Source organism: Opitutus sp., assembly GCA_024998815.1.
Classification (GTDB): Bacteria; Verrucomicrobiota; Verrucomicrobiia; order Opitutales; family Opitutaceae; genus Rariglobus.
In genome coordinates, this window is record JACEUQ010000001.1 from 57,672 (window position 1) to 288,357 (window position 230,686).

The following is a 230,686-nucleotide window of genomic DNA, read 5'->3' on the forward strand; positions in this document are numbered from 1 at the left end:
GACCACCAACCTCCCGGTCGAAACCGTGAGATTGCCGCTGAAGGTGTTGCTGCCGGAGAGGGTCAGCGTGCCGGTGCCCGCTTTACTCCAGTTAGTGGAGCCGGCAATTTCGGCGCTGATCTCCGCTGTGGAACTCGTTCCCACCGTGATCGAGGGCGTGGTGCCTGCCAGGGTGAGAATATTTGCTGCGCTGCCGTTGTTATCCAGGGTCCAACCGACGAAGGGAGTGGCCGTATCGGCGAACGTGAGCGCGGACAGCGTGCGCGCTCCGTCCAGGTGGACGATGTTGGCGCTGGTGATGTTCAGCGTGCTGAAGTCGGCAGTGAATCCGCTGCCGTCGGCCACGGTGCCGCCGGACCAGTTTGCCGTATTGCTCCAAAGGCCGCCGCTGGTCAACTGCGTCCATGTGCCGTTGGCGGCTTGCGTGGATGTGCTGGCTAGGAGCGAGATGGCGGCGATTGCGGAGATGAGCTGAGCGGTTCTGGAGTTAATGGCGCTCATGCGGTTATTGAGTGGCCTTGGTTTATTTGGCACTTCCAGTGGGTAGGTTAAACAAAATCACGCCGCCGCATTTTTTAATCGCGATTCCTAGGGTCGAAAAGTGGTTTAAATATAGGGAGCTTTCAAGAATCAAGTTTAGCGGACAACTGGTGAAAAAACCGAAAACTCATTATGCAAATGATGCAGCCTGCCTAGATGAAGTGCTGGAGAGGTTCCACGGCGCAAGCAGACAGACGCCCCGAATGCGGGAACTTTCGATGATCAGCAATGCCTCTTCGGCTGCAGAGCGCTCGATGTTGTAGCCGCAGGTGGCATTTGGCGGCCGCCTTTCGGCGCCGGTGCTTGGCCCAGCAACGACACGACGTGGCTCCAGGGCGTGAAGCTGCGCGCCTGCTTATCCACTCCGTGTTGGCGCGCCAACTTGGCCACCAGGTGCGTGGGAATCAGTTCGCCGACACCGCCGATTCATTGAACAGCTAAACACCTGAATACTAACAAAGGAGCGGAATAAGCGGGACAAGCCCCAGGAATTCATTTTGGCTGGGTGAATGATGCCGGCCGAAACGAACCCGTCGAACCCCCAAGGGGAGGTGATTTCGCTGCGCCACTTGCAGGTGCAGGTGCTAGACAGCCCCGAGTTAAACGCCCGAGCGCAGGGGCTGCTTGAGGAGCATCACTATCTGGGCGCGGTGAAACCGGTGGGCGAGCGGCTGCTGTACGCGGTGAGCGATGCGCAGGGCACCTGGGTGGCGGTGCTGGTGTTTGCGGCGGCGGCGCTGCACCTGCGCGGCCGGGAGGCGTGGATTGGCTGGAGTGGAGAACAGCGCCGACGCCGATTGGCGCTGGTGGTCAACAACGTGCGGTTCCTGCTGCTGCCCAAGCCGGCGGTGCCCAACTTGGGCTCGGCGGTTTTGAGCCGGGTGCTCGGCCGGCTCAGTGCCGACTGGCAGTCGCGTTACGAGCACCCCGTGCTCGTCGTGGAAACCTTCGTCGCCCCCGAGCGTTTTACGGGAAGTGTATACAAGGCATCCGGGTGGACCGAGTTGGGCCTGACCAAGGGCAACACGCGTAAGTCGCGCGATTACTACGAGCACCACGCCAAGCCCAAGCGCTTGTTTGTGCGCGAGCTGGAGCCCCGGGCCCGGAGAGCTCTTCAGGCAGGGCAGATCAAACCCTCGCTGGCTGCGGTGGAGGCGAAAGTTCCGGTGCGAAGTACCCTGAACCTAAATCCGGCAATAGAAACTAGCCAAAAATCACGCAGGTGATTGTTTGGCTGTCATATGCCGCCGTTTTTACCGCCGGAAAAAGCTCACCCCGAGGGTGAGTCAGAAAACCCTGATCACAAGGCAACGCCAAGCGATGCCGCCGAGGTGTTGATTGTGGATACACCCGGAGGACGTTTTCGTGCGCAGTTCGCCCCAGAGTTGCCGGTGAGCCCCTTGGGGGCACTGGTGTTTTTCACGCAGTACTTGTGTGCGACAGGAGGCTTCGAGGCACTGGTTGCGGACACGCCGCTTTGTTACAGCAGCAACCGCGCACACCGCCCTCGCGACGTGATTGGAACCCTGCTTTTGGGGATGCTCTCCGGGCACTATCGCTACGCGCACCTCGCGGCCCTGCGCGGCGACGACATTGCCCCGAGCCTGCTCGGACTTAAGTCGATTGTCAGCGAGGATTGTGTGCGCCGGGCGCTGGCTCGCATCGGTGCCGAGCAGGGGCAGGACTGGTTGCGGCGTCACCTCGACCAAACCTGTCATGGGTTTTTGGATAACCAGTGGATCCTCGACATCGATGTCACCATCAAGCCCATCTATGGACGTCAGGAAGGTGCCAGCATCGGCTATAACCCGCAAAAGCCCGGACGCCCCAGCCACGCCTACCACACCTACTGGATCGCCACCTTGCGCCTGTGTCTGGACGTGGAGGTGCACCCCGGCGATCAATCCGCCGCCGGACATGGTTTTGCGGGGCTGTGGGCGCTCATCGACCGACTGCCAGCCGAGCGCCGGCCCCATCTTTTGCGCGGTGACTGCGCCTATGGCCAGGAGGCGCTGCTCAGTGAAGCTGAAGCGCGTAAACTCAACTATTTGTTCAAACTGCGCCGCACCGCCAAGGCCCGCGAGCTGGTGGCCGCGCTTGAACGCACCACCACCACCGCTTGGACCGACGCCGGACAAGGCTGGCAGGGCTGCGAAAGCTGCCTGCGCCTGCAAGGCTGGAACCGGGCCCGACGTGTGGTGGTCTTGCGCCGTCGCCTCAACGACCAACGCCACCCCCGGGCCCGCCGCCGCCTCGTGCGCGAGCAAGCCGACCACGCTTTGCTGCTGAACATCCCCGACGCGGCCGCCTGCGAGCCGATCATCTACGAACATCAGATCCTCGTTACGAGCCTGCCCTACGAGATCCTTACCCTTGCCACCCTGTATCGGGAACGTGGGGGCGCGGAAAACCCCTTCGACGAGCTCAAGAACCAGTGGAGCTGGTCGGGGTTTACCTCCCAGGAGCTAAACTCCTGTCAGCACGCCGCGCGTTTGGCCGCACTGGTTTACAACTGGTGGACGCTCTATCACCGCCTGCTTCAACCCGGTCAGCACCACGAGGCGGTGAGTACACGTCCCCGTCTGCTCTGCGGAGCGACCCGGCAGAGCGAACACTCCGGTCAACGCCGCCTGGACGTGCGCTTGAGCCATGCCGAGGCACCTCGCCTGAGTGAACTCATCACAAAGCTGGCCAGATGGTTACATGGTATCCTTCATAATGCGGAGCAATGGAGTGTCGCCCAGCGCTGGGGGCAAATCGTAGCGAGGATTTTACAGGAAAACTTCCCTGTACTCGGCCCTGAACCGCCTTTGGCCACCGCCCCAAGCTGATCGCGCTTCCGTTCAGCCTGCCGCAGCACTCTCCACCCTCATCTATCCGACGGGCAACGCCCGCCGGCCGCACTTTCTATTGCCGGATTTAGGCTGAAGGCCCCAGATTTAATCAGCCTGGCGGAGGCCTTCCGGCAAGTGCCTGAATACCGCGCCTACATCGGGGCCTATCCCTTGCACGCGCTGCTGGCGATCACGGCGGCGGCCTATCTGGCCGGAGCACCCCGCGGCCAACGTGACCTGGCCGCTTTCGCCCGCCGGCTCTCCCCGGTCCAACGCCAAGCCCTTGGGGTGATCCGCCGCCGCGGCAAATACGGCGCTCCCAGCCAGCCCACCTTCAGCCGTCTGTTCGCCCGTGTGCAGGCCGCGCGCATCGAGGAGGTTTTACTCGCCCACCAACGCCAGGTGCGAGGCGAGCCTCCCGCCACCGAGATCGTGGTCATCGACGGCAAAGTCCCCAAGCACAGCGGCGGGCAAAACGTGGTAACCGCAGTGACCTCGCCGGGCCTGTTCTATCTCGGCAGCGAGGTCGTCGCCGAAAAAAGCAACGAGATCCCCGCCGCCCGCGCCCTGTGTGAGAGACTCGATTTGGTCGATAAACTCGTGAGCCTTGATGCCCTGCATACCCAGGCGGACACCGCGCGGGCGATCGTACTGGAGCATGGCGGCGACTACCTGTTCACCGTCAAAGGCAATCAGCCCGGCTTGCAGAAAATCGTAGCAGCGCAAGTGCCCGATCCGGGCGCCCCTTTTTTGACCCGTTAAAAGATCCCGCTGCCGAGCAACGTACCACCCAGGAAAAGAAGCACCCCGTGACGCGCACCCTGGTGGCGCGCGAGTTGAGCGCGGAAAGCGCCTGCTTCCCCCTGGTGGCGCAAGCCGCGAGAATCTGCCGAAAACGCCACGGCAAGCCCACCGAGACCGTGGCGCTGATCACCAGTCGCCCCGCCGCCGAGTTGACTCCCGCCCAATGGCTGGAGGTCAATATTGCGCACTGGGGAATCGAAACCGGTTTGCATGCCCGCCTCGACGCCTCGCGCCAGGATGATCGCTGCCGATTACGCCGCCCGAACGCTGTACGCATCCACGGCATGTTCAACCGCTGGGCCAACAGCCTGTTCATGCACTGGCGCGGTCAACGAACCCAAAAACGCCACCTTTATACCTCTGACTTTATCTCCCACATGTCCGAAAATCATGACCGTCGCGCGCTCCGCGCACTTACCTCGGTAAACTTCCCGCTATGAATCGGCGCTGGGGATTCGGCGTGGCTGTTAATTAAGAGTTGCCGGACACCGCGCGCGTCCTACCGTGGCCCCTTTACTTTGGATGCAAAACCACGGTCCGAAACGAGTCTATACCCCGCAGTCGCTTGAGTTCTGGTTCGGTAAACTCGAACACGACTGGGAGCGGCATTTCAGCGACACCCAGCTGGAAGAAGGCCATCGCATCTATCGCGACGGCGAGGTGCGTGAACTGGAGTTGACCGCCGCCGACGCGATCATCCACCGCCGCGTCGATAAAAAGGACGAGTACGCCGTCGTCGAATGGAGCTCGAAGGGGCTTTCGGTGCGCTCCTCGTCCACTGATACGGATTACGCCCACGCCCTAGCGGTGGCTGGTCTGCATGAAATTGAGGAGCTGGTTGCAGATGAGATTTCTCCGCTGCCCGAACCGGTGCCCTTGAGCCCACCTGCTGCGGCACCGGCTAATGGCAACGGTAGCGCGGCAGCGCGCGCCAGCCACACCCCGACGCACGCGCCTTCACACGGCACTGCTGCCCACGCCGCCAGTCACTCTGTGGGCAAGGGGCTTGCCCATGCACAGGCGCAGGCCGCCAAAACCGTTCCAGTCACCGCCAAGTCGGCCCGCATCCCGTCGGGCGCACGAAGCACGCCTGCCGGTGCCGTTGCACGCGAAGCCTCGCGTACGCTGATCCTGGTTTTCACCACCACCATCGAGGGGCTTACGTTTCAGGCCAATTGGATCAATCCCGGAAAAAAGCGCGTGCCCGCCTTGGGGCTCGCGTCGCAGGCCGCCGGTAACTGCCACGCCACGGTGAGTTCAAGCGAGCGCGCGAAGTTGATCGGCTTGGCCGCTTACGCCCGCAAGGCGCACTTCACCTATAGCCAGCAGACCGGCCTGTACCTCTTGGCCTCGGTGGTGGAGATCCCCAATTTCCTTCGCTCCACGCTGTCGGCTTGGAAAAAACTCTTCGCCGTCGAACTCGATGCGCAGTCGGGCATGTTGCTCAACGGGATTAAGGAAATCTCCGTCGAGGCCGTGGCCACTACGCGTAAGGGTAAGGGCAAGGCCGGTAGCCTCGGGCTGGACTTGCGCTGGATTTTCAAGGCTGGCGAACGCCTGCTCACCGACGAGGAGGTTTCTTTGCTCACGCGCAAGGCCACCTCGACGATGATTATCCCCGACATCGGCATCGTGTCGTTGCCGGTGGAACGGCTGGCCTCGATCAGTGCCTGGCACCGCTCCGCAGCTGAATCGCGTACCCACGGTGAACTCTCGCCCTACTTGATTTTTTCGCTCTACAGCGACAATCGCGTAAAGCTTACCCTCTCGCCGGAACTAGAAACGTGGCGCAAAAACGTGCTCAGCGCTTCCGCCGCCACGCCGCAGTTACCCGAGCTGCTTCGCCCCTACCAACGGCGTGGCGTCGAGTGGCTGCATCATCTCTGCGACATCGGTTGCCACGGCCTGCTCGCCGACGAGATGGGTCTGGGTAAAACCCTGCAAGTTCTCAGCTTGCTTGCGACGCGTCCGCAGACGGACCGCCCCAGCCTGATCATCTGTCCTGCCAGCGTTGTTCCGGTGTGGCAGGAGGAGATCCATCGGTTCTTTCCACATCTTGCCGTTGATGTGCTCAAGAACGGTCATGACTTCAGCGCACGCAAAGATGCCGTCATCTGGATCGCCAGTTACACCCAGATGCGCAAGCACCGCCAGCTGCTCGAAAACCACGAGTTTGCCTATGCCGTGCTCGACGAGGGCCAGTTCATCAAAAACCCCGACGCGAAGGTAACCCAGATCTGTTTTGCGGTCCGTGCCCGTCATCGCCTCGTGCTCAGCGGCACGCCGCTGGAGAACCGCCAGCTCGATTTGTGGTCAATTTTCCGCTTTTTGCTGCCAGGATTGTTGGGGACTCGAGTGGGCTTCGAGGCCTCGCTGACCAACGACCGCGCCGGAACGATGGACCGGTTACGCGCGCAGCTTGCCCCGTTTATTCTTCGCCGCACCAAGAACGAGGTCGCCACCGAGTTGCCCCAAAAGGTCGAGATGGATCTGCTCTGTCCGCTCACCGAAGTGCAGCGCGCTGAGTACGCCAAAATTTGCGCCGAGGGGCTCGATCGCTTGGGCGACGACGTGGGCGCTGCGCTGCGTGAAAAGTCGTTTGGCTTCCTCGCGTTGCTCACCCGTCTGCGCCAGGTCTGCTGCGACCCCGACATGCTTCCCTGGATGAAGTCACCGCTCGCCGATTCGGGTAAAATCACGCTGTTGGTGGAGAAGCTCGCCGAGGTCATCGCCAGCGGGCACAAGGTCGTGATCTTTTCGCAGTTCGTGATGCTGCTCGACCGGGTTCGTGCCGCCTTGGCGGAGAACTTCCCCGAGCTTCCCCGTTACGAGCTCACCGGTATGACGCTTGATCGCCTCAAGCCGGTGCAGGCCTTCCAGAATGCCAAAGGCGCGGCGGTGATGCTCGTCTCGCTCAAAGCGGCCGGCACGGGCATCACCCTGCATGCGGCCGATTACGTTTTCCTGCTCGATCCGTGGTGGAATCCGGCCGTGGAGGCGCAGGCCGTGGATCGCGTTCACCGTATCGGCCAAAAAAGCACGGTTTTTGTCTATCGCATGGTCACGTCAGGAACCATCGAGGAACGAATTCAGGCGCTGCAAGCGTCGAAGAAAGATCTGTTCGATCGCATCGTCGGCGGCTTGGGCGGCGACTTCGATTTGAGCCAGCACTTCTCCTCGCTGCGCGATCTGGTTCAGCTCACGGCGACGCAGGAAGAAGCCGAGACCGTCGTTTGAAGTGGTGCGCCTAGGGCCGCAGGCCTAGCGCACCGAGGCCGAGAACGAGCAACACCGCGATCAGCGTCGCGAACCAATACCAGCGCAGGCCCGCAGCGTTGTTTGGATGACGCCGGTTACGGTTGGTGCCGGACTTGTTTTCGGAGGCCGGTTCATCGTCCTCGTCGGGCAGGTCGAGGCCGTCGTAAATCGAGGTCTCTCGCCAGCCGGTGCGTTCATCGGCCCCACAACTGGGGCAAGCGTGGGCGTTGCGCGGAATCGGCTCGCCGCATTGGGCGCAGTCTTCGGGCGGCAGTGGGCGTTGCGCAGCGGCCATGGCGTGCGCTCAGATTTCGGAGGCGGCCTCGGCGGCGGCTTCAGGCACGCCAAAGTATTTGCGTTTAACCAGGCGCCAGGCGGTCACGATGAAGGCGGTCAGGGGAATCGCCAGCACCATGCCGAGGATGCCGTTGAGCGCGGTGCCCCAGAAGAAAATCGAAACCATGATCGCGATGGGGTGCAGGCCGGTGCGATGTCCCATGATCTTGGGGGTGAGGTACCAGCCCTCGGTGGCTTGCACGCAGCCGAATACCAGCAGCACCAGTCCGACCAGCGACATGCCGCCGCCGGGTTGCAGCAGTGCCAGCGGTAGCGCCACGCTCATGCCGAGGATCGTGCCTAGGTAGGGCACGATGTTGAGGATTCCGAGCATCATGCCGATGATCAGTCCAAATTTGAGTCCAACCAGCGAAAATCCGGTGGCCAGCAGCGCTCCCATGATCAGCCCGATCATGAGCTGTCCCCGAAAAAAGGAGACGACGATGGAGATGAACTCCCGGGCGAGAAATACCACGTCGTCGCGCAACGCCGGCTTAAGAAACGGCAGTTGTTTTTCGAGATTGTTGGTCGGCTCGCGACTCGAGAGCAGAAAGAAAAACAGGTAGATCGGGACCACCGCCAGGTGGGTGATAAAACTGAAAACGTTCAAGACGCCCAGGCCCGCGGACTTGAGCGAGGGCAGGGCGAGCGCACCCAGTTCGTCGGCTTCGCCCGCCAGCCGACTAACGATGGCGTGCACGGTTTTGTTTTCCATCTGCCGCTGGGCAAGGGCGACCCAATCGGGGTAGTGTTGTTGAAAGTAGGCCAGCGCGTGGTTCCAGAACTCCGGGACGAAGGCGATGAAGGCGAAAATCTGCTGAATCAGGGCGGGGGTGACGGCAAAAAGCACTGCGGCCACCACGAGAGCAAACAGGCTGTACAGGGTCACCACCGCGCTTGTCCGGCGCAGTTTCAGTTTTCGTTCCAGCAGCTCGACGGCCGGACGCATGATGAGCGCGATGATACCGGCAACGGCCAGCGGCCAAAGCACGCCGGAGAAATGGCCCACCAAAAAGGAGAGCACGATAAATACACCGACGAGCAGCGCGATGGTGGCAACCAGCGCGGCCAGTCCGAGCGAAAAGCCCACCATGCGGCGCTGACTCGGGGTTAATAGCTGCGGTTCGTGCAATTCAGACATGCGGGCAACATCACGCATCTGCGGGCGCAGACGCCAGCCGAAAGGCGGGCGCCGACTCTGCCGCCTTGCGTTCGAGGCGAATTGATTACGGTGTCGTTTTTAGCACATGCAGGCCGCCACTCACATTCACGTCAAAGGCGCCCGGGAGCACAACTTGAAGAACCTCGAGGTGCGCATCCCGCGAGGCAAACTCGTGGTCATCACCGGCCCGTCGGGCTCGGGTAAATCGTCGCTGGCCTTCGACACGATTTACGCCGAGGGCTACCGCAAGTACATGGAGTCGCTCTCCACCCAGGCCCGCCAGGTCCTTGAGCAACTCAAGCGGCCCGACGTCGATTTTATCCACGGTCTTTCACCCGTGCTGGCGATCGAGCAGCGCACCGGCGGCGGCTCGCCGCGCAGCACCATTGCTACCGTGACCGAGATTGCCGATTACGCCCGCCTGCTGTGGGCGCTGCACGGCTCGCCGCGTTGCCCCAAGGATGGCGGCCGAGTCGTGCAACGCTCGCTCGATGACAACGTCGCCCGCGTCCTGCGCGAGGCGGCCGGCGAGCGCATCATGATCCTGGCGCCCGCCCTCCAGGCCAAGCCGTCGGTCTTGCGCGAGGAGCTGCCGCGCCTGCGCCAGCGTGGGTTTCAACGGGTGCGCATCGCCGGGGTGGTTAAAAACCTCGACGACCTCGATCTGCTGCCAGTCGGCGCGGGCTCCGCCGAGCTGCTGGTCGAGCTGGTGATCGACCGTCTGGTGGCGGTCGCCGACCAGCGCAGCCGCCTTGCCGACTCGCTTGAACTCGCCTTCCGCGAGGGCAAGGACCGCGCACTTATCCTCGCGCAAAAATCGGGTGACGCCCCGTGGCGCGAGTTGAGCCTGAGCCAGTCGCTCGCCTGCGAGGTGTGCGGCGATGTGTTTGAGAAACTCACCCCGCGCCACTTTTCGTTTAACCACTCCGAGGGTGCCTGCGGCTCCTGCGGCGGGCTCGGGCGCAAACTGCGCTTCATCCCTGAATTGGTCATCCCCGATCCGGCGAAATCGGTGCGCGGCGGGGCGATCAAACCGTGGCGCATCGGCGGCAAGAATCTCATCATTAAACACAACGCCCAGCTCAAGCAGCTGGCCGAGCAGCTCCCCTTCGACGCCGATATGCCCTGGCAAGACCTGCCCGAGGCGACCCGCGAGCTGCTCCTCAACGGTGCCGGGGAGCGGCTGTTTGCCTTTAAGCTCAAACGCATGCGCGAGCCCAAAGCCATGCCCTTCGCCGGTATTCTGGGCGACCTAGCTGACACGTTCCGCGATACGGATAGCGACGGGTTTCGCGCCCGGTTGACCACCTTCATGATCAGTGGCGAATGCCCCGAGTGCCACGGCACGCGGCTCAACGCCCGCAGTGGCGCGGTCACGGTGGCGGGTAAAACCAGCCCGCAATTCTTCGCGCTCGATGTCGGCGACGCCCACGCGTTTGCCACCACGCTGGTCGCCGAGTTGGCCGACAACGAGGCGCTGCGCGAGATCGTCACGGGCATTGAGCAACGCCTGCGTTTCCTGCTCGAAACCGGTCTCGGCTACCTGACGCTTGACCGCGACTACGACACGCTTTCCGGCGGCGAAGCGCAGCGCGTGCGACTCGCCACGCAGCTCGGCATGGGGCTCATGGGCGTGATCTACGTGCTCGACGAGCCGAGCATCGGCTTGCACCCGCACGACAACCAAAAGCTCCTCGAAACGCTCCGTGAATTGCGCGACCGCGGCAACACGGTGCTGGTGGTCGAACACGACGAGGACACCATGCGCATCGCCGATGAGATCATCGAGCTCGGACCTGAGGCCGGCACCGAGGGCGGAAATATTCTTTTTCAAGGCACGCCCGCCGCGCTGATGGCGTTGTCGGTCCAGCAATCGCGCACGGGGCCGTTTCTCGCCCGCACGCGCTCGGTCACCCGCGAGGCCAAGGCGAAACGTCCCGATGGGCTCTTCCTCACCGTGCGCGAGGCGCGCGCCAACAACCTGCGCGACGTCGATGCGCGTTTCCCTGTCGGTCTGCTCACGGTGGTTACCGGCGTATCGGGCTCGGGCAAAAGCACGTTGGTCAACGACGTGCTGGCCGCCGCCGCCGCGCGTAAACTTAACGGTGCAACCAAGGTCACTCCCGGCCTGCACCGCCATATCGAGAACCTCGATCAGTTTGAGAAACTGGTGCAGGTGGACCAGTCGCCGATCGGCCGCTCACCGCGCTCCAATCCGGCGACCTACGTGGGGTTACTCGACCTGTTGCGCGACCTGTTTGCGCAGGTCCCGCTGGCCAAGGTGCGCGGCTACAAAGCGAGCCGTTTTTCCTTCAACGTGCGTGGCGGCCGGTGCGAGCGTTGCCAGGGCGACGGCATGATCAAACTCGACATGCAGTTCATGGCCGACGCCTACGCGCCGTGCCCGAGCTGCGCCGGGCGGCGGTTTAACCGCGAAACGCTGGAGATCCTTTTCCACGGCAAATCGATCGCCGATGTCCTCAATCTCACGGTGCGCGATGCGATGCAGCTGTTTCGCAATATCCCGCGCGTCATGGACAAACTGGAAACGCTCAACGCCGTGGGGCTGGGTTACCTTACGCTCGGCCAGTCCGCGACCACGCTCTCCGGCGGCGAGGCGCAGCGGCTCAAGCTGTCGCTGGAGCTGAGCAAGCGTCAGCAAGGGGGGACGCTCTACGTTCTCGATGAGCCGACGACCGGCCTGCATTGGGTGGATATTCAGCACCTGATGGACCTGCTGTTCAGGCTGCGTGATCAGGGCAACACCTTGATCGTAATCGAGCACAACCTCGACGTGATCGCCCTGGCCGACTGGATCATCGATCTGGGGCCTGGCGGCGGCAGCGCAGGCGGACAGATTGTCGCCACCGGTTCAGTGGCGGACATCGAGGCGGCGCCCGCAAGCTTGACGGGACTTGCGCTCAAACGCTGGCGCGCCAGCGTTTGAGCGTGAGGGAGTTGGCGAGATTGATCGGGCTCAAGGCGGGTGTTGCTATCGGTGTTGTGGGATGCGCTGGGGCCCATGTTGGCCAACCCGACGCCGGACTTGCCGAGCGGCATGAAGACGGCACTATTGCCGCCATGCCCATGACCCTGGATCAAATCGTGGAAGAGACCCGTTCATTACCGCATGATGTGGTTAATGATTTGGTGGATCGTATCCTGTTCGCTGCTCACGGGGGGCAGGATCCCGTGCAGTCGCGGGCTTGGTCGGACACGGTGCAACGTCGTATCGGAGAGATTGAGAGCGGCCAGGCCCAGCTGATTCCGCTTGAGGATGCACTGGCGCAGGCCCGCCAACGCATTGGCCGGTGAAACGGGAAATTCATGCGGAGGCGCAGGCCGAATTTCTGGCGGCGCTCGATTATTATGCCGGGATAAGTCCGGTCTTGGCTTGCCGATTTTATGACGAGATTGAGCGGTTGATGATCGAGGTAGGCGCGGCGCCTAAACGGTTTCGTCTCTATGATCCTCCTGCACGTCGGCATATCGGCAGGGATTTCCCTTATGCCGTCATTTATCTGGAGCGGTCTGATCACGTTTGGATCATCGCGGTGATGCCGCTCCATCGGGCACCCGATTACTGGAAGCAGCGCCTCACCTGACGCTGCATCCGTCGTTGAGACCGCCTGCCTAACCTAGTTTTTGACCACGCGGGAGTCGCGCGCGACTTTCTTGGTCTTGGGGTAATCGGCGATGGCGTGCAGGCCGCGGCTTTCTTTGCGCTGCAACGCGCAGGCCACAATCATCTCGGCGACTTGCGTCAGGTTGCGCAGTTCAAGCAGGCGGGCGTCGACCGAGAAATTCCAGTAGTAGTCCTGGATTTCGCGGGACAGGTTTGCGATGCGCGTGCGGGCCCGTTCCAGCCGGCGCGTGGTGCGCATGATGCTCACGTAATCCCAAAGCGTCCGGCGCAACTCGTCCCAGTTGTGGGAAACCACCACGCGTTCGTCCACGTCACCGCCGCCGAGGTCCACCCAAGCGGGCACCGCAGGGACCGGCAGGCGCAGGGCTTTTTTGAGGTAGCGGTCCACCGAGAGTGAGCCGCGGTGGGCCATGACCACCGCTTCCAGCAGCGAATTGGACGCGAGGCGGTTGGCCCCATGCAGGCCGGTGCAGGCGACCTCGCCGCAGGCATAGAGGCCGGGAAGCGAGGTTTCGGCCGAGAGGTTGGTGGCGACCCCGCCGCAGGTGTAATGGGCGGCCGGCACCACGGGAATCATCGCCTTGGCAATGTTGATGCCGATGTCCTTGCAGGTCTTGTAAATCAGGGGGAAACGGGTGCGCAGGAACGCCTCGTTGCGGTGCGTGATGTCGAGCCAGACGTGGGCCACGCCGCTTTTCTTCATTTCGGTGTCGATGGCGCGGGCCACGATGTCGCGCGGGGCCAAGTCGGCCATCGGGTGGTAGTCCTTCATGAAGGCCTCGCCGGCGGCGTTGCGCAGGATGGCGCCTTCGCCGCGCACCGCCTCGGTGATGAGGAAACGCAATCCGCTGGTTGAATACAGCGCGGTGGGGTGGAACTGGATAAACTCCATGTTGCGCACCTCGATGCCGGCCCGGTACGCCATGGCGATGCCGTCGCCGGTGGCGATGTCGGGATTGGTTGTGTAAAGGTAGGCCTGGCCCGCGCCGCCGGTGGACAACATCACCACCGGTGCCTCAAAGGTGAGCACGTGCCCGTCGCGCACATCGAGGGCGTAAACCCCCAGCACGCGGTCGTCACGTTTAGGGGTTTTGGGCGCGAGTTTGCGGCGCGTAATTATGTCGATCGCGAACATGTGCTCGTACATCGCGATGCGGGGCTCCAGCGAGAGCGCCTTGATCAGCGCGGACTCGATGGCCTTTCCGGTCATGTCCTTGACGTGCAGCACGCGGCGCTCGGTGTGGCCGCCTTCGCGACCGAGGTCATAGCTGCCGGAGGCGTCCCGAGAAAATTCCAAGCCGAGCTCGACCAACTCCTGAACGCGGGCCGGGCCGTCGCGCACGATTTCGCGCACCACTTTTTCGTCACACAAGCCGTCGCCGGCCACGAGGGTGTCCTGCACGTGCTTATCGACGTCGTCGGTTTTGCCGGTGACCACCGCGATGCCGCCTTGGGCATAGTTGGTGTTGGATTCGGCCTGGTTTTTCTTGGTCAGGATCGCCACCGAACGGCCCAGCCGAGCGGCCTTCAGCGCGAAGCTCAGTCCGGCGATGCCGCTGCCGATCACCAGGACGTCAAAAGAAGGTCCGGTGCTCACAGGATTTCGTTATCGATTAAACGCACTTCGTCGACCCAGACGGCGATGGTCATCACGCCCTTGCCCAGGGTGATTTCGCCCTTGATGGCTTCCATCGTCAGCCGGTCGACAATCGACACATAAATGATGCGTACGCGGCGCTGTTGGCCGATGAGGTGGGTGGCTTCGGCGATCAGGCGGTCCACGCGGCGTTCGCCGGCGGCAACCATGTCGGCGGCTTTGCGCAGGGCGCGGTGGATCACCAGGGCCTCACCGCGCTGGGTCGTCGTCAGATAACGGTTACGCGAGCTCAGGGCCAGTCCGTCGACTTCGCGCAGGGTCGGGCCGACCACGATCTCGACGTTAAAATTCAAATCGGTGACCATCTTGTTGATCACCGCGACTTGCTGGGCGTCTTTCTGGCCGAAAATCGCCATGTGCGGGCGCACGATGTTAAACAGTTTTGCCACCACCGTGGTGACCCCGCGGAAATGTGCCGGCCGTGACGCGCCTTCGAGCGGCTTGGCGATGTGCTCCTCGATCACGTAGGTCGAGTAATTCTTCGGGTAAATATCCGCCGCTTCCGGTGCGAATACGTAGTCCACGCCCGCCGCTTCGCATGCCGCCAGATCCGCGTCGAGTTGCTTCGGGTATTTGGAAAAATCCTCGTTCGGTCCGAACTGGGTCGGGTTGACGAAAATCGTCACCACCACGACTTGGGCGAGCCCCTTGGCGATCGTGACTAAGCTGAGGTGCCCCGGGTGCAATGCGCCCATGGTGGGCACGAGGGCGAGGCGTTGGCCTTGGGCGCGCAGGCCCTCGGCGAGCGACTGCATCTGGGAAACGGACGTGATGGTTTGCATGAAACGGGTGGGGCGCGCGGAACAACGCGAGGCTTGAACTAAGCTTCGCCGCCGCGCTTATTCAAGTTTTTCGCCCAGTACTACGCACTTTTTAAACCCACCCACCATGATCCGCATCAACGAGAACTACCTGAAACTGAAGGCCTCTTACCTGTTTTCCGACATCGCCAAGCGCGTGACGGCCTACACCACCGCCAATCCCGATAAGCCGATCATTCGCCTCGGCATCGGCGACGTCACCGAGCCGCTCGCTCCCTCGGTGCTCAAGGCCTTCCACGCCGGCGTCGACGAAATGGCCCAGCGCGCCACCTTCAAGGGATACGGCCCCGAGCAGGGCTACGCCTTCCTGCGCGAAGCCATCGCCGCCCACGACTACACCGCCCGTGGCTGCCCGATCGCCGCCGACGAGATTTTTGTCTCTGACGGCTCCAAGTGCGACTGTGGCAACATTCAGGAAATCTTCGCCACCGAGGGCCTCAAGCTCGCGATACCCGATCCGGTGTATCCGGTTTACGTGGACACCAATGTCATGGCTGGCCGCACCGGCACCAATCTCGACGGTCGCTACGCCGGTATTACCTACTTGGATTCGACGCCCGCCAACGGCTACGTGCCCGCGATTCCCGGTGTTGCCACCGACCTGATTTACCTCTGCTTCCCGAACAACCCTACCGGTGCCGTCGCCACCCGCGAGCAGCTCACCGCCTGGGTCGCCTACGCGAAGGCGAACAAGGCGCTGATCCTCTTCGACAGCGCCTACGAGGCCTACATCCGCGATCCGCAAATCCCGCACTCCATCTACGAAATCCCCGGCGCCGACGAGGTCGCCATTGAGTTCCGCAGCTTCTCCAAGACCGCCGGCTTTACCGGCACGCGCTGCGCCTACACCGTGGTGCCCAAGAAGCTCATGGCCTACGACCTGGCGGGTAACGCCCACTCAGTCCACGCGCTCTGGAACCGCCGCCACACCACCAAATTCAACGGCGTCTCGTATCCCGTGCAGAAGGCCGCCGCCGCGATCTTCACCCCCGAGGGTCAGGCCGAAGTGAAGGCGATGACCGACTTCTATCTGGCCAACGCCGCGCTCATCCGCAAGGCGATGACCGACCTCGGGTTCAGCTGCATCGGCGGCGACAACGCGCCCTACATCTGGATCAACACCGGCACCGATTCCTGGGCCTTCTTCGATAAACTGCTCAACGAAGCCCAGGTCGTCTGCACCCCCGGTGCCGGCTTCGGCAAATGCGGCGAAGGCCACGTGCGCATCAGCGCCTTCAACAGCCGCGAAAACGTCGAAAAAGCCCTCACCCGCATCGCCGGCGCGTTGAAGAAGTAAATTCGCCCGCAGGCTGTTTTTGGGTAATTCAGCGCGTGTTCATCCCGCAAAAGCCCCGACCGTTGGTTGGGGCTTTTTTATGCGCAAGCGGCGACCGTCTTGTAGCGTAGCGTCCGACGTCGCGCCTGTTTTATCCCGCGTTGGCGACGGCCATCACAAACAGCACGATCATCGCCAGCGCGCAGAGCAACCGGCCGATCGTTGAAAGCAGGAAACCCACTGCCGCGCCGACCCCCGCCAGCAACGACGCCCGGTTGGTTTTTTGCGCGATGAGTTTTTCGGCCACGACCGCGCCGAGCACGGTGCCGAGCAGCAGCATCGGCAGGGAGAAAAACATCCCGATCACCGCGCCGCCACCCGCGCCGAGCATCCCCCACTTGCCGCCACCGAAGGCTCGTGTTCCCAGAATCACGCCGACGAAATCGACGAGCACCGAAAGCAGTCAAAAACCGGCGATCCAGCCGAGCACCGCCCACGAAATGTCACCCGGCAGGAGCAGTTTGTGCACAACCATCGCCAGTAGGATCAGCGTGGTTCCCGGCAACAGCGGAATCACCACCCCGGCCAGGCCGATCAGCGTGAACAGGGCCGTGAGCGTCCAAACGACATAGGTTTCCATAAAAAGAGGGACAGCGGCGGGAGGTTAAAAGTAGCGCAGGTTTTGCCGCCAAAAAGTAGCGCAGACTTCCAGTCTGCATTGTTTTCGTAGGGCAAGTCCCCGAGGCAGACTGGAAGTCCGCGCTACTTTTCGGGCAATTTAATCGGCGCCCCGCCCCGCGCCCCCACGCCTCAGCGCAGGTGGCGCTCGATGAGCTTATAGAGCTCGATGGAGTTCTTTTTGTCGCCGCCGGTTCCCCAGCGGATCTTGAGGATCGTCTGGCGGCTGTTGATTTCGGCGATGCTCACGTAAACCTTTTCGTCCTTGGTTGTTCGCGCAAAAAGTTCGCCAGAAAAGGTCTCCAGTTTGCTGCTTTTGATCTCGAACAGGCCGAGCTCGCGAAACGCCTTTTGGGTGGCGGCATAGGTGGCCGGCGCAGTCGAGTTCACCACCATGCGGAATTCGTTGAGTTGGTAAACCGCCGTGGTGTCCCCGGAGGAGTCGAGGTTGACCGTGCTGCAGCCGGCGAGGGCGAACACGATCCCAGTGGCCAGGAGAGCGGAACGGAGGATTGGAACGGAGGTGATCTTCATACGATTAGGGGCTAAGCAAGTCGCACTCGGCACGGGATTCAAGCTATCCACGTGAAAACCAGTTTGCGGTCGGCCCTCGGGTTGGTTTATCGCTTTCCGCCTATGGCAAAGCCACTTGTCGGCATCATTATGGGAAGCACCTCCGATTGGAGCACGATGGAACACGCTGCACAGACGCTCAAAGCGCTGGGTATCGCCGCCGAGCATCTGGTTGTGAGCGCTCACCGCACTCCGGAAAAAATGTATGACTACGCCAAAACCGCGGAAAAACGCGGGCTGAAGGTCATCATCGCCGGTGCTGGCGGCGCCGCTCACTTGCCGGGCATGACCGCCGCGCTCACCCCGCTGCCCGTGCTCGGGGTTCCGGTGGAGTCGCACACACTCAAGGGCGTGGACTCGCTGTATTCGATCGTGCAAATGCCCGGCGGTATTCCCGTGGCGACCTTCGCCATCGGCAAGGCCGGGGCGATCAACGCGGCGCTCTTTGCCGCCGCCATCCTCTCAACGGGTGGCGACAAGAAGGTTAAACAAGCCCTCGACGCTTTCCGTGCCGAGCAGACCTCCAAAGTCCTCGACGCCAAACTCCCCTAAATCCCAGCTAGTAGCTCTCAGCTCTAAGCTAATAGCTCCCAGCTCCCAGCTCCAAGCTCTCAGCTCCCAGCTCCTTTCCCCATGATTATTCATCCCGGTAAAACGATCGGTGTCCTCGGTGGCGGCCAACTCGGCCGCATGTTCGCCCACGCGGCCGAGCGGCTCGGCTTTCGGGTGCACATCTATGAGCCCGAGGCCAACGGTCCTGCCGGCGAGGTGTCCGCTATGGAGGTTAATCGCCCCTACACCGACCTGGTCGCGCTGAAGGCCTTTGCCCACACCGTCGATGTGCTCACTTACGAGTTCGAAAACATCCCCACCGAGCCGCTGGGTGAGATCGGCCACCACGCCCAGTTGCGCCCGCATTGGAGCGTGTTGGAAACCTGCCAGAACCGCATGCGCGAGAAAAACTGGCTGCGTAAAAACGCATTCCCTCACGTGCCTTTCGCTGAGGTCGAGGCCGGCGACGACCTCGCCGCCGCCATCCGCCGCATGGGCCTGCCGTGCGTGGTGAAAACCGCCGACTTTGGTTACGACGGCAAGGGCCAGATCAAGGTCGCCGACGAGGCCTCGCTGGCCAAGGCGCTGGCCGCCTTCAGCAAACAACGCTGCGTCATCGAGAAATTCATCGACTTCAAGTGCGAGCTCTCGGTCATCGTGGCCCGCTCCAGCATTGGCGAAGTGAAGGCCTTTCCAGTCGCCGAAAACATCCATACCCGCCACATCCTCGACTTCTCCATCGTGCCGGCCCGGGTTAACGCTGCGGTGCTGGCCGACGCCGAGAAACTCGCCCTCGCCATCGTCGAAAAACTCGACGTCGTCGGCCTGTTGGCGATCGAACTGTTCCTCACCGACCGCGGCGAACTCTTGGTCAACGAACTCGCGCCGCGCCCGCACAACTCCGGCCATTGGACGCTCGACGCCTGCGTGACCTCGCAATTTGAGCAACACGTGCGCGCCGTGTGCGGCCTGCCGCTGGGCGATGTTTCGGTCGTCTCGCCCGTGGTGATGGTTAACATCCTCGGCGACGCCTGGAAATGGGACAACGGTTACCTCGCCGGCGACGCCAACTGGGAGGCGATTCTGGCCGAGCCCCGCGCCAAGTTACACCTTTACGGCAAAAAAGAGCCGCGCATCGGCCGCAAGATGGGCCACTTCACTGTCACCGCCGCCACCGCCGACGCCGCGCTCGACGCAGCCCGAGCGCTCAAGGCCAAGCTCTGATTGCCGGCCGCTCGGACCCGCCAAGTTCTTAAGCCTTAGAGCGTTTTAAATAAAGCTATAGCCACAAGTGGCCTGAAGTAGCGCAGACTTCCAGTCTGCATTCTCAGTCAAAGCAGACTGGAAGTCTGCGCTACTTCAAACGGCTACAGATTAAATTAAGACGCTTTAGGGCGGGCCCTGTGCAGCTCGGTGTAACCCCTCCGCAGTTTGTTTTTCCACCTCCAAAATTGCGCCTTGGATTCGGCGCCAGCGCCCGCCACCGTGTCGGCTTTTAATTTATGAAAATCTGCTGCATTGGCGCTGGTTACGTGGGTGGTCCGACCATGGCGGTGATCGCCCTGAAGGCTCCGGATATCCAGGTGACGGTCGTGGACATGAACACCACCCGCATCGCGGCTTGGAACTCCGACACCCTGCCCATCTACGAGCCCGGCCTCGACGCCGTCGTCAAAGAGGCCCGCGGCCGTAATCTCTTTTTCTCCACTGACGTGAAGGGCGCCATCGCCGCCGCCGACATCATTTTTGTCTCCGTCAACACCCCGACCAAGACCTACGGGGTCGGCGCCGGCCGGGCCGCCGACCTGCGTTTCATTGAGTCGGTTGCCCGCACCATCGCCGAGGTCTCGACCACGCCGAAGATCATCGTCGAAAAGTCCACCATCCCGGTGAAAACCGCCGAGACGATTCAGCAGATCCTCGCCGCCAACACCAGTGGCGTGTCGTTCCAGGTGTTGTCCAATCCCGAGTTTTTGGCCGAAGGCACAGCGGTGCCCGACCTCTTTAACCCCGACCGCGTCCTCATCGGTGGCGAACGCACGCCGGCTGGCGATGCCGCCGTGGCCAAGCTCGTCAGCGTTTACGCCCGCTGGGTGCCCACCGAGCGCATCCTCACTACAAACCTGTGGTCCTCCGAGCTCTCCAAACTGGTGGCCAACGCCTTCCTCGCCCAACGCATCTCCTCGATCAATTCCATCTCCGCGTTGTGCGAGGCGACCGGCGCCGACGTCGACGAGGTGGCCAACGCCATCGGCAAGGATTCCCGCATCGGTCCCAAGTTCCTCAAGGCCTCGGTGGGCTTCGGCGGCTCCTGTTTCCAGAAGGACATTTTGAACCTGGTCTATATCTGCGAAACCCTGGGTTTGCCCGAGGTGGCGGCCTATTGGAACGGCGTGGTGGCGATGAACGATTACCAAAAACAGCGCTTCTCGGCCAAAATCGTGCGCTCGCTGTTCAACACGGTGGCCGACAAACGCATCGCGGTGTTGGGCTTCGCTTTTAAAAAAGACACCAACGACACCCGTGAAACCGCCGCCATCAACGTGGTGCGCGACCTGCTCGCCGAGCAGGCCAACGTGGTGGTTTACGACCCCAAAGTTCCGGCCGCCGAAATCATCACCGACGTGCTCGGCAAAGGGCAGTCGAACCCGCGCCTGAGCGTGGCGGCCAGCGCTTACGAGGCGTGCCACGGGGCTCATGCCGTCGCGATCGTGACCGAGTGGGACGCGTTCAAAACCCTCGACTACGCGAAGGTGTTTGAGGGCATGCAGAAACCGGCCTTCCTTTTCGACGGCCGCAACATCGTCGATCTGGCCGCGCTGCGCGCCCTCGGTTTCCGTGCCCACGGCATCGGGCGCTGAGCGCGGACGGGGGCGGAGTCCGGTTATCCTCATTGGCGTTCAAGTTGAGGTATACGGCATCCTTGAGCTCACGCTCAAGGCCACACGCTTGACGAACACACTCCTCGTGGCCTTGAGCGTGAGCTCAGGGTGTTTAGATCGCCTGTCCTGCCGCTGAAGTTAAAGCGCTCCTATTCGGGCGCTCAGACCAGGCAAGGCGGCGGGGCAGTGAAATCTTTGTGGTAAATAACCTTGGGCGTCTCGCCTTGGTAGGCCACATACCAGCAGCCGATCTTTCCGTTGGAAGCAGTCCGGTGTAGCAGGCGGGCCACCTCGCCCTTACGGATTAAAACGAACGAATAAATTGAGCGGGTGGGCGTCCGGGTCAGGCCGAGTTTGATTAAGCCGGTGGTGTCGCAAAAATACCGGTGCTTTAAACTGGCGCCATCGCTCAGGCGGACCACTTCAATCGGGCACTCGCCAGCGAAGTCAGGAGGCAGGTAGAGATTTACGGCGAGAAAGAGGTCGTTGGCGGTATCTGCCGGGTCAGCGGCGGTGGCATGGACCTGGTACCGGTTTTGGATCTCAATCTGGGCACTCTCCAATTGGATGCCGCCGGGGATGGCTTTTTCCGCCGCGGGGTTTTCGGCATCGAGGTGGATCACGCAGGGGGCATTGCGGCTGCCCCAGAGTAAAGCGCGGCCGTGTTCACCGGTGACCACACGGCCCTTTAGTTTATCGAGTGTTCCGGTCCGGCTGAGAATGCGTAAAATCATGGGTTGTTAAAAAGGGGCGGCCACACGGTGGTCGCGGGCTGGAAGGGGTTTCACTGATTTGGGGTTTAAACAAGAGCAATGTCCGCCGGGGGCCACGAGTGCGGGGAACAGTTGGGGAAAACACCTTGAGCTCACGCTCAAGGCCACCGGGATTGTGTTCACGGAAGAGCGTGGCCTTGAGCGTGAGCTCAAGGATTCCGTAATGGCGTTCACGTCAGCGTGGCTTTGAGCGTGAGCTCAAGGATTCCGTAATGGCGTTCACGGAAGAGCGTGGCCTTGAGCGTGAGCTCAAGGATTCCGTAATGGCGTTCACGGCAGAGCGTGGCCTTGAGCGTGAGCTCAAGGATTCCGTAACTCTCAATATGTAATTGAATTAGTGTTAGCCCCTACCGGTTGAGCTTAGCTTTCAGGTACGGCGCGGTGGGGCTGCTCTTGAGTTTCAATAACCCGGCCAGCGGGCCTTGGTACAACAGCTCGCCGCCGTCGGGGCCGCCCACCGGGCCGAGTTCGACAATATAATCAGCCTCCGCCAGCAGGTCCAAGTGGTGCTCGATCACCACCACGGTGTGGCCTTGCTCGACCAGCGAATGCAGCACGTGGATCAACTTTTCGCAGTCGCTCAGGTGCAAGCCGATGGTCGGCTCCTCCAGCAGGTAGAGGTTTTTAACCGCGATGCCGCGCGAGCGTTCCTTGTAACTGGCCAAGCCGTGGGCCAGCTCGGTCACCAGTTTGAGCCGCTGGGCTTCGCCGCCGGAGAGCGTCGGCGAGGATTGGCCGAGCGTGAGGTAACCGAGTCCGCAATCGACCATCAGTTTGCAGACCTGGGCGAGCTGCGAGTGGAAGTCGAAAAACACCGCCGCCTCCTCGAAGGTGAGTTGGAGAACTTGGCCGATATTTTTCCCCTTCCAGGTGATGTCGGCCAGATCCGCACTGTATCGCGTGCCGTGGCACTCGTCGCACGGCAGGTAGGTGTCGGGCATGAAGGCCATTTCCAGTTTGATCCGCCCGCCGCCGGAGCAGGTTTCGCAGCGCCCGCCGGCGGTGTTGAAGGAAAACCGGCCGGCCGAGTAGCCGTGGATTTTCGATTCGGGCAGCGACGCGAAGAAGGTGCGGATCAGGTCGAAAATCCCCAGGTAGGTCGCCGGGGTGGAGCGCGGGGTTTTACCGATGGGCGACTGGTCGACCTCGATCACGGTTTTAAAGCCCTCGGCGCCGCGCAAATCGAGGAACGGCACGGTGCCGGCCGGTTCGGGGGCGAAGCCGGTGGCGTTGAGGAATTCGCGGCCGGTGAGTTTGGACTTCTTCTCCTTGATCGCGTGGCTGACCGCCGGGTAAAGCACGTCGCGAAACAGGGTGGATTTACCCGCCCCGCTGGGGCCGGCGACCATGATCAAGCGCCCGAGCGGCAGGCGCAGGTCGAAGTGCTTCAGGTTGCGGAAACACACGCCGTTGAGCGTGAGCCAAGTGAGTTCGGAGGGCATGAAAACGGGGGCGATAAGTAACCGCGCTTTGGGTGCGATTGTTTATGAAAGCAGGTGGTAAGCAGCGGGTCCGCCGATAACGCAGGTGGTGTCGAGGCCGCGGTCGAACGTGGCTAGCCGCGCGTGCCGAGAAACGGCGAGGGCAAGCAGGTAAATGTCGGTCAGTTGGTTTGCGGTGGGTAAACGCGGGAAGCGGCGTGCGTCGAGTAGCGAGTGGTTGTCGGGCCAGAATTGGTGACCTGGGGCGGCGGTGAGTTTTACTAGCAACTCGCGGGCGGCCGCAGTGGAGCCTGGACCGCGCGGATAGGCGGGATTGCCGAGGATGCGCATGAAAGCGTTTTCGGTCAGCGGGCAAGTGGCCCAGCCGTCGCGCACCGCATGTTCGGTGAAAAAGCGCAGCGCAGCATCACCATGGGGGTGACCGGCCTCGCCTAACGCGATGAGCAGGTTGGCGTCGAAGAGAAACATCAGAGTGGTCGGTCGGGGTTTAGGGCGCGGTCGAGTTCTTCTTGGTCGATGGCATCCTGAATTTTTTGAATGTCCTCCATCGTAACGACGACACCTCGATCTCGTTTGAGCCGTAGAATGCCGAAGGGCCCGGTTTCGTAGAGAGTGGAGTCGAAGGCGGGCGTGGCTGGTGCGGGCTGCTGGATTTCGCGGCGTAGGGCGTGCTCGACGATGGCCTTGAGCGTGGTGTGGCGGCGGGCGGCGACGGATTTGGCCTCAATCAGCAAATCGTCAGGAAGATCCAAGGTGGTTTTCATATATGGGCCACGATATGGTTTTATGGGTGGGGTGCAAGTTGTGGCGCACGAGGGGCGTCGATTTTATGCGCGCCGAGGCTTTTGGGGTTTGGGGGCGGGTACCGGTCGATAGGAACCGCGCAAGGGGTGGGCGATGCCTTTGGCCAAAAACAGGCCAGTTAACGATTTCGCGCTGGCTTTGATTTCGGCGGGCGTGCCCTGGGCCAACAATTCGCCTCCGTGGCGGCCGGCGGCAGGCCCGAGGTCGATGATTTGGTCGGCGCGCTCCATCAGCTCGTCGTCGTGCTCGACCACCAGAAGGGTGTTACCTTTGTCGCGCAGGGTGAGCAGGGTTTCGATCAACCGGTCGTTGTCGCGGGCGTGCAGGCCGATGGACGGCTCGTCGAGTACGTAGAGTACGCCGGCGAGGTTCGTACCCAGTTGCGCGGCCAGGCGGATACGCTGGGCTTCGCCGCCCGAGAGCGTGTCGGTGGGCCGGTCCATGGCCAGGTAGCCGAGACCCACGTGGTCGAGGAATTTTAACCGTTCCTGGATTTGGGGGACGATGTCCTGGGTGATCAACCGTCCGCGTTCGTCGAGCTGGAGCGCGCCGAGCAGGGCGATGAGTTGTGCGGGCGTGCTGGCGAGCAGTTCGGGCAGGGAAACGGTGGACGGAAGCTGGGAGCTAGGAGCTCGGAGCTTTGAGCTGGTTGGGGCGTTGAGGTGCAGCCGGACGGCGCGGGCGATGCGGTTGAGGCGTTGGCCGTGGCAGTCCGGGCAGGGCGTGCCGGTGTCGGCTAGGTCGTCGCCGGAGACGATGCCGAACTCGCGCAGGCGGGCGGCGGGATCGTCTTCGTTGTCCTCAACCGGTTCGAGCATCCAGGGGAACACGCGACCATGGCCTCGGCAGGTCGGGCACCAGCCGCGCGGCGAGTTGTGGGAAAACTGCTTCGGGTCGAGCTCGGGGAAGGACTCGCCGGTTTCGATGTCGGTGCGGGTGGTGGAGAACCACGAAAGCACGTCGCCGGTGGGCAAGGCGATGAAGCAGGAGCCTTTGCCGAGCTGAAGGGCGCGGTCGAGTGCGGCGGAAGCGGAAGTTTCGGAAGAAGTCAGAGGTCGGAGGTCAGGGGTCGTGTCGGAAGGGGACGTGGCGGAAGAAGTCAGAGGTCGGACGTCAGAGGTCGGAGTTTTTTTTGCTGATGTTCGGCCCTCGGACTTCTGCTTTTTGCTCTCTGACTTCCGATTTCCGACATCTGATGTCTGACTTCTGACATCTGACATCTGTTTCAAATCCGCGACGACCACCTCGATGTCGTGTTCAGAGTAGCGGTCGAGTTTTTGGAAGGTGTCGACGCGCAGAAGGCGGCCGTCGGCGCGCATGAGTTCGTAGCCGTGGTCGGCGATCCAGGTGGCGATGGGCTGGTGGTGGCCCTTGCGGCCGCGGATCAGCGGGGCGCAGAGGTAGAGATGCTTCGCCTTGGTGGCTTTGGGCGAGGCGAGGACGGTGGCGAGGAGCTTTTTGAGCTGGCCCGGGGTGAGCGGCTGGACCGGTTTTCCGGTGTCGGGGTGGTGTTGCACGCCCATGCGGGCGTACAGCAGGCGCAGGTATTGGGCGACCTCGGTGATGGTGGCGACGGTGGACTTGCGCGAGCCGCGGGTGATGCGCTGCTCGATGGCGACGGTCGGCGGAATGCCGGTGAGCCGGTCGATGGCGGGGCGGGGGAGTTGTTCAACGAACTGGCGCGCGTAGGGCGACATGGACTCCATGAACCGCCGCTGACCCTCGGCAAAAACGATGTCGAAGGCCAGGGTGGATTTGCCCGAGCCAGACACGCCGGTGACGACGGTCAACTGGCGATGGGCGATGGCGAGGGAGATGTTTTTGAGGTTGTTCTCGCGGGCGCCGGTGAGGGTGAGCTGGGAGCTGGGAGCTAGGAGCTGAGAGCTTTGAATTGGGAGCTTTGAAGTGGGAGATGGGAGATGGGAGCTATTAGCTCTTAGCTCCAAGCTCATAGCTCCTAGCTCTGAGCTGGCTAGGGCTTCGCGGAGAAAGGGGGCGGTGGCCGTGGCGGCGTGGGCGACCACGTCGGGCGGGCCTTCGGCGATGATTTGGCCGCCGTCACTGCCGGCTTCAGGGCCGACTTCGATCAGCCAGTCGGCGGATTTTAACACGTCCAAATTGTGCTCGATCACCACCACACTGTGGCCGCGATCGACCAGCGCCTGCAGCACAGCGATCAGGCGTTTGACGTCGTGGCGGTGCAACCCGGTCGTCGGCTCGTCCAAAAGGAGCAACGCTCCTTTGAGCGGAGAGCTGGGAGCGGCGAGCTTGGAGCTAGGAGCTCGGAGCGGAGAGCTGGTAGCTGGAAGTTCGGCGCTGAGGGAATGGCTCATGGGCCTACCGGCAGACCCCGCAGCCCGTTTCAATTTGGCACTAGGCGTGTTGGGGGGCGCGGCAGAAGTGTCACCTAATAGGTGACACTCGCCGGAGAAGCCGCTGAGGTATTTGACGAGTTTTAACCGCTGGGATTCGCCGCCGCTGAGGGTGTTGAGCGGTTGGCCGAGCGTGAGGTAGCCGAGGCCAACTGACTCCAGACTGGCGAGGCGGCTGCGGATCGGCGTGTGATTTTCGAACAGCGGCAGCGCGTCGGTCACGCTCGTCGCCAGCAGGTCGGACACGCTGAGGCCGTTCCATTGGATCGCCAAGACTTCGGGTTTGAAGCGACGGCTTTCGCAGATCGGGCAGGGGACAAATACGTCGGACAAAAACTGCATCTCCACCCTTTCGTAACCGAGGCCTTGGCAGTGGTCGCAGCGACCTTCGCCGCTGTTAAAGGAGAACGACGAGCTGTTAAAACCAGCGGCTTTGGCGGCCGGCTCCTTCGCGAAAAGTTCGCGGATCAGCTCCCACGCCTCGGTGTAAAGCGCCGGATTGGATCGCGGGGTGCGTGAGAGCGGCGACTGGTCGACCAGGACAATCTCGTCGAACAGCTCGTCGCCGGTGATTGCGGCGATCACGGCCGGATCGTCGGTTAACTGGAGGCGTTTCGCCAGCAGGCCCTGGTGAATCACGTTGTCCAATAGCGTGGATTTGCCCGAGCCGGACACGCCCGAGAGCGCGACGAGGCGGTGCAGCGGCAGGTGGAGGGTGACGTTGCGCAGGTTGTGTTTGGAGGCGTCGGTGAAGGTCAGCCAGGCGGGAGGTAATGCACAATGTCCAAGGTCCAATGACCGATGACCAATGGCGGAGGGGGAGGGGGGCAATGCACAATGTCCAATGTCCAATGCGCAATGACCAATGCCCGATGGGGAATGACCAAGGCCCAATGACCGATGACCAATGTCCGAAGATTTTGGCGCGATGGGGGTTACCGGGCGGCGGGTGGCGGGGGCGGCGATGGTTTCGCGGCCGGACAGGTAGCGGCCGGTGATGCTCGCTTCGGAGGCGAGTAGGGCGGGCAATTCGCCCTGGAATACAATGTGGCCGCCGCGCGTGCCGGGTTCGGGGCCGACCTCGATGAGGTGGTCGGCGGCGCGGATCATGGCTTCGTCGTGCTCGACCACCACCACGGTGTTACCGGCGTCGGTTAACGTGCGGATGATCGCGATCAGCCGCTCGATGTCGCGGGGGTGCAGGCCGACGCTGGGCTCGTCGAGGACGAAGAGCGTGTCCACCAGCGAGGTGCCGAGGCAGGAGGTGAGGTTGACGCGCTGAACTTCGCCGCCGGAGAGGGTTTTGGAGCTGCGGTCGAGCGTGAGGTAGCCGAGCCCGACCTGTTGCAGGTAACTCAGGCGGGTGCGGATCGAATCGAGGGCGAGGTCGGCGGCGCTGGCGCCGCCGCTTGGAGCTTGGAGCTTTGAGCTTGGAGCTTCGCGCAGCCGCGCGAGTAGCTCGGCGACGGGAGTCAGGTAGAGTTCGGGCAGGGTCTTGCCCTGCCAGCGCCAGCAGAGCGATTCGGGTTGGAGGCGCGTGCCGTGGCAGGTCGGGCAGAGGTTATAGGTGCGGTAGCGCGAGAGGAAAACCCGCACGTGCATCTTGTAGGTGCTCTTTTCCAACCAGCGGAAAAAGCCCTTTACGCCGTACCAGGCGCGCGGCCATTCGAGGTCGTTCTCCCCGTAGCCGGGCTCGCCGTTGATCACAAAATCACGCTGCTCCGGCGTCAGGCTGCCAAAGGCGACATTCGTCGGGATTTTCTTCCGTTTGGCGATGCTCTTCAGGTCGTCTTTGGACGCGCCGTAAACCTCGCCTTCCCAGCATTTGATCGCGCCGTCGTCGATCGAGAGCGTCACGTCAGGGATAGCCAGGCGGTAGTCGATCTCGATGATGCGGCCAAAGCCCTTGCAGTGCGGGCAGGCGCCGAGCGGGGAATTGAAGGAAAACAGTGAGGGGGAGGCCGCGCGGAAGGTGCGGCCCGTTTCAGGCGAGTGCAGCCCGCGCGAATAGTGGCCGAGCGGCGACGAAGCTAAGAGCTGGGAGCCGGGAGCTGAGAGCTCGGCGGAGAAGACATAGAGTTGTCCCTGGCCGAAGTGCAGCGCCTGTTCGGCGGCTTCAAGGAAACGAGCGCGGGCGTCGGCGGTGAGCGTGACGCGGTCTTGGGCCACGAAGAGGGCGGCGTTCGGGGCGAGCTGGGCGTCGAGGGCTTCGGGATTGGCTAGCAGGTCGTCGATGCGGGCGACGGCGAGGTGGCCGTCGAGCGTCGGCGTGAGCACGCGGACGTAGGACTGGCCCTTGAGGTGGGTGAGGATTTCGTGCCAGGTGAGCTTTTCCGGTTTGGTGACGCGGAAGGCGACGATCACGGCGGCGTCGGGGGCGCTGGCGTGGGTTTTTTGCCAGATGGAGGCCGGGGTGTCGTCCTCGACCGGTTTGCCGGTGGCGGGGTCGAAGCAGGTGGCGACGTGGCTGAACCAGACTTTAAAGAAATCGGTTAACTCCGTCATCGTGCCGACGGTCGAGCGCGAGGTTTTAACCGTGTTGGTCTGCTCGATGGCGATGGACGGGCGGATGTTCTCGATCGCGTCGACTTGAGGCTTGTCGAGCAGGTCGAGGAACTGGCGAGTGTAGGCGGAGAACGTCTCGACGTAACGCCTCTGGCCCTCGGCGTGAAGGGTGTCGAAGACGAGCGAGCTTTTACCCGCGCCGGACAGGCCGGTGACGACCACATAGTTGCCCAAGGGCAGGTCGAGATCGAAGCCCTTGAGGTTGTTTTGGCGAACCCCGCGCAGGCGGATGCATTCGGGCTTTCTCGAGGCGAGGGAAGGGGATGCGGATAAGGAGGGACGAACCACGGCGGAGACGAAGCGCAGTGATTTGCAGAAAGCAAACCGGGATGCGACCTGCGAGCAGCTCAGATTTCCCCCTCACTTGAGCCAAAAACTTAGCAGGCAGTAAATTTAAGAGTGTTGAATCAACAATCCACGGCAGTTTGGCCGCGAAAGAACGCAAGGAGCGCAAAGACCAAACACTGTATTTCTATGCGTTCTCTGCGTTCTTTCGCGGCTAAAAGGATCGAAGTATTCCGTTGATTTTGCAGTACCGGCAGATGCGACAACTTAAATGTTACTGTCTGACAGAGAGACTGCGCTGAACGCAACGCGGCGCACTCTTCCAGCGCAGGGCACTTGTGCTTAATGCCTTGGACGAGCAGGTGCTTAGCGCTCCCCTACAATAGTGCTATCGGCCGCTTTTTCGTTGGCTTTGGGCGCGAGGGTGAGGGTGGCGCCGTTGGTCTTGATCGCGGCGGCGATCGCGGGGCTTGGGCGTTGGTTGGTGACGATGGTGAATTTATCCTAAATCCGGCAATAGAAACTAGCCAAAAATCACGCAGGTGATTGTTTGGCTGTCATATGCCGCCGTTTTTACCGCCGGAAAAAGCTCACCCCGAGGGTGAGTCAGAAAACCCTGATCACAAGGCAACGCCAAGCGATGCCGCCGAGGTGTTGATTGTGGATACACCCGGAGGACGTTTTCGTGCGCAGTTCGCCCCAGAGTTGCCGGTGAGCCCCTTGGGGGCACTGGTGTTTTTCACGCAGTACTTGTGTGCGACAGGAGGCTTCGAGGCACTGGTTGCGGACACGCCGCTTTGTTACAGCAGCAACCGCGCACACCGCCCTCGCGACGTGATTGGAACCCTGCTTTTGGGGATGCTCTCCGGGCACTATCGCTACGCGCACCTCGCGGCCCTGCGCGGCGACGACATTGCCCCGAGCCTGCTCGGACTTAAGTCGATTGTCAGCGAGGATTGTGTGCGCCGGGCGCTGGCTCGCATCGGTGCCGAGCAGGGGCAGGACTGGTTGCGGCGTCACCTCGACCAAACCTGTCATGGGTTTTTGGATAACCAGTGGATCCTCGACATCGATGTCACCATCAAGCCCATCTATGGACGTCAGGAAGGTGCCAGCATCGGCTATAACCCGCAAAAGCCCGGACGCCCCAGCCACGCCTACCACACCTACTGGATCGCCACCTTGCGCCTGTGTCTGGACGTGGAGGTGCACCCCGGCGATCAATCCGCCGCCGGACATGGTTTTGCGGGGCTGTGGGCGCTCATCGACCGACTGCCAGCCGAGCGCCGGCCCCATCTTTTGCGCGGTGACTGCGCCTATGGCCAGGAGGCGCTGCTCAGTGAAGCTGAAGCGCGTAAACTCAACTATTTGTTCAAACTGCGCCGCACCGCCAAGGCCCGCGAGCTGGTGGCCGCGCTTGAACGCACCACCACCACCGCTTGGACCGACGCCGGACAAGGCTGGCAGGGCTGCGAAAGCTGCCTGCGCCTGCAAGGCTGGAACCGGGCCCGACGTGTGGTGGTCTTGCGCCGTCGCCTCAACGACCAACGCCACCCCCGGGCCCGCCGCCGCCTCGTGCGCGAGCAAGCCGACCACGCTTTGCTGCTGAACATCCCCGACGCGGCCGCCTGCGAGCCGATCATCTACGAACATCAGATCCTCGTTACGAGCCTGCCCTACGAGATCCTTACCCTTGCCACCCTGTATCGGGAACGTGGGGGCGCGGAAAACCCCTTCGACGAGCTCAAGAACCAGTGGAGCTGGTCGGGGTTTACCTCCCAGGAGCTAAACTCCTGTCAGCACGCCGCGCGTTTGGCCGCACTGGTTTACAACTGGTGGACGCTCTATCACCGCCTGCTTCAACCCGGTCAGCACCACGAGGCGGTGAGTACACGTCCCCGTCTGCTCTGCGGAGCGACCCGGCAGAGCGAACACTCCGGTCAACGCCGCCTGGACGTGCGCTTGAGCCATGCCGAGGCACCTCGCCTGAGTGAACTCATCACAAAGCTGGCCAGATGGTTACATGGTATCCTTCATAATGCGGAGCAATGGAGTGTCGCCCAGCGCTGGGGGCAAATCGTAGCGAGGATTTTACAGGAAAACTTCCCTGTACTCGGCCCTGAACCGCCTTTGGCCACCGCCCCAAGCTGATCGCGCTTCCGTTCAGCCTGCCGCAGCACTCTCCACCCTCATCTATCCGACGGGCAACGCCCGCCGGCCGCACTTTCTATTGCCGGATTTAGGTTTATCGGAAAAGGGCGCCGTCAGGCTCAGGGCTTTGCGGCCGAATTTGGAGTTGTCCATGGCGAAGATCGTGCGCTCGGAAGCGGCGATCATTTTGCGCTGGGTGGCGACCACCAGCGTGTTGTGGTTCCAGATGCCCGCTTCGGTGATGCCCGCGCCGCCGAGGATGGCGATGTCGGCATGGATCTGGTCAAGGGATTGTTCGCAGAGCGGCCCCACCAGCACGCCGAGGCGGCTGTGGACGCTGCCGCCGGTCACGATGGTTTCGAGCGAACCGATTTCACTGAAGAACCCCGCGATGGGCAGGGAGTTGGTGATGACTTGGAGGCGCTTCTCGGTGAGCAACCGGGCGACCGCGTAGATCGTGGTGCCGCCGTCCAAGATGACGGTCATGCCGGGCTGAACTTGGTCGGCAATGTGACGGGCGATGGAAAATTTTTCCTCCGACTGGCGCTGATCGCGCGAGATGAAATCGTACTCCTTGGCGACTTCATCGGTTTCCACCAAGGACGCCCCGCCGTGGTGGCGGCGCAACACCCCGCGCGACTCCAGCTCGTCGAGCGCGCGACGCACCGTGGACAAGGAGCTGCCAAACAACGTGGCCAGCGTGTGCAGGTCGGCGTAGGTGTGCTTGCGGATGTGTTTCTCGATCAGGTCGAGCCGCTGCTTGTTGGTCATGGTTTTGGTTTTTTAGGAACCGGTGCGCAAAGGTCGAGGCGCGTGTGCGGGCCTGTCGTGGATTTTTCGTTGCCCGCTGCGCCCCGCGCTGTGGAGAGTGGCGCGATGAACTCTTCCTTTTTAGCCCTGCTGGTGCGCTGGTCGGTGCTGGCGCTGGGTGTGACCATCGCCACCCGGGTTATCCCAGGGATCCACTATGACTCCTTGGGGACGCTGGTGGCCGTGGTGGCGCTGCTCAGTCTGTTTAACGCCGTTCTTAAACCCCTGCTGCTGCTCTTCAGCCTGCCCTTCATTGTGCTCACGCTCGGGATCGGCGTGTTGTTTATCAACGCCTTGCTGTTCCTTTTGGTTGGCGAATTGGTCAACGGCTTCTCGGTTGACACCTTCTGGCACGCCATGGGCGGCGCCTTGATCGTGAGTCTGACCAATATGATTGTGAGTCTGTTCATCGGTAAGCCGCGCACAGCCGCCGGCGGCGGCGTCCCCCGCCCGCCTTCCCGGCCCAAGATCAAACCGACCGACGTCATCGACATCTGAGTTTACTTTCTCTTTGACCGGCGCCCCCGCCGGCGCGACTTTGCCCCCTCCTTCAGCGGTAACTGTTCCTCATTCTTTTTTCATTATGGCAGACACAATTGAATACGATCTGATCGTCATCGGCGGCGGCCCAGCGGGTTACGCGGGCGCGATTCGCGCCGGTCAACTGGGCAAGAAGGTCGCCTGCATCGAGCTCGAACGCGCTGGCGGCACGTGCCTTAACTGGGGCTGCATTCCCACCAAGGCCCTGCTCAAGAGCGCCGACCTCTTCCAGAAGATCAAAAAGGCCGAGTCCTTTGGCATCACCGTCAAGGACGTGACCTTCGATTTCGCCAAGGTCATGGAGCGCTCGCGCGGCGTGGCCGGCCAGATGGCCAAGGGCATCGAGTTCCTCCTCAAGAAGAACAAGGTTGATTATTTCACCGGCAAGGCCCGCGTGATCGCCCCCGGCATGGTCGAGATCATCGAAGGCGAACAGAAGGGGAAGTTCTTCAAAACCAAGAATATCCTCATCGCCACCGGCTGCAAAATGCGCCGCATTCCCGAGCTCGCCGTCGATGGCGTGCGCGTGATGACTTCCCGCGAAGCCCTCGCCAACACCACGTTGCCCAAGTCCATCGTGATCGTGGGCGCCGGCGCGATCGGCGTGGAGTTCGCCTATTTCTACAATGCGTTCGGCACCAAGGTGACCTTGGTCGAAATGCTCAATCAGGTTCTCCCCGTCGAGGACGAGGAAGTCGCCAAGGTGTTACAAAAATCCCTCGAAAAACAGGGCATCACCATCCTCACCGGCACCAAGTGTGAGAACTTCCGCGTCGGCAAGGACTCCGTAAAAGTGGACTTCATCACCGGCGACAAAAAGCAGGAAGTCGAAGCCGAGGTGGTGTTGTCCGCCATCGGCGTGGTGGCCAACATCGAGGGCGTCATCGCCGACGCGGTGAAGATCGATCTCGACCGCAACTACGTTAAGGTTGACCACGAGTACCAGACCACCGTCAAGGGCATCTACGCCGCCGGCGACATCATCGGGCCGCCCTGGCTGGCCCACGTTGCCACCTTCGAGGCCGTCAGTTGCGTTAACGGCATGTTCGGCCACGGCAAAGCCAAGCGCGTGACCAAGTTCCCCGGCTGCACCTATTGCCAGCCCCAGGTTTCCAGCACCGGGCTCACCGAAAAAGCCGCCAAGGAAAAGAAACTCGACTACCGCGTGGGTAAATTCCCCTTCACCGCCTCCGGCAAGGCCGTCGCCTCCGCTGACAGCGAGGGCTTTGTGAAGGTGATCACCGACGCGAAGACCGGCGAAATCTACGGCGCGCACATCATCGGCAGCGAGGCCACCGAGTTGATCGCCGAGTACGGACTGGCGATCGAGTTGGAGGCGACCGTTGACGAGATCCATCAGACGATCCACGCGCATCCTACTCTGAGCGAAGCTGTGATGGAGGCTGCCGCGGCCTCGCTGGGTGAGGCGATTCATATCTGAGAATGAGCTGAATTGGCCGGGGACGGCCAACGCTACAACGACAAGCCCTACAACGGGATCGGAAAAGTGTGGAGTTGGCCGTCCCGGCCAGGGATTGGGGGCTGAGGCAAATTGGCCAGGGACGGCCAACTCTACAGCTTCCGATCCCTTGTAGCGTTGGCCGTCCCTGGCCAAATTTCGCGCTTTGTTTTGGCCTGTGCGCGCCCAAGCGCCGTGGGTCAAAAAACCTTCAGGCCGTACGAGCGGAAGCGCGTGCGGACCGCCTCGGTGGCTTCTGGCGTGGGCGGCGGGGTGTTGCCCAGCGTGTAGGTCACCCCGCACGCAGCCCACTTGGCCTCGCCCATTTTGTGAAAGGGCAGCACTTCACACGCTCCACCGCCGGCCCCAGGCTCGCCACAAATCCGGCGACCCCGTCGATGTTTGCCTCGTCATCGGTCAGCCCCGGCACGAGCACGAAGCGGATCCACAGCGGGCGTTTGCGCTCCGCCAGACGCCGCGCAAATGCGAGCGTGGGGGCGACTTCTACACCGGTTACCTTTTTGTACGTCGCCGGATCAAACGACTTGATGTCGAGCAGCCACAAATCGGTTAACTCGAGCCTGTCCCGAAAGCATAAAAACCTAGCAGTGAACTATTAGCATAAGTTTAATGATGCCTAAAGAGGGGTAATTCCCTGGTTTTGGTCAAAAAAAAGCCGCTATAATCGGCCATGAAGTCAAAACCCGTATCCGCCACCTCGGCCATTGCCCTGCAACGCTGGTTGCGTCCGGCGCTAACGCCAGTCGGTGCCAATAAAGATTACGCCGAGTTTCGCCAGCAATTGGAAGGACTCGACGCGTTGTTGCGTGGCAGCCACTTGGAGACGATGGCGATGGACTTTGCCAAGGCGGGGGCAGGCCAAGCCAGTGTCGCACAACTACGCCAGCGTATGGAGTTTGCGCTCAAAGCGTTACGCTTTGAAGTGTTGCGGGTGCATTTGGGCAACATATCCTTTCGCGAGCTTTCCCGTAGCATTGCCTCAAGTGATTTACTGGCGGATTTTTGCGGTGTTCGCACGCTTGAGGGAATCAAGGGGGCGTCCAAAAGTGTGCTGGAGCGGGCCTCGAAGTTTTTCACCGCCGAACAGGTGCGCTGGATGGGGCAAGTGTTGGTGGAGATGTGCGGCGAGAAGGATCGCGCCACTGAACTCGGGTTGAGCGCGCCGCTGGACATGGATGTTTGCCTCATCGACGGCACGTGCTTGGAGACCAACATCCACTTCCCGGTGGACTGGGTGCTGTTGCGTGATGTGTCCAAGACTTTGCTCAAGGCCATGATTTTAATCCGCCGCGCTGGACTGCTCCACCGTATGCCTGAAGAGCCGGAGTGCTTTGCCAAGCAGATGAACAAGTTGTGCATGTCAATGACCCACGCAGGCCGCCGCAACGACGCCAAGCGCGCGCGTAAACAGATCCTGCGCAAGATGAAGACGCTGTTACGCACGATCGGAGAACATGCCCGCCGCCACCGCGACCTGTTGGCGCAGAAGTATAGCCAAACCCATTACAGCCAACGCCAAACCAAGCGGATAACCACCCGCATCGACGCTATGCTCGGCCAACTGCCCGCCGTCATCAAGCAGGCCCACGAGCGCATCATCGGCGGACGCCCGGTGCCCAACGACCAAAAGATCCTCAGCGTGCATGAACTTGATGTGAACGTACTGGTTCGCGGCAAAGCAGGGAGCCAAGTCGAGTTTGGCAACTCGTTGCTGTTGAGCGAGGCGCTCTCCGGTTTAATCACCGACTGGCAACTCTACCAGGGCGCGGCTCCGGCAGAATGGTGCCAACTCGAGGAAAGCCTGGCGCGGCAGAACCGCTTTGACCTGAGTGCGCCGATTAGCGCGGTCGGCACCGACCGCGGCTTCGCCACCAAAAAAACTTCCGCAATGCTCAAGCAACAAGACGTTTACGATGCGGTATGCCCGCGTGATCCGCACGCGCTCAAGGAGCGTTTGAGCGAAAAACGCTTCGCCCAATTGCAGCGGCGCCGTTCGGCGACCGAAGCGCGCATTGCGATCCTCAAACAACGCCTCGGCGGACGCTTGCGCTGTAAAGGGTTTGCCAACCGCTACCGTTCGGTGGGTTGGAGTGTACTCGGTCACAACCTCTGGCTGGTGTCACGAATCCTTGCCGAGGAAATAACACTTCCGCTGGCCGCTTAATTCAATTTTCCGGCAAAAATGTGAATAACCCTGGGGCTCGCCCCGGCTTTGCCGTACCTTACTACCGCGCTTGGGGGCGGGAAAAATCGATTCGGGCCGCCGTTTAACGTCGCTGGGGTGATTCGTTGTGAGCGGCGGCGCGAACACCGTCTATTTCTGGCGGTTACAAAATCACCTGTCGTAAAAGCCGATGACCGGCCCCGCCAGGGGCCGATCATCAGGCCCGGTCAGCTTGCAGGTTCGTCGGCTAGGCGGTCTTTCATGCGGTAGGATTTGCCCTCGATGACGACGGTCTGGGCCCGGTGCAGTAGGCGGTCCAGGATCGCCGCGGTGATGCCAGCGTCGTTGTTAAAGATCCCTGCCCAGTGTTTGTAGGCCTTGTTGGTGGTGACGATCAGCGAGCCGCGTTCGTAGCGTTGGCTGACGATCTGGAAGAGCAGGTCGGCCCCCGACTTGTCGAGCGGCAGGTAGCCGACCTCATCGAGCACGAGCACCGCAGGGGTCATGTAACGCTTCAACTCGGCTTGCAACCGGTGCAGGGACTGGGCGGTGACCAAAGCGTTGATCGCGTCCACCGCCGTCGTAAACAGCACCGTGTAACCCGCCTGGCAGGCCGCGTAGCCCAACGCGCTCGCGAGGTGTGTTTTACCGAGCCCCACACCACCGCAAAACACCGCGTTGGTGCGCTCCTTGACAAAGCCCAGTTCGAAGAGGTGCCGCACCTGCGCTTCGTTCAACTCCTTGGGCCAGTCCCACTGGAACTGGTCGACGGTTTTCTTGACCGGGAAGCGCGCCGCCTGGATACGCCGCTCCAGCGCCCGGATCTGGCGGTCCTGGGTCTCGGCCTGCACCAGTCGGCGTAAAAATTCGGCGTGCGAACAGCGCGCCTTGGCCGCCTCGGCGGTCAGTTCGCCGTGGTGACGCAACAGGTAACCGAGTTTCAGATACTTGAGCTGGTCTTTTAATAAATCGGGTTTTTCGGGTTCTGTTTTCATTGGGTATAGGGGCTTAAATCCGGGGGACACAGTTCGAGTTCCAACGCGGCCAACGCGTCGGCGCGGGTGAGGTGGATCGGCCCGGCTTGCGGCAAGGCCCGCGCGCGTTGTTCGAGCAAGTTGAGGATGTAATCGCTGGAGTAGGCGCCGAGTTCATGGGCGCTTTCGATCGCCCGGCCGACTGCCTCCGTTCCATACAGGGCCACCAAACCCACGATAGTCGCCACGTGATGGCCCGCGTTGAGCCGGCGCTCCTCCAGCCCGCGTTGGTAGGCGGGCGCCGCCGGGCTCAGTTCCAAAAACCGTAGCCGCAGGCGCTGCCGCGCCCCCTGCCGTTTGCGCTCCTCGAGTTCGCGCACATGCTCGGGGTTTTCCACATCGGCGCGGCGGGCAAAACTGCGGGCGTGCTCGGCCACCAGGGTGCGTTCCGCAAAAAACCTCACCTGCGCCCCCTCGATCTGCGCGGTGAGTAGCGCCCCGGCAAACTTCGTGGGCACCGAGTAGCGGTTCGTTTCGATACTCACCCGGCACCGCCGCGACGCCCGCACGCTTAAGGTGCGCACCGCCGGACTGGCCACCGGGTTAAGCGGCAGGAGCGCAGCGCGCTCCTCGGGCAGCCGGTCCACCGGCCGGCCCTGGGTTTCAGCGTGCACGCGCACGTTGGCCACCGTTTCCAGCCACAAGCTGGCGGCCGGCCCCAGCTCGGTAAACCCGTTCATCTGCCGCCCGCCAAGGAAGCTTTTTTCACGTAACCCACCGCGTTTTCCACCATGCCCTTGGACTGCGGATGCCCCGGCCCGCACGCTTTTATCGTAAACCCGTAGTGCCGGGCAAAGTCCAGGTACTGGGCGTTGTACACCGGGTCGGTCCCGGGCACATGCGAGAGGACGGCCGTCTTGCAGTTGTCCACCATCACCTCGCGCGGCACCCCGCCGAGTTTTTCAAAGGCGCGCCGGTGACAGCCCAGCCACCACTCCTGGCCCTGCCCGAGGGTAAATTCCACATGCAGGAACCGGCTGTACCCCAAAACCATGACGAAAAAACTTAAAGCCCGCCGGGTGCCGTCCACCTCCACCGCGCCAAAACTGCCCCAGTCCACCTGCGCGGTCTGGCCGGGGGCAAACTTGAGGGTAAGAAACGCCTCCAGGTTCCTCGGCCGCACCCGCCGCACGTAGTCTTTCAAAATTGAATACCCGCCCGTGTACCCCCGCTCGCGCACCTTTTGCCAGAGCTGCATGGCGGTGAACGGATGGGCCTCCAGCCAGCGCGCGATCGCCGGCTTGTGCACGTCGAGCTTGCTTGGCCTAGGCACCTGCGCGGCCTGGCTGCGCACGTACTTTTCCTGCGCCTGCCAGCGCCTCACCGTCTGCACGTGCAACTGGAGCGAGCGGGCGATTTGCGGCGCACTGTGACCGGCCGCCTCCGCCTGTTTTATCCGGCAATACAGTTCGTAATCGATCACGCGCCCACCTCCCGGCTCGGCGGCGGCGTTGCCGCCAGCGTGTGCGTTGGCCTGCCCCGGTCCAAGGAGAGCACCTGGTAAAGTGGCGCGGCGTAGGCGATCACCCCGGCCTCGATTAACTGCCGACGCGCCTCGACCAGGCCGTCCTCGCTGAGCGTGAGCAGCCGGGCCAGGGTGCGCGTGGCGTAGTAACTCAGCCCGTCGGCGTCACCCACGGTTACCAGGACCAGATAAAGTCCCCAGGCGGGGGCACTGGCCCGCCCCAGGTAATTGCCCCGCACCAGCCGGTGGTCCAGCCAGCTAAACTGGGCCGGCGTGCGCCGGAGTTGTTCGCGATCGATCGGTTGTTTTTGCATAATCGGGCGGCTGGACGTCGATGCCCAGGATCACCCGCCCCCGGGATTGCAGGTGTCGCAGCATGGGTTCGAGGTCCTCTTGTAACGTCACTCCGGCGAACTGCGCGATAAGCCCCACGAGCACAGGGTTTTGCGACTCCCATCTGTCTTGTAACGGCACGCAGGGATTCGGTAACGCCACCTCGGCGACCGGCTCGGCTTTAGGCTGGCGCACAACGGATTGCGTAGTTGGGATGTCTTGTAACGCCACCCGCCGTCGCGGCCCCCTCCGCCGTGAGTACCCCGGATTGGCCTTCCGCCACTCCTGCACCCGTTGGACATTTTCTGGGCCTTTCCAGTGGTCGAGGTTCTCCGGCTTCGCCAACCATTTGGCCTGACTGGCCGCCCGGCTCGCCCGTCGGCATCCCGGCTTCCCGCAGTAGCGCTGACGCTCGCGGTTATGCGCGTCGGGCAGAAAGAAATCGACACAGTGCAAACACTTGCGTGAACCGGTTGGATGCATCGCTGTGCATCCGCCAAGCGTCCCGCCGGTTCAATCTCCACCCATTCGCACCCCTCATATCCCCAGCCGGACAGGGAAGAAAACCCACCCACGGAAGAAGAGTATTACTCTTTTTAAGGGGAAGAAGATCCACCGAAGAAGAAGTGCATTCCTAACCGCCAGAAATAGACGCTTTCCCGCTCGCCGCTCACAGATTCGTGCCACCTCGTTCGCCCGCAATCCCAATGGACCTCTGCGCACTTTTTAAAAATCCGGAAATTTGGGACAGGCTCTAACTACCAACATAAAGCACACTAAACGAAGGCTTTCGGTTGTTTGCCCAAGGGCGGTTCGAATCCCCCCCCCCCCCCCCCCCCCCCCCCCCCCCCCCCCCTCTCCGCCAGTTAACTCGCTCCATACAAGCGACTTAATGAAACGGGCTGACTGGGTTGTCCAATTGACATGGCAACCTAAACATGTCCCCGACACCCTTCGTCGTTTCCCGCTTCGTAAATCCTAACGGAATTACCTCTTGGCGAGTCGATGGCCGCATCAACGGCCTGCGCATCCGCAAGAACTTCAAAACCCGCGGCGAGGCCGGTGCCGAAAAAGACGCTCTAAATATTAAGGCGGCTCAGTCCGATACCGGCATCCGTGCCACCTCCGCCCGCCTGTCCGACGAACAGCTCCACGAAGCCGAGGCCGCGTTCCGTCGTTTGGCCGACGCGCCCAAGTCGCTTGAGTTCTATTTAGCCTGAATTTCGAAGTTCAAACCAACCACAGATTACACAGATTGCACAGATACAATCCCTTAGGGGGTAAACGGACTCAGCTTGATCCCCTTTTTTTCATCCTGTCTTCAAATTCAGTAACACTCTGTTATCTGTGCTCATCTGTGAATTCCGTGGTTAAAACTTCGGCGTTCGGGTGTGCGACCATGAAACTAACAACCATAACAGTGAAAGTCTGTTCGGCCGAATTTAACGATTCGCGGTCGAAGGGCCCGGTCACGGATGCAGGCCGCGAGGCCTCGCCGGAAAGCACGACCGTGTGCCCGAACCAGTCAGCCGCAACGAAGGTGAACCCCATCCAATGAGCTCCGTTACCGAAACAACCGACGAGTCCAGCCGCTACCTGAACGGTGAAGCCTGCAAGGATCGGAAAAGGCAGTCTCGCAAAGACGTAGGACCTAAATCGTTGATTTCCGATCAACACGTCGGCGGAGTCAGCGGGGGCGGCGGGGTGGGAAAGGTCGTTAGGTTAAGTGGTGAGACCTGCGGCGGTGGGGCGTCTTGCGATGCCTCAACCACCGGCACAAGCGCGGCAAAACCTCGTAAGGCCGGACGGGCCGTGGCAGGAGTCGGAGACCTCCATAGTAGTGATGATCTAGCGGACATTAAAACCGCCGGGGAGCGAAGGGAGGGCACTTGTTCCCACGCATCACAGAGCGGCAAAGGACCCGACGATGGCTGGGGTGATGAACTCTGGATAAAAACGTCACCGAAGGTTCGGAAGCTGCAACGTGTGCTATATCGGAAAGCAAAAGCGGAGCCGCATTGGCGGTTCTATAGTTTGTATGGAGAGCTGTATCGGCAGGACATTCTGTCGGATGCGCTCGATCAGGTGATCGCCAATGACGGCGTGCCGGGAGTGGACGGGTTCGAGGTGGAAACGCTCGTAAAGAACGAAGCCTATCGGGCGGCATGGCTGCTTGCGCTGGCGGAGGAAATGCGAACGAAAACCTACCGACCCAGTCCGGTCCTGCGCGTCTATATATGGAAGGATCAGGCCAGGACCAAACGTCGTGCGCTGGGCATCCCCACGGTAAAAGACCGTGTGGTGCAAAGTGCGGCGGCGATCGTGTTGCAACCCATCTGGGAGGCGGACTTCCATGACCACTCCTACGCCTACCGGCCGAAACGCCGGACCCATCAGGCGATGGACAAAGTTAAAGAGGCCCTGCTGAGCGGAAAGGTGGAGGTGGTGGACGCGGATTTATCGAGCTACTTCGATATGATCCCGCACCGCGAACTCCTGCAATTGGTGGCCAAACGGGTGAGCGATGGGAGCGTGTTGCGTTTAATAAAAACGTGGCTGCGCGCACCCATCGTGGAAGAGGACCGGGACACGGGGTGCCGCAAGGTGAGCGCGAACCGGTGTGGCACGCCACAAGGCGGAGTTATATCGCCTCTGCTGGCGAACCTCTACCTCAACGACCTCGATCATGCGGTGAATGAGAAGTGCGAACAAAAGCCGACGATGGTGCGTTACGCCGACGACCTCCTGATCCTGTGCAAACCGGGTCAAGGGGCGGGGCTGCAAACGCGACTGAAACGGTGGCTGGAGGCACGTAAGTTAAAGCTCAACGAAGAGAAAACCCGACTGGTGGATACACGAAAGGAAGGCTTTGAGTTCCTCGGTTTTTCCGTCGCATGGCGGCAAGGCATGAAGAGCAAACGAAGGTATCCGCACGTGGAACCCAGTGCGAAAAGTCTGGCCAAGTTACGCGACAAAGTGCGGATGGAGCTAGATGTGCGAACGCGCAACCAACCGGCGGTGGCGGTGGTCCGCAAGGTCAACCAAATCACTCGCGGTTGGGCGACGGCGTTTCATTACGGCAACAGCACGCACGTGTTTAGTAACCAGCAGGCTTTTGTGCGCAACCGGTTGCGGCGGTGGCTGTGGCGAAAGTATAGCCGCACCCACGGACTCTTCGAGTTCTTCACCGACGACCGTTTGCATGGTCAATACAAACTATGGCACTGGCCGCTTACGGCGGCTTGGAAGCAATGAACTCCGCTGAAACCAAACCGAAAGAATGGGGACTCGGTAAGCCGTGTGCGGGAAAACCGCTTGCACGGTTTGACGAGGGGGAGGGTCGCGCTGACGGGTTACCGACGCGCGGCTCTCTCTACTCTACTTAGAGTACGCTCTGGCCAACTACCGCGCCCCCGAGCGTGAAATCACCGTGGATGACGCCGTCGCCGTCTACCTTGACACCAAGAAAAAAGAGCACGCCACCGGAGAATGGGACGAAGGTGATTTAAGGGACGGATGGGACGGATGCCTCGCGGGCGAGGCGGCGTTCCCAATACCAGGCGAAGAAGACGGGGACGGAGAAGAGGGACGCGATGTCGAAGATCATGCCGCCGATCACGGGCAACATCATCGGGGCCATCAGTTCGGCACCGCGTCCGGTGGCCCATAACACGGGGACAAGGGAGAGCATCGTGGTCATATTCGTCATGATCGCTGGGCGGCGGCGGCGTAGGCCGGCTTCGAAAATGCGCGCGTGGACGTCGGCGAGGTCGCGGGGGGCGGTGCGGAATTTTTCCTGGAGGTAGGTGCCGAGGAGGATGCCGTCGTTGAACATCACGCCGAGCAGGACGAGGAAACCCACCGTTACGGCGGTGGTGAGCTGCGCGCCCCAGAGCCAGACGAGGACGAAGCCGCCGGCGGTAGTGACCGTGGCATTGCAGAAAATGATGATGGAGGTGATCAGCCACGAGCGTGTGCCGACAAAGATGAGCATGACCATGACGGCGAAGGACGCGGCGATGACCCAGCCGAGGGTGCGGTCGGCTTTTAACTTTTGCTCGTAGCGGCCGACCCAGCGGTAGGTCGCACCAGAAGGCAGGGGGAGTTCGCCGGAGGCGATGGCCGCGCGGAGACGGGCGTCAGCGGAGGTAACGATGTCGGTCTCTGACGCGCCGGGGGCGGCGTTGAACATCACGTATTGGGTGCGTTTGCCGCCTTCGCTGCGGATGGCCATGGGGCCGATGACGTAGGTGAGGCCGGCCTCGCTCGGACGCTGCGCGACGACGTGGGGCGTGAGGGTGGCGGGGAGGTTTTCGCCGGCGGGAATGGTGAGCTCCGCGCGCTCGGCGCGCGGAATGACCAATGACGAATGACCAATGTCCAATGACGGGTCGTTCACGCTCCTCGCTACGAGATTGTCGATAGGGACGAGGTTGCGCTGGTGGGTGAGCGAGAGGGTGGCGAGGAGGGCGGAGGTGGAAGGGACTTCGAGAGTGAAGGTGGTGGGTTTGGCGAGGAGGCTCGAGAGCGGGACGGCGCCGTGTTCGCCGGTCATGCCGACTTGGAGTCCGAGCAATTCGTCGGGGTCGTCGCGGCGTTCGCGGAGGTAGCGGATGCGGACGGGGTAGCGGAGTGCGCCTTCGACGGAGAAGGTGACGGGCATGCCGCCGAAGGCGGATTCGACGCCTTCGAGCACCATTTCCTGGGTGAAGCCGAAGCGGGCGAGTTTGGCGGGGTCGAGGCGAATCTCGGCGTAGGTTTTGCCTCCTTCGCGCTGCATCTGGGCGTCGGCGGCGCCGGGGGTGGCCTGGATGATTTTTTCGGCTTTTTCGGCGAAGCGTTCGAGCGCGGCGGCGTCGTCGCCGAGGAGTTGCAGGGCCATGAGGCTGCGGATACCGGTGGAGAGCATGACGACGCGGGTCTCGATGGGCTGGAGCCAGCTGGGGGCGACGCCGGGCAGGTCGGTGGCGGCGGCGAGGCTGGCGCGGACTTCGGCGAGGGTACGCGGGCGGCGTTCAGTGGTGCCGTCGGGGAGGAGGATGTCTTCGATGGGCCAGTCTTTGTAGGGTTTTAGGACGACGACGGTCTCGATCATGCCGATGGGGGCTGGGTCGAGGGCGGTCTCGGCGCGGCCGAGTTTGCCCATGACCCCGGCGACTTCGGGGACTTCCTCGATGGCGCGGTTTTGAATGGCCATGACGCGCTGGGTTTCGCCGAGTCCGGCGGTGGCGGGCACGGACGGCATGAAGAGCAGGCTGCCTTCGTCGAGGGGCGGGAGGAAACTAGAGCCGACGCCGGGGAACCAGCGGGTGAGGAGGGCGTCGGCGTGGGTGGAGCGCAGGTCGCCGCCGGCGGCGGAGATGGCGGCCCGGAGGGGCGTGCTGACGCGGGGCCAACCGAGGCCGAGGAGGTAGCCGCCGCCGGCGAGGAGGACGAGGGTGGAGGCGAAGAGGACCTTGTGGTGCAAGATATGGGTGTAGGCCCAGTCGTAGGAGACGTGGATGGCGCGGCTGGTGGGGTTTTGCTCGTAGTCCACGAGTTTCTCACGGCCGAGGCGCCAGACGGCAGAGCCGACGAGTGCGGCGAGAGCGGGGGCGAAGAGCCATCCGGGGACATGGAGCGACCAGCGGTCGTGGTCGAAGGGGAGGATATAACCCGTGTTTATATACCAGCCAAAGGTGAGGCCGGCGGCGAGGCCGGCGAGGAGGAGAAGCGGGGTCTTGCGCACCTGCCAGGGCGGGAGGAGGAGGCGGCAGAGGGCGGGGACGAGGAAGACGCCGACGAGGACGGCGCCGCTGATGGCGAGGGTTTTGGTGAGGGCGAGCGGGATGAAGAGGCGGCCTGCCTGGTCGGTGAGGGCGAAGAGGGGGAGAAAGCCGATGACGGTGGTGGCGGCGGAGGTTACGAGGGGGCGGGCGACCTCGCGGGAGGCGGTGACGACGGTTTCGGTGATTTCCTCGTTCCAGGGCGAGGTGGGCATGGGTCGGTTTTCGCGCCGGCACTTCGCCTGGAGATAGACGAGGTGTTGGGTGATGTTTTCCGTCATGATGATGCCGAAATCGACCATCACGCCGATAGCGATGGCGATGCCGGCGAGGCTCATGAGGTTCGCACTCACGCCGAGGAAGTGCATGACGAGGAACGCGAAGAGCATGCCGAGCGGCAGGCTGACGGCGGTGGCGATGCTGGCGCGGAGGTGTAACAGGAAAAGCACGACGACGAGCATCGTGGTGACGATGGCCTCGCGGAGGTTGTCGGTGACGGTGGCGTTGGTCTCGTCGATGAGCTGGGAGCGGTCGTAGAAGGCGACGGGTTCGAGTTTCTCGGCGGCGAGGGTGGGGGCGAGGTCGGCGAGGCGTTGTTTGATGCCGGCGATGACGCGTTTGGGGTCTTCGTGGACGCGGAGGGCGACGATGGCGCCGACCTGTTCCTGGTGTCCGTCGGCGAGCAGGCCCTGGCGGAATTGTCCGCCGAGCTGAACCTGGGCGATCTCGCCGAGGCGGATGCCGGAGCCGGTCATGCGGTCGCCGCGGATGACGATGTTTTCCACGTCCTTGACGGAGCGGATGAAGCCGGCGCCGCGGATCATGGTCTCGATGCCGCTTTGTTCGACGCTCATGGCGCCGACGTCGCGGCCGGCGGCGCGTACGGCGGTCATGAGCTGGTCGAGGGTGATGGATTGTTCCTCGAGGCGGGTGGGGTCCACGTCGATCTGGTATTCGCGGACGACGCCGCCGGCGGGGGCGACCTCGGCGACCCCGGGGACGGCGCGGAGGGCGGGGACGACGACCTGGTCGAGGACGTAGCGTTTGGACTCGGTGTCGCGCGGGCCTTGGAGGGTGAAGGCGTAAACCTGGCCCATGGCGGTGGCGTCGGGGCCGAGTTTGGCGGTGACGCCGGCGGGGAGGATGCCCTGGATTTGGGAAAGGCGTTCGAGGGTGCGGGTGCGGTTTTCGTAGAGGTCGCGGCGGTCCTCGAAGATGACGTAAACGTAGGCGGTGCCGTAGAGGGAGAGGCCACGCACGGTCTGCACACCGGGGAGGCCCTGGAGTTCGCGGGCGAGGCGCGAGGTGATTTGTTGATCGACGTCGGCGGGGGATTGGCCGGGCCACTCGGCCCAGACGATGACCTGGTTATCGGAGAGGTCGGGAATGGCGTCCACCGGCACGCGGCTCCAGGCCCAGAGGCCGGCGAGGGCGAGGGCCAGCGCGGCGGAGAGGGTGACGAAGAGGTTGCGGATGGCGAAGGCCAGCATGGCTGGAATGACCAATGCCCAATGTCCAATGACCAATGGGCGGAGGTGGTCGGTCGTGGGTTAGTGTTGGTGGGCGGGGGTGGGGGCGGTGGCGCCGTTCGGGAAGAGGAGGCTGGGGGTGCCGGCAAGCTGGGCTTGGCTGTCGATCAGGAAGGCACCTTGGGTGGCTACCTCGTCGCCGGCGGCGAGGCCGGTGCGAACGACGTAGAGGTCTTTGCCGTTTTCGTCTTCGAGGCGGGGGCCGAGGGCGAGCGGGGCGAGGGCGAAACGGGCGTGGCCCTTGGCGTCGCGGGAGGTGATTTTCCAGGCGACGTGGCGAACGCCGGTGGAGAGTACCGCGGTTTTGGGAATGAGGACGAATTGGCCCCAGGTGGAGCGATCGGTGGGGGCGGCGGGCTTGAGGTCTTTGCCAAGAGCGACTTGAAAACGGGCGCTGACGAGACTGCCGGGGGAGAGAAAGGTGCGGGCTCCAGTGAGGTGGATGCGGACCTCGCGGGCGCGGTTGGAGGGGTTGATCTCGGCGGCGACTCGAGTGACGGTGGCTTTGACTTGAGGGAGCGGGCCGGCGTCGTCGCTTTCGATTAACACGGACTGACCGGTGGCTATCCAGTTGGCGCGGTGTTCGGGGACGTGGACGACGAGGACTAGCTTGTCGGGATCGACGAGACGAAGCAGTGGGGCGTCGGCCATGATTTCGCGGCCGACGGCGAGGGCTTCATTGATCATGTCGGTATCCTGCTGGAGGACTTGGCCGGAGAAGGGTGATGTAATGATGACGGTATCGCGAACGGGTTGGCCGGCGACGATGGCATCGGCGACCTCGGCGAGGTGCCAACGGGCGAAACGTTCGCGCAGGCTGGCGATGAGGGCGGGTTCGTTGAGTTTTAAGGCGGCTTGAAGTTCGCCTTGGGCGGCGATGAGTTCAGGGCTGTAGAGTTCGACAACGGGAGCCCCGGCTTCGACCTCCTCGCAGCAACCGTAGGTGGCTTCGAAGCGTTTGACGATGCGGCCGGCGACGCGGGGGATGACGAGTTGGGTGAAGCGGTGGTCGTATTCGGCGGCGCCGTACGCGTGGACGGTTGCGGTGGCGGGGCCGAGGGTGGCAATGAAGGTTTCGAGGCCCATGCGTCGGGTTTGTTCACGAGTGAGCTCGCTGGCGACGACTTGGGTCATGGCCATGCCGCAGACGGGGCAGGCGCCGGGTTTGGTGCCGATGAAGTCCATCATGGGGCAGGCCCAGCGTTCGCCGGCGACGGGAGCGGAGGCGGCGTCGGCGTGTTGGTGACCGGCGGCGTCATGGAAGAGCGTGGAGGATGGCAGCAGGGCGACGGTGGCGGCACCGGCGGCGAGGCCGGCGAGGGTGACGACCCAGGGAGGGAGGGAGAGCATGGGGAAAATGACCAATGACCAATGACCAATGTCCAATGACCAATGACCAATGAGACGGAGGCGTGGAGGCGTTTAGTTTTTGACGACTTCGTTGCGGAGGGCGGAGGGGCCGTAGCGGTCGGGGTCTTTGGCGAATTTGGCCGGGCAGGCGGCGCAGCCGAAGCCGACGAGTTTGCCCTGGTAGGTGGCGGGCTTGAGGTCGGGGTCCACATCCATGCTGCAGATGGCGCAGATGGTGTTTACGACGGCTGCAGGGGCGGTGGCAGTGTGGCCGGCGTGGGGATCGACGACGGGTTTGGGCGCGGGAGGCGGAGTGCCGATCTGGAGCTTGGTGTCCCCGGGGGCCGGGGCCGCGTAGGGGTCGTGCAGGGCGGTGCGGGTGGCGAAGGCTAGGGCGGCTCCGACGAGGAACGTGGCGAGGAAAAGGATGACGGATTTCATGATTTAGAAAAGGGAGGCGGGGGCGTAGCGCCAGAGTTCGGCGCGGGCGGAGCGGGCGGCGTAGTCGGCCTCGACGACCTGGAGATCGGCGTCGGTCTGGCGTTCTAGGATTTCGAGGACCATAAGGACGGAGGTTTCGCCGCCAGCCATGGCGGGGGTGCCGGCGGAGCGGATGAGGGAATCGTATTCGGCGTCGAGGCGGGAGGATGTTTCGGCGGCGAGTTTGCGGGAGGTTGCTGCGAGGCGTTCTGCGCGCTCGGAGCGGGAGAGGGCGGAGCGGGCGCGGTGGCGGGCGGAGTCGGAGTCGGCGCGGGCGGCGGTCTCTTCAGCGCGGGCGGCGCGTTGTTCTGCGTGGGCGTAGGCGCGGGAGCGGAAGGGCAGCTCGGTCATAAAGATGACGCCAATGGTATCGGTGTTGCCCAAGCTTTCTTGCTCGCGCTCGAAGCGGAGGCCGACGGACGTCATGGGGCGGGCAGAGGCCCGGGCCATGCGGACCATGGCGCGGGCTTCGTCGGTCTTGGCGGAGGCGAGGCGGAGGGCGGGAACACTTTCCGGATCGATCTCGGCGGAGGCGGGCGCGGAAAAGGCGGGAAGCGGGGCGTCTGGGGGGAGGCCGAGGCGGCCGCGGGCGTCGGAGAGGGCATCGTCGGCCATGCGGTTTTCCTTCGCGATCATGAGGCGCATCGACGCGATGCGGGTTTGAAGGGCGAGACGGTCGGCGACGCGGCCGGAGCCGGAGGCGAGACGGGCGTCGAGGGCGGAGAGGATTTTTTCGGTTCGGGCGATCTGTCGTTCGAGTAGGTCGGAGCGGGCGCGGGCGGCGTCGGCGTCGGCGATGGCCATGGCGGTGTCGGCGGCCATCTCGCCGGCCATGACGGCATAGTCGGCCTCGGCCATGGAGAGGACGGCGGAGGCGCGGTCCCGGTCGGCGGAGCGTTCACCGGCTTTGGGGAGAGGTTGCGAAAAGGTGAGCGCCCACATGGGAAATTTTTCGCCGCCCATGGGTTGGCGGACCTGCGAATACATGCCCTCGAGGGTGGGGTCGGGGAAGCGACCGGCGGCGCCCGTGCGGGCCTCGGCCGCCTGGGCGCGGGCGCGGGCGGCTTGAAGGGTGGGCGCGCGGGTGACGGCGTCGAGAAGAGCGGTGGACGGCGGCGGGGGAGCTGTAACCGGCACGGCCTCTTCGCCACGCACGGCGGCAAACGAGAGCAACAGACTCGCGAGTGCGAGGAGGCGGTGGGGGCGCATGGCGAAGGGGCCGGTGGGGGGGCGGATTTGATTAATGGGCGTGGGCGCTGTGGGCGTCGGCCTTTGGAGCGGCGGGCGTGGGGGCGGGGGCCGTGGCGGAGGAGTCGAGTTTGGCGAGGTATTTGGCGGGATCTTTGAGGAATTTCTTCAGGCAGCTTTTGCAGCAGAGACGCACCTCGCGGTCGGGTTTGCCGGCCTCCTTGTGGATATGGATGAAGGATTCGCCCATCGAGCCGAGGGCTTCGCCGGAAACCACGCAGGTGGAGAGCGGGTAGGCGGTGGCCTGGGTGGCGGTCGATGTGGAAGGTTCGGAAAGGGGGGAGGCGCAGCAGGTCGAGGCGGCCTGAGCGGAAAGTGCGCCGAAGCATACGAGTGCGGTGGCGACGAGGGAGGAGCGGAGGAGGATTGATTTTTGCATGGCAGGAGAAAGCTTCACCTTGTTTTACGCCGTTGGCGCGTAAATCCCTCGGATTTCGAGGGTTTATTTTTGAGGCCGAACGCGTGATGGGGTTGGGCGAGACTTGGAATCGGCAGTTAGATGTAGGGCACGCCGTCTTTCAGATTGGGACCGAGCAGGCCGTGCCAGTGCACGGAGGATTCTTCTTTCGCGAGGCGGTTGTTGACCTGGATGCGGGCGACCTCGCCTTCGCGAAAGCGCAAGGTGTGATGCTTGCTTACTGGTTAAATTCTTCGTGCGAGGCCTTTCCAGAGGGTGCTCCTCACCGACTGGCTCCACGGCAAGCGTTTCCGTAAGAACATCGCCCGCTCGCTCCGAAACCCCTCGCCGCGCCTCAGGCCCTGGAAATGTAGCAGTTCAAAACCCCGCTGCTCCCAAAATTCGGGTTATGCCCCATGCGCTTTTCGCTGCTTTCGGGTTATTGTGGCATCCTAGCGTTTCCCGCTGGTTTGAGCCGCCCACCCCGCTGAGTTAAAAATCGACGCGCGCTCCGACGGGTGGGGGCATGTTGTTGCTCGTGGGTTTGTTCAGCCTCTCAGTAATCAACTCAATCAAGCCCGTCATGACTGCATCCGACGCCGCTGTTGTTTTGTTCATCTTCTCCGTCGCCACCGTGAGTGCCGATAAACAGGGCGTGAATTCTGCGGCTGTGCAGCACACGGTTTTGGCGGTGCATTCGGGCAATCAGCGCGTGGACGCCGTCTTGGTGGCGTTGGCCGGGGTTAGTCTCAGTCTGGGCACGCCCGTCAAAACTCAGATTGAACGATTGGCCGCTGCGATGGATCAAATCGAATCGCTGGCCGCTGAAGTCCGTGAGCGTTCCAGTGTGATGCAATCGCAGGGGGATGGTTATTTTTTTCGGTGGGAGCAGGAGTTGGCTCAACTGCATGACGAGTCCAGCAGAGCCCGGGGTTTTAAGCGTAAGCAGGTGGTTCAGGCTCAATTCCTGAAATTGCGGGCAGGCTACATGCGGGTTAACTCCGGTTTAACCCAGTTCCTGGCCGACCTTCGGGTTGTTCGCGCCTTGTTAGACCATGACCTTACCCCGTCAGCGGTTTTGGAGATCAAAAGCGTAAGCGAAAAAGTGACGGTAAGTGCCCCTTCATTGCACGAATCCTTGGCGAAACTGGATGAGGATTTTAAGTCGCTCGGCAAAGAGCTCACGTTTGTCGGCCAACCGAGAAGTCAGTAGCGGACGCCGGGAGGAAGGTCGGATAATCTCTCTTCGCGATCCGTTCAGGCGGGGCGGAATTCAGTCGGTTCGCTGGAGGCGCGGGGCTTTGGCTTAAAATCCCTGCGCTCACGCGCAAGGCCACCCGGAGCGTTTGCGCGCGTTCCTGGCGGCTACAGGGACGAACTCACCAAATCGGATTCGCTGCTGTCTTCGGCGGGCTGAGGGAACTTGCGGAGGAAATCGACGTAGTTAATCAGCTCAAAGCGGCCGTCGTGGTGCTCGACGACGGCGGTCAGCGACTCAACCCAGTCGCCGCTGTTGAGGTAGTGAATCTCGCCGAGCATCTTGTCGGCAGCCGTGTGGATGTGGCCGCACATGACTCCGGTGCAGCCGCGCGCCTTGGCGAGCTCGGCAATGTGTTCCTCAAAATTCGATACGTGGTTCACCGCGGATTTTACCCGGGCTTTGATCGCTTTGCTCAGCGACCAATATTCGAGCCCGCGCCAGGCACGCCAGGCGTTGTAGGCGCGGTTGATTTTCAACAGCGCGCGGTAACCCCAGTCGCCTAGGTGCGCGAGCCAGACGAAGTTTTTGGTGATGGTATCAAACACGTCGCCGTGCAGCACGAGGTAGCGCCCGCGCAGACCTTCGTGAATGTACTCCTCGACGATGTTCAGGTTTTCAAAATCAAGCGGCAGAAACTGCGAAAGGATGTCGTCGTGGTTGCCGCGCAGGTAAATGACCTGAGTGTCCTTCTTCTCGATTTTCTTCAGCACGATGCGTATAAACCGAGTGTGGCTTTTAGCCCAACTGCCGCCGCGCTGCAGCTGCCAGCCGTCGATGATATCTCCGTTGAGAATCAGCTTTTCGCAGCTCACGTGCCGCAGGAAGTGATTCACCTCGGAGGCTTTACTTTCAACGGTACCGAGGTGGACGTCGGAGAGGATAACGGTACGAACACTGAGTTTTTTCATGACGGTTGCGGGGCGAAGGCGGCGGACGGATTTTGCGTGAGCAACGCGATGGCGCGTGAGTTGGTGGGGACGACGATGCGAAGGCTTTGCGGGTGCACGCAAACCTCGATGAGGGCTGCGGCTTCGTGCGTTTCGCCATCGGTGTGGACGATGCCAGGGGCGGGGCGCTCGATGATGAAGCGAGACCCGCGTAGCCGGAGGATCGACGGACTTTGGTCGATGTTGCCGAGGAAGAGCCGCGAGCCGAGGACTGCGGCAGAGAGGTGGTTAACCGGACGAATGGCTATGAGGTCGAGCTGGCCGTCGTCCACGCGGGCACCGGGAGCAATGAAGGCGCGGTTGCCGTATTGGTCGGAGTTGGCGATGGCGATGAGCAGGATGTCGAGGGTTTCGCTGCGCTCGCCGACGGTTATCTTGCAGCGCTCGCTGCGGCGCTGGTTAAACGCCGCGAAGGCCGTGCTGGCGTAGGCGGGAAGGCCGCGCGTGGTGAGGTGATTGAAACGCTGGCTCACATCGGCATCGAGGCCCAGCCCCATGGCGTTAAAGAATGGGCGTCCGTTGACCGAGCCGGTATCGATGGCGGCGATGCGTCCGCTACTGGCAGTGACGAGTTCCAGAGCGGCAAGCGGGGCGAGGGGAATACCGAGGTGGAGCGCCAGGCCGTTGCCCGATCCGCAGGGCACCAGCGCGAGCGCCGCTGGGGTGTGAATCAGCGCTTGGGCAACCTCGTTGAGGGTGCCATCACCGCCGATGGCGACGACGAGCTGGCAACCGGACTGCACTCCGGCGCGCGCCAGTTCCACGGCGTGGCCCGGGCCGTCGGTGACGTGGAGCTCGGCGTCGAGGCTGCGTTCGCGGATGAAATCGCGAAGCATCGGCACTAAGCGGACGGTGCGTGAGTTGCGCCCGGAAACGGGATTGAGAATGAAGCGGATCTTCATTTAAGGGCGGGACCGGTCGGGCGCATCGTCAAAGGGCCGGTTTGGGCTGGGCGGCCGGCGGGTGCGGTGGTGACGCGGGTGTTGGCGGCGTCGATGAGGTGTTGCGCGATGACCTTGGCGGCGTCGTTGCGGACAATGGGGGCGAGGGCGTTGCGCCACTGCTGCCAAACGGCTCCGTGGTTGGCGAAGGCGGTGCGCAGGGACTGCATGACCGCAGTTGGGGTGGTGGCGAGGGCTCCGGCCCCGGTGCGCCGCAACAACTCATAGTTGCCCTCCTCTTGGCCGGGCACGATCTGGTTTACGATCATGGGACAACGCGCCGCGATGGCCTCCTGCGTGGTGGCGCCACCGGCTTTGCTGATCACCACATGGTGCGTCATGAGCAACTCGGGGATTTTGTCGGTCCAGCCCAAGCAGTGCACGGGCAGGGCTCGGCCCTTGGCGAGGTTTTCCAGTTCGCAGCGCAGGGCTTCGTTGCGGCCCACTGCGATCGTAATTTCCCAGGCGGTTTCCGCGATCAGCAGGCGCGCGGTTTCCGCAGCGTTGTTGGTGCCGGAATTGATGATGTAGAGAACACGCGGGGCCGCGCCGGGTACGCTGAGATCGGGTGGGGCGAGGCGAGAGGCGTTGGCGCCAAAGAAGGACGGTACGGGGAAACCGGTGACGTGCAGGCGCTCGATTGCAACGCCACCTATGCGCATCACGTCGGCCGAGTCGGTGTTGGGGACAAACCAGCCGTCGGCACCGGCGCGCCACCACAGGGAATTAATGCTGATGGAATCGGTGACGATGTTGAAGTGGGGCGGGAGGGTGTGGCCTTCGGCGCTGAGGCGTTCGATGATGAAGGCATAAACCGGATACGTGCTGCAAATCACCGCTGGTTTTTCCTCGGCGATGATCTGGGCGAACAGGCGGCGTTCCTTACCGAGCAACCAGAGGCAGCGCGGCACGATATTGGAGCGGTCGATCCACGCGTAGAGGCTGCTCCAGAGGCGCGGGGCACCGTTGATCGTGGCCAGGTAGGCGCGGCGGCTGATCTGGTTAAAACGGGGGTGAGTTAACGCAAACAGGTCGACGACTTTCGCCGTGCCAGGGCCGTGGTTTTCTTCGCAAGCGGCGGCGAGTGCGCGGGCGGCGGCGTTGTGGCCTTCGCCATAACCAGCAGTAAAAATAAGGATGCGCGTGGGCATTTAAAGTGAGGCGAGTTGGTGTTGGCGGGCAGCGGTATCGCTGTTTTCGCCAACAATAGAGGCCAAGTCTTGTTCGAAGCGAACAATGACCTTCGACCAGGATTGGGGTTCGACGGTGGTGCGGGCGGCGCGGCGAAGTTTTTCCCGCAGTGCGCAGTCGGTAGCCAAGCGCACGCCGGCTTGGATCAGAGCTTCGGGCTGGTCACAGGGGACACTCAGGCCGTTTTCGCCGTCGCGGATAAACTTAAAGGCGGCCGCGTAGTTAAAGCCGGCAACCGCCAGGCTGCTGGCCATCGCTTCGGTGAGCACGTTGCCAAACGTCTCGGAGAGGCTCGCGTGGATGTAGATGTCGGCGGAGGCGTAATAGCGGCCGATCTCCTCGCGTGAGAAAAATCCGGTGAAAATGCACTCCGGGTGTTCGCGCATGAGTCGTTCTTTGAGCGGGCCCTCGCCGGCGAGTACGAAGCGGCATTTAGGATTTGCGGCGCGCATCGCATCAAAGGTGCGAAACACCAGGTCGTAGTTTTTCTCGGCGGCCATGCGTCCCACGTGCAGGACAACGGGCGTGTCCGCTGCGGCGTTCCAGCTGGCGCGCAGATCGTCCGAGCGGCGCGAGGGGCTGAATTGGCGGGTATCGACGCCGCGCGACAGGACGGCCAAATCGCGGAAGCCGACGGCGGCGAGTTCCTCGCACAGTTCAGGCGTGGGCACGAAGGTGCGGCGCGTGCGGTTGTGCACGTGGCGCAACCAGGAAAGCGTGATCTGGTGAAAGGCCCCGTAGCCGTAGGAGCTCGTGTACTTGTGGAAATTGGTGTGGAAGCTGGAGCTCACGGGCACGCCGAGGGCGCGAGCGGCGGTGACGGCGGTGGCCCCCAGCGGTCCCTCAGTCACAACATGAACGAGGTCGGGTGGTTCGGCGCGCCAGAGGCGCTTTAGTGTGCGGCCGGCAGGCAGTCCGAGTCGCAGCAGCGGATAACCGGGAATGGGCATCCCGGGTAAGTTAACCACACGGTATGCCGGGGTTGCGTCTGCTGTGGGGGGATCATCCCGCCGAGGCCGGTAAACGGTAACATCATGCCCTCGTTCCGCGAGTTCTCGGGCGATGACGCCGAAGGTCATGGCCACTCCGTTTACTTCTGGCGGGAACGTTTCAGTGACGATGGCAAGTTTCACGTTGGTGGGGGGAGAACGTAACGGAGCGTTTGAAATAGATCGTGGAAAAGTCTTGGACTGAGACGTCACCGTACAGCTGCTGTGTTACGATTGCGTGGCGATCAGGTTACGATTGAGTGATTGCGTCGCCGTCGGTCGATCGGGGCAGTGGGGGGGGGCAGCGGAGTATGAAGCGCTGGCTGAGTGAATTACTGGCATTGGCTTTACGTTTTTAGTGGTTGTGTTCGTTTGGCTGTAAATGCGCGCACCCTCCGCTCAATGATCCCCGTTCCCCATACCCTTGCGGCGTTGCGCTCAGGTCAGCTCGCCGGGATAACCCGGCTCGATCTGGCCTGCGGGCTTGCGGAATTCCCGCGGGAAATCTTCGACCTCGCCGATTCCCTTGAGGTCTTGAACCTCTCCGGCAACGCGTTGTCGTCCCTGCCGGATGATTTGGCCCGGCTGGGTAAGGTGCGCGTGCTGTTCTGCTCCGAGAATCGGTTTACCCACCTGCCCGAGGTGCTGTCTTCGTGCGCGAACCTTGAGATGGTGGGGTTTAAATCGAATGCGATCCGTACGGTTTCCGCCGCCGCGCTCGCCCCCGTTTTACGCTGGTTGATCCTCACGGATAATCAGATCGCGGAGCTTCCCGCTTCAATTGGCAGCTGTACCCGGCTGCAAAAACTCATGCTCGCCGGCAATCGGCTCGCGAGTTTGCCCGAAGCCATGGCGGGGTGCGTGGGGCTGGAGTTGCTGCGGCTTTCGGCGAACCGCTTCGAAGCGCTGCCGGACTGGCTGCTGCAATTGCCCCGGCTGACCTGGTTGGCCTTTGGCGGAAATCCCTTTTCGTCGGCACCGCGCGGATACAGTTCGCCCGTGGCCCGCGTGCGCTGGGCGGATATCGAGTTGGGCGCGAAGCTCGGAGAAGGCGCCTCGGGGGTGATTCACCAGGGCAACTGGCGGCCGTCGCCCCCTTTGGCCGGGCGGAGTGTGGCGGTTAAATTATTTAAAGGGGCGGTGACCAGCGACGGCTTTCCCTCCGATGAAATGGCGGCCTGCTTAGCCGCGGGTAATCACCCGAACTTGATCGGTGTGGTCGGGGAAATCACGGGGCATCCCGCCGGCACGGGCGGCTTGGTGATGCCGTGGATCGACCCTGAGTTTTGCAATTTGGCTGGGCCGCCCAATCTGGCGACGTGCACGCGCGATATTTACCCCGACGGACAGCGGTTCCCCCTGCCGCTCACGCTGGGGCTGGTGGCGGGTTTGGCGCGTGCCGCCGAACACCTGCACGCACGCGGGATTCTGCACGGGGATTTTTATGCGCACAACGTGCTCTATCATCCCACCGGCGCGTGTTACTTGGGGGACTTTGGGGCGGCGTCTTTTTATCGGCCGCAGCAGCACGGTGCGGGTGCGGTTAAAGCGGCAAACGCGTTTGAGGCGGTGGAGGTGCGCGCCTTCGGCTGCTTGATGGGCGAATTGCTTGAGCGCTGCGTGACCGAGGCCGGCGACCGCTGCTTTGAGTCGTTAACGGCGCTGCATGCGCGGTGCGTGGCGCCGGAGGTGGCGACACGGCCGACCTTCGCGGAAATCACCCAAGCGCTCGAAGCGTTGGATGATTGAGCCGCCGGTTTATTAACCCTCGGCGAGCAGGCGGCGGAGTGTTTCGTCGACCAACTTGGGGTTAGCTTTGCCCTTGGACGCTTTCATCACCGAGCCCTTAAACGCGTTGATCGCGCTGTCCTTGCCGCCTTTGAATTCGGCGACGGCTTTGGCGTCGGCCGCAAGTGCGGCGCGGCACCACGTTTCCAGTTCGGCGGTGTCGGTGGGTGCGGCCGCGAGGCCTTTGCGGGCCACGATGGCCGCAGGCATTTCACCGCTGGCCGCCATGTCGATGAATACCTCTTTGGCGGCGTTGTTGAGCAGCGTGCCGGCGTCGATGAGTTTAACCAATTCGGCGATGTGGGCCGGACTGATTTTGGAATCAGCCAACTCAAGTTTGGCGGCGCCGAGTTCGCGTTGGAGGTCGTTGACGACCCAGTTACCCACAGCCTGGGCCTTGGGGGCACCGGCGAGTTGCACGGCCTCTTCAAAAAACGCGGCGAGGGCGTGGTCCCAGACCAGTGCGGAGGTGAGCGTGTAGGGCAGTTGGTAGGCGGTTTGAAAACGGGTTTGTTTTACGAAGGGCTGTTCAGGGCACTCGGCGAGCAGGCGGGCTTTCCACGCCGCGTCCACCTTGACCGGCATGAGGTCGGGGTCGGGGAAATAGCGGTAGTCGTGCGCGTTTTCCTTGTTGCGCAGCGATTTTGAGGTGCCGGCTTGGCCGTCGAAGTCGCGGGTCTCCTGAACGATCACGCCACCGCTTTCGACCACGGCGATCTGGCGTTTGATTTCGTGGGCGATGCCGTCGCGCACGTAGGAGATGGAGTTGAGGTTTTTTAACTCAACCTTGGTGCCGAGTTCCTTTTGGCCGACGGGGCGAATGGAGATGTTGGCGTCGCAGCGCATCTGGCCCTTTTCCATGTCACAGTCGGAGATGCCGCCGTAAACGATGGTGGCGCGCAGCGAGGTGAGGAAGGCGTAGGCTTCGTCGGCGCTTTTGATCACGGGCTCGGTGACGAGCTCCATGAGCGGGGTGCCGGCGCGGTTGTAGTCGACGAGAGAGTCGAAGGCCTCGTGGTTGAGTTTGCCGACGTCTTCTTCGAGGTGGATGCGGGTGAGGGCGATGGTTTTGTGTTCGCCCTGAATGTTGCGCGACGGGCCGGGGAGTTCGATTTCAACGGTGCCGTTGAGGCAGATCGGCTGGGCGGCCTGGGTGATCTGGTAGTTTTTGGGCGAGTCGGGGTAAAAGTAGTTTTTGCGGTCCCATTTGCACAGGGGTGCGATGTCGCAGCCGAGCATCAGGCCGGTTTTGATGATGGCATCGAGGGCGGCCTTGTTCATCACCGGGAGCACGCCGGGCAGAGCGAGCACCACGGGATCAGTGAGCGTGTTCGGCGGCTGACCGTAGCCTGCGGCGACGCGGGTGAACATCTTGGAACGGGTCTTGATTTGGACGTGAACCTCAAGACCGATGACTGCTTCGTATTTCATGAAAGGGGGGGGGCGGATGCGGAATTATTACACAGAGGGCACGAGAGGTGGCACAGAGGTCACCGAGCCAGGCGGCGGAGGCCTTTAATCAGGGTCGTGGAGTTGAAATTGAGGAGGAGGCCGAGGTGACAGCCCGTGAACTTTAAGTAGGTGAGAACTTGGGCCTCATGTACGTCGGTGAGGGAATCGACTGCTTTCAGCTCAACGACAACCAGTCCCCCGACCAAAAAATCGAGGCGGTAGGCGTCGTCGATAACCAGAGCTTTGTATTTGATGGGACAAAGTTTTTGCTCCTCGAACTTCAGCCCGCGAAGGGTGAGTTCATGCGACAAGGCCCGCTGGTAGGCGGATTCGAGCAGCCCGGGGCCAATCTCACGATGGACTTCAATAGCCGCGCCAATGATCTGTTCGGTCAGTTGATTGATCTCGGTATTCATCTCCGTGGCCTCTGTGCATCCTCATGTGCCCTCTGTGTAACTCGTATTAGAGTTTCGGGGTGCGGCGGGACCAGTCGTGGGCGGAGTCGTAGGCGTTGGCGATCGCCAGCAGCTCGGCTTCCTTGAAGGGCTGGCCGATTAACTGCATGCCGATCGGGAGCCCGCTCGCGGAGAACCCGCACGGTACGCTGATGCCGGGCAAGCCCGCCAAGTTTACCCCGATCGTGTAAACGTCACACAGGTACATCGCCAACGGATCGGCCTTGGCTCCGCGCTTAAACGCCGGTGTCGGTGCCGTCGGCGTGATGATTGCGTCGACCTCGTTGTAGGCGTTGAGGAAGTCCTGGCGGATGAGCGTACGTACTTTTTGGGCACGCAGGTAATACGCGTCGTAGTAACCGCTGCTCAGCACATAAGTACCGAGGATGATGCGGCGTTTCACCTCGGCGCCGAAACCCTCGGCGCGCGACTTGAAATAAAGGTCAACGACGTCGTTGGCTTCGGTCGAGCGGTGGCCGTAGCGGATGCCGTCGTAGCGGCTCAGGTTTGAGGAGCACTCGGCCGTGGCGATGATGTAATAAACGCCCACGCCGTACTCGGTGTGTGGCAGGGAAACGTTCTTAATCTCGCAGCCCATTTTTTCGTAAAAGGTGACCGCTTTTTCCACCGCGGCCGCCACCTCGGGGTCGAGCCCTTCGGCGAAATATTCCTTGGGAATACCGATGCGCCACGGGCCTTTTTTCTCCTTTAACGCGGCGCGGTAGTCGGGGATTTCCGTCTTCACCGAGGTCGAGTCGTGCTCGTCGTGTCCGACGATGGATTGCAGTAGGATCGCGGCGTCTTCGACCGTGCGCGTAAACGGGCCGATCTGGTCGAGCGACGAGGCAAAGGCGATCAAGCCGAAGCGCGAAACCAGGCCGTAGGTCGGCTTGAGTCCGACCACGCCGCACAACGCGGCCGGCTGGCGAATGGACCCGCCGGTGTCCGAGCCGAGGGTGGCAATGGCCTCACCGGCGGCGAGGGCGGCCGCGCTGCCACCGGACGAACCGCCAGGCACGCAGTCGAGGTTGTAGGGGTTGCGCGTGGTATGAAACGCGGAGTTTTCCGTGGACGAGCCCATCGCGAATTCGTCGAGGTTGAGCCGGCCCCAAATCACTGCGCCGGCCTTTTTGAGCTTCAGGGTGACGGTTGCGTCGTAGGGCGAAACGAAGTTTGCCAGCATCTTTGACGAGGCCGTGAGCGGCTGGCCGGTGACGGCGATCACGTCCTTGATGCCGATGGGAATGCCGTCGAGCGGGCCGAGGGCCTGGCCGGCGGCGCGGCGCGCATCGGAGGCGGCGGCTTGGGCGAGGGCGTCGGTGGTGTCGTAGGAGTTAAACGCTTTAACGCGTTCCTCCACGGCAAGGGTGCGCTCGATGATGGCCTGCGTGAGGGCGACCGAAGTGGTGGTGCCGGCGGCGAGGGCGTCGGCCAGTTCGGCGATGGATTTATAAAAAAGTGGCGTGTCGATCACGGTAAAAAACGAAGCAAAGGGTTTTGATGCGGACATTGCACCACCGTTTTTGCGCAAAACGCAGGGTGCTCCCACAAGGCGCGAGTTAACCGTTTCACTGGCTGAAAAGCCTCCGCGCACTTTCGGTGATCAGGTTCACCGCGGGATGCGAAAGCCGACGTTCGGCCGTGATGGCATACACGTTGTCCACGCAGCGCAGCGTCGTGCCGATGGCCACCAGGCCGTAGCGCGTCTTCGCCTCCGCCACGATCACGGACGGGATTGCCACAAAGCCGCGTCCATCGGAAGCGATGACCTTCATCAAAGCGCCGTCGTCAAAATCCGCCAGCACCTGGGGGCGTACCCCGATGGCCCGAAACCATTTTTCCAGGGAGCGGCGCAGTGCAGTCGATTCCCCTGCTAGCAATGCGGGCGCACCGTGTAGTGACTTGGGGAACCCGGGCTTGAGTGCGGCAGCCAATTCCGGCGCCGCACAAAAGGTAACCGACGACTCTCCGAGGTGGTGATTAAAAACCTTGCTGGTGCTCACTCCGGAGGCGGGTTCGTCGGCGAGCACGATGTCGAGCCGATGCGCCGCCAAATGCCCGAGCAGGTCTTCCGTTTTTCCCTCGCGGCAGATCACATGCACCTGCCTCGACATGGCGAAGACCGGCTTGAGGATTTCATGAGTGATCAACTTGGGCAGTGCGTCGGCGATGCCCACGTGCAGTCGGAGCGTCTGGGTCGTGGGGCCCTGCTTGATCGCGTTGGTGAGTTCACGGCCCAGATTGAAAATCTCATCGGCATAACGCAGCGCGGTCTGGCCGGCATCGGTGAGCACGTTGGCCCGGCCTTTGCGCCTGAACAGCTTTTCGCCGAGCGCCGCCTCAAGCTCGCTGATTTGCGCCGAAATCGACGGCTGCGAGATGTTTAACTTCTCCGCCGCCTGACGCAGCCCGCCCTCCTTGGCCACAATCCAAAAATAGCGAAGGTGATGATAATTGAGCCAATCCATGGGTTTTATGAGTTAGGTTTAAACGAACTGAAAGTTAGAAACACGGTATTAGTCGAATCTAGTTTTTCAGGCTAATATGGCTTCCGCAGACCGCTTCGAGTGCTCGCTCCTCTGGCGGTCACGTCGAAGCGGACAACAATTGCCCCCCCCAAAAAAAACAACATGCAGCTCACCATCAATAATCTGAATCTCCCCGTCGGTAGTTCCCTGGATTCTTTGGTCGAAAATCACCTCACGGCTCTCTCTCAGCAGGTGCATATTGATGAGGCTAAAGTTGTGATCGAACGGCGCATTGAAGCTTCGCCACCTTATCGCGTTCACCTCCACATCTCTGTCCCTGGCCCGGACCTCCACACGGAACGTGTCGCCTTTACGCCGATTCAGGCCCTCAAGTTGGCGCTCAAGGAGATCGAATCCAAAATTCGGGCGCGCAGGACGATTCATTTGGCTCGTGTGAAAGCACGGCGAACCGCCGGTTCCCGTGTCGGGAGCTTCAGCTCCCATTAGCACCAAAGGCTGCGCAGCGTGTCTCTGATTGCTTACTGCACGCTGGGTAGTGCTGGTGATGTGCAGCCATTTAAATTTATAACTTACTCCAAATGAATATTTTTTGGTTAATTAGGCCTCGGGTGGGGGCAATCCGCTCAGCGGATCGAGCGGGATCGCCGACTTGGCCTTGTTCGGTTCCGTCGCCTCGGCGCACATCTTCACAAAAAGCATGCGATCGGCAGATGCCTGATTTAGCGGAAAAAACGACCGCAATTGCCGTCATGAAGTCCGTGCAGTCGTAAAGTTATGAAAAACCGTAAAAATTTAATCCCTAAAGAACTCATCCAGTACCTGCGCTCATTACCCGATGGCCCTGCCCCCACCACCGATTCCTATGTGGCCAAGGGCGGCGATTTGGTCAGCGCCGAAGCGATCCTTACGCTTCGGGAGATGCTGCCGGATATCCGTAAAAAGCTTTATCAGGTGCAAGCCCCCACCGCCTTTGTCCAAAGCGTGGAGTTGTTGGCCATTTATTTTGAAGAAACGCTGGGCTCGCCCGCCTCCGTTTGGCCCGCTCGTCAGCAGACCACCTTCGCGCTTCTGTATTTTTTAAAGGGCTACGATCGCATCCCCGACTCGATTCCCGAAATCGGCTATGTGGATGACGCCGCGGTGATCAACCAAGTGATCGAAAACCACCGGCAAACCCTGCGTGAGCACTGGGCCCATCGTAATTGGGAATGGCCTTCAACGGTCTAGGCGGGCCGACGTCCCGCCAGTCGGACAACGGGCGCGGTGTGCATCGCGTCCGTTTTAGGTCTGGGGCTTACTCGACGACTTTGGGCACCACGATCATGTGGTCACGCTGGGCAGGGGCGTTGCGTAGCGCGTCCTCAACGGACAGGCCGGGTTGGGCAACGTCGTCGGCCCAGACGTTGTAAACCGGGAACGCATGGGCCGTCGGCTCCACGCCGGTCACGTCGACCTGGCTGAGTTTTTCGATGTTCGCCAACACGTCCACGAGCTGGGCGGAGAACTTGAGTTTTTCCTCAGGCGTGAGCGCGAGGCGGGCCAGTTGCGCGATGCGGTCGATGTTGAGTTCAGCGGGAGCGGACATGGGCGGTTTTATTTGCGGATTTGGTAGGGCGTGGTTTTGAGTAACTCGTCTTGGATCTGGGTGAAGACGGCGTTCACTTCGTCGTCGGTGAGCGTGCGGTCGGGGGCACGGAAGACCAAAGAATAGGCTAGGCTCTTAGTTCCTTCGGGCAGGCCTTTGCCTTGGTAAACGTCGAACACGTGCACCGCTTCGAGCGCGAATGCCGCGCCCACGGCGGCACGAGCCACCTTGGCGAGGGCTTTTTGCACTTCAGCGGAGCTCGTCGTTTCGGGGACCAGCAACGCGAGGTCACGCAGGGCGGCCGGTTGTAAACCGAAGGGTTTGTAGCTGCGACGCTCGGCCTCGGCGCTGACCTTTTCGGATACGATGGCAAAAAAGCCTGCGTACACTTTGCCCGTGATGCCGAGGGATTTGAGGTGGGCGAGGCTCACCAGGCCGAAGGTGGACGTCCACCCGTGTTTGATGTCGCCGGCGGTGGCCGCGTGGCCTTCTTGCCAACCGTGGGCGGGCACGTGAACCAGCGAGGTGGGCTGGCGCTCCAGCTCGATGCCGGCAAAAGCGCTGATCGTCGCCGTGTGGCGCTTGGCGGTGTAGAAATCGGCGGCTTCACGGGTGCGCCAGCTGCGCTCGCCCGTGTCTTCGGCGATGATGAAGGCGGCGGCGACGCACTCGGACAGCTGACCGTTGCGCTCAATAAAAACCCGGCCGGTCTCAAAGAATTGCGAGGCGGCCACGCCACGCGATTGGTTGAGTTTGAGGGTTTCCAACAGGCCGCTCACCAGCGTGGGTCGCAGGTGCGATTGGTCTTCGACGAAGGGGTTGGCCAACGCGAGGTCGGCGACCGCCTCAGTGGTCGCCCACGCCGCGAGCTCTTTGCCTGGGCGCAGCGTGTAGTTAACCGCTTCGTTGAAACCTTGGCCCACGAGGGCGTCGGTGACGTGGCGGTTAAAGAGGACGATCGGGTCGTCGTTGCCCACCAAGCCAGGCGCGGTGATGACGCTGCTGGGGATTTTTTCGGTGCCGTAGAGGCGCACGACTTCCTCGACTAAGTCGATCGGGCGGTCGAGGTCATCGCGCCAGCTCGGCACGGAGAACGTCCAAGTGAGGCCGCCGTCTTCGGTTTGCTCTTCGCGCGCGAGCACCAGCTCCAGCGATTCGAGCGAGGTTTTGATGATATCGGCAGGAATCTCGAAGCCGAGTTTGGCGTTAATAAAGGCCGGCGTTACGGTGATCTCACGCTCCCACGGTTGGTCGCCGCCGACACGGTGGATAGGGCCGGCGACTTGACCGCCAGCGTGGGCGAGGACCAGGTCGATGAAGCGGTGGGCGGCTTCGTCGAGCGAGTGAACGTCGACGCCACGCTCGTAGCGGTAGGAGGAATCGGAGCCGAGGCCGAGGCGCTTGCCGGTGGCGCGCACCGATTGGCGTTTGAAGCAGGCGACCTCCAGAATCAAATCGGTGGTCGTCTCCGTGACGCCGGCGTCGGCCGAGCCCATGATGCCGGCGATGACCACCGGTTTGTGAGCGTCGGCGATCACCAGCATGGGCGAGCCCAGTTCGCGTGTTTTACCGTCGAGGGTGGTGATTTTTTCGCCCTCGTTGGCGGAGCGCACGATGAGTTCGGCACCGGCGAGTTTGTGGGCGTCGAAAGCGTGCACGGGCTGGCCGTATTCGAGCATCACGTAGTTGCCGATATCGACCACGTTGTTGATTGGGCGCAGGCCCACAGCGGTGAGGCGCTGCTGCATCCACTCCGGGCTGGGTCCGACGTTGACGCCGGTGACCACCGTGGCGGTGTAAAGCGGGCAACTGGTCGGATTATCGACGCGAATCGATTTTAACAGGTCGGTACGCGGCGAGGTGCCGATTGAGGCGGGCGTGAAACTGACCTCGGGATAACGCAGTTCCTTTTTGAACCAAGCGGAGAGCTCGCGGGCGACGCCGAGGTGGGAAAGGCAGTCGGGGCGGTTTGGCGTGATCTCGATGTCGAACACCGTGTCGCCGGTCGGGAGCGCGTCGTTGATGGGCGTGCCGGCGGGCAGGCCGCCGTTGAGCAGCAGCAGACCTTGCGCCTCGTGGGATAGCGTGAGCTCCTTGGCTGAGCACATCATGCCCGAGGAGGCTTGACCGCGGACCTTGGCCTCTTTGATGACAAAGTCACCGGGCAGAACTGCGCCAGGCAGGGCAACCGGCACGCTGTTGCCGACGTCGCAGTTGGGGGCGCCGCAGACGATGGTACGCACGCCTCCGTGAGCTGCGCCGACATCGACGGTGCAAACGGAGAGCTTGTCGGCGTTGGGGTGTTTGTCGCGGGTGAGGATGTGGCCAACGACCACGTTGGTAAACGCTGGGGCGCCGGTGCGAATGACCTGCTCGACCTCGAAGCCGAGGAAGGTGATGGCGCGCGAAATATCCTCGGCGGACACACCGGTGAGATCTACGTAGGACTGGAGCCAGTTGAGGGAAACTTTCATGGGCGGAGGCAGAGTGTTCGGAAAAGGAGAATTACACAGAGGGCACGAGAGGTGGCACAGAGTTCACTGAGATGACTTGAGTTGGATTACTCCGTGACCTCAGTGAATCCTCTCGTGCCCTCTGTGTAACTCGCCGTGGTTTTTCGTCTTGGGTTACGCGAATTGGCGCAGGAAGCGGGCGTCGTTTTGGTAAAAATAGCGGATGTCATCGATGCCGTAGAGCAGCATGGCGAGACGCTCTAGGCCCATGCCGAAGGCGTAGCCGCTCCAGACTTCGGGGTCGTAGCCGACGTCTTTAAACACGATCGGATCGACCATGCCGCAGCCGCCGATTTCGATCCACTCCTTGTTCACCTTGGGCAGGTGGCGGGCGGACAGATCCACCTCAAAGCTGGGCTCGGTGTAGCCGAAATAGTGGGGGCGGAAACGGGTCTTGGTGTCTTTGCCCAGCAGCGAGGCGAAGATGTAATCGAGCAGCGCCTTGAGGTCGCGCACGGTGACGTTTTTGTCGACGTAGAGGCACTCCAGTTGGTGGAAGTTGGCCGAGTGGGTGGCGTCGGTGGTATCGCGACGATAGACGCGGCCCGGGGAGACGATGCGGATGGGCGGCTGGCCTTTGAGCAACGTGCGGATTTGCACCGATGAGGTGTGGGTGCGCAGCAGGTATTTCTCGTCGGGATTTTTTTTTGCGACGTTACCGAAGCGGGCCGATTCGGGGAGGTAAAATGTGTCCTGGGCGTCGCGTGCCGGGTGGTCGGCCGGAGTGTTCAGTGCGTCGAAGCAGTAGTATTCGGTTTCGACCTCTGGGCCCTCGACCACGGTGAAGCCGACTTTACGCAGAATGCGCGTCATCTCCTCGCGTACGAGGGTGAGCGGGTGCTGGGTGCCGAGGGCGCGGTCGGGCGAGGGTAGGGTGGGATCGATGGCGGGCCCGAGCTGGGCGGCGAGAGCGGCGGCCTCGATGCGGGCCAGCGCGGCGTCGAGGTGGGCCTGGAGGGCGGTCTTGGCCTCGTTGACCAGTTTGCCGACGACCGGCTTCTGCTCCTTGGGCACGGAGCCCATCTGCTTCATGAGGGCGGTTAACTCACCGTTGGGGCCAACGTAGCGCGCCTTGGCGGCATCGAAGTCGGGACGCGTGACGACTGCGGGTAGTTCGCTGGCGGCTTTGGCGATAAGGGCTGAGAGCAGGTCTTGCATGGAAGGAGGGAAAAGGGGTGCCGACGAAACGCAGCAAAGGACACAAAAAACGATCAGGTTTTTATGGGCTGAGCGGGCATAAAAAAGGACGGCACCTCAAATGAGGCCCGTCCTTCAGTAAGACGCCCCGACTCGTGGGAGGCGGGGCGAGCTTAGAAGCGAGCCGGGCAGGCTCGCCTGGTTAAGACTTTAGACCTTCGCGGCGGCTGCAGCGGCGATCTTGGCCTTCAAAGCGGCCTTAACTTGGTTCACCACGGAGGTGAAGGCGGCTTCGTCACGGATCGCGAGATCGGACAAAACCTTGCGGTCGAGACCGGTGTTAGCGGCGTGGAGACCCTCGATGAAGCGGCTGTAGCTGAGGTCATGAAGACGCACAGCAGCGCTCAAACGGATGATCCAGAGGCTGCGGAATTCGGCCTTCTTTTTCTTACGATCGCGGTAAGCGTACTGCCAAGCGTGTTGTACAGCGTCTTTGGCGTAGCGGAAAAGCTTGGACTTCGAGCCGAAGTAGCCACGGGCGTACTTCAGCGTTTTCTTGTGCCGCTTGCGGGAAGCGGGGGAGTTTGTTGCACGAGGCATGTTATTTTATTTGGTTTTGGAGCTTTCGGGTCGTCTCGTTAGGATTCACCCGACTAGCTGGTTATGGTTGATGCCTGGTTTTAGAGGCCGAACGGCAAGCAGCGTTTAAGCGGCTTAGCGTGGCCGGGAGCCACGAGCTTGTCTTTGGAGGCACGACGCTTCTGCTTCGTGCTCTTCGCGGAAAGCAAGTGACGGAAACCGGGCGTGCGGCGTATCAGCTTACCAGTTGCGGTGAGCTTGAAGCGCTTGGCGACGGACTTTTTGGTCTTTTGCATGAGGAGAGCGGCCGAAAACAGAGGCAGCCTTCGCGCTTGGCAAGGGGAAAGTTTATCCATTGTGAGAATTGCTCGAATTGGATTTGCCTCAGCAGTGCGGCTCGTGCCTTTGCGCAGTCAGGGGGGCGCGCGGAATTCGCATGAATCTTAATTTCCGTTTAATGGGCCCATCCCCTTACTACCGCTTCAGCGCATTTGGGCTCCGCAATGTGTGCACTAGCGCTCAAACGCCCCGGATCAAAGCCGAGGGTTGCGCCAGGTTGAGCCCCTTCGCTCGTGATTGGATTTCCGGCAGCAGGCGCTCACCCTCCGAGCGGGCTGCGCCGAATAGCGCACCGCCGCCGCCCTGATTCGGGTAGCCGTGATTGATCCGGAAAAAAGCAGGTCATCTTCGTCGCCGGCCTTCCCAGATGCATTGGCAGCACGTCCACTCGCCCCGCCGGCAACGGCAAAGAATCATGGTATGCGCTCAAACTGATCGAGGAAATCGAGCCCCCCGGCGAATGGGCCATCGATTTCGATTACCGATATGAAACTCCTTAGTCTTGGGCGAGCGAAGCTGCATTTTAAACTTAGGCTGGAGCAGCCCCAGCCTAAGTCACCGCACAAGAAAACACCGGTCCCTTGAGCTCTGGTTCAGCTGTGCGCAGGCGTGTGGGCTTCGGATTTCTTCGGGAAAGCCAATGACCAGACTACCGACACCCCCAGCAGAACTCCGATGATGCCAAGTGACCAAGTGATGGGGAACTTGCCGCCGAAGGCGTGATTGAGGTAAACCATCTTCAGGCCGACGAAGGCGAGGATGAGACCCAGTCCGAATTTAAGCGCCCAGAACTTGTGCATGACTCCCGCCAGGAGGAAAAACAAGGCCCGCAGTCCCAGAATAGCGAAGACGTTGGAGGTGAAGACAATCAGCGGCTCCTTGGTGATGGCGAAAATCGCCGGCACCGAATCCACCGCGAAGACGATGTCCGTCACTTCGATGAAGACCAAGCACACTAACAAGGGAGTGGCGTGGAGCACACCGCTTTTGCGCAGGAAAAACTTGTCGCCGTCCAAGGTGGGCGTGATGGGCAAAAACTTCTTTAAAAGACGAATGATCGGGTTTTTCTCCGGTTCGATTGGCTTTTCCGATGCGAACAGGATCTTGATACCGGTCAGGATTAGGAAGATGCCGAAGATCCAGATGACCCACTCATACTGCATGAGTACTGAGCCCAGGGAGATAAAGATGATGCGGAAAAACAGGGCTCCCAAAATACCGTAGAAGAGCACGCGATGCTGGTACTTGGCCGGAATAGCGAAGTAGGAAAACACCACCACAAATACGAAGATATTGTCCACCGAGAGAGCCTTCTCGACTACGAAGCCGGTCAGAAACTCGAGCGCAGATTGGTTAGCCAATCTCGCAGTCTCGGCGGCGATCGCGGTGGCACCGGTTACGCCTTGCGCCGCTAGCGCGTCGAGCAAGGGCGGATACTGAGGGAATTTCCATAGCGAGTATTGCCAAAACCCGTAGGCGAAAAGCATCGCGAGTGAGATCCAGGCCACACTCCAGCCGGCGGCCTCCTTGACCGTCACGACATGGGCGTCGCGGTGAAACACGCCCAGATCGAGAGCGAGCATGCCGAGCACGAATAACAAGAAGAGGCCATAGAGCCACCAGTAGCCGGCGATGGGAAAGAGAATTAGATTTTGCATGTATTAAGAAATATGGCTCGAGGGCGGTTTGTTACTGAACGGTTTCGGACCTCGCACTCAAGGCCGGTGCTTAGGTTTGGAAACAAAGGAGGTAAATTCCAGCCTGTTAAAACTCGCATTCTGCTCCAGCCCCCGTCGCGGCGTAGGGTCTTCTGCTCCGAACGCCTAAACCCGAACTCCGAAGTTCAAACCAACCACAGATTACGCAGATGGCACAGATACAATCCATTAGGAGGTAATCAACCCCGGCTTTATCCCCCATTTTTCAGCCTCTCTTAAAATTCAGTAACATTCTGATATCTGTGCTCATCCGTGAAATCTGTGGTTAAAACTTCGGTATTTGGGCGTGCGACCATGAAACTAACAACCATAACAGTGAAAGTCTGTTCGACCGAATTTAACGATTCGCGGTCGAAGGGCCCGGTCACGGATGCAGGCCGCGAGGCCTCGCCGGAAAGCACGACCGTGTGCCCGAACCAGTCAGCCGCAACGAAGGTGAACCCCATCCAATGAGCTCCGTTACCGAAACAACCGACGAGTCCAGCCGCTACCTGAACGGTGAAGCCTGCAAGGATCGGAAAAGGCAGTCTCGCAAAGACGTAGGACCTAAATCGTTGATTTCCGATCAACACGTCGGCGGAGTCAGCGGGGGCGGCGGGGTGGGAAAGGTCGTTAGGTTAAGTGGTGAGACCTGCGGCGGTGGGGCGTCTTGCGATGCCTCAACCACCGGCACAAGCGCGGCAAAACCTCGTAAGGCCGGACGGGCCGTGGCAGGAGTCGGAGACCTCCATAGTAGTGATGATCTAGCGGACATTAAAACCGCCGGGGAGCGAAGGGAGGGCACTTGTTCCCACGCATCACAGAGCGGCAAAGGACCCGACGATGGCTGGGGTGATGAACTCTGGATAAAAACGTCACCGAAGGTTCGGAAGCTGCAACGTGTGCTATATCGGAAAGCAAAAGCGGAGCCGCATTGGCGGTTCTATAGTTTGTATGGAGAGCTGTATCGGCAGGACATTCTGTCGGATGCGCTCGATCAGGTGATCGCCAATGACGGCGTGCCGGGAGTGGACGGGTTCGAGGTGGAAACGCTCGTAAAGAACGAAGCCTATCGGGCGGCATGGCTGCTTGCGCTGGCGGAGGAAATGCGAACGAAAACCTACCGACCCAGTCCGGTCCTGCGCGTCTATATATGGAAGGATCAGGCCAGGACCAAACGTCGTGCGCTGGGCATCCCTACGGTGAAAGACCGGGTGGTGCAAAGCGCGGCGGTGATCGTGTTGCAGCCAATCCTAGAGGCGGACTTCCATGACCATTCCTACGCCTACCGGCCGAAACGTCGGACCCATCAGGCGATGGATAAGGTCAAGGAAGCCATGCTGAGCGGAAAGGTGGAGGTGGTGGACGCGGATTTATCGAGCTACTTCGATATGATCCCGCACCGCGAACTCCTGCAATTGGTGGCCAAACGGGTGAGCGATGGGAGCGTGTTGCGTTTAATAAAAACGTGGCTGCGAGCACCCATCGTGGAAGAGGACCGGGACACGGGGTGCCGCAAGGTGAGCGCGAACCGGTGTGGCACGCCACAAGGCGGAGTTATATCGCCTCTGCTGGCGAACCTCTACCTCAACGACCTCGATCATGCGGTGAATGAGAAGTGCGAACAAAAGCCGACGATGGTGCGTTACGCCGACGACCTCCTGATCCTGTGCAAACCGGGTCAAGGGGCGGGGCTGCAAACGCGACTGAAACGGTGGCTGGAGGCACGTAAGTTAAAGCTCAACGAAGAGAAAACCCGACTGGTGGATACACGAAAGGAAGGCTTTGAGTTCCTCGGTTTTTCCGTCGCATGGCGGCAAGGCATGAAGAGCAAACGAAGGTATCTGCACGTGGAACCCAGTGCGAAAAGTCTGGCCAAGTTACGCGACAAAGTGCGGATGGAGCTAGAGCCTCCTCGAAAAGCCTTTCGCAACGGGCGTATTCCCGCCCCGGCCGGCCACTGGGGGCGCAAACAGCCCTGAACGAACTCGGTTTACGTGTTCACGAAGGGGCGGCGGCCTAAAAACAGCCCCGGCCCCATCACTAAGGTCGCTTTTCCAACGGCGAAGTCCACGGCGGTTCGCTCCGGGGCTTTTGCACCGAACTAATTGAACCGATTTGGGTTAGCCGCGACGAGCGAAGCGACTCAGGCCGCCAAGGGCAGCGGCTTTTCCTGAGACTTCCTCGCGCGCACCAAAATCATCCGGTCAAAGTTGTGCGCGAGGATCTTCAGGGTCAGTTCGCTGCGCACCGCCGCCAACCCGCGACGACCCGGCCGGCCGAACCCGTGGTTGAACTTGAGCGTAAACATCAGCGACTCGATCGCGCTGCGCTCGGCGCGAAGCGTGATATAATCCTGGTGGTTCCACAGTTCCTCGCCGAGCAAGGCGCGCCCCTTGGCGCCGGAGATGCTCACCTTGGCCACCTTCAGCTCGTATGCCTGCGCCAGCCCTTCGGCGCTGGAGTAGCCGTCGTCGACGTTCGCGCTCGCCGGCACCAGGCCCGTGTTGGCGATATTCTGGATCAGCAGGGGCACCAGTTGCTTGCAATCAGCCACGTTGCCCGCGTCGAGAATCAGCGCGGTGACAAAACCGCCGCGGCTGCGGGCCAATTGCGGCTTGTAGCCAATCACCGGTTCCCGCCCGCCTTTTTCAATAAAAGCAGCACTGCGATCGGCCAGGCTGAGGACCCTTTCCCTCGACTTGGTCTTCACCCCATCATGCACCCGCGCAATGCTTTGCTGGATCGTCGTAATCACCGCGACCACGTCCCCGTGGATGCAGTCCAGTAGGTCTTCCGCGATCCGGCGCTTGGAGGGCCGCAGCTTGGCCAGTTTAACATTTGCTTCGGCCTCTGCGGCTTCTACTTGGGTGAGCAACTTGCCGCCCAACTTGCAGGCGATTTGGTAAAACTGGTCGTAGAGCAGCCGGAGTTTTTGGGCTCGGCGGGGACCACCACCCAGCAGGGCGATGGCGCGGGCGCTCTTTCGCAACTCCTCCAGCCAGTGGTCTTTGAAGCCATCCTGCAGCGAGTTAAGCCCGACCTGGTCGAGCTTGCCGCCCATGCGGTAGGCTCGCTCAAAGAGGCGGTAAATGATACCGGAGTCTGTTGGCCAGCAACTGGATGCCTTGATCGCCGTGCTGTCCAGGGTGATATCGGTAAACGAATCGAGCCCTTCGGCCAAAATATCGGCCAATTGGGCCCGGTGGATCAGGGCGAGAGTACTCTCACTCAGGCGATTTATCAGGGGGCCAACGGTATTAGGTGCAGGCAGCGTGTACCCCAAATCATCGAGCAAGGTGCGCAACGATGCCGATTCAAGCAGCACCATCCGGGGGCAGGCACTGTATTGCGACCCCAAGTAACCGGTGGCCATGGCCGTGATAAAAACCACAACAGCGGGGGTGCGCGGACGCCCTGCGGCGAGGAACTCGGCTTGCGTTTTTTCCGCCGTGCCTGACGCCGGCACGGCGAACAACGCCTCGGTCTGCGCCAGTTCGAACTCCCGGTCCTTCCGCCGTTCGCGCTTTTCCGCCATGGCGTGGGCGTCGAGATCGGCGGTCATGGCCACTTCGATTTCGGGGTGGGACCGCCAAAAGCGCTGTAATTGCAGTAAGAAATCACCAAAATCACTGCGCGCCGGGGTTGAAAAGAAGTCGCCGGAGGGATAAACGATCGATTCGTTACTTGATAATTTAACGCCGCTACTTATTTTGTTTCCTGTTTTCATGCAGTATAATACGGCACTTTTACAGTAAACTTAAATCACATAAGTTGTTTTTACTAGAAAAAACCAAAAACCTTTTCGAGGAGGCTCGAGCTAGATGTGCGAACGCGCAACCAACCGGCGGGGTGGCGGTGGTCCGCAAGGTCAACCAAATCACTCGCGGTTGGGCTACGGCGTTTCATTACGGCAACAGCACGCACGTGTTTAGTAACCAGCAGGCTTTTGTGCGCAACCGGTTGCGGCGGTGGCTGTGGCGAAAGTATAGCCGCACCCACGGACTCTTCGAGTTCTTCACCGACGACCGTTTGCATGGTCAATACAAACTATGGCACTGGCCGCTTACGGCGGCTTGGAAGCAATGAACTCCGCTGAAACCAAACCGAAAGAATGGGGACTCGGTAAGCCGTGTGCGGGAAAACCGCTTGCACGGTTTGACGAGGGGGAGGGTCGCGCTGACGGGTTACCGACGCGCGGCTCTCTCTACTCTACTAAACGGAACGGGTGGGTGAGCTGGTGTTTGTTTTTGGCTAAACGGTTCCTCGACGGTTCCAGTGGGACGTCCCCAATCCATTTGCCACAAAAACACAAGATGACACAAAAACGGCCCCCTAATCCGTTTAACCACGAAGGCTCGCGAAGGTGCGCAAAGAATAACGCAATTACTTGTTAATTAAATGTATTTATCCGCTTCGCGTCCGCGTAGCCTAAGTTAATCGCGCTTAATCGCGCAGCAGCGATTTGAGGTCGGTGAGGGTGAGCTTGGCGTTGTTCAGGTCGCTGGCCTCAAACACGTCGGCGAGCAGGGCGCGTTTGGTTGCCTGCATGTGCAGGACCTTCTCCTCGACCGTACCCGTGCAGATGAGTTTGTAACTGGTCACCACGCGTTTTTGGCCGATGCGGTGGGCGCGGTCGGTGGCTTGCGCCTCGACGGCCGGATTCCACCACGGGTCGAAATGCACCACGGTGTCGGCGCCGGTGAGGTTGAGGCCGGTGCCGCCTGCCTTGAGTGAGATCAGGAAAACGGGGATGTCGGCTGAGTTGTTGTAGCGATCCACTTCGGCCTGCCGCTGCTTTTGCGGGGTGCTGCCATCGAGGTAACAGTAGGACAAGCCCTGTTCCTCGAGTTCGGCGCGCAAGAGTCCGAGCAGCGAGGTGAATTGGGAAAACACCAGCAGGCGGTGCCCGTCGTCGACTGCCTCGGCAAGGAGTTCGCGGAAGGTTTCCAGTTTGCTGGAGTGGTCGGCGGAGGTGGCCGGTGCAACGAGACGCGGGTCGCAGCAGATCTGGCGCAGGCGCAGAAGCTGGGTGAGGGTGGCCAGGCGTAGGGAATTTTCGGATGCGCCGTCGGCGGCAAGGGCGTCGAGCTCCTGCTCAGACTTTTGCTGCCACTCGGTGTAAAGGCGGGACTGGACCGGCGACGGCTCGCAGTAAAGGACCTGCTCGATCTTGTCGGGCAACTCGGGGGCGACGGCCTTTTTGGTGCGGCGCAGAAGGTAGGGCGAGGTTTTCGCCCGCAGGCGTTCATCGAACCACTGGCGCTCGTCGCTGCGGGTGCCGGCGGGGATTTTTTCGAGGTACCCGGGCATGAGCAGGTCGAAGAGCGCGCGCAGGTCGTCGAGGGCGTTTTCCACCGGTGTGCCGGTGAGCAGGAAGCGGCTGCGCGCGTTGAGGCTGCGCAGCGCCTGGGCGTTCTGAGTGCGGCGGTTTTTGATGTGCTGGGCCTCGTCGGCGATCAGGCAAGCAAGCGGGATGTCGGCAAACAACTCGCGGTCGCGGGCGAGCGTGCCGTAGGAGGTGATCAACAGGTCGTGAGGGGTTGCGGACTCCGGCGTGGTTAAACGCGTGGTGCCGTGGTGGACAAAGACGCTTAAATGCGGAGCAAAGCGGGCGGTCTCACGGCGCCAGTTTTCCACCAACGAGGCGGGGCAAACCACCAGCGACGGCAGTCCATTGGGCGAGGAGTGGCCGGGGCGGCCCGATGAAACTTGAAGTGAGGTAGTCGTTGGCGTTGCGCCGGCACCGCGTAGGGCAGCCAAAAGGGAGATGGCTTGCAGGGTTTTGCCCAGGCCCATCTCGTCGGCCAAAATGCCGCCGAGCCCGTGGCGATGAAGGTGCCAGAGCCAGGCCACGCCAATCTGTTGGTAGGGGCGCAACAGGGCGTTGAGTTCGTCGGGCAGCGGCGCGGGCGTGAGCGTGGAGAGGTTGCGCAGGGCCTCGCTGCGGGCCTTCCAGCCGGCGGGTGGCTGGTAGTGGGGCACGAGTTCGTCGATCAACCCCTGCACTTCGGCGACCCGTGCGGCGGGGACGCGCCAGGTGCGGCGGGCGGCAGCCGGGGCGTTGGCGCTGCCGGCGAGCGCGCGTTGGGCGGTGGTGAGGCGGGCGATTTTCTCCGGCGGCAGCAGATAAACTTTACCCGCTTCTTCCACATAGCCGCGATTGGTGGCTAGGGCCGTGCGCAGTGCGTCGTCGCTGATCTTGCCGGCCTGCAAGCCGAGTGTGAGGGTGAAATCACCGGCGGTTTCGGTGATGTCGCACTGCACGTCGATCTCGGCTAATTTGGCCGTGTTGGCTTCGAAGTTTTCGGTGAACTCCGCGTGATAGGTGTCACGTAACGCGACGAGGTGAGTCGCGAGGAAATTGAGGGTTTTGTGGCGGTCTCGCAGCCACCAGGTGCGCGTCGTGGCGTCGAGGGAGAACCCGTGGGTTTTGACCAAATCAAGGGCAGTGGCGTATCCGCTTTGCTCCCGTGAGGGCAGGGTGATGGCCAAAAAATGCTCACTGCCGTCGACCGTTAACAGCGTGACGGGGGCGGGGGCTTTACTCGCCGCTGCCAATGATGAGGCGCGCACGGCGAGGGGAGGGCGGACGGGGAGATCGGGTTTGGCAACGGGGGCTTCTTCCAAAAGCTCGCTCACGCCGCGCAGGCGCGGACCGATCCACAGGATGGAAACCGTGGGGGTGGCAACTAAGCTAAAGGCGGGTTGGCCCCTGAGTGCGGCGATCAGTTCGCGCAACTGGGCACGGGTGAGTTGCACGAAGGGCGGGGGAGTGGCGACGCCGCCGCACAGGCGTTTGAGAATCGCCAGAGCGGGGAATTCCGCGCGGTTGGGCGCGGCGGAGGCGACGATTTCGATTTTAACCGCGATGGCGTCGCGGGGGGCGGCAGCGGCGAGATTGGGCGGTAACAGGAGGCGCAGCATGTCGTGGGGGGCGGTGAACCTGCCCACTCCCTATCGGCGGCGGAAGTAAAAACGCCGGTTCGGCACGAAATGTTACCCGACTGCAAAAAAGAACTGGGGTTGTGGTCGCATGGCTTCCCTCGACGGGTCGTGCTTTCTGAAAAAGGATGCTCTTCGCGAAGGGAAGACGCACGGGTCCAATACGTAAGCAGCCCCGCTTGTTATCTGTTTATGTTCGTCGCTACATCAAAAGCCAACGCTACGAAGGGGTTTGAAATCGGGTAAACGACCGGATGCGCGCCGCGATTTTACATTTCATCAGCTAAAACGGGCTCGACATCATGCCTGAAAAAATAATTTTCGTGTCGGCTGTTCAGTTTACTACGGTAAACAGGGGGCTACTTTCTCTGTATATTTACTAATTAATCTATGAAATCCATACGTCTTACGTTGTCCATTATCGCCGCTGCCGTGGGTGCCCTTGTGGCCTCCGCCCAGCAGGCTCCCGTCGAAGCAGTCATTTCTTCGTTTGTCGGCACAGTGACGGTCACTGCTCCTGGCGCAACCGCTGGCGTCCCCGCTGTGGTCGGCCAAAAACTGCCCGAAGGTTCCACTGTCACCACCGGTGAAGGTGCCAACGTTTTGATTCAGTCCCACGAAGGCATCACCACCGGTTTGAGCGCGAGCGCAACCGCTGTCGTCGGTACGCACAGCGTCAACGCTGAGGGCGTCCGCACCGCAGTGATCGACCTGAAGACGGGCACCACCGTCTCGGTTCTCGATCCGAGCAAGCGTAAGATTAATAACTACGGCGTTCGCACCCCTAAGGGTGTCGCTGCCGCCCGTGGCACGACCTATTCGACCAACGTTAAGGTCAACGGCCAGAACGTTGAGGTTACGGTCAACACCCTGACGGGCAAAGTGAGCTTCTCTATCGCAGGCGGTGCAAACATCGAGGTGGCCCCCGGATTCACCGCTACTTCCAATGGCACTAGCGCCATCATCACGAATGCCACTCAAAAAGAAGCGCTCTTGTTGGCCATCCAGATCGTTGCGATCATCTCCGAGACCAACCCGGCCGCTGCTGAAACCCTTAACGCCGTTGTTGATCAGTCCAAAAAAGCCGGCCTCACCGATGACGAAGTCAACGCAGCCAAGGATGTCAGCAAATTGGACATCAAGGTGGCAAAGGCCTCGCCCGATGAGCCCAAGAAGATCATTGTCGAGACACCGAAAAACACCCTCGACATCACGATTGTCAGCCCGTCCCTCTAATTTCGGACGAGGTTAACTCCTAAAAACCGGCACCGTCGTGGTGCCGGTTTTTTTGTGCCTGATTCCATCAATCTCATGCAAACGCAGACAGCAGTTGTGAGATCGGGGTGCCAGCTACTACCGGAGTGCTTGGATATTGATCAAAGCTGACTGGCACCTCGATCCACGACTTACAACCCGCCATGGCCGGAGTGCGCCTCCAGCGTAATGGGGGTGTTTAGTTGGTGAACCTGCACCACCAAGGCATTTAGCCCCGGCGGCTGTCCCCAATCGAACTTTTCGCGAACGGTGGCTTCCGTCCAATCATGAAATGGGTCCAGCGCGGCGACGGCCGACCAGTCGGACACGAATCGGTGATGCGTCACCTCGGCGAAAGCGGTGAGCGTAACCTGCGTATCGAGTGGTTCGCTTGGCTCGGAATTCAGCCGCTGGGCTAGAGCTGGTTTGGTCTTTTCGCGTTGGGCGTGAAACTGTGTCGGAAAAAGCCAAAAGCGGTCTGCGCGTTCCGGGTCAAAGCCGCCGCGCCCCTCCGCAATACCGCCCTTGCGCAACAGCAGCGATTGTTCGCCAGCCGCCAGTGCGTCGACGATCACCTGCCATTCTTTAAAGGCGGGATACAGGTAACCGGTTGTAGTCGAAAGCGTGGTGTCGGAGGTCGGCATTTGGGCAAAGAAAAACCGCAGTGGTTAAACTGCGGTTTTAAATTTTTGTCAGAAGCGAAGATTGCTTACTTCTTGGCCTTGGCGGCGGGCTTCTTGGCAGCGGCGGCGGCCTCCTTCTTGCGTTTGTGGTAGGCAATGCGGCGCTTCTTCTTGATGTGTTTGTTGGATTGTTGGCCCATAGATTTTTTAGGTGAGTTGCAGACCTTGCCGGATGCAGGCAGCCGGAGTCAAGCGCAGGGTCGTAACTAACTCCGGGTATCTTTCAGGACCTTGAGGGGCGGTCGGCGCGCCCGGGCACGGAAAGACTGCGAGTTCGGCAATGTTGGGGGTTGAACGTTGGGGCCTACTCGCTTTGCTCGGCCGTTCGCCATGTCGCTCCTTCCTTTTTCCAGCCAGCTCATCGCCGATGTCGGCATCTCCCTCGGTGACGAGGGCAAAGGCCGCCTGATCCCCGAAGTCGTCCACGAGTTGCGCAACACCGCCGCTCAGGTCACCACCGTTCTCAAGGTCAATGGTGGCGCCAATTCCGGCCACACCGCCGCCGGCATTAAACTCAATTTGCTGCCCTCCGGCGTGGTCGAAAAGGAGCTCGCTCACCTCGCCATCGGCGCCGGCGTGGTCGCCGATCCGCGCAAGGCCTGGTGGGAAGCCATGCCGCTGGAGAAAAAGGGCTACAACGTCCTCGCCCGCCTCGTCATCGACGAGCGCACCATGGTCTCCGACCTGACCCATCGCCTGCTCGACCTCGCGTGGGAGGATTATCGCGTCAACGTCCTTCAGGAAGAGCCGCGCGGCTCCACCGGCCGCGGCATCACGCCCGCTTACCAGGATGAAGTGGGCCAATGGCAAATCACCTACGCCGACTTCCTCGGCAGCCGTGAGGCCTACGCCAAAAAACTCGCGCAACGCGCCGAGCGCGCCCTCGCCACAATCCAGCACGTGTGCCGCGTCAGCGCCGAGACCTTCGCCGGCTTTTTTGACAAACTCGGTGCCGCCGAATTACGCGCCAACGCCGAGGCGATCGAGCTGGGCGTGTTCACCCCTGCTGAGTTCGACTTCACCGCTTTTCGCGGCACTGGCCCCTTTGCGATCAACTTGGCCGCGCTGACCGAGACCTACTGGCAGGCCGGCCAACGCCTCGCCAAAAACATCGGCGAAGTTCGCGAGTTGATCCTCAAGGAAATCCGCGCCGGTCACACCATCATCGGTGAATTCGGCCAGGCCTACTGGCTCGACAAGCGCCACGGCTTTTCGCCCAACGTGACCGCTTCGCACACCTTCACTCCCGAGTTTTTCGAGAGCGCTGGCATTCCGGTGCAGGCCATCCACACCTTCGGCGTCGCCAAGGCCTACGACACCAAGGTCGGTACCCACGTTTTCATTACGCAGATGGACGAGGCGCACCCGCTCTCCTTCCTGTTGAAAAAACTCGAATTCGGCACCTCCACCGGCCGCCAGCGCATGGTCGGCTGGTACGACGCGGTGGAAAAGGGCGACGCCCTGCGTTACGGCGGCTTCCAGGACGTGATGATCAACAAGCTCGACGCCCTGACCCACCAGGGGGCGTGGAACTCCGATTTGCTCATCTGCACGGCCTACGAGGATGCCGCCGGCAAGCGCTACCACCACGTCCCGCGCAACGACGCGGTGCGCAAAATCCTCAAGCCGGTTTATAGCAAACACCCCGGTTGGACCGAGGATGTCTCCCAGGTTCGCCACTTCGCCGACCTGCCTAAAAACGCCCAGCGTTACGTGGCCGCGATGGTCAAGGCGCTGCTCGACGTGGCCTTCCATGGCGAGCCGCTGCCGGCCGCCGCCAAATTGCCCAACCTGCGCTACCTCGGCGTCGGCCCCGAGCCCTCCCAGATCATCAAAGACGTCCCGGCGACCTCCGAGCTCATCAAGCTGGTGTAATCCTAATGCCTGTAAGGCATGGCCCGGATAAATCTAGGGATAAGCAAGTTGCGCTATAATATTGATATACGAACGAAGGAATCGAGTACACCGAACCGAAACGCCCCCGAGTCCCTGACGAAAGAGAACGAGTAAGAGAACGAGAACGATTCAATCCCCGTCCACCGATCGGCACGTCAGCGGCACCGCTGAATTCCGTATCGTTCTCGTTCTCTTAATCTTACTCGTTCTCGATCCGACGCCGATTGCTCGAGGTAGAGCATGCCTTAACGGCATTGGGCTTAATCCCCCGTAGCCGCGCGGGCCCCGGCTTGGGCCTTGTGATCGGGGAATCGGCGGCGTTTATGGAGCGCATTTATGTGCGCTGCATTTTCACCGGAAGAAGACTCGTTGTTCGAAAAGACCGGTGCCGCCGTGCTCAAACGGCTGCGCAAAACGCGCAACCCGGCCGACCTGCTCGCGGCCGTGGTCAGCGCGCACAAGGAGTTTGACCGCGCGTTTGCTACGGCTGCGCCCGAGGCCAAAGCGGTAGTCGCGTGCCGTGCGGGTTGCGACGCGTGTTGCCACGTGCCGGTGGGCGTTCAGGCCCACGAGGTGCTGATCGCCGCCGCCCACGTGCAAACGCATTTTTCGCCCACGCAGCTCGATGAACTGATCGCGCGCACCGCTGCACACCGCGCGGCGTTCGCCGGTCGGAACAACGTCGAGCGGACGGCGCTTAAACCCCCCTGCGCGCTGTTGGCGGAGGGGAGCTGCTCCATTTATGCTGCCCGGCCCGAGGCGTGCCGATCGCATCACAGTCACAACGCCGAGTCCTGCCGCACCAATCTTCAGCACGGTAACGAAGCGCTCGACGTCTATATCCCTGGGGTGCGCGGGCGGATGTTTGCCGTCATGCTGGCGATTGATCAGGCGGTGGTGGAGGCCGGCTTTGACGGCCAGGCTTATGATTTCGGTTCCGCACTGCATGAGGCGCTCACCAGCAGTCTGTGCGCGGTGCGCTGGGTTCAGCGCCAAAATGCGTTCCCCGACGCCTGCCGTGAGGCCGGAGATTCGGACGATGACGGGGACTCGGGTGTGATGCACCCGGAGGGGTATTTTCAGGATTAACCCAAACGCCGAAGTTTTAACCACAGAATTCACCGATGCGCACAGATACCAGAATGTTGCTGAATTTTGAGACGGGATAAAAAAGGGGGATAACGTCGGCTTCGTTTAGCTCCTAAGGGTTTGTATCCGTGCAATCTATGTAATCTGTGGTTGGCTTGAACTTCGGAATTCAGGATTAATGGCTTCGTCTTCTGCTGAAGCAAATTCCCCTTGGGCTCAGGGGTGCGCTTCGGTTTTCGGCGCAGTTTTGCCTTGGGCCAATTGGGGCGTGACTGTTTCGCCCGATTGGCCGACTTGAGCCAACGATCGGGCCAGACGGGTGCTGAACACACGCGCGCCGTCGGGGTTGAGGTGCATCGAGTCGGCGAAATTGCCCTCGTCTTCCACCCAGTCGCTGGCGTTGAGGTAGGTTGCCCCCGCCGCGCTCGCCAGTTCGCGCACGTGGGCCCGTAGCCGAGGCCAGATCGGCTTGGCGTAGAACGCGGCGCGGTGCTGCCGGGGCATGGGCATCTCCACGAACAGCACCCGGATCTGGTGCGCGTGGGCGAGTTGCACGATTTGGCTGATCGGCGCGGAAAACCCCGCCCGCTTGTCCGTGATCGCCGTGCAACGTTCGACAAACGAGGCGATTTCCGGCGCTCCCGGCGGCCCGAAATCGTCCACTCGGCCAAACCGGTTCGTTTTTTGTGGCGGTAATCCGATCGCGGAAAACTGCCGCCGCAGCCGTTCCACTTTTGTCCACAGCGAGGAGCGTTCGGCCAGCATCGGCACGTGCTGGGTGAAAACCAGCTCCCAGCGCTTCAACAGGGATCCGGGTGCGTAGAGCTCAGCGGCCAGCTCCGGGTCGTAGTACGAAAAGGCCCGATTACCCACGAGGTCCGACCATTCGCCAAGCGCGGGAGCATTGAGTTGATCGTCAAAGAAACCATAGACGAGCCACTGGGGCCGCAGGTCGTGCGCGAGTGCCCGGCGCCAGATGAGGAAATGCTCCACGGGCGTGGTCGCTCCCAGCGCGAGATTGAGCGAGGGGGCCGCAGGTTGGTTCGCGGGCCAACCCGCCCGAAACGATGCCGGGTCACCGCCCGCCTCCATCAGTGAATTCCCCAAAAACACCACGGAGGTGTCCGCTGGTGGGTGCGAAACGGCGGCAAGCGCCTGCTGCCGTTGCGAACGCACGGCCAGATGCGCGATGAGGGCGTTGTAGCCGAGGAGCACGAGCAGCGCCACGCCGAGCGCAAGGAGGAGTCGCTTGGTTTTCATCGCTTAAAAATCGATGTAGATGAACCGCGAAGATTGACCGCAGAAAAGGATCACCGCGCCCAGCAGCGCCCCCCACCAAAGGCCGCGCAGCCAGGCGCGGTCAAGGTGCCCGGCGCCCACAGGGGGGGCCGTGCCGCAGCCCTGCAGAAACTCGCACACCGACTTGATCCAAAACAACGTTTTCATGGGGAGGTTAAACGCCGGCGATTCGCCGGAAAAAGAAGAGTGCAGTCGGTAAATCCATACAGAAAAACGCCCAGCCGAGGTTAACCGAAACGAAGGTCAGCGCCCACCCCGCCGCTGCACCCCAGGGCGAGGGTTGCGCACTAGCCGGGCGCCAGCTTTTCCATATCCGGTGCCCGGCCAGCAGGATTCCGTGCCACAGGCCCCAGACGAGGAAGTTGAGCCCCGCGCCGTGCCACAGGCCGCTGACCGCCAGAGTGGTTAATACGTTGAGGTAAACGCGCTGCGGTGACCGGCGTGACCCGCCGAGGGGAATAAAAACGTAATCCGTGAGCCACTTGGTGAGCGAGATATGCCAGTGAGCCCAGAACGCGGCGATGTTGGTGCGGGCGTAGGGCCAATCGAAGTTCTCCGGCACCTTGATGCCAAACAGGCGGGCCGAGCCGATCGCTATGTCCGAATAGGCCGAGAAATCGACGTAGATTTTCACCCCATAGGCCAACAGCCAAAGCGGTAGGGCCCACCGCTCCGCCCGCGCTATATCGGCCATGTTCAGGTGGTCGGTGAACGCGCTGAGCAGGTCGGCGATGGCGAACTTTTTGGCCAACCCGACGAGGATGCGAGTGATGCCCAGTTCCCAGTCCTCCGCCCATTCGAGGGAGGGCTGCGCGAGTTTGGCGGCGAAGTCGGGGTAGCGCTTGATGGGGCCAGCCACCATGGTCGGGAAAAACAGAATGAAGGCGAGGTAGTCGGCCAGTTTGCCGCGTTCGGCGGTGCCGCGGTAACGGTCGACCGCGTAATGGATGAATTCGAAGGTGAAAAACGAAATGCCGAGAGGCAAAAACGCCCCCGCCCAATACCACGGATTCTGAGGTGGCGGCCCCAGCACCAGACTGGTGAGGAAATTCCAGTATTTGAAAATGATCAGGAACACGAGGGCCTGGGCGATGCCGGCCAGGCACAGCCAGGAGCCGGGTTTGTAGAGGCGGCTGAAGGCGCTCTCCCACATAAAGATTAGCAGGCAAAACGCGCCGGCGGCTCCGCCGATCTGGGTGAGGGAAAAGAAAATAAAGAAGGCGGCGCCGAAGAAAAAGCATACCCACGGCTGCCAGCGCGCCCCGGCGATCCGAAACCCGATGGCCGCCGGAACCAGAAAAATCAGGAAATAGGTGAAGGTGTTGAAAATCATGGCGGCCTGCGAGCCGCGCAGAATAGCGGATCTCGGGGGCGACCGCACTGGGGCGCTAGCCGTATGAGAGGGTGGGGCTCAACCCACGGGGAGCCACCTCCGCCGGAGGTTTTGCACTACGGCGCGTTGGCCCTCATCCGTTGACCAACACAAGGACGGTGAAACCGGTCCCAAGTACACAAGCGGCGGGTTTGGAGCGCCGAACTTCCTTCGAACGGCCTCGCCAGTCCCTTTTGTGTGCACACAAAAAAAGGAGCCCGGTGAAGGGCCCCTTTTTTAACTTTTGTGATTATCGAGCAAGGCTCGGCTCACTCGAACGGCAGCGCTTTATTGGCAGCAGGCGACGACCGAAACGGGCGGCAGGCTCCAGATGTCCTTGGCGTATTCGCGGATGGTGCGATCGCTGGAGAACTTACCGACGCGTGCGGTGTTAAGAATCGCCATCTTGGCCCAACGTGACTTGTCGCGGTAAGCCGCGTCCACGCGTTCGTGGGCTTGGACGTAGGTGCGATAATCGGCGAGCACCTTGTAGGGATCGCCACCATCGAGCAGGCTGTGGTGGAGCGAACCGAACGCATGGCTCTCGCCGGGCGTGAAGTACTCGGAGCCGAGCCAATCGATGACCGCGCGCAATTCCTCGTCGTCCCCGTAGTAGTTCCACGGGTTATAACCCTTGGCGTCGAGCGCCTCCACATCAGGCACCTTCAAGCCGAAGATGAAGATGTTGTCTTCGCCCACCTCTTCGCCGATTTCAACATTGGCGCCGTCAAGGGTGCCGATGGTGAGCGCGCCGTTGAGGGCGAGCTTCATGTTACCCGTACCGGACGCCTCTTTGCCAGCAGTCGAAATCTGCTCGGAAAGGTCTGCGGCAGGGATGATGCGCTCAGCCAGGGAAACCCGGTAGTTGGGCAGGAAAACCACCTTGAGTTTGTCCTTGATACGCACGTCACGATTGATGCGGTCGCCGATAACGTTGATCGCACGGATGATGTTCTTGGCGAGGTCGTAGCCGGGGGCTGCTTTTGCGCCAAAAATGAACACGCGGGGGACGATATCGAGGGACGGATTTTGCAACAAGCGGCGGTAAAGGGTGATGATGTGCAGCAGGTTGAGGTGCTGTCGTTTATATTCATGCAGGCGCTTGATCTGGACGTCGAAGAGCGCGTCCGGAGAGACGACCACACCGCACTGGTCGTGAATCACCGCGGCGAGGTCTTGTTTGTTGGCGCGCTTGATCGCCATGAACTCCTTTTGGAAGTCGGCCTGGTCGGCGAACTTCTCCAATCCGCGTAGCACATCGAGGTCGCGGGCCCACACCAAGGGCGAGCCGAGTTTCTCGGTGATCAGCCCGGAGAGGCGGGGGTTGCAATCGAGCAGCCAGCGGCGCGGGGTGATGCCGTTGGTCTTGTTCTGGAACTTGCCCGGATAGAGCGCATCGAAATCAGGGAAGAGGTCCTTTTTGAGCAACTCGGTGTGCAGGGCTGCAACGCCGTTGACCGCGTGCGAGCCGACGACGGCGAGGTTCGCCATGCGGAAGGATTTGGCACCACCTTCTTCAACCAGCGAGAGAATGGCCTTCTTCGAGTTATCGCCGGGCCACTTGGCCTCGACCTTTTCCATGAGACGACGGTTGATCTCGAAGATGATTTGCGTGTGCCGGGGCAGCACGCGGGTGAAAAGAGGCACGCCCCAACGCTCCAGCGCCTCAGGGAGCAGCGTGTGGTTGGTGTAGCCGAAGGTTTTGACCACAATTTCCCATGCGTTTTCCCACGTGAAGTTATTCTCGTCGATGAGGATGCGTAGCAGTTCGGGCACCGCGACCGCAGGGTGCGTGTCGTTGAGCTGCACGGCGACTTTGGCGTCGAAGTTAGCCCAGGAGTTGCCGGGGAGGCGGAAGTGACGGCGGATGATGTCGCGAAGCGAGCACGAGACAAAGAAGTACTGCTGAACGAGGCGCAGCTCCTTGCCGTTTTCGGTCTTGTCATTCGGGTAAAGGACCTTCGAGACGGTTTCGCCGATGGCCTTTTCGCGCACGGCATCGACATAACCGCCGCTGTTGAAGGCGACCAAATCGAACTCCTCGGTCGAACGCGATGCCCACAAGCGGAGCAGGTTGACCGTTGCCGTGCCGTAGCCGGCGATCGGAATGTCGTACGGGACGCCCAAAATAGTTTTCGTATCGACCCAGCGGGGACGGGAGTTGCCGTGGTCGTCAAACACGTGCTCGACCCGGCCGTAAATCTTAACCTCGGTGGTGTATTCAGCGCGTACCACTTCCCACGGGGTACCGAACATCATCCAGTTGTCGGGATGCTCGACTTGGTGGCCATTGACGAACTCCTGCTTGAACAGGCCGAATTCATAATGGATGCCGTAGCCGATGGCGGGCAGGTCCAAGGTGGCGAGCGAGTCTAGGAAGCATGCAGCCAAGCGGCCAAGGCCACCGTTGCCTAGACCCATGTCCACTTCGCTCTCGCGAACTGACTCCCAGTCAACGCCGAGGTCTTTGAGTGAAGCGCGGGCTTCGTCGTAAAGGCCGGTGTTGTAGAGATTGTTCTCAAAGAGGCGGCCCATCAGGTACTCGAGCGAGAAATAATAAAGACGGCGCGCGTTGTGTTTGTTGTGTTCGCCTTGGGTGCGGATGAGGCGGGCGAGAATGTGTTCGCGAACGGCCAGGGAGGTGGCGATCCACCAATCGCGCGGAGTGGCCGTGGTGTGATCGCGCGCTAGGGTGAAATTCAGGTTGCGAACGATCGCTTGGCTCAAGGATGAAACCGGTGTGTCGGCGACTCGACTCGAGGGGGGCGATGAGGCCCCGTTCGCCGTAGCGATGGGAGCGGTTGAGGAGGCAGCCGTGGACTTGGTTTTTTTAGGAGCGGGCATGCTTAAATTTTTTTGAAGCTAACTACTAGAATCGTGCCAGTTTGCTCGTGGCGGTGTGGCAACGAACGTTGTGGGTGAATTTTTACGTAACTCGAACCTTAAAAAACGCTGCGACCGCTTTTTTTAGCGCTGAAAACGGCGAGCTAAATCGCCTTGGCTTAATTCGATGTGCGTCGGCGTGCCGCCCGGACTGGTCAGCGGGGCGCGGCAGGCGAACAGTTGTCCGACCAGTGAGAGCATGGCGGCTTCGCTGACGGTTTCGCCAAGCCGGACCGCGCGGGCTGCGGCAAGGCGGGCGAGTTGATCGCGCGCCACGTCGATTTGGCTCTCCTGCAGGCGGCCGTCGCGTAACGCACCGAGCAGCTCGCGCACAAAGGGCTCGGCGTCCCCCGGCGCCATCCACGCAGGCATTCCCTCGATGCGGAAAAAATTGCGGCCGAACTCAACGACCTCGAAGCCGTGGCCGTTGAGAAACTCCAAGCGGTCCAGCAGTAGCGCGCTGGCAATGGGGTCGAGTTCCATCGGTACCGGCAGCAGCAGCCGTTGACTGGGCACCGAGCCGTCGCGGAACTGCGCCTGCAGGCGCTCGAACCAAATGCGTTCGTGCGCCGCCCGGCGGTCGAGCAAAACCAAACCCGCGCGCGTCTCGAACAGGGCGTAGGTACCGTGGGCCACCCCTAAAAAGCGCCAACCGCCCACGGCCGTGGTCGTGGCGGGTGCCAGCGGCGCTGAGGGTTTGGGGCCCGCAGTCGCGCCGAGGCTCGGCCCGCTGCTAGCAGCAGGCGGGGTTGCGCGTGCAACCTCGGGCTGGGCGCGCAGCTGTGGCAAAGGGGCGCTGGGTTGCGGTGCGCTTGGGGCAACCGCCGCACGCGGCGGTTGCGGCAGCGCTATAAGCGGGGTGGCGAGTCGCTGAAGTCCCGACGGCAGCGGCTTTGCCTCGGTTGCTGCTGGCGGGCGAGTCGCGGCTTGCGGTGAATCCACCTCCACTGCCGCATTGAACGCCGGCCGCGAGGCAGAGTCAGCCCAATCGCGTAGTCGGGCCAGCACTGCGCGGATAATAAATCCCCGCACCTGCGTCTCCGAGCGGAAGCGTACTTCACGCTTCGACGGGTGTACGTTCACATCGACCGCGGCCGGATCGATTTCGAAAAAAACAAACGCCAGCGGGTAACGCCCCTTGGGCAACGATTCGTGGTAGCTCTCAATGAGAGCGTAGTTGATCGCCTTCGTATCCACGGGACGCTGATTGATGAAGGTGATCATCTCGTGGCGGGTCGAGCGGCCCGCTCCCGGGCGACCGATCAGGCCGCTCAAGCGCATGCCGTTTTCCGCAACGTCGATGGGCATGAGTTCTCCCGCCAATTGCCGGCCGAAAATCTCCGCCACTCGGCCCATCAAATCAACGCACTCCGGCGAGCGGAAAATCACCCGACCGTCCTCGATCAAGGTGAACGCCACCTTGGGAAACGCCAAGGCGTAGAGGCGCACGCCGGTGATGATGTGCGCCGCCTCGGTGGCGTCGGTTTTGAGGAATTTGCGCCGCGCGGGCACGGAGTTGAACAACTGCGCGACTTCGATTCGCGTGCCGACGGGGCGTCCGCAGTCGTGGACATGCACGAACTTGCCGCCGTTAACCAAAATCTCCGAGCCGACGTCGGCGGCGGCTTCGCGGGTCTGTAACGTGAAGCGGGATACGCTGGCGATCGAGGGCAAGGCTTCGCCGCGAAAGCCAAAACTCGCCAGGCGGTTCAGGTCGTCAGCCTCGTTGATCTTGCTCGTGGCATGGCGCTCAAGGGCGAGCAGGGCGTCGTCGCGCGACATGCCGTGGCCATTATCCTCGATTCGCATGAGCGAACGTCCGCCGTGGCGAAACTCGACTTCGACGCGGGTGGCACCGGCGTCGATGGCATTCTCGACGAGCTCCTTCACTACCGCTGCAGGGCGCTCAATCACCTCGCCCGCGGCGATCTGATTGGCGACGCGGTCGGAGAGGATGCGAACTTTGGCCATGGATTCGGGGGCAAAAAAAGGTAGGCGCCTGAAAACCGGCGCCTACCTTGATACTCAGCTCAAGAGCTTCTGCCAGCGGGTGAATTGTTTCTTCACCTGCGCCGGGCCGGGCATTCCGGTGCCGCGGCGTTTGGCCATGGCGCGCTGCAGATCAAACACCACGGCCCAATCGTCGCCGTAACCGGGGTGGATTTTCTTCACCTCGGCGGTGGGCAACTTGTCCAGCGGCAGCTTGAGGGTTTCGGCGAGTTTCACGACCGAGCCGACGGCGTGGTGCGCCTCACGGAAAGGCACTCCGCGATCGACCAAATAGTCGGCGAGATCGGTGGCGAGCAGTGCCGGATCGGCCACTGCCTCGGCGCAGCGCGGGCGGAAAACCGTTAGGCCGGCGATTGTACCGGCTAGCACGTCGGCGCAAAGCCCAGTCTGGTCAAAGCTGTCGAACACCGGCGGTTTATCCTCCTGCAGGTCGCGGTTGTAGGTGAGCGGAAGGCCTTTCGCGAGGGTGAGCAGCGTGTGGAGGTTACCCTGAAGGCGGGCCGATTTGCCGCGCAGCAGTTCGCACGAATCGGGGTTTTTCTTCTGCGGCATGAGCGAGGAGCCCGTGCAAAAGGTGTCCGGCAAATCGATGAACTTAAACTCCACGCTCGACCAGATGATGAGATCCTCGGCGATGCGCGACATGTGCACGCCGAAGAGTGCGCAGGCGTTGGCAAACTCGATGAACAGGTCGCGGTCGGCGACGGTGTCCATGGAGTTTTGGGTGACGCGCGGGCGGCCCTTGGCATCGACAAAGCCGAGCTGGGTGGCGGTGAACTCGCGATCAATCGGCAGGGTGGTGCCGGCGATGGCGCCCGACCCGAGCGGGCACCAGTTGGCGTGATCGGCCACGACGGCGAGGCGTTCGCGGTCGCGCTCCAGCATTTCCAAATAAGCAAACAGGTGGTGCGCCAAAAAGACGGGCTGGGCGCGCTGCAAGTGGGTGTAGCCGGGGATGAGTACATCGCCATCGCTCTGGGCCACCGAAAGGATGGCACGCTGGGCACCTAGGATTTTGTCGGAAAGGACTGCGCAGGCGTGTTTGAACCAGAGGCGCATGTCGGTGGCGACTTGGTCGTTGCGACTGCGGGCGGTGTGGAGTTTGGCGGCGGCCGGAACGCTTTGGGTGAGCGCCTGCTCGATGTTCATGTGAACGTCTTCGAGCTGGGTGCTCCAGGTGAATTTACCCGCGGCGATTTGCGCGAGAATGGCGTCGAGGCCGCGATGGATGGCGTCGCGCTCCTTGGCGGTGATGAGGCCGACGTGCGCCAGCATCGCCGAGTGGGCCTTGCTGCCTGCGATGTCGAACGGCGCGAGCCGGTGGTCAAACGAGACAGACTCGCTGAACTTGAGCATCAATTCCGCGGGGCCGGCGGTGAAACGCCCGCCCCAAGTCGCTTGAGATTTCTTCGCCATATATGAAAGCGCAAAGAACACGCACCAGCCCTTCCGTGCGCAATGCGAAATACAACTCGCGCCTACGCGACTCAGCGCCGATTCATAGCGGGAAGTTTAGCGAGGTAAGGGCGCGGAGCGCGCGACGGTCATGATTTTCTGACATGTGAGCGAGAAAGTCGGAGGTATAAAGGTGATGTTTTTGGGGGCGTTGGCCGCGCCAGTGTATGAAAAGGCTATTGGCCCAGCGGTTGAACATACCGTGGATAGAAACCGCGTTCGGGCGGCGTAATCGGCAGCGATCATCCTGGCGCGAGGCGTCGAGGCGGGCATGCAAAGCGGTTTCGATTCCCCAGTGCGCAAGGTTGACCTCCAGCCATTGGGCGGGAGTCAACTCGGCGGCGGGGCGACTGGTGGTCAGCGCCACGGTCTCGGTGGGCTTGCCGTGGCGTTTTCGGCAGGTTCTCGCGGCTTGCGCCACCAGGGGGAAGCAGGCGCTTTCCGCGCTCAACTCGCGCGCCACCAGGGTGCGCGTCACGGGGTGCTTCTTTTCCTGGGTGGTACGTTGCTCGGCAGCGGGATCTTTTAACGGGTCCAAAAAGGGGCGCCCGGATCGGGCACTTGCGCGGCTACGATTTTCTGCAGGCCGGGCTGATTGCCTTTGACGGTGAACAGGTAGTCGCCGCCGTGCTCCAGTACGATCGCCCGCGCGGTGTCCGCCTGGGTATGCAGGGCGTCAAGGCGCACGAGTTTGTCGACCAAATCGGCCTCTCGCACAGGGCGCGGGCGGCGGGGATCTCGTTGCTTTTTTCGGCGACGACCTCGCTGCCCAGATAGAACAGGCTCGGCGAGGTCACTGCGGTCACGACGTTTTGTCCGCCGCTGTGCTTGGGGACTTTGCCGTCGATGACCACGATCTCGCTGTCGGGGGGCTCGCCTCGCACCTGACGTTGGTGAGCGAGCAAAACCTCCTCGATAGGCGCGGCCTGCACACGGGCGAACAGCCGGCTAAAGGTGGGCTGGCTGGGTGCCCCGTATTTGCCGCGGCGGCGGATCACCCCGAGGGCTTGGCGTTGGCTGGAGGAGAGTCGGCGGGCGAAGGCGGCCAGGTCACGTTGGCCGCGTGGCGCTCCGGCCAGATAGGCCGCCGCCGTGATCGCCAGCAGCGCGTGCAAGGGATAGGCCCCGATGTAGGCGCGGTATTCAGGCACTTGCCGGAAGGCCTCCGCCAGGCTGATTAAATCGGGGACCTTCAGGGTACTTCGCACCGGAACTTTCGCCTCCACCGCAGCTAGCGAGGGTTTGATTTGCCCTGCCTGAAGAGCTCGCCGGGCCCGGGGCTCCAGCTCGCGCACAAACAGCCGCTTGGGCTTGGCGTGGTGCTCGTAGTAATCGCGCGACTTACGCGTGTTGCCCTTGGTCTGGCCCAACTCGGTCCACCCGGATGCCTTGTATACACTTCCCGTAAAACGCTCGGGGGCGACGAAGGTTTCGACCACAAGCACGGGATGCTGGTAACGCGCTTGCCAGTCGGCGCTGAGCCGGCCGAGCACCCGGCTCAATACCGCCGAGCCCAAGTTGGACACCGCCGGCTTGGGCAGCAGCAGAAAACGCACGTTGTTAACCACCAGCGCCAGTCGGCGTCGACGTTGTTCGCCGCTCCAGCCAATCCACGCCTCCCTCCCTCGCAGGTGCAACGCCGCCGCAGCAAACACCTGCACCGCCACCCAGGTGCCCTGCGCATCGCTCACCGCGTACAGCAGCCGCTCGCCCACCGGCCTTACTGCGCCCAGATAGTGATGCTCCTCAAGCAGCCCCTGCGCTCGGGCGTTTAACTCAGGGCTGTCTAGCACCTGCACCTGCAAGTGGCTGGAGTTTGGCCCCTGACTAGTCGAACGAAGATCAGCCGAATCCTTGAGCTCACGCTCAAGGCCACATGATTCGCGAACACACCCCTTGTGGCCTTGAGCGTGAGCTCAAGGTCTGGAGTTTGGCCGTTTAACCTGAATTCCGAAGTTCAAGCCAACCACAGATTACACAGATTGCACAGATACAATCCCTTAGGAGGTAAACGGACTCAGCTTGATCCCCTTTTTTTCATCCTGTCTTCAAATTCAGTAACACTCTGTTATCTGTGCTCATCTGTGAATTCCGTGGTTAAAACTTCGGCGTTCAGGTGTGCGACCATGAAACTAACAACCATAACAGTGAAAGTCTGTTCGGCCGAATTTAACGATTCGCGGTCGAAGGGCCCGGTCACGGATGCAGGCCGCGAGGCCTCGCCGGAAAGCACGACCGTGTGCCCGAACCAGTCAGCCGCAACGAAGGTGAACCCCATCCAATGAGCTCCGTTACCGAAACAACCGACGAGTCCAGCCGCTACCTGAACGGTGAAGCCTGCAAGGATCGGAAAAGGCAGTCTCGCAAAGACGTAGGACCTAAATCGTTGATTTCCGATCAACACGTCGGCGGAGTCAGCGGGGGCGGCGGGGTGGGAAAGGTCGTTAGGTTAAGTGGTGAGACCTGCGGCGGTGGGGCGTCTTGCGATGCCTCAACCACCGGCACAAGCGCGGCAAAACCTCGTAAGGCCGGACGGGCCGTGGCAGGAGTCGGAGACCTCCATAGTAGTGATGATCTAGCGGACATTAAAACCGCCGGGGAGCGAAGGGAGGGCACTTGTTCCCACGCATCACAGAGCGGCAAAGGACCCGACGATGGCTGGGGTGATGAACTCTGGATAAAAACGTCACCGAAGGTTCGGAAGCTGCAACGTGTGCTATATCGGAAAGCAAAAGCGGAGCCGCATTGGCGGTTCTATAGTTTGTATGGAGAGCTGTATCGGCAGGACATTCTGTCGGATGCGCTCGATCAGGTGATCGCCAATGACGGCGTGCCGGGAGTGGACGGGTTCGAGGTGGAAACGCTCGCAAAGAACGAAGCCTATCGGGCGGCATGGCTGCTTGCGCTGGCGGAGGAAATGCGAACGAAAACCTACCGACCCAGTCCGGTCCTGCGCGTCTATATATGGAAGGATCAGGCCAGGACCAAACGTCGTGCGCTGGGCATCCCTACGGTGAAAGACCGGGTGGTGCAAAGCGCGGCGGTGATCGTGTTGCAGCCAATCCTAGAGGCGGACTTCCATGACCATTCCTACGCCTACCGGCCGAAACGTCGGACCCATCAGGCGATGGATAAGGTCAAGGAAGCCATGCTGAGCGGAAAGGTGGAGGTGGTGGACGCGGATTTATCGAGCTACTTCGATATGATCCCGCACCGCGAACTCCTGCAATTGGTGGCCAAACGGGTGAGCGATGGGAGCGTGTTGCGTTTAATAAAAACGTGGCTGCGCGCACCCATCGTGGAAGAGGACCGGGACACGGGGTGCCGCAAGGTGAGCGCGAACCGGTGTGGCACGCCACAAGGCGGAGTTATATCGCCTCTGCTGGCGAACCTCTACCTCAACGACCTCGATCATGCGGTGAATGAGAAGTGCGAACAAAAGCCGACGATGGTGCGTTACGCCGACGACCTCCTGATCCTGTGCAAACCGGGTCAAGGGGCGGGGCTGCAAACGCGACTGAAACGGTGGCTGGAGGCACGTAAGTTAAAGCTCAACGAAGAGAAAACCCGACTGGTGGATACACGAAAGGAAGGCTTTGAGTTCCTCGGTTTTTCCGTCGCATGGCGGCAAGGCATGAAGAGCAAACGAAGGTATCCGCACGTGGAACCCAGTGCGAAAAGTCTGGCCAAGTTACGCGACAAAGTGCGGATGGAGCTAGATGTGCGAACGCGCAACCAACCGGCGGTGGCGGTGGTCCGCAAGGTCAACCAAATCACTCGCGGTTGGGCGACGGCGTTTCATTACGGCAACAGCACGCACGTGTTTAGTAACCAGCAGGTCTTTGTTCGTAACCGGCTACGCCGATGGCTGTGGCGAAAGTATAGCCGCACCCACGGACTCTTCGAGTTCTTCACCGACGACCGTTTGCATGGTCAATACAAACTATGGCACTGGCCGCTTACGGCGGCTTGGAAGCAATGAACTCCGCTGAAACCAAACCGAAAGAATGGGGACTCGGTAAGCCGTGTGCGGGAAAACCGCTTGCACGGTTTGACGAGGGGGAGGGTCGCGCTGACGGGTTACCGACGCGCGGCTCTCTCTACTCTACTTAACTCGTGCCAAGAACCATACAGGTGCTGCGCATCATGTATGGCGATCTGAGCTGATCACTCCGGAGAGTTTCGCAGACTTCGCAACAGCCACCCGCACGTCCACGAACGCATCGAAACCCATGCCGTTGCTACCTGCGGTACGCTTCTACCTTAGCTGGGGGGACGGATCTCAACTCGTTTTGGGGCCAAACTCCAGGCACCTGCACCTGCACCTGCAGGTGGCGCAGCGAAATCCCCTCCCCTTGGGGGGGGGGCGACGGGTTCGTTTCGGCGGGTATCATTTAGGCCAGCCAAAATGATTTCACGGGGCTTGTTCCGCTTACTCCGCTCCTTTGTTAGTATTCAGGTGTTTAGCTGTTCAATGAATCGGCGGTGGGATGACTGGGCGGACGGCTGCGTTGCTCCGACCCAGCGAGCGGGTGCCGACAAGCGTGTAGCCGAATTGGCGCAACGTGCCGCATCTAGAGCCTCCTCGAAAAGCCTTTCGCAACGGGCGTATTCCCGCCCCGGCCGGCCACTGGGGGCGCAAACAGCCCTGAACGGACTCGATTTACGTGTTCACGAAGGGGCGGCGGCCTAAAAACAGCCCCGGCCCCATCACTAAGGTCGCTTTTCCAACGGCGAAGTCCACGGCGGTTCGCTCCGGGGCTTTTACACCGAACTAATTGAACCGATTTGGGTTAGCCGCGACGAGCGAAGCGACTCAGGCCGCCAAGGGCAGCGGCTTTTCCTGAGACCTTCTGGCGCGCACCAAAATCATCCGGTCAAAGTTGTGCGCGAGGATCTTCAGGGTCAGTTCGCTGCGCACCGCCGCCAACCCGCGACGACCCGGCCGGCCGAACCCGTGGTTGAACTTGAGCGTAAACATCAGCGACTCGATCGCGCTGCGCTCGGCGCGAAGCGTGATATAATCCTGGTGGTTCCACAGTTCCTCGCCGAGCAAGGCGCGCCCCTTGGCGCCGGAGATGCTCACCTTGGCCACCTTCAGCTCGTATGCCTGCGCCAGCCCTTCGGCGCTGGAGTAGCCGTCGTCGACGTTCGCGCTCGCCGGCACCAGGCCCGTGTTGGCGATATTCTGGATCAGCAGGGGCACCAGTTGCTTGCAATCAGCCACGTTGCCCGCGTCGAGAATCAGCGCGGTGACAAAACCGCCGCGGCTGCGGGCCAATTGCGGCTTGTAGCCAATCACCGGTTCCCGCCCGCCTTTTTCAATAAAAGCAGCACTGCGATCGGCCAGGCTGAGGACCCTTTCCCTCGACTTGGTCTTCACCCCATCATGCACCCGCGCAATGCTTTGCTGGATCGTCGTAATCACCGCGACCACGTCCCCGTGGATGCAGTCCAGTAGGTCTTCCGCGATCCGGCGCTTGGAGGGCCGCAGCTTGGCCAGTTTAACATTTGCTTCGGCCTCTGCGGCTTCTACTTGGGTGAGCAACTTGCCGCCCAACTTGCAGGCGATTTGGTAAAACTGGTCGTAGAGCAGCCGGAGTTTTTGGGCTCGGCGGGGACCACCACCCAGCAGGGCGATGGCGCGGGCGCTCTTTCGCAACTCCTCCAGCCAGTGGTCTTTGAAGCCATCCTGCAGCGAGTTAAGCCCGACCTGGTCGAGCTTGCCGCCCATGCGGTAGGCTCGCTCAAAGAGGCGGTAAATGATACCGGAGTCTGTTGGCCAGCAACTGGATGCCTTGATCGCCGTGCTGTCCAGGGTGATATCGGTAAACGAATCGAGCCCTTCGGCCAAAATATCGGCCAATTGGGCCCGGTGGATCAGGGCGAGAGTACTCTCACTCAGGCGATTTATCAGGGGGCCAACGGTATTAGGTGCAGGCAGCGTGTACCCCAAATCATCGAGCAAGGTGCGCAACGATGCCGATTCAAGCAGCACCATCCGGGGGCAGGCACTGTATTGCGACCCCAAGTAACCGGTGGCCATGGCCGTGATAAAAACCACAACAGCGGGGGTGCGCGGACGCCCTGCGGCGAGGAACTCGGCTTGCGTTTTTTCCGCCGTGCCTGACGCCGGCACGGCGAACAACGCCTCGGTCTGCGCCAGTTCGAACTCCCGGTCCTTCCGCCGTTCGCGCTTTTCCGCCATGGCGTGGGCGTCGAGATCGGCGGTCATGGCCACTTCGATTTCGGGGTGGGACCGCCAAAAGCGCTGTAATTGCAGTAAGAAATCACCAAAATCACTGCGCGCCGGGGTTGAAAAGAAGTCGCCGGAGGGATAAACGATCGATTCGTTACTTGATAATTTAACGCCGCTACTTATTTTGTTTCCTGTTTTCATGCAGTATAATACGGCACTTTTACAGTAAACTTAAATCACATAAGTTGTTTTTACTAGAAAAAACCAAAAACCTTTTCGAGGAGGCTCTAGCTAGGGGAGTGTTAGCCCCGTTGGTGGGCTTGTTTTCGGCGCGCGGTGCGGGGGCTAGCGGCCTGCGTATAAACCTGTCTACCAATGGTATTTGGCTGCACGTGGCGGCGATTCAGGGTGCTTACAAATCCAAGAAACCTTTCCAGAAAGGCTGAAACCAGCCCGGATTACTTAGGTCTTGGTTGAAACGCGCGGTTTTACGGCTCATTTCTGCTACACTTTAACAAAACTATGAACTCACTCTGGTATCTCGCCATCTTGATAGGTCCCTTCCTGTTCGGCTTATACGCGCAGATGCGCGTGCACGGTGCGTACAATAAAAACGTACAAATCCCTTCGCGCGGCCGCATCACCGGTCGTGAGGCCGCCGACGCAGTGATGCGCTCTGCGGGCATCACCAATGTAGAAATCGTCGAAGTCCCCGGCCAACTCACCGACCATTACGATCCCATTCACCGCCGCTTGGCGTTGTCGGAGTTAAATTACAACGGCACCAGCTTGGCCGCGCTGGGTGTGGCGGCGCACGAAGCCGGGCACGCCATCCAGCACAAAGTGGGCTATAGCATGATGACGGTTCGCCAAACCATCGCTCCGGCCACCCAGATCGCCGCCGGTGTGTCCAACTACGTGATCATGGCGGGTATTCTCATGCTCACGTTCTTGAAAGGTTTCGGTTCGCTCGGCTATAGTTTGCTCATGATCGGCGCCGTTGCGCTGGCCGTCATCGTGCTATTCCAATTGGTCACCTTGCCCGTTGAGTTTGATGCCAGCCGCCGAGCCAAGAAGCAGTTGGTTACCCTTGGCATCCTTGATAAGGACGAGATTAAGGGGGCCAACGAAACCCTCGATGCTGCGGCGCTGACTTACGTCGCCGCCTTTGTGGCCGCGTTGGGCTCCTTGCTACACGTGGTCATGATGCTGATGGGGAGCAATCGCCGCGAAGAATAACCGTTGTGTAAAAAAAAGACCGGGAGCCTTTGGGCCTCCCGGTCTTTTTTTTGTGTCCTGATTTCCGCTACCGCGGCCACCCATGGCCGCTGTAGCGGGCGGATATCATTCCTCCTTCTGCAGGGCGGCGATCACGGAGAAATCCTCCAGGGTTGAGGTGTCGCCCTTCACTTCGCGACCGGCGGCGATTTCCTTAAGAATACGGCGCATGATTTTACCTGAACGGGTTTTCGGCAGGCCGGCGGCAATCCGCACGGAGTCCGGCTTGGCAAACGAGCCAATTTCGCGGCCGATGTGCGAGCGGAGTTCCTCTTTGAGTGCATCGCTGGTGACGACACCGGTTTTGAGCGATACGAACACCACGAGCGCTTGGCCCTTGAGGCTGTCGGGACGGCCCACTGCGGCTGACTCGGCAACCGAGGGATGCGAAGCCAGTGCGGCTTCTACCTCGGCGGTGCCGATGCGGTGGCCGGAGATGTTGAGCACGTCGTCCACGCGGCCGGAGATCCAGAAATAACCGTCTTTGTCCTGCTTGGCTCCGTCGCCGGTGAAGTAAACGCCGGGGAAGTCGCCGAAGTAGGCCGTTTGGTAACGTGCGTCGTCATTCCATAGGGTGCGCAGCATCGAGGGCCAGGGCTTGGTGATGACCATTTTGCCATCAGTGCCGCGTGGCACTTCCTTGCCTTGTTCGTCGACGATCTTGGCCGCAACGCCGAAGAACGGCAGACCGGCTGCACCGGGCTTGAGCGGGGCGGCACCGGGCAGCGTGGCAATGAGGATGGAGCCGGTTTCGGTCTGCCACCAGGTGTCGACGATGGGGCAACGGCCTTTGCCGATCATCGCATGGTACCAGCGCCACGCCTCGGGGCTGATCGGTTCGCCGACCGAACCGAGCAGACGCAGTGAGTCGAGACGGTGGCGCAGAACGTAGTTGTCGCCCCAACGCATAAAGGCGCGAATCGCCGTCGGCGCCGTATAAAGGATGGTAATGGCGTGGCGGTCGATCATCTGCCAGAAGCGGTCGGGTTCGGGCTGGTTGGGCGCGCCCTCGTAAAGGAATACCGTCGAACCGTTGGCGAGCAGGCCGTAAACAACATAGCTGTGGCCGGTGATCCAGCCGATGTCGGCGGAGCAGAAGTAGCGATCGTTCTCCTTGAGGTCGAAGACGTGGTGGGCGGAGAGCTTCGCGCCGAGCAGGTAACCGGCGCTGGTGTGGAGAACGCCCTTGGGTTTTCCCGTGCTGCCGCTGGTGTAGAGGATGAAAAGCGGGTGTTCGCTGTCGAATGCCTTGGCTTTGTGCTGGTTGGGGCCTCCCTTCCAGGCGTCGTGCCACCAGATGTCACGGCTCTCAACCATGTTGATCTCGTTACCGGTCCGTTTGAGCACGATGACCGCTTGCACGCTCGGGGTTCCCTCGAGGGCGCGGTCGACCACAGACTTGAGCTCCACGACTTTGCCGCGCCGCCAACCCCCGTCGGCGGTGATGACTAGCTTGGCTTGGCAGTCGTTGATGCGATCCTTGATCGCCTCGGCGCTGAAGCCGCCGAAGATCACCGTGTGCACCGCACCGATGCGGGCGCACGCCAGCATGGCGACGATCGCCTCGGGCACCATGGGCAGGTAAATCGCCACGCGATCTCCAGCGTTGATGCCCATGTTTTCAAACACATGGGCCAGACGGCTCACGTGCATAGAGAGTTGCTTGTAAGTAATCGTGCGCACATCGCCCGGCTCTCCCTCGAAAATAATCGCGGCTTTGTTCTCGCGTGCGGTGCCGAGGTGGCGATCGAGGCAGTTTTCGGCAACGTTGAGCTTACCGCCCTTAAACCATTCGGCGTGCGGGCTTTTCCAGTTCAATACCGTGGTGAACGGCTTGCGCCAGACCAGCTGCTCGTTGGCCTGCCGCCCCCAGAAATTTTCTGGAGAGTTGACAGACTCGGCATGGAGCTTCTTATACGTGGCAAGACTTCCTAAGTTGGCTTGACGTTGAAACTCGGCTGAAGGCTTGAAAACCCGTTTTTCGCGGGACTCGGAGGTAATCTTAGGTTCTGACACGTTATTATTTTTAGGATTTTTCATGCGCGCGGATATTCGTGCGCTGGGGCTATGACCGTTGTTTCTGCGGTTTATAATCCCGTCAATGGTGTGCCAACGGTTTAGCACCCCTTATGCAGTCCGCTTCTTCTCATTTTTTTTATTCATTCTCATGGCTAATACATCCGCCCCCATCATCCCCGCTCCGGCTCCGGTCGAGAGCCAACCTGCGCCCCTGCCGGCTGCCGCTGACATCCCTGTCGCCGCCGTTCCCGTTGCGGTGTCCGCGCCCGTTGCTCCTCCCGTATTTGAGCGTCCGCCTGAGGTCGTCATCCACGTCGAGGGCGTTCTCGACATCGACATCCAGAAGGGGGGTAACGGCCAACTTCTTGACCTTACGCGCTACGGCAAACGTCGCCCATCCGATACCTTTGTTCCCAAGGAGCTGATCCGCCGCTTCAAATTACGCCAAGGCAGCCGCATCACCGGCACCGCCTGGCCCGCCGAGGGGCGCTTCACCAACCCAAAGATGAAGTTCGTCGAGACTGTCGACGGCATCTCCATCGATGAGCGCAAGGATCGGCCCGAGTTCATCGCGCTCACCAGCATGTCGCCCGACAAACAGCTCAAAACCGAGCTCAAGGACGGCCGTATGACCACCCGTGCCGTCGATCTATTTTGCCCCATCGGCAAAGGCACGCGCGGCCTTATTGTCGCTCCGCCGCGCACCGGAAAAACCACCCTGTTGCGCGATTTAGCCTTGGGCGTGCTGCAAAATCACCCCGAGTGCCACGTCATGATCCTGCTGGTCGATGAACGCCCCGAGGAGGTCACCGACTTCCGTCGTAGCGTCCCCGCCGAAATCTGGGCTTCGTCCAATGATGAAAACGTGGACAGCCACGTGCGCATCGCCGACATGGCTATCGAGCGCGCCAAGCGTTTGGTGGAGGTCGGCAAGGACGTCGTGCTTTTTATCGACTCAATCACCCGCTTGGCCCGCGCTCACAACACGCTTAAAAACTCCGGCCGCACCGGCTCGGGTGGTCTCGATGTGCGCGCACTTGAAAAACCCCGCCAGCTTTTCGCTGCGGCCCGCAACGTTGAAGAAGGTGGCTCGCTCACCATCGTGGCCTCGGTGCTCGTCGAGACCGGCAGCCGCATGGACGACGTGATTTTCCAAGAATTCAAGGGCACGGGTAACAGCGACTTGGTGCTCGACCGCAAGTGCGCTGAGATGCGCCTTTGGCCGGCGATGAACATCCAGTCCTCCGGCACTCGCAAAGAGGAGTTGCTCATCGACGCCAAGAAACTCGATTCGATCCACTTCTTCCGCCGCGCCCTCGTCGCCCAGAAGGTTGAAGAGGCGACCGACACGATGATTGCCCGTCTCTCCAAGACAAAGACCAACGAGGAGTTCCTCAAGTTAATCGCCCGCTAAGTCCGGCCCTAGCGCCGATTTTAGCGCGTTAGTCAGTTCAAAATTTAGCATTAAAAGTAGCGCAGACTTCCAGTCTGCTCCGCTTGGATTGCTGACGAGCCTGCACCTAGCACACGGTTCGGGTGCAGTGGTTTGATTACGCGTCTTTTTCCTTCGCCCGTTTCCCTAGCTTTTTTATTTTATGCGCACTGCTCTTGTCATTCTAGCCGAAGGTTTTGAGGAGCTGGAGGCCATTGCTCCGATCGACCTTTTACGCCGCGCTGGCGTCAACGTCACCGTAGCTGCGCTAGCCGAAACCATTCATGTCACGGGGCGCAGTGGCATCACCTTACATGCCGATTCGCCGTTGTCGGCGGTTGGAGATCAACTCTTCGACCTGCTCCTCATTCCCGGCGGGCCCGGGGTAAAACTCCTGCGCGCCGATCCGCGTGTACGGACGCTTGTTCTGGCCCATCACACCGCTCATCGCTGGCTGGCGGCGATTTGTGCAGCGCCAACCGTGTTCAATGACGCCGGTTTGCTCGCTGGCCGAAGGTACACCGCCCATTTTTCTGTCGCGAACGAACTGCCGACACTCCTCGGCGACGAGCGCACAGTGGCCGACGGGCAACTGCTTACTTCGCGAGGTGCGGGCACCGCAGTCGATTTTGGGCTGCTGCTAGTCGAGAAACTTGTTTCACCCCAAGCCTCGCTGGATATAGCGCAATCGATCTGCGCTTAACGATAGCGCCAATGGCACCGAGATGCGCCGGGCGGGGGGCTGATTGTAACTGCCTGTAATTCTTATTGATGGGGGCGAGCTGTGACGCACTGTTTGCTGTAACCGAGAGGGCATTCCTGCCGTCTTTATCCGAAATCGTGCGCGGGGTGGTCGTTTCTTATTTTCCCTGGCCTGCTTAAGACCCACGGAATGGAGCCGATAACTAAGTGCATAGTCCTGTTTTTTTAATACCTCATGCTCGCTTGTCGTAACCTCACTGTCCGTCCTCGTCTCGGCGCCGCGCCGCTAGTTCACGGCGCCACGGCCTGTTTCCCGACGGGGGGCTTGCATGCGTTGATTGGCCCTTCTGGCTGCGGTAAAACCACGCTGTTGAAGGGCATTTTGGATATCCTGCCCTCGGAGGGTGAGGTGAGTTTGCACGGCAGGGTGCTTGCCTCGCGCGAGGAGTTGTTACGCGAGGTGGCGTTCGCTCCTCAATTCAGTATCGCCCACGCCAAACTTACCGTGGCCGAAGCGGTGAGTTGTGCGCTGCGGCTGTATCAAAAACACGACCAGTCGAGCTTGGTCGCCCGCAACGCCGAACTCCTTCAGTTGGTCGGCCTCAGTGAGCGTGGGAACACGGTGGTGGAAAAACTCAGTGGCGGGCAGTTGCGCCGACTGGGCTTGGCGCTGGAGCTGACGACTGACCCGACCTGCCTGTTGTGCGATGAAGTGACCAGCGGGCTCGACCCACGCTCGGAGGACCAGATTCTGGCGGTGTTGCGGGCGCTGGCCGACCAGCGGGCCAAGACCGTGGTGTGCGTGATTCACAACCTGGCCAAGTTGGCGCAATTCAACACGGTCACGGTTGTGTTTGAGGGCGCGGTGGTCTGGCAAGGGCCGCTGGTGGCGATGTTGGACCACTTCGCAATCGCGGATGCGCTGGAGCTCTATGATCGGCTGAGCGAGCAACCCCGTACGCATTGGCAGGAGCGATGGGCGGCGGTGGTCGCGGGGGCCGATCACGCCAAGCCGGCGCTGGCGGCGACCGTCGTTCCCGCCGGCCACGGGCGCACGGAGCGGGGGCCGTGTGAGCGCCCGTCGGCGCTTTCCCAACTGCGCACTCTGTTGGCGCGCCGCTGGCGTTTGCTGGTGCGCGACCGCGGTTACCTGCTGCTCACCTTGGCAATCACCTTTGGGTTTCCCTGTTTAGTGGTGATTTTTGCGCTCGGTGGTTTGCCGCAGATGAAGGGCTTGGCCTTGGAGAGCACGGGCGGCTTTTTGGAGACCTTGCAGGCCCGCGCGGCGTACCGGCAGGCGTCGGCGGAGACTGCCACCTTGGTGTCGGGATTGATCATTTTCCAAGTGATCCTGCTCAGCCTGATGGGCAGCAACAACGGCGCGCGTGAGATTGCCGCCGAACGTGCGCTCTATGAAAAGGAGCGCATGTCGGGATTGCGCCCGACGGCTTACGCTTGGTCTAAGCTCCTGTACACCGCACTGCTGGGGGCGGCCCAAGGCGCATGGATGACGATTTTTGTGAAATTGCTCTGCGAGTTTCCGGGCGGGTGGGGAGCGCAGTTGGCTGTGCTGAGTGCGACTGGCGCCTCAATGAGTGTGGTCTGCCTAGGAATTTCGGCCATGTTAGCCTCGCCCGACAAAGCCTCTTTGCTGTCGATTTATTTGGTGGGGTTTCAGCTGCCGCTCTCGGGAGTGGTGCTGGCGCTGCCGTCGGCGTTGGTGTGGGCGGTGCGGCCGTTTATTGCCACCTATTGGGGCTGGGCCGGATACCTCATGGCGATGACCGACTCGCGGTTTTATGACGCGGTGGTGACGCTCGACAAGGGCTGGCTAGCGCCGCCCCTCGCTGCGGTGGGCGTGCTCGGCGCGCACTTTTTGGTCGGGTCCATCCTCGTGTTTTGGGGTTGCCAGAAAAAATGTTGGCCATGAACTTATGAACCTACCCCCTATGTCGCTTTCGCCCCTGCGTGTTGCGTTTCGTTACCTGTTGTTCGTGCTGCTGTTGGCCCCGCTTTTCCTGGCGACTGGTTGCGGCCGTTCAGGGGAACCGTTTCCGGTTCGCGCGTTTTTGGCGGCGCCCGACAACCTGCTTGGCAATCGCTACGAACTGGAGGCCGAGATTGATGCGCAGCTAAACTGGCGCGAGGGACTCGGGCGTATCATTGCAGTGCGCACGCTCCGCGACAGTGCCCGTCTGCCGATTTTCATTTCGGATTCGATGAAGGCTAATCTTTTAGTTGCTCAGCGTTACCGTTTTGAAGTCAGCCTTCGTAAGGGCGGCCTGCTCTACGTGGAAAACCTCAAAAAACTCTGACCATGCGCCGCCTCCCGCTCATCCTCCTCTTCGCTGCTGGTTCAGTTACTCTTCACGCACAGGACAATCCCTTCGGGACAGACGCTGGGGCTACCACGGGTGCCACCGGCGCGGCAAAGTCTGCTGGGAAGGCCTCAGGAGTTAACCCTTCCGCCGGTGGTTCCGCTGCCGAATCGCTGACTAGGGCAGTTAACATCAATAGCCTAGAGAGCGGTACTCTGCTGAAGGTGATTAACCAAGCTTTCGACACCAATTCCGACGCGATCGACCCAGAAAAGGGGACGATGAATTGGAAGGGGCATTCCTATGATGTGGGCCAGTTCCGCGTTTTCCGCGGCCGCTTTGAGCGCTACCTCTCGCTGCCGGCGACACGTGATCAGGATGATTACGCCGCGACGGTTACAGAGATTTTTAACCGGCTTTCCACCCGCACCGCCAACGGGTCTCAGGAAAATATAGTGGCCGCGTGGAAGTTGCTCTATCGGGCCGCCGAATTTGAGGCGGACGGCGGTAATAGTCTCGGGGTTGCCAACCAGGTTTTTAATGCCTGGCGCATCCGCGATGAGAAGGAGGCCATCATGGTCACCCAATCCGAACTTCAACGCATCCGCCGCCAACAATCAGGTCGGGTGGTCTATTCCGCCGACGTCATGGCATCGGAGACAGGCAAGACGATCGAGTCGGTTGCTAGTTCAGCGCTGCTGGGAAATTTGAATACAGGTGGCGCCGATTCGGGCTCTACAACCACCACAACAGACTCTACGGGCACGAAGACGACCACCGGCGCTGGCGCTAAAAAGTCAGGTGATGGGTCCGCTCCACGGCAAACTATCGGAAGCAGTACTACGGTCGGTGGCGCCAATCTGACCATGCAGGCCCGTGATCTCGCCGAGACCGAGGTTAAAATTAAGTCCTTGGAGGCTGCCGGAATGCTGTCGGTTACCCAGGCGAAGTTGCAGTTCCAAAGCCAGATCATGAGCCTGTTCATGCAGCGCCGATTCCAACACGCGCTGATTGCCGCCAGTTTTTACCGCTACATTTTTAAGGGGTCTCACCAAAACCTGGAGGTCGGTAAAAAGGAGCTCTCGTCATTCCTCCCCTCGACCGATCTGGCCATGACGGTCGAAACCATCGAGTTTTTGTCCCGCGAGGCCATCAACGACGTCAACAGTGGCATGTCGGCAGTGGGGTCCAGCTATGATGGCAATCGGAAGATCGCCGCGCTGGAGCGCCTTCAGGAGACATTTTTCCTCGGTGAATACCTTCCCGCGGTCACCCAGTTTGATCCAGCACGGAAGGATGCACTGTTGACGCTTTACCGCAAAGTGGACGAAGCGCGTAAGCTCGCGGATTTGAAGGATTATGAGGCCGTTATCCACCTCACCGACGAGATTGGTACGTTGACCGGCGACTTCCGCTCAGCCGAGGTGAACGCTGCGGTGCGTTCAGCACAACGCATGAGTACGCTCGCGCTCAGTGCAGCCCAGCAGGTGGCAGCCACGGGCGATTACGCCAAGGCACAGGAGTTGGTTGAGAAGTCCGCGCAGCTCTGGCCGCTCAATCCGTCGATCAAGAACTACAGCGAAAACATGGCCTCCCAGGCCGATATGGGTACCCAAGCCGGGGTGGTCTTTGACGATGCCTTTAAGCGCGATGACTTTCGGCGTATTTACGAACGCCGGGCCGAACTAGCCGCCGCCTTCCTTAACGACGGGGTTCGCGCCCCACAACTGAAAGCCGTCATTGATCGCATGGCGCGCGTGGAAATTTACCTCGCGCAGACCGAGGAACTCCTGGCGCAAAACAATGCCTTTTCAGCTTGGGAGGCGCTGGTCGCGGCAGTCGCTTTTGCACCCAATGACGTCGTGCTCAATCAGCGCATGGCCCAGCTTGCACCCCGGGTTGCGGAGTTCGTCGGCCGACTGGATCAAGCCAAGCGCTACGAAGCCGACCAACGTTTTGCCGCTAGCCTTACCCAATATCTGGCCGCCCAGGATATCCATCCGGCGAGTCAGCTTGCCCGCACTGGTTTGTCGCGGGTGAGCGAGTCGATCATGACGCAACTCTCCACGGAAGTCCCAGCCCCGATCGTTCGGTAACCGGCACGGAATTGTTGCTTTACGCCACCGCCCAACCCGCCTAACACATTCGGTTAATCCCCTTTATGCGCACCCATTGAGCTTGGAGTGATCGACGAATAATCCACTCGAATATTCCCTCGGTGAGTCGACCTGATGCAGCTGCAGCGTTAGCCCCAACTTAAAACGATACCCCTAAAATGATCAAAATAGATGCCTACGATCTTGCCACCTACGTGAAGACACAACGCGGGGGCCCCCTGCTCACGATCCTCGACGAGGTTCGCGACTTGGTGTTTATCAAGGATGTCGACGGCCGATTCCTGTTCAGCAATCGCTCGCATCTGGCTCACATGGGACGCACCGAAGCCGAGTTGGCCGGTAAAACCGACTTCGACTTTTTCCCAGCGCGTTTGGCCGAGGCCTTTTACTCGGCCGAAACCCATATGTTTGAAACCCTAACCCCGGTTATCCGCCTGCAGGAGTCGGTGGATGCCAAGGGCCAAAAGTTTTACTCCACCGCCATCAAGATGCTGATTTGCGATCAACGCGGAAATGTCCTCGGTCTGATCGGTACGGTTCATCGTATCGCCATGGATAGTAAATACGACGTGGAGCAGTCCAAGGCGCACATCCTTTCAGTGCTGCGTTTCCAGCCGGGCATCACCCCCAGCCAGATGCAGGCCTTCGAAGCGTCCCTACCGACGGTGATGGAAAATCACTGAACCGGCCGACTTTCACGGCATAAAAAAACGACCTCCGTAATCGGAGGTCGTTTTTTTGTGCCTTAGGGTAAGCGCTAGGCTTATTGGCTAACGGTGACGATGCGGATGCTCTCCACTTCGACGCGTTGGGTAGGGGTGCTCTTTTCGCCGCCGCCACCGTTGGTCGTCGCGACGGTGGCAATCTTCTCGAGGACGTCGTCACCGGCGACCAACTGGCCGAACGCGGTGTACTGCTTGTTGAGGAAGCTAGCGTCGCCGTGGCAGATGAAGAATTGGCAACCCGCCGAATCAGGGCTGGCCGAACGGGCCATCGAGATGACGCCGCGCACGTGGGCCTTGGCGTTGAACTCGGCCTTCACCTTGTAGCCAGGATCGCCGGTGCCAGGCATACCGCTGGCACCCTTTTTGGTGTTGGGGCAGCCACCCTGGATCATGAAACCCTTGATGATGCGGTGAAACGCGGTGCCATCGTAGAACTTCTCGTTGGCGAGTTTTTTGAAGTTTTCGACCGTCTTTGGCGCGACGTCGGGCCAGAAGGCGAGGGTCATTTCGCCGAGGGAGGTCTTGATGATAGCTTGTTCAGTGGAGGTGCTCATGGGAAAAGGGCGAGCAAGCCGGCGGGGCCTCCGCAGGGCAAGCCAAACTAAGGCCTTCATTTTGGGGTTTGGCCTTTGCGGATTTGAGATTTCAGTGAGGCACACATGCCCTATTTCGACCACAACGCCACCACCCCCCTCGCCACGGTTGCCCGCGAAATATGGCTACGGGCGCAGGACGAGGCCTGGCAAAACCCCTCGAGCCCGTATCGGGCGGGCGCGCAGGTGAAGATTCGCCTCGAAGCAGCACGGGAAAAGTTCGCCATTTTGCTGGGGGGCGAGGCTGAGCGTTATGTGTTTACTTCCGGTGCAACGGAGGGGGCCAATCTCGTTTTGGCGCATTGGGCGCGCACCTTGCCTGCCGATGCCCTGATCGGGCTCAACCCGACCGAGCACCCCTGCGTTTTGGCACCGGCGCTGGCCTTATTTGGCACTCGTGTGCGTTGGCTAACGCTGGACGCGGCGGGCGTGGTGGATGTGGCCGCACTCCGGCAAAGTAACCTATTAGGTTACTCTGGCGGCCGGATTGCTGCCGTCGTGGTGATGGCGGCAAATAACGTCACGGGGTTTTTGCAGCCGTGGGCGCACATCGCCGAGCTGTGCCAGCAGGCCGGCGTCGCCTACCTGTGCGACGCCTCCCAGTGGCTGGGCAAACTGCCCGCCGGCGGGATCGGGGGACACGGCTTCGTTATAGCCTCAGCCCACAAATTTGGGGGCCCGAAAGGGGTGGGGTTACTTAAATTGGCCCCGCAGTCCGAGGGGCTGCGCGGCCAACTCGGTGGCGAGCAGGAGCGTGGCCACCGTGGAGGAACGGAGGATTTTCCTGCAATCGCGGCGATGGGCGCGGCGTTGGCCGAGGCCGAACAAAAAAAGGTTTTTCTGGAGACGGAACGACTGCGTTGGCGCGATGACTTTGAGCGCGACCTCACCCTTGCCCTTCCGGGCTTACGCGTGGTGGCCGTTGGTGCTGACCGGCTTTGGAATACAGTGGCGTTGATCATGCCTTTTGGGGCAAGCACGCGCTGGGTCACACGGCTCGATAAACGCGGATTTCAGATTTCGACCGGCGCGGCCTGCGCGACCGGCAAGTCCGGCCCTTCCCCGGTGCTGGCGGCGCTCGGTTTTGAAGTCGATACTGCCCAGCGATTGGTGCGAGTGAGTGCGGGATGGGAGACGAGCGAGCTGGATTGGGGAGCGCTGCTTGGCGCTTTTATCGGGGTCGCTGTGGAGGTGCGAGAGTAGGGGAGGGATGAGTTTTTCAGTCTTTGCAAAGGCATCCCTTGGCAAGCGCCCCGCTTTGTGCACCATTACGGTTTATGTTCGTAGACGAGTGTGTAATTAAAGTTCAAGCCGGTGACGGCGGACGTGGAGCCGTGAGCTTCCGCCGCGAAAAGTATGAACCGTGGGGTGGCCCCAACGGTGGCGACGGCGGTCGTGGCGGTGACGTTGTCCTTCTGGGCGATGACGACACCAACAACCTCATCGACTACAAGTACAAGCCGCACTGGAACGCCAAGGTGGGCGAGCACGGTCAAGGCGCTGATTGCAACGGCAAAGAAGGCGACTCATGCATTCTGCGGCTGCCGCTCGGCACCGTCGTCATTGACGAGGAAACCGGCAAGGCCGTCGCGGAAGTCATCGAGGACGGTCAACGCATCGTTCTGTGCAAGGGCGGTAACGGCGGCTGGGGAAATACCCATTTTAAAACGGCCACCAATCGGGCGCCCAAGCGAGCCAACGCCGGTCAGGAGGGCGAAATCGGCAAGTTTCGACTCATCCTCAAGAGTATCGCCGACATCGGCTTGGTGGGTTTCCCCAATGCCGGTAAGTCCTCGCTGACTACGCGTATCACCAAGGCCCGCCCGAAAACGGCAGCCTACCCTTTCACTACGCTGCACCCTCAGATCGGTGTCATCGAGTATCCTAAATCCTATGACCGCCTACTGCTGGCCGATGTTCCTGGCTTGATCGAGGGCGCCAGCGAAAACCGCGGGCTTGGTCATCGCTTCCTGCGGCACATCGAACGTTGCACACTGCTCATGTTTCTCATCGACATGGCTGGCACCGACAACCGTGACCCCCGCGAGGATTACAAGACGCTCGTTAATGAACTGAAGCTCTACGACAAGACTCTGCTTAAAAAGCCCCGCGTCGTCGTGGCCAACAAGATGGATGTCGAAAGCTCGGCGGCGAATCTCAAGAAATTCAAAACCCGTAACAAGGTGGACATCATTGAAATCTCCTGTGCCACCGGCGAGGGGCTAGAGGAGCTAACCGACGCGTTGCGCAAGCGGGTGGTCAAAAATGGTGGTACGCCACGCATGATCAAGAAAACCGCCTGAGCCGGTCCATCGTTCCATGAGTATGACTCCAGAAGGTCGATCGCTGTTGATGCGGGCGAACCGGTTGTTAGGCGCCAGTCTGGTCGAGGCCAACTTGGTTAAAATCGAAAATCTCGAGTCCGCCAATGAGCGGCTGCTCGAGCTCATTGCGAGTGGCAACTACCGCAAAAGCTCCGTGCTCGCCATTCTCGCCTACGAGCTGCAAGTGGTGCAGGAGGCGGATGTTTTGCACCATGTGATGGACGAGCTGGGTGTAGGAATCGTTGATCTTCGTTCCTACGATGTGCCCGAAGAGCTCGGGACTGCCACGGATTTGAACTCATGCTGGGCGACATGGACGATCCCCTTCGACCATGAAGAGGGGGTTTATTTTGTAGCCACCGCCTACTACTTGAGTCCGGCCGTGATTACCTATTGGGAAAAACAATTGGGCGGGCCGGTCGTGTGGTACTGTACCAATTTGGAGATCATCGCCGACTATATGGAAAAGCTTGAGGCTTCTCGCGCTCCTGTACCGGTTTCCCCCGCAAATTAATCCGCCATGCCTCTCGGAAAAATCCAGACCCAGATTGTCTCCAAGCTCGCTGGGATGGCGCGTCTCACCGACGTCCAGGTTCAGGCGCTGGTTAATCACCCCGACGACCTCAATGGTGACGCGCTCGACAAGCTGCTCACCGAGGAGTACCGGGTTACTGCGTTCCAGATTTTTGTGGCGCGCGCCAAGGCGGTTAACATGGCCCCTTTTAACGTAGCCCGCTGGAAGCTTACCCCCCAGACCTTCGAGCGTATCCCACAAGAGTTTTGCCAAGAGAACCTCGTGCTGCCGGTTGGACAGGTAGGCGACATGCTCCTCGTTGCTTTCGCCAATCCGTTTGAGGTCAACATCCCGGTTAAAATACAGGAGATGACCGGGATGAAGGTCGCCCGTCTGCTGGGGCGGGAAAAAGACATCAAGGACAAGTTCGTTAAAGAAACCCCTGGCTCGGTCGGCTTCGAAGACGTAGTTCAACAGATCGGCGCCGAGTTCGGTACTTCCGCTGATGCTGTTGAGGTAGACGAAGTCACCGAGGATTCAGGCCCGATTATTCAGCTTTCCAACCGAATCATCGAAGACGCCTATTATTTGGGTACGTCCGACATTCACATCGAGCCGCAGGAAAAAGAAGTGGTCGTGCGCTACCGCATCGACGGTATCTGCAAGGAGAAGTTGCGCCTGCCTGCCAAGGTTGGGCCGGCGCTCGTAGCCCGCCTCAAGATCATGTGCAACCTCGACATCGCCGAGCGACGCTTGCCGCAGGACGGACGTATCGTTTTTAAGCAGTATACGAAAAAGGGCGTCGATATCGACTTACGTGTGTCTACCGCACCGCTCAATCACGGCGAGGGCGTGGTGATGCGTATTCTGGATAAGCAAAAGTCCACTCTGCCGATGACCGCTTTGGGTTTCTCCGAGGAGAATCTTCGGAAATACCGCGAGGTTATTCAGCAGCCTTACGGTATGATTTTGCACTGCGGGCCGACCGGCTCCGGTAAGTCGATGACCCTGTATTCCGCCCTTAACGAGATCAACTCGCCGGAGTTGGTGATCCGTACGGCTGAGGACCCCATTGAGTACACCTTGGCAGGCATTAACCAGATGCAGATGCACAAGCAGATCGGGTTGACCTTCGCCAGTGCCCTGCGCGCCTTTTTGCGGCAAGACCCCGACATCATTCTGGTGGGTGAAATTCGAGACAAGGAGACCGCCAACATCGCAGTCGAGGCGGCGCTCACGGGCCATTTGCTGATATCCACGCTCCACACCAACGATGCGCCGAGCACGGTTGCCCGTATGACGGATATGGGAATTGAGCCGTTCATGATCTCGTCTTCGCTGCTGTGCGTTTGCGCGCAACGTCTGATCCGGCGGGCGTGCAAGACCTGCAAAGTCCAGAGTGAGCCGACTCCGCGTGAGAAGGAGATCCTTGAAAAAGCGCTTGGTTGGAGCGGGCCTATTTACAAGGCGGCGCCCAAGGGCTGCCCCAAGTGCGGAGGTTCAGGGTACAAGGGCCGCGTCGGTATCCATGAACTGATGATCACGACCGAAGAGCTCATCGAGGGCATCAATAAGGGCTTTGAAACCGCCGAGCTTAAGAAAATCTGTATGCGGGCGGGCATGAAGACCCTTCATCAAGACTCCATGCTAAAGGTGAAGGACGGCCTGACCACGATGGAGGAGGCAATTGCCAACGTTCCGCTCGATCTTTGATTTTACCACCCATGAACCGATTGTTTGCTCTGCTCGTTTGCGCCGTACTTGCCCTTAGTGCCGGCTGCTCCAAAAAAAACAAGGAAGTGCCTGCGGCGATTAAGTCCGAGGCTGCGATGCTCGCCAGCGAGGCTCAGTTCGCGATGCAGATCCGTGAGTTTAGCCGTGCCGAAGAGTTGATGCAGCGGTCGCTAAAACTGCGCGATGACATGCCTGAATACTGGGTGACCCTTGGTATGGCGCGTCGTAAGCAGGACAAAACGGACGGTGCGCGCAAAGCCTATAAAACCGCATTAGAGCTCCATGCTGATCGTTATAAGGAGGGGCATCAGCCTGAAGAACTCGCTCAGCAAGCCTTCGTACTGGCCTTGCTCGGTCGTGGTGACGAGGCAATCGCGCTGTTAAATCAGGGGCTTAAGGATCATCCGAATAGTCCTGCGATGCAGAAAATGGCCGATCCTCGTGGCCTGCCTCGTACCTTTAAAACAGAGGAATTCAAGGCGCTGAAGCTGTGATTTCAGCGGATGGAGTCCTGTTTATAGGATTGCGCGCTGATCGTTAACGCCGGCGTAGGGCCTTTACAGGTACACCCCACCACCCAACAAGCGCTCGCCGTCATGGATTGCGAGGATTTGCCCGCTCGCAAGTCCTCGCTGGGGCTCGTCGAAACGGACCACGGCGGAGTCAGCGGAAAGCGGGGTGAACTCAATCGCCACTCTGGGGTCGCGATAACGTACACGGCCCTCCAGTCGGCAGCGAGTGGTGATCGGCGCACTGTTCCATTGCAATGCGTGCAGACGTACCTCGGCTTGGAACAACCCGGGCGCGTCGGCTGAGTCAAACGCTACTAGCAGCGCGTTGTCGTCGGCGCGTTTGCCGACGACGACATAGGCCTGATTATCGGTATTTGACGGCACGCCGATGCCTTTGCGCTGACCCAGAGTGTAATAGTGCAACCCGCGGTGTTCGCCGATGAGTTTGCCGTCGGTTGCGCGGAGGATCGGTCCGGACAAGTCGGGCACGTATTGACGGAGAAAGTCTTGCATTTTGACCTCGCCGATAAAGCAGATGCCTTGGCTGTCCTTTTTGGCGGCTGTAGGCAGGCCAGCCTCAGCGGCTAGGCGACGCAGTTCGGGTTTGGGCAAGTGGCCGATGGGAAAGCGGGCATCGGCCAGTTGGTCCTGTGAAAGCAGGGAAAGAAAGTAGGACTGGTCCTTGTTCTTGTCGGCACCTTCAATAAGCGCAAAACGAGCACCGCCGGCCTGTCCCTCGTCGCCGCGAGTGAGACTCGGCGTGTTGGTGAGTTCGATACGGCGGGCGTAGTGACCGGAGGCCACTGCTGAGAAACCGTGGTCGCGGGCCCAGTGACGGAAGACCCCGAATTTGATCTCGCGGTTGCACATGATGTCGGGGTTGGGGGTGAGACCGCGCTGGTAACCGTCGAGCAGATAGGCGACCACGCGCTCACGGTAATCCTGCATCAGGTTGACCACCCTGAACTCGATACCGAGCCGATCGCAAACCGCACGGGCGTCATCAATGTCCTGCATCCACGGACAGTGGCCGATGACGTTGTCCTCGTTGATCCAGTTTTTCATGTACGCGCCCACCAGATCGTGGCCCTGGCGCTTGAGCAGCAGGGCGGCGACGGAGCTGTCGACTCCACCGGACATGGCGACGAGGATTTTTTCGGTTTTCGGCACTGATCATGACGACGTGATCGGAGCGGGTGGTTTGTCAATCGCTAGTCCTCTGGTTGATGGCTCGTCTTGTGTTTTCGGTCTTGTGCGAAGGCATCGGGCCCAATGATATCGGCGGCACTATCATGGCTGCTCGTGTCCCTAAAATTGCTAGCGCTTGGTTAACTTCGCCGACACAGGGCGTGATTGAGCTTTGCCAAGATTGGCGGGCGCGAAAGCTCCCTCCGTTAACGTTGAGTTCAGGTGCGAGCTTTGCGGGGTTACACCGAGTGCCCGACTACACCTTCGGCTGTCAGAGCGCCTATTTCGTTAATCGTAAGGGCGAAATCTGGTTTTTCATCCGAAGTGAGCTTCACCCCGAAGTGATCGCCGACAAGGAGAAGGTTTTTCTCGCGGGCGATTTCAACGGTTGGCAAGAGGCGGTTTTTCACACAGAATGGACGATGCGGCCCGCAACTCTGGGAGGTGAATCAGTGCTCATCTGGTCGGGGCCGGCGGAGCGGTTTTTTAGGCAGCCGCACTTTAAGTTCAAATTTGTCACCGATAAGGGACGGTGGTTGAATGTGCCCAATTCGGCTCCGAATGGCGTGCGGGACGAGACGGGGAACCTGAACTATTCGATCGATCCTGATCGTACAGGTCAGCACTTGTTCAAGTTCGACCTCGCCGCCCCCCTCGATTTGTCGTCTTCTTGGTCGGTACTTTGGTATTCGTTTAAGTCCGACCTCTCGGCGCCCCTGGATTTATCTTCCGCGTGGTCGGAACGTTGGTCGGAAGCGGCTGATTCACACAGCGTACCGCTGATGCCTGGCGACTTCTTTTTCCAGATGGAAAGCAACTTGCCGATGGGCGCCGGAGTGAAGGGCGGCGAGACGGTTTTTCGGTTGTTCGCACCCCGCGCTAAAACCGTTGAGTTATGCGTGTGTTCGCAACTGAGTGAGCAGCACGCCCCTTATCGGTATGCGCTCAATAGCCTCGGTCAGCTTGGTGGTATAAATGCGGGCGTGTGGGAAGTGGTGTTGACCGAGAATTTACACGGTTGGTTCTACTGGTACCACGTGGACGGGCCAAGGGATGTCTGCGGGCTTTTTGAGCCGGCGCATCGGGTGCTGGATCCCTACGCGCAGGCCACGATCGGTCGGCTCGGGCCAGGCATCGTGCTCGACCCACAATGGGTGGGGAAGGGGGATCGAGGCTTTAAGACGCCGGCATGGCAAGATCTCGTGATTGCCGAAGCACACGTGCGCGACTTGGTTTCGCACGCGCCACTAACCCTGGACGGGGACGAGCGGCGTGGGTTCGCCGGACTCCGCAAGTGGGTCGAGCATCCCGATTTTTATTTACACCGGCTCGGGGTGAACTGTGTCGAACTCCAGCCGGTGCAGGAAAATGATGCCGCTTCGGCAGACGAGTATCACTGGGGTTATATGACCTCCAATTTCTTTTCGCCTCATAGCGGCTACGCCACCAATCCGGCTAAGGCCAGCGGGGTGAAGGAATTTCAAGACCTCGTGCATGCCTTCCACAAGCGGGGGATGGCCGTGGTTTTGGACGTGGTTTACAACCACGTTGGCGAGCCGGCGCATCTGATGTTTGTCGACCGGCTGTATTATTTCGAGCAGGACAACAAGGGCCAGTTGTCCAATTGGAGTGGTTGCGGCAATGACCTACGCTGTTCCGCGGCCATGGTCACGCGGCTGATCATCGACAGTTGCCGGCACCTCATTGAGACCTACGGCGTCGACGGTTTCCGTTTTGATCTGGCCGATTTGGTGAGTGCGCCCGTGCTGATGAAGGTCGAGACCGCGCTCAAGCGTGTGAAGCCCGACGTCATACTGATCGCCGAGCCGTGGAGTTTCCGCGGGCATATCGCGGGCGAATTGCGCGACACGGGCTGGGCGTCGTGGAATGATGGTTACCGCAACTTTGTGCGTGAGTACGTTCGCGGCAGTGGAACGCGGGAGGGCTTTGAGTACTACCTGAAGGGCTCACCGTGGTATTACGCGAAATGGCCGGCTCAGACGGTTAACTACACGGAGTCCCACGACGACAAGACGTGGATCGACAACATCACCGACAATGCCAATCGCAACGGCGACACGCCAACGGCCAATGATCGTCGGCGTACGCATTTGATGGCTTCGATCCTATTTATGTCCGTGGGCATTCCGATGCTTTCGGCCGGACAGGACTTCATTCGCTCCAAGCTGGGTATCCACAATACCTATCAAATGGGCGAGGTGAACGCCTTGGATTATCGTCGCATTTTCCGCTTCCCGTCCACGCATACTTATTACGCAGATTGGATCGCCTTCCGACGCTCCGAGGAGGGGCGCTTGGTCCGTCATTTTACCCGCGCGAGCGAAGGATTTTTTCAGTTTTATTGGGCGCGCATCACTGCGGCTGCCGCGATTATCTATAATGCGGACCTTTCGCAGGGCCCTGTTCAATTGCTTTTTGCGATCAATAACACGCTCAGCGATGTGACGATTTCCCTCGGCGAGGGCATCGCTTCGCCGGCTTGGCGGCAACTCGCCGACCATGAGCGGTTCTTTGGCAACGCCGGCGTAACTGCGCTTCGGCAAACCGTAGCGAATGAAATATTTCTTCCGGCGCTAGGCTGCGCGTTGTGGATCCTTGATGCGTAACGGGTCGTGCGACCAATAAACGCATCTTAATTACCACAAGTTGCGCACCCAAAACCCTTGCCAACGGCAAACGGCTCGCCTTCTTTGCTCATCTCGCGCCTTCACGGCGCGATTAACTTGTTTCAGCAACCTAACTCATAGAAACGGATTCCTCCCATGGCAGTAAAAGTCGCAATCAATGGTTTTGGTCGTATCGGTCGTCTCGTGTTCCGCGCCCTTGTTGAACAAGGTCTGCTCGGTAACACCCTCGACGTCGTCGCCGTAGGCGACATCGTTCCGGCCGACAATCTAGCCTATCTCGTCAAGTACGACTCCACCCAGGGCAAGTTCCAGGGTACCGTTTCGTCCAAAAAGTCCTCCCCCGACAAGGCCGAGGATGACGTCTTGGTGATCAACGGCAAAGAGATCCTCGTTGTCTCCGCCAAGTCCCCTGCCGAGCTGCCTTGGGCCAAGTTGGGCGTTGATATCGTCATCGAGTCCACCGGTCTCTTCACCGACGCTGAGAAGGCCAAGGGCCACATCACCGCTGGTGCCAAGAAGGTTATCATTTCCGCCCCTGCTAAGGGCGAAGACATCACCGTTGTGATGGGCGTCAACGACGACCAGCTCGACGTCTCCAAGCACAGCATTATTTCCAATGCCTCCTGCACCACGAACTGCCTCGCGCCGCTCGTTCACGTGCTGCTCAAGGAAGGCTTCGGTCTTGAGGAAGGCCTGCTTACGACCGTGCACGCCTACACTGCCACGCAGAAGACTGTGGACGGCCCCTCGAAGAAGGACTGGAAGGGTGGCCGTACCGCCGCTCAGAACATTATCCCTTCCGCCACCGGCGCCGCCAAGGCCGTCGCGCTTGTTCTCCCTGCCGTCAAGGGCAAGCTCACCGGTATGGCCTTCCGCGTGCCTACCCCGACCGTTTCCGTCGTCGACTTGACCTTCAAGACCACCAAGGAAACCTCCCTCGCCGAGATCAAGGCCGCCCTTAAGAAGGCTTCCGGGACCTACCTCAAGGGCATCCTCGGTTACACCGAAGACGAAGTCGTTTCCTCTGACTTCATCCACGACAAGCAGTCCTCGATCTTCGATGCCGGTTCCTCGATCGAGCTCAACAGCAAGTTCTTCAAGCTCGTTTCCTGGTATGACAACGAGTGGGGCTATTCCAACCGCGTCGTCGACCTCACCAAGGTGATCGCTTCCAAGCTCTAATTACCACTGAGGTATTGCCCACGGAATACACGGAACACACGGAATTAACTCTTCCGTGTATTCTGTGTGTTCCGTGGGCACTTCGTTTCTGAGGATTTACATATGGCCAAATTCAAAACTATTCGCGACCTCGATCTCGCCGGTAAACGCGTGTTCATGCGCGTTGATTTCAATGTCCCCCAGGACAAGAAAACCGGTGCTATCACCAACAACGCCCGCATTGTCGCCGCGCTGCCCACGATCAAATACGCGCTCGAAAAAGGTGCGTCCGTCGTCCTCGCCAGCCACCTCGGCCGTCCCGATGGCCAGGTGATCGAAAAATTCTCCCTCAAGCCCATCGCTGCCGAGTTAGAGAAGGTTCTCGGTAAACCCGTGGCATTCGCGACCGACTGTGTCGGCCCCATAGCCGAACAGGCCGCCGCCGCCCTCAAGCCCGGCCAAGTCCTCCTACTTGAAAACCTGCGCTTCCACATCGAGGAAGAGGGCAAGGTTAAGCTCGAAGATGGCACCTCGGTGAAAGCCGATCCGGCCAAAGTGACTGAGTTCCGCGCCGGTCTTTCGAAGCTCGCCGACGTTTACGTCAACGACGCCTTCGGTACCGCCCACCGCGCTCACAGCTCCATGGTTGGCGTGACCTTGCCGATCAAGGCCGCTGGTTTCCTCATGGAAGCCGAGCTCAAGGCATTCGCCAAGGTCTTGGATAATCCTGATCGTCCCCTGCTCGCCATACTCGGTGGCGCCAAGATCGCCGACAAGATTCCCCTGATCAAAAACCTGCTCGATAAGGCCGATAAAATCATCATCGGCGGCGGCATGGCCTACACCTTCCATAAAGTTCTTCGCGGCACCCCGATCGGCACCAGCTTGTACGATCCGGAAGGCGCTAAGATCGTCGAAGAGCTCGTAGCCAAGGCTGCGGTTCGCAACGTTGAGCTGATCTTCCCGATCGACTTCGTTTGCTCCGACGCCTTCTCGCCCGACGCCAACACATGCGCCGCCGACCTCGCCACCGGTATTCCCGACGGCTGGGGTGGTCTCGACGCCGGCCCCAAGTCCATCGAGCTTTACCGCCAAGCGATCCTGTCGTCCAAGACCATCATCTGGAACGGCCCCGCTGGTGTATTCGAGTTCGACAAGTTCGCCACGGCCACCAAGGCCATGGCCGATGCCATCGCCGAGGCCACCGCCAAGGGCGCCACGACGATTGTCGGCGGCGGCGACACCGCGACGGCCGCGAAGAAATTCAAGGTCGCCGACAAGGTCACCCATTGCTCCACAGGCGGCGGCGCTTCCCTCGAGTTCCTCGAGGGCAAGTCACTGCCCGGCGTGGTCTTCCTTGAAAGCTAAAATGCGTTTCACCGGTGAACAGTTGGCCTTTTGGTTACCTGTTCGCCGGTATTAATGTCCTCGCACTCTCCATCAGCTAATCAGCCTTTTAACTCTCATGAATATTCGTAAAAAACTCATCGCCGGTAACTGGAAGATGAACAAAACCTCCGCCGACGCCTCTGCGCTTTTGCAGGAAATCGTCACCGAGGTGGGTAAACAGACCGACGTGGATGTCGTCGTGTGCCCCCCGTACACGTCACTCGAAACCGCCGCCAAGTCCCTCGATGGTTCGACGGTTAAATTGGGCGCGCAAAACCTGCACCCCGAAAAGAGTGGCGCTTATACCGGCGAAATTTCCGCCGAGATGCTCCGAGCACTTTTCGTGAACTATGTCATCATCGGCCACAGCGAGCGCCGTACTTACTTCGGCGATACCGACGCGTTTGTTAACCTCAAGGTGCTTGCCGCGCTGAAGAACCAGCTCAAGCCCATCCTTTGCGTGGGTGAAACCCTCAGCGAGCGCGAATCCGCCCAGACCCTCAAGGTCGTGCAGACTCAGCTCGAGGCTGGCCTTGAAGGCGTCTCCAAGGAACTCGCAACCAGTGTCGTCATCGCTTACGAGCCTGTCTGGGCTATCGGCACCGGTAAAGTTGCAACCACGGAGCAGGCGCAAGAGGTTCACGCCTTCATTCGTTCGCTCCTGGTGAAGCTCTTCGGCGAGGCTGTTGCGCAGAAGGTCCGTATCCTTTACGGCGGCTCCATGAAGCCCTCCAACGCTCCCGAACTCCTCGCGCAAAAAGACATCGACGGCGGCCTCATCGGTGGCGCTGCGCTGGAGTCCCGGAGCTTCGTTGAGTTGATCAAGGCTGCCTCGGCCGCTAAGTAAACCTCGTTCGTTTTTCTTCCTGAGGCGGTTCCATCCGGAGCCGCCTTTTTTGTGTCCCAGTGGCCGCCGTCCGGTTTGAAGGCAACGAACTGTTGCAGCACCGGGCGTCATTAGGTCCGACGTGTGTCCGGAAAATAAGGATAGGAATTGGGCCTAAAAACGTTGCGCCAACCGTCGGTACATTGCTGTATTTTCGCTTTTCCCATCATGGCTACACCCTCGCTGATTCAGGAATTTGAACGTGCCGGACAAGGGCATGTTTTCGCATTTTATAACGAGCTCGCGCCTGAGGCGCAGCAAGCGCTGCTGGCCGAGGCGGCCGAGATCGATCTGGCGGAGGTGGATCATCTCACGCGCACCTTGCTATCTAAGGATGCCGCATCGGGTCTCGATCTCACTGGTTTGTCACCTGCTCCTTACGAGCGTCGCCCTGAAAATGGGGGTGATGCAGCCGCCTGGAGCGCGGCCAAAGTGGCAGGTGAGGCCGCCTTAAGTGCAGGTCGCGTTGCCGCCTTCACCGTAGCCGGTGGGCAGGGGACACGCCTAGGTTATGACGGGCCCAAGGGTACCTATCCGGTGACTCCCATTAAGCATAAAACACTCTTTCACGTTTTTGCTGAGAAAGTCCGTGCGGCCGGTGCGCGTTACGGCAAGCCGATCCATTGGTTTATCATGACCAGTCACGTGAACCATGGGCCGACCGAGGCATTTTTTAAGGCCAATGGCTACTTCGGCCTTGCCGAGACCCAGGTTCATTTTTTCCGTCAAGGTCGCATGCCGGCCGTCACGCCCGAGGGTAAAATCCTGCTCGAAACCAAGGGCACCATCGCCATGTCGGCCGACGGCCACGGCGGTTCGCTCCGCGCCCTCGATCGCAGCGGCGCGCTCGATATCATGGAGAAGGAGGGCATCGATATCCTGAGCTACTTCCAGGTGGATAATCCCCTGGTTCGGGGCATTGATCCGGCGTTCATCGGCTGGAATGTTCTGCGTGGCTCCGAGATGTCGAGCAAGATGGTGGCGAAAGCCTATGCCGGCGAGAAGGTCGGTCATTTCTGCTCCCAGCGCGGTCAAAATATCGTGATCGAGTACTCCGACTTGCCGAAATCATTTCAAGAGGAGATCGACCCAGCCACCGGCGCTCTGCGCTACATCGCCGGCAGCATCGCGATCCATATTCTCGATACGAAGTTCATCCGCCGCATGGCCCGCGGATCCGATTCCCTCCCGTTCCACCGTGCCGACAAAAAGATCCCGACGATTGATGCAGCGGGCAATCCCGTGAAACCGGACAAAGCCAACGGCGTTAAGTTTGAAATGTTTGTTTTCGACGCGCTGCCCTTCGCTGCCAAACCCGTCGTCATCGAAACTCCACGCGCCGACGATTTCTCGCCGGTTAAAAACGCCGAAGGCCTCGATTCGCCCAAGACCTGCGTGGATGATCAGCTCCGCCAGTTTGCACGCTGGCTCAGCGCCAACGGTGCTGTCGTGCCGACCGATTCCACCGGCCTTCCACCTTTCCCAATCGAGGTTTCGCCACTCTTCGGGTACGACGAGGATTCTTTTGCGAACGCTTGGAATAAGCTTTTGACCAAGCCTGTAGTCGCCGCCGGCCTCTATCTCGAATAATCCACCCTGTTACCAGCGCCCAAACCATGAGCACACTCACCCTGATTCAAGCCGCCGGTCAGTCCGGACAACTTCTTCCCGAAACTGTAAAGAACCTGACCACCTGGTTGGGCGCCTCCCTTCCTAGCTGGGCCGTAGCTAGCATCGACGAACTCGTCGCCAAGGCAGCTTGGGACGAACTAAACAACCGCTTCTACCGCGACCTCGAGTTCGGCACTGGCGGCATCCGCGGCCGCACCATCGGCCAACTGCCAACCTCGGTCGAGACCGGCACGCTCGGCGAACAGGGCACACCCAGTTTTGCCGCCATCGGCAGCAACATCCTTAACGACTTCACGCTCACACGTGCCACTATCGGGCTGTTCCGCTACACCCAGGCCTATCTGGCTGAGTCCGGTCGCGCCGACATTCCCGCGTTGGTGATCGCTCACGACGTTCGCCATTTCTCGCGCCATTTCTGTGAATTGGCCGCCTCGGCTTGGACTAAACTCGGTGGTAATGCCTACATTTTTGAAGGTCCTCGTTCGACGCCTCAGCTGAGCTTTACGGTCCGCCACCTCCGCGCCCATGCCGGAGTGGTGATCACGGCGAGCCACAATCCGCCCCACGATAACGGCTTTAAGGCCTACTTCGAGGACGGTGCTCAGGTCGTGGCCCCGCACGACAAGGGGATCGTTAATGAGGTTAACGCGGTTCCTCTCACCGAGCTCTCGGCTTACCTCGAAAAAGACCTGTCCCGCGTGGTTACGCTCAAGCGTGCGACCGACGATGCGTATCTCGCTGTCGCCAGCAAAGCGGCCATCGATATGTCTGTTTTCAAGAAAACTAAGCTCAAGGTCGCCTTCACTAATATCCATGGCACGGGCGGCGTGATGTCCGTTCCTTTGTTGGTCCACGCCGGGGCCGAGGTGCACGAGGTTCACGAGCAGGTGGCCTTTGATGCCCGTTTTCCCTCGGTCAAGTCGCCGAACCCCGAGAATGCCGAAGCCCTTTCACTCGCGGTGAAACTCGCCGAAAAACAACATCTGGACGTGGTTTTGGCTACCGATCCAGATTGCGATCGTATGGGCGTGGCCGTGCGCGGTCCCGACGGCAAAATGCACTTGCTCACCGGTAACCAGATCGGCGCGTTGCTGGCAGAGTACCGCCTGACCAAATACAAGGAGCAGGGGGTTATCCCGGCCGCCGGTTCCGACCGTGTGGCGATCATTAAGACCTTCGTCACCACTTCACTGCAGGATGCGATCGGCCTTGGTCACGGCGTTAAGGTCATCAACACGCTGACCGGCTTCAAGTGGATCGCTGCCAAGATCAAGGGTTACGAGGATCAGCTCAAGAAGGCCCTCCTCACCAAGCAGGGAATCGCGCTTGATTACGATGCAACGCCGTTTGAGACGCGCGCCAAGCTGCTCCAGCAGTACAGCACGTTCTACGCTTTTGGCTGCGAAGAGAGCTACGGCTACCTGCCCAATGACTATGTCCGCGACAAGGACGGCAATGCAGCCTGTCTCATGTTTGCCGAGCTCTGCGCGGCGGTGAAGGCGCAGGGGCTCACCGTGCCGGAGTACCTCGACAGCATTTACCTCAAATACGGTTTCTACCTCGAGGGCGTGGTTAACCTTTATTACGAAGGCGCGACGGGCGCAGCCAAGATCAAGCGTATCTTGCAAACCTACCGCTCAGCCCCGCCCAAGGCGTTTGGAGACGTCGCGGTGACCCGCTTCCAGGACTTCGGGGTCGAGGTGTTCCGTGACGCGGACAATGAGGCCATTCCCAAGCAGGACCTATATTTGGTCACGTTGGCCAATGGTTATAGCTTCGCGGCTCGTGGCAGTGGCACGGAGCCAAAGATGAAGTTTTATGTCTTCGCCAGCGCACCGGTTAAAACCGCCGCTGAATTGGCGACGGTGAAAACCCAGGTCGCGGCTGAACTCGATCGCGTAAAGGCGTTGATTGAAGCCGACGCACAGCGGCGCGCCGAGGGCTGAGCCCGTTGGTCTCTCCCCACAAAAAAGGCCCGACTTAAGTGTCGGGCCTTTTTTGTGCAACGCGTGGGCAGTCCGGTTGAGGGAAGCGGTTTAGTGCTTTACGTGGACGGTTTCGCCTTTGGGCTGGCCGATTTGGGCGAGCAGCGTTCCGAACCAGGGTGCGGTGGTGTCGAAGGGCTTGCCGCCTTTGATGCGGGGGAACTCGATGGCGCGCAGGATGCCGCCTTGGTCTTCGTCATGGCCGATCACGCCGCTCTCGCGGCGCAGGGCGCATTCCACGGCGAGGTCGGTGCAGCTCTTGATCAGCCGCAGGTCGGCATTGTTGGCTGCGGCGGCGCGGGCGAAATACCCGCTCTTTTGCACGAGGACTTTTTCGGCGCCCAGCATCTTGGCGAACTGTTCGCCAAACCATTTGCCCGGGTTGATTGCATCGAGTTTCACGTGGCCGAAGGCGTCACGGGGAACCTCTTGGCCCTTGGCCTGCATCTCGGCGATGATCGACTCCACGCCGGCACCTTCGCTAATGAAGATGTTAACGTTATCGACGCGGTCCATGATCGCCTTGAGGCGGGTGGCTTCAGCGGCGAGATCGACCGCCATCTCGGGGATGAACACGGCGTGGACGTCGAGGTTTTCGCGGGAGAGGCCGAGGCCGGGGACAAACTCTTCGCGATCGAGGATCTTGCGGTATTCAGCAGCGGTGGCGGCGGTGAGCCAGCCACAGTTGCGCCCCATGACCTCGTGGATGATGAGCATGCGCGGGTTGGCGTTGTGCTCGGAGACGACGTTGCGGAAATAGCGCGCGCCCTGCTCGGCAGCGGTCCAGGCGCCGAGGGATTGGCGAATGGGGAATACATCGTTGTCGATGGTCTTGGGCAGGCCGATGACGGAGAGGCCGTAGTTGTTTTTGGCGAGGAAGGCGGCGAGATCCGCGGCGGCCGTATTGGTGTCGTCACCACCGATAGTGTGGAGAATGTCCACGCCGTCCTTGATGAGCTGGTCGGCGGCGACTTTTTGCGGGTCCTGACCTTCTTTGACCAAGCCGCGCTTCACGCAGTCTTTGACGTTGGTGAGTTTCACGCGGCTGTTGCCGATGGGGCTGCCGCCGTGCGCATGAAGAATGGAGGCTGAGGCGCGCTCGGCGGGGCCGATTTTGTAGGAGTCGCCCAGCAGCAGGCCTTTGTAGCCACTGTGGTAGGCGATCAGCTCGATGTCGGGGGCGATCTCGGTGTAGCGCTCAATCAGGCCGCCGACGGCGGAGCTGAGGCAGGGGGCGAGTCCGCCTGCGGTAAGGAGGGCGACTTTTTTCGGGCGGGTGGGAGAGGTGGGCGTGTTGCTCATAGCGATTATAAGAGTGCGGGGAATGGAAGGGGGAGGGAGGCGTCGCCGGCAAGGTGAAAGCATGCCGGCGAAGGCATCGTTATTTGGTCCCCAATGTCAGTCCGATCACATCGGCGGCGTGGTAACTGGAGCCTTCAGCAGGGAAGAACCGCGCCAGGTGCGCGACGTCGTGACCGGCGGTGATCATCGGCGGCTCGACGTGGTTTTTGTAGGTTTGGCCAAGGCCGACGGTGGCGAGAAGGCAGTTGCAAAGGCACTTCCGGTTGGTGGTGGCGTCCTCGGTTCCCCCTTTGCGTAGGAAGTTGCCTACGGGTTCACCTCCGCAGCGGTAGCCGACGGCACCGTCTGGCTGGGTGTAGACTTCGCGCAAATACCCGAGGTCGCAGATGCGCGGGCGATCCTCGTAGCAGCTGGGGTTAGATAAGGTTTTGGGGTGATTAAGGACCTTGAAGGGAAAACCCGTTGGCGAGGCGAAGGGATCAGTGAATATTTGAGTGAGCCCGAAACGCACCAATTCGCCCACCTCTTGTTTGAGCTGGGAACCCATGCCAGACTCTTCACAGAAGGCGAAGGCGGTGCCAATCTGTACGCCAACGGCGCCCTGTTGCTGGGCTTCTGCTAGGCGTTCGGGCGTGGCGTGGGCACCTGCAATCCAGAAGGGTAACCCGAGAGCGCGGATCTTGGCCACGTCGGGCAGATCCCGCTCTCCGTAGAGCGGCTCGCCCTTGGCTGTGAGTTGCAGCGGACCTCGCGGCGGGGCGTTGTGGCCGCCGGCGGCCTCGGTCTCGACCACAAACCCATCGACTTGGCCGGAGGATTTGCGCGCGAGCGTCATCGCCAAGGTGGCGGAGCTGACGATGGCCAAAAAGCGCGGGCGTTTTAAGGCCGGAACAGGGGCTTTGAGGAACTCAGCCGGGTCAAACGAGCTAAAGGCCTCGACGGGCGCTTGCTCGGGGCTGACGGGGGCGGTGACGTCGATCTTGAGTTTGGCTGCCTCACCGCGGGAAAACTGGTCGAGCACCCCGGGTATGGCGCGGGGGATGCCGGCGCCCATGAGCACATAATCCACGCCGGCCAGCATCGCGCCGTACAGCGAGGGCAGGGTGGGGAGCTGGATTTTCTCAAGTAGGTTGATGCCCACGACGCCGGCGTGGTTTTCCTTGGCGAGAAAAACCTCCACGAAATTGGCGATCACCGTGAGCTCGTTGAAGGATGGGCTCGAGGTGAGCGTAGGCATCTCGACGGACTTGAAGGGTTTGTCGGCCGGCTTGCCTCCGGGGACGAACCAGTCGTTGAGCACCCGATCGGCCATGGCGGGAATGGGGAAGTGCGAGAGCGCCCGGCGCATGTCACCGGCGAGGTCACCGAGCTGGAGGCGGCGCGAGAGAACGACGGCCAAAAGGGTGCCGGAAACGACACCGAGTTGCCCTTGTTGCGAAACGGCGCGGGCGAGCGTCCAGTTGGAGACTCCGACGCCCATCCCTCCTTGAATAATGATCGGCAGTGACATAGCCAAACACTCAACCGGCGAGAGCCGGCGCATGAAAGGTGCATTTGCCTCCAGCCGGCAGTGTGATGGAGTCTGAATCGTGCCTATTCGATCGGCTTATAGTGGCGGAAGGAGGGAACCTTCAGTCGCTGGCTCTGCGTTACGCTTCAGTTTGAAAAAAGCTTGGATGAGCGTGCGGCATTCCTCTTCGAGCACTCCCCCGGCGGTGATTTCGAGGTGGTGGTTGACGCGTGGCAGGGCGTTCAAATCGGTTGCGCCGCCCAAGCAGCCCATTTTGGGGTCGGGCACCGCATAACAAACGCGCTTGAGCCGGGACATGAGGGTGGCCCCGGCGCACATCGGGCAGGGCTCTTTGGTGACGTAGAGGGTGCAGTCCTCAAGGCGCCAGTTGCCCAGCTTGGCGGCAGCTTGGGTGATGGCCAAAACCTCCGCGTGGGCGGTCGGGTCTTGGGCGCTTTCCACGGTGTTGTGGGCGAGCGCGATGACCTCGCCGCCGTGCTCGATGACGCAGCCGATGGGCACTTCGTCGCGCCGCCACGCGTCGATCGCCTGGTTGTAGGCGAGGCTCATGAAAAACGTGTCGTCACGCGAAAGCTGCGAGGGGAAACGCTTTTCAAACGGACACTCTTGAGGGCGGGAGGATGGCATGGTGGCGGCAATGTGAACGGTGCGCCACAAGCGGCGTGCCGAGGAAAAACTTGACTAAGGCGGACGAAGGGTGGCTTACAAGTAGCTTTTATACACCGAATCGTTCGCATGCTCATACTCGTCCCAGGCCTCGTTGCCGCTTTTAACCATGTCTGAATCCTCTGACGGCAAATCCATTGAAGTTGAAGGCAAGGTCGTCACCGTGCTTCCGGGGACGATGTTCAAAGTCCAGCTCTCCAACGGGCACATCGTTCTCGCCCATATCTCGGGCAAGCTACGCAAAAACTTCATCAAAATCGCCGCCGGCGACGGCGTGAAGATGGAGATGAGCCCCTACGATTTGGAGAAGGCGCGCATCACCTACCGCATGAAGGACGTCAACGCCCAGCCCTTCGTTCCCCGTAAGCGCCGCTATTAAAAGCCCGCCTCGCCTCAGTCCGACTTTTTCCATCGACGCCGTCATTTCGACGGCGTCTTTTTTTTGCCCGTGCCCGACTCATCTTCCGCTCCCTACAAGCCCCATCTTGGTCTGCCCTCTGGGCTCGACGAGCCGATCCGTGATTTTGGCAACTCGCTCACCCTTGAGCGGGGGCGTTCGGATCGAACGCTTGAGGCCTATGAAAGCGACCTGCGCCAGTGCGCGGCACATCTGGCACGGGCGGGTGTTAAAACATGGCAAGCCGCCACGGCCGATCAGGTGCGCGAGTGGCTCTATACGCTGAGCACCGGGCAAACGTCTGCCGGCGACGACTATACCGAGGCCAGTCTGGCGAGAAAACTCTCTGCGCTCCGGATGTTTGCCCGCCACCTCGTGCGTGAACGGGTGCGTCCCGATGATTTCACCGAGCTGCTCCAGGGCCCCAAGCTCCACCGCAAAATGCCTGGCACGCTCAACGCCGAGGAGATTGACGCTCTGCTGGCCGCGCCCGTAGGCGGCGACGCCCACGCACTGCGCGACCGGGCTATCCTGGAATTATTTTACTCCAGCGGCCTGCGGGTTTCGGAACTGGCCGGACTGATGATCCAGCAGGTGGATTTGGAGTCGGGTTTCCTGCGCGTGTTCGGCAAGGGTTCCAAGGAGCGCGTGGTCCCGGTGGGCGGCAAGGCGGCCGAGGCCCTCGGTGCCTATTTGACCGCTGCCCGCCCCCATTTCGTTAAGCCCAAAACCGGCAGCCAACTCTTCCTCAGTGAGCGTGGGACGGCGATCTCCCGGCAGATGCTCTGGGTGCTGGTCAAAAAATATGCCAAGCAGGCCGGCATCACCAAGACCGTGAAGCCCCATTTATTGCGCCATTCCTTCGCCACTCATTTGCTGACCGGCGGTGCCGACTTACGCGCAATCCAGGAGATGCTCGGGCATGCAAATATTTCAACAACACAGATTTATACTGCTGTTGAGGAGCGTCGGCTGATTGAGCAACACGCGCAATTTCATCCCCGCAACCAGGGTTCAAAAAAAGGTAGGGTAAAAACCCCTTGACCGGTTGGGGATTCACGGCGTCATCGTTTACTTTTAACGGCCTGTGAAACTCAACGTAATCGTCACTCCCGCCACCTTGCGAAAACCGCACGGCAACTTCACGGGGACATTGCGGACGGTTGCCACCAAACTACGACCGGCCCCCGTGCCGAGCGTCGGCCCCAGTCAGGATTTCTGTTTCCACTCATGAGCGACAAGATCACCCACGAATGCGGTATCGCGATGGTTCGGCTGCTTAAGCCGCTGTCCTATTACCAAGAGAAATACGGCACGCCGCTTTGGGGCTTCACCAAGCTTTTTCTGCTCATGGAAAAGCAGCACAATCGCGGCCAGGATGGCGCGGGTGTGGCCTGTGTGAAAAGCGACATCGCCCCGGGCGAGCCGTACATGTTCCGCGATCGGTGCGTGAAGACCAATCCGCTCGACAAGATATTCAAAACCTTGCTCGGCCAGTACAACGAGAAGGTTGCCACCGGCGAGATTCACCCTGAGTTCGCCGAAACGGTCAAAAAGCACTTCGACTTCGGCGGCGAGTTGCTCATGGGCCACCTGCGCTACGGCACCAGCGGGGGGTACAACATCTCCTCCTGCCACCCTTATTTCCGTCGTTCGCCTTGGCCCACGCGTAATCTCGCGTTGTGCGGTAATTTTAACATGACGAATACCGAGGAGCTTAACCGCTCGCTCATCGCCATGGGCCAACACCCGATCTTCGCCACCGACACCCAGGCGATGCTCGAAAAAATCGGCTTCTTCCTGGACGAGGAGCACGAGGAGCTGTTCCGCAAGTTGCGCGGCGAGGGCCTCACGCCTGAAGCCACCTCCCAGCGCATCAGCGACGAACTCGACCTCGCCCGCGTCATTACCCGCGCCTCGCAAAAATGGGACGGCGGATACACACTCTGCGGCCTGATCGGTAACGGCGACGCCTTCGTCGCCCGCGATCCTTCTGGCATCCGCCCTTGCTGGTATTTCCAGAACGACGAGGTCATCGCTTTTGCCTCCGAGCGCGCTCCGCTCATGACCGTGTTCGACCTCACCCTCGACCAGCCCAAGGAGGTCAATCCCGGTCATGTCGTGGTGCTGAAACGCAACGGCCACGTGAGCAGTTCGCCCTTCACCGCGCCGCTCCCGCGCACCTCGTGCTCGTTCGAGCGCATCTATTTCTCGCGCGGTAACGACATCGAAATCTACCAGGAGCGTAAACTCCTCGGTGGTCGCCTCGCTGATCAGGTTCTCAAAGCTGTCGGCTACGACTGGGAAAATACCGTTTTTAGCTTCGTGCCGAACACCGCCGAGGTCGCCTACTACGGCCTTATGCACGCGCTGCGTGAAAAGCGGCGCGACGAGGTTAAGAAGGCTGTTCTTGCCGCCTCAGCGGCAGGAGAACTCACCGACGCACTGCTCGATGACCTTATCCTGCGCAACTGGCCGCGCGGTGAGAAGGTCGTCTCCAAGGACATCAAAATCCGCACCTTCATAGGTCAGGAAGGCATGCGTAACCAGCTCGCGAGCCACGTTTACGACATCACCTACGGATCGATCAAACCGGGCGACCACCTCGTCTGCGTGGACGACTCCATCGTGCGCGGCACCACCCTGCGACGCTCGATCTTACGCATCCTCTCCCGGCTCAACCCGAAGAAGATCGTGATCGTATCCACCGCGCCCCAAATCCGCTTCCCGGACTGCTACGGCATCGACATGTCGGAGCTCGGTAAGTTTGTCGCCTTCGAGGCGACCGTCACCCTGCTTAAAGAGCGCGGCCAGTCGCACCTCCTGCAAGAGGTTTACGAGCTTTGCCGCGAAGCCGTGGCCAAGGGCGAATGTGTGAACCACGTGCGCAAGATCTACGAACCGTTCACTCCGGAGGAAATTTCCGCCAAGATCACCGAGCTCGTCCGCCCCAAGAACATCGAGTGGCAAGGGGAATTCGAGATCATCTATCAGACGATCGAAAACCTTCACGCCGCTGTACCCAATCACACCGGCGATTGGTATTTCACCGGCAAATACCCGACGCCCGGCGGCTTCCGCGTGGTCAATCAGGCTTACTTGAACTACTTCGAAAAAGGCGAAGGTCGCAGCTACTGAGCGACCTGTTTTTAACCTTTTCCGCCGTGCCGCGTGTCGGCACTGCGAAAAGGGCCAATCGGTTATCGTCACCTCCTTTTAAAATCAGCGTTTAATAGCGGTTTTCCCGTTCCTCCTGCATGTCGCTCTCCTACGAATCCTCCGGCGTTAACTACGACCAACTCGACGCCTTTAAGCGCGCCTGCCAAAAGGCGGCCAAGACCACCGCCCCGCTACTTGAGTTGCACGGCTACGCCGAGCCTGCCAACACCCGCGGCGAAAGCTGTTACCTGATGGAGGCCGACGACCATTTCCTCGCCCATGTCGAGGAGGGGCTCGGCACTAAAAACTTGGTGGCTGATGCCGTTTACGCCCAGACCGGCAAAAACTTTTACCGTGAAATCTCCATCGATACGGTCGCGACCATCGTCAACGACCTTGTGACTTGCGGTGCGTTGCCCATTTCGGTGGCCATGCACGCCGCAGTGGGCGAGTCGTCGTGGTTTACGGACGCCAAGCGTATGGAGGCGCTTGTGGAGGGCTGGGCCGAGGGCTGCCGCCAGGCAGGCGCGGTCTGGGGTGGGGGCGAGACGCCTACGTTGCGCGGAATCGTTAAAGAAGAGGCCATCGTGCTCGCTGGTTCGGCCATCGGTAAAGTTTCCCCCAAGTCGCAGCGCATCGTCGGCGATGTGCAGGACGGCGATGCGATTGTGTTTCTGGCCTCCTCGGGTGTGCAAACCAACGGACTGTCGTTGTGCCGCCTCATCGCGTCGAAGTTGCCCCAAGGATACCAGACGCCCATTGGCCATGGCGACCCGCGCACCTACGGCGAAGCGCTGTTGGCGCCGTCGGTTATCTACGTTAAATTCGTCAACGAGTGCCAGCAGGCGGGCATCAAGTTGAACTACGTTTCCCATGTGACCGGCCACGGCTGGCGCAAACTGATGCGTCTCGACGAACCCTTCGTTTACGAAATCACCAATCCCGGTGAAGAGCCCGCCTTGTTTAAGTTTTTACGTGAAGCCGGGCCGATCGATCTTCGCGAGGCCTACGCCACGTTTAATCAAGGCATCGGTTTTGCTGCGTACGTTTCGCAAGACAACCTTGAGTCGACCCTGGCTGCAGCCAAAGCCTCGGGCTACAAAGCGTGGCACGCCGGCACGGTTAAGAAACAGGGTGAGCGCAAAGCTGTAACGATTCCCTCCCTCGGCATCGAATTCGACGGGAGCACCCTGCAGGTGCGCTGAGCTGGGTACTAACCCGCAGCACCGAGATGACTCGGTGCTGTTTGAGCTGAAATTAGATTGCTGGTTTCAGGGCACAAAAAAGGCCGGTCTGTTCAGGACCGGCCTTTTTTGTCGAGGAGGCTTACTTGACGGAGACCGGGACGGTCACTTCGCCGGAGCCAAAACCCTTCAAGAAGAGGGTGCCTGAACCGGGTTTACCACCGGTGACATTGATCGTTGCGCTGGTGCTGCCGGCAGGGACGACGACCTCGGGCATGATCACGCTCTCGGGCGCGTCGGTGGTGACGTCCAGCAACAGACCGCCGGTTGGGGCTGGGTTAGGCAGCGTGAAGGTCAGCGACTGGGTCTGGCCGCGGGTGAGCGAGAGCTCGCTGGGGCTGACGGTGAGCGCGGTGGGGTCGACCCGGAAGGTGCCGATAGGCGAAGTGCCATTGGCGCTGATCAACTCGACTTTGTAATTGCGGCCGGCATCGACCGCAGGGACGAAGAAGCTGATCGAGTTCGGCGAATCAAAAACGGTGCGTGCTGTGGTGCCTTCGAATGAAACGGTGTCCTTCGCGGTGAACCCGCGGCCGAGGATGCTGATACGCGCGCCGACTGGACCGCGGTTGGTTTCGAGCGAGAGCACGTAACGACCGACGATCTTGGAGTGGATCACCTCGGTGAACTCTTCGCGGTCGCGGATCACGCCTTGTTGTTCAAATTTGTAGTTAACCAAGAAGTAGTACGCGATCTCGTTGCGACCGGCCGGCAGTTGGTAGTCGAAATCGTAGATTTTGTTGCCGAGGTCACTCGGGCGCATGGGAAAGCTTTGCCCGTCAATGATGATGCGTACGGCCAAGCTGCTGGAGATGATGTTGATCGACTTAGGCGTGATCCGCGTGGAGATCGTGTAGATCTGCGACGGGTTTTCAGGGAGTACGCTTGGGGTAAGGTTGGTGATGCCAACGTTACAGCCGGTCAGGATAAAAAGACCGAGGGCGGCACTAATCGAGAGGGCGATGCGTTTAGCGCGGTTAAAGCGGTTGTGATACATTAGGATTTTGTGATTTAAAAGTCGGTGCATACGCAACAGAAACCCCGGACCTTGGCAATGAGCGAAATAAATCCACTGTCCGTAGCTGGCAATCAGGTCGGTCCGTTGGGCCTTTATGTGCATGTGCCTTTCTGTTCGTCCACTTGTGATTTTTGCGCCTTTTACCAGACGGCGCCTACCGCCGATGGCATCAGCCGTTACATGCAAGGTATCGATGCCGAGGCGGACTTGGTTGAGTGGGGCGGTCGAAGGGTGGAAACGGTTTTTTGGGGTGGCGGCACGCCTGGGCTGCTCTCGCCAAAAGACATTCTAACGCTGGGTTGCATCGTGCGCTCTCGTTTGAATGGGGGGGCTGCCGAATGGACTGTGGAAATGGCGCCTGCATCGGTCACCCAGGCACGTTTAGCCGCACTCAAGGAGATCGGCGTGACGCGGATCTCGATGGGGGCGCAGTCCTTCCAGCCAGCGTTGCTTGACGGGCTGGGGCGCCAGCATACTCGAGAGCAAATTTTTCGTGCTTATGAGCGTATCCGCGAGGCGGATTTTGCCAGCGTTAACATTGATCTGATGTTTGCCCTGCCCGGCCAGGACGAGGCGGCGTGGCTCACCGACTTAGGCGAAGCCTTGGCCTTGGCGCCCGATCACCTCTCGACCTATTGCCTGACTTTTGAGGAGGACACCAAGCTTTGGGTTAAACTTTCCAAGGGCCAGGTGAAGCTGGACGTGGAGCATGAAGCCCGCCTTTACGAAACGACGTGGGAGCGCCTGGAGGCTGCCGGTTACGGGCAATACGAGGTGTCGAATTTCGCGCGTTCCGGCCACGCCTGCCTTCACAACTTGAATACGTGGCGCATGCATGAATGGGTCGGGCTCGGGCCTTCGGCCGCTTCGCAGCACGCGGGGGTTCGCGGCGGCAATGTGGCCGATCTGGCGAAATGGCATGCCCACCTTGCCCTCCGTGACCGGGTCACCGAGGATCGCGTCGCGTTGACCCCGAGCTTGCTCGCCGAAGATGCGCTGATCTTTGGCGTGCGCATGAACGCTGGGGTCAATTTGGCGGAGTTAAGCAGGCGGTTTCCTTCTGCTCCTTGGAGCGCGGTTGAGTTTCAGATCAATCGGCTGCAGGAGGCCGGTGTTGCTGAGGTAAATGGAGGGCATCTGCGCCTAACGCCACGGGGGCGTATCATTGCCGATGCAGTGGGTGCTGAAATCATGGATGCCTTCGCAGATACGGCGACAAAGTGAAGGCTGCGCAGGGTCGCTCCTTGCCACGTGGGAATCTTCCGACCAAAGCCTTTAGAGCTTATGAAAAACCCCGTTCGCTTTCTGTCGGTTATCTTTAGTCTCACCGCCCTGCTTGGGGCGATCGGCTGCAATACGTCGAGTAAGAAAAAAGACTACGACACCATGGTCGCGCGTTTTTTGATCGAGGCCGATGAGCGTGAGGCCTTTGCCACGGTTACCCTGCCGATCAGTGGCGTGCAGATCGCGGTGAACAGCAAACCCATCGTGACTGAATTCGATTACACGGGTGTTTCGCTCGCGCAGTCCGATCTTGGCAAGTTTCTGGTCTTTACTCTGACCGCCGATGCGGCGCGTGACGTGTATCGATTTACCGGTAGCAACCAAGGTAAACGGCTCGTGCTTTTCATCAACGACAAGCCGGTCGGTGCGCGTATGATCGACAGTGCATTCAACACGGGTTCGATTGCGGTGTTCGCCGCGTTACCCGAGGAAATGCTGCCCGAACTGGTGAAGAACTTGGACGGGACCTCGGTTGAAATGCAGAAGAAAATCGCCAAGGCGAAATAAGCGGTGAAGTCGTCCCGTTTTCCCTGGTTCTTACTGGCACTCTGCCCTGCGTACCTGTGGGCCGCGGAACCGAAGCTGGAGTTGGCGTGGCCGACTCCGAACACGGCCTACGCTGAGGGCAAACCGATCGACGCCTATGTGCAAGCCACCGCCTCGGGCGAACCGGCCTCTGGACTTTTTGGCTGCGCCCGCAGCGGCGGCCATCAGTTCCATGAGGGCATCGATTTAAAGCCGATCAAGCGTGATGCCCGCGGCGAGTCCAGCGATGAAATCTTTGCCGCTATGCCTGGCGTGGTGCGCCACATCAACGTCCGCGCCGGGGAGAGTAATTATGGCCGCTACATCGCCATCGAGCATGCCGAGGTGCAGCCACCGGTTTATAGCCTCTACGCCCATTTAAGCGCCGTTCTGCCGGGCTTAAAAGTGGGGAACGCCGTTAAGTCAGGCCAGGTCATCGCCACCATGGGGCGTACTTCTGGAGGCAGTACAATTCCGCGGGAACGCGCCCACCTCCATTTTGAGATCGGCCTGTTGGCCACACGCCAATTTCAGTCGTGGTACAGCTGGAAAAATTTCGGCAGTCGCAATGAACAGGGGCTTTACAATGGGATGAATTTGCTGGGGCTCGACCCCATCGACTTTTACACCCAGTTCCGCTCCGGGCGCGTCACCGGCTTCGTTGATTATTTCGCACAACTCCCGGCGGTCGCCCGGGTGCGAGTCGCTACCTCGCTGGTGCCTGACCTGGTGCAACGCTATCCCCAGTTGCTCACCTCCGAGGTGCCGGCTGCTGGCGTCGCCGGCTGGGAGATCAAGCTGAGTGCCACCGGCCTGCCATTTTCGTGGAAGCCACTCTCAGCTACTGACGTTCTTGGCTGCCGAGCCAATGAGGTGAGGGTATCCGAGGTCGATGCTGAGGCTCTGCGGCGTTGCCGTTGCAAGTCCATCGCTGTTCTCAAGCGCGGGCAATACGTGCCGGGAAGTGATTTGACGACGATCCTTCAGCTGGTTCTTGGCTTACGTTAACAGAACTTAACCCCTGCCTTGGACCGGTAATCTGCCTCTGCACCAAGTGTATCTCAGTTTCTGGCCGACCTTGGTGCATTCAGTTTTTTCTGGCGCGAAACAACGAGGAGGCCATGGCGGGTTAACCAGAAATCCTGCATTGATCGGCGCGATCTGATTCAAACGTACCGGGCGATGTCCATTCGCTCGTTCAATCGAAGCCCACTGTTGAATGTACCTTGGCGGGGTGCGCTCGATGTTTTCGCAGGGGAGTGCCCAAGGCCTCAGTCGAAAAATGCCGGAAGTCGATAAATCAGCTGTGGGGGAATGAAATTCCGTTTTTGCGCCCCCTGAGTGCTTCGCGAGGTAACCAGCCGTTTTGCTGCCGACCCGGATGATGGGCCTCGCGAAGGCTTCGAACGAGGCACCGGGTAGATGCTGGGCCTATCACCTACCCGATCTTCCTCGTGTTACTTGCGCCCCTCGGCGGTGTTTTTTGCATTGGCTGCCTCGGTGGCAGCCGAGTTAAGCTGGTCCACTTGGAGGTAGTAATGCTCACGGCGCTTGTAGTCGGATGGCAGGATGGCCCGCTTGATAAGATCGGGCTTGATGAGGGCGAGCGCCGCTTCGCGTTCCGACTGCGCCTTCAGGGCGGCCAGGCGGGCGGCCTCGCGCTCAGCTGCAAGTTTTTGCTCCAGTTCGGCGGCGGCGATTTTGGCTAACGCGCTCTGGCGGGCGGCTTCGGCGGCGGCGGCTTCGGCGGCGCGCAACTCGGCGGCGCGCCGATTATTGGCTAAAAGTTCGGCCTCGGCCGCTGCCGCCTTTGCACGCGCTGCGGCGGCTTCGGCCTGTTCGGCCTCGGCTGCCAGGCGTGCCGCAGTGGCCCGTTCGATCGCCCTTTGGCGCTCCTGTTCGGCGGCGGCAAGCACCTCGGCCTCCTTACGGGCTTTTTCCTCTGCCAACCGCGCGGCTTCCGCCTGCGCCGCTGTTGCCTCCCGCTGGCGTCGATCGGCATCGGCTCGATCCGCTGCGAGTTGCAGCTCAGCCCGCTCGAGCGCGGCCTTTTGCTTGTAGTGGCGGAATGCGAAGATGCCGCCAATGCTGAGTAAAAGGACTAGGATTATGGCTAAATATCTTTTTTTCATGTTCTTATAAATTTAAGCGGAATTTTAATCAGTAAGCCGCACGGGTGTTAACCCTTGGCCTGGGAGCCGATCGTGCAAACGCTGATGGATGGGATTGAGCGAGACGCATAAGGTGTTCAAGCCAAGCTTTAGACCATTCAATTAGCTCCTGTTTCCCTCAAGCCTTGCGAAACACGCAGAAGAGGCTCCTGCAGGGACATCCCTGTTGCCAATTCGCCCTTTTGGGGCTAATAAAAAACCCACTTCTCATTGCTGGAAAGCGGGTTGGTAAATTGGAGGCGCGAGCCGGAATCGAACCGGCGGTAGAGCTTTTGCAGAGCTCGGCCTTACCACTTGGCGATCGCGCCTAAAACGATCGAGGGCGAAACGTGGGCGAAGAAATCCGCGTTCGCAAGTACGGAAACAAAGGTTTTTTTACGTCCCTAAATACTTCTGCAATTGGTGCGTCGGCTTACCTCACCTCGACTTGCCACTGGCGCGATTGCTTACTCCCAGCCAGATGGACCGTGTAGCGGCCGGGTTTAAGGGCTCCGCCGGGCAGGGTGATAACCACTGCGCTTTCCTTGGAGCGCGCGGTGAGTTCGCCGCTGAGAGGTTCGAATTGAGGGACGATCACCACGCTGCCGCCGCGCACAAATACCTGCGCGCCGCCGAGCTGGTGCTTTTGGTCGGACGAGGCACAGGTGAAAACGACCGGGTAGGGCAGCAGCGTGGTCGTCTCGCCGGAGGCCGTCACTGAGCCAAACGAGAGCGGTAACTGAGGGGGCTCAACCAGGGTTGTCGAGAGCCCTTCGGTCAGGCCGGCTTCGGCGTCGGTCACGGTGGCTAGGCGCGTCAGTGCGCGCACGAGTAACTGCGGGTCGGCGGGGCGTTCGGCGGAGACGTTGATCCGCTGGTAGCCGGCATCGAGTAGGCGCATGACGTTGGCCCGCTGCTTGGAGTCTTCGTAGGGCTCAAAGGCAGGAGCGGCCTTGCGGTATTTGAGCGTCAGCACCGTGTAGGGAATGATGCAGCCTAGGATCACCAAAAAGACCCACTTCATGGGCCAGGGTTTGCGGTTGAGCGGACTCGACATAGGGCGCGAGTGAAGGGGGGCGCACCTGCAAGGCAAGGCGGGACGTGGTTTGCCGCGGGTGCGGAGCGGTGGGCTGGGGAGGCAGGGCTCGCTTGCGCTGCGGGTGGGGCTGCGCGCAAATAATGCGCACGTTTCGGCAAGTTAACGGCGGAACACAGGCTTGCGCTTGCTGGTCAGAGGACGCTTGCTCGCTAGGTCAACCGAACATCAATTCCCTATGAAACTCATCATCTCCATCATCAAGCCCTTCAAGCTTGAGGAAGTTAAGGAAGCTCTCTCCTCGATTGGTATCGAGGGCATGACCGTCACCGAGGTCAAAGGCTTCGGCCGCCAGAAGGGCCACACCGAGATCTATCGCGGTTCCGAGTACACCGTGGATTTCCTGCCCAAGGTGAAGATCGAGATCGTGGTGACCGACGACATGGTGACCAAAACCATCGAAGCGGTCGTCAAGGCCGCCAAGACCGGCAAGATCGGCGACGGTAAAGTGTTCGTTCTGCCCATCGAAGAAGCGGTGCGCATCCGCACCGACGAGCGCGGCGACGCTGCAGTTTGAGCATTTCTGCTCAGCTAGGCTGGTCCAGACCGGTTCCGTCCCTTTACGGAGCCGGTTTTTTTGTGCCCGAATGGTTTTAGGGGTGGGCGGAGTAGATGCCACGGGTGGTCCGCCATGGGTCGAATGCAATGAGGACATGCCTCCATGCATGGAAAATGCGTATTTTTGCGCACGGGTTTAGGGTGGTCGGAGAAATAATTTGGGAAATAATGGGTATTTAAATAATTATAATTTAATAAATTATAGTATTAAGTGAAAATTATTCATTAGTGTTATGCGCATGGCCTGAGGTTTGCTTAAGGATGATCCGTTCATGAAGACCACACTTAAAACCATCCTTTGTTCGCTAGCCTTGGCTGGCGCATCGTTCACTGCCTACGCGCAGGAAGCCGCTCCGGCTCCCGCCGTGGCTGCCGTCGCTGCCGCGACTGCGCCTGCCGTTGCCCCGGCTGACGCCGCGTTTACCGCCTATGTGAATAACACCGATCCCGGTGCCGCCCTCGCGGGTGTCGCCGGTCCCGGTCACAACGGCTTCATGATGATCTGCGCCGCCTTGGTGCTGTTCATGACCTTGCCCGGCTTGGCGCTGTTCTACGGCGGTCTGGTCCGCAAGAAGAACGTCCTCTCGGTCTTGGCGCAGTGTTTGGCCATCACCGGCCTGGTCACCATCATGTGGTGGGCCTTCGGTTACTCGCTGGTGTTCGGCAAGAGCTTTAACAGCGCCTTCCTTGGCGGTACTGAGTTCTTGTTCCTCAAGGGCGTGACTTCTGCGCCCAACACCGATTACGCCTACTGGATCAGCCAGAACGTATTTTCGATGTACCAGATGATGTTCGCTATCATCACACCGGCCCTGATCGTCGGCGCGATTGCCGAGCGCATGAAGTTCACCGCCATTATGCTCTTCGTCGCCATCTGGATGGTGGTCGTTTACTTCCCCCTCGCTCACATGGTTTGGGGCGTAACCGGCTGGATGAATGGTGTCTGGAACGGTGACGCGGTTATCCGTGCGATCGACTTCGCTGGTGGCACCGTGGTGCACATGAGCTCCGGTTGGTCCGCCCTGGTGTTGTGCATCATCCTCGGGCCCCGCCTCGGTTTCGGTAAAGAAAAGATGACCCCTCACTCGATGGTTCTCTGTATGGTCGGTACCGGTATGCTCTATGTCGGCTGGTTCGGCTTCAACGCCGGTTCGGCCCTCGCTGCTGATGGTGTCGCCGCCAACGCCTTCATGACCACCATGATTGCTGCCGCCGTCGCCGGTTTCGTCTGGGGTATGATCGAGTTGGTGTTCCGTGGCCACGCTTCCATCCTTGGTTTCTGCTCGGGTGTTGTCGCCGGTCTCGTTGTGATCACCCCTGCTGCCGGTTTTGTTGACTCCACGGGTGCCGTCATCATCGGCGTGATCGCCGCGATCGTCCCCTATATCTTCTGCACCAAGCTCAAAGCTGTGTTCGGTTACGACGACGCCCTCGACACCTTCGGTGTGCACGCGGTCGGTGGTACCATCGGCGCGCTGATCACCGGTGTGCTCGCAACCTCCTCGGTCAATGGTAACCTCACGGATGCCAACGCTTACGCCAAGAAAAACGGTCTCGCTGAATTGGTTGCCAATGGCGGCCTCTGGCTCGAACAGCTCAAGGCCATCGCCCTGACCCTGGTCTTGTCCATCGTCGCCACCATCGTCATCGCCTACATCGTCAAGGCCATCGTCGGCCTACGTCCGACCACCGAGGTTGAGCGTCAGGGGCTCGACATCAATGAACATGGCGAAGAAGGTTACGTGAACTAATTGACGCCATTTCAGTTCCAACTAATTAAAAACTTACATGAAACTCATCATCTCCATCATCAAGCCCTTCAAATTGGAGGAAGTTAAAGACGCCCTCTCCGCGATCGGTATCGAAGGTATGACCGTCACTGAGGTCAAAGGCTTCGGCCGCCAGAAAGGCCACACCGAGATCTACCGTGGGTCCGAATACACCGTGGACTTCTTGCCCAAGGTGAAGATCGAGATCGTCGTCACCGACGACCTCGTCACCAAGGCGATCGACGCGATCGTCAAGGCCGCCAAAACCGGCAAAATTGGTGACGGCAAAGTGTTCGTGCTCCCCATCGAGGAAGCCGTGCGCATCCGTACCGACGAGCGCGGCGACACCGCTGTCTAAGTCGCGAACGCTTACGTTCTCCATACAAAAAGCCCCGTCGCTGGACGGGGCTTTTTTTATGCCGTGAGGCTGAATATCGAAGCGATAGAAAGTAGCGCAGACTTCTAGTCTGCTCACTGGAGTTTGGCCCCTGACTAGTCGAACGCAGATCAGCCGAATCCTTGAGCTCACGCTCAAGGCCACATGATTCGCGAACACACCCCTTGTGGCCTTGAGCGTGAGCTCAAGGTCTGGAGTTTGGCCGTTTAACCTGAATTCCGAAGTTCAAGCCAACCACAGATTACACAGATTGCACAGATACAATCCCTTAGGAGGTAAACGGACTCAGCTTGATCCCCTTTTTTTCATCCTGTCTTCAAATTCAGTAACACTCTGTTATCTGTGCTCATCTGTGAATTCCGTGGTTAAAACTTCGGCGTTCAGGTGTGCGACCATGAAACTAACAACCATAACAGTGAAAGTCTGTTCGGCCGAATTTAACGATTCGCGGTCGAAGGGCCCGGTCACGGATGCAGGCCGCGAGGCCTCGCCGGAAAGCACGACCGTGTGCCCGAACCAGTCAGCCGCAACGAAGGTGAACCCCATCCAATGAGCTCCGTTACCGAAACAACCGACGAGTCCAGCCGCTACCTGAACGGTGAAGCCTGCAAGGATCGGAAAAGGCAGTCTCGCAAAGACGTAGGACCTAAATCGTTGATTTCCGATCAACACGTCGGCGGAGTCAGCGGGGGCGGCGGGGTGGGAAAGGTCGTTAGGTTAAGTGGTGAGACCTGCGGCGGTGGGGCGTCTTGCGATGCCTCAACCACCGGCACAAGCGCGGCAAAACCTCGTAAGGCCGGACGGGCCGTGGCAGGAGTCGGAGACCTCCATAGTAGTGATGATCTAGCGGACATTAAAACCGCCGGGGAGCGAAGGGAGGGCACTTGTTCCCACGCATCACAGAGCGGCAAAGGACCCGACGATGGCTGGGGTGATGAACTCTGGATAAAAACGTCACCGAAGGTTCGGAAGCTGCAACGTGTGCTATATCGGAAAGCAAAAGCGGAGCCGCATTGGCGGTTCTATAGTTTGTATGGAGAGCTGTATCGGCAGGACATTCTGTCGGATGCGCTCGATCAGGTGATCGCCAATGACGGCGTGCCGGGAGTGGACGGGTTCGAGGTGGAAACGCTCGCAAAGAACGAAGCCTATCGGGCGGCATGGCTGCTTGCGCTGGCGGAGGAAATGCGAACGAAAACCTACCGACCCAGTCCGGTCCTGCGCGTCTATATATGGAAGGATCAGGCCAGGACCAAACGTCGTGCGCTGGGCATCCCTACGGTGAAAGACCGGGTGGTGCAAAGCGCGGCGGTGATCGTGTTGCAGCCAATCCTAGAGGCGGACTTCCATGACCATTCCTACGCCTACCGGCCGAAACGTCGGACCCATCAGGCGATGGATAAGGTCAAGGAAGCCATGCTGAGCGGAAAGGTGGAGGTGGTGGACGCGGATTTATCGAGCTACTTCGATATGATCCCGCACCGCGAACTCCTGCAATTGGTGGCCAAACGGGTGAGCGATGGGAGCGTGTTGCGTTTAATAAAAACGTGGCTGCGCGCACCCATCGTGGAAGAGGACCGGGATACGGGGTGCCGCAAGGTGCTCCCGAACCGGTGTGGCACGCCGCAAGGCGGAGTCATCTCGCCACTACTGGCGAACCTCTACCTCAACGACCTCGATCATGCGGTGAATGAGAAGTGCGAACAAAAGCCGACGATGGTGCGTTACGCCGACGACCTCCTGATCCTGTGCAAACCGGGTCAAGGGGCGGGGCTGCAAACGCGACTGAAACGGTGGCTGGAGGCACGTAAGTTAAAGCTCAACGAAGAGAAAACCCGACTGGTGGATACACGAAAGGAAGGCTTTGAGTTCCTCGGTTTTTCCGTCGCATGGCGGCAAGGCATGAAGAGCAAACGAAGATATCCGCACGTGGAACCCAGTGCGAAAAGTCTGGCCAAGTTACGCGACAAAGTGCGGATGGAGCTAGATGTGCGAACGCGCAACCAACCGGCGGTGGCGGTGGTCCGCAAGGTCAACCAAATCACTCGCGGTTGGGCGACGGCGTTTCATTACGGCAACAGCACGCACGTGTTTAGTAACCAGCAGGCTTTTGTGCGCAACCGGTTGCGGCGGTGGCTGTGGCGAAAGTATAGCCGCACCCACGGACTCTTCGAGTTCTTCACCGACGACCGTTTGCATGGTCAATACAAACTATGGCACTGGCCGCTTACGGCGGCTTGGAAGCAATGAACTCCGCTGAAACCAAACCGAAAGAATGGGGACTCGGTAAGCCGTGTGCGGGAAAACCGCTTGCACGGTTTGACGAGGGGGAGGGTCGCGCTGACGGGTTACCGACGCGCGGCTCTCTCTACTCTACTTAACTCGTGCCAAGAACCATACAGGTGCTGCGCATCATGTATGGCGATCTGAGCTGATCACTCCGGAGAGTTTCGCAGACTTCGCAACAGCCACCCTCACGTCAACGAACTCATCGAAACCCATGCCGTTGCTACCTGCGGTACGATTCTACCTTAGCTGGGGGGGGGCGGATCTCAATTCGTTTTGGGGCCAAACTCCAGAGCGCAGACTTCTAGTCTGCTCAGGACGTTTTTAACACCAGAAGCAGACTGGAAGTCTGCGCTACTTCGGGACGCTAAAGGCCAATTGGTTGAATCAACTCGCCTCGGTGAGCTGCCCCGCCGCATGGCGGATCGTGCGCTGGTAGGCGGTCAGGCCGGGGTCTTCGGTGGTGTCCACCAGCGCGGTCAGAGCGATTTGCAGGGCCTCGGCGTGCTGGCCAAGCGCGTGCAGAGCGAGGGCGAGAAAGATGTCGAACTCGCGGTTGTCGGGGAACTGGCGCTGGCCGGAGCGCAGCACTTCGGCTGCGCGAGTGGGTTGCCCAAGCCCGCGTAAGGTATTGGCTAAACCGATCAGGGCGTTTGCGTGTTCGTTGGGCGTGAGGCCGAGGGCCACGGCTTTTTCGTAGGCGGGCAGGGCCTCGGCCAACTGGCCGCTGGTTTCCAGCGTCCAGGCGAGCTGGTAGTTGATCTCGGCCACGTTCGGATAACGGGCGTCGAGTTTGCGCAACAAGCCCAGTAGGTGCTCGGTTTGACCGCCGTGACGGGCACCAATCAGGACGTCGAGTTCGTGTTTCCAGGCGGACATGGGCGGGAGGAGGCTGAAATGACCAATGACCAATGACCAATGACCAATGACCAAGGGCCAATGACCAAGGGCTGAAGTTATACTGAGGGTACGAGAGGTGTCGCGGAGGCCACGGAGTGAGGGCTGTGCAGGGATCGAACTCTCCGTGATCTCTGTGCCCACTCTTGTGCCCTCTGTGTAACGGGTTTGGTTCTTCCTTAGGCTCCCGCTTTCTTTTCGATCTTCACCGGCAGGGCGCGGGTTTTGATCTCGTTGACCAAGCGCTCCAGGTATTCGGCGAAGGGCAGGGTGCCTTCGTCGCCCTTGGCGCGGCTGCGCACGCTGACCGACTTCGTTTCGGCTTCCTTGGCACCGAGTACGAGCATGTAGGGGACTTTTTCCAGTTCGGCGCGGCGCAGCTTGGCACCGAGCTTTTCGTTCCGGTCGTCCAAAGTGGCGCGCACGCCGGCCTGACGGAGTTGCGCGAGTAACTCAGGGCCGTAGTCGCCAATCTTGTCGTTGATCGGGGCAAGGCGAACTTGCTCGGGTGCGAGCCACACCGGGAAATCGCCGGCGAAGTGTTCAATTAACACGCCGCAGAAGCGCTCCATCGAACCGAAGGGCGCGCGGTGGATCATCACCGGACGGTGCTTTTCGTTGTCTGCACCGATGTAGGAGAGGTCGAAACGCACGGGCAGGACGTAGTCCACCTGCACGGTGCCGAGCTGCCATTCGCGACCGATCACGTCTTTGATGACGAAGTCGATCTTCGGTCCATAGAAGGCCGCCTCGCCGGGTTCTTCGGTGAAAGGAACCCCGAGGGTCGCGGCAGCGTTGCGGCAGGCGGCTTCGGCGATGTCCCATTGCTCGGGGTTGCCGGCGAACTTTTTGCCGTCGGGATCACGCAGACCGACGCGCACGCGGTAGTCGGCCATACCGAGGGTGGAGAGCACGGTTTTTACCAGCGAGAGACAGCCTTGGACTTCTGCGGCGACTTGTTCCTCGGTGCAGAACAGGTGGGCGTCGTCCTGGGTAAAACCACGCACGCGAGTCATGCCATTTAACTCACCGGACTGCTCCCAGCGGTAAACGGTGCCGAACTCGGCCAGGCGCACCGGCAGGTCGCGGTAGGAATGCGGCTGCGAGGCGAAGATCTTGATGTGGTGCGGGCAATTCATCGGCTTCAGCATGAAACCGTCGAGCAGCTTAGTCGGATCCATCACGCGGTCGGCGGTGATCATTTCCTTGCCCACGCGCTCGTTGAGGGCGGCGGCGAAGGGCGCGGAGACGGCCTCGAGGCGGGCGGTCATCTCGGCGCAGCCGCAGCCCTCGCTGGCGATCTGGGCGAGCTGGTCGGGCTCGGGAATGGCGGGGAATTGCGACTCCTTGTAATAGGGGAAGTGGCCCGAGGTTTTGTAAAGGGCGAGCTTGCCAATGTGCGGGGTGAAAACCTGCGAATAACCCTGCTTGCGCAGCTCGTCGCTGATGAAGTTTTGCAGCTCCTGGCGGAGGATGGCGCCGTTGGGCGTCCACAGGATCAGGCCTTGGCCCACGTCTTCGTCGATGTGAAAAAGCTTGAGGTCGCGACCGAGTTTACGGTGGTCGCGCAGTTTAGCCTGCTCCATGCGCTCAAGGTATTGGGCGAGTTCTTCCTTGGTCGGGAAAGCGGTGCCGTAGATGCGCTGGAGCTGCTTGTTCTTCTCGTCGCCGCGGTGGTAGGCGCCGGCGATGGAGAGCAGCTTGAAGGCTTTGAATTTGGAGGAGTAGCGGATGTGTGAACCGGCGCACAGGTCCATGAACTCGCCGTTCTGGTAAAAGGAGATTTTTTCGCCCTCGGGAATGTCGGCGAGACGGCCGAGTTTGTAGCGCTCCTGGCCGCGCGACTTGATGATTTCGGCGGCCTCTTCACGGGAAACTTCTTTGCGGATGAACGCCTGGTTTTCCTCGGCGACCTTTTTCATCTCGGCCTCGATTTTGGGCAGGTCTTCGAGGGTGAGTTTTTGGTCGAGATCGATGTCGTAATAAAAGCCGGTGTCGGTGGGCGGACCGATGTCGAGCTTGGCATCGGGATAGATGCGCAGGATGGCGGTGGCTAGAATGTGGGAGCCGGAGTGGCGGAGTTCTTCGAGAGGAGACATCGACATGGTAAAAGGGGGATTAGGAAACGGAGACGGAGTGGTTACACAGAGAGCACCGAGGAGGCACAGAGATCACGGAGAAACGTAACTAGGTCGGGTGATTTTAAGTCGTGGCGGCTCGTGGTGATAAAGGAGTTTGTTTTGTTCTCCGTGGACTCAGTGCGACCTCAGGGTCCTCTGTGTAACGGATCGATTGGGTTTATTTTTTAACGGGTTCGAGTGAGTAGCCGTCTTTGCGGTCGAGCATCGACCAGCCGGCGGCGGTGAGCTCTTTGCGCAGTGCGTCGGCACCGGTGAAATCTTTGGCCTGCTTCGCCGCCCAGCGCTTTTCGGCTAGGGCGGTGATCTCGGCGGGTATTTCAGTTTTGGCTACGACCGGTGCGGCCAGGTCGAGGCCGAGGGCGAAAATCACGCGCTCGAAGGCGGCTGGGCTGCTGTCGGTCGCGCCGCGGTTGATGAGCGTGAACAGCGCACCGAGGGCACCGGGGGTGTTAAGGTCGTCCTGCAGCGAGGCGAGCACGGGGCCGAATGGATCGGCGGTGCCGGCGGGCGTAAGCTGGGCGCGGAAGGCGCGCAGCGTGGACAGCGCTTTTTCGGCGGCGGGAAGCGCGTCTAGCGTGAAGTTGAGCTGCTTGCGCGGGTGGCCTGCGAGCAAGGCGTAACGGAGCGCGGCGGGGGTGAACCCTTTGGCTTTGAGGTCGTCGAGCGTGTAGAGGTTGCCCAGCGACTTGCTCATCTTTTTGCCGTCCACGAGCAGGTGTTCGCTGTGGTACCAGTGGCGGGCAAAGGTGGTGCCGTTGCAGCATTCACTCTGGGCGATCTCGTTTTCGTGGTGAGGGAAGAGCAGGTCCACGCCGCCCGTGTGCAGATCGATGGTTGGACCGAGTAACGCTTTGCTCATGGCGCTGCACTCGATGTGCCAGCCGGGACGACCTTCGGCGGTACCGCGAGGGCCGGGCCATTTAACGTCGCCGTCCTCGGGCTTGTGCGCCTTCCACAGCGCGAAATCACTCACGTCTTCCTTTTCGTCGGCATCGGCTGCGGCCGACTTGAGGGTGGCGCCGACCTGGAGTTCGCGTTCTTTGACCCGGGAGAGCGCGCCGTAGCCGGGGTAGGAGGCGACCTTGAAATATACCGAACCATCAGCGGCGCGGTAGGCGTTACCTTTTTCCATCAGTACCTCGATCATGTTAACCTGCTCGCGAATGAATCGAGGGTCGGCGGCGCGGGGCTCGTCGTGGGGGGGCAGGCAGTTGAGCGCGGCGCAGTCGGCGTGAAATTTATCGGTCCAATGGCGGGTGACCTCGGCGAGCGGGCGGCCCTCTTCGCGGGAGCGGCGGATGGTTTTGTCGTCCACGTCGGTGAGGTTGCGCACGTGGTGCACCTTGGTTTTGCCGAACTCGAGTTCGAGCAGGCGGCGCAGCAGGTCGTTGACGACAAACGTGCGGAAGTTGCCGATGTGCGCGGCGGCGTAGACGGTGGGACCGCAGTTATAAAAACGGAAAACCCCGTCGGCCTGCGAGGGGAGGAGTTCGCGGGCCTCGCGGGTGAGCGAGTCGTGGAGCTGGATGGCCATGGAAAAAGGAAGGTAGTGGGTAACAGGTTTAGACCGGCGGCGGAAAGGTGTTTTTTGGGCACATAGCGTTTTGTCCAACGTAAGCGTCAGGTCTCCGCCCTCGGATGAGGGCGGGGAACGATTTGTTCCCCACATCTGACGGCCACGCGCATCCGATCTTTAGTTTTACGGCGTCCCTGCTGCAGGAGTTCCGCCCGCAACCAGTGAACGGCTCAACAGTGTCATGCCGCCAGGGATCTTTGGGGCCTTGCGAACAACCGGAATTGATAAAACTCGCCCTGACCACCTTGGCATTATGACCTTGGTATTATGACACTACAGGTTGTGGTTGGTGGAGTCACGTAAATACCCATATAGCAATAAACACCGTGGCTACCTCGCCGCCCGCTCCGGCGCAGCAAGCCTGCCTGCGGACGCTAGCGCCGCAGAGTTGTTGCCCGCCGCAGCAGGTGTGCCGCCTGCTCGCACCGCCACCGCTCCCCGCCGACGCCCAGCCTGGCGCGACCTCATTCGCCAAGTCTGGGGCGACGATCCCTTGCGCTGCCCGCGCTGCTCCGGCCCATTGCGCCCCAGCGCGGTTGTCAAAACCCCTGCGGCCATTCTCGCCACCCTGACTACGCTCGGTCTAGACGAACGCACTTTGCCACCTGCCAACGGCCCGCCGCCTCCCGGAGGCGAGGTGCTGGTGGACGCCGCCAGCGGTACTCGCCATCCAATCGCCCCGTCGCCTTGCCCGACGCGCCTGCCGTATACCCAAACCCGCCCAGAAAAACTCCGCTTCCGCGCCGAGATGGCCCCCGCTGGCCAAGCCTATGACCAACTCGGCTTCGAGTGGGGCCCTGAGTGGGTCGCGACCGACAGGGACGCAGCACAAGGCGAGCTTTTTGGTGACGACTCCTGCCAACCGGATGCACCCAACGATGAGCCGATTTTCTGGCTGGAACCTGCCGCTGACGGCGCAAGTTTTTATCCCGACGAAGCACCCGCCGACGAGGGTGTTCAGGCTGACGCACTCCAAGGCTGAGCGGCGGCGTTAAAAAACGGCTCAACGCTTCGCGCCTTGACGCGAGCGGAGGCGGAGCTTTGCCTACGCGGCATGAGTAGCCGCCCGCAAACCACCCCAAAACGGCTTGGAACGTGGTGTTTTCAATTGGGGCGTTCGTTAAAACAACGAGTTTTGCAAAACCGAAATCCAAACCTGCCGGCCCGAGCACCGGCGCTAGGTTTTCATGCCCCGTTCACGCTGTAAAACCACGTCCGGCTCATGGTCTACAAAATCCAGTTTCCTATCAGCAACCGATCCGCACTTTTAATAGCCCTCTTTTTGGGCCTCATGAGTCATTCCGCCTTGGCGGATTTTGAGAAAGGCATCGCAGCCTATCAGGCGGACAATTTGCCCTTAGCCTACAAAGAGTTTCGTGATTCGGCCGAAAAGGGGCACATGGAGTCACAATTTAACCTAGCCGTGATGTTTGAGCAAGGTATCGGGGTACAGAAGGACGATGCACAGGCCTTGGAATGGTACAGCAAGTCCGCAGCGCAGGGGAATGCCGGTGCCCAATTTAATCTTGGGGTGCTGTATGAAAATGGTCGTGGCACAGCGGTGGATTTCGCAAAAGCCAATGCCTGGTATCGCAAGGCCTCAATGCAGGGCGATGCGATGGCGATTGGAAACTTGGGCATGTTATATATACGTGGCGACGGCGTGAAGGCCAACATGGTTGCAGGCGTGGCGCTGCTTCTGGTTTCCGCGACCCTCGATACATCCCCTGAGAATTTCGCCCGACGAAACCTCTCATCAACCCGTGGCTTGACGCCTGATATAGTCGCCGCAGCGCAGGCCCTTTCTGATGAAATGACCAAAGGAAAAAACTTACTATTTCCGCTGGATGCCTACTTAGCAAAAGCACAAAAACCGTAACACAACGAGGCGGAACGGGGACTAATACCATTTCGGATTCAAATAATTACAAATGAACCGGTTTGCCGCTAATGAACGCTAATAGCCGCTAATAAAACCATGCTTTCATTGCTTCTGAATTAGCCTAAATCCGGCAATAGAAACTAGCCAAAAATCACGCAGGTGATTGTTTGGCTGTCATATGCCGCCGTTTTTACCGCCGGAAAAAGCTCACCCCGAGGGTGAGTCAGAAAACCCTGATCACAAGGCAACGCCAAGCGATGCCGCCGAGGTGTTGATTGTGGATACACCCGGAGGACGTTTTCGTGCGCAGTTCGCCCCAGAGTTGCCGGTGAGCCCCTTGGGGGCACTGGTGTTTTTCACGCAGTACTTGTGTGCGACAGGAGGCTTCGAGGCACTGGTTGCGGACACGCCGCTTTGTTACAGCAGCAACCGCGCACACCGCCCTCGCGACGTGATTGGAACCCTGCTTTTGGGGATGCTCTCCGGGCACTATCGCTACGCGCACCTCGCGGCCCTGCGCGGCGACGACATTGCCCCGAGCCTGCTCGGACTTAAGTCGATTGTCAGCGAGGATTGTGTGCGCCGGGCGCTGGCTCGCATCGGTGCCGAGCAGGGGCAGGACTGGTTGCGGCGTCACCTCGACCAAACCTGTCATGGGTTTTTGGATAACCAGTGGATCCTCGACATCGATGTCACCATCAAGCCCATCTATGGACGTCAGGAAGGTGCCAGCATCGGCTATAACCCGCAAAAGCCCGGACGCCCCAGCCACGCCTACCACACCTACTGGATCGCCACCTTGCGCCTGTGTCTGGACGTGGAGGTGCACCCCGGCGATCAATCCGCCGCCGGACATGGTTTTGCGGGGCTGTGGGCGCTCATCGACCGACTGCCAGCCGAGCGCCGGCCCCATCTTTTGCGCGGTGACTGCGCCTATGGCCAGGAGGCGCTGCTCAGTGAAGCTGAAGCGCGTAAACTCAACTATTTGTTCAAACTGCGCCGCACCGCCAAGGCCCGCGAGCTGGTGGCCGCGCTTGAACGCACCACCACCACCGCTTGGACCGACGCCGGACAAGGCTGGCAGGGCTGCGAAAGCTGCCTGCGCCTGCAAGGCTGGAACCGGGCCCGACGTGTGGTGGTCTTGCGCCGTCGCCTCAACGACCAACGCCACCCCCGGGCCCGCCGCCGCCTCGTGCGCGAGCAAGCCGACCACGCTTTGCTGCTGAACATCCCCGACGCGGCCGCCTGCGAGCCGATCATCTACGAACATCAGATCCTCGTTACGAGCCTGCCCTACGAGATCCTTACCCTTGCCACCCTGTATCGGGAACGTGGGGGCGCGGAAAACCCCTTCGACGAGCTCAAGAACCAGTGGAGCTGGTCGGGGTTTACCTCCCAGGAGCTAAACTCCTGTCAGCACGCCGCGCGTTTGGCCGCACTGGTTTACAACTGGTGGACGCTCTATCACCGCCTGCTTCAACCCGGTCAGCACCACGAGGCGGTGAGTACACGTCCCCGTCTGCTCTGCGGAGCGACCCGGCAGAGCGAACACTCCGGTCAACGCCGCCTGGACGTGCGCTTGAGCCATGCCGAGGCACCTCGCCTGAGTGAACTCATCACAAAGCTGGCCAGATGGTTACATGGTATCCTTCATAATGCGGAGCAATGGAGTGTCGCCCAGCGCTGGGGGCAAATCGTAGCGAGGATTTTACAGGAAAACTTCCCTGTACTCGGCCCTGAACCGCCTTTGGCCACCGCCCCAAGCTGATCGCGCTTCCGTTCAGCCTGCCGCAGCACTCTCCACCCTCATCTATCCGACGGGCAACGCCCGCCGGCCGCACTTTCTATTGCCGGATTTAGGATTAGCGTATCTTAACGTCATTAGCGGTTAAAAATTCCGTTGTTTGATGTTTGGCTACCTGGTTGCTGGTGCGGTGAGCCTGATTTCCAATCAGCAATAACCTCGCCGCGCAGGAACCTGCCCGCGTCAAAGAGATGTCCGAAGCGCACCAGTAATGGTTGTCCCGCTGCTCTGGCGAATTTAAATCCCGACAAGATAAAAAACCCACGCCCGCCACCGGCGAAGCTGGCACTCCAAAGAGAGAAGAATAATCGATAATTGGGGCGTTCGTTAAAACAACGAGTTTTGCATAACCGAAATCCAAACCTGCCGGCCCGAGCACCGGTGCTAGGTTTTCATGCCCCGTTCACGCTGTAAAACCACGTCCGGCTCATGGTCTACAAAATCCAGTTTCCTGTCAGCAATCGCCCGTCAGCGGCACCGCGAGAACGATCCGGGTACCACGGGGGCTTGCGGGAGTGATGCGCATTTCGCCCCGGAGTTGCTTCATCCGCGCGCGAATACTGAAGAGGCCATAGCCGCCGGTAGGGCCGAAACTTTTTGCCGGTTGGCTATTATCAAAGCCGATCCCGTCGTCCTCCACGATCAGCTCCAGGCACCCGGGATGGGGTTGCAGGGCGACGACCACGTTCTGTGCGTGTGCGTACCGAACCACGTTTCGCAGCAGTTCACGCGCGGCATTGAAAATGATAATCTCGACTTCCGGCGGCAAGACGCGCGTCTGTTCATTAGGCTCGAAGCGGATGGGAGTTCCGTGCTGCTGCCCAAACTGCGTGCACAACGCGTTCAGGCCGGCCGACAACCCGTGATTTTTCAGGACGGGCGAGGCCAGGTCGAACGTCAACGAGCGCAGGAGCGTCATGATATTTCCGGTCTCCTTCTCGGCCTCACCGATACTGGCGCGGAACCTCGCCGATGCTACCCTGCCGGGCGGCCAAAACAGCGCCATCTTTACGACGCAGAGCCGCTGAAGGATGTCTTCGTGGATTCCCTCGGCAATGCGCCGCCGCTCCCCCTCTTCGGCCACGGCCAACGCCGCCAGAAGGCGGAGGAGTTCCTGATTGGCATCCCGCAACTCGGCGGTGCGTTCGACCACCCGCTGCTCCAGTTTTTCGTTCGTATCACGCAGCGCTGTCTCCGCCTGAACACGCGTAGTAATGTCAATAAAGCTGATCAGGATTTCCGTGATATTCCCCTTGGCATCCAGGGTTGGAAAACCATTGACCAGCACCCAAGTCAGCGTCGCTTCGCCGGGCCTATAGATGCCGCATACTTGGTTCTTTATCGGCTTCTTGTCTTTTATAATCCGTTTAACCGGATTATGATCCAATGGTAGCGGCGCACGGGCTTCATTCGTTAATCTCCACGCCGGATCGATCGCCTTTTTCCCACGCATTTGGTCGTCGCTTAGCCCCAGTATTTCGGCGGCTCTCGCGTTATTAAGAACCACCGCGCTATCCGGGGCGTGACAAACCACGCCGGCTTCCAGATTCAGGAGCAAAGCGCTAAACTGTTCCACTCGCTTGAGCAAATCCGCCTCCGCCCGCATCTGCGCGGTTATGTCCCAGTTGGTGCCGAGCATCCGCAACGGAGTGCCCAGTTCGTCGCGGAACACCTTGGCCACGGCCTTAATGTGGCGAATTTCCCCGTCAGGCCAGATGACGCGGAATACCGTGTCGAATGGCTTTTCACCGGCGATCGCCTCCCTGACTTCCTGGTCCCCGCGCCCAAGGTCCTCTGGGTGTAATGACGCCCGCCACGCCTCTTCGGTGCCGACGAAGTCTTCGCGCCTGATACGGTAAAGCGCGAACATCGAATCGTCCCACACCATCTCTTGGGTAACCAGGTTCCAGTCCCAGATGCCGATGCCATTGTGGAGCGTGGCGAGAGCCAGGCGCTCTTCCTTTTCCAACAGCGTTTTTGTAGCCCCTTCGTTGCGATCGACCGCTTGCGACTGCGACGCGCCCAGTTCCGCCTTCACCCGACGCAGTTCATCGTTCAGCACATCCAGCTCGATTTGCTTCAAGCACAGTTCGTCGATCAGCTTCTGGCTGGTTTCGGGCGAAAGCGCCTCCGGGCTTTTTGGTGCCCCGGCGTTTTTCTCCCTGAATGCCGCTTCCACCCGCGCCCGCAATTCGGCGACGTCTAATTGATCAGCCGTGGCGTTAGTTGCCGATAACGGACTGGGCTTGCTGAGGCCTTGGACAGGACAGGTTTTCGCAGAGGATGGCGGGGAATTCAGCACGGGAAGGACAAGAAATTGCGTAAGCGAGCCAACAACAATGGATTTCTTACTAAACTAATAGCTTAAACGAACGGGGCTATTTTTAACGCCAAGCCGCCAAGACGCAAAGTTCTCAAAGTTCGCAAAGTATTACAAAGAAATGATTTCCTTGCGCTTCTTCGCGTCCTTGCGCCTTTGCGTTAAAGCCTAAAATCGGAACGTGAAGGGTATAGTTGAGATCCGTTCGATCAGCTAAGGTAAAAGCGTGCCACAGGTAGCATCGCTATAAGTTTCGATGCGTTCGTCGACGTGAGGGTGGCTGTTGCGAAGTCTGAGATACGTTCCGAAGTGAACAACTCGAACCGACATTCGCCCTATATGTGATACGCAGCACCTGTGTGGTTAATTACACTCGTTAAAAGCCAAACTCCATAGTGTCACCTATTAGGTGACACTACCTTAAGCTTTTGGGGGCCAAACTCCAGGGAGCAGACTGGAAGTTGTGAGCGGCGGCGCGAACACCGTCTATTTCTGGCGGTTACAAAATCACCTGTCGTAAAAGCCGATGACCGGCCCCGCCAGGGGCCGATCATCAGGCCCGGTCAGCTTGCAGGTTCGTCGGCTAGGCGGTCTTTCATGCGGTAGGATTTGCCCTCGATGACGACGGTCTGGGCCCGGTGCAGTAGGCGGTCCAGGATCGCCGCGGTGATGCCAGCGTCGTTGTTAAAGATCCCTGCCCAGTGTTTGTAGGCCTTGTTGGTGGTGACGATCAGCGAGCCGCGTTCGTAGCGTTGGCTGACGATCTGGAAGAGCAGGTCGGCCCCCGACTTGTCGAGCGGCAGGTAGCCGACCTCATCGAGCACGAGCACCGCAGGGGTCATGTAACGCTTTAACTCGGCTTGCAACCGGTGCAGGGACTGGGCGGTGACCAGGGCGTTGATCGCGTCCACCGCCGTCGTAAACAGCACCGTGTAACCCGCCTGGCAGGCCGCGTAGCCCAACGCGCTCGCGAGGTGTGTTTTACCGAGCCCCACACCACCGCAAAACACCGCGTTGGTGCGCTCCTTGACAAAGCCCAGTTCGAAGAGGTGCCGCACCTGCGCTTCGTTCAACTCCTTGGGCCAGTCCCACTGGAACTGGTCGACGGTTTTCTTGACCGGGAAGCGCGCCGCCTGGATACGCCGCTCCAGCGCCCGGATCTGGCGGTCCTGGGTCTCGGCCTGCACCAGTCGGCGTAAAAATTCGGCGTGCGAACAGCGCGCCTTGGCCGCCTCGGCGGTCAGTTCGCCGTGGTGACGCAACAGGTAACCGAGTTTCAGATACTTAAGCTGGTCTTTTAATAAATCGGGTTTTTCGGGTTCTGTTTTCATAGAGTGTAGGGGCTTAAATCCGGGGGACACAGTTCGAGTTCCAACGCGGCCACCGCGTCGGCGCGGGTGAGGTGGATCGGCCCGGCTTGCGGCAAGGCCCGCGCGCGTTGTTCGAGCAAGTTGAGGATGTAATCGCTGGAGTAGGCGCCGAGTTCATGGGCGCTTTCGATCGCCCGGCCGACTGCCTCCGTTCCATACAGGGCCACCAAACCCACGATAGTCGCCAGGTGGTGTCCCGCGTTGAGCCGGCGCTCCTCCAGCCCCCGTTGGTAGGCGGGTGCCGCCGGGCTCAGTTCCAAAAACCGTAGCCGCAGGCGCTGCCGCGCCCCCTGCCGTTTGCGCTCCTCGAGTTCGCGCACATGCTCGGGGTTTTCCACATCGGCGCGGCGGGCAAAACTGCGGGCATGCTCGGCCACCAGGGTGCGGTCCGCATAAAACCTCACCTGCGCCCCCTCGATCTGCGCGGTGAGTAGCGCCCCGGCAAACTTCGTGGGCACCGAGTAGCGGTTCGTTTCGATACTCACCCGGCACCGCCGCGACGCCCGCACGCTTAAGGTGCGCACCGCCGGACTGGCCACCGGGTTAAGCGGCAGGAGCGCAGCGCGCTCCTCGGGCAGCCGGTCCACCGGCCGGCCCTGGGTTTCAGCGTGCACGCGCACGTTGGCCACCGTTTCCAGCCACAAGCTGGCGGCCGGCCCCAGCTCGGTAAACCCATTCATCTGCCTCCCGCCAAGGAAGCTTTTTTTCACGTAACCCACCGCGTTTTCCACCATGCCCTTGGACTGCGGATGCCCCGGCCCGCACGCTTTTATCGTAAACCCGTAGTGCCGGGCAAAGTCCAGGTACTGGGCGTTGTACACCGGGTCGGTCCCGGGCACATGCGAGAGGACGGCCGTCTTGCAGTTGTCCACCATCACCTCGCGCGGCACCCCGCCGAGTTTTTCAAAGGCGCGCCGGTGACAGCCCAGCCACCACTCCTGGCCCTGCCCGAGGGTAAATTCCACATGCAGGAACCGGCTGTACCCCAAAACCATGACGAAAAAACTTAAAGCCCGCCGGGTGCCGTCCACCTCCACCGAGCCAAAGCTGCCCCAGTCCACCTGCGCGGTCTGGCCGGGGGCGAACTTGAGGGTAAGAAACGCCTCCAGGTTCCGCGGCCGCACCCGCCGCACGTAGTCTTTCAAAATTGAATACCCGCCCGTGTACCCCCGCTCGCGCACCTTTTGCCAGAGCTGCATGGCGGTGAACGGATGGGCCTCCAGCCACCGCGCGATCGCCGGCTTGTGCACGTCGAGCTTGCTTGGCCTAGGCACCTGCGCGGCCTGGCTGCGCGCGTACTTTTCCTGCGCCTGCCAGCGCCTCACCGTCTGCACGTGCAACTGGAGCGAGCGGGCGATTTGCGGCGCACTGTGTCCGGCCGCCTCCGCCTGTTTTATCCGGCAATACAGTTCGTAATTGATCACGCCCCCACCTCCCGGCTCGGCGACGGCGTTACCGCCAGCGTGTGCGTTGGCCTGCCCTGGTCCAAGGAGAGCACCTGGTAAAGTGGCGCGGCGTAGGCGATCACCCCGGCCTCGATTAACTGCCGGCGCGCCTCGACCAGGCCGTCCTCGCTGAGCGTGAGCAGCCGGGCCAGGGTGCGCGTGGCGTAGTAACTCAGCCCGTCGGCGTCGCCCACGGTGACCAGGACCAGATAGAGGCCCCAGGCGGGGGCACTGGCCCGCCCCAGGTAATTGCCCCGCACCAGCCGGTGGTCCAGCCAGCTAAACTGGGCCGGCGTGCGCCGGAGTTGTTCGCGATCGATCGGTTGTTTTTGCATAATCGGGCGGCTGGACGTCGATGCCCAGGATCACCCGCCCCCGGGATTGCAGGTGTCGCAGCATGGGTTCGAGGTCCTCTTGTAACGTCACTCCGGCGAACTGCGCGATAAGCCCCACGAGCACAGGGTTTTGCGACTCCCATCTGTCTTGTAACGGCACGCAGGGATTCGGTAACGCCACCTCGGCGACCGGCTCGGCTTTAGGCTGGTGCACAACGGATTGCGTAGTTGGGATGTCTTGTAACGCCACCCGCCGTCGCGGCCCCCTCCGCCTTGAGTACCCCGGATTGGCCTTCCGCCACTCCTGCACCCGTTGGACATTTTCTGGGCCTTTCCAGTGGTCGAGGTTCTCCGGCTTCGCCAACCATTTGGCCTGACTGGCCGCCCGGCTCGCCCGTCGGCATCCCGGCTTCCCGCAGTAGCGCTGACGCTCGCGGTTATGCGCGTCGGGCAGAAAGAAATCGGCACAGTGCAAACACTTGCGTGAACCGGTTGGATGCATCGCTGTGCATCCGCCAAGCGTCCCGCCGGTTCAATCTCCACCCATTCGCATCCCCCATATCCCCAGCCGGACAGGGAAGAAAACCCACCCACTGAAGAAGAGTTTCACTCTTTAAAATGGGAAGAAGATCCACCGAAGAAGAAGTGAATTCCTAACCGCCAGAAATAGACGCTTTCCCGCTCGCCGCTCACATGGAAGTCTGCGCTACTTTTTCGGCCACAGACGACACGGAGGTCGTCCCTCGTGTGCCCGGCATGGGCGTGAACTAAACACATGAAACGAAATGTTCGGGAAAAGTGACAACAACCGTAGCCAAGACCAAGGCGGGAGCCGCGAGGCACTCAGCACGAAAGAAGGAGGAGGCAAAAGTCCGACCGTAGGAACACGAACAGGCAGAGAGGCCGCGATGCGGGCGACAAGCGTGCTAGGAAACGCGAAGTCCAACCGTCACCGAAAGACGCATCGGGTAGAGCCTGACGGCGCGGATGGAGAGTTCACGCACCTTACCCGGGGAGGCCTGCCAAGCGAAAGCGAGGCAGGAGTCAGCAGAGGCCGTAGTAGTGAAGATACCCGCTTAACGGCGGGAGGAGCGAAGGGCCGAAGAGAAGGAGAAACGCGGATCGCCAGAAGTCCCCGAGGCAATGGGTGTTCAACGACAATCTGATTTCGACACTGACGACAATCGGGCCTCTCTCGCCGTTATTGGCCAACATCTACCTGCATCCGCTCGACACCGAGCTGGAGAAACGCGGGCTGTCGTTTGTGCGTTATGCCGACGACATCGCGATCTTCTGCGCAAGTGCGAGGTCGGCGCAGCGGGTGGAGGCCAGCGTGATCGCGTGGATCGAACGCGAGCTGAAGCTGCCGGTTAACCGGGCCAAAAGTGGCAGTGGTCCCAGCGATGGGACCGCGCTGCTCGGCTTCCGGTTGGAAAAAGACGGCACGATTCGGCTGGCGCCGAAAAGCGTGGACCGCCTCAAGGCCAAAGTCAGGGAACTGTGGGACGCACGCCAAAGCCTGACGAGCGAGGAGCTACGAGAGCAGTGGCTGCGATACATTAACGGATGGTGGGGTTACTTCCGGCTGACCGAGAGGCGCTGGGATGTGACCGACCTATCTGGCTGGATACGCCGCAACATGCGCAAATGCTTCTGGCAAAGATGGCACCACCCAAGGGGGCGACTCAACGCCCTGAAGCGGCTGGGACTGCGGGGAGAAATCCTCGGCATGGCCTACAGCGCGAAAGGAGCGTGGGCGATCGCCTGGCACTGGGTGATGACGAGTGCGCTGAAGAACAAGACGCTGAAACGCTACGGGTTTACCCTGCCGTGGGAAACGGCGACGACATAGGTCGTCCTCCGACTCAACCGCCGGATGCGAAAAACCGCACGTCCGGTGGTGTGGAAGGCTCACGGGGCGCAATCCCCGTGAGCCCATCCGATCAAAAGTCTAAATGCGAAGAGACGTTGGTATTACGGGACATCCCCGTCACACAACCTGTCGTGGTTACGACCATCACCGACGATGATCCTCGGACCCTGGAGGGGGAGGAGCGTTGATTTCACCGCTCTGCCAGCGATAAAGGCGAACGTCGCTAAAACTCCGTAGGCCTTGATCAAAACTGGCGGCCTCCGCGTTATCCGTAGCGGTCGAGGCGGCGAGGTAGGCATCACCAAAAGAAATTTTCTGGCCGGTGATCCGTGCCAACGCATCCAGCACGATTTCATCCTCCGGACAGGTGGCCACGCCAGTATGGAGAAATTCGGCGAGTATGCGGGCCGCCTCGGCGCGCGGGAGTCCATAGGCTCGGCTCAGCACATAAAAAACCTCCATCACGGTGATCGCGGAGACGATCAGTTCGATGTCTTCACTGGCCTGCGCCTGTTGAAACAGGGCAGCGGCTTGCAGGGATTGTAGCGGATCGTCATTGCGCAAAAATCGGAGTATGACGTTGGCATCAAGGTGGATCCGTTTCACGGGGCGTTGTTTTCAGCCCCGATCGCATCTACGGCCAACTCCCGCTCCTGCGGGTTGCGCGGTTGTGCTGAACCGGCCCGACCCAGCAGCGCCATCACATCAGGGGCGGGGCGCACGGATGCCGAGCCATCGGGGTTACTGGTCCAGATGACGCGTGAGGCGTGCCAACGCTTGCGAAACACGACTGGAATGGTGGTTTGCCCCTTACGACTGACTAAAGTCTTTACCATGTCAAAAAAGTAGGGGGTAGGGGTGTAACGTCAAGTGTTGGCCCTAGACTCAGACATCCTGACGCCCCTACGAGGCGAGAGACTGGATGCGGAATGTAGGTGAGACCATCCCCGACGAATCCAGTAGGGACTCCGTGTCTTTCTCTTTCCTCTTTATCTTTCTCTTTCCTCTTTATCTTAATCTTTCTCCCTCTGAATCCGTATTAGGCCGACAAATAAATTTCATAAAAACCTGTGGAATAGCTTTTTGTGTCGTTAACGGCGATTAGCGAAAGAGCCTGACGAAAGAGAAAGATTAAGAGGAACGAGAACGAGTCGATCCCCTCGGCCACGCCTTTAAACGGAATACTGGCGTCACGAAGATTCCACTCAGGCGTCAGGAGGCCCTAGACTCAATGGTGGTGCCCACCCGCACGAAACAAAACGAGGTTCTGCTGGTTATCGTTGGGTAAAAGCGACGGATTGAGCGGGACGACCTCAGTGTCGTCTGGATTGGCGAGAGCGGGAGGGCAACGAACGAACGAGAGAACGAGTAAGAGTAGGAGAACGAGAACGAGTCGGGGCGGGAGGGACGACCTCCGTGTCGTCCGAATTGAATCGCGGTTCAAGTCCCTGCATATCAGGTTTTTTCAGCTTTTCCCCACATCCCTTACTTACCTTTGCTGTTGGTCTCCGACCAGCGCCGGTTGGCCTCGATCACGTCCGTCAACATGTAGGCGCGGTCGTTGTCGAAGGTGATGCTCCAGTCTTTTTTCTGTGAAGGCAGGTCAAACACCCAAACCGCCGCCAGATCCACCTTCGCCGCCTCCATCGCCGGTATCAGTTCGCGGTAGCCCGTCTTCACCTTCTCCGGGGTGAATTTGCCGTTACTCGCCAAGCCGAACTCGCCGATAAAAAGCGGGCGCCGCGTCTCGGTCGCATAAGCTTTCAGCTGTTTTAGGTAGTCGGCCCAGCTTTTGGTCCACTGGCCACCGAGTTTTGAGACCTCCTCGTCGGCGTAAATGTGAATACTCACGGTGTCGTAGCCCGTCGGGTTCTGGCGTGGCAGCACCGCGCGCCACTGCTCCAGGGTGTCGGCCTTCCAGCTATTATTCTCGGTGTTGTTCCAGGCGGCGGGCCGGGGCAACGAATGGCCGGTGATGAGCGGACGAGTGCTATCCACTGCCCGCACGGCGGCGGCGAATTCAGCCAGGGCCACGGCGAGTTGGGTGCTTTTGAGGTCGTCGTTCGCGTCCTCACCGGGGCGCCGCAGGTCGGCGGCGTTGGGGAGGTCGACTTGGAGATTCCACTCGTTGCCAAACTCCCAGGCCAAAATGGCCGGCGAGGTTTTGTAGCGGGTCACCACTTCCCGCGTGTGGTCACGCATGATTGCCAGGGTGCGACTGTTGCGATCGCCCCAGGCTTGTTTGTGCTCGTCCACCGTTTTGTTAAGAAAGGTGCTCCAAAACAGCGAGGGAATCAGGCCGATGTGGTTCTGCTCGGCCGCCTGCACCACGCGATCCATTTGGGCGAAATGCGCCTCCTTGTTGGCGAGGTAACGCGCCCAGTCCGCCGCGCTAAAACAGCCCGCGTTGAAACGAACAAAAGGCACGCCGGCCTGGGCCAATTGCGCCAACCCCAACAGCGAGGACTCATTCGCGGGTTTGGCGGCAACCCGGGTGAACAAATCGTAGTAATTAACCCCCACGGCGCGGTACGGCTGACCCGCCCGGTAAAATTGGCCCGCCTGGACCGTGAGCCCGGGAGGCGGCTGCGGCTTGGGGGTGGTGGAGCCAGCCTGGACGGTGAGCCCGGGAGGCGGCTGCGGTTTGGGGGTGGGGGAGCCAGCCTGGACGGTGAGCCCGGGAGGCGGCTGCGGTTTGGGGGTTGGGGAGCCCGCCTGGACGGTGAGCCCCGGTGCCGGCTGCGGTTTGGGGGTGGGGGAGTGGCAGGCAGCGAGTAGCGCGAGGCCAGCACAGCTTGCGAAAATCCACAAACAGCGCCCTGACCCCATAGGTTTGCGCGCTATACTATTCATGTTTCGATTTTGGGCTTTAACGCAAAGGCGCAAGGACGCGAAAAAAAATCAAGGAAATCATTTATTTGTAATACTTTGCGAACTTTTAGACTCTACGGCTTTGCGTTAAAAATAGCCCCGTTCGTTTAAGCTATGGGTCTTACATGGCGCCCCGGTCCTTGGCGTGCACCTTCGGCGCCGTCGGCGCGGCCTTGTTCGTGGCTGCATCGGCCTTGCTGGACGTCGGCATCGGGGCGTTGGTCGACTTGCGCCAGGCGATCAGGCGTTCGTGCAGTTCCTTGGCCTTTTCGGGGTTTGTCGCCGCGAGGTTCTTGGTCTCACCGAGGTCGTCCTTGAGGTTGTACAGTTCGAGGTGACCGTCCTCGAGGAATTCCATCAACTTCCAATCCCCCATCTGGACGAGGCTGACCGGCAACGAGCGCCAGAGACCGGGGCCGGACCCGAGGTAACCGGGGAAGTGCTGGAAGATCGCATCGCGCTTCAGGGCCGACGACTTACCGATCAGCAGCGGCAGGAGGCTCTCGCCGTCGAGGACCTGGCGCGGCTTGGCGGCGCCGGCAAGTTCGAGCAGCGTGGGGAAGAGGTCGACGTGCGCGGTCGGCGTCCCGAGCGCGGCGCCCGCTGCGACCTTGCCGGGCCAGCGGACGATGAACGGCACGCGGACGCCGCCTTCGTAGAGGCTGCCTTTGCCGCTGCGCAGCGGGGTGTTGTCGGTGATGCCGCCGCCGCTTTCTTCTTCGTCCGCGGCCTTCGCCTTCTTGACCTTGGCTTCATAGCCGGGTTCGCGGATCAGCCCGTCGGGCCGGTCGTAGCCGCCGACGCCGCCGTTGTCGCTTGAGAAGATAACCACGGTGTTTTCCGCAAGCTTGAGCTCCTCGAGCTTGGCCATCACGCGGCCGACGCTTTCGTCGACGCTCGCGATCATCGCGGCGAAGGTGGGGCTGTTATGACCGCCGACGCCGGGCTTACCCTTGAACTTGGCGGTCAGGTCGGCTTTGGCTTGGAGCGGAGTGTGTACCCCGAAGTGTGGCAGATAGAGCAGGAAAGGCCGGTCCTTGTTGCGGGCGATGAAGTCCACCGCCCGGTCCGTCAGCCAGTCGGCCAGGTAGATGTCGGCCGGGTATTCCGTCGGCGGGTTGACCTTGAATTTGTAGTGCAAGCCCATCGTGACCAGAGCTTCGTCGAAGCCGCGTTTCGCCGGATGCAGTGGGCCGCCCTCGCCGATGTGCCACTTCCCGAACATGCCGGTCGCGTAGCCGGCCTTCTTGAGCTGATCCGCGAAAGTGTCGCGGTCCAGCGGGAGGTTCACGACGTTGTCGACCGGACGCAGCGGGCGTTTCGACCAGTCGAAGCGGTCGGTGCTGCCCACCGTGTACATCCCCGTGCGGGCGCTATACTGGCCGCTCAGCAGCGCCCCGCGCGTCGGCGCGCAGTTCTGGGAAACGTGGTAGTTAGTCAGCCGCATGCCCTGGGCGGCGAGCCGATCGAGGTTCGGCGTCTCGTAATATTTGCTCCCGTAACAGGCCAGGTCGGTCCAGCCGAGGTCATCGGCCAGCACGAAGATGATGTTGGGCGGACGATCCGCGGCGCGGAGCGGCACGAACAGGCCGGCGAGCAGCAACCCGAGGAGAGGAAAGGAGGTGGGGAGCGCCACGGCTAACCGTTTTATTTGATTCATGTTGGGTCTTTTATGTTGGTTCTTCGCCCGTTCCAGTGGGTAGCTAAAGCGAAATCAAGACGCCGGATTTTTTAACCGCTAATGAACGCTAATGGACGCTAAAGAAACAAGGATTCCTCGCTCATTAATTAGCGTATATTAGCGTTCATTAGCGGTTTAAAATCCGTGGATGGATGCTTGGCCGGCTGGTCGCGCCAGACTTGGTTGGCGCAGTGGTAGGTGGGTTTTGATTCGTATGAATGCAAAGTGGTATAACAAATGATTGCGTCCGTCTTCGCGCAACTTCGCGAGCCTTCGCGGTTAAATGGATCGAGGCCTTAGTTTTTGTGTCATTTTGTGTTTTTTGTGGCCAAAGGATTGGGGGCGACCCACCGAAAACGTCGAGGGGCCTTTATATTATACCATTCACGTTTCGATTTTAGGCTTTAACGCAAAGGCGCAAGGACGCGAAGAAGCGTAAGTAAAGCACTCCTTTGTAATGCTTTGCGAACTTTGCGTGTGCGACCATGAAACTAACAACCATAACAGTGAAAGTCTGTTCGACCGAATTTAACGATTCGCGGTCGAAGGGTCCGGTCACGGATGCAGGCCGCGAGGCCTCGCCGGAAAGCACGACCGTGTGCCCGAACCAGTCAGCCGCAATGAAGATGAACCCCATCCAATGAGCTCCGAAAGCGCAAATCCTAGTGAGCCGAGCCGCTACGCAAACGGTGAAGGTTGTCAGGGTCGGGCAGGGCAGTCTCGCAAGGACGTAGGACCCAAATCGTTGCTGTCCGATCAACACACTGGCGGAGTCAGCGGGGGCGGCGGGTTGGGAAAGGATGTTAGGTTAAGTGGTGAGACCTGCCACGGTGGGGCGTCTTGCGATGCCTCAACCACCGGCACAAGCGCGGCAAAACCTCGTAAGGCCGGACGGGCCGTGGCAGGAGTCGGAGACCTCCATAGTAGTGATGATCTGGCGGACATTAAAACCGCCGGGGAGCGACGGGAGGGCACTTGTTCCCACGCATCACAGAGCGGCAAAGGACCCGACGATGGCTGGGGTGATGAACTCTGGATAAAAACGTCACCGAAGGTTCGGAAGCTGCAACGTGTGCTATATCGGAAAGCAAAAGCGGAGCCGCATTGGCGGTTCTATAGTTTGTATGGAGAGCTGTATCGGCAGGACATTCTGTCGGATGCGCTCGATCAGGTGATCGCCAATGACGGCGTGCCGGGAGTGGACGGGTTCGAGGTGGAAACGCTCGCAAAGAACGAAGCCTATCGGGCGGCATGGCTGCTTGCGCTGGCGGAGGAAATGCGAACGAAAACCTACCGACCCAGTCCGGTCCTGCGCGTCTATATATGGAAGGATCAGGCCAGGACCAAACGTCGTGCGCTGGGCATCCCCACGGTAAAAGACCGTGTGGTGCAAAGTGCGGCGGCGATCGTGTTGCAACCCATCTGGGAGGCGGACTTCCATGACCACTCCTACGCCTACCGGCCGAAACGCCGGACCCATCAGGCGATGGACAAAGTTAAAGAGGCCCTGCTGAGCGGAAAGGTGGAGGTGGTGGACGCGGACCTATCGAGCTACTTCGATTTGATCCCGCATCGCCAACTCCTGCGACTGGTGGCCAAGCGGGTGAGCGATGGGAGCGTGTTGCGCCTGCATCAAGCCCGCAAGTCGGATTCAGGACTGGTTACTTGGCGCAAACCTGAGTGGAACAAGCGCATAGATAAAAATGAGTGGGACGAACTGCCGCAGATCCTCCAGCTGCGGGTGGTTCGTTTTCAGGTCGTGATCCCAGGCTTCCGCACCCAACACATTGGCTTGGTCACCACGCTGCTCGACGAAGTTGCCTATCCGGATTCGGTTCTGGCCGATCTGTTTCGTCGCCGCTGGCAGGTGGAACTTTTTTTTCGCGACATCAAAACCACCCTGGCCTGGATGTGTTACGCACCAAAACCCCGGAGATGATCGAGCGTGAAATCATCGTCCAGACAATCGCTTGCAACTTGATCCGCGCCCGGATGCTTGAAGCAGCCAAACAACATGATGTGCCTCCGCTACGCATGTCGTTCAAAGGGACCGTCGGCGTCCTGCGCACCTTGCCCCTTTATACAGTCCGGACAATAAAAAGGCGTCGCAGCGCTAGGAAGATCTACTGCTGGCCCTCGCCTCCGCCCCCGTGCCGCTTCGCCCGGACCGCAGCGAACCACGGGCGGTCAAGCGCCGCCCCAAATCCTATCAATTACTCACCCGCCCCCGCCACGAAATGCGCGTATCCACTTCTCGGCGTCAGAAATTGACGATAACACCCCTTAACTAAGCGCCATTCGGGTCTGGGTACATTGGCGCTGGGCCGCACCCAAGTTCTTGCGTCAAACCTTCGTGGAATGGGCCGGCCAGACGGTCCTGCGTTGAGCTTGGGCCCATGCGTTTTATCAGCGCCAAAAAGCCGCCGGCAAGGGGCACCACGCCATCCTTCGCGCCCTGGCCTTCAAATGGATTCGTATCCTGTGGCGCTGCTGGAAAGACAACGTCCCCTATGACGAAACACGCTACCAAGCCTCACTGGCCAAGCGCGGTTCTCCCTTGGCCAACGCAGCCTAAAAAAACTCCAAAAATGCCTTGATCGGAGTACCTCAGCTTTTGCGCTACATTCGGAGGCGGATACCGCCCAATACGCTTGCGAGCCTGCGCGCCTCGCGGCATTCGCTTTTCCCACTCCATGATCACCGATACCCGTTACACCCAACTCGCCGAGGGCCTCACCGGATTTTCCTGCGAACTCAAAAAGGGCGAACGCGTCCTCATCGACGCCTTTGACGTCCCCGAGGCCGTGGTCATCGCCCTCATCCGCGCCACCCGCGCCCTCGGTGCCTTGCCATACGTTAATCTCCACCGCGCCCGCGTCACCCGCGAGCTCATGCTCGGTGCTGAGGAGGCTCAATACGCGCCCCAGGTCGAAATCGAGTATGCCCGTATGCAGAAAATGGACGCCTACATCGCCCTGCGTGGCTCGGATAATATTTTCGAAAACTCCGACATCCCTTCCTCCCGCGTCCAACTGGTCTCGAAGCTCATGAAGCCCGTGCTCGACCACCGCGTGAACAAGACCAAGTGGGTCGTGCTGCGCTGGCCGACTTCAGCCATGGCCCAGCAGGCCGGGCTGAGCACCGAGGCGTTCGAGGACTTTTATTTCAAGGTCTGCACGCTCGACTACTCCCGCCTGATCCCCGGCATGAACGCGCTCAAGGCGCTCATGGACAAAACCGACCAGGTTCACATCAAAGGCCCGGGCACCGACCTGAAGTTTTCGATCAAGGGCATCGGCTCACGCACCTGCGGCGGCCGCCACAACATCCCCGATGGCGAAGTGTTTTCCTGCCCCGTGAAGGACAGCGTCGAGGGCGTCATTTCCTACAACGCCCCCACGGTTTACCTCGGCACTTCCTTCGATAACATCCGCCTGGTTTTCAAAAAGGGTAAAATCGTCGAGGCCACCGCTAACAACACCAAGCGCCTCAACGAGATTCTGGATAGCGACCCCGGCGCGCGTTTCATCGGCGAATTCGCCCTCGGTTTTAACCCCCACATCCTGGAGCCGATGCGCGACATCCTGTTCGACGAGAAGATCGCCGGTTCCTTCCATTTCACCCCCGGACAGGCCTACGAAGGCGTGGGCAACGGCAACAAGTCCCAAGTTCACTGGGACATGGTCAGCATCCAGCGCCCCGAGTGGGGTGGCGGCGAAGTTTGGTTCGACGGCAAACTCATCCGCAAGGACGGCCTGTTTGTGCCCAAGTCGCTGCACAAGTTGAACCCCGAATACCTGCTCGGGAAGAAGTGAGTTTTTTGCCCACGAAACACACGAAATGACACGAAGGCAGAGCGGCAGAGCGGAGTTTTTAACCGCGAAGTCGAGCCGAAGACTCGCTAAGTCCGGAATGGGGATCGGGCTAATCGATCCCGTTTTTTTGCCCACGGAACACACGGAATACACGGAAATCGGAACTCTTTTTTCAGTGTGTTCCGTGTATTCCGTGGGCACCTGGTTTTAATGGATTTCATCCAATCACTCCCCAAGACCGAGACGCACCTGCACATCGAAGGCGCGCTGCCTTACGAACTGCTGAATGCGTGGCAGCCGGATAACTACCCCGCATCTCCGCACTTTCACGCGGCTGATTTCCGTTACGCTTCGTTCCCCGCGTTCGACGAAATACTTCTTGGCCACGCCCTGCCGTGGTTTGTCTCAGCGGAACGTTATTACGAAGCAGCGACGGCGATTTTCGCCAAACAAGTCGCGCAAAACGTGCGCTACGTGGAGACCAGTTTTCACCTGCCGGTGGGCGGCTTTATCAATACGCCCCCTCGCGAGATTTTGGCCGCCCTGCGCGCCGCCGTTCCGCCCGGACTAGAGGTGCGATTTTTCGCCGGCATGCTCCGCACCGATTACGCGGGACCGATGCAGGCGGTGATCGATGGTCTGGTGAATTGGGACGAGCTCGCCGGCGTCGATTTACACGGCAACGAAGCCACCCCAACCGAGGCGTGGACTGCTCCGGTGTGGGCCCGGTTACGGGCTGCGGGTAAGGTCACCAAGGTTCATGCGGGTGAGTTCGACGGGGCGCACCGCGTACGCGAGGCGATCGAGCAACTCGGCTCCACCCGCATCCAGCACGGCGTGCGCGCCATCGAAGATCTGGCGGTTGTGGCGCTGGCCGTTGAGCGCGGAGTGACCTTTGATGTCTGCCCGCTGAGTAACGTGAAACTGCGTGTGGTCCCGTCGCTTGCCGCGCACCCGTTGCGCACGCTCCTGCAAGCGGGTGTGCGCTGCACGGTCAGTACCGACGACCCGCTGGTTTTCGCCAACACGCTCAATGGCGAATACGCCGCACTTGCCACCGAGGCGGGGTTTACCCGAGGGGAGCTGGCCCAGTTGGCCCGTAACGGCTGGGCGGTAGCCGACGTGCCTGTGGCAACCCGTGCGGCGATGCTAGCCGAGATCGAGCGCGTGGTCAGCGGGTAGCCCTCATTCGCGGTCAAGGTGAGCCCACGGGCAAAACTTCGCTGAGCTCACGCTCAGGGCCACGGGAACGAGCCAAGCTGAGGCAAAACTCCTCGTGGCCTCGAGCGTGAGCTCAAGGTCTGGGCATGGACCGAAAAAACTCCCTGAGCTCACGCTCAGGGCCACGGGAGCGAGCTAAGCTGAGGCAAAACTCCTCGTGGCCTTGAGCGTGAGCTCAAGGTCTGGAACACAGTTTTAGGGATAAAAAAAGTCCGGCCCGGTAAAAACCGGGCCGGACTTGAGGCCGACTGAGCCAGTGGGGCTATGACGAGTAAACCTCAGGCCACCGGCTTGAGCGTGGCGCAGAACTTGGCCAAACGGCTCACGCCCTTGGCGATGATTTCATCGCTGGTGGCGTAGCTGAGGCGCAGGTAGCCTTCGGCTCCGAACGCACTGCCTGGCACCGCAGCGACTTTCTCGGTCTCCAAGAGGCGGGCACAGAACTCGGCCGAACTCAGGCCGAAGCTGGAGATGTTGGGGAACAGATAAAACGCACCCTCGGCGAGCAGGCACTTGATGCCGGGGATTTTGTTGAGCTCGGCGTGGAGGAATTTCCGGCGACGATCAAAGGCGACCAGCATGGTTTTCAGCGCGGCGTCGGTTTTGTCCTTTTCCTTGAGTGCGGCAACCGCGCCGTATTGGGCGAAGGTCGTGGCATTGGAGGTCATCTGGCTTTGCAGCTCAGCAATGGCCTTGGCGATGGGCGCAGGGGCCACCGTGGTGCCGAGGCGCCAGCCGGTCATCGCGTAGGTTTTGGCAAAACCGGAGACGATGATCGTGCGGGCAAAGGCTTCGGGGCTGAACGAGGCGGGGCTGTAGTGCTTGGCTCCATCATAGGTGAGATGCTCGTAGATCTCATCCGACATGATGTAGAGGTTGTGCTTGAGCGCCACGGCGGTGAGCGCTTCCAGCTCGGGCTTGGTGTAAACCGCGCCGGTCGGGTTGGACGGCGAGTTGATGATGAGCAGCTTGGTCTTCGGGGTGATCGCCGCTTCCAGTTGCGCGGGCGTGAGTTTGAAGCCGGTGGTGTCATCGGCGAGAACCAGCTTGGGCGTGGCGCCGGCCAGTTTAACCATCTCCGGGTAACTGACCCAGAACGGGGCGGGAATGATCACCTCGTCGCCGGGGGAACAGACGGCCAGGATCGTGAGGTAGCAGGAGAACTTGCCGCCCGGGGAAACGATGAACTGTGAGGGGGCATACTTCAGGCCGTAGTCGGCGAGGTATTTGTCGGCAAGGGCCTGGCGCAGGGGCTCAATGCCGGGCGTGGGGGCATACTTGGTCTTGCCGGATTTGAGCGCGGCGATGCACGCGTCTTTGATGTGCTCGGGTGTGTCGAAGTCGGGCTCGCCGGCGGCAAAGCCGCAGACATCTTCGCCTGCAGCGGCGAGTGCCTTGGCCTTGGCATCGACGGCAAGCGTCGGCGAAGGCGATACGTTAAGGGCCCAGGTGGAAAGCGGAGCAGGTGCTTGGCTCATGAATTAAAAAGGAGAGCAAAAAATGCGGACATAAGAAAGGCAAGCCCCGCGGACAGCGGAAACTTGCCTGGAAGTTGGCGGCTAATTGACCGCTGACGACGGTGGTTATTTGGTTTTTTTCTTCGGGGCGACGGCCACTGCGCTCTTGGCGGGCAGGGTATCGATGGCCACGCGCAGCAGTTCGCCGACACTGACCTTCTTTTTCTTCGCGGCCTTGACGAGGAGGGCCTTGGTCTGCGCGGGCAGGCGAACCGAAATCTGGCGGTGTTCGGGCGCATCGGACTCGTAGAGGCTGATGTCGAACTGGCTGATCGCATGGCGAATGACCTCGCTGGTGCTCTTGAGGCCGAGCTTTTTGCGGTGGGTTTCGATCTTGTCGATTAACGAAACGGGGAGATCAAATGTGAGCGGTGCCGGAGGCGGGGTGGTTTTTTTGGCCATGGAAGAGTGGTCTAGTTAAGATCCCAATAGCAGGGAAAAGTTCGTTTTGACCAAGGCTAAACAGCCTGGGTGCTTCAATAAAATTTAAAACCAACGGGTTTCAGGAACTCGGCGTGGAGGCGGGCGTCTCTAGCGCGGCCGCGATGAGTGCATAGGCCTGTGGCGGTGTCTCGACGACCTGCCAGGCGCGCGTGGCAATTGACGTTTCGACTTCTCGGCCGTGGTGGATGAGCACGGTGCGCACGCCCGCTTCGGCTCCACCGAGTACGTCGGCATCAGCATCACCGGAATAGAGCGCTTGGTGCGGTTGCACATCGAGGCGGGCGAGAATCTCCAGCAGGCCGCCCGGGTGGGGTTTGTGCGTCGGTAAGTCATCGCCGCAGACCACGGTGGTGAAAAATCCGGCGAGATTGTGGGCGGTTAAAAGCGACTCGGTCGTACCCCGATCGCGGCCCGTCCAGATCGCCAAACGGAGCCCGCTGGAGTGCAGCATTTCCAGAAGGCTTCTCATGCCATCGAAGGGCTGCACGAGAGAGCCGTTTTCGAAGCCAAAAGACTCCAGTCGGCGCAGGGCTTCACCGGCTTTGGCCTCATCGCCGATGAGCTCCAAAAAGGTGCGTTCTGGCGGGCCGCCCAAACGCTGGAAAATCCCCGCCATATCCAGATCAGGCCTAAATGGCGCCAACGCGTGGGCGAAGGCCCGCATCACCAGCGGCATTGAGTCGATCAAGGTGCCATCGAGGTCGAAAATGACCGCGCGAATTCCAGTCAAACGTTCAGGAGACGAATTGGGTCGTGTGCTCATGGTGTGAGGCGGTGGATACGCTCGGCTGGTGGTGGTGTGATGGCGCCGCCCAATGCGGTGGAATCAAATAGTGCGCCGGAAAAATCGAGGCCGAGGGCCGCGCCGGTCACAACAAACTGGGTTTTGTTGCGCGTGGCCTCGTCGCGCAAATCAATGGTTTTTACCATCCACTGATCGTCCACCTTTTTGAGGTCGAGCACCGTGATGGATTTCAGAACGCGTTCCTCGGTCCCGATTTGCTGGGCCTGCACCAAGGCGCCGAATTGGGTATCCAAATAAACGCGGACTCCGCTCAGTTCGGGTTTGAGCGCAACGATGTCGGCCGGCGGATAAACGAGAAACACGTGGGCGGGGCGGCCGCGAACCGGGGCGACACCCTCGAAGACAAAGTCATTCCAATAAAGGAATGGCATCTGCAGGTCGAAGGCGGTGAGGTCGGTGCCCGCGAGCGGAGCGAACAAGGCGGACGGATCCAGCGCGCCGGGGAGCGTGGCTGTGGCCGCAGTGCCAGCGATCCAGACGGAACCGGTGGCGCCGTTTTGCACGAGCAGGCGGCGGGCGGAAGCGCCCTCGACGGCGGGTAATTCCACGCGTGAGACCGGACCGATTTCATTGCGGCTGCCCCAGAGGCGACCTCCCTTGACGACGTGCGTCTCGCCGCGCCGGGGCAATACGTGGAGTTCAAACTCCAGGAAGTAATCGCCAGAGATTCCCTGGAGGCGGAAGTTTTCGAGGATTTTACGGCCCTCGCCTTGGTCGGGCTGACCAAATTGCACGTATCGAGCCGGTGGGCGGTAACGTTTGGATTGGCCCCACGATTCGAGTGGAGTCAGCGCGCTAAAAACAACAAGGCAGGCGAACAAAGTCGTCTGCCTTGAATGACTCGTCCGAAGGGACGCGAGGTACACGCGAATCAGTTTTTGGCGGCTTCGGCCGGAACTGCGCTCGGCAAGGCTACGCTGGGGGCGGCCGGAGCAGGCGCCGGAGCGGCGGCGGGCGCTGCTGGAACGGCGATGGTGGGAAGCTGGCCTTCGGTGGTCTTCGCGTGCTTGGATGCGTAAATATTGGCCAAATACAGACCGAACGTGAGCACGAAGAACAGGATGGCGGCGTTGATGGTGAGCTTCGTTAAGACGTTGCCGGTATCAGCGCCGAAGGCCGCTTCAGTGGCACCGCCACCGAGGGCCGCACCCATGCCGCCGTCGGTCTTGGCTTTCTGCGCCAGCACTACGAGGACAATGAACACGGAGACGAGAATGAGGACAGCCGTGAAAAGCCAAATAAGGATGTTTACCATGATGGAAACGGTCAGAGAGCCGAAGCGCCGGTAGGTTGTCAATCGTCGGAAGTTAGGAATCCCGCCGATGGGCTGGAATCAGGGCGATCGGCTAAATCTGGTAATCGCCCGGCTTGTCGTGGTCGCCTTTGGCTACCGGGCTGGCGGCATCGACGCCGGTGGTGTTGTCGCGGTTGCGGTCGTAAAAAATACGCACACCGGCCTGCGGCTTTGAGTTGGTTTGCTGGAGCAGTTGCGAGGCGCGCAATAAAGCGCGTTTGGTGCTCATCGTGAGGTTCGCCTCGGCGGGGAAAATGTTTTCGACGCCGACCGTCTTGAGCGCACCGCTTTTCCTGAGCACTTGTTCGACGTCGGGATTGATGCCGCTGATGAGCAGATGACGGCCGGTTTTGCGGAGGTAAGCGTGCAGTTGCAGCAAGGACATGACCGCCGTGGCATCGAGATGGCGGGCGTTTTTCATGCGCAGGATGACCACGATGAGGCCGTCGTTATCGGCCAGCAGCCGGACTTGTTCTTGAAACAAATCTGCGGCTCCGAAGAACAATTCCCCCTCAACGTGCACAATAGAGATCGCCGCGTTGCTGCGTTGGTTGCCGCCATTGAGTTCGGCGAGTTGGCCTTGGTCGTTGAAGCCGTATTCCACCAAGGCGGGAGCGCTGGCCTTGCGCAGAAAAAGCGCCAGCGAGACACCTACGCCCACATAAATGGCTGTGTCCAAATTCAGGAAAAACGCCGAGCAGAGCGTTACGGCGAAGACGACTGCATCGGAGCGGGTCGCGCGCCAGGAGATGCGAATCTGCTCACGGTTGAGCATTTTTAGGCCGATGCGAATCAGGTGGGCGGCAAGACAGGCAACCGGGATTGAGTTGATCACCGGGGCCACGAAAAAAAGCGCGCCGAGCACCAGTAGGCTGCTGAGCAAAGCGGAGACCTGCGTCTTCGCCCCGCTTTGCAGGTTGGCTGCCGAGCGGGCAAAGGAGGCCGAACCGGGCATCGCTCCAAAAAAACTATTGGCGATATTCGCCGAGCCCATCGCAACCAACTCCTGGTTGGCGTCGAGGCGCTGGCCCGATTGCGAGGCCAGCGTCTTCGAGATGGAAATGGCCTCCAGCATACCGAGGATCGCGATGGCGAGGGCGGCACTGAGCAGCGGCGGCACCACCGACCAATCGGATTGGCTCAACGGGATTCCGATAAACGAGGGCAATGCAGCCGTAAGCGCCCCCACGTCCTCAATGGTCTGGATTCCCAGCACCTTTAAATCGAAGTGCTGAGTGATCAGCGATAAGGCGACGAGGCCGATCAACTCCACCGGAATCCGTGGCCAGAAGCGTTCCAGCGCCCAGAAAACGAGCAGGGTAACTACCCCCATGGCCAACGGATAGGGGTTGAACGCAAACTGCATGAGGTGCTGCGCCGCCGCCTTGAGGGAATCCAGCGTGCTGCCGTGCTCCACTGCGGTGCCGAGCAGGTGGGGAATCTGGCCGGCCGCCAGCAGCAGCCCGATCGCCGTTCCGTAGCCGATGATCACCGAGCGCGAAATGAACTGCGTGAGTTTGCCCATCTGCGACAGGCCGGCGATGCATTGAAACACCCCGATGAGCAGCGCCAATATCAGGGCCAATTCAGCGGCAGACAGGGCTCCACCGCTGAGCGAATGCAGTGTCGCCGCCAAAATGATACTTACCGAATTGGTCGGCCCGAACACCATGTGGCGGGACGAACTGAACAGCGCGCAGACAAAGCCGCCGACCACCGCAGCCATGATCACCATCAACGGCGGCAGACCGGCGATGAGCGCAAACCCGATCGCCTGCGGAATGGAAACCAGCGAGACGGTCGCGCCGGCGGCAAAGTCCGCCTTTAACTTTGCCCAGCTATAATTCGCCAGCTCTTCGCGCAGCGGGAACCGCTCACTCAACCACCGACGCGAGTGCCGCTGGATATTATCCAGGGCGGAGGCATCCGTCGGTGTGGCCATCGTCAGGCTTCGATCCCGAGCTTTTCGAGAATGCGCTGCAGGTCGTCATTGCCCGCGTAATCGATGACGATTTTTCCCTTTTTCGGGGTGTGCTGAAGGGCGACCCGTGAGCCGAAGTGGGAGGTTAAACGTTTCTCGATTCCGGCGACTGCGGAGGCGTCGGAGGCGGCGAGCTTGCGGACCGCGGGAGACTGAGCGGAAGGAGCGGGGGCGCCGGCCTTTTTGGCCTGCACCAGCTTTTCGGTGGCACGGACGCTCAATCCCTCCTCGATGACACGGCGGGCGATCAGGGCGCGTTGGGCGGGGTCTTCGATGCCCAGCAATACTTTGGCGTGGCCCACCGAGATGATGCTCTTGGAGACATAGCCCTGCAGCTCGGCATCGAGTGAAAGCAGGCGAAGGGCGTTCGCCACGGAGGCGCGGCCTTTGCCCACGCGCTCGGAGGCGGCCTCCTGGGTGAGGTCGAAGTCGCGGATGAGGCTGGCGTAACCGTAGGCTTCTTCGAGCGGGTTGAGGCCCTCGCGCTGAAGATTTTCGATCAGGCCGAGGGCGGCCGAGGAGGCGTTGCTCGCCTCGTGCAAGCGCACGGGGATGGTCTTGATTTTAAGCAACTGAAAGGCGCGCCAACGGCGTTCGCCGGCGATGAGTTCATATTTGTCGCCGGCCTTGCGCACCACAATCGGCTGCAGCAGGCCTTCGCTGCGGATGCTTTCGGCCAACTCGGATAATTGCGCGGGCGAGATTTCGCGGCGGGCCTGATAGGGGCTGGGCACGATCAAACTCACGGCGATTTCGGCAAAGCCGGGGAAACTCGGCACGGTGGCAGAAGGTGCCGGGGCTGGGGGTTTAGCCGTAACTGCGGCGGCAATAATGCCGCCTAGACCACGACCGAGACGAGATTTGGGAGCTGCACACATGAGATTTATTTGCCTCCAGGAATGAAGAGCGTGTCACCGACGCGCACTTTGGACGGATCAGTGATTTTGTTGGCGTTAATAATGTCGGAAAGTTTTCCGCCCGTTTTGCGGGAGATGATCGAAAGGGTGTCGCCCTTTTGAACCGTGTAGCTGGTGCCTTCCGAGGGGAAGTTGGGCGTGAAGCTTGGGGCGGTGGCCACGCGTTGGGCCTGGCCCTTGGTGATGGAGTCGAGGGCGGCGTTGGTCGCCTCGCCGAGTTTCTTGATCTGTGCGGCGGCGGTTGCAGAAGCGGCGGCATCGCCCGACTTGATGGCCTGGTCCAGGCTGGCGACGGCATCGTTGAGTTGCTGGACCGTGGCGTAGGCCTGTGCGTTGGAGTGAGCGTTGGCTGTTTGGGTGCGTAGCGTCGCGTTCTCGCGCTGCAGGTCTTCGACGGTGAGCGTGAGCGAGCCCACCTTTTGGGTGAGAATACGCACGTCTTCGCGCAGGTTGGCCAGTTCGACGCCCACCGATTGCTGGGCCTGGGCCGTGAAGGTAATCAGGGCGAGGCCGGCGCCCCAGGTGAGGAATTTCAACATGAGGCCAGACGTTGCGGAAGTTTTTTGGCGAAAACAAGACCTAGCAACCGGACCCACTTCAGAAGCGGTTCAGCGGTAAGCGATTTTAGGGCTGCCAGAGCGGGACTAGAGTCTCGGCGCGGACCCAACCGGTCTGCCCGTCGGCAAAGCCCAGACGGCGCCAGCCGAGGAACGTTTTGTCGGTGGACGCCACCACGCCGACTGCCAGCGGGGTTGATTTTTGCGGCGTGTCCAGCTCGGTGGGGATCGAGCGCAGCGTGGTCGGCTTCACCACCACCACGGCATGGGCATCGGCGAGTGAGCCATAGGTTTTCAGGCTCAACCCGGCGGCAAACGCCAGTAGGATTGAGGCGGCAAAAAGGCTGCGCACCAGCCAGCGAGGCCAGGATTTCGGGCTGGGGTGGTAAGCGGCATAAATCCTCAATGCAAGGGCCACCGCGGTGAGCCAGGCCGACGCGAGAAGCGCGGCTTGCCACTGGGTGGGCGAGGCGAGGCGGGCCACTGTGGCGGTCGGGGCGTCGGTCAGGAAGGGGCTCAGCGCGGCAGGGGTAACACCGGCGGATTTCCAGGCGTAACCGAGGTGCCAGTTAACCGAGGCGTTTTGGGGCTGCTGGACGAAGGCGGCGAGGGCATGGCCGGCGGCTTCGCTGGCGCGATTTTGTTGGAGCAGGGCGAGCGCGAGGCTGTGGTGCGCAACCCAGTCGGTCGGTGCGTTTTTAAGCTGGGTGGTCCACGCGGTTTCAGCGGCGGCAAAATCACCTTTGGCGTAGGCGTCGCGGGCGTCGGCGGCTTGGCTTTCGGGGGCGGCCAACACGACTGCGGCGAGGATGAGGAGCGGGATCAGGTTGCGCGGGATGAACAGTTGCCACGTCGAAAACGCGGGGGGCGGACGGGCGGCGAGGGCCTGTTGCGCGCGTTGTATCCAGTCGGTGGGGAGATCCGCCGCGCCGTAAAGCGTGCGATCGGCTTCGGACCACAGCGTGGACCAGGTGGCGTCGCTGAAGTGGCCGGGCGTGGGCACGGCGACGGAGAGTTTCCAAATGATGGCGGTGTTGCGCTGCCAGGCGAGGAGCTGCGAGCTGGGAGCTGGGAGCTTAGAGCTGGGAGCTTCGAGCTTAGAGCTGTCGGCGAGTTGGCGCAGGGTGGAGCTCAGGCGGTCGTGGGCTTCGCGCAGGGGGCGGCCCGGGTCGGTTTGGCGGGCGCGGCGGCGAGCAAGGGTGAGCCAGAAGCCGAGGGGCAGGAGGGCGGCGGAGACCAGGCCAAGGAGGAGGCTGGAGGTGGCGAGCGGGCTCGAACTGGTGCCGGACGGCGGAAGCGGATCGCGAGGAATAGCTGCGGCGGGGGCGGCGGAACGTTCAGCAGGTAACTTTGCGCGTTCGCCGTTCAGGGGGCCGGTGCTTCCCGTGGGCGCTTGAGCGCTTGGGGCGGAATGCTGACCGTTGGGTGCGGCGGGCGTATCCGCGACTTGGATTGTCACCGCAGGAGAGGACAGGGTTTCGTAGGCGCCCTTGCTTGGGTTGAATATAACTACGCTCACAGGGCCGAGGGTGTAGCTGCCGGCGCGGGTGGGGATCAGGATGATGTCCTCGGTAATCGAGGCGTCGAAGAGCGCGTTGTCCTTGTTGGTGCGCTTGGCCTGGGGCTGCACGAGACGAAAATCACGGGAGACCGAGCGGGAGGGCAGGCCGCTGATGTCCGGCCAGTTGCCTGTGCCGTCGAGGGTGAGGGTCCACGTGATGGGTTCGCCGATACCGGCGGTGGCTGGCACGACTTTGGACTCAAGGTTGAATTTGCCGACTGCGCCCGTGAAGCCGGCCGGTGCCGGGGCTGGCAGGGCGCGCACGGTCAGGCTGGCGGGCTGGCTGGTGACAGAGAACTGATCCAGGCTCTGGCGTGCAAACAGGCCGAAACCGGAGGGTGCTCCCGTGGTGAGGTTAACCAACTGGGTGGCGGGGTTGAGCGCGACCGGGCCGGGAGTTTTGGCGTAGGCGCGGGTTTTATAGGTGATCGCGAGGCGCTGCTCGTTGTTAACGTTGGTTTCGGTGGCCTCGGGTTTGCTCCAAGGCTCGACGCTCAGGGGCGCGGGTGACCATTCGGGTTCTGCGCTGCCGAGTTGGTAAAAATAACGACGGGTTGAATTAAGAGTGTAAATAAGTGGGAAAACTTCGCCGGCCCAGACTGAACCCGCTGGCAGCGAGAAGCGGGTTTGCACAATCGAATCGAGGGACACGTTGGACTGGCCAACGGTGGCGTCCCCGATTTCAAACTCGGCGGCCGCCACGGTTTGCCGACCCTTGTCGGTCTCGACTTGGAAGGCGGGGATGCGGATCGGCCGGCGCTCGTTGGGGCGCACTTGGTAAGTGAGTGTGATGGTCTTGAGGGAGGTGGCCTTGAAGTTGACCACGGAGTAGGAGCTGGACGTGGAACGGGTGGGTTGGCCCACAAAGCTGAGCCCAGGGACGCTCGGTAATTTGAACGTGTCGGCTGGTTCGCATTGCTCGAAAATTAAGCTCAGTTCGCTGGTCTGGTTGAGCGCGAGCGTGCCCGCGCCGGGCTCCCAGCGCACCGTTTGGGCGTGCAGGGATACGGTGAGGCCGACGGCGAAAAAGGTAAAGAATGTGAGGAGCGAGCGGAGCATCGGAGGACGGAGGGCGGCGGGCGGATGTCAGAGATCGGAGGTCAGAAATCGGATGGAAGAGGTCGGCGGAGGAGAACGTTCAATGTTGGACGTTGCCTGGTGCTCACCAGTCTTTGCCCTTGGTGGCGGGTTGGCCTGAGGCGGGGCCCTGCAGGAGTTGAAAGAGGCGCGCCGGGGAATCGCCCTGTTTCACTTGATCGAGTTTTTGCAACGGGATCGTGAGGTTGGGGTCTTGGCGGGCCGGATCGGTGGAGGGTTGCTCGGGAGCGCCGCCCGCCTGCTGCATTTCGCCGGGCTGCGGCTGGTCGACGGGGGGCTTGGCTGCTTCGGGCTGCGGTTTTTCCGCGCTGCCGTCTTTGGGCGGCGGCTGTTTGGAGGGATCGTCTTTCATGTCGCCAAAGGCGGACTGGCCCGGGGAGTCGGGTTTCTTGTTGGAATCCTTGGGGGGCGGGGACGAATCGCCGGGTTTTTCGCCTTTGCCGGATTGTTGATCTTCGGACTTCGATTGATCCGGTTTAGCGCTTTGGTCTTTGTCCTTTTCGGGTGGTGGCGACGACTCGCCCTTGTCGCCGGATTTATCCTTCTGGTCGGCTTTATCTTTTTTGTTCTGCTCGGGTTTTTTATCGTCCGGTTTTGATTTGTCGGACTTGGGCGGGTCTTTTTTGGGTAGGAGTGATTCCAATTGCTCACGCAAGGTGGGCCAGTCGGCGACCTTTGGATCCAGCGCGGAACCTGATGCGACTGCGGCGAGGGCGTCACGTACGGCGCCTTCAGGAACGGGTTGCTGGGCTGCTTTGGTTCGTTCGCCGTAGGTGAGGGTGGTGCGGGCGAATTCGGCCAAGTCCGTCGCGCTGGCATTCGGGAGCGTGGCGAGGCGGGTAACCAGTTGGGTTACGGGCGCAGCCAGTACGGCTGGCGCTGCGGGGGGCGTGGGTTCGGCTGCGTTTGCGGGCGACGACGGCCAGAACAGGGTGCCCAATAATGCTAGGGCGACGGCGGCGCTCTTGGCGGGCGAGGCTGCGAGTTGAATCAGGCGTGGGCGCGGGCGCACCGGAAATTCGCGCCAGAAACTGAGCAGCATCAGGACCAGTGCGGCGGCGAGCGGCCACTGGTAGCGCTCGGCGAGGCGCACGCGGTTTTTCTCCAGAAACTCGCCGCGTTTTCCCTGCTCGACGGTGCTCTGGATCAGTTGTGCGAGGTCGACCCAGCCGCTGGCGTCGGCATAGACGCCAGCGGTTTTATCGGCGAGTTCGCGCAAGCTGGCGGGGTTGAGTTTGGAGAGAACAACCGCGCCGCGTTCATCTTTAACAAACGCTCCGGTACCGTCGGGGATCATTGCACCCGCGTCGGTGCCCACCCCGAGAGTGAGAATACGGATACCTTTGGCCTTAAGTTCTTCGACGTGTTTTTGCCAGGTTTCGGACTGGGCTTCGCCGTCGCTGAGCACGATGAGGAAGCGGTCGGCTGCGCTGGAGTTGCCGAAGGCAGCGAGGGTGGTTTCGAGCAGGGCGTCGTAATTGGTGCCGCCCTCGGGAAGGTAATCGGGGTTCAGGACCGGCAGGAATTCGCGGAGTATCTCGTAGTCGGAACTCAGCGGGCTTTGCAAAAAGGCGGTGCCGGAAAAAACGACCAGACCGACGCGCTCGCCTTTGAGTCGTTCGAGCAGGCTGGTAATGAGCAGGCGGGCTCGTTCCAAGCGGGATGGTTTTACGTCTTGCGCCAACATGCTGCGGGACAAATCGAGCGCGATGATGATCTCACGTGCCTGGTCGAAAACGGGCTCATCGAGCTGGCCCAATTGGGGACGGGCGACGGCAAAAATAGCGGCGACGAGACCAAGGGTGAAGAGCAGGCGGGTGCGGGGTGCCCCGGCGCGGGCTGACGGTGGGCCGAGAACGAGGGACGATTGGCGGGCTTCGGCTTGGTGGATTTTGGGGCGCAGGTTAGCCGTGGCGGTGCGGCGACGCAGCAGGTCGAGCGCGAGCAGGCCAAGCGGGATGAGTAACAACCAAAAAGCGTGGGGCCAGTAAAAGCTCATAGGGAAACCGGCGGGCGCGGGGTTGTGGTGGGCGGGGTGGTGAGGTCGCCGGATTGAGCGCGGCGGGCGGAGGTGGACACGCGCCAGGAGGCGGCACCGGCGACCAGCGCGGCGAGCAACAGGCTCGTTACACCGGGCACGGCGACCCATGGAAAAAGCTCTGTGGTGAGCAGAAAACTCTTGGCCTGAAACTCGATTTTTTGGGCTCTGTCGATGGCTTTGAAGGCGGAGGCGATGGTCTTGGAGTCGTCGGCGCGGTAAGCGCTGCCCCCGGTGAGATTGGCGATCTCGATGAGCATGCTTTGGTCGAGGTCGGAGGCCATGCGGGTGTAACCGACTTTTTTTCCGCTCTGGTCGAAGACGGGAAAGGGGACCAGTCCGTCGCGGCCGGCGCCGATGGTGTAAACGGGGATGCCACGACCTTTGGCAACCGCAGCGCTTTGCATCGGGGTGAGCGCGCCTCGGTTGTTGGCCCCGTCGGTGAGCAACACGGCAAAGGCACCCTTGCGCAGCCCATTTTGTTCGCGCGCCGCCTGTTCAAGTCGGGTCAGGGCGAGGCCGAGGCCGTCGCCAATGGCGGTGCCGTCCTCGATCAGGCCGATCTTGAGTCGCTCGACTTGGCGGGCGAGCCAGTCGTGGTCAAAGGTCAACGGGGCGAGCGTGTAGGCGCGCCCGGAGAAAACCACGATGCCGATGCGGTCATTGGGGCGCTGCGTAATGAAGGCTTGGATAACCGGTTTGATGGCCTGCAACCGGTTGAGTCGCTCGCCGCCCTTTTCGAAGTCTTCGGCCTGCATCGAGCCGGAGAGGTCGATTGCCAGCATGATGTCGTAGCCTTGGCTGTGGATTTCGCGTTTGTCCTCGACCCGCTGCGGGCGGGCGAGCGCGACGACCAGCAGGATCAGTCCGAGGCCGGTGAGCCCCGCAGGCCAGCGCGAGGGCGAAACCCGCGAGGGCCGGTGCCAGGCGGAGGCAAAGGGCACCAACAGCACGGGAACGGCGCGGCGTCCGCGGAGCCACACGACGGCCGGAATCAGCAGCAGGGCCAAAAGCCAGGCCGGATCGGCGAGCCGGAAGTTTAGAAAATCGAACGTCCAAAAGCCGACGACAACGGGCGAAGAAAATGGAGCTCCCACAAGGGCTGGAATCATTTTGGCGATTGGCGTTTTTACCTGTGGAGTGGGCGCGTTAGTGCGCTTGGCGGGCGTGGAAAAAGCGCACCAGTGCGTCGAGGCGGTCCTCTTCGGTGCTCACGATCAGGCGGGTCAGTGCGTCGGGAAACAGCTCGCGCCAAGTCGCGTCGCGTTGCTCGCACCAGCTGGCGTGGGCCGCCCTCTCGGCAGCGGAGTTTTCCAGCGTGACGAGTTGGCCGCTCACCGGATCGTAAGCGGCGAAGGCGTCCCCTTCGGGCAGCTTACGATCCCAAGGATCATCGACGCGGAATCCCATCGGTTGATAGCGCTTGCGCATCACGGCCCAGCCGTCGGGCGCGACACGCGGGGCGAAATCCCCCAGCCAGATGAGGATGCTGTGGCGGGGCGCGGCGCGGGCGAGCAGGCGCCAAGGAATGTCGCTGCGAGCTTGGAGTTGTGAGCTTGGAGCTGTGAGCTGTGGAGCGGGAGCGCCGAGTAGCGATGCGGCGGCGTGGAGGATAGGACCGCGACCGCGTACCGGTTCGCGCAGGGTGTAGCCATCGGGCTTGGCGTGGAGGAAGCCAACCCGGTCGCGATTTACCGCGCCGAGCAGCATGACCAGTCCAGCAAGTTCCAGCAGTGCCTCGCGCTTCGATTGGGCGCCGGAGCCGAACTGCAGGCTGGGCGTGTCCTCGAAAACGATCATCACCGTGACCTCGCGCTCCTCGACGAATTTCTTGCGGTAGGGTTCGCCGAGGCGCGCGGTTACGTTCCAGTCGATGTCGCGCACGTCGTCGCCGAATTCGTATTTGACCACCTGGTCAAACTCCATGCCGCGGCCGCGGAACGCCGAACGGTATTCGCCGCTTAGAACGTTCTCAACCGCGTGACGCACGCGCCACTCCAGCTTGCGCAGCAAGGCGAGCGGGGAGGCGGGGGCTGCACCGGGGGTGATGGGAAGCGGGCTGGGCACGGGATGAAAAATCTTTCTCGTTCCTCTTCATCTTAATCGTTCTCTCAGTCCGAAAAAACGGCGGAGAAAGAGAACGATTAAGAGGAACGAGAAAGAGGCTGAGTTCAGACGCTGGGCACCGGGGTTTTCCGGATGACCTCGGCGATGAGGTCGTCGGCGGTGATTTCTTCGGCCTCGGCTTCGTAGGTCAGGCCCACGCGGTGGCGCAGCACGTCGGGCGCGATTTCCTGAACTAGGCCGGGCGAAACGTAGTCGAGTCCGCGCAACCAAGCCAGGGCGCGTGCGGCTTGGTAAAGCGCGAGCGAGGCGCGCGGCGAGGCACCGAAGCTGAGGTAACGTTTCCCGCCGGCCACCGGTGCAGCCAGTTCGCGGGTCGCCCGTACCAGTGCGAGGATGTAGCTTTGGATGGCGGGAGAGAGGTGAACTTTGTCCACCTCGCCGCGCAATTCGAGCAGCTCTTCGCCATTGGCCACAGCGTGCAGCGCGGGCTGGCGGGTGACTTGTCCCCACCGCTGCATCATAATGGATTCCTCGTCTAGGGTCGGGTAATCGACGATCAGCTTGAACAAAAAGCGGTCCGTTTGCGCCTCGGGTAACGGGTAGGTGCCTTCCTGTTCGACCGGGTTCTGCGTGGCCATGACGAAGAACGGCTTGGGCAGCAGGTGGGTTTGGCCACCGATGGTGACTTGGCGCTCCTGCATGGCTTCCAGCAGGGCGGACTGGACCTTGGCGGGGGCGCGGTTGATTTCGTCGGCCAGCACTAGGTTGGCGAAAATGGGACCGCGATGCGCAGTGAAGCCACCGTCTTTGGGGGAAAAAACCATCGTGCCGACCACGTCGCTGGGCAGCAAATCGGGGGTGAACTGCACGCGCTCGAACTGGATGCCGAGGGCGGTGCCCAGGGATTTAATCAAGAGGGTTTTGGCGAGACCAGGCATGCCTTCGAGAAGGACATGGCCGTTGGCCAGCAAGGCGACGAGCAGGCGCTCGACGACGGCGTCTTGGCCGATCACGGCTTTGCCGATTTCGTCGCGGAGTTTTTGGGACCAGGTGGGACCAGTAATCATGAAGGAGTCGGTGGGTGGGGGGGCTTTAAGCGGAGTCGGGGGACAAGCTTGCGGAAAAAATGTTCCACTGAGAAAAAGGAGCCACCGTGGATTTACCAACTCAAATTCAAGACCGTCTGGATGCGCTCGGTGTCCTGGCGGCTGACATCGAGGAGCGGTTTGTGCGCGGTTCGGGGCCGGGCGGGCAGAAGATCAACAAAACCAGCTCGACGGTGTGCGTAAAACACCGGCCTACGGGAGTCGAGGTGCGTTGCCAGCGCGAGCGTTCGCAGGCGGCCAACCGCGAAACGGCGTGGGCCGAGTTGTGCACTAAATTGGAAACCATCCTGCGCGTCGCCGAGCTGGCCCGCCAGCAAGCGGCGGCCAAAACACGCCGCAGCACGCGCAAGCGCAGTAAACGCCAAAAGGCCATTTCTGTGGCAGGTAAACGGCACCGCGCCGAAATCAAGGCCGGTCGCGGCCGACCCGCGCCGTAACGCGCTTGGTGCGGGCTGCGGCAACTCCCGTGGCTGCGAATGCCCGCAGCGCGGATGGCTTACTGCTTGCGCGAACGGGCGGACACTTCGTTATAGGTGGCCCATGGCCCGCCTCCCACTCGAAGATAACTTTACTGACGTCATTGCCAAAGCCCAGACCGGGCTACGGATCACCGATGAGCAGCTGGCCACGCGCGCCGAAATCAGCATGGAGGATTTGCTCGCGGTGAAATCCGGCCACCTCCTCGATGCGGTCATTCGCCGCATCGCCCGCCACTTGAAGCTGGGCACCAACGCGCTGGAGGCGCTCGCCCACAAACGGTTTTACCCGACCGCCCCGATTTTTTCCCGCGGCCTGACTCTGTTCAACACCCCGCAGGGCGAACAGACGGTCAACAACTACCTGATCTGGGACGCGCGCTCGCGCTTCGCCGCGGTGTTTGACACCGGCACCAACGCCGAGGCGCTCATCGACACGATCCAGGCCGAGCACCTAGATGTGCGGCATATTTTTATCACTCATACGCATTACGATCACATTGCCGCCTTGCCGGCGCTGGCGGCGGCTTGTCCGCGCGCCGAGGTGTGGTCGAGCGAGCTGGAGCCGGTGGATTTCCCCGGCGCCAAAACGTTTAAGGAAAACGCCCATTTTCATGTAGGCGACGAGCTGGCCATCAAGACGCTGTTCACCCCGGGGCATTCACCTGGGTTGACCACCTTTTTTGTGACGGGCTTGAGCTGGCCGGTGGCAATTGTGGGGGACGCATTATTCTCCTCCTCAATCGGTGGCAGCGCCGAGCATTACGCCGAGCAGTTGCGCAATGATAACGATAAAATCTTCACCCTGCCGCGTAACACCGTGATCGCGCCAGGGCATGGTCCAATGACCACCTTGGCGCTGGAAAAACTGCATAACCCCTTCTTCGCGCGCCAATAATTGGCGCGCGGCGGCAGTCGATTCGTAGTGCTTAGTCTCTCTCGTTCGGTTCCTCGTCGCTTGCGCCGCGCAGTTGTTTGAATGCCGCGAGCGCGGCCGCGCGGGCCGTGGCGTGATCGACCAGCGGGTCCGGGTAACGCCCGTCGATTTGGGCGTACTCGCGCACCGAGGCGGGAGCGGTCCACGGGGCGTGCAGGAATTTGTCGGGTAACCGCGCGATTTCTGGCACCCAGCGGCGGACGTAGGCGCCTTCGCCGTCGAAGCGTTCACCTTGGGTTACGGGCGCGAAAATTCGGAAATACGGCGCGGCATCAGCCCCGCAGCCGGAGCTCCACTGCCAGCCCAGGGTGTTACTGGCGAGGTCGGCATCGACGAGCGTGTCCCAGAACCAGCGCGCCCCGTGTTGCCACGGCAGGCGCAGGTGTTTCACCAGAAACGACGCCACGATCATACGCACGCGGTTGTGCATCCAACCGGTGTGCCAGAGCTCGCGCATGCCGGCATCGACGATGGGGTAACCGGTCTGACCGCGTTGCCAGGCGTGCAGTTTTTTGCCGTCCGCATCCTCGGCCCAGTGGAAGCGTTTGAAATCCTCGCGCAGGGGCTGAGTGGGGGTTTGCGGGAAATGAAAAAGCAGGTGGTGGGCGAATTCCCGCCAGCCGATCTCACTGAGGAAAACCAGCGCGCCCCGGTTGGGGGGGAATACGCCGCTATCTTTGGCGAGCGACTGAACCGCCGCCCACACCTGGCGCGGCCCGATTTCGCCCCAGTGCAAGTGCGGAGCGAGTCGGGAGGTGCCGGGGCGCGCCGGCAGGTTGCGCTGGTCCTCGTAGCTGGCCATCGCGGTGGAGACGAAGGTCTGGAGTTGGCGCTGCCCGCCTGCTTCGCCGGGAGTCCACGCGGCGTGAAAGCCGGCATCCCACGGAATCGACGGAAGCAGGGCGAGGTCGGCGAGGGCGAGCGACGGCGGCCACGCGTCCGCAGTAGGCGATGGGAAAGCGCCCGCTTTGAGCTGGGTCGCCGGGGCGATTTCACGCGTGAGGCAATGACGCCAGTAGGGCGTAAAAACTTGGAACGGCTTGCCCTGTTTGTTGGCGATCGTGTGCGGCTCGAACAGCAGTGCGGCGTTAAAACTTTTCGTCTCAACGCCAGCGGCAATCAGGTCGGCCTTAAGGGTTTTATCGCGGGCGATGACGGCCGGCTCATAGCGCCGGTTCCAGTAAAGGGCGTCGGCACCGGTGGCCGTGATGAGTTCGCTCAACACCTCGCTGCTGTCACCCCGGGCCAGCAAGAGCCGGGAGCCACGGGCGCGCAGTGAGGCGTCGAGTGCTGCCAGCGAGTGGTGCAGCCACCACCGGGATGCGGCGCCTGCGGGCCAATCACCTTCGCCGGCATCGTCCAGGATGTATACCGGGATTACGGGACCGCCACGGGCGATAGCCGCAGCCAGGGCGGGGTTGTCTTGCAAGCGCAGGTCCTGACGAAACCAGAGGAGGGTGGGGGCGGTATTCAAAGGGAGAAGACGTAGCTCAGACTTCCAGTCTGCTGAGTTTTGTTCGCGTTAAAATTAGCCTATCGTGACTTTTGGCCAGGGACGGCCAACGCTACAGGGCTAGGAAAAGATGTATGGTTGGCCGTCCCGGCCAAGGATTGAAAGTCGCGACTTTTTTCGCGCTCAGACGCCACCGAGCTTTGCGATGACTTTGAATTCCGCCGCAGTCAACGGCATCACCGAGAGCCGTCCCTGGCGCAAAAAGGCGGTCTCTTTGAGCGCGGGCTCACCCTTGATCTGTTCGAGCGTGACGGGGCGGGGCAGGGCGCGCACCGGCTTGAGTTCGACTGCGACCCAACCGTCCTCGTCGGCGGTCGTATCCGGGAAAAAACTGCGCGTGACCTCGGCCAGACCCAACACGGCCTTGGTGGTGACGCTCGCATAGAAAAACACCTGGTCGCCCGGGACCATGGCTTTGAGGTGGTTGCGCGCTTGGTAGTTGCGCACGCCGGTCCAGTCGGTGCGGCCGTCACGCATCAGATCGGTCCAAGCGTAGGCTTCGGGTTCAGATTTCACCAACCAATATTGGGTTGTCATAGGTGCGTGCAAAAGGTGCAGTTCGACTACATGGAACCTCGTGACGATGAAAAGGTAAAAGCCCTGCCGGCGGCGGCGGGTTTTGGCCTGCTCGCCTCGCTGGCTACGGACGCACAACGTGCGTGTTGCGCATGAATAAAACCCTTTTACCGATCCGCGTATTATTTATAGCCCTGTGCGCCGCCGCAGGTTGGCTGGTGTGTTACTCCGTGCCGGACTGGGATGCGCAGCGGATACGCGCCTCTTCAATCGGCTTGGCCATTGGATGCCTTGTGGTTCTGGTTGATCTGCTGCTCAAGGGCTTTTCGCTGCGAGGGCTTTCGGCAGTCACCTTTGGGTTGGCGGTGGGCACGGTGATCGCGTTCATGATCCACATCTCGCCGCTGCTTCACGATGGCGATCCGCAGATTATTTTCCTCGTGCGACTGGGGTTGTTTTTGATCTGCCCGTATCTGGCCACGGTGATCGCACTGCGCGGCAAGGATGAGTTTAACTTGGTGATTCCGTACGTGCGTTTCGTTCCGCACGATGTCGAGGTTCCGGTGATTGTGGTGGATGTACGCGCGCTGATCGATGGGCGTATCGCACGGGTCTGTAAAACGGGCTTTTTGGGGTCGGCTGTCGTGGTGCCGCGATTCGTGATTAGCGAACTCCAAGCGATGGCCGATTCCATGCAACCGCACCTGCAGGCGCGGGGTCGCCGTGGTCTCGATACGCTGGGCGAGCTGCGTAACATCAAAAACCTGGATTTGCGCATCCATGAAAGCGAACTGGCCAAGAAGGCCGATATCGACGCCAAGTTGGTGTTTTTGGCCCAGTCGATGCGGGCGAAATTACTTACGGCCAATTACAGTCTTACCAAACTGGCGGAGTTTAACAGTGTTGTTTGCCTGAGCATGGCCGATCTGGGCAAGGCGTTGCGCCCTGAGTTGGTCGCCGGCGAGGTCATCGATGTGGAATTGGTGAAGCCGGGCAAGGAAGAGGGCCAGGCACTCGGTTATCTTGATGAGCATGCGATGGTCGTGGTTAACCACGGCCGGGCCTATATCGGCCAAGTGGTGACGGTTCAGGTCATCAGTGTATTGCCCTCATCGGCAGGCAAAATGGTGTTCGCCCAGCTGGTTGAAGCGTAAGCCAGTGGCTGATACGGAGCGCTGAGCGCCAGCTCGGCATGGTCAGGCTGATCAAGCGTGGTCAGGAGCCGAGCTGGAGCTCAGCGTTCCGTAGGGAAGCAGCCTCAAGACCTTACCGTTCGATGCGGGGAATCGCGCTGAGCAGCGTGCGGGTGTATTCGTGCTGCGGGTTTTCCATCACCTCAAGCGTGGGCCCCATCTCTACGATTTTCCCTCGGTACATCACCGCGATCCGGTCGGAAATGTGTTTTACCACCGACAGGTCGTGGGAGATAAAAATGAGCGTGAGGTCGAGCCGGTGGACCAGATCGGCGAGCAGGTTGAGGATCTGCGCCTGGATGGAGACGTCGAGGGCCGAGACCGGTTCGTCGGCGATGATGATGCGCGGATTCAACGCAAGGGCGCGGGCAATGGCGATGCGCTGGCGCTGGCCACCAGAGAATTCGTGCGGGTACTTTTGCAGGTCGCGCACCGGCAGGCCGACTTGCCCCATGAGCTCGATGACACGATTTTTCACCTCGGCCGTCGGGCAAATCCGGTGGACGGTCAACGGTTCTGCCAATGTGGCAAACACCGTCATGCGCGGGTTGAGCGAGGCGAACGGGTCTTGGAAAACCATCTGCAAATCCCGGCGCTGGGTGGCGAACTCTGCCGCCGTGCCTTCGGTGAGGTTTTTGCCGTCCAAAATTACCGCCCCCGAGGTGGGCGGGATCACTTGCATGAGGGTGCGCCCGAGCGTGGATTTACCCGAGCCGGATTCACCGACCAACCCAATGACCTCGCCGCGTTTGATATCAAAGGTCACCCCGTCCACGGCGCGCACCACGCCGGAACGGGAGGTGAAGTGGGTTTCGAGCGCTTTGATTTCCAGAATATTGTCGTTGGGGTCGATCGGCGCGCGGGTCGTCACCGGGTGCGCGGGCGCGTCCGGCGGAAGGGCGAAGCGGGCGAGCAGCGCGGCTTCGTCGATGGGTTTTGAAAGGTCGGGCGGCAGGCCGGGAATGGTGAACAGCGGGCGGCCTTTTTCCTGCAGTGCGGGCACGCAGCGTTGCAGCGCTTTGGTGTAGGCGTGCTGCGGATCGCGGAAAAGCGTGCGGGTGTCGGCTGTTTCCATGATGCGCCCGGCATACATGACCTGTACGCGGTCGCACAGGCCGGAGACGACGCCGAGATCGTGGGTCACAAAAATCACCGCCATGCCGAACTCGCGCTGGAGTTTTTTAATCAACGCGAGGATCTGCGCCTGCACGGTCACGTCGAGGGCGGTGGTCGGTTCGTCGGCGATTAAGATGTCGGGCTTAGTGATGAGCGCCATGGCGATCATCACGCGCTGGCGCATGCCGCCGGAAAACTCGTGCGGGTAGCTGTGCATGCGTTTGGCGGCGTCGGTGATGCCAACGGCCTCCAGCATGGTCAGGGCGCGGGCCAGAGCGGCGGTGCGCGAGATCTTTTCGTGGATGAGCAGCGGCTCGATAATCTGCTCCGAAACCCGGGTGTACGGGTTGAGCGAGGTCATCGGGTCTTGGAAAATCATCGAGATGCGACGGCCGCGAATCGAGCGGAGCTGGGCCGCAGGGGCGGAGAGCAAATCGACGCCGTCGAACATCGCCGTGCCGCTTTCGATGCGCCCGGGCGGCTGCGGCACCAGACCCATGAGCGAGTAACAAGTGACGGATTTGCCCGAGCCGGATTCGCCGACGATGCCGAGGGTTTCCCCGCGTTCGAGGTGGAAACTTACGCCGTCCACCGCGCGATAAACGCCGCTGCGCGTGTGGAAGTAGGTGCGAAGGTCGGTGACGGTGAGTAGGGGCATCAGGCGGAGCGGCGGCGGGTTGGAAGAGGGATGGTGGTGCGGTTAACTTAAGTGTTAACGCCCAACCGGAGCGGATGCGGTGAGTTTATCGAGCTCGGAGACGACGGTGGCCGGGGCGAGGTCGTGGAGATCGCCGCCGCCTTGGGCCGGGCAACCGGGAGGCTGGAGCAGCGTGGTGGGCGCGGCGAAAATCGGGCCGGTGCGCACGGGATTGGTGGGGCCAAAGAGCGCCAGCACGGGGCAACCGAGGGCGTTGGCCAAGTGCATGCCGCCGGTGTCGTTGGTGACGATCAGCGCACAGGAACGTAGCTCGCGCAGGTAGGCGTTGAGGTCGGTGGCGCCGGCGAGGTTTTGCACGCGCTCGGGCGAGAACCCAGCGGCCACCTGATCGGTGATCTCGCGGTCGCGGGCGGTGCCAAAGAGTTTAAAAACATGGCCGGGGCGGGCCTCGATGAGGGCGCGCCAATGTTGAATCGGCCAGCGTTTGGCCGGGGTGTTCTCCGAGCCGGCGATCAGGCCGATGGCTTTAGGGCCACTTGGCTGGTCGAGTTCAGGCTGGGGCAGGGGAGATTTATCAATCGGCTCGGTCAGTCCGAAGGTGCGCAGGAAGGCTTCCCACTGGCTGAATTGGTGGTGGGCGGCCTGGTCGAAATCGGCTGGCAAGCGGTGGGCGTGGCTGAGCAACGGCCGTCGGTGGCCGGGGCGGATGATGCCGAAGCGTTGCGGGCAACCGGTGAGCCGCGCTTCGAGGTCGCCGCGCAACGAGTGGGTGAAGATATAAAAGACCTCCGGCGGGGCTTTGCGGATTTTTAAAAAGTGCCGGAAGTAACCGAGTCCACGAGGTGGCAGCGGCTCGTAGCGGTCGGCCACGCCTGCCGCCTCGATGAGCGGGGCAAAGGCGGCCTTGCCGATCAGGGTGAATTCCACGTCGGGGCGACCGGCACGCATCGCGCGCAGCAGGGGCAGGAGCATGACGACGTCGCCCAGCCAGTTCGGCAGGCGCACGAAGTAGCGTTTGTTGCGCGGGAGTTGCGACCAGCCTCGGTAGGCCAACTCCTGCGGAATAAAACTGCGGCTCAGGTTCAGGTTGAGGCTGTGGTTGGGGGTATGCAGGATTTTCCAGCGGGCATGCGACCACAGCCAGGTGGCGCAGAGGCGTTCGTTGGTCGAAAGGGTGCGTTCAAACCAGCGATTCAGGGCCACGGTGGCACCGGCAATGGTGCCGTCGTTGGGCACCGGCTCAGAGTTGAATTCCATGCGCCAAAAGCCTGTGCGCAGCGGGTAAAGCGCGTTGAGTTCGGCGCCCTCTTTTTGGAGGAAAAGTCCGGGCAGTTCGGTGCTCGCGCAGAGCCGACCAAAAAGCGTGGTGAGCGTGCCGGTGTTGCCGGCGTTTTGGTCGAACATCAGGGTGATGATCCCGTTGCGTCCGAGGATGGCGCGGGCGGCATTCAGGCCTGTCTTGCGCGATAACATACGCAGCCCGAACCGTTCCCGTGTGAGCCGGAGGTAGGCGTCCATCGCCGGGGATTTTAGCGGGCGATAAATCACGCCGGATTCCGGCACGGGTACGGGGCTGAGAAAGCCAAGCCACGTGAGGCTTTCCCAGTAGGCAAAATGGCCGTCGGTCATCACCAGTGGGCGAGGGCGTTTTTGATGGTCGGTTAACAAACCGGCTAGCGACGGGGCAACCGTAGCCATGCGTAGCATACGCTCGGGCGCAAGGTACGGCGAGGCGAGGGCGAGCAGGGCGGTTTCCATCAAACACCGGTGGCTTTGCCGGGCCATGCGGGCCCGCCAGCTCGCCGGGCGCTCGGGAAAACAAATGCGCAGGTTGTCGCGCACGAGTCGGTCGCGCGGGGACCACGCCATGAGTTCACCGAGGATGAGGGTGAGCGTTTTGAGCAGGGGCTCCGGGGTGCGCGCAAGGGTCCAGCCGGTGGCGGTGATGAGGGGGATGAGCACGGGTGGACGGCCGGATTATGGTTTGATTTCGAAACGCGGAGGCCCATTAGATGGGCGTAATTTTCCAGTTTAAAGCTGATTTTTTTGGACGTAACCCCGCATGCCCCGCATTCTTGTCATTAAACCCTCTTCGCTGGGCGACATCGTGCATGGCTTGCAGGTCGTCGCGTCACTTAAGGAGCAGGTGGCCGGGGTGCACGTGACCTGGGTGGTGCGGGAGATTTTTGCCCCGTTGGTCCGCGCCTGCACTGCGGTGGACGAGGTGATCGTGTTCCAGCGCAAGCAGGGTTGGCGAGGGATCCGGCTGGTGATGGGCGAGCTTCGCGCGCGGACTTTTGACGTGGTGTTGGATTTACAGGGGCTCTTGCGCAGCGGCCTGATGACCTGGAGCGCCCGCGCCCCGCGCAAGCTCGGCCGGACTGACGCACGCGAGGGCGCAGGGTTGTTTTACGGCGAACGCGTCCCGTTGCCGGCGAGCGGGCGCAACAGCCACGCCCTGGAGATTTTACTCCAGTTCACGCCCCTGCTCGGCGGCCGGGCCACGCTCGGCACACCCCTGACTTTCCGTTCGGGCGGCGATTTCACGGGCGCGGATTTTTTTAACAACGGGGCCGCCGCTCCCGTCGTGATGTTTCCCGAAAGTCGTCGCCCCGAAAAGTGCTGGCTGGGCTTTACCGCTCTCACCGCACTGATGCTGCAGGCCGATCCGGCGGTGCGGATCGTCTGGAGCGGCAGCGAGCGACTCGCCGATGGGGGCGCCTTTCCGGCTGAGCGTTTTTTGAATTTAACCGGGCTCACTGCGCTCGACGTCATGCCGCAGATCATCGGGCGTGCCGGGGCGGTTTTTGCCAACGACAGCGGCCCGATGCACCTGGCCGCCGCCCTCGGCAAACGCACGCTGGCTATCTTTGGGCCGACCGCGCCGGAGCTGTTCGGTCCCTATCCGCTGAGTTGCCCGCGGCACGTGGTGGTGCGCGCGCCCGAAGGGGATTTGGCGCGGTTGACGCCCGAAGCCGTTTTCCAGGCTTGGCAGGCCTAGGGAAGTTAGGGCGATATGGGCGGGAATTTAACCATGTCTGCTGCTGCGCCCACCGCTTCCATCCCTGCAACCCAATCGCGTCGAGGTCTGGTGCTGGACCGCGACGGCACGATCATCGTGCACGTGCCTTATTTGAGCGATCCGGCCGGCGTCGTTTTGTTGCCCGGGGTGCGCGATGCGTTGTTGGCAGCCCGGGCCGCAGGCGTGGACCTGTTTGTGCACAGCAACCAATCCGGCGTGGGTCGCGGCATGTTTGACCTTGCTGCCGTCGATGCCTGTAACCGTCGCATGATCGAGCTGCTCGACTTGGGTGAACAGCCGTTTGAGCGCATCTGCGTGGCGCCCGAGGCCCCGAAAGAACCGGCGGTTTACCGTAAACCCGAGCCGCGCTTCGCCCAGGAGCTCCTGCGCGACTTCGGCTACGCCCCGCACAACCTGGCGTACATCGGCGACCGGGGGTCCGATTTGGAAACCGCCGCGCGGGCCGGCATTGGCGGGCTGGGCGTGGCGACCGGACTCGACGACTTGCCGGCGGAACTGGCCGAGCTCGGGCTCGACAAAACCTTCCCGGTTTTTGCATCGCTCTCGGAGGCGGTAGAACATTTTTTAAAAACTCCGCTATGAACACGCCCTTAGTTCTCACCTTCGACGAGATGCTCCGCTTCCGCCAAAAGGCCGCCGCCGAGGGCCGCCGCGTGGTGTTGACCAATGGCTGCTTCGACCTGCTGCACCGCGGCCACATCGAATACCTGCATCAATCCGCCGCGCTCGGCGACCTCTTGATTATTGCGGTGAACAGCGACGCCTCGGTGCGCGCACTCAAGGGCCCCGACCGCCCCCTCAATTCCGAGCAGGACCGCGCTTACGCCCTCGCCAGCCTGCGCTGCGTGGCGGCCACGTTTGTGTTCCCCGGTTCCCGTCTCGACCAGGAAATCCGCCTGCTAAAACCCGACATCTACACCAAGGCCGGCGACTACACGATCGACTCGCTCGACGCCGGCGAACGCGACGCGTTGCTCAGCGTCGGGGCCGACATCCGCCTGATGCCCTTCGTTCCCGGCCGCTCCACCACCAGCTTGGTCGAACGCATGCGCGCTCCCTGCTGAGGGGCGCGTAACCGATTCCCACCGCGCCGCAGCCTGCCTCCGCCCGCTTCCGATTTCCACGCACACCCTTTTTTTCGACATGCAACTCACCGATAAAATTCTCGTCACCGGCGCGGCCGGCTTCATTGGCAGCGCCTTGGTGTGGGCGCTCAATCAGCAGGGCTACGAGAATATCGTGCTGGCCGACTTCCTCGGCTCCGACGAGAAGTGGCGCAACCTCGTTCCCCTGCGCTACGCCGACTACATCGAGGCCGACCAGCTTTGGGCCAAACTCGACACGCCCGCCCTGCGCGACGTGCGCTGGGTGTTTCACCTCGGCGCCTGCTCGGCGACCACCGAGAAAAACGCCTCGTACCTGATGGATAATAATTTCGACTACACCCGTCGCCTGGCCGAGTGGGCGCGCGCCGGTGGCCGTCGGTTTGTTTACGCCTCCTCCGCCGCGACCTACGGCGATGGCGCCCAGGGCATGCTCGATGGCCAGGAGAACCTCAATGACCTGCGCCCGCTCAACATGTACGGTTACTCGAAGCATTTCTTCGATCAGTACGCGCAACGCCAGGGCTGGTTCGACGGCGCCAACGCCATCGTGGGCCTGAAGTATTTCAACGTTTTCGGTCCCAACGAGGACCACAAGGCCGACATGCGCAGCGTCGTCCACAAGGCCTACGCCCAGATCCGCGACGAGCACAAGGTGCGGCTGTTCCGCAGCTACCACCCCGATTACCGCGACGGCGAACAGAAGCGCGACTTCGTTTACGTGAAGGATGCCGTTGCCATGACCCTGCACCTCGCGCGCACGCCCGTTGCCGGCGGCCTGTTTAACGTCGGCACCGGCCGCGCCTCCACTTGGATCGAGTTGGTCACGCCGATCTTCGCCGCGCTTCAGTTGCCCGCGCAGATCGAGTTCATCGAGATGCCCGAGGTGCTGCGCGGAAAATATCAGTATTACACCTGCGCCGACACCCGCCGCCTCGCCGCCACCGGCTGGACCGGGAAAAACCACACGCTCGCCGAAGCCGTCACCGACTACGTCACGCGTTACCTGCTCACCGACCACCGCCTCGGCCACGTCCGCGGTTCCTGAATACCCCAAATCCCCGTTCACCATGGCCACGCCTGCTTTTATCGAATCGCTGGAAGAACTCCGCAGTGTACTCACCGCCAGCACCGTGCTGGCGCCCGTCGTCACCACGGTGGGCGAGGCGATTCTCGCCAGCCTGCGCCAAGGCGGCAAGTTGCTCACCTGCGGCAACGGCGGGAGTGCCGCCGACGCCCTGCACCTCGCCGAGGAGCTGGTCGGCCGCTATAAAATCGAGCGCCGCGCCCTGCCGGCGATCTGCCTCAATTCCGACGTGACCGCGCTCACCTGCATCGGCAACGACTACGGTTACGACGCGATTTTCGCCCGCCAGGTCGAGGCCCTCGGTCGGCGCGGCGACGTGTTGGTGGGCTTCACCACCAGTGGTAACAGTGCCAACGTGCTTGCCGCTTTCGCCGCCGCCCGCGCCCGTGGCATCACCACCGTTCTGCTGTCCGGCAAGGACGGCGGCAAGGCCCGCACCCAGTGCGATTACCCGATCATCGTTCCCAGCGCCACCACGGCGCGCATTCAGGAAGTGCATACCCTCGTCCTTCACCAGTGGCTGGAGGCGATCGACGCCGCCGACTGGACCCAACTGCCCGCATGAACATTCCCGCCATCCTCGCAACCTTCCGCAACCTGCGCGTCCTCGTGATCGGCGACCTGATGGTCGACCATTACATCTGGGGCGAGGTGAACCGCATTTCCCCCGAGGCGCCCGTGCCCGTGGTGCATGTCGCCCGCGAGAGCCACACCGCCGGTGGCGCGGCCAATGTTGCCCTCAACTTGGCCGCCCTGGGGATTGCCGCCGAATTGATCGGCTCGCTCGGTGAAGACGAAGCCGGCCGCCGCCTGCGCGCTCTGCTGGCGACCTCCCGCATCGAAGCCTCGCGCTGCGCCACGATCCCGGGCACGTCCACCATCGTCAAAACCCGGGTGATTGCCCGCACGCAGCAGCTTTGCCGAATCGACCACGAAGGCGCCCGCGACGGCTACACTTTGGAAAACGGCCGCGTCTCCGACGAGGTGCTGGCGTTGGCGATTGCCGCCGCCGATGCGGTGATCATTTCGGATTATGCCAAGGGCGCCATCAGCCAAACCCTGATCAACCGCGTAATCGCCGCCGCGCGCATCCACGGCAAATTGGTGGCGGTCGATCCCAAGCCCTCGCGCCACCTCTCCTTTAACAACGTCGGCCTGATCACCCCGAATCGTCACGAGGCGCTGGAATTGGCCGACCTGCCTGAGCCCGGGGTGGGGGAGAGTTATCCGCTGGAGGAAGCCTGCCGCCGGATTCACGCCAAGTTCTCGCCCGACCTACTGGTGATCACGCTCGGGGCCGACGGTATGGCGGTGTGCCGCAACGGTGTGGTTGAGCACGTCATGCCGACCGAGGCGCGTGAAGTGTTCGATGTGTCGGGTGCGGGTGACACGGTGATCGCCACCCTGACGGCGGCTCTGGCGGCCGGTTGTGCGCCGATCGACGCAGCCCGGCTGGCGAATAAAGCTGCCGGTGTGGTCGTCGCCAAGATGGGCACCGCCACCGCCAGCCCGGCAGACCTGCTGCAAACGAAGGACTGAGCCGCGCCGGAGTATCGCCGTTGACGTAGAGAGCCAACGGCGACCTCTTGACGCGAACGCCTGCTTCGTCGATGGATTGCGGCTAATTATACGATGAGCAACGGCCCCGCCACGCCCTCCCCATTAGCAAGTAACGCAACGATCAAGCCCACCGACCTGCGGGGCATCTTGAAATACGTCCCGCGTTTCCAAGGGCAGATCTTCGTTCTGGCCATCGACGGCTCCATCGTCGCCGACGAAAATTTCAGCAACTTGCTCGTCGATGTCGCCGTGCTGCGTTCCCTCGGCATCAAGGTCGTTTTGGTGCACGGCATCGGCCAGCAAATCGTTGAGCTGTCCACCTCGCGGCAGATCGCCATTTCCAATGCCGACGGCACCGCCGTGACCGACGCGGCCACACTTGATCTGGCCATCCGCGCGTCTTCGCGTGTCTCGCACTTGATCCTGGAGGGGCTTACGCAAAACACCCTCAAATGCGCCATCACCAATGCGGTGCGGGCGCTTCCGGTTGGCATCATCAAGGGCGTTGACCAACAGTTCACCGGCAAGGTGGACCGCATTGATAAGGAATTTATTTCCCACCTGATTAACGCCGACATTATTCCGATCATTCAGCCGATCGGCTACGGCCCTGATGGGAGATCGTTGCGCATCAATTCCGATCTGCTCGCTGCCGAGGTGGCAGAGGCGCTCAAAGCCTCCAAGGTCATTTACCTGACCCCGCAGGCCGGGTTGGAAATCAACGGCGAGGTTAAGCGTGACATCGCGGTGGATACGTTGCGGGCGTTGATAAAAGACCATCCAGAGCAGATCAACGACCAGTCGCGGAGCAAAGCCATGTACGCGATTCGCGCGATCGAGACCGGCGTTCCGCGGGTGCACATCGTGGATGGGCGAACCTTTGACGGGTTGATTAACGAAATTTTTTCCAGTGAAGGCGTGGGTTCTTTGATCTACGCGAACGATTACCAACAGATCCGTAAGGCGACGAAGCGCGACGTGCGTTTTTTGTACAATCTGACGCGCCACGGGGTGAAGCGTGAGGAGTTGCTCCATCGCACCCAGCTGGCGATCGAGAAAAACATCGACCAGTTTTACGTCTACGAGATCGACGAGAACATCATCGCCTGCGTCACGCTGTACACGTACCCCGACAAGCCGCAGCTGGCGGAGATCGGCTCGCTCTACGTGCTCCCCTTTTATCACAACCGCGGGGTTGGCCGGAAGATGGTCGATTTCGCGTGCATGCGGGCCAAGGAAAAGAGCGTCACGACCATCGTAGCGCTGTCGACCCAAAGCTACTCGTTCTTCACGTCGGCGCTGGGTTTTGCTGAAACCGAAAAAACGGTGCTGCCCGAGATTCGCCTAAAAGCCTACGAGGAAAGCGGGCGCAATCCGAAGGTGTTGATCAAGCAGCTGAGTTAAGCCAGCTGCTGAATGCTTTTAGACTCAAATCCCACGGGCGAGACGCCCGTGCCACGTCGAGCAGTTCCGAGCGTGGCTTGGGCGTCTCGCCCATGTCGGGGAAAAGTCTAAACCTAAATCCGGCAATAGAAACTAGCCAAAAATCACGCAGGTGATTGTTTGGCTGTCATATGCCGCCGTTTTTACCGCCGGAAAAAGCTCACCCCGAGGGTGAGTCAGAAAACCCTGATCACAAGGCAACGCCAAGCGATGCCGCCGAGGTGTTGATTGTGGATACACCCGGAGGACGTTTTCGTGCGCAGTTCGCCCCAGAGTTGCCGGTGAGCCCCTTGGGTGTGAGCGGCGAGCGGGAAAGCGTCTATTTCTGGCGGTTAGGAATGCACTTCTTCTTCGGTGGATCTTCTTCCCCTTAAAAAGAGTAATACTCTTCTTCCGTGGGTGGGTTTTCTTCCCTGTCCGGCTGGGGATATGAGGGGTGCGAATGGGTGGAGATTGAACCGGCGGGACGCTTGGCGGATGCACAGCGATGCATCCAACCGGTTCACGCAAGTGTTTGCACTGTGTCGATTTCTTTCTGCCCGACGCGCATAACCGCGAGCGTCAGCGCTACTGCGGGAAGCCGGGATGCCGACGGGCGAGCCGGGCGGCCAGTCAGGCCAAATGGTTGGCGAAGCCGGAGAACCTCGACCACTGGAAAGGCCCAGAAAATGTCCAACGGGTGCAGGAGTGGCGGAAGGCCAATCCGGGGTACTCAAGGCGGAGGGGGCCGCGACGGCGGGTGGCGTTACAAGACATCCCAACTACGCAATCCGTTGTGCACCAGCCTAAAGCCGAGCCGGTCGCCGAGGTGGCGTTACCGAATCCCTGCGTGCCGTTACAAGACAGATGGGAGTCGCAAAACCCTGTGCTCGTGGGGCTTATCGCGCAGTTCGCCGGAGTGACGTTACAAGAGGACCTCGAACCCATGCTGCGACACCTGCAATCCCGGGGGCGGGTGATCCTGGGCATCGACGTCCAGCCGCCCGATTATGCAAAAACAACCGATCGATCGCGAACAACTCCGGCGCACGCCGGCCCAGTTTAGCTGGCTGGACCACCGGCTGGTGCGGGGCAATTACCTGGGGCGGGCCAGTGCCCCCGCCTGGGGCCTCTATCTGGTCCTGGTCACCGTGGGCGACGCCGACGGGCTGAGTTACTACGCCACGCGCACCCTGGCCCGGCTGCTCACGCTCAGCGAGGACGGCCTGGTCGAGGCGCGCCGGCAGTTAATCGAGGCCGGGGTGATCGCCTACGCCGCGCCACTTTACCAGGTGCTCTCCTTGGACCGGGGCAGGCCAACGCACACGCTGGCGGCAACGCCGCCGCCGAGCCGGGAGGTGGGCGCGTGATCGATTACGAACTGTATTGCCGGATAAAACAGGCGGAGGCGGCCGGTCACAGTGCGCCGCAAATCGCCCGCTCGCTCCAGTTGCACGTGCAGACGGTGAGGCGCTGGCAGGCGCAGGAAAAGTACGTGCGCAGCCAGGCCGCGCAGGTGCCTAGGCCAAGCAAGCTCGACGTGCACAAGCCGGCGATCGCGCGCTGGCTGGAGGCCCATCCGTTCACCGCCATGCAGCTCTGGCAAAAGGTGCGCGAGCGGGGGTACACGGGCGGGTATTCAATTTTGAAAGACTACGTGCGGCGGGTGCGGCCGAGGAACCTGGAGGCGTTTCTTACCCTCAAGTTTGCCCCCGGCCAGACCGCGCAGGTGGACTGGGGCAGTTTTGGCGCGGTGGAGGTGGACGGCACCCGGCGGGCTTTAAGTTTTTTCGTCATGGTTTTGGGGTACAGCCGGTTCCTGCATGTGGAATTTACCCTCGGGCAGGGCCAGGAGTGGTGGCTGGGCTGTCACCGGCGCGCCTTTGAAAAACTCGGCGGGGTGCCGCGCGAGGTGATGGTGGACAACTGCAAGACGGCCGTCCTCTCGCATGTGCCCGGGACCGACCCGGTGTACAACGCCCAGTACCTGGACTTTGCCCGGCACTACGGGTTTACGATAAAAGCGTGCGGGCCGGGGCATCCGCAGTCCAAGGGCATGGTGGAAAACGCGGTGGGTTACGTGAAAAAAAGCTTCCTTGGCGGGCGGCAGATGAACGGGTTTACCGAGCTGGGGCCGGCCGCCAGCTTGTGGCTGGAAACGGTGGCCAACGTGCGCGTTCACGCTGAAACCCAGGGCCGGCCGGTGGACCGGCTGCCCGAGGAGCGCGCTGCGCTCCTGCCGCTTAACCCGGTGGCCAGTCCGGCGGTGCGCACCTTAAGCGTGCGGGCGTCGCGGCGGTGCCGGGTGAGTATCGAAACGAACCGCTACTCGGTGCCCACGAAGTTTGCCGGGGCGCTACTCACCGCGCAGATCGAGGGGGCGCAGGTGAGGTTTTATGCGGACCGCACCCTGGTGGCCGAGCATGCCCGCAGTTTTGCCCGCCGCGCCGATGTGGAAAACCCCGAGCATGTGCGCGAACTCGAGGAGCGCAAACGGCAGGGGGCGCGGCAGCGCCTGCGGCTACGGTTTTTGGAACTGAGCCCGGCGGCACCCGCCTACCAACGGGGGCTGGAGGAGCGCCGGCTCAACGCGGGACACCACCTGGCGACTATCGTGGGTTTGGTGGCCCTGTATGGAACGGAGGCAGTCGGCCGGGCGATCGAAAGCGCCCATGAACTCGGCGCCTACTCCAGCGATTACATCCTCAACTTGCTCGAACAACGCGCGCGGGCCTTGCCGCAAGCCGGGCCGATCCACCTCACCCGCGCCGACGCGTTGGCCGCACTGGAACTCGAACTGCGTCCCCCGGATTTAAGCCCCTATACCCAATGAAAACAGAACCCGAAAAAACCGATTTATTAAAAGATCAACTCAAGTACCTGAAACTCGGTTACCTGCTGCGCCACCACGGCGAACTCACGGCCGAGGCGGCCAAGGCGCGCTGTTCGCACGCCGAATTTTTACGCCGACTGGTGCAGGCCGAGACCCAGGACCGCCAGATCCGGGCGCTGGAGCGGCGCATCCAGGCAGCGCGCTTCCCGGTCAAGAAAACCGTCGACCAGTTCCAGTGGGACTGGCCCAAGGAGTTGAACGAAGCGCAGGTGCGGCACCTCTTCGAACTGGGCTTTGTCAAGGAGCGCACCAACGCGGTGTTTTGCGGTGGTGTGGGGCTTGGGAAGACACATCTCGCGAGCGCGTTGGGCTACGCGGCGTGCCAGGCGGGCTACACGGTGCTGTTTACGACGGCGGTGGACGCGATCAACGCCCTGGTCACCGCCCAGTCCCTGCACCGGTTGCAAGCCGAGTTGAAGCGTTACATGACCCCTGCGGTGCTCGTGCTCGATGAGGTCGGCTACCTGCCGCTCGACAAGTCGGGGGCCGACCTGCTCTTCCAGATCGTCAGCCAACGCTACGAACGCGGCTCGCTGATCGTCACCACCAACAAGGCCTACAAACACTGGGCAGGGATCTTTAACAACGACGCTGGCATCACCGCGGCGATCCTGGACCGCCTACTGCACCGGGCCCAGACCGTCGTCATCGAGGGCAAATCCTACCGCATGAAAGACCGCCTGGCCGACGAACCTGCAAGCTGACCGGGCCTGATGATCGGCCCCTGGCGGGGCCGGTCATCGGCTTTTACGACAGGTGATTTTGTAACCGCCAGAAATAGACGGTGTTCGCGCCGCCGCTCACACCTTGGGGGCACTGGTGTTTTTCACGCAGTACTTGTGTGCGACAGGAGGCTTCGAGGCACTGGTTGCGGACACGCCGCTTTGTTACAGCAGCAACCGCGCACACCGCCCTCGCGACGTGATTGGAACCCTGCTTTTGGGGATGCTCTCCGGGCACTATCGCTACGCGCACCTCGCGGCCCTGCGCGGCGACGACATTGCCCCGAGCCTGCTCGGACTTAAGTCGATTGTCAGCGAGGATTGTGTGCGCCGGGCGCTGGCTCGCATCGGTGCCGAGCAGGGGCAGGACTGGTTGCGGCGTCACCTCGACCAAACCTGTCATGGGTTTTTGGATAACCAGTGGATCCTCGACATCGATGTCACCATCAAGCCCATCTATGGACGTCAGGAAGGTGCCAGCATCGGCTATAACCCGCAAAAGCCCGGACGCCCCAGCCACGCCTACCACACCTACTGGATCGCCACCTTGCGCCTGTGTCTGGACGTGGAGGTGCACCCCGGCGATCAATCCGCCGCCGGACATGGTTTTGCGGGGCTGTGGGCGCTCATCGACCGACTGCCAGCCGAGCGCCGGCCCCATCTTTTGCGCGGTGACTGCGCCTATGGCCAGGAGGCGCTGCTCAGTGAAGCTGAAGCGCGTAAACTCAACTATTTGTTCAAACTGCGCCGCACCGCCAAGGCCCGCGAGCTGGTGGCCGCGCTTGAACGCACCACCACCACCGCTTGGACCGACGCCGGACAAGGCTGGCAGGGCTGCGAAAGCTGCCTGCGCCTGCAAGGCTGGAACCGGGCCCGACGTGTGGTGGTCTTGCGCCGTCGCCTCAACGACCAACGCCACCCCCGGGCCCGCCGCCGCCTCGTGCGCGAGCAAGCCGACCACGCTTTGCTGCTGAACATCCCCGACGCGGCCGCCTGCGAGCCGATCATCTACGAACATCAGATCCTCGTTACGAGCCTGCCCTACGAGATCCTTACCCTTGCCACCCTGTATCGGGAACGTGGGGGCGCGGAAAACCCCTTCGACGAGCTCAAGAACCAGTGGAGCTGGTCGGGGTTTACCTCCCAGGAGCTAAACTCCTGTCAGCACGCCGCGCGTTTGGCCGCACTGGTTTACAACTGGTGGACGCTCTATCACCGCCTGCTTCAACCCGGTCAGCACCACGAGGCGGTGAGTACACGTCCCCGTCTGCTCTGCGGAGCGACCCGGCAGAGCGAACACTCCGGTCAACGCCGCCTGGACGTGCGCTTGAGCCATGCCGAGGCACCTCGCCTGAGTGAACTCATCACAAAGCTGGCCAGATGGTTACATGGTATCCTTCATAATGCGGAGCAATGGAGTGTCGCCCAGCGCTGGGGGCAAATCGTAGCGAGGATTTTACAGGAAAACTTCCCTGTACTCGGCCCTGAACCGCCTTTGGCCACCGCCCCAAGCTGATCGCGCTTCCGTTCAGCCTGCCGCAGCACTCTCCACCCTCATCTATCCGACGGGCAACGCCCGCCGGCCGCACTTTCTATTGCCGGATTTAGGCTAAAATAATTCTGTCGTTGGTATTAGCCCCCGCCTGCGTACACCGGGCGCCGGGCGTGGCGTTTTTTTAACCCGCACAAAAAAGCCGCCGCAGGATTTGCGGCGGCTTTGGCGCGAAAGAGCCGAGCTGGAACTCGGCGTTCCCCGGTGAGATTAACCGGCGAGCTGCGTGCCGATGCTGTGCGTGGTGGCGTCTGCGGGCAGGATCACGCGGTCGCACCAGTCGCCGAAGCCCTCGCCGTCGTTACGCTCCAGAGCGTAGCGTTTGATGATGGGTGTGAGGCGCGTTACGGCGTCGTCGATCGTGATGCTCGGGGAGAACAGGCGGTTGAGGCGGGTGCCGTTGTAGGAGGCACCCAAATACATCGCATACTTGTTGGGGGCTTTGCCGACAAAACCAATCTCGGCGAGGTAGGGACGGGCGCACCCGTTGGGGCAGCCGGTCACGCGCAGGCTGATTGCGTTTTCGCGCAAGCCGGCCTGATCGAGGACGTTTTCAAACTTCTCGAGGATGTCGGGCAGCGCGCGCTCGCTCTCGGCCAGAGCCAAGCCGCAGGTCGGTAGGGCGACGCAGGAGAGGGCGTTGAGACGCAGTCCTGAGCGTGCGTTCTCGTTGTCGAGACCGTGCTTTTTCAGGATGGCTTCAATGATGGGCTTTTGCTCTGCGGAGACCCCGGAAATGGTTACGTTCTGTGACGGGGTGAGGCGGAAATCGCCTTTAAGTATCTCGGCGATTTCGCGCAGGGCGGTCTTCATCGGCCAACCGGCGCGGTCGACAATACGCCCAGAGAGAATGTGCAAGCCGTAGAACCACGAGCCGTCGGCGTTTTGGTGCCAGCCGTGTTGGTCCTGGATGGTGGTGAACACGGCGGTCTTGGCGGGGGCGAAGGTGATGCCGCTGCGTTTTTCGACCTCGGCCTTGAACCAGGCGATGCCTTTGTCCTCGATGGTGTACTTAAGGCGCGCGTGTTTGCGGTTGGTGCGGTCACCGTGATCGCGCTGCGTGGTGAGGACGGCCTCGCCGACTTTGTTCACGAGGTCTCGGGTGATGAAGCCGAGGGTGTCGGCGACACGCGGGAAGGTTTCCGCGTTACCATGGCTCATGCCGAGGCCACCACCAACGGTCACGTTGTAGCCGGCGAGTTTGCCGTTTTCGATGACGGCGATGAAGCCGAGGTCTTGGGAATAAATGTCGACGTCATTGGAGGGCGGGACGACGAAACCGGTCTTGAATTTACGCGGCAAGTAGGTGCTGCCGTACATGGTCTCGACCTCGGGCTCGCCGCCGGCGACGAGCTCCTCGTCGAGCCAGATTTCGTGGTAGGCGCGGGTCTTGGGAAGAGCGTAGTCGCTCCAGCCAGCGGCGTCTTGGTAGACCTGCTCGATGACCGGAGATTGCTCAGGGTTGACCGGGGCCATGACGTTGCGGTTCACGTCGCCGCAGGCTGCGATGGAGTCTAGAAGCACCTTGTGCATGCCCTGGATGAGCGGCTTCATTTTACCCTTCAGAACGCCATGAAATTGGAACGTCTGGCGGGTGGTGATACGCAGGGAGGGCAGAGCGAAATCGTTGGCGAGCTGGTCGAGCACGATCCACTGCTGCGGGGTGGTTTTACCACCGGCCAAACGCACGCGCAGCATGAAGGAGAATGCCTTGTCCTTGCCGGCTTTTTTGAGGGCCAGACGCTGGTCACGGTCATCCTGTTGGTAGGTGCCGTGGAATTTGATGAGTTGCTCGCTGTCGGCTGAGACGACGGCCGTCGAGGTGTCGGCGAACTCGGCGGCGAGGTTGCCGCGCAGGTGACGCGAGGCGGTCTTGATACCTTCGTTGGCGGCGAGGGGCTTGGGAGCAGCAGAGTCGTTGGTCATATTGAAGCGAAGAACGTGTAACTGGGAGCGGAGCGCATCAAGGGTGAAAAAGCTTCTTGGGCAAGTTAGTCGGGATTACAGGTTGAGGGATGCCGGGCCGCTTTGGATTTACTAGGGGTTACCCACGAAAAAGGCCGCCGGAAGATTCCGGCGGCCTTGGGGCGATACTCAGCGAGTGATCGCTTAGTAGCGGTAGTGCTCGGGCTTGTAGGGGCCGTCCGGTGACACGCCGAGGTATTCGGCCTGACTCTTGGTCAAGGTGGTCAGCTTGGCACCGATCTTTTCCAGGTGCAGGCGGGCGACCTCTTCGTCGAGGTGCTTGGGCAGGCGATACACGCCGACCGCGTAGGTGTCCTTGTTCTTCCAGAGATCGAGCTGGGCGAGCGTCTGGTTGGTGAAGCTGTTGGACATCACGAACGACGGGTGGCCAGTGGCGCAACCGAGGTTCACCAGGCGGCCTTCGGCGAGCAGGTAAATGGTCGGGCCTTTGGCGAAGGTGAACTGGTCGTATTGCGGTTTGATGGTCACGCGCTTCACGCCCTTGGCCTTGTAGAGGCGGTCGACCTGGATCTCGTTATCGAAGTGGCCGATGTTACAGACGATGGCCTGGTCCTTCATCTTCTGCATGTGCTCCAGGGTGATCACGTCCTTGTTGCCCGTGGTGGTCACGTAGATGTCGGCCACGCCGAGGGTGCTCTCGACGGTGTTAACCTCAAAGCCTTCCATCGCGGCCTGGAGGGCGTTGATCGGATCGACTTCGGTAACGATGACGCGGGCGCCAAAGCCCTTGAGCGAGAACGCGGAGCCTTTGCCCACGTCGCCGTAGCCGCAAACGCAGGCAACCTTGCCGGCGATCATGACGTCGGTGGCGCGCTTGAGGCCGTCGGCCAGCGACTCGCGGCAGCCGTAGAGGTTGTCGAACTTCGACTTGGTGACCGAGTCGTTCACATTGATCGACGGGACGAGCAGCTTGCCCTTCTCGTGGAGCTGGTAGAGGCGGTGCACGCCGGTGGTGGTCTCCTCGGAGACGCCGCGCCACTCCTTCACCATGGCGGTGAAGATGCCCTTCTGGGCTTTGCCGATTTTCTTAAGGAGGTCTTTGATGACCTGCTCTTCGTGTGAACCGGAAGCGGTGGTGTGCCAGTCGCTGCCCTGCTCCATCTCGTAGCCCTTGTGGAGGAGGAGGGTGACGTCGCCGCCGTCATCGACGACGAGCTGCGGGCCCTTGTTGCCGGGGAAGCTGACGGCCTTCCAGGTAAGATCCCAGTATTCTTCGAGGGTCTCGCCCTTCCAGGCGAAGACGGGAACGCCGGCCTTGGCGATGGCGGCGGCGGCGTGATCTTGGGTCGAGAAGATGTTGCACGAAGCCCAGCGGACGTCGGCACCGAGAGAGACGAGGGTCTCGATCAGGACGGCGGTCTGGATCGTCATGTGCAACGATCCGGTGATGCGCACGCCCTTGAGGGGCTTTTTGGCGCCGAATTTTTTGCGCAGGGAAACGAGGCCGGGCATTTCGTGCTCGGCGACGTTGAGTTCCTTGCGGCCCCACTCGGCGAGACCGATGTCACGCACGATAAAATCTTGGCCTTTGGGAACGTTTTTCAGGAGGGAAACAGTGGACATAGTGTGAATCGGGAAGCGCTGAGCTGGATGTTAATGATCCCAAAAAGATCAGCGCGGAAAGCGCCGTTCCTTTTGGGATTGGTTGGTTTGGGTTATAGGATTTCGCGCGAAGCGCGCCTTACTTGGCTGCCTTCACGGCGGCGAGCAGGGCGGCGACCTTGGTGGTCTGCTCCCAAGGCAGATCGGCTTTGCCGAAATGGCCATAGTTGGTCGTCTCGCGGTAGATCGGGCGGAGCAGGTCGAGCTGCTTAACGATATCGGCGGGCTTGAAGCTGAACACCGTCTGGATGGCGGCGGTGATCTTCTCGTCGGAGATGGTGCCGGTGCCAAACGTGTTCACGTAAACGCTCACGGGATTCGGGTGGCCGATGGCGTAGGCAAACTGGACCTCGACCTGCTTGGCGAGTTTGGCCGCGACGATGTTTTTGGCGACCCAGCGGCCCATGTAGGCGGCGGAACGGTCAACCTTGGACGGATCTTTGCCGGAGAAGGCGCCGCCACCGTGGCGACCCCAACCGCCGTAGGAATCGACAATGATCTTGCGGCCGGTGAGGCCTGAGTCGCCCTGGGGCCCGCCAATGACGAACTTGCCGGTGGGGTTGATGAGGAACTCGGTCTTCGCGTTGAGCAGCTTGGCCGGTAGTACCTTTTTGATGACGTTCTTGATGAGGAAAGCCTCGATCTCGGCGTGGGAAACGTCAGCGGTGTGCTGGGTCGAGATGACCACGTTGACGATCTCGGTGGCAACGCCGTCAACGTAGCGCACGGACACCTGCGACTTGGCGTCGGGGCGGAGCCACTTGACCTTGCCGCTCTTGCGGATGGCGGTGAGTTCGCGGCCCAGACGGTGGGCGAAAATAATCGGGGCGGGCATCAGCTCCGCGGTCTCGTCGGCGGCGAAGCCGAACATCAGGCCTTGGTCGCCAGCGCCTTGCTCGGCGGTCTTCTTGCCGGCGGCCTTTTTGGCGTCCACGCCCTGGGCGATGTCGGCGGACTGGGCGGTGAGGTAGTTGTTGATGAAAACGGTGTCGGCGTGGAACACGTCGTCGTCGTTGGTGTAACCGATGTGGCGGATGGCATCACGGATGACCTTGCCCACGTTGATGACCTCGTCGATCGGCTTGGTTTTGCCGGTCTTCTTGTCCTGCAACGAAGGGATGGTGATCTCGCCACCGACAACGACGACGTTCGATTTGACGAACGTTTCGCAGGCGACACGGGAGTTTTTGTCGATCGCAAGACAGGCATCAAGGATGCTGTCGGAAATGAGGTCGGCAACCTTGTCAGGATGCCCCTCGCCTACGGACTCGGAGGAAAACACGAATGAGTTGGCCATAAGATAAGAGATGGAAAGCGAGTCATCGGCACAAAGGGTGTGCAAGTTTAATATCAACGTATGCAAATATCCTGATGCGTTGAATTGGGGTCGCTTGAGTTTTCCTGAAACAAGCAGGGGCTTTGCGGTACTAAGCGGGGCGACGCATGCCTGAACCCATGGACTCAATTCCGTCCGCCGCAGCCGAATTATCGTGGCAGCAAACCCGTGGACGGAAAATCCTGCTGGTGGACGATGAGCGGCTGAACCTGACCATTTTAAGAAAAATGCTCGAGCCGGAAGGTTATGTGTTGGCGGAAGCCGGTTCGGCGGAAGCAGCCCTGGATCAATACGCATCCTTCTCGCCCGACTTGGTTTTGTTCGACGTGCTGCTGCCGGGCATGAATGGCTTTGATGCGTGCCGGGAGTTGCACCGGCTTTACCGCGATCAAGCCGCGCCGGTCATGTTTATCACCGCTAAACAGGATTCGGACGCCATTGTTGAGGGGTTTAATGCAGGCGGGGTCGATTATGTGCTCAAACCGTTTCGGCAAAAAGAGGTGCTGGCACGTATTCACACCCATTTGCAGATCCGGTTGCTGGTCGCCCACCAACAGACGCTGGTCGCCCAACTCAGCCGGGCCAATGCGGCCAAAACCCGCTTTCTCGGCATGGCGGCCCACGATCTGCGTAATCCGCTCGCCACGATTCGCGGCCTGACAGAGTTCATGCTGGACGGCACCGTCGGACCGCTGACCCCCGACCAGGCCGAGCTGGTCGAACTCATCCACCACACCAGCCAGGGGATGGTCACCCTAGTTAACGACCTACTTGATCTGGCGACGATCGAGTCCGGTGAATTTAAACTCGATTCCGCGCCCACACGGTTGGCCGACGTGGTGGCCCAAGCGGTGACTCTGACCGCTATGGCCTCTACGCGGAAGCGCACCCGGATCGAATTTGCGCGGGGCCATGATGCGCCGCTCATTCGGGTCGATGCGGCCAAGGCACTCCAGGTCATCGACAACCTGTTGAGCAACGCGGTCAAATACTCGCCGCCCGGCTCAACCATTCGCGTCGCACTCGAAGTCGACGCCGGCACCCGCAGCCAGATCCTCCGGGTGCGCGACCAAGGCCCAGGGATTCCCGAGCAGGAGCGCGACCGCCTGTTTACCGATTTTGGCCGTCTCTCGAACCGGCCCACCGGCGGCGAACAATCCATCGGCCTCGGCTTGGCGATTTGCCGGAAGATCGTGGAGTCGCACCGCGGCACCATTGAGGCCGAGAACCACCCGGATGGCGGGTGCGAGTTCCGCGTTACGTTACCCAATTTTATCACATGAACCTCATCGAAAAAGCGCTCATCGTCGACGATGAGTACCACATCCGCAAATACATGGGCCTGGTGTTGCGCTCCATGGGCGTGACGACGATCTGCGAAGCCTCCAACGGGGCCGAGGGCGTGGACGCCTACACCCGCGAGCAACCCGACCTGGTCCTGCTCGACGTCAATATGCCCGTCATGGACGGGATCGAAGCCCTGCTCAAAATCCGCAGCCTCAATGCCGACGCGAGCATCGTCATGCTGACCTCGTTGGCCACCCGGCACACCATCGAACAAGCCGTTGACGGCGGCGCATTGCACTACATCCGCAAAGACACGCCGCGAGCCGAACTCATCGCGCTGCTCAACGGTTTGTTGGCGGAGAAAAATCAGGTCGTAAGTTGACCCATGGACACCGCCACCTCCACGACCGCGATTGCGGCCGCGCCAGGGATTGCTCCACCGCCACCGTCACCCCGCTTGGGGGAGGTGCGCTACAGCTTGCCCGAATTGCTTCACGAGCTTCAGGTGGAACGCACGAGCGGCTCGTTCTCCCAGGAAAAACTCCACCAGGAGGAAATCAGTAAGCTCTTCAAAAACAGGACCAAATACCGTGGCGATCCACTCGCCTAACGCCTGTTTAGGCGACCGCATTCGCCAGCTCCCTGGGTTCGAGTTTTCCGCCGAGTTAACGTTACTTGAAAAGGAAACACCCCTGGGATTACCCCAACTCGAACGCATCATCGAGCAGTGCATCGTTCCCAAAGACCTTGCCTGCAAACTCTACGCCGACGTCCTCGGCATCGCCTATGTGGACCCGTTTGCCTCCTTGATCACGGAGGAGGCCGTTCAGGCCATCCCGCTTGAAATCGCCCAAAAAGTGCAGGCCATCGGCCTGTACTTCATCGATGGCGTGCTCACGGCCGCCTTTTCCGCTCCCGAAGATGCGCTACGCGTCAAGCGCCTGAGCCTGATTATTAAGCGGCCTGTGAGCCCGGTGTTTGCACTGCCCCGCGACATCGATGACGCCATTCTTATCCTGTATTCGAATGAGACAGATATCTCGGCGGATATTAACGAGTTAAGTACGTCCTCGGTTTTTAATAATCCGGAACTGGCCGAAGCGGAGCCCTTGATCAAAATTTTCGACGACATCGTTTATTATGCGATTCGGGAGCGTGCGACCGACATTCACGTTGAAGCGCAGGATACTTGCTGCCGCGTGCGCCTGCGCATCGATGGTATGTTGCGTGAGGTACTCACCTACTCGCGCAAACTGCACCGGGCGATTATCGCGCGGATAAAAATCCTTTGTAATCTGAACATCGCCGAGACGCGGATCCCCCAGGACGGACGATTTTCGATGAAGATCGGCTACTGCACTGCCAATTTCCGTGTATCGACCATACCCGCCCAATTCGGCGAAAAATCGGTCATCCGCATCCTCGCGATGAGCGGGCGAAAATCGATCGTCACCCTCGAGAAAATGATGATGTCGCAGAGCGTCCTCATTCCGTTCCGGCGCCTGATTCAGAACCCCAACGGCATCCTCTTTGTCACCGGCCCCACCGGTTCGGGCAAGACCACCACGCTGTATGCCGCACTCCACGAGCTCAACACACCCGACAAAAACATATCGACCATTGAAGACCCCATTGAAATCCAGGTCGAAGGCATCACCCAGACCCAGGTCAACGCCCAGATCGATCTGCGGTTTTCCACCGTGCTGCGTTCGCTGCTGCGCCAGGATCCTGACATTATTTTAATCGGTGAAATCCGCGATTTGGAAACCGCCAAAATTGCGACGGAGGCCGCGCTGACCGGACATATGGTGTTCGCGACCCTGCACACCAACAGTGCCGCGCAAGCCATCGTGCGCCTGCTTGAAATCGGCGTGGCCCCCTACCTGGTTGCCCCCTCGATTGTCGGCGTACTCGCCCAGCGCCTCGCCGCACGGATATGCGAGAACTGTAAAGAACCCTACTATCCGTCGCGCGACCTGTTGCTGAAGTTCTTCAAAGAAGACGGACTGACGGACGTGCCGTTTTACCGTGGTCGGGGCTGCCGGGTTTGCCGGGGAACGGGTTACAAGGGGCGAGTTGCGATTCATGAACTGGTGCTCATCACCGAGGAAATTCGCACCCTGATTACCACGGGGGCCAGCGTGCAACAGATCACGGCCGCCGCGAGTAAAGTGGGGTTTAAGCCCCTTCGCTACGACGGGCTAAAAAAAGTATTGCTCGGCTTGACCACGATTGAGGAAGTAGAGGCCAACACTTCCTTTGAGTGGGAAATCTAGCTGAGTTCGCGTTGAGTTTACGCGCTGGGGCCCCTTCTTCAGTGCGAAACCCGTCTAACCCCGTTCATACCCCTATCCGCCATGTCATCTGCCCCCCTGATCGATCCCGACGCCATTGAAAACCTTCGTGCGCTCAGCCCCGATGACGACGATGCGTTTTTGAAGGAGATCTTAACGATTTTTTTGGCCGACGTGCCTGAGCGTATCGCTGATTTAAACACGCACCGCGTTGACGGAAATACCGCCGCTTTCATCCGTGCCGCGCACAGCATCAAGGGCAGCTCCAGCAACGTTGGGGCCTGTGAAGTTCGCGAGATTGCCCAACAGATCGAGCACGATACGCGCCAGCAGGGCGCCCCGGTTTCGGAGGTGCAGGTGGCTGCGCTTGAGGCCGCCTTTGCGCGGGCCAAAGGGGTTATTCTCCCCATGTTGGATTGATCGCCGTTTTCAGCGGCACACTGCGGTGGCAGGCGGACACAGCAGAGCGTAAAACCGACGAGAGAATCAGTTTAGACTTTTCCCCGACATGGACGAGACGCCCAAGCCACACTCGGAAACGTCCGACATGGGCGAGACGCCCAAGCCACGCTCGGAAACGTCCGACATGGGCGAGACGCCCAAGCCACGCTCGGAAACGTCCGACATGGGCGAGACGCCCATGCCACGCTCGGAACCGCTCGACGTGGCACGGGCGTCTCGCCCGTGGGATTTGAGTCTAAGGGCACAAAAAAGGCGGGCTCCCGAAGGAGCCCGCCTTTGGCTATGGAGGCGGCGCGTGGCCGCCGGGTGATTAAAGGCGGCCGGCGTAGATGCCGGTGGAGCCGAGCTCTTCCTCGATGCGGAGGAGCTGGTTGTATTTGGCAACGCGGTCGGTGCGGGAGGCCGAACCGGTCTTGATCTGGCCGCAGTTGGTGGCGACGGCGATGTCGGCGATGGTGACGTCCTCGGTCTCGCCGGAGCGGTGGGAGAGGACGGCGGTGTAGTTGCTCTTATGGGCGAGCTCGACGGCGTCGAGGGTCTCGGTGAGGGAACCGATTTGGTTGACCTTAACCAGGATCGAGTTGGCGGTGCCGGTGGCGATGCCCTTCTTGAGGAACTCGACGTTGGTGACGAAAAGATCGTCGCCGACGAGCTGGATCTTGTCGCCGAGGGCGACGGTGAGCTTCTTCCAGGTGGCCCAATCGTTTTCGGCGCAGCCGTCTTCGATGGAGTCGATCGGGTACTTGGAGCACAGCTCCTCGTAGTAGGAGACGAACTCGGCACCGGTGAAGATGCGGCCGTCGGACTTCTTGAAGACGTACTTGCCGGTCTTCTTGTCGTAGAACTCGGAGGCGGCGACGTCGAGGGCGAGGGTGATGTCCTTACCGAGCTTGTATCCGGAGGCTTTCACGGCCTCGGCGATGGCGTCGAGGGCGTCGGTGGTGGAGGCCAGCTTGGGGGCGAAACCGCCTTCGTCACCGACGGCGGTGGCGAGACCCTTGGCCTTGAGGACCTTCTTGAGGTTATGGAACACCTCGGCGCCGGCGCGCAGGGCTTCGGAGAAGGTGTCGAACTTGATCGGACGGATCATGAACTCCTGGAAATCGATCGGGGCATCGGAATGGGCGCCACCGTTCATGATGTTCATCATGGGAACGGGGAGGACCTTGGCGTTCGGGCCGCCGATGTACTTGTAGAGGGGCTGGCCGAGAGCGTTGGCGGCGGCGTGGGCGGTGGCTAGGGAGACGCCGAGGATGGCGTTGGCGCCGAGCTTGGACTTGTTCTTGGTGCCATCGAGTTTGATCATGGCGTGGTCGATGCCGACCTGGTCGAGCGCATCGAAGCCGATCAAGGACGGGGCGATGATGCCCTTGACGTTACCCACGGCGGCGAGCACGCCCTTGCCGAGGAAACGGGTCTTGCCGTTGACGCCCTTGGGCAGGGACTTGGCGGTCACGTCGCTGTCGCGCAGCTCGTGGGCCTCGTGTTCGCCGGTGGAGGCACCGGACGGGACGGCGGCGCGGCCGACGACGCCGTTGGCGAGCTTAACGTCCACCTCAATGGTGGGATTACCCCGTGAATCGATGATCTCGCGGGCGGTGATGGCACTGATCGTGGTATTGCTCATAGTTGGAAAAAGAAACGCCACTCAATCGAACCGCGCGTTCGAGGGAAGCCGAAACACTGCGCATGTGTTGGTTAACGCTGCGCGCAGGAGGATGTAGGGAGTCGGCTGGGGGGCGGGCGTACGCTGCAAACTTGAGGGATTCAGCCCCGTTTATCTGAGATCGGCATTTGCCTGCACCTCGAAACCGGATTGGATTTTGGCCCCCACCAGCAGCTTTTGAATCCACGTCGGTGGGTTTTCACCTGACCCGTGCAACTCCTGCCTGACCCTCAGTTCAATGTGAATGCCACCGGCTCCTGCACGGTGGCCCAGCCTTGGGGCGGCCTGCGTTCCGCGTTAGTCGGGCTGTTTATTTTAGTCTGCCTGGTCCTGCCCCGGCTGATTTGGCAGCCTCAAGTGCAAACGGTGGAACCCGAGGTTCTGGCATTGGATGCATGGCTCGAGTTTTTTGACCCCGAGTTTGCGGTTCTTCAATTTGACGCGGCGCCCCCCTTAGACGTGCGCTTGGGGTTGGTTCGCCCTTGGCCCGATGAAGCCGAGGCGGACGTCGACGTCCAACTGGCGTTATGGGGCACGCGGGTCTGGTCTTGGCTACCGGCCGAGGTGGAACGGGGCTATTGGATGGAAGGCCGGTTTTCTCCTGCGTGGCGCAAAACCGATGCCGAGCAGTTCAATTACAAGGTGACGCCCTCATTTAACTTTGAGCAAAAAGGGCTCAGGCCAAGTGGCGTGGTGATCCGGCTTTGGATTAACTTTTGATACCACTTCGCAATTCAAGGAAATATCAACGAACCTATTAACCGCTAATGAACGCTAATTTCCGCTAATAAAAACCAATGCTTTGTTGCTTCTGAATTAGCGTATCTTAGCGTTCATTAGTGGTTAATGAATCAGTTGATCGATGTTTGGCTACTTGGTCGCGGCTGCGGTGATCCGCAGCTCGTTCAGCCCTGAGCGAGTTCTTCGGCGCGGGCTTTGGCGGCTTGCACCGTCTCCACCATCATCGCGCGAAATTCACGCGCCTCGAGTCGCTTCAGGCCGGCAAACGTCGTGCCGTTGGGGGAGGTGACTTGGTTGCGCAGTGTCTCCGGTTCAGTGGCGGTCTCGGCCATGAGGCGAGCAGAGCCGAGCAGGGTTTGCACCGCGAGCATCTGGGCGGTGTCGCGGTCCAATCCCGCTGCCACGCCCGCTTCGCGCAATGCGGCAGTGAACTCGAATACGAACGCCGGTCCGCAGCCACTCACGCCCATGAGCGCTTCCATTTGGTTCTCCGGCACCTCGACCTCGCGACCGACGGCGCGCAGGAGCTTGAGAACCGTGGCGCGATCCGTGGCGGTGAGTGCGGCGAGCGCGCACCAACCGGTCATTCCTGCACCGATGGCGCTGGGGGTGTTGGGCATGGTGCGCACGATGTTGCGCGCCGAGGGGAACGCGCTGGCAAGGCGCGCAAGCGTTTTGGCGGCGAGCACCGAGATCACCAGTTTTCCGGCGCAAAGTGCAGCGAGGTGTGGGTCGAGCGCGGCAAGGTGCTGGGGCTTGAATGCGACCACCACGATGTCGGCGTCCGCCAACAGTGACTCGGCGGTCGCCGCTAGGCGGATACCGGTGCGATCGGCGAGTTTTTGTGCGCTGGCCCCGGTGCCGCCGAGACACGCCAGGTCGGCGGGAGTGCAGACGTTTTTAGCAAGTAGTCCGGTGACAATGGCGGAGGCCATGTTGCCGGCTCCGATAAATGCGATCTTGGGCATAGGTAAAAAGGGGCGTGTTGGACGTTGGCGTCAGGCAGGTGCGCGTGTCGGCTTACTCGTCATCACTTTCGCCAATCAGGGCTGAGGGAATGATGACGGCATCGGTTGGGGCGCCGCGCTTTTTTTTGCGTTCAAGCGGGTGGATGATCACCGCGACTGCGCCGCCTCCGGCCCGATTGACGAGGGTGACTTCGCCACCGAGATTACGCATGGAGTGGCGGGCCACCGTGAGCCCCATGCCTCCGCCCACTTTGGTTTTCGTGCCGACAAAGGGCTCAAAGATGCTGTCGCGGATGTCCGCGTTGATGCCCGCGCCTTCGTCCTCAATGGTGATCTCGAGCATGCGGCCCTCGGGCTTGTTCAAGAGCGCGGTGCGCAGCCAAACGGTGCGTTCGGCATCTGGTTTTTCGCTGTAGGACTCAAAGGCGTTTTGGAGGAGGTTGAGCAGCACCTCCTCGATCATTTCGCGCTGGGTATCCACCTGAATGTCGCCGAGTAGGTTTTCGACAATAACAGGCGGAGTGATCGTTTGTGCTGCTTGGTATCGAGCGACTGCCATGCGGATGATCTCGTCGAGCGGACTGGAAACAAATTGGGGCCGCGACTGGGCGACCAGCTTGCCCAGTTGGCGGATGATATCGATGATGCGCAGCACGGCCTTTTCGACCTGTTGCGCATTTTTTTTCACCTGCACGGGGTTGTCGCTGTGCAACTGGACGAGGTCGAGATACCCAAGGGCGACGCCGAGCAGGTTGTTCAGGTTGTGGGCAATGCCTTGGGTGACGGCGCCGATGGTTGCCGTGCGACGCGCCTCGTCGAGGCGATGCTGGATATCGCACATCTCGCGGTTGATGCTGACGAACCGCAGTTGGGTTTGAACTCGCGCCAAGGTTTCATCCGCCTCGATCGGCTTGGTGATGTAGTCCACTGCGCCGACTCCAAGGCCGGCGATTTTGCCGCTATGGGAGTCATCTGCAGTTACGAAAATGACCGGAATGTGGCGGGTGCTTTCGTCGGCCTGAAGGCGCTCGCACACCCCGAATCCGTCGATGTCGGGCATCTGCACATCGAGCAAAACCAGATCAGGTTGCGTCTGCGCAACCACCCCAAGTGCCTCCGTCCCGCTGCTGGCCGTCAGCGTGTCGATCCCCGCTTTGCCCAAAATCTGGCTGATGAGTTCGACGTTGCTGGGTTGATCGTCGACGACCAGGACTTTGGGGCGAAGCATGGGGTAGGGGGGCTTTGTAACTCAACGGGGCGGATGCTCGGCCGGCACCCACTCAGGCGTGGTTCTGTCGGTGTGCCTTGACCGTGTTCTTCATGAGCATGGCTACCGTCATGGGGCCCACGCCGCCGGGCACCGGGGTGATCTTCGAGGCGAGCGGCGAAACCGAGGGGAAATGGACGTCTCCAGTGAGGCGATACCCCGTCTTTTTGCTCGGATCGGGAACGCGGTTAATGCCCACGTCGATGATGACTGCTCCGGGCTTGACCATGTCGGCGGTGACGAATTCGGCGCGGCCAATCGCGGCGATGAGCACGTCGGCTTGGCGGGTGAGCGCGCCGACGTCCTTGGTGCCGGAGTGGCAAATGGTAACCGTGCCGTTGGCGCCGGCCTTTTTCTGGAGCGCGAGCAGGGCAACGGGTTTGCCGACGATGAGCGAGCGGCCTAGGACAACGACGTGTTTACCCTTCAAGTCGGTGCCCGAGCGGGCGAGCAGTTCCATGATGCCGGCGGGCGTGCAGGCGACGAAGCCGGTGTCGTCTTCTTGGGCAACCTTGCCGATGTTGAGGGTGTGGAAGCCGTCGACGTCCTTGTGGGCGGCCAGGCGGCGGAAGGCGGCGGGCTCGTCGAGGTGTTTGGGCAACGGCGACTGGACAAGAATGCCGTCCACGGTCGGGTCGTTGTTGAGCTCGTCGATGAGCTTTTCGAGTTCGACCTGGGTGATGCTCGCCGGAGGTAGGATGATCCGGCTCTCGATGCCGATGGCGGCGGCGGTTTTCTGCTTCTTCGTCACATATGAGACGGAGGCCGGGTCTTCGCCTACACGCACGAGCGCTATGCAGGGCTTACGGCCGGCTAGAGCGGCCACTTGGGTGGTGAGTTCGGCGACGATGTCAGCCGCGATTTGGTTACCGTCGATCAGTTCCATGATGTAAAAATGAGGAGCCCACGAAACCCACAAAACACACAGACGAATTCATGACTTCGAATTCCGTGTGGTCCGTGTGTTCCGTGGGCAATAAGTTCGGGGTTCGGGATGTTTAGCGAAGCTGGAGGCTTTCGGCGACGACCACCATCTCAGTGCTGCCGGGGACGGAGCGGGCGGTGCCGTAAACGACGACGGTGCGGTCCACGTATTTGTTGAGCTGTTCGGTGGCGAGCAGCTTGCTGATGTCCACGTAGGCGTAGCGGGCGCCGGCGTCGTCGGTGAGTTGGAACTCGTAAGGACGGCGGGGGCGCAAGGGGTGGTAGGTGGAGGCAAATTTGCCCTGGAATAGGCGGGGTAGAACGCTGGATCCACCGTCACCGACAGGGGCGGCACGGCCGATGTTGACCACGGCTGGGGTGGGCGCGGCGGCGGTGGTAGGAGCGTCCTTAACGGGCGCCGGGGTCACTGCGGCTGCCGGTGCTGTCGCCGGCGACTTGGCCGCGGGTGCGGGAGGGGTTGCGGGTTTGGCGGGGCTCTTGATGAAGCCGGTCACCGGCTTGCTGAGGCGGAACTTGGTCCACTTGCCGCGGTAATCGATGATCTCGGTCTGGTCGCCTTTTTCGGCGATCGCGAAGACGGGCGAGCCGGTCTTAGGCTCGGTCAGGTAGGGCGAACCGGGGCGCACGTCGAGCGCTTTGGAGACGTCCTTGTTGGAGGCATAAACTTCATGCGGACCGGCGAGAGTGACGGCGGTCCAGCCAGCGGGCACATTGGAGCCGTCCACCGTGATGACAGGCTCAGTGCCAGCCTTCAGCGTGGCGAGGACCGTGGAAGTTGCATCGGCTTTGGCATAAACCGGTGTGGCTTCGGTCAAAGGTGCGGCTTGCAGGCCGATGTTGAGGGCGCCGAAGACGGCGAGGAGAAGGGTGGTGGACTTCATGATTTTTTAGCGGTGCGTTGAGCAAGGGCGACGGCGAGCGGGTGGTGGCCGGGGTCCTTGAACAGAGAGTTAATTTCTTTGATGGAAAGCTGTTTCATTGCCCGCATGGGAATTCCTTTAAGAGGGAAAGAGCCGATCTGGTACCGGCGGAGGCGTTTTACATCGTAGCCGAGTTTGCCGAAAAGCACGCGGATCTCGCGTTTTTTGCCGTGGTGCATGGCGACGTCCATGCTCTCGGACTCCTCGCTTTTGCCGGCGTTGACCAAGGTGGCGTACTCGACCTTGAGGTGTTCACCTTCATGGGTGAGACCGCGGATGAGCTGGGAAATGCGCGACTGCGGAAAGGGTTTTTTGAGCGAGACGAAGTAGCGTTTAACCACCACGTTACTCGGGTGCATCAAACGGTGCGCGAGGTCGCCGTCGGTGGTGAGGATCAGCAGGCCCTCGCTTTCTTTGTCGAGGCGGCCAGCGCAGAAGAAGCGGAATTTGGAGAACTCACGGGGCAGCAAATCGAAGACCGTGTCGGGGTTGAACGGATCGTCGTTGGAGCAGACCAAGCCGCGGGGCTTGTGCATCGCCAGCGTGATCTTGGGTTGCGGGGCAACGTGTTTGATCGACTTGCCGCTGACGGTAACCTTGTCCTCGCCAGGAGTGACCTTTTGGCCAGGGATCGCCTTTTTGGCGTTCACCCAGACTTCGCCTTCACGGATCAGGACCTCGGCATCACGGCGCGAGCAGATGCCGGTTTCGGCTAGGTATTTTTGCAGACGGATAGGCTCAGGTTCGCTCATGAGCGAATGAGTTGGCTGTAAAGCGCAGGCCGACGCAAGCCCGCGTGATGCAGATTGCAACTAAGGGCTTGCGGGCGAGTGCGGCGGGCGCTCAATTTGGGTTTTTATGTCCGCTCCCGAAGCCACCTCCACCTTTTCCAAAGACCGTCCATTCCCGGCCAAAGTGACCGAGAATCGCCTGCTGAACAAAGTCGGCTCTGCTAAAGAGACCCGCCATATTATCGTGAACTTGGGTGATAGCAGCCTTTCGTATAAGGCGGGCGATTCACTTGGGGTGTTCCCGTCGAACCGTCCCGTTGAAGTGGGCGAGATTATCGAGTGCATCTGCGCCACCGGCGACGAACTCGTTTCCCCGGCCATGCTCAAGCTCGCGACGCCGATCACCCTGATTGAAGCGCTTTCGCATCGCCTGGCCCTGTCCAGTCCGACCTCGAAAATCCTTAACACGCTTAACGCCAAAACCACGGACCCCGTGGAGAAAGCCAAGCTTGAGGCCCTGCTCAAGCCCGAGGCCAAGGAGGCTCTTACCGCCTATCTCGATGAGCGTGAATACGTCGATATCCTGGCTGAGTTCGCACACACTAAACTTACGCCTCAGGAGCTGGTCGACCACATGCGCAAGTTGATGCCTCGCCTGTATTCGATCGCCTCTTCGCCGCGGATGCACCCGCAAGAGATTCATCTCACGGTTGCCATTGTGCGTTACACCACCAACCACCGCGAGCGTCACGGCGTGTGCTCGACGTTCTTGGCCGACCGCGTGCGTTTGGGCGAGACCCCGACCCCGATCTTTGTTTCCAACTCCCACTTTGGCCCACCCGAGGACCACTCCAAGGACGCCATCATGGTCGGTCCGGGGACTGGCATCGCGCCGTTCCGCGCTTTCTTGCAGGACCGCGTCGCCGCCGGCGCCACGGGGCGTAATTGGGTGTTTTTCGGTGACCAGAAGAGCCACACCGACTTCCTCTACCAAGAGGAGTGGGAGACGTACCTCGCTGATGGTAAATTGACTCACCTCGACCTCGCTTGGTCGCGCGACCAGTTGCTTAAGGTTTACGTGCAGGATAAGATGCGCGAAAAGGCCGCCGAGCTTTGGTCGTGGATTAACAACGGTGGCCATTTCTTCGTCTGCGGCGATGCCAAGCGCATGGCCAAGGACGTCGATGTCGCCCTTCACGATGTGATCTCTCAGCAGGGCGGTATGACCATCGAGCAGGCTACCGACTACGTGAAGCAGATGAAGAAGGACAAGCGCTACCAGCGCGACGTCTACTGAAGCCACGCGCACCCTCGGAAATCTCAAACGCCGAATTTAACACTCAATAAATCACCCCTTCGCCCCGTTGGTCATCTCGCCGATTGTTTGGCTTTTGTACCTTTGGTCTTTGGGATTTTAGAAAAAACATGACCTTCACGAACCGCACTGCACTCGTCACCGGCGCCGGCCGCGGCATTGGTAAAGCCATTGCTGAAAAACTCGCCGCCAGTGGCGTCACCGTCATTTGCGTCTCCAAATCGGCCGAGTCCTGCGGGGCGGTTGCTGCCGCTATCACCGCTGCGGGTGGCAAAGCCGTGGCTCGCGCCGTCGATGTCTCCGACGGTGCCGCTGTCGCCCTCGCCTCCGCCGAGCTGCTCAAGGAGTTTGGCAAAATTGATATTTTGGTAAATAACGCCGGCATTACTCGCGACGGCCTGTTGGCGCGTATGTCCGACGACGACTGGAACGCGGTGCTCCAGACCAACCTGAACAGCTGTTTTTATTGGACCAAGGCGATTGGTTGGCCGATGTGCCGCAGTCGCTGGGGCCGCATTATTAACATTTCCTCGGTCACCGGCATCATGGGCAACGCAGGCCAGGCCAACTACGGTGCGGCCAAGGCCGGCATGATTGGCTTTACCAAGTCCATCGCCAAGGAATTCGCCAAGCGCGGGGTCACGGCCAACGTGGTTGCCCCCGGCTTTATCAAGACCGATATGACCGCCGAACTCAGCGAAGAGGTGCAGAAGGGCGCGTGCGCTCTCATCCCCATGCAGCGCTTCGGTGAAGCTGCCGATATCGCCAACGCCGTCGCTTTTCTCGCCTCCGAAGAATCATCCTACGTTACCGGCCAAGTTTTTGCCGTTGACGGCGGTATGGCGATGTGACCCTTTTCAACCCCTCAGCAAATACTACTATGGCCGACCAAAAAACCATCGAACAACGCGTCAAAGAAATCATCGTTAATCAGCTTAACGTGAACGAAGAGCAGATCACTCCCCAGGCCTCTTTCCTGGATGATCTCGGCGCCGATTCTCTCGACACTGTCGAGCTGATCATGGCCTTCGAAGAAGAGTTCAAGGACGAGATCAAGGGCGAAATCCCCGAGTCCGACGCTGAGAAGCTCACCACCGTGGGCCAAGTCGTTGAGTACATCACCGGCAAAGCCGCTGCCAAGTAATCGACTTCTGTCTTTTGGCGTTCTACCGAGCCTCTCACGAGACTGTCCGGTAGGACGCCTTTTTTTTGGGCCACGCCGACCTGTTCGATGCGGTAAATCCCGCCTCTGTCTGTGGCGATCACTGCCTAGACTGGCCCTCCACACCCTGTTTCATTGTTACTTTTATCCTCCATGGAAACTCTCCCTGCCTCCCAGCGCGTCGTTGTTACCGGTCTTGGGGCCATTCACGGTCTCGGCCACGACGTGGATTCTTTTTGGGCCAGCCTGCTCGCCGGTAAACCCGGCATCGATCGGGTTTCGCTCTTCGATCCGACCGCTTTCGCCACCCAAGTCGGTGCCGAGGTTCGCGACTGGAATCCGGAGCTTTTCATGGACCCAAAGGAAGCGCGTCGCAATGACCGCTACACCCACTTCGGCTTCTGCGCCGCCAAGCAGGCTTTTAAAGACTCCGGCCTCGATATGGCGCAAGAAGACCCCGACCGCGTTGGCGTCGTCATCGGCTCGGGCATCGGCGGTATGATGACCTATGAGACGCAGCTCAAAAAACTCTTCGACGGCGGCCCCCGCAAGGTTTCGCCTTTCACCATCCCAGCCCTTATTGGCAACATCTGCTCGGGCATGTTTGCCATCGAGATTGGTGCCCGTGGTCCCAATTTCGGCATCGTCTCAGCCTGTGCCACCGGCACCCACGCCATCGGCGAGGCCATGCACATGATCAAACGTGGCGATGCCGACGTGATGATCGCCGGCGGTGCCGAGGCCGCCATCACCCCCTTTGCTTACGCCAGTTTCTGCTCGATGCGCGCCATGAGCACGCGCAACGACTATCCCGCCACCTCCAGCCGCCCCTTCTCCTTGGGCCGCGACGGTTTTGTCATGGGCGAAGGCGCGGGCGTCCTCGTTCTCGAATCCCTTGAGCACGCGCAGAAACGCGGTGCCCGCATTTACGCCGAGGTCGGCGGTTACGCCGCCACGGCCGACGCCCACCACATCACCATGCCCGATCCTGAGGGCAAAGGTTTGGGCATGGCCATGACGCGCGCGCTCAAGGCTTCTGGCGTGACCCCCGACCAGGTGGACTACATCAACGCCCACGGCACCAGCACCCCGTACAATGACAAATTTGAAACGCTCGCCATCAAGCGGGTGTTTGGTGATCGCGCCAAGTCCGTCGCCATCAGTTCGACCAAGTCCATGACCGGCCACCTCCTTGGTGCGGCTGGCGGCATTGAGAGTGTGATCAGCGTGAAAACGATCCACACCCAGTCGATTGCGCCGACGATCAACCTTCACGAACCTGATCCTGAATGCGACCTGGACTATGTTCCTAACGTGGCACGCCAAGCCAAGGTGAAGGTCGTGATGAGCAACAACCTCGGCTTCGGTGGTCAAAACGCCGCCGTGGTCTTTAAGGCGCTTTGATCTGAACTCCGCGCTTTGCGCGGTTGCCAAACATCTAGCCCGTAAGCGGGATTAGACGTTTGGCTCAGCTCACGCAGGTTTACGCGCGCTGCGCCAGATCATCAGCACCCCGCTGCCGATTAGGAAAATCGAATAAAACGAGCCCCGGCTCAGCCCAAGAATGGGCGAAATGCCGGCGTCGGGCTCGCGGAAAAGCTCCCCGATCATTCGCACTCCGGCGTAAACGACGAGGAATTCACCGGCCATGCGCCCTGGTTGGCGGGCGGCTACATCGGTGCGCCAGAAGCGCCATTGCATCAACGCAAGCAACAGTGCGCCCTCCAATGCCGCTTCGTACAGCTGCGAGGGATGGCGTGGCGGGATCAGAGCCAGCGGCAGTCCACTGTGGTCGCTGTCGGGGAAAATCACCGCCCAGGGCACTTCGGTGGGTTTCCCCCAGAGTTCGCCGTTGATGAAATTAGCAATGCGCCCCAGCAGCAGCCCGAGGCCTGTGACTGAGGCGATCAGATCGGCCAGGTGGAAAAAAGGAATGCGCTGGCGGTGGGCGAACCACGCGATCGCCACGGCTACTCCGATGAAGCCGCCATGGCTGGCCATGCCGCCTTGCCAGATTTTAAACAGGGCAAGTGGGTCGGTTCCCAGCGAGCGCCAGCCCTCATAAAGCAAAAAAGAGCCCAGCCGGCCTCCGACCATCACGCCGATGACCAGCGCGATGATGAAGTCGGGCACCAGCGCCGAGGGCAGCCGGGATCGCCCGGCGCGGGCATAGGCGTGCAGCAGAAGGCCTCCCCCGACAAAGCCCAGCATGTACGCCAAACCGTAATAACGGATGCCGATGGTATCGGTGAATTGAACAACGAACGGACTCAGGTTGTGGACCCAGTAGGCGAGGAACATGAAGAGGAGGGCGCAGCGAGATTTTTAAGGACGGCTTGAGCTGCTCGGGAATGGGTAATCGACCGAAGGCGACCGGTGGAGTCGAGGAGTTTAATGTTTAGGCACGGTGTGTTTTTCGACAGTTCCTGTGGGTAGATAAATGCGAAATCAAGGCACCGGATTTTTTTACCGCGAAGACGATCCGAAGGAACGCGAAGTGGATAAATTCAATTGATTAACAAGTGATTGCGTTGTTTTTCGCGTAACTTCGCGAGCCTTCGCGGTTCAACCCGAACGCCGAAGTTGGAGTGCGATTTAGTGGAGGAAAGAGGCGGTAGTGGCTAAGTGCAGGCAGTCATAACGCAGGGCGATAGAGGGTCGGAATCCAACTTCGGCGGAGTTGGCGGACGCCACTGCAAGGCGGCATCAATGAGGGGCTTGTGTTTTGAAAGGCCACCCCAGGCTTGCGACAGTTTGACGGCGATTTGTTTGCCGGCGAGCCCGAGGATCGCACCGGCGACGAAGACCTGGCTGCGCAGGGTGGCAGGTTGGCGGTAGGGCTTTTCGGGCGTGACTTGACGCTGGTAAAGACTGAGCAGGTTGAAGGCGTAGAGTACGCCGAGGAAGGCGGATTCGGTGCCGAAAAACTCGCGCACACAAAAGCCGTCGGCCGCCAGATCGTTTTTGAGTTCCTCGATACGCTGCTCGATGCAGGCCCGCCCGTTGTAGTCGCGCCAGATGATCTCGGCGGATTCGCAGCGATTGGTGACGAAGATGCGGAAGGTGTAGCCGGGCACCTCGATGAGCCTACGGCCGACCGCCGATTTGTCCTCACGCTCGCGCTCGCGCAGCACCACGAAGCGTCGCGTCACGGTCCATCCGTGCAGTTTTAACCAAATCTCGCCGACCGCATAGTTCTCGTCGAGTGCGGTCCATTCGGTCAGCCCGGTGCAACGTGCCCTGATCGAGGACGTCATACCATTTTGCATTCAAACGCATTAAAACCCGACCCCCACCGTGATCACGTCAGTAGCGATCCATCATCTAACCTTAAAACAACTGGAGTTTTTAACCACTAATGACCACTAAGATACACTAATCCAGAAGCGGCGAATTCCTTGTTTTTATTAGCGGCTATTAGCGTCCATTAGTGGTTAAAACGATTTGTTTGTATGTCTTTGAACGCGAAATGGTATCATGCGGGCGACAACGATGTAGGGCAGCTTTTTTCCTCCAAAAAAGAGAGAAACCCGTTCTCGCAAAAACCACTATCGGCGCGAACGCAGGCGATTTTTAATCCCGCCGGTGCCAGCGCTAAGGCCTCCTGTAAAAACGCGACGACCCCGCGCGCCGAGCCGCAATTACCGCTGCGCAACCAGCCATGTAGAATAAACTGCGCCTCGGCCAACACCGCCAGCAGCGGGTGGTGACTCGCGCGGCCCTTGCGCTTCGGATTGTAGCCCTTGCGCGCGCCCTCCTGCTTGCCCTCCCGCAAAACACCGTCGAGTCCAAGTCCAGGTGAAACCCGCCTGCGGGCACCACCACTAGGGTAAGCAAACACGACCATAGCGGCCGCCAAAACTCCTCGATATGACGCTGGGTAAACCGACGGAAGAAGTCGCGCACCGTGTCGTCGCCCGGGAATCGCGGGATGCCGAGCAGCGCATGCAAGGCCCTGTCCCCGCGCAACCAATCGACATGCGCAAAGCGACTGGCCCCGGTCACCACTGCGAAGAGAAACGCCGTCAATGTATGCTCCAACGGGATACCGTTGGGGGAAGTCAGCGCCGGGAACGGCATGGCCTGCGCCACGCGGGCCCCGAAGCCGATCTGCTGCAAATAAACGATGAAGCTGCACAACCCTCCGAAAGGCGTCACTGCCTTGGCGGTTTCGTCCACGACCACTTTCGCGCCCCCAAACAATGGGGTGACTGGAGTGGCGTCTGTTTTGTGGGCATCTGTGGTTGTGGTTTTTTTTGTCATTCAACCACCCTACAATGAAGCGCTTTCGTGATTCCACTCCTGACTCAACTTCGGAGTTCAGGTGTGCGACCATGAAACTAACAACCATAACAGTGAAAGTCTGTTCGGCCGAATTTAACGATTCGCGGTCGAAGGGCCCGGTCACGGATGCAGGCCGCGAGGCCTCGCCGGAAAGCACGACCGTGTGCCCGAACCAGTCAGCCGCAACGAAGGTGAACCCCATCCAATGAGCTCCGTTACCGAAACAACCGACGAGTCCAGCCGCTACCTGAACGGTGAAGCCTGCAAGGATCGGAAAAGGCAGTCTCGCAAAGACGTAGGACCTAAATCGTTGATTTCCGATCAACACGTCGGCGGAGTCAGCGGGGGCGGCGGGGTGGGAAAGGTCGTTAGGTTAAGTGGTGAGACCTGCGGCGGTGGGGCGTCTTGCGATGCCTCAACCACCGGCACAAGCGCGGCAAAACCTCGTAAGGCCGGACGGGCCGTGGCAGGAGTCGGAGACCTCCATAGTAGTGATGATCTAGCGGACATTAAAACCGCCGGGGAGCGAAGGGAGGGCACTTGTTCCCACGCATCACAGAGCGGCAAAGGACCCGACGATGGCTGGGGTGATGAACTCTGGATAAAAACGTCACCGAAGGTTCGGAAGCTGCAACGTGTGCTATATCGGAAAGCAAAAGCGGAGCCGCATTGGCGGTTCTATAGTTTGTATGGAGAGCTGTATCGGCAGGACATTCTGTCGGATGCGCTCGATCAGGTGATCGCCAATGACGGCGTGCCGGGAGTGGACGGGTTCGAGGTGGAAACGCTCGCAAAGAACGAAGCCTATCGGGCGGCATGGCTGCTTGCGCTGGCGGAGGAAATGCGAACGAAAACCTACCGACCCAGTCCGGTCCTGCGCGTCTATATATGGAAGGATCAGGCCAGGACCAAACGTCGTGCGCTGGGCATCCCTACGGTGAAAGACCGGGTGGTGCAAAGCGCGGCGGTGATCGTGTTGCAGCCAATCCTAGAGGCGGACTTCCATGACCATTCCTACGCCTACCGGCCGAAACGTCGGACCCATCAGGCGATGGATAAGGTCAAGGAAGCCATGCTGAGCGGAAAGGTGGAGGTGGTGGACGCGGATTTATCGAGCTACTTCGATATGATCCCGCACCGCGAACTCCTGCAATTGGTGGCCAAACGGGTGAGCGATGGGAGCGTGTTGCGTTTAATAAAAACGTGGCTGCGCGCACCCATCGTGGAAGAGGACCGGGATACGGGGTGCCGCAAGGTGCTCCCGAACCGGTGTGGCACGCCGCAAGGCGGAGTCATCTCGCCACTACTGGCGAACCTCTACCTCAACGACCTCGATCATGCGGTGAATGAGAAGTGCGAACAAAAGCCGACGATGGTGCGTTACGCCGACGACCTCCTGATCCTGTGCAAACCGGGTCAAGGGGCGGGGCTGCAAACGCGACTGAAACGGTGGCTGGAGGCACGTAAGTTAAAGCTCAACGAAGAGAAAACCCGACTGGTGGATACACGAAAGGAAGGCTTTGAGTTCCTCGGTTTTTCCGTCGCATGGCGGCAAGGCATGAAGAGCAAACGAAGATATCCGCACGTGGAACCCAGTGCGAAAAGTCTGGCCAAGTTACGCGACAAAGTGCGGATGGAGCTAGATGTGCGAACGCGCAACCAACCGGCGGTGGCGGTGGTCCGCAAGGTCAACCAAATCACTCGCGGTTGGGCGACGGCGTTTCATTACGGCAACAGCACGCACGTGTTTAGTAACCAGCAGGCTTTTGTGCGCAACCGGTTGCGGCGGTGGCTGTGGCGAAAGTATAGCCGCACCCACGGACTCTTCGAGTTCTTCACCGACGACCGTTTGCATGGTCAATACAAACTATGGCACTGGCCGCTTACGGCGGCTTGGAAGCAATGAACTCCGCTGAAACCAAACCGAAAGAATGGGGACTCGGTAAGCCGTGTGCGGGAAAACCGCTTGCACGGTTTGACGAGGGGGAGGGTCGCGCTGACGGGTTACCGACGCGCGGCTCTCTCTACTCTACTAAACGGCCAAACTCCAGACCTTGAGCTCACGCTCAAGGCCACGTTCGGGCGGGTTAAGGCTGGAGTTGGCCTTTGCCCGGCGAGGCTTTGGCTTGGCGTGGCTTCGTGCGTGAGCACGAGGTGCTTTTTCTGGCGGCGGGGCGCCTGCATCCTTGAGCTCACGCTCAAGGCCACGTTCGGGGGATTAAGGCTGGAGTGCGCCTTTGACCTCCGTGTCGTCCGTGCTGTGCCTCAAACCCGCTCACCACCCCGATCTCGTTACGGTTTAAGCGGGGCGTCGTAGATGAGTTGCAACTCGCCATTGCCCACGGTCCGCCGACCCACCGCCAAATCCCCCGGACTGGCCCAGTTGCACTCACCGGTGGCTTCGTCGCCGATCACATAGGCGACGAACTCTAGCTTTGGCCCGCCTTCACCCTCAGCCCAATACTCCACGAGCCCGTCCCCCGTGAGCACGGGTTGACCGCCGACACTGTGCAGTGGGAAATCCACAAACCCCTCCAGCGCGCGTGCAACCAATTCGCTGCACAAAACCTTATCCGCATGGGCGAAATCAAAATCGTAGTCGTAGGGTTTTCCCACCTGGTCAAAAGCCCGCGCCACCATTTCTAGGCGCTGGACCGGACGCAGCTTGGGCCGCAGCACTGCCACCGAATCCGCCTCGCCGATCGTGCGCTCAAGTGAGGTCAACCCTACCCCATTTCCTTCTACGCTGATGACCGCCGCGTGGTGTCCGCTGGCTTCGGGTGTGGCGAGTTTTTCTAAGTGCCGCTGGACGCGCATGTCTTGATCGAGCGCGCTTTGCTCCAATTGCCCGGTCGTGCCGACGTAAAGTGAGAGTTGCGACCACGCGCCGGGCAGGTGTCCGGTGGCGCGATAGCCGTTGGCTTTGGTGAGCAGGATGTCGCCTGGCTGGAGAAACGGCCGCACTTTTTCCACCCATTCGGGAGTGATTAACGCCTTGCCGTGCTTGGGTTCGCGCGGTGCCAGGGGCGTGAACAATTCCGCCCGCGCCGCGTCGTCGAGCCGCAGGTTCCAACGGTTGGCGAGGTTACTGGCGGCTGCCGCGGCGGTTAACTGCAATGTCTGGGCGCGAAGTCGGCTGGTTTCATCGCCGAGACGGGTGTGATTTTGGTGGCCCCAAGCCAGGCGCCGCAAGGTGGTGTGGTAACGCAGTACGCGCGCTTGGCGTTGCAGAGGTGCCAGCGACGCTGAGGCGGCGGCGGCGGCCGAGGTCGATTCGGTCCAACTGGCGCTGGCCGTTGGCGTTGACGGCGCTGCAACTTCTTCGGTGTTGAAGCTCGCCAGTTCGGCGAGCACCACGGCCAGCTTCTGTTCGTCGTCGGTTAATTTTTCCTCCAATTGGGCGGGGGTGAACCGGGAAAAATCGGGGGCGTTTCCGCGAAAAAATTCGATCGGGGAAACGTAAATGAGGGCGGCCGCGCAGCTCGCCACCACCAGTAAGCTCGCCGCCCCCAAGCCCTGGGTCACCGCGCCCGGCAGCGGATACCGCACGCGCAGTCGCTGCCGAAGCTGGGTTTGGCCCAAAGCCAACATGCCGCCGAACAGCAGCAAACCGGCCCACACGACCGCCACCCACAGCTGGCAATAGTCGCGCACCCAATACGTGGAAAACCCGCACCAAAACCCATAAACGGGCAGGCCCCAGAGGAGCCGATTGAGCGCGGGGGAAAAGTCGCCCGGGGCCGGAATCCACAGGGTCAGGGTGCGGATCGCCAGCCACGGGGCGAGTTGGCCGAGGATGCCGAACAGCGTGAGGATCAGGCGCAGCCAGAGAACAGGGCAGAGGCGCTCCGCACCGCGTTTCAGGCCCGCAAGGCGGCGCACAAGAAACCAGGCAATCGGGTGGGTGGGTTTGGGCTTGGCCATGAAATGGGGAAAACGGGGGACTCGGGCTGATCGAAAAAAGTAGCGCAGACTTCCAGTCTGCCTCCGACACGAAAGCTAACCCAAAGTGGCTCAGACTCTAGTAGGTAGTAACATTTAAAGAATCGGATCGAACGTAGTGCGGTGCTTCAGCCCGCATCGGTAATGGCAGTTGGCAATCCGTTGCAAACCTGCGGGCTAAAGCACCGCACTACCTCAGAATTCAATCGGGCAAGATTCAAGTCTCTGCTACTAGGGCTGGGCTACTTTTTCAGCGTTTTTAGGTAGGCGACCCACTCGGCGAGCACGGTTTCGGCGACTGCGCTTTGCACGGAGATGCGGTTAAGGCCGGCGCACACCACTCGCCCCGTCACCACCCGCCAGCGGCGCGCGCTCACG

188 protein-coding genes, 1 tRNA gene and 5 pseudogenes (2 of these 194 only partly in view) are annotated in these 230,686 nt (G+C 60.8%); 90 read left to right on the plus strand and 104 right to left on the minus strand.

Going from position 1 to position 230,686, the window contains the following annotated elements; translation table 11 throughout:
* Together H2170_00210 and H2170_00215 are read right to left on the minus strand one after the other, a co-directional pair.
* A protein-coding gene (locus H2170_00210; protein ID MCS6298517.1) for an autotransporter domain-containing protein crosses the window boundary here: on the minus strand, positions 1-501 show its start. 4,773 nt of this gene lie to the left of the window's left edge; only the first 501 of its 5,274 coding nucleotides appear in the window; the start codon lies at positions 499-501; the stop codon falls past the left edge of the window.
* 261 nt (positions 502-762) lie between these two features.
* Positions 763-930, minus strand: coding sequence for a hypothetical protein (locus tag H2170_00215; GenBank protein MCS6298518.1), 168 nt, complete (start codon positions 928-930; stop codon positions 763-765).
* 119 nt (positions 931-1,049) lie between these two features.
* Here H2170_00215 and H2170_00220 point away from each other — a divergent pair, with 119 nt between their 5' ends.
* The 5 genes from H2170_00220 to H2170_00240 all read left to right on the plus strand — a co-directional run bounded on the left by H2170_00220 (position 1,050) and on the right by H2170_00240 (position 7,415).
* Complete coding sequence (locus H2170_00220) at positions 1,050-1,766, plus strand: DUF4338 domain-containing protein (GenBank protein ID MCS6298519.1); 717 nt, start codon at positions 1,050-1,052, stop codon at positions 1,764-1,766.
* Positions 1,767-1,781: 15 nt separating this feature from the next.
* Positions 1,782-3,371 carry a transposase gene (locus tag H2170_00225; protein MCS6298520.1) on the plus strand — a complete coding sequence of 530 codons (1,590 nt, stop codon included), beginning with the start codon at positions 1,782-1,784 and terminating at the stop codon, positions 3,369-3,371.
* Positions 3,372-3,509: 138 nt separating this feature from the next.
* Positions 3,510-4,136 carry an ISAs1 family transposase gene (locus H2170_00230; GenBank protein ID MCS6298521.1) on the plus strand — a complete coding sequence of 209 codons (627 nt, stop codon included), beginning with the start codon at positions 3,510-3,512 and terminating at the stop codon, positions 4,134-4,136.
* 47 nt (positions 4,137-4,183) lie between these two features.
* Entirely contained in the window at positions 4,184-4,618 is a 435-nt protein-coding gene (locus tag H2170_00235; GenBank protein MCS6298522.1) for a hypothetical protein, read from the plus strand.
* 82 nt (positions 4,619-4,700) lie between these two features.
* Positions 4,701-7,415, plus strand: coding sequence for a DEAD/DEAH box helicase (locus H2170_00240; GenBank protein ID MCS6298523.1), 2,715 nt, complete (start codon positions 4,701-4,703; stop codon positions 7,413-7,415).
* Positions 7,416-7,425: 10 nt separating this feature from the next.
* On the opposite strand, the gene H2170_00245 is transcribed toward H2170_00240, so the two are convergent.
* Positions 7,426-7,731 carry a zinc ribbon domain-containing protein gene (locus H2170_00245; protein MCS6298524.1) on the minus strand — a complete coding sequence of 102 codons (306 nt, stop codon included), beginning with the start codon at positions 7,729-7,731 and terminating at the stop codon, positions 7,426-7,428.
* A gap of 9 nt (positions 7,732-7,740) precedes the next feature.
* Positions 7,741-8,913, minus strand: a complete 1,173-nt coding sequence (locus H2170_00250; GenBank protein MCS6298525.1) for an AI-2E family transporter — start codon at positions 8,911-8,913, stop codon at positions 7,741-7,743.
* Between the two features lie 106 nt (positions 8,914-9,019).
* On the opposite strand from H2170_00250, the gene uvrA reads away from it, so the two are divergent.
* The 3 genes from uvrA to H2170_00265 all read left to right on the plus strand — a co-directional run bounded on the left by uvrA (position 9,020) and on the right by H2170_00265 (position 12,539).
* Positions 9,020-11,881 carry an excinuclease ABC subunit UvrA gene (gene uvrA, locus H2170_00255; protein ID MCS6298526.1) on the plus strand — a complete coding sequence of 954 codons (2,862 nt, stop codon included), beginning with the start codon at positions 9,020-9,022 and terminating at the stop codon, positions 11,879-11,881.
* Positions 11,882-12,021: 140 nt separating this feature from the next.
* A complete protein-coding gene (locus tag H2170_00260) occupies positions 12,022-12,249 on the plus strand; it encodes an addiction module antitoxin RelB (protein ID MCS6298527.1) in 228 nt (75 codons plus the stop codon).
* Complete coding sequence (locus H2170_00265) at positions 12,246-12,539, plus strand: type II toxin-antitoxin system RelE/ParE family toxin (protein ID MCS6298528.1); 294 nt, start codon at positions 12,246-12,248, stop codon at positions 12,537-12,539. Before H2170_00260 ends, H2170_00265 begins: the two co-directional genes overlap by 4 nt.
* Before the next feature lie 33 nt (positions 12,540-12,572).
* Here H2170_00265 and nadB read toward each other — a convergent pair whose 3' ends face one another.
* Positions 12,573-14,177 carry an L-aspartate oxidase gene (nadB, locus tag H2170_00270; GenBank protein ID MCS6298529.1) on the minus strand — a complete coding sequence of 535 codons (1,605 nt, stop codon included), beginning with the start codon at positions 14,175-14,177 and terminating at the stop codon, positions 12,573-12,575.
* The gene (locus H2170_00275; GenBank protein MCS6298530.1) at positions 14,174-15,019 is read right to left on the minus strand and encodes a pantoate--beta-alanine ligase; all 846 of its coding nucleotides are present in this window, start codon (positions 15,017-15,019) and stop codon (positions 14,174-14,176) included. Before H2170_00275 ends, nadB begins: the two co-directional genes overlap by 4 nt.
* Before the next feature lie 106 nt (positions 15,020-15,125).
* On the opposite strand from H2170_00275, the gene H2170_00280 reads away from it, so the two are divergent.
* Complete coding sequence (locus H2170_00280) at positions 15,126-16,355, plus strand: LL-diaminopimelate aminotransferase (GenBank protein MCS6298531.1); 1,230 nt, start codon at positions 15,126-15,128, stop codon at positions 16,353-16,355.
* Between the two features lie 130 nt (positions 16,356-16,485).
* Here H2170_00280 and H2170_00285 read toward each other — a convergent pair.
* A pseudogene (locus H2170_00285) lies at positions 16,486-16,974 on the minus strand (DUF456 domain-containing protein).
* 170 nt (positions 16,975-17,144) lie between these two features.
* The gene (locus tag H2170_00290) at positions 17,145-17,546 is read right to left on the minus strand and encodes a DUF3568 family protein (protein ID MCS6298532.1); all 402 of its coding nucleotides are present in this window, start codon (positions 17,544-17,546) and stop codon (positions 17,145-17,147) included.
* 102 nt (positions 17,547-17,648) lie between these two features.
* Here H2170_00290 and purE point away from each other — a divergent pair, with 102 nt between their 5' ends.
* From purE to H2170_00305, 3 genes are all read left to right on the plus strand, one after another.
* A complete protein-coding gene (gene purE, locus H2170_00295) occupies positions 17,649-18,137 on the plus strand; it encodes a 5-(carboxyamino)imidazole ribonucleotide mutase (protein MCS6298533.1) in 489 nt (162 codons plus the stop codon).
* Positions 18,138-18,218: 81 nt separating this feature from the next.
* Entirely contained in the window at positions 18,219-19,361 is a 1,143-nt protein-coding gene (locus H2170_00300) for a 5-(carboxyamino)imidazole ribonucleotide synthase (GenBank protein MCS6298534.1), read from the plus strand.
* 278 nt (positions 19,362-19,639) lie between these two features.
* Positions 19,640-20,998: a UDP-glucose 6-dehydrogenase gene (locus H2170_00305; GenBank protein MCS6298535.1), complete on the plus strand. Its 1,359-nt coding sequence runs from the start codon at positions 19,640-19,642 to the stop codon at positions 20,996-20,998.
* A gap of 182 nt (positions 20,999-21,180) precedes the next feature.
* Here the strand turns inward: H2170_00305 and H2170_00310 are convergent, their stop codons facing one another.
* The 6 genes and pseudogenes from H2170_00310 to H2170_00335 all read right to left on the minus strand — a co-directional run bounded on the left by H2170_00310 (position 21,181) and on the right by H2170_00335 (position 28,915).
* Positions 21,181-21,753 carry a hypothetical protein gene (locus tag H2170_00310; protein MCS6298536.1) on the minus strand — a complete coding sequence of 191 codons (573 nt, stop codon included), beginning with the start codon at positions 21,751-21,753 and terminating at the stop codon, positions 21,181-21,183.
* Positions 21,754-22,139: 386 nt separating this feature from the next.
* Positions 22,140-23,216, minus strand: a pseudogene (locus H2170_00315) (excinuclease ABC subunit A).
* A 60-nt stretch (positions 23,217-23,276) separates the two neighbouring features.
* A complete protein-coding gene (locus H2170_00320; protein ID MCS6298537.1) occupies positions 23,277-23,705 on the minus strand; it encodes a VapC toxin family PIN domain ribonuclease in 429 nt (142 codons plus the stop codon).
* Complete coding sequence (locus H2170_00325; GenBank protein ID MCS6298538.1) at positions 23,702-23,998, minus strand: hypothetical protein; 297 nt, start codon at positions 23,996-23,998, stop codon at positions 23,702-23,704. Before H2170_00325 ends, H2170_00320 begins: the two co-directional genes overlap by 4 nt.
* Before the next feature lie 105 nt (positions 23,999-24,103).
* Positions 24,104-25,087 (minus strand): annotated as a pseudogene (locus tag H2170_00330) (excinuclease ABC subunit A).
* Positions 25,088-25,261: 174 nt separating this feature from the next.
* A pseudogene (locus tag H2170_00335) lies at positions 25,262-28,915 on the minus strand (excinuclease ABC subunit A).
* A 906-nt stretch (positions 28,916-29,821) separates the two neighbouring features.
* On the opposite strand from H2170_00335, the gene H2170_00340 reads away from it, so the two are divergent.
* Complete coding sequence (locus H2170_00340) at positions 29,822-31,411, plus strand: transposase (protein ID MCS6298539.1); 1,590 nt, start codon at positions 29,822-29,824, stop codon at positions 31,409-31,411.
* 42 nt (positions 31,412-31,453) lie between these two features.
* Here the strand turns inward: H2170_00340 and H2170_00345 are convergent, their stop codons facing one another.
* Positions 31,454-32,182, minus strand: coding sequence for a DeoR/GlpR transcriptional regulator (locus H2170_00345; GenBank protein ID MCS6298540.1), 729 nt, complete (start codon positions 32,180-32,182; stop codon positions 31,454-31,456).
* A 105-nt stretch (positions 32,183-32,287) separates the two neighbouring features.
* On the opposite strand from H2170_00345, the gene H2170_00350 reads away from it, so the two are divergent.
* Together H2170_00350 and lpdA are read left to right on the plus strand one after the other, a co-directional pair.
* Positions 32,288-32,719 (plus strand): phage holin family protein, encoded by a 432-nt coding sequence (locus tag H2170_00350; protein MCS6298541.1) that lies wholly within the window; start codon positions 32,288-32,290, stop codon positions 32,717-32,719.
* Between the two features lie 85 nt (positions 32,720-32,804).
* Positions 32,805-34,202, plus strand: coding sequence for a dihydrolipoyl dehydrogenase (gene lpdA, locus H2170_00355; protein MCS6298542.1), 1,398 nt, complete (start codon positions 32,805-32,807; stop codon positions 34,200-34,202).
* A gap of 218 nt (positions 34,203-34,420) precedes the next feature.
* On the opposite strand, the gene H2170_00360 is transcribed toward lpdA, so the two are convergent.
* The gene (locus tag H2170_00360; GenBank protein ID MCS6298543.1) at positions 34,421-34,564 is read right to left on the minus strand and encodes a hypothetical protein; all 144 of its coding nucleotides are present in this window, start codon (positions 34,562-34,564) and stop codon (positions 34,421-34,423) included.
* Positions 34,565-34,911: 347 nt separating this feature from the next.
* Here H2170_00360 and H2170_00365 point away from each other — a divergent pair, with 347 nt between their 5' ends.
* Complete coding sequence (locus H2170_00365) at positions 34,912-36,405, plus strand: hypothetical protein (GenBank protein ID MCS6298544.1); 1,494 nt, start codon at positions 34,912-34,914, stop codon at positions 36,403-36,405.
* Between the two features lie 227 nt (positions 36,406-36,632).
* On the opposite strand, the gene H2170_00370 is transcribed toward H2170_00365, so the two are convergent.
* The 3 genes and pseudogenes from H2170_00370 to H2170_00380 form a co-directional block, all read right to left on the minus strand.
* Entirely contained in the window at positions 36,633-37,400 is a 768-nt protein-coding gene (locus H2170_00370) for an ATP-binding protein (GenBank protein MCS6298545.1), read from the minus strand.
* Positions 37,397-38,862, minus strand: a pseudogene (locus tag H2170_00375) (IS21 family transposase). Before H2170_00375 ends, H2170_00370 begins: the two are co-directional and overlap by 4 nt.
* Positions 38,859-39,218: a hypothetical protein gene (locus tag H2170_00380; protein MCS6298546.1), complete on the minus strand. Its 360-nt coding sequence runs from the start codon at positions 39,216-39,218 to the stop codon at positions 38,859-38,861. Before H2170_00380 ends, H2170_00375 begins: the two are co-directional and overlap by 4 nt.
* 957 nt (positions 39,219-40,175) lie before the next feature.
* Here H2170_00380 and H2170_00385 point away from each other — a divergent pair.
* Positions 40,176-40,457, plus strand: a complete 282-nt coding sequence (locus H2170_00385; protein MCS6298547.1) for a hypothetical protein — start codon at positions 40,176-40,178, stop codon at positions 40,455-40,457.
* 334 nt (positions 40,458-40,791) lie between these two features.
* Positions 40,792-42,492, plus strand: a complete 1,701-nt coding sequence (gene ltrA / locus H2170_00390; GenBank protein ID MCS6298548.1) for a group II intron reverse transcriptase/maturase — start codon at positions 40,792-40,794, stop codon at positions 42,490-42,492.
* A gap of 250 nt (positions 42,493-42,742) precedes the next feature.
* Here the strand turns inward: ltrA (H2170_00390) and H2170_00395 are convergent, their stop codons facing one another.
* The 6 genes from H2170_00395 to H2170_00420 form a co-directional block, all read right to left on the minus strand.
* Positions 42,743-46,528, minus strand: a complete 3,786-nt coding sequence (locus H2170_00395; GenBank protein ID MCS6298549.1) for an efflux RND transporter permease subunit — start codon at positions 46,526-46,528, stop codon at positions 42,743-42,745.
* A gap of 24 nt (positions 46,529-46,552) precedes the next feature.
* Positions 46,553-47,881: an efflux RND transporter periplasmic adaptor subunit gene (locus H2170_00400; protein MCS6298550.1), complete on the minus strand. Its 1,329-nt coding sequence runs from the start codon at positions 47,879-47,881 to the stop codon at positions 46,553-46,555.
* 72 nt (positions 47,882-47,953) lie between these two features.
* Positions 47,954-48,322, minus strand: a complete 369-nt coding sequence (locus H2170_00405) for a hypothetical protein (protein MCS6298551.1) — start codon at positions 48,320-48,322, stop codon at positions 47,954-47,956.
* 3 nt (positions 48,323-48,325) lie between these two features.
* Positions 48,326-49,570, minus strand: coding sequence for a TolC family protein (locus H2170_00410; GenBank protein ID MCS6298552.1), 1,245 nt, complete (start codon positions 49,568-49,570; stop codon positions 48,326-48,328).
* Between the two features lie 31 nt (positions 49,571-49,601).
* Complete coding sequence (locus H2170_00415; protein ID MCS6298553.1) at positions 49,602-49,988, minus strand: hypothetical protein; 387 nt, start codon at positions 49,986-49,988, stop codon at positions 49,602-49,604.
* A 116-nt stretch (positions 49,989-50,104) separates the two neighbouring features.
* Positions 50,105-50,230: a multicopper oxidase domain-containing protein gene (locus H2170_00420; protein MCS6298554.1), complete on the minus strand. Its 126-nt coding sequence runs from the start codon at positions 50,228-50,230 to the stop codon at positions 50,105-50,107.
* Between the two features lie 302 nt (positions 50,231-50,532).
* Between H2170_00420 and H2170_00425 the strand changes: the two genes are divergently transcribed.
* Positions 50,533-51,219 (plus strand): DUF2959 family protein, encoded by a 687-nt coding sequence (locus tag H2170_00425; GenBank protein MCS6298555.1) that lies wholly within the window; start codon positions 50,533-50,535, stop codon positions 51,217-51,219.
* 152 nt (positions 51,220-51,371) lie between these two features.
* Here H2170_00425 and H2170_00430 read toward each other — a convergent pair whose 3' ends face one another.
* The 4 genes from H2170_00430 to H2170_00445 are packed head-to-tail and all read right to left on the minus strand — an operon-like array spanning position 51,372 to position 55,479.
* On the minus strand, positions 51,372-52,175 hold the full coding sequence (locus H2170_00430; protein ID MCS6298556.1) for a UDP-2,3-diacylglucosamine diphosphatase: 804 nt from the start codon (positions 52,173-52,175) through the stop codon (positions 51,372-51,374).
* Positions 52,172-53,116, minus strand: a complete 945-nt coding sequence (locus H2170_00435; GenBank protein MCS6298557.1) for a diacylglycerol kinase family lipid kinase — start codon at positions 53,114-53,116, stop codon at positions 52,172-52,174. The genes H2170_00430 and H2170_00435 overlap by 4 nt, the downstream gene beginning before the upstream one ends.
* Positions 53,113-54,306, minus strand: a complete 1,194-nt coding sequence (locus H2170_00440) for a galactosyldiacylglycerol synthase (GenBank protein ID MCS6298558.1) — start codon at positions 54,304-54,306, stop codon at positions 53,113-53,115. Before H2170_00440 ends, H2170_00435 begins: the two co-directional genes overlap by 4 nt.
* The gene (locus H2170_00445; GenBank protein MCS6298559.1) at positions 54,307-55,479 is read right to left on the minus strand and encodes a glycosyltransferase family 1 protein; all 1,173 of its coding nucleotides are present in this window, start codon (positions 55,477-55,479) and stop codon (positions 54,307-54,309) included.
* A 258-nt stretch (positions 55,480-55,737) separates the two neighbouring features.
* On the opposite strand from H2170_00445, the gene H2170_00450 reads away from it, so the two are divergent.
* Positions 55,738-57,084, plus strand: a complete 1,347-nt coding sequence (locus H2170_00450) for a protein kinase (protein MCS6298560.1) — start codon at positions 55,738-55,740, stop codon at positions 57,082-57,084.
* Between the two features lie 12 nt (positions 57,085-57,096).
* On the opposite strand, the gene gatB is transcribed toward H2170_00450, so the two are convergent.
* Genes gatB through H2170_00470 form a run of 4 tightly spaced genes read right to left on the minus strand, consistent with a single transcriptional unit; the run spans position 57,097 to position 61,498 of the window.
* On the minus strand, positions 57,097-58,554 hold the full coding sequence (gatB, locus tag H2170_00455) for an Asp-tRNA(Asn)/Glu-tRNA(Gln) amidotransferase subunit GatB (GenBank protein MCS6298561.1): 1,458 nt from the start codon (positions 58,552-58,554) through the stop codon (positions 57,097-57,099).
* A 59-nt stretch (positions 58,555-58,613) separates the two neighbouring features.
* Complete coding sequence (locus H2170_00460) at positions 58,614-58,991, minus strand: GxxExxY protein (GenBank protein ID MCS6298562.1); 378 nt, start codon at positions 58,989-58,991, stop codon at positions 58,614-58,616.
* 46 nt (positions 58,992-59,037) lie between these two features.
* The gene (gene gatA / locus H2170_00465) at positions 59,038-60,540 is read right to left on the minus strand and encodes an Asp-tRNA(Asn)/Glu-tRNA(Gln) amidotransferase subunit GatA (protein ID MCS6298563.1); all 1,503 of its coding nucleotides are present in this window, start codon (positions 60,538-60,540) and stop codon (positions 59,038-59,040) included.
* Between the two features lie 58 nt (positions 60,541-60,598).
* Positions 60,599-61,498 (minus strand): LysR family transcriptional regulator, encoded by a 900-nt coding sequence (locus tag H2170_00470; protein ID MCS6298564.1) that lies wholly within the window; start codon positions 61,496-61,498, stop codon positions 60,599-60,601.
* Positions 61,499-61,660: 162 nt separating this feature from the next.
* On the opposite strand from H2170_00470, the gene H2170_00475 reads away from it, so the two are divergent.
* Positions 61,661-62,005, plus strand: coding sequence for an HPF/RaiA family ribosome-associated protein (locus H2170_00475; protein MCS6298565.1), 345 nt, complete (start codon positions 61,661-61,663; stop codon positions 62,003-62,005).
* 288 nt (positions 62,006-62,293) lie between these two features.
* On the plus strand, positions 62,294-62,746 hold the full coding sequence (locus tag H2170_00480; GenBank protein MCS6298566.1) for a DUF1232 domain-containing protein: 453 nt from the start codon (positions 62,294-62,296) through the stop codon (positions 62,744-62,746).
* Positions 62,747-62,813: 67 nt separating this feature from the next.
* Here H2170_00480 and gatC read toward each other — a convergent pair whose 3' ends face one another.
* The 6 genes from gatC to H2170_00510 form a co-directional block, all read right to left on the minus strand.
* Positions 62,814-63,104, minus strand: coding sequence for an Asp-tRNA(Asn)/Glu-tRNA(Gln) amidotransferase subunit GatC (gene gatC / locus H2170_00485; GenBank protein ID MCS6298567.1), 291 nt, complete (start codon positions 63,102-63,104; stop codon positions 62,814-62,816).
* Between the two features lie 8 nt (positions 63,105-63,112).
* Complete coding sequence (locus H2170_00490) at positions 63,113-65,578, minus strand: phenylalanine--tRNA ligase subunit beta (protein ID MCS6298568.1); 2,466 nt, start codon at positions 65,576-65,578, stop codon at positions 63,113-63,115.
* A 153-nt stretch (positions 65,579-65,731) separates the two neighbouring features.
* Positions 65,732-66,775, minus strand: coding sequence for a phenylalanine--tRNA ligase subunit alpha (pheS, locus tag H2170_00495; GenBank protein MCS6298569.1), 1,044 nt, complete (start codon positions 66,773-66,775; stop codon positions 65,732-65,734).
* A 189-nt stretch (positions 66,776-66,964) separates the two neighbouring features.
* The gene (gene rplT / locus H2170_00500) at positions 66,965-67,354 is read right to left on the minus strand and encodes a 50S ribosomal protein L20 (protein MCS6298570.1); all 390 of its coding nucleotides are present in this window, start codon (positions 67,352-67,354) and stop codon (positions 66,965-66,967) included.
* An 80-nt stretch (positions 67,355-67,434) separates the two neighbouring features.
* Positions 67,435-67,629, minus strand: a complete 195-nt coding sequence (gene rpmI / locus H2170_00505) for a 50S ribosomal protein L35 (GenBank protein MCS6298571.1) — start codon at positions 67,627-67,629, stop codon at positions 67,435-67,437.
* A 636-nt stretch (positions 67,630-68,265) separates the two neighbouring features.
* Entirely contained in the window at positions 68,266-69,330 is a 1,065-nt protein-coding gene (locus tag H2170_00510; GenBank protein MCS6298572.1) for a TerC family protein, read from the minus strand.
* Positions 69,331-70,319: 989 nt separating this feature from the next.
* Between H2170_00510 and ltrA (H2170_00515) the strand changes: the two genes are divergently transcribed.
* A complete protein-coding gene (ltrA, locus tag H2170_00515; protein MCS6298573.1) occupies positions 70,320-71,351 on the plus strand; it encodes a group II intron reverse transcriptase/maturase in 1,032 nt (343 codons plus the stop codon).
* 164 nt (positions 71,352-71,515) lie between these two features.
* On the opposite strand, the gene H2170_00520 is transcribed toward ltrA (H2170_00515), so the two are convergent.
* The gene (locus H2170_00520) at positions 71,516-73,099 is read right to left on the minus strand and encodes a transposase (GenBank protein MCS6298574.1); all 1,584 of its coding nucleotides are present in this window, start codon (positions 73,097-73,099) and stop codon (positions 71,516-71,518) included.
* 128 nt (positions 73,100-73,227) lie between these two features.
* On the opposite strand from H2170_00520, the gene H2170_00525 reads away from it, so the two are divergent.
* Positions 73,228-73,458, plus strand: a complete 231-nt coding sequence (locus H2170_00525) for a hypothetical protein (GenBank protein MCS6298575.1) — start codon at positions 73,228-73,230, stop codon at positions 73,456-73,458.
* A gap of 357 nt (positions 73,459-73,815) precedes the next feature.
* Here H2170_00525 and H2170_00530 read toward each other — a convergent pair whose 3' ends face one another.
* Complete coding sequence (locus H2170_00530) at positions 73,816-76,296, minus strand: DEAD/DEAH box helicase (GenBank protein MCS6298576.1); 2,481 nt, start codon at positions 76,294-76,296, stop codon at positions 73,816-73,818.
* A 408-nt stretch (positions 76,297-76,704) separates the two neighbouring features.
* Between H2170_00530 and H2170_00535 the strand changes: the two genes are divergently transcribed.
* Positions 76,705-77,550 (plus strand): FecR domain-containing protein, encoded by an 846-nt coding sequence (locus tag H2170_00535; GenBank protein MCS6298577.1) that lies wholly within the window; start codon positions 76,705-76,707, stop codon positions 77,548-77,550.
* Positions 77,551-77,720: 170 nt separating this feature from the next.
* On the opposite strand, the gene H2170_00540 is transcribed toward H2170_00535, so the two are convergent.
* A complete protein-coding gene (locus H2170_00540) occupies positions 77,721-78,212 on the minus strand; it encodes a DUF1802 family protein (GenBank protein MCS6298578.1) in 492 nt (163 codons plus the stop codon).
* A gap of 369 nt (positions 78,213-78,581) precedes the next feature.
* On the opposite strand from H2170_00540, the gene H2170_00545 reads away from it, so the two are divergent.
* The gene (locus tag H2170_00545; GenBank protein MCS6298579.1) at positions 78,582-80,126 is read left to right on the plus strand and encodes an adenylosuccinate synthetase; all 1,545 of its coding nucleotides are present in this window, start codon (positions 78,582-78,584) and stop codon (positions 80,124-80,126) included.
* Between the two features lie 357 nt (positions 80,127-80,483).
* A complete protein-coding gene (locus H2170_00550) occupies positions 80,484-81,236 on the plus strand; it encodes a YkgJ family cysteine cluster protein (GenBank protein ID MCS6298580.1) in 753 nt (250 codons plus the stop codon).
* Between the two features lie 216 nt (positions 81,237-81,452).
* On the opposite strand, the gene H2170_00555 is transcribed toward H2170_00550, so the two are convergent.
* From H2170_00555 to H2170_00590, 8 genes are all read right to left on the minus strand, one after another.
* The gene (locus tag H2170_00555) at positions 81,453-82,496 is read right to left on the minus strand and encodes an SGNH/GDSL hydrolase family protein (GenBank protein MCS6298581.1); all 1,044 of its coding nucleotides are present in this window, start codon (positions 82,494-82,496) and stop codon (positions 81,453-81,455) included.
* Positions 82,497-82,499: 3 nt separating this feature from the next.
* Positions 82,500-82,682, minus strand: coding sequence for a hypothetical protein (locus H2170_00560; protein MCS6298582.1), 183 nt, complete (start codon positions 82,680-82,682; stop codon positions 82,500-82,502).
* 7 nt (positions 82,683-82,689) lie between these two features.
* Entirely contained in the window at positions 82,690-83,868 is a 1,179-nt protein-coding gene (locus tag H2170_00565) for an MBOAT family protein (GenBank protein MCS6298583.1), read from the minus strand.
* A 327-nt stretch (positions 83,869-84,195) separates the two neighbouring features.
* Positions 84,196-86,751, minus strand: coding sequence for a glycogen/starch/alpha-glucan phosphorylase (locus H2170_00570; GenBank protein ID MCS6298584.1), 2,556 nt, complete (start codon positions 86,749-86,751; stop codon positions 84,196-84,198).
* A gap of 123 nt (positions 86,752-86,874) precedes the next feature.
* Complete coding sequence (mutL, locus tag H2170_00575; GenBank protein MCS6298585.1) at positions 86,875-88,761, minus strand: DNA mismatch repair endonuclease MutL; 1,887 nt, start codon at positions 88,759-88,761, stop codon at positions 86,875-86,877.
* Between the two features lie 54 nt (positions 88,762-88,815).
* Positions 88,816-90,216 (minus strand): argininosuccinate lyase, encoded by a 1,401-nt coding sequence (argH, locus tag H2170_00580; protein ID MCS6298586.1) that lies wholly within the window; start codon positions 90,214-90,216, stop codon positions 88,816-88,818.
* A gap of 82 nt (positions 90,217-90,298) precedes the next feature.
* Positions 90,299-90,793: a hypothetical protein gene (locus H2170_00585; GenBank protein MCS6298587.1), complete on the minus strand. Its 495-nt coding sequence runs from the start codon at positions 90,791-90,793 to the stop codon at positions 90,299-90,301.
* Between the two features lie 31 nt (positions 90,794-90,824).
* A complete protein-coding gene (locus tag H2170_00590; GenBank protein ID MCS6298588.1) occupies positions 90,825-92,054 on the minus strand; it encodes a DUF4338 domain-containing protein in 1,230 nt (409 codons plus the stop codon).
* Between the two features lie 482 nt (positions 92,055-92,536).
* Here H2170_00590 and ltrA (H2170_00595) point away from each other — a divergent pair, with 482 nt between their 5' ends.
* Positions 92,537-94,237: a group II intron reverse transcriptase/maturase gene (ltrA, locus tag H2170_00595; protein MCS6298589.1), complete on the plus strand. Its 1,701-nt coding sequence runs from the start codon at positions 92,537-92,539 to the stop codon at positions 94,235-94,237.
* An 834-nt stretch (positions 94,238-95,071) separates the two neighbouring features.
* Here the strand turns inward: ltrA (H2170_00595) and H2170_00600 are convergent.
* Positions 95,072-96,655, minus strand: coding sequence for a transposase (locus H2170_00600; GenBank protein ID MCS6298590.1), 1,584 nt, complete (start codon positions 96,653-96,655; stop codon positions 95,072-95,074).
* A gap of 321 nt (positions 96,656-96,976) precedes the next feature.
* On the opposite strand from H2170_00600, the gene H2170_00605 reads away from it, so the two are divergent.
* Positions 96,977-97,693: a zinc metallopeptidase gene (locus H2170_00605; GenBank protein MCS6298591.1), complete on the plus strand. Its 717-nt coding sequence runs from the start codon at positions 96,977-96,979 to the stop codon at positions 97,691-97,693.
* A gap of 105 nt (positions 97,694-97,798) precedes the next feature.
* Here H2170_00605 and acs read toward each other — a convergent pair whose 3' ends face one another.
* The gene (gene acs / locus H2170_00610) at positions 97,799-99,772 is read right to left on the minus strand and encodes an acetate--CoA ligase (GenBank protein ID MCS6298592.1); all 1,974 of its coding nucleotides are present in this window, start codon (positions 99,770-99,772) and stop codon (positions 97,799-97,801) included.
* 127 nt (positions 99,773-99,899) lie between these two features.
* Between acs and rho the strand changes: the two genes are divergently transcribed.
* The 6 genes from rho (at position 99,900) to H2170_00640 (ending at position 107,003) form a co-directional block, all read left to right on the plus strand.
* Positions 99,900-101,165, plus strand: coding sequence for a transcription termination factor Rho (gene rho, locus H2170_00615; protein MCS6298593.1), 1,266 nt, complete (start codon positions 99,900-99,902; stop codon positions 101,163-101,165).
* A gap of 181 nt (positions 101,166-101,346) precedes the next feature.
* A complete protein-coding gene (locus H2170_00620; protein MCS6298594.1) occupies positions 101,347-101,886 on the plus strand; it encodes a DJ-1/PfpI family protein in 540 nt (179 codons plus the stop codon).
* A 234-nt stretch (positions 101,887-102,120) separates the two neighbouring features.
* Positions 102,121-103,815, plus strand: coding sequence for an ATP-binding cassette domain-containing protein (locus tag H2170_00625; GenBank protein MCS6298595.1), 1,695 nt, complete (start codon positions 102,121-102,123; stop codon positions 103,813-103,815).
* Between the two features lie 4 nt (positions 103,816-103,819).
* A complete protein-coding gene (locus tag H2170_00630) occupies positions 103,820-104,200 on the plus strand; it encodes a hypothetical protein (protein MCS6298596.1) in 381 nt (126 codons plus the stop codon).
* Positions 104,201-104,202: 2 nt separating this feature from the next.
* A complete protein-coding gene (locus H2170_00635; GenBank protein MCS6298597.1) occupies positions 104,203-106,299 on the plus strand; it encodes a hypothetical protein in 2,097 nt (698 codons plus the stop codon).
* 179 nt (positions 106,300-106,478) lie between these two features.
* Positions 106,479-107,003 (plus strand): PAS domain-containing protein, encoded by a 525-nt coding sequence (locus H2170_00640; GenBank protein MCS6298598.1) that lies wholly within the window; start codon positions 106,479-106,481, stop codon positions 107,001-107,003.
* Positions 107,004-107,083: 80 nt separating this feature from the next.
* Here H2170_00640 and H2170_00645 read toward each other — a convergent pair whose 3' ends face one another.
* Complete coding sequence (locus H2170_00645) at positions 107,084-107,599, minus strand: peptidylprolyl isomerase (GenBank protein MCS6298599.1); 516 nt, start codon at positions 107,597-107,599, stop codon at positions 107,084-107,086.
* A gap of 105 nt (positions 107,600-107,704) precedes the next feature.
* Between H2170_00645 and H2170_00650 the strand changes: the two genes are divergently transcribed.
* From H2170_00650 to H2170_00670, 5 genes are all read left to right on the plus strand, one after another.
* Positions 107,705-108,841 (plus strand): aminotransferase class V-fold PLP-dependent enzyme, encoded by a 1,137-nt coding sequence (locus tag H2170_00650; GenBank protein MCS6298600.1) that lies wholly within the window; start codon positions 107,705-107,707, stop codon positions 108,839-108,841.
* Positions 108,842-108,915: 74 nt separating this feature from the next.
* Positions 108,916-109,941: a GTPase ObgE gene (gene obgE, locus H2170_00655; protein ID MCS6298601.1), complete on the plus strand. Its 1,026-nt coding sequence runs from the start codon at positions 108,916-108,918 to the stop codon at positions 109,939-109,941.
* Between the two features lie 16 nt (positions 109,942-109,957).
* Complete coding sequence (locus H2170_00660) at positions 109,958-110,476, plus strand: hypothetical protein (protein MCS6298602.1); 519 nt, start codon at positions 109,958-109,960, stop codon at positions 110,474-110,476.
* Positions 110,477-110,482: 6 nt separating this feature from the next.
* Entirely contained in the window at positions 110,483-112,189 is a 1,707-nt protein-coding gene (locus tag H2170_00665; GenBank protein MCS6298603.1) for a type II/IV secretion system protein, read from the plus strand.
* A gap of 11 nt (positions 112,190-112,200) precedes the next feature.
* Complete coding sequence (locus tag H2170_00670) at positions 112,201-112,704, plus strand: hypothetical protein (protein MCS6298604.1); 504 nt, start codon at positions 112,201-112,203, stop codon at positions 112,702-112,704.
* Positions 112,705-112,767: 63 nt separating this feature from the next.
* Here the strand turns inward: H2170_00670 and mnmA are convergent, their stop codons facing one another.
* Positions 112,768-113,862, minus strand: coding sequence for a tRNA 2-thiouridine(34) synthase MnmA (mnmA, locus tag H2170_00675; GenBank protein ID MCS6298605.1), 1,095 nt, complete (start codon positions 113,860-113,862; stop codon positions 112,768-112,770).
* A gap of 149 nt (positions 113,863-114,011) precedes the next feature.
* On the opposite strand from mnmA, the gene H2170_00680 reads away from it, so the two are divergent.
* From H2170_00680 to H2170_00705, 6 genes are all read left to right on the plus strand, one after another.
* A complete protein-coding gene (locus tag H2170_00680) occupies positions 114,012-116,537 on the plus strand; it encodes a glycoside hydrolase family 1 (protein ID MCS6298606.1) in 2,526 nt (841 codons plus the stop codon).
* A 156-nt stretch (positions 116,538-116,693) separates the two neighbouring features.
* On the plus strand, positions 116,694-117,740 hold the full coding sequence (gap, locus tag H2170_00685) for a type I glyceraldehyde-3-phosphate dehydrogenase (protein MCS6298607.1): 1,047 nt from the start codon (positions 116,694-116,696) through the stop codon (positions 117,738-117,740).
* 102 nt (positions 117,741-117,842) lie between these two features.
* A complete protein-coding gene (pgk, locus tag H2170_00690) occupies positions 117,843-119,087 on the plus strand; it encodes a phosphoglycerate kinase (protein MCS6298608.1) in 1,245 nt (414 codons plus the stop codon).
* Between the two features lie 97 nt (positions 119,088-119,184).
* Entirely contained in the window at positions 119,185-119,955 is a 771-nt protein-coding gene (locus H2170_00695; protein ID MCS6298609.1) for a triose-phosphate isomerase, read from the plus strand.
* A gap of 207 nt (positions 119,956-120,162) precedes the next feature.
* Positions 120,163-121,584, plus strand: coding sequence for a UDPGP type 1 family protein (locus H2170_00700; GenBank protein MCS6298610.1), 1,422 nt, complete (start codon positions 120,163-120,165; stop codon positions 121,582-121,584).
* Positions 121,585-121,610: 26 nt separating this feature from the next.
* Complete coding sequence (locus tag H2170_00705) at positions 121,611-123,572, plus strand: phospho-sugar mutase (protein ID MCS6298611.1); 1,962 nt, start codon at positions 121,611-121,613, stop codon at positions 123,570-123,572.
* A gap of 90 nt (positions 123,573-123,662) precedes the next feature.
* On the opposite strand, the gene H2170_00710 is transcribed toward H2170_00705, so the two are convergent.
* From H2170_00710 to H2170_00720, 3 genes are all read right to left on the minus strand, one after another.
* The gene (locus tag H2170_00710; protein MCS6298612.1) at positions 123,663-124,913 is read right to left on the minus strand and encodes a pyrophosphate--fructose-6-phosphate 1-phosphotransferase; all 1,251 of its coding nucleotides are present in this window, start codon (positions 124,911-124,913) and stop codon (positions 123,663-123,665) included.
* 79 nt (positions 124,914-124,992) lie between these two features.
* Positions 124,993-126,423 (minus strand): nitronate monooxygenase, encoded by a 1,431-nt coding sequence (locus H2170_00715; GenBank protein MCS6298613.1) that lies wholly within the window; start codon positions 126,421-126,423, stop codon positions 124,993-124,995.
* Between the two features lie 96 nt (positions 126,424-126,519).
* Entirely contained in the window at positions 126,520-127,071 is a 552-nt protein-coding gene (locus H2170_00720) for a nucleoside deaminase (GenBank protein MCS6298614.1), read from the minus strand.
* 148 nt (positions 127,072-127,219) lie between these two features.
* On the opposite strand from H2170_00720, the gene infA reads away from it, so the two are divergent.
* From infA to H2170_00740, 4 genes are all read left to right on the plus strand, one after another.
* Entirely contained in the window at positions 127,220-127,489 is a 270-nt protein-coding gene (gene infA / locus H2170_00725) for a translation initiation factor IF-1 (protein MCS6298615.1), read from the plus strand.
* Between the two features lie 69 nt (positions 127,490-127,558).
* The gene (xerD, locus tag H2170_00730; GenBank protein ID MCS6298616.1) at positions 127,559-128,551 is read left to right on the plus strand and encodes a site-specific tyrosine recombinase XerD; all 993 of its coding nucleotides are present in this window, start codon (positions 127,559-127,561) and stop codon (positions 128,549-128,551) included.
* A gap of 186 nt (positions 128,552-128,737) precedes the next feature.
* A complete protein-coding gene (locus H2170_00735) occupies positions 128,738-130,645 on the plus strand; it encodes an amidophosphoribosyltransferase (GenBank protein ID MCS6298617.1) in 1,908 nt (635 codons plus the stop codon).
* Between the two features lie 119 nt (positions 130,646-130,764).
* Positions 130,765-131,871: a phosphoribosylformylglycinamidine cyclo-ligase gene (locus H2170_00740; protein MCS6298618.1), complete on the plus strand. Its 1,107-nt coding sequence runs from the start codon at positions 130,765-130,767 to the stop codon at positions 131,869-131,871.
* A 121-nt stretch (positions 131,872-131,992) separates the two neighbouring features.
* Here H2170_00740 and H2170_00745 read toward each other — a convergent pair whose 3' ends face one another.
* Entirely contained in the window at positions 131,993-132,907 is a 915-nt protein-coding gene (locus tag H2170_00745) for a cell surface protein (protein ID MCS6298619.1), read from the minus strand.
* 57 nt (positions 132,908-132,964) lie between these two features.
* Here H2170_00745 and hemW point away from each other — a divergent pair, with 57 nt between their 5' ends.
* Genes hemW through H2170_00760 form a run of 3 tightly spaced genes read left to right on the plus strand, consistent with a single transcriptional unit; the run spans position 132,965 to position 135,745 of the window.
* A complete protein-coding gene (gene hemW, locus H2170_00750; protein MCS6298620.1) occupies positions 132,965-134,152 on the plus strand; it encodes a radical SAM family heme chaperone HemW in 1,188 nt (395 codons plus the stop codon).
* 60 nt (positions 134,153-134,212) lie between these two features.
* On the plus strand, positions 134,213-134,719 hold the full coding sequence (locus H2170_00755; GenBank protein ID MCS6298621.1) for a hypothetical protein: 507 nt from the start codon (positions 134,213-134,215) through the stop codon (positions 134,717-134,719).
* A 54-nt stretch (positions 134,720-134,773) separates the two neighbouring features.
* Positions 134,774-135,745: a M23 family metallopeptidase gene (locus H2170_00760; GenBank protein ID MCS6298622.1), complete on the plus strand. Its 972-nt coding sequence runs from the start codon at positions 134,774-134,776 to the stop codon at positions 135,743-135,745.
* A 449-nt stretch (positions 135,746-136,194) separates the two neighbouring features.
* Here the strand turns inward: H2170_00760 and H2170_00765 are convergent, their stop codons facing one another.
* The 3 genes from H2170_00765 to H2170_00775 all read right to left on the minus strand — a co-directional run bounded on the left by H2170_00765 (position 136,195) and on the right by H2170_00775 (position 137,944).
* Positions 136,195-136,869: a chromosome partitioning protein ParA gene (locus tag H2170_00765; GenBank protein MCS6298623.1), complete on the minus strand. Its 675-nt coding sequence runs from the start codon at positions 136,867-136,869 to the stop codon at positions 136,195-136,197.
* A gap of 273 nt (positions 136,870-137,142) precedes the next feature.
* Positions 137,143-137,216: transfer RNA gene (locus H2170_00770), tRNA-Cys, on the minus strand.
* A 104-nt stretch (positions 137,217-137,320) separates the two neighbouring features.
* Entirely contained in the window at positions 137,321-137,944 is a 624-nt protein-coding gene (locus tag H2170_00775; GenBank protein ID MCS6298624.1) for a hypothetical protein, read from the minus strand.
* 217 nt (positions 137,945-138,161) lie between these two features.
* On the opposite strand from H2170_00775, the gene H2170_00780 reads away from it, so the two are divergent.
* The 4 genes from H2170_00780 to ltrA (H2170_00795) all read left to right on the plus strand — a co-directional run bounded on the left by H2170_00780 (position 138,162) and on the right by ltrA (H2170_00795) (position 142,957).
* Complete coding sequence (locus tag H2170_00780) at positions 138,162-138,500, plus strand: P-II family nitrogen regulator (GenBank protein ID MCS6298625.1); 339 nt, start codon at positions 138,162-138,164, stop codon at positions 138,498-138,500.
* Positions 138,501-138,813: 313 nt separating this feature from the next.
* A complete protein-coding gene (locus H2170_00785; protein MCS6298626.1) occupies positions 138,814-140,292 on the plus strand; it encodes an ammonium transporter in 1,479 nt (492 codons plus the stop codon).
* A 37-nt stretch (positions 140,293-140,329) separates the two neighbouring features.
* Positions 140,330-140,668: a P-II family nitrogen regulator gene (locus H2170_00790; protein MCS6298627.1), complete on the plus strand. Its 339-nt coding sequence runs from the start codon at positions 140,330-140,332 to the stop codon at positions 140,666-140,668.
* Between the two features lie 588 nt (positions 140,669-141,256).
* Entirely contained in the window at positions 141,257-142,957 is a 1,701-nt protein-coding gene (gene ltrA / locus H2170_00795) for a group II intron reverse transcriptase/maturase (protein ID MCS6298628.1), read from the plus strand.
* A gap of 423 nt (positions 142,958-143,380) precedes the next feature.
* On the opposite strand, the gene H2170_00800 is transcribed toward ltrA (H2170_00795), so the two are convergent.
* The 3 genes from H2170_00800 to H2170_00810 form a co-directional block, all read right to left on the minus strand.
* On the minus strand, positions 143,381-143,872 hold the full coding sequence (locus H2170_00800; GenBank protein ID MCS6298629.1) for a tetratricopeptide repeat protein: 492 nt from the start codon (positions 143,870-143,872) through the stop codon (positions 143,381-143,383).
* A gap of 197 nt (positions 143,873-144,069) precedes the next feature.
* Entirely contained in the window at positions 144,070-145,995 is a 1,926-nt protein-coding gene (locus H2170_00805) for a threonine--tRNA ligase (protein MCS6298630.1), read from the minus strand.
* Between the two features lie 193 nt (positions 145,996-146,188).
* Entirely contained in the window at positions 146,189-147,565 is a 1,377-nt protein-coding gene (locus H2170_00810) for a cysteine--tRNA ligase (GenBank protein MCS6298631.1), read from the minus strand.
* A gap of 331 nt (positions 147,566-147,896) precedes the next feature.
* Between H2170_00810 and H2170_00815 the strand changes: the two genes are divergently transcribed.
* From H2170_00815 to H2170_00825, 3 genes are all read left to right on the plus strand, one after another.
* Positions 147,897-148,589 (plus strand): hypothetical protein, encoded by a 693-nt coding sequence (locus tag H2170_00815; GenBank protein ID MCS6298632.1) that lies wholly within the window; start codon positions 147,897-147,899, stop codon positions 148,587-148,589.
* Positions 148,590-148,829: 240 nt separating this feature from the next.
* A complete protein-coding gene (locus H2170_00820; protein MCS6298633.1) occupies positions 148,830-149,486 on the plus strand; it encodes a sel1 repeat family protein in 657 nt (218 codons plus the stop codon).
* Between the two features lie 181 nt (positions 149,487-149,667).
* Positions 149,668-151,257 carry a transposase gene (locus tag H2170_00825; GenBank protein MCS6298634.1) on the plus strand — a complete coding sequence of 530 codons (1,590 nt, stop codon included), beginning with the start codon at positions 149,668-149,670 and terminating at the stop codon, positions 151,255-151,257.
* 94 nt (positions 151,258-151,351) lie between these two features.
* Here the strand turns inward: H2170_00825 and H2170_00830 are convergent, their stop codons facing one another.
* From H2170_00830 to H2170_00850, 5 genes are all read right to left on the minus strand, one after another.
* Entirely contained in the window at positions 151,352-151,672 is a 321-nt protein-coding gene (locus tag H2170_00830; GenBank protein ID MCS6298635.1) for a hypothetical protein, read from the minus strand.
* Positions 151,673-151,747: 75 nt separating this feature from the next.
* Positions 151,748-153,595, minus strand: a complete 1,848-nt coding sequence (locus tag H2170_00835; protein ID MCS6298636.1) for a PAS domain-containing protein — start codon at positions 153,593-153,595, stop codon at positions 151,748-151,750.
* A gap of 581 nt (positions 153,596-154,176) precedes the next feature.
* On the minus strand, positions 154,177-154,944 hold the full coding sequence (locus tag H2170_00840; GenBank protein MCS6298637.1) for an ATP-binding protein: 768 nt from the start codon (positions 154,942-154,944) through the stop codon (positions 154,177-154,179).
* The gene (locus tag H2170_00845) at positions 154,941-156,407 is read right to left on the minus strand and encodes an IS21 family transposase (protein MCS6298638.1); all 1,467 of its coding nucleotides are present in this window, start codon (positions 156,405-156,407) and stop codon (positions 154,941-154,943) included. Before H2170_00845 ends, H2170_00840 begins: the two co-directional genes overlap by 4 nt.
* Positions 156,404-156,763 carry a hypothetical protein gene (locus H2170_00850; GenBank protein MCS6298639.1) on the minus strand — a complete coding sequence of 120 codons (360 nt, stop codon included), beginning with the start codon at positions 156,761-156,763 and terminating at the stop codon, positions 156,404-156,406. Before H2170_00850 ends, H2170_00845 begins: the two co-directional genes overlap by 4 nt.
* 1,147 nt (positions 156,764-157,910) lie before the next feature.
* Here H2170_00850 and H2170_00855 point away from each other — a divergent pair.
* A complete protein-coding gene (locus H2170_00855) occupies positions 157,911-158,615 on the plus strand; it encodes an RNA-directed DNA polymerase (Reverse transcriptase) (GenBank protein MCS6298640.1) in 705 nt (234 codons plus the stop codon).
* Between the two features lie 165 nt (positions 158,616-158,780).
* Here the strand turns inward: H2170_00855 and H2170_00860 are convergent, their stop codons facing one another.
* The 4 genes from H2170_00860 to H2170_00875 all read right to left on the minus strand — a co-directional run bounded on the left by H2170_00860 (position 158,781) and on the right by H2170_00875 (position 163,167).
* Positions 158,781-159,242 (minus strand): PIN domain-containing protein, encoded by a 462-nt coding sequence (locus H2170_00860; GenBank protein ID MCS6298641.1) that lies wholly within the window; start codon positions 159,240-159,242, stop codon positions 158,781-158,783.
* A complete protein-coding gene (locus tag H2170_00865; protein MCS6298642.1) occupies positions 159,239-159,472 on the minus strand; it encodes a hypothetical protein in 234 nt (77 codons plus the stop codon). The genes H2170_00860 and H2170_00865 overlap by 4 nt, the downstream gene beginning before the upstream one ends.
* A 649-nt stretch (positions 159,473-160,121) precedes the next feature.
* Positions 160,122-161,159: a cellulase family glycosylhydrolase gene (locus tag H2170_00870; GenBank protein ID MCS6298643.1), complete on the minus strand. Its 1,038-nt coding sequence runs from the start codon at positions 161,157-161,159 to the stop codon at positions 160,122-160,124.
* 469 nt (positions 161,160-161,628) lie between these two features.
* On the minus strand, positions 161,629-163,167 hold the full coding sequence (locus H2170_00875) for a sulfatase (GenBank protein ID MCS6298644.1): 1,539 nt from the start codon (positions 163,165-163,167) through the stop codon (positions 161,629-161,631).
* A gap of 1,141 nt (positions 163,168-164,308) precedes the next feature.
* Here H2170_00875 and H2170_00880 point away from each other — a divergent pair.
* The 3 genes from H2170_00880 to H2170_00890 all read left to right on the plus strand — a co-directional run bounded on the left by H2170_00880 (position 164,309) and on the right by H2170_00890 (position 168,185).
* Positions 164,309-165,127, plus strand: a complete 819-nt coding sequence (locus H2170_00880) for a transposase (protein ID MCS6298645.1) — start codon at positions 164,309-164,311, stop codon at positions 165,125-165,127.
* Between the two features lie 754 nt (positions 165,128-165,881).
* Entirely contained in the window at positions 165,882-167,003 is a 1,122-nt protein-coding gene (locus H2170_00885) for an aminopeptidase (protein ID MCS6298646.1), read from the plus strand.
* A 210-nt stretch (positions 167,004-167,213) separates the two neighbouring features.
* Entirely contained in the window at positions 167,214-168,185 is a 972-nt protein-coding gene (locus tag H2170_00890; GenBank protein ID MCS6298647.1) for an adenosine deaminase family protein, read from the plus strand.
* A 317-nt stretch (positions 168,186-168,502) separates the two neighbouring features.
* On the opposite strand, the gene H2170_00895 is transcribed toward H2170_00890, so the two are convergent.
* The 13 genes from H2170_00895 to H2170_00955 form a co-directional block, all read right to left on the minus strand.
* On the minus strand, positions 168,503-169,702 hold the full coding sequence (locus H2170_00895) for a pyridoxal phosphate-dependent aminotransferase (protein ID MCS6298648.1): 1,200 nt from the start codon (positions 169,700-169,702) through the stop codon (positions 168,503-168,505).
* Positions 169,703-169,807: 105 nt separating this feature from the next.
* Entirely contained in the window at positions 169,808-170,143 is a 336-nt protein-coding gene (locus tag H2170_00900; GenBank protein ID MCS6298649.1) for a ribbon-helix-helix protein, CopG family, read from the minus strand.
* A 100-nt stretch (positions 170,144-170,243) separates the two neighbouring features.
* Complete coding sequence (locus H2170_00905; protein MCS6298650.1) at positions 170,244-170,948, minus strand: HAD family hydrolase; 705 nt, start codon at positions 170,946-170,948, stop codon at positions 170,244-170,246.
* Entirely contained in the window at positions 170,945-171,856 is a 912-nt protein-coding gene (locus H2170_00910) for an outer membrane lipoprotein-sorting protein (GenBank protein ID MCS6298651.1), read from the minus strand. The genes H2170_00905 and H2170_00910 overlap by 4 nt, the downstream gene beginning before the upstream one ends.
* A gap of 5 nt (positions 171,857-171,861) precedes the next feature.
* Positions 171,862-172,245, minus strand: coding sequence for a preprotein translocase subunit SecG (secG, locus tag H2170_00915; protein MCS6298652.1), 384 nt, complete (start codon positions 172,243-172,245; stop codon positions 171,862-171,864).
* 91 nt (positions 172,246-172,336) lie between these two features.
* Positions 172,337-174,226 carry a SulP family inorganic anion transporter gene (locus H2170_00920; GenBank protein ID MCS6298653.1) on the minus strand — a complete coding sequence of 630 codons (1,890 nt, stop codon included), beginning with the start codon at positions 174,224-174,226 and terminating at the stop codon, positions 172,337-172,339.
* A gap of 2 nt (positions 174,227-174,228) precedes the next feature.
* Entirely contained in the window at positions 174,229-175,143 is a 915-nt protein-coding gene (locus H2170_00925) for a ParB/RepB/Spo0J family partition protein (protein ID MCS6298654.1), read from the minus strand.
* Between the two features lie 5 nt (positions 175,144-175,148).
* Complete coding sequence (locus H2170_00930) at positions 175,149-175,721, minus strand: LysM peptidoglycan-binding domain-containing protein (GenBank protein MCS6298655.1); 573 nt, start codon at positions 175,719-175,721, stop codon at positions 175,149-175,151.
* A gap of 85 nt (positions 175,722-175,806) precedes the next feature.
* The gene (locus H2170_00935; GenBank protein MCS6298656.1) at positions 175,807-178,359 is read right to left on the minus strand and encodes a BatD family protein; all 2,553 of its coding nucleotides are present in this window, start codon (positions 178,357-178,359) and stop codon (positions 175,807-175,809) included.
* Positions 178,360-178,462: 103 nt separating this feature from the next.
* Positions 178,463-180,397, minus strand: a complete 1,935-nt coding sequence (locus H2170_00940) for a VWA domain-containing protein (protein MCS6298657.1) — start codon at positions 180,395-180,397, stop codon at positions 178,463-178,465.
* On the minus strand, positions 180,394-181,548 hold the full coding sequence (locus tag H2170_00945; protein MCS6298658.1) for a VWA domain-containing protein: 1,155 nt from the start codon (positions 181,546-181,548) through the stop codon (positions 180,394-180,396). Before H2170_00945 ends, H2170_00940 begins: the two co-directional genes overlap by 4 nt.
* A 37-nt stretch (positions 181,549-181,585) precedes the next feature.
* Positions 181,586-182,503 (minus strand): DUF58 domain-containing protein, encoded by a 918-nt coding sequence (locus H2170_00950; GenBank protein MCS6298659.1) that lies wholly within the window; start codon positions 182,501-182,503, stop codon positions 181,586-181,588.
* Between the two features lie 104 nt (positions 182,504-182,607).
* Positions 182,608-183,570, minus strand: a complete 963-nt coding sequence (locus H2170_00955) for a MoxR family ATPase (GenBank protein ID MCS6298660.1) — start codon at positions 183,568-183,570, stop codon at positions 182,608-182,610.
* A gap of 86 nt (positions 183,571-183,656) precedes the next feature.
* Here H2170_00955 and H2170_00960 point away from each other — a divergent pair, with 86 nt between their 5' ends.
* Positions 183,657-184,046 carry a peptide chain release factor-like protein gene (locus tag H2170_00960; GenBank protein ID MCS6298661.1) on the plus strand — a complete coding sequence of 130 codons (390 nt, stop codon included), beginning with the start codon at positions 183,657-183,659 and terminating at the stop codon, positions 184,044-184,046.
* 103 nt (positions 184,047-184,149) lie between these two features.
* The gene (locus H2170_00965) at positions 184,150-184,983 is read left to right on the plus strand and encodes an MBL fold metallo-hydrolase (protein ID MCS6298662.1); all 834 of its coding nucleotides are present in this window, start codon (positions 184,150-184,152) and stop codon (positions 184,981-184,983) included.
* A 31-nt stretch (positions 184,984-185,014) separates the two neighbouring features.
* Here the strand turns inward: H2170_00965 and H2170_00970 are convergent, their stop codons facing one another.
* Positions 185,015-186,496: a deoxyribodipyrimidine photo-lyase gene (locus H2170_00970; GenBank protein MCS6298663.1), complete on the minus strand. Its 1,482-nt coding sequence runs from the start codon at positions 186,494-186,496 to the stop codon at positions 185,015-185,017.
* A gap of 162 nt (positions 186,497-186,658) precedes the next feature.
* On the minus strand, positions 186,659-187,072 hold the full coding sequence (locus tag H2170_00975; GenBank protein ID MCS6298664.1) for an EVE domain-containing protein: 414 nt from the start codon (positions 187,070-187,072) through the stop codon (positions 186,659-186,661).
* 131 nt (positions 187,073-187,203) lie between these two features.
* Here H2170_00975 and H2170_00980 point away from each other — a divergent pair, with 131 nt between their 5' ends.
* Positions 187,204-188,205 (plus strand): TRAM domain-containing protein, encoded by a 1,002-nt coding sequence (locus tag H2170_00980; GenBank protein ID MCS6298665.1) that lies wholly within the window; start codon positions 187,204-187,206, stop codon positions 188,203-188,205.
* A 112-nt stretch (positions 188,206-188,317) separates the two neighbouring features.
* On the opposite strand, the gene H2170_00985 is transcribed toward H2170_00980, so the two are convergent.
* Both H2170_00985 and H2170_00990 read right to left on the minus strand, forming a co-directional pair.
* Complete coding sequence (locus H2170_00985; protein ID MCS6298666.1) at positions 188,318-190,018, minus strand: ABC transporter ATP-binding protein; 1,701 nt, start codon at positions 190,016-190,018, stop codon at positions 188,318-188,320.
* 54 nt (positions 190,019-190,072) lie between these two features.
* Complete coding sequence (locus H2170_00990; GenBank protein ID MCS6298667.1) at positions 190,073-191,980, minus strand: hypothetical protein; 1,908 nt, start codon at positions 191,978-191,980, stop codon at positions 190,073-190,075.
* A 100-nt stretch (positions 191,981-192,080) separates the two neighbouring features.
* Between H2170_00990 and H2170_00995 the strand changes: the two genes are divergently transcribed.
* The 12 genes from H2170_00995 to H2170_01050 all read left to right on the plus strand — a co-directional run bounded on the left by H2170_00995 (position 192,081) and on the right by H2170_01050 (position 203,364).
* Positions 192,081-193,019 carry a glycosyltransferase family 9 protein gene (locus H2170_00995; protein MCS6298668.1) on the plus strand — a complete coding sequence of 313 codons (939 nt, stop codon included), beginning with the start codon at positions 192,081-192,083 and terminating at the stop codon, positions 193,017-193,019.
* Between the two features lie 33 nt (positions 193,020-193,052).
* Entirely contained in the window at positions 193,053-193,643 is a 591-nt protein-coding gene (locus H2170_01000; GenBank protein MCS6298669.1) for an HAD-IIIA family hydrolase, read from the plus strand.
* Positions 193,640-194,125, plus strand: a complete 486-nt coding sequence (locus tag H2170_01005) for an adenylyltransferase/cytidyltransferase family protein (GenBank protein MCS6298670.1) — start codon at positions 193,640-193,642, stop codon at positions 194,123-194,125. The genes H2170_01000 and H2170_01005 overlap by 4 nt, the downstream gene beginning before the upstream one ends.
* A gap of 79 nt (positions 194,126-194,204) precedes the next feature.
* Complete coding sequence (gene rfaD, locus H2170_01010) at positions 194,205-195,212, plus strand: ADP-glyceromanno-heptose 6-epimerase (GenBank protein ID MCS6298671.1); 1,008 nt, start codon at positions 194,205-194,207, stop codon at positions 195,210-195,212.
* Between the two features lie 22 nt (positions 195,213-195,234).
* Positions 195,235-195,816, plus strand: a complete 582-nt coding sequence (gene gmhA / locus H2170_01015; GenBank protein ID MCS6298672.1) for a D-sedoheptulose 7-phosphate isomerase — start codon at positions 195,235-195,237, stop codon at positions 195,814-195,816.
* Positions 195,813-196,790 (plus strand): bifunctional hydroxymethylpyrimidine kinase/phosphomethylpyrimidine kinase, encoded by a 978-nt coding sequence (locus H2170_01020; protein ID MCS6298673.1) that lies wholly within the window; start codon positions 195,813-195,815, stop codon positions 196,788-196,790. Before gmhA ends, H2170_01020 begins: the two co-directional genes overlap by 4 nt.
* 93 nt (positions 196,791-196,883) lie before the next feature.
* Entirely contained in the window at positions 196,884-198,215 is a 1,332-nt protein-coding gene (argA, locus tag H2170_01025; GenBank protein MCS6298674.1) for an amino-acid N-acetyltransferase, read from the plus strand.
* Between the two features lie 170 nt (positions 198,216-198,385).
* Complete coding sequence (locus H2170_01030) at positions 198,386-198,628, plus strand: hypothetical protein (GenBank protein ID MCS6298675.1); 243 nt, start codon at positions 198,386-198,388, stop codon at positions 198,626-198,628.
* 615 nt (positions 198,629-199,243) lie between these two features.
* The gene (locus H2170_01035) at positions 199,244-199,603 is read left to right on the plus strand and encodes a hypothetical protein (protein MCS6298676.1); all 360 of its coding nucleotides are present in this window, start codon (positions 199,244-199,246) and stop codon (positions 199,601-199,603) included.
* Positions 199,600-201,066 carry an IS21 family transposase gene (locus H2170_01040; protein MCS6298677.1) on the plus strand — a complete coding sequence of 489 codons (1,467 nt, stop codon included), beginning with the start codon at positions 199,600-199,602 and terminating at the stop codon, positions 201,064-201,066. The genes H2170_01035 and H2170_01040 overlap by 4 nt, the downstream gene beginning before the upstream one ends.
* Positions 201,063-201,830 carry an ATP-binding protein gene (locus H2170_01045; protein MCS6298678.1) on the plus strand — a complete coding sequence of 256 codons (768 nt, stop codon included), beginning with the start codon at positions 201,063-201,065 and terminating at the stop codon, positions 201,828-201,830. The genes H2170_01040 and H2170_01045 overlap by 4 nt, the downstream gene beginning before the upstream one ends.
* 103 nt (positions 201,831-201,933) lie before the next feature.
* Positions 201,934-203,364, plus strand: a complete 1,431-nt coding sequence (locus tag H2170_01050) for a transposase (GenBank protein ID MCS6298679.1) — start codon at positions 201,934-201,936, stop codon at positions 203,362-203,364.
* 246 nt (positions 203,365-203,610) lie between these two features.
* On the opposite strand, the gene H2170_01055 is transcribed toward H2170_01050, so the two are convergent.
* The 3 genes from H2170_01055 to H2170_01065 all read right to left on the minus strand — a co-directional run bounded on the left by H2170_01055 (position 203,611) and on the right by H2170_01065 (position 208,285).
* On the minus strand, positions 203,611-205,326 hold the full coding sequence (locus tag H2170_01055) for an NADPH-dependent assimilatory sulfite reductase hemoprotein subunit (GenBank protein MCS6298680.1): 1,716 nt from the start codon (positions 205,324-205,326) through the stop codon (positions 203,611-203,613).
* Between the two features lie 183 nt (positions 205,327-205,509).
* Entirely contained in the window at positions 205,510-206,949 is a 1,440-nt protein-coding gene (locus H2170_01060; GenBank protein MCS6298681.1) for an adenosylhomocysteinase, read from the minus strand.
* Between the two features lie 118 nt (positions 206,950-207,067).
* Complete coding sequence (locus H2170_01065; protein MCS6298682.1) at positions 207,068-208,285, minus strand: methionine adenosyltransferase; 1,218 nt, start codon at positions 208,283-208,285, stop codon at positions 207,068-207,070.
* Positions 208,286-208,443: 158 nt separating this feature from the next.
* Here H2170_01065 and H2170_01070 point away from each other — a divergent pair, with 158 nt between their 5' ends.
* The 5 genes from H2170_01070 (at position 208,444) to H2170_01090 (ending at position 212,325) form a co-directional block, all read left to right on the plus strand.
* On the plus strand, positions 208,444-209,607 hold the full coding sequence (locus H2170_01070) for a response regulator (protein ID MCS6298683.1): 1,164 nt from the start codon (positions 208,444-208,446) through the stop codon (positions 209,605-209,607).
* Positions 209,604-209,993: a response regulator transcription factor gene (locus H2170_01075; protein ID MCS6298684.1), complete on the plus strand. Its 390-nt coding sequence runs from the start codon at positions 209,604-209,606 to the stop codon at positions 209,991-209,993. The genes H2170_01070 and H2170_01075 overlap by 4 nt, the downstream gene beginning before the upstream one ends.
* 3 nt (positions 209,994-209,996) lie before the next feature.
* On the plus strand, positions 209,997-210,221 hold the full coding sequence (locus H2170_01080) for a hypothetical protein (GenBank protein MCS6298685.1): 225 nt from the start codon (positions 209,997-209,999) through the stop codon (positions 210,219-210,221).
* Entirely contained in the window at positions 210,208-211,887 is a 1,680-nt protein-coding gene (locus tag H2170_01085) for a type II/IV secretion system protein (protein MCS6298686.1), read from the plus strand. Before H2170_01080 ends, H2170_01085 begins: the two co-directional genes overlap by 14 nt.
* Before the next feature lie 81 nt (positions 211,888-211,968).
* Positions 211,969-212,325 (plus strand): Hpt domain-containing protein, encoded by a 357-nt coding sequence (locus tag H2170_01090; protein ID MCS6298687.1) that lies wholly within the window; start codon positions 211,969-211,971, stop codon positions 212,323-212,325.
* Positions 212,326-212,677: 352 nt separating this feature from the next.
* On the opposite strand, the gene eno is transcribed toward H2170_01090, so the two are convergent.
* Entirely contained in the window at positions 212,678-213,994 is a 1,317-nt protein-coding gene (eno, locus tag H2170_01095) for a phosphopyruvate hydratase (protein MCS6298688.1), read from the minus strand.
* A gap of 249 nt (positions 213,995-214,243) precedes the next feature.
* On the opposite strand from eno, the gene H2170_01100 reads away from it, so the two are divergent.
* Positions 214,244-214,753: a hypothetical protein gene (locus H2170_01100; GenBank protein MCS6298689.1), complete on the plus strand. Its 510-nt coding sequence runs from the start codon at positions 214,244-214,246 to the stop codon at positions 214,751-214,753.
* A gap of 185 nt (positions 214,754-214,938) precedes the next feature.
* Here the strand turns inward: H2170_01100 and proC are convergent, their stop codons facing one another.
* From proC to H2170_01125, 5 genes are all read right to left on the minus strand, one after another.
* Complete coding sequence (gene proC, locus H2170_01105) at positions 214,939-215,742, minus strand: pyrroline-5-carboxylate reductase (protein ID MCS6298690.1); 804 nt, start codon at positions 215,740-215,742, stop codon at positions 214,939-214,941.
* A gap of 52 nt (positions 215,743-215,794) precedes the next feature.
* Positions 215,795-216,970 carry a hybrid sensor histidine kinase/response regulator gene (locus tag H2170_01110; GenBank protein MCS6298691.1) on the minus strand — a complete coding sequence of 392 codons (1,176 nt, stop codon included), beginning with the start codon at positions 216,968-216,970 and terminating at the stop codon, positions 215,795-215,797.
* 52 nt (positions 216,971-217,022) lie between these two features.
* Positions 217,023-217,895 (minus strand): bifunctional 5,10-methylenetetrahydrofolate dehydrogenase/5,10-methenyltetrahydrofolate cyclohydrolase, encoded by an 873-nt coding sequence (locus tag H2170_01115; GenBank protein MCS6298692.1) that lies wholly within the window; start codon positions 217,893-217,895, stop codon positions 217,023-217,025.
* A gap of 112 nt (positions 217,896-218,007) precedes the next feature.
* A complete protein-coding gene (locus H2170_01120) occupies positions 218,008-218,835 on the minus strand; it encodes a hypothetical protein (protein MCS6298693.1) in 828 nt (275 codons plus the stop codon).
* Entirely contained in the window at positions 218,832-219,626 is a 795-nt protein-coding gene (locus H2170_01125; protein MCS6298694.1) for an rRNA pseudouridine synthase, read from the minus strand. Before H2170_01125 ends, H2170_01120 begins: the two co-directional genes overlap by 4 nt.
* 106 nt (positions 219,627-219,732) lie before the next feature.
* Between H2170_01125 and H2170_01130 the strand changes: the two genes are divergently transcribed.
* The 4 genes from H2170_01130 to fabF all read left to right on the plus strand — a co-directional run bounded on the left by H2170_01130 (position 219,733) and on the right by fabF (position 223,486).
* Entirely contained in the window at positions 219,733-220,902 is a 1,170-nt protein-coding gene (locus H2170_01130) for a sulfite reductase subunit alpha (GenBank protein MCS6298695.1), read from the plus strand.
* A gap of 128 nt (positions 220,903-221,030) precedes the next feature.
* Positions 221,031-221,771, plus strand: coding sequence for a 3-oxoacyl-[acyl-carrier-protein] reductase (gene fabG / locus H2170_01135; GenBank protein MCS6298696.1), 741 nt, complete (start codon positions 221,031-221,033; stop codon positions 221,769-221,771).
* Positions 221,772-221,800: 29 nt separating this feature from the next.
* On the plus strand, positions 221,801-222,064 hold the full coding sequence (gene acpP / locus H2170_01140) for an acyl carrier protein (GenBank protein MCS6298697.1): 264 nt from the start codon (positions 221,801-221,803) through the stop codon (positions 222,062-222,064).
* A 171-nt stretch (positions 222,065-222,235) separates the two neighbouring features.
* On the plus strand, positions 222,236-223,486 hold the full coding sequence (gene fabF, locus H2170_01145) for a beta-ketoacyl-ACP synthase II (protein MCS6298698.1): 1,251 nt from the start codon (positions 222,236-222,238) through the stop codon (positions 223,484-223,486).
* 69 nt (positions 223,487-223,555) lie between these two features.
* On the opposite strand, the gene lgt is transcribed toward fabF, so the two are convergent.
* The 3 genes from lgt to H2170_01160 form a co-directional block, all read right to left on the minus strand.
* The gene (lgt, locus tag H2170_01150; protein MCS6298699.1) at positions 223,556-224,383 is read right to left on the minus strand and encodes a prolipoprotein diacylglyceryl transferase; all 828 of its coding nucleotides are present in this window, start codon (positions 224,381-224,383) and stop codon (positions 223,556-223,558) included.
* Between the two features lie 320 nt (positions 224,384-224,703).
* Positions 224,704-225,339 carry a transposase gene (locus H2170_01155; protein ID MCS6298700.1) on the minus strand — a complete coding sequence of 212 codons (636 nt, stop codon included), beginning with the start codon at positions 225,337-225,339 and terminating at the stop codon, positions 224,704-224,706.
* A gap of 218 nt (positions 225,340-225,557) precedes the next feature.
* Positions 225,558-225,923 (minus strand): transposase, encoded by a 366-nt coding sequence (locus tag H2170_01160; protein ID MCS6298701.1) that lies wholly within the window; start codon positions 225,921-225,923, stop codon positions 225,558-225,560.
* Between the two features lie 648 nt (positions 225,924-226,571).
* Here H2170_01160 and ltrA (H2170_01165) point away from each other — a divergent pair.
* A complete protein-coding gene (gene ltrA / locus H2170_01165) occupies positions 226,572-228,272 on the plus strand; it encodes a group II intron reverse transcriptase/maturase (GenBank protein ID MCS6298702.1) in 1,701 nt (566 codons plus the stop codon).
* Between the two features lie 386 nt (positions 228,273-228,658).
* Here the strand turns inward: ltrA (H2170_01165) and H2170_01170 are convergent, their stop codons facing one another.
* Positions 228,659-230,290 (minus strand): hypothetical protein, encoded by a 1,632-nt coding sequence (locus tag H2170_01170; protein ID MCS6298703.1) that lies wholly within the window; start codon positions 230,288-230,290, stop codon positions 228,659-228,661.
* A gap of 260 nt (positions 230,291-230,550) precedes the next feature.
* On the minus strand, positions 230,551-230,686 hold the 3' portion of the coding sequence (locus H2170_01175) for a CinA family protein (protein ID MCS6298704.1). Its footprint extends 371 nt past the window's final position; 136 of the gene's 507 nt are visible here — the last part of the coding sequence; its start codon lies off the right edge, out of view; the stop codon is at positions 230,551-230,553.

What these genes read in the sequence shown, in the direction of transcription:
- H2170_00920 (MCS6298653.1), bottom strand. Translation starts at nt 174,226, where the DNA reads ATGGCCACACCGACGGATGCCTCCGCCCTGGATAATATCCAGCGGCAC.
- H2170_00985 (MCS6298666.1), bottom strand. Translation starts at nt 190,018, where the DNA reads ATGCCCCTACTCACCGTCACCGACCTTCGCACCTACTTCCACACGCGC.
- H2170_00625 (MCS6298595.1), top strand. Translation starts at nt 102,121, where the DNA reads ATGCTCGCTTGTCGTAACCTCACTGTCCGTCCTCGTCTCGGCGCCGCG.
- H2170_00695 (MCS6298609.1), top strand. Translation starts at nt 119,185, where the DNA reads ATGAATATTCGTAAAAAACTCATCGCCGGTAACTGGAAGATGAACAAA.
- H2170_00275 (MCS6298530.1), bottom strand. Translation starts at nt 15,019, where the DNA reads ATGCAAACCATCACGTCCGTTTCCCAGATGCAGTCGCTCGCCGAGGGC.
- lpdA (MCS6298542.1), top strand. Translation starts at nt 32,805, where the DNA reads ATGGCAGACACAATTGAATACGATCTGATCGTCATCGGCGGCGGCCCA.
- H2170_00800 (MCS6298629.1), bottom strand. Translation starts at nt 143,872, where the DNA reads ATGTCCGCCTGGAAACACGAACTCGACGTCCTGATTGGTGCCCGTCAC.
- gatC (MCS6298567.1), bottom strand. Translation starts at nt 63,104, where the DNA reads ATGTCCGCTCCCGCTGAACTCAACATCGACCGCATCGCGCAACTGGCC.
- H2170_00570 (MCS6298584.1), bottom strand. Translation starts at nt 86,751, where the DNA reads ATGCCCGCTCCTAAAAAAACCAAGTCCACGGCTGCCTCCTCAACCGCT.
- eno (MCS6298688.1), bottom strand. Translation starts at nt 213,994, where the DNA reads ATGAGCAATACCACGATCAGTGCCATCACCGCCCGCGAGATCATCGAT.
- H2170_00560 (MCS6298582.1), bottom strand. Translation starts at nt 82,682, where the DNA reads ATGAAAACGTTGTTTTGGATCAAGTCGGTGTGCGAGTTTCTGCAGGGC.
- H2170_01115 (MCS6298692.1), bottom strand. Translation starts at nt 217,895, where the DNA reads ATGGAACTGATCGACGGTAACCAAATCGCGGCTGACATCGTCGCCGAA.
- H2170_00940 (MCS6298657.1), bottom strand. Translation starts at nt 180,397, where the DNA reads ATGAGCTTTTACTGGCCCCACGCTTTTTGGTTGTTACTCATCCCGCTT.
- H2170_00425 (MCS6298555.1), top strand. Translation starts at nt 50,533, where the DNA reads ATGTTGTTGCTCGTGGGTTTGTTCAGCCTCTCAGTAATCAACTCAATC.
- H2170_01130 (MCS6298695.1), top strand. Translation starts at nt 219,733, where the DNA reads ATGTCCGCTCCCGAAGCCACCTCCACCTTTTCCAAAGACCGTCCATTC.
- gatB (MCS6298561.1), bottom strand. Translation starts at nt 58,554, where the DNA reads ATGAAATACGAAGCAGTCATCGGTCTTGAGGTTCACGTCCAAATCAAG.
- H2170_00710 (MCS6298612.1), bottom strand. Translation starts at nt 124,913, where the DNA reads ATGAGCAACACGCCCACCTCTCCCACCCGCCCGAAAAAAGTCGCCCTC.
- H2170_01125 (MCS6298694.1), bottom strand. Translation starts at nt 219,626, where the DNA reads ATGAGCGAACCTGAGCCTATCCGTCTGCAAAAATACCTAGCCGAAACC.
- H2170_00930 (MCS6298655.1), bottom strand. Translation starts at nt 175,721, where the DNA reads ATGTTGAAATTCCTCACCTGGGGCGCCGGCCTCGCCCTGATTACCTTC.
- H2170_01170 (MCS6298703.1), bottom strand. Translation starts at nt 230,290, where the DNA reads ATGGCCAAGCCCAAACCCACCCACCCGATTGCCTGGTTTCTTGTGCGC.
- H2170_00475 (MCS6298565.1), top strand. Translation starts at nt 61,661, where the DNA reads ATGCAGCTCACCATCAATAATCTGAATCTCCCCGTCGGTAGTTCCCTG.
- H2170_01045 (MCS6298678.1), top strand. Translation starts at nt 201,063, where the DNA reads ATGAAAACAGAACCCGAAAAAACCGATTTATTAAAAGATCAACTCAAG.
- H2170_00540 (MCS6298578.1), bottom strand. Translation starts at nt 78,212, where the DNA reads ATGCCGACCTCCGACACCACGCTTTCGACTACAACCGGTTACCTGTAT.
- H2170_00310 (MCS6298536.1), bottom strand. Translation starts at nt 21,753, where the DNA reads ATGATTTTACGCATTCTCAGCCGGACCGGAACACTCGATAAACTAAAG.
- gmhA (MCS6298672.1), top strand. Translation starts at nt 195,235, where the DNA reads ATGGCCACGCCTGCTTTTATCGAATCGCTGGAAGAACTCCGCAGTGTA.
- H2170_00720 (MCS6298614.1), bottom strand. Translation starts at nt 127,071, where the DNA reads ATGCCATCCTCCCGCCCTCAAGAGTGTCCGTTTGAAAAGCGTTTCCCC.
- H2170_00735 (MCS6298617.1), top strand. Translation starts at nt 128,738, where the DNA reads ATGAGCGACAAGATCACCCACGAATGCGGTATCGCGATGGTTCGGCTG.
- H2170_00745 (MCS6298619.1), bottom strand. Translation starts at nt 132,907, where the DNA reads ATGTATCACAACCGCTTTAACCGCGCTAAACGCATCGCCCTCTCGATT.
- mnmA (MCS6298605.1), bottom strand. Translation starts at nt 113,862, where the DNA reads ATGTCCGGTGGAGTCGACAGCTCCGTCGCCGCCCTGCTGCTCAAGCGC.
- H2170_00905 (MCS6298650.1), bottom strand. Translation starts at nt 170,948, where the DNA reads ATGAGCACACGACCCAATTCGTCTCCTGAACGTTTGACTGGAATTCGC.
- H2170_00530 (MCS6298576.1), bottom strand. Translation starts at nt 76,296, where the DNA reads ATGCTGCGCCTCCTGTTACCGCCCAATCTCGCCGCTGCCGCCCCCCGC.
- rho (MCS6298593.1), top strand. Translation starts at nt 99,900, where the DNA reads ATGGCTAATACATCCGCCCCCATCATCCCCGCTCCGGCTCCGGTCGAG.
- H2170_00630 (MCS6298596.1), top strand. Translation starts at nt 103,820, where the DNA reads ATGAACCTACCCCCTATGTCGCTTTCGCCCCTGCGTGTTGCGTTTCGT.
- H2170_01080 (MCS6298685.1), top strand. Translation starts at nt 209,997, where the DNA reads ATGGACACCGCCACCTCCACGACCGCGATTGCGGCCGCGCCAGGGATT.
- rplT (MCS6298570.1), bottom strand. Translation starts at nt 67,354, where the DNA reads ATGCCTCGTGCAACAAACTCCCCCGCTTCCCGCAAGCGGCACAAGAAA.
- H2170_00890 (MCS6298647.1), top strand. Translation starts at nt 167,214, where the DNA reads ATGGATTTCATCCAATCACTCCCCAAGACCGAGACGCACCTGCACATC.
- H2170_00850 (MCS6298639.1), bottom strand. Translation starts at nt 156,763, where the DNA reads ATGCAAAAACAACCGATCGATCGCGAACAACTCCGGCGCACGCCGGCC.
- H2170_00865 (MCS6298642.1), bottom strand. Translation starts at nt 159,472, where the DNA reads ATGGTAAAGACTTTAGTCAGTCGTAAGGGGCAAACCACCATTCCAGTC.
- H2170_00660 (MCS6298602.1), top strand. Translation starts at nt 109,958, where the DNA reads ATGAGTATGACTCCAGAAGGTCGATCGCTGTTGATGCGGGCGAACCGG.
- H2170_00955 (MCS6298660.1), bottom strand. Translation starts at nt 183,570, where the DNA reads ATGATTACTGGTCCCACCTGGTCCCAAAAACTCCGCGACGAAATCGGC.
- H2170_00995 (MCS6298668.1), top strand. Translation starts at nt 192,081, where the DNA reads ATGCCCCGCATTCTTGTCATTAAACCCTCTTCGCTGGGCGACATCGTG.
- H2170_00980 (MCS6298665.1), top strand. Translation starts at nt 187,204, where the DNA reads ATGAATAAAACCCTTTTACCGATCCGCGTATTATTTATAGCCCTGTGC.
- H2170_00380 (MCS6298546.1), bottom strand. Translation starts at nt 39,218, where the DNA reads ATGCAAAAACAACCGATCGATCGCGAACAACTCCGGCGCACGCCGGCC.
- H2170_01055 (MCS6298680.1), bottom strand. Translation starts at nt 205,326, where the DNA reads ATGACCAACGACTCTGCTGCTCCCAAGCCCCTCGCCGCCAACGAAGGT.
- H2170_00900 (MCS6298649.1), bottom strand. Translation starts at nt 170,143, where the DNA reads ATGGCCAAAAAAACCACCCCGCCTCCGGCACCGCTCACATTTGATCTC.
- H2170_00640 (MCS6298598.1), top strand. Translation starts at nt 106,479, where the DNA reads ATGATCAAAATAGATGCCTACGATCTTGCCACCTACGTGAAGACACAA.
- H2170_00840 (MCS6298637.1), bottom strand. Translation starts at nt 154,944, where the DNA reads ATGAAAACAGAACCCGAAAAACCCGATTTATTAAAAGACCAGCTTAAG.
- H2170_00245 (MCS6298524.1), bottom strand. Translation starts at nt 7,731, where the DNA reads ATGGCCGCTGCGCAACGCCCACTGCCGCCCGAAGACTGCGCCCAATGC.
- H2170_00370 (MCS6298545.1), bottom strand. Translation starts at nt 37,400, where the DNA reads ATGAAAACAGAACCCGAAAAACCCGATTTATTAAAAGACCAGCTCAAG.
- H2170_01110 (MCS6298691.1), bottom strand. Translation starts at nt 216,970, where the DNA reads ATGCTTCGCCCCAAAGTCCTGGTCGTCGACGATCAACCCAGCAACGTC.
- H2170_00785 (MCS6298626.1), top strand. Translation starts at nt 138,814, where the DNA reads ATGAAGACCACACTTAAAACCATCCTTTGTTCGCTAGCCTTGGCTGGC.
- ltrA (MCS6298628.1), top strand. Translation starts at nt 141,257, where the DNA reads ATGAGCTCCGTTACCGAAACAACCGACGAGTCCAGCCGCTACCTGAAC.
- H2170_00340 (MCS6298539.1), top strand. Translation starts at nt 29,822, where the DNA reads ATGCCGCCGTTTTTACCGCCGGAAAAAGCTCACCCCGAGGGTGAGTCA.
- lgt (MCS6298699.1), bottom strand. Translation starts at nt 224,383, where the DNA reads ATGTTCCTCGCCTACTGGGTCCACAACCTGAGTCCGTTCGTTGTTCAA.
- H2170_00705 (MCS6298611.1), top strand. Translation starts at nt 121,611, where the DNA reads ATGAGCACACTCACCCTGATTCAAGCCGCCGGTCAGTCCGGACAACTT.
- gatA (MCS6298563.1), bottom strand. Translation starts at nt 60,540, where the DNA reads ATGTCCGCATCAAAACCCTTTGCTTCGTTTTTTACCGTGATCGACACG.
- fabG (MCS6298696.1), top strand. Translation starts at nt 221,031, where the DNA reads ATGACCTTCACGAACCGCACTGCACTCGTCACCGGCGCCGGCCGCGGC.
- H2170_00620 (MCS6298594.1), top strand. Translation starts at nt 101,347, where the DNA reads ATGCGCACTGCTCTTGTCATTCTAGCCGAAGGTTTTGAGGAGCTGGAG.
- ltrA (MCS6298589.1), top strand. Translation starts at nt 92,537, where the DNA reads ATGAGCTCCGTTACCGAAACAACCGACGAGTCCAGCCGCTACCTGAAC.
- H2170_00565 (MCS6298583.1), bottom strand. Translation starts at nt 83,868, where the DNA reads ATGATTTTCAACACCTTCACCTATTTCCTGATTTTTCTGGTTCCGGCG.
- H2170_00805 (MCS6298630.1), bottom strand. Translation starts at nt 145,995, where the DNA reads ATGTCGATGTCTCCTCTCGAAGAACTCCGCCACTCCGGCTCCCACATT.
- H2170_00550 (MCS6298580.1), top strand. Translation starts at nt 80,484, where the DNA reads ATGTGCGCTGCATTTTCACCGGAAGAAGACTCGTTGTTCGAAAAGACC.
- pgk (MCS6298608.1), top strand. Translation starts at nt 117,843, where the DNA reads ATGGCCAAATTCAAAACTATTCGCGACCTCGATCTCGCCGGTAAACGC.
- secG (MCS6298652.1), bottom strand. Translation starts at nt 172,245, where the DNA reads ATGGTAAACATCCTTATTTGGCTTTTCACGGCTGTCCTCATTCTCGTC.
- H2170_01005 (MCS6298670.1), top strand. Translation starts at nt 193,640, where the DNA reads ATGAACACGCCCTTAGTTCTCACCTTCGACGAGATGCTCCGCTTCCGC.
- H2170_00260 (MCS6298527.1), top strand. Translation starts at nt 12,022, where the DNA reads ATGACCCTGGATCAAATCGTGGAAGAGACCCGTTCATTACCGCATGAT.
- H2170_00635 (MCS6298597.1), top strand. Translation starts at nt 104,203, where the DNA reads ATGCGCCGCCTCCCGCTCATCCTCCTCTTCGCTGCTGGTTCAGTTACT.
- H2170_00410 (MCS6298552.1), bottom strand. Translation starts at nt 49,570, where the DNA reads ATGCGCCCCCACCGCCTCCTCGCACTCGCGAGTCTGTTGCTCTCGTTT.
- H2170_00820 (MCS6298633.1), top strand. Translation starts at nt 148,830, where the DNA reads ATGGTCTACAAAATCCAGTTTCCTATCAGCAACCGATCCGCACTTTTA.
- H2170_01060 (MCS6298681.1), bottom strand. Translation starts at nt 206,949, where the DNA reads ATGTCCACTGTTTCCCTCCTGAAAAACGTTCCCAAAGGCCAAGATTTT.
- H2170_00250 (MCS6298525.1), bottom strand. Translation starts at nt 8,913, where the DNA reads ATGTCTGAATTGCACGAACCGCAGCTATTAACCCCGAGTCAGCGCCGC.
- gap (MCS6298607.1), top strand. Translation starts at nt 116,694, where the DNA reads ATGGCAGTAAAAGTCGCAATCAATGGTTTTGGTCGTATCGGTCGTCTC.
- H2170_01155 (MCS6298700.1), bottom strand. Translation starts at nt 225,339, where the DNA reads ATGACGTCCTCGATCAGGGCACGTTGCACCGGGCTGACCGAATGGACC.
- H2170_00220 (MCS6298519.1), top strand. Translation starts at nt 1,050, where the DNA reads ATGATGCCGGCCGAAACGAACCCGTCGAACCCCCAAGGGGAGGTGATT.
- H2170_00965 (MCS6298662.1), top strand. Translation starts at nt 184,150, where the DNA reads ATGGCCCGCCTCCCACTCGAAGATAACTTTACTGACGTCATTGCCAAA.
- H2170_00400 (MCS6298550.1), bottom strand. Translation starts at nt 47,881, where the DNA reads ATGCTCTCCCTCCCTCCCTGGGTCGTCACCCTCGCCGGCCTCGCCGCC.
- H2170_01120 (MCS6298693.1), bottom strand. Translation starts at nt 218,835, where the DNA reads ATGAAGTCCACCACCCTTCTCCTCGCCGTCTTCGGCGCCCTCAACATC.
- uvrA (MCS6298526.1), top strand. Translation starts at nt 9,020, where the DNA reads ATGCAGGCCGCCACTCACATTCACGTCAAAGGCGCCCGGGAGCACAAC.
- H2170_00810 (MCS6298631.1), bottom strand. Translation starts at nt 147,565, where the DNA reads ATGGCCATCCAGCTCCACGACTCGCTCACCCGCGAGGCCCGCGAACTC.
- H2170_00415 (MCS6298553.1), bottom strand. Translation starts at nt 49,988, where the DNA reads ATGCAAAAATCAATCCTCCTCCGCTCCTCCCTCGTCGCCACCGCACTC.
- H2170_00385 (MCS6298547.1), top strand. Translation starts at nt 40,176, where the DNA reads ATGTCCCCGACACCCTTCGTCGTTTCCCGCTTCGTAAATCCTAACGGA.
- ltrA (MCS6298548.1), top strand. Translation starts at nt 40,792, where the DNA reads ATGAGCTCCGTTACCGAAACAACCGACGAGTCCAGCCGCTACCTGAAC.
- H2170_00925 (MCS6298654.1), bottom strand. Translation starts at nt 175,143, where the DNA reads ATGTGTGCAGCTCCCAAATCTCGTCTCGGTCGTGGTCTAGGCGGCATT.
- H2170_01075 (MCS6298684.1), top strand. Translation starts at nt 209,604, where the DNA reads ATGAACCTCATCGAAAAAGCGCTCATCGTCGACGATGAGTACCACATC.
- H2170_00775 (MCS6298624.1), bottom strand. Translation starts at nt 137,944, where the DNA reads ATGTCGAGTCCGCTCAACCGCAAACCCTGGCCCATGAAGTGGGTCTTT.
- H2170_00670 (MCS6298604.1), top strand. Translation starts at nt 112,201, where the DNA reads ATGAACCGATTGTTTGCTCTGCTCGTTTGCGCCGTACTTGCCCTTAGT.
- H2170_00460 (MCS6298562.1), bottom strand. Translation starts at nt 58,991, where the DNA reads ATGAATACCGAGATCAATCAACTGACCGAACAGATCATTGGCGCGGCT.
- H2170_00405 (MCS6298551.1), bottom strand. Translation starts at nt 48,322, where the DNA reads ATGAAATCCGTCATCCTTTTCCTCGCCACGTTCCTCGTCGGAGCCGCC.
- H2170_00535 (MCS6298577.1), top strand. Translation starts at nt 76,705, where the DNA reads ATGAAATCCATACGTCTTACGTTGTCCATTATCGCCGCTGCCGTGGGT.
- H2170_00885 (MCS6298646.1), top strand. Translation starts at nt 165,882, where the DNA reads ATGATCACCGATACCCGTTACACCCAACTCGCCGAGGGCCTCACCGGA.
- H2170_00665 (MCS6298603.1), top strand. Translation starts at nt 110,483, where the DNA reads ATGCCTCTCGGAAAAATCCAGACCCAGATTGTCTCCAAGCTCGCTGGG.
- H2170_00780 (MCS6298625.1), top strand. Translation starts at nt 138,162, where the DNA reads ATGAAACTCATCATCTCCATCATCAAGCCCTTCAAGCTTGAGGAAGTT.
- H2170_00490 (MCS6298568.1), bottom strand. Translation starts at nt 65,578, where the DNA reads ATGAAAGTTTCCCTCAACTGGCTCCAGTCCTACGTAGATCTCACCGGT.
- H2170_00555 (MCS6298581.1), bottom strand. Translation starts at nt 82,496, where the DNA reads ATGAAAACCAAGCGACTCCTCCTTGCGCTCGGCGTGGCGCTGCTCGTG.
- H2170_00875 (MCS6298644.1), bottom strand. Translation starts at nt 163,167, where the DNA reads ATGAATCAAATAAAACGGTTAGCCGTGGCGCTCCCCACCTCCTTTCCT.
- H2170_01065 (MCS6298682.1), bottom strand. Translation starts at nt 208,285, where the DNA reads ATGGCCAACTCATTCGTGTTTTCCTCCGAGTCCGTAGGCGAGGGGCAT.
- H2170_00755 (MCS6298621.1), top strand. Translation starts at nt 134,213, where the DNA reads ATGAAAAACCCCGTTCGCTTTCTGTCGGTTATCTTTAGTCTCACCGCC.
- H2170_00700 (MCS6298610.1), top strand. Translation starts at nt 120,163, where the DNA reads ATGGCTACACCCTCGCTGATTCAGGAATTTGAACGTGCCGGACAAGGG.
- H2170_00545 (MCS6298579.1), top strand. Translation starts at nt 78,582, where the DNA reads ATGTCGCTCCTTCCTTTTTCCAGCCAGCTCATCGCCGATGTCGGCATC.
- H2170_00430 (MCS6298556.1), bottom strand. Translation starts at nt 52,175, where the DNA reads ATGAAAAAACTCAGTGTTCGTACCGTTATCCTCTCCGACGTCCACCTC.
- H2170_00825 (MCS6298634.1), top strand. Translation starts at nt 149,668, where the DNA reads ATGCCGCCGTTTTTACCGCCGGAAAAAGCTCACCCCGAGGGTGAGTCA.
- H2170_00325 (MCS6298538.1), bottom strand. Translation starts at nt 23,998, where the DNA reads ATGAAAACCACCTTGGATCTTCCTGACGATTTGCTGATTGAGGCCAAA.
- rfaD (MCS6298671.1), top strand. Translation starts at nt 194,205, where the DNA reads ATGCAACTCACCGATAAAATTCTCGTCACCGGCGCGGCCGGCTTCATT.
- H2170_00470 (MCS6298564.1), bottom strand. Translation starts at nt 61,498, where the DNA reads ATGGATTGGCTCAATTATCATCACCTTCGCTATTTTTGGATTGTGGCC.
- H2170_00350 (MCS6298541.1), top strand. Translation starts at nt 32,288, where the DNA reads ATGAACTCTTCCTTTTTAGCCCTGCTGGTGCGCTGGTCGGTGCTGGCG.
- H2170_00240 (MCS6298523.1), top strand. Translation starts at nt 4,701, where the DNA reads ATGCAAAACCACGGTCCGAAACGAGTCTATACCCCGCAGTCGCTTGAG.
- H2170_00790 (MCS6298627.1), top strand. Translation starts at nt 140,330, where the DNA reads ATGAAACTCATCATCTCCATCATCAAGCCCTTCAAATTGGAGGAAGTT.
- H2170_00305 (MCS6298535.1), top strand. Translation starts at nt 19,640, where the DNA reads ATGAAAATCTGCTGCATTGGCGCTGGTTACGTGGGTGGTCCGACCATG.
- acpP (MCS6298697.1), top strand. Translation starts at nt 221,801, where the DNA reads ATGGCCGACCAAAAAACCATCGAACAACGCGTCAAAGAAATCATCGTT.
- H2170_00290 (MCS6298532.1), bottom strand. Translation starts at nt 17,546, where the DNA reads ATGAAGATCACCTCCGTTCCAATCCTCCGTTCCGCTCTCCTGGCCACT.
- pheS (MCS6298569.1), bottom strand. Translation starts at nt 66,775, where the DNA reads ATGCAAGACCTGCTCTCAGCCCTTATCGCCAAAGCCGCCAGCGAACTA.
- H2170_00435 (MCS6298557.1), bottom strand. Translation starts at nt 53,116, where the DNA reads ATGAAGATCCGCTTCATTCTCAATCCCGTTTCCGGGCGCAACTCACGC.
- H2170_01030 (MCS6298675.1), top strand. Translation starts at nt 198,386, where the DNA reads ATGCCGCCGTTTTTACCGCCGGAAAAAGCTCACCCCGAGGGTGAGTCA.
- infA (MCS6298615.1), top strand. Translation starts at nt 127,220, where the DNA reads ATGTCTGAATCCTCTGACGGCAAATCCATTGAAGTTGAAGGCAAGGTC.
- H2170_01020 (MCS6298673.1), top strand. Translation starts at nt 195,813, where the DNA reads ATGAACATTCCCGCCATCCTCGCAACCTTCCGCAACCTGCGCGTCCTC.
- H2170_00645 (MCS6298599.1), bottom strand. Translation starts at nt 107,599, where the DNA reads ATGAGCACCTCCACTGAACAAGCTATCATCAAGACCTCCCTCGGCGAA.
- H2170_00225 (MCS6298520.1), top strand. Translation starts at nt 1,782, where the DNA reads ATGCCGCCGTTTTTACCGCCGGAAAAAGCTCACCCCGAGGGTGAGTCA.
- rpmI (MCS6298571.1), bottom strand. Translation starts at nt 67,629, where the DNA reads ATGCAAAAGACCAAAAAGTCCGTCGCCAAGCGCTTCAAGCTCACCGCA.
- ltrA (MCS6298702.1), top strand. Translation starts at nt 226,572, where the DNA reads ATGAGCTCCGTTACCGAAACAACCGACGAGTCCAGCCGCTACCTGAAC.
- argH (MCS6298586.1), bottom strand. Translation starts at nt 90,216, where the DNA reads ATGGCGAAGAAATCTCAAGCGACTTGGGGCGGGCGTTTCACCGCCGGC.
- obgE (MCS6298601.1), top strand. Translation starts at nt 108,916, where the DNA reads ATGTTCGTAGACGAGTGTGTAATTAAAGTTCAAGCCGGTGACGGCGGA.
- H2170_01035 (MCS6298676.1), top strand. Translation starts at nt 199,244, where the DNA reads ATGCAAAAACAACCGATCGATCGCGAACAACTCCGGCGCACGCCGGCC.
- H2170_00280 (MCS6298531.1), top strand. Translation starts at nt 15,126, where the DNA reads ATGATCCGCATCAACGAGAACTACCTGAAACTGAAGGCCTCTTACCTG.
- H2170_00765 (MCS6298623.1), bottom strand. Translation starts at nt 136,869, where the DNA reads ATGAAAAAAAGATATTTAGCCATAATCCTAGTCCTTTTACTCAGCATT.
- H2170_00650 (MCS6298600.1), top strand. Translation starts at nt 107,705, where the DNA reads ATGCCCTATTTCGACCACAACGCCACCACCCCCCTCGCCACGGTTGCC.
- H2170_00440 (MCS6298558.1), bottom strand. Translation starts at nt 54,306, where the DNA reads ATGCCCACGCGCATCCTTATTTTTACTGCTGGTTATGGCGAAGGCCAC.
- H2170_00450 (MCS6298560.1), top strand. Translation starts at nt 55,738, where the DNA reads ATGATCCCCGTTCCCCATACCCTTGCGGCGTTGCGCTCAGGTCAGCTC.
- H2170_00345 (MCS6298540.1), bottom strand. Translation starts at nt 32,182, where the DNA reads ATGACCAACAAGCAGCGGCTCGACCTGATCGAGAAACACATCCGCAAG.
- H2170_00600 (MCS6298590.1), bottom strand. Translation starts at nt 96,655, where the DNA reads ATGAAAACAGGAAACAAAATAAGTAGCGGCGTTAAATTATCAAGTAAC.
- H2170_01070 (MCS6298683.1), top strand. Translation starts at nt 208,444, where the DNA reads ATGGACTCAATTCCGTCCGCCGCAGCCGAATTATCGTGGCAGCAAACC.
- fabF (MCS6298698.1), top strand. Translation starts at nt 222,236, where the DNA reads ATGGAAACTCTCCCTGCCTCCCAGCGCGTCGTTGTTACCGGTCTTGGG.
- argA (MCS6298674.1), top strand. Translation starts at nt 196,884, where the DNA reads ATGAGCAACGGCCCCGCCACGCCCTCCCCATTAGCAAGTAACGCAACG.
- H2170_00480 (MCS6298566.1), top strand. Translation starts at nt 62,294, where the DNA reads ATGAAAAACCGTAAAAATTTAATCCCTAAAGAACTCATCCAGTACCTG.
- H2170_00975 (MCS6298664.1), bottom strand. Translation starts at nt 187,072, where the DNA reads ATGACAACCCAATATTGGTTGGTGAAATCTGAACCCGAAGCCTACGCT.
- H2170_00715 (MCS6298613.1), bottom strand. Translation starts at nt 126,423, where the DNA reads ATGTCACTGCCGATCATTATTCAAGGAGGGATGGGCGTCGGAGTCTCC.
- H2170_00365 (MCS6298544.1), top strand. Translation starts at nt 34,912, where the DNA reads ATGAAGTCAAAACCCGTATCCGCCACCTCGGCCATTGCCCTGCAACGC.
- H2170_00605 (MCS6298591.1), top strand. Translation starts at nt 96,977, where the DNA reads ATGAACTCACTCTGGTATCTCGCCATCTTGATAGGTCCCTTCCTGTTC.
- H2170_00510 (MCS6298572.1), bottom strand. Translation starts at nt 69,330, where the DNA reads ATGCAAAATCTAATTCTCTTTCCCATCGCCGGCTACTGGTGGCTCTAT.
- H2170_01000 (MCS6298669.1), top strand. Translation starts at nt 193,053, where the DNA reads ATGTCTGCTGCTGCGCCCACCGCTTCCATCCCTGCAACCCAATCGCGT.
- purE (MCS6298533.1), top strand. Translation starts at nt 17,649, where the DNA reads ATGGCAAAGCCACTTGTCGGCATCATTATGGGAAGCACCTCCGATTGG.
- proC (MCS6298690.1), bottom strand. Translation starts at nt 215,742, where the DNA reads ATGCCCAAGATCGCATTTATCGGAGCCGGCAACATGGCCTCCGCCATT.
- hemW (MCS6298620.1), top strand. Translation starts at nt 132,965, where the DNA reads ATGAGCGAAATAAATCCACTGTCCGTAGCTGGCAATCAGGTCGGTCCG.
- H2170_00740 (MCS6298618.1), top strand. Translation starts at nt 130,765, where the DNA reads ATGTCGCTCTCCTACGAATCCTCCGGCGTTAACTACGACCAACTCGAC.
- H2170_00945 (MCS6298658.1), bottom strand. Translation starts at nt 181,548, where the DNA reads ATGATTCCAGCCCTTGTGGGAGCTCCATTTTCTTCGCCCGTTGTCGTC.
- H2170_00935 (MCS6298656.1), bottom strand. Translation starts at nt 178,359, where the DNA reads ATGCTCCGCTCGCTCCTCACATTCTTTACCTTTTTCGCCGTCGGCCTC.
- H2170_00895 (MCS6298648.1), bottom strand. Translation starts at nt 169,702, where the DNA reads ATGAGCCAAGCACCTGCTCCGCTTTCCACCTGGGCCCTTAACGTATCG.
- H2170_00520 (MCS6298574.1), bottom strand. Translation starts at nt 73,099, where the DNA reads ATGAAAACAGGAAACAAAATAAGTAGCGGCGTTAAATTATCAAGTAAC.
- acs (MCS6298592.1), bottom strand. Translation starts at nt 99,772, where the DNA reads ATGAAAAATCCTAAAAATAATAACGTGTCAGAACCTAAGATTACCTCC.
- H2170_00300 (MCS6298534.1), top strand. Translation starts at nt 18,219, where the DNA reads ATGATTATTCATCCCGGTAAAACGATCGGTGTCCTCGGTGGCGGCCAA.
- H2170_01090 (MCS6298687.1), top strand. Translation starts at nt 211,969, where the DNA reads ATGTCATCTGCCCCCCTGATCGATCCCGACGCCATTGAAAACCTTCGT.
- mutL (MCS6298585.1), bottom strand. Translation starts at nt 88,761, where the DNA reads ATGGCCAAAGTTCGCATCCTCTCCGACCGCGTCGCCAATCAGATCGCC.